Origin of the sequence: Aquicella siphonis (assembly GCF_902459485.1) — a bacterium.
In the GTDB taxonomy this organism is placed as follows: domain Bacteria; phylum Pseudomonadota; class Gammaproteobacteria; order DSM-16500; family DSM-16500; genus Aquicella; species Aquicella siphonis.
In genome coordinates this window covers 1,323,611-1,554,296 of sequence record NZ_LR699119.1, presented here as the reverse complement: position 1 = coordinate 1,554,296, position 230,686 = coordinate 1,323,611, and the positions used below count along the sequence as shown (strand labels likewise).

At 47.3% G+C, this 230,686-nt stretch carries 227 protein-coding genes, 5 tRNA genes and 1 other RNA gene (2 of these 233 cut by a window edge); 133 read left to right on the top strand and 100 right to left on the bottom strand.

The features are described from left to right. The 12 genes from AQULUS_RS07295 to AQULUS_RS07240 form a co-directional block, all read right to left on the bottom strand. Nucleotides 1-1,561, bottom strand: partial view of a thioredoxin domain-containing protein gene (locus AQULUS_RS07295; RefSeq protein ID WP_148339415.1) — the 5' portion only. It extends 431 nt beyond the left edge of the window; only the first 1,561 of its 1,992 coding nucleotides appear in the window; its start codon is at nt 1,559-1,561; the stop codon falls past the left edge of the window. Nucleotides 1,562-1,673: 112 nt separating this feature from the next. Next, a complete protein-coding gene (locus tag AQULUS_RS07290) occupies nt 1,674-2,693 on the bottom strand; it encodes a phospholipase D-like domain-containing protein (RefSeq protein WP_148339414.1) in 1,020 nt (339 codons plus the stop codon). Then, entirely contained in the window at nt 2,693-3,289 is a 597-nt protein-coding gene (recR, locus tag AQULUS_RS07285) for a recombination mediator RecR (protein ID WP_148339413.1), read from the bottom strand. Before recR ends, AQULUS_RS07290 begins: the two co-directional genes overlap by 1 nt. Beyond that, on the bottom strand, nt 3,289-3,630 hold the full coding sequence (locus tag AQULUS_RS07280) for a YbaB/EbfC family nucleoid-associated protein (protein ID WP_148339412.1): 342 nt from the start codon (nt 3,628-3,630) through the stop codon (nt 3,289-3,291). Before AQULUS_RS07280 ends, recR begins: the two co-directional genes overlap by 1 nt. An 87-nt stretch (nt 3,631-3,717) precedes the next feature. After that, on the bottom strand, nt 3,718-4,794 hold the full coding sequence (locus AQULUS_RS07275; RefSeq protein ID WP_148339411.1) for a PA0069 family radical SAM protein: 1,077 nt from the start codon (nt 4,792-4,794) through the stop codon (nt 3,718-3,720). Nucleotides 4,795-4,893: 99 nt separating this feature from the next. Further along, nucleotides 4,894-6,420, bottom strand: coding sequence for a DNA polymerase III subunit gamma/tau (gene dnaX, locus AQULUS_RS07270; RefSeq protein ID WP_148339410.1), 1,527 nt, complete (start codon nt 6,418-6,420; stop codon nt 4,894-4,896). Between the two features lie 179 nt (nt 6,421-6,599). Continuing rightward, nucleotides 6,600-6,696: signal recognition particle sRNA small type (ffs, locus tag AQULUS_RS07265), an RNA gene on the bottom strand. A 27-nt stretch (nt 6,697-6,723) separates the two neighbouring features. Continuing rightward, nucleotides 6,724-6,812: transfer RNA gene (locus tag AQULUS_RS07260), tRNA-Ser, on the bottom strand. 118 nt (nt 6,813-6,930) lie between these two features. Then, nucleotides 6,931-8,382 carry an ankyrin repeat domain-containing protein gene (locus AQULUS_RS07255; RefSeq protein ID WP_148339409.1) on the bottom strand — a complete coding sequence of 484 codons (1,452 nt, stop codon included), beginning with the start codon at nt 8,380-8,382 and terminating at the stop codon, nt 6,931-6,933. Nucleotides 8,383-8,391: 9 nt separating this feature from the next. Beyond that, nucleotides 8,392-9,534: a succinyl-diaminopimelate desuccinylase gene (gene dapE, locus AQULUS_RS07250; protein WP_148339408.1), complete on the bottom strand. Its 1,143-nt coding sequence runs from the start codon at nt 9,532-9,534 to the stop codon at nt 8,392-8,394. 17 nt (nt 9,535-9,551) lie between these two features. Beyond that, on the bottom strand, nt 9,552-10,385 hold the full coding sequence (gene dapD, locus AQULUS_RS07245) for a 2,3,4,5-tetrahydropyridine-2,6-dicarboxylate N-succinyltransferase (RefSeq protein WP_408608942.1): 834 nt from the start codon (nt 10,383-10,385) through the stop codon (nt 9,552-9,554). A 70-nt stretch (nt 10,386-10,455) separates the two neighbouring features. Further along, nucleotides 10,456-10,965, bottom strand: a complete 510-nt coding sequence (locus AQULUS_RS07240; RefSeq protein ID WP_148339407.1) for a TIGR00645 family protein — start codon at nt 10,963-10,965, stop codon at nt 10,456-10,458. 153 nt (nt 10,966-11,118) lie between these two features. Here AQULUS_RS07240 and msbA point away from each other — a divergent pair, with 153 nt between their 5' ends. From msbA to AQULUS_RS07225, 3 genes are read left to right on the top strand one after another with little or no spacing between them, the layout of a single operon-like run. Beyond that, on the top strand, nt 11,119-12,906 hold the full coding sequence (gene msbA, locus AQULUS_RS07235; protein WP_148339406.1) for a lipid A export permease/ATP-binding protein MsbA: 1,788 nt from the start codon (nt 11,119-11,121) through the stop codon (nt 12,904-12,906). Next, entirely contained in the window at nt 12,896-13,960 is a 1,065-nt protein-coding gene (lpxK, locus tag AQULUS_RS07230) for a tetraacyldisaccharide 4'-kinase (protein WP_148339405.1), read from the top strand. Before msbA ends, lpxK begins: the two co-directional genes overlap by 11 nt. Continuing rightward, nucleotides 13,890-14,321 carry a protease inhibitor I42 family protein gene (locus AQULUS_RS07225; protein WP_172622776.1) on the top strand — a complete coding sequence of 144 codons (432 nt, stop codon included), beginning with the start codon at nt 13,890-13,892 and terminating at the stop codon, nt 14,319-14,321. The genes lpxK and AQULUS_RS07225 overlap by 71 nt, the downstream gene beginning before the upstream one ends. A gap of 61 nt (nt 14,322-14,382) precedes the next feature. Here AQULUS_RS07225 and AQULUS_RS07220 read toward each other — a convergent pair whose 3' ends face one another. The 5 genes from AQULUS_RS07220 to mnmA form a co-directional block, all read right to left on the bottom strand. Beyond that, complete coding sequence (locus tag AQULUS_RS07220) at nt 14,383-14,922, bottom strand: DUF2845 domain-containing protein (RefSeq protein ID WP_172622775.1); 540 nt, start codon at nt 14,920-14,922, stop codon at nt 14,383-14,385. A 91-nt stretch (nt 14,923-15,013) separates the two neighbouring features. Then, a complete protein-coding gene (locus tag AQULUS_RS07215) occupies nt 15,014-16,261 on the bottom strand; it encodes a tyrosine-type recombinase/integrase (RefSeq protein ID WP_148339402.1) in 1,248 nt (415 codons plus the stop codon). A 5-nt stretch (nt 16,262-16,266) separates the two neighbouring features. Beyond that, nucleotides 16,267-17,232 carry a YiiX/YebB-like N1pC/P60 family cysteine hydrolase gene (locus AQULUS_RS07210; protein ID WP_148339401.1) on the bottom strand — a complete coding sequence of 322 codons (966 nt, stop codon included), beginning with the start codon at nt 17,230-17,232 and terminating at the stop codon, nt 16,267-16,269. Nucleotides 17,233-17,294: 62 nt separating this feature from the next. Beyond that, on the bottom strand, nt 17,295-18,662 hold the full coding sequence (purB, locus tag AQULUS_RS07205) for an adenylosuccinate lyase (protein WP_148339400.1): 1,368 nt from the start codon (nt 18,660-18,662) through the stop codon (nt 17,295-17,297). A gap of 147 nt (nt 18,663-18,809) precedes the next feature. Continuing rightward, complete coding sequence (gene mnmA, locus AQULUS_RS07200) at nt 18,810-19,928, bottom strand: tRNA 2-thiouridine(34) synthase MnmA (protein WP_269472871.1); 1,119 nt, start codon at nt 19,926-19,928, stop codon at nt 18,810-18,812. A 398-nt stretch (nt 19,929-20,326) separates the two neighbouring features. On the opposite strand from mnmA, the gene AQULUS_RS07195 reads away from it, so the two are divergent. The 4 genes from AQULUS_RS07195 to clpA all read left to right on the top strand — a co-directional run bounded on the left by AQULUS_RS07195 (nt 20,327) and on the right by clpA (nt 27,120). Next, nucleotides 20,327-22,699: a patatin-like phospholipase family protein gene (locus tag AQULUS_RS07195; protein ID WP_148339399.1), complete on the top strand. Its 2,373-nt coding sequence runs from the start codon at nt 20,327-20,329 to the stop codon at nt 22,697-22,699. 170 nt (nt 22,700-22,869) lie between these two features. Next, nucleotides 22,870-24,147 carry an NADP-dependent isocitrate dehydrogenase gene (icd, locus tag AQULUS_RS07190; protein ID WP_148339398.1) on the top strand — a complete coding sequence of 426 codons (1,278 nt, stop codon included), beginning with the start codon at nt 22,870-22,872 and terminating at the stop codon, nt 24,145-24,147. A 339-nt stretch (nt 24,148-24,486) separates the two neighbouring features. After that, entirely contained in the window at nt 24,487-24,798 is a 312-nt protein-coding gene (gene clpS, locus AQULUS_RS07185) for an ATP-dependent Clp protease adapter ClpS (protein ID WP_148339397.1), read from the top strand. A gap of 33 nt (nt 24,799-24,831) precedes the next feature. Further along, entirely contained in the window at nt 24,832-27,120 is a 2,289-nt protein-coding gene (clpA, locus tag AQULUS_RS07180) for an ATP-dependent Clp protease ATP-binding subunit ClpA (protein ID WP_148339396.1), read from the top strand. 108 nt (nt 27,121-27,228) lie between these two features. Here clpA and AQULUS_RS07175 read toward each other — a convergent pair whose 3' ends face one another. From AQULUS_RS07175 to trxB, 3 genes are all read right to left on the bottom strand, one after another. Continuing rightward, entirely contained in the window at nt 27,229-28,092 is an 864-nt protein-coding gene (locus tag AQULUS_RS07175) for a LysR family transcriptional regulator (protein ID WP_148339395.1), read from the bottom strand. 168 nt (nt 28,093-28,260) lie between these two features. Then, nucleotides 28,261-28,521: a translation initiation factor IF-1 gene (gene infA, locus AQULUS_RS07170; RefSeq protein ID WP_148339394.1), complete on the bottom strand. Its 261-nt coding sequence runs from the start codon at nt 28,519-28,521 to the stop codon at nt 28,261-28,263. Between the two features lie 67 nt (nt 28,522-28,588). Continuing rightward, on the bottom strand, nt 28,589-29,593 hold the full coding sequence (gene trxB / locus AQULUS_RS07165; RefSeq protein ID WP_148339393.1) for a thioredoxin-disulfide reductase: 1,005 nt from the start codon (nt 29,591-29,593) through the stop codon (nt 28,589-28,591). Nucleotides 29,594-29,759: 166 nt separating this feature from the next. On the opposite strand from trxB, the gene AQULUS_RS07160 reads away from it, so the two are divergent. The 3 genes from AQULUS_RS07160 to AQULUS_RS07150 all read left to right on the top strand — a co-directional run bounded on the left by AQULUS_RS07160 (nt 29,760) and on the right by AQULUS_RS07150 (nt 34,109). Then, a complete protein-coding gene (locus AQULUS_RS07160; RefSeq protein WP_197737301.1) occupies nt 29,760-32,084 on the top strand; it encodes a DNA translocase FtsK in 2,325 nt (774 codons plus the stop codon). Between the two features lie 65 nt (nt 32,085-32,149). Then, nucleotides 32,150-32,797 (top strand): outer membrane lipoprotein chaperone LolA, encoded by a 648-nt coding sequence (gene lolA, locus AQULUS_RS07155; protein WP_148339392.1) that lies wholly within the window; start codon nt 32,150-32,152, stop codon nt 32,795-32,797. Next, nucleotides 32,778-34,109, top strand: coding sequence for a replication-associated recombination protein A (locus AQULUS_RS07150; RefSeq protein WP_269472870.1), 1,332 nt, complete (start codon nt 32,778-32,780; stop codon nt 34,107-34,109). The genes lolA and AQULUS_RS07150 overlap by 20 nt, the downstream gene beginning before the upstream one ends. Before the next feature lie 12 nt (nt 34,110-34,121). Here AQULUS_RS07150 and AQULUS_RS07145 read toward each other — a convergent pair whose 3' ends face one another. After that, nucleotides 34,122-35,078 carry a sulfatase-like hydrolase/transferase gene (locus AQULUS_RS07145; protein ID WP_172622774.1) on the bottom strand — a complete coding sequence of 319 codons (957 nt, stop codon included), beginning with the start codon at nt 35,076-35,078 and terminating at the stop codon, nt 34,122-34,124. A 367-nt stretch (nt 35,079-35,445) separates the two neighbouring features. Between AQULUS_RS07145 and AQULUS_RS07140 the strand changes: the two genes are divergently transcribed. Together AQULUS_RS07140 and AQULUS_RS07135 are read left to right on the top strand one after the other, a co-directional pair. Beyond that, nucleotides 35,446-37,263: a hypothetical protein gene (locus tag AQULUS_RS07140; RefSeq protein WP_148339389.1), complete on the top strand. Its 1,818-nt coding sequence runs from the start codon at nt 35,446-35,448 to the stop codon at nt 37,261-37,263. A 166-nt stretch (nt 37,264-37,429) separates the two neighbouring features. Next, complete coding sequence (locus tag AQULUS_RS07135; RefSeq protein WP_148339388.1) at nt 37,430-38,824, top strand: hypothetical protein; 1,395 nt, start codon at nt 37,430-37,432, stop codon at nt 38,822-38,824. A gap of 6 nt (nt 38,825-38,830) precedes the next feature. On the opposite strand, the gene AQULUS_RS07130 is transcribed toward AQULUS_RS07135, so the two are convergent. The 5 genes from AQULUS_RS07130 to AQULUS_RS07110 form a co-directional block, all read right to left on the bottom strand. Further along, nucleotides 38,831-39,874, bottom strand: coding sequence for an inorganic phosphate transporter (locus AQULUS_RS07130; protein ID WP_148339387.1), 1,044 nt, complete (start codon nt 39,872-39,874; stop codon nt 38,831-38,833). Nucleotides 39,875-39,876: 2 nt separating this feature from the next. Continuing rightward, nucleotides 39,877-40,503 (bottom strand): DUF47 domain-containing protein, encoded by a 627-nt coding sequence (locus AQULUS_RS07125; RefSeq protein ID WP_148339386.1) that lies wholly within the window; start codon nt 40,501-40,503, stop codon nt 39,877-39,879. A gap of 119 nt (nt 40,504-40,622) precedes the next feature. Then, nucleotides 40,623-41,981 carry an ATP-binding protein gene (locus tag AQULUS_RS07120; protein ID WP_148339385.1) on the bottom strand — a complete coding sequence of 453 codons (1,359 nt, stop codon included), beginning with the start codon at nt 41,979-41,981 and terminating at the stop codon, nt 40,623-40,625. Beyond that, nucleotides 41,978-42,649: a response regulator gene (locus AQULUS_RS07115; protein WP_148339384.1), complete on the bottom strand. Its 672-nt coding sequence runs from the start codon at nt 42,647-42,649 to the stop codon at nt 41,978-41,980. The genes AQULUS_RS07120 and AQULUS_RS07115 overlap by 4 nt, the downstream gene beginning before the upstream one ends. A gap of 142 nt (nt 42,650-42,791) precedes the next feature. After that, the gene (locus AQULUS_RS07110) at nt 42,792-43,538 is read right to left on the bottom strand and encodes a uracil-DNA glycosylase family protein (RefSeq protein ID WP_232051853.1); all 747 of its coding nucleotides are present in this window, start codon (nt 43,536-43,538) and stop codon (nt 42,792-42,794) included. A gap of 56 nt (nt 43,539-43,594) precedes the next feature. Here AQULUS_RS07110 and AQULUS_RS07105 point away from each other — a divergent pair, with 56 nt between their 5' ends. Further along, nucleotides 43,595-43,774 (top strand): Trm112 family protein, encoded by a 180-nt coding sequence (locus tag AQULUS_RS07105; protein WP_148339383.1) that lies wholly within the window; start codon nt 43,595-43,597, stop codon nt 43,772-43,774. 110 nt (nt 43,775-43,884) lie between these two features. On the opposite strand, the gene AQULUS_RS07100 is transcribed toward AQULUS_RS07105, so the two are convergent. Next, nucleotides 43,885-46,356 (bottom strand): Rne/Rng family ribonuclease, encoded by a 2,472-nt coding sequence (locus tag AQULUS_RS07100; protein ID WP_197737300.1) that lies wholly within the window; start codon nt 46,354-46,356, stop codon nt 43,885-43,887. A gap of 484 nt (nt 46,357-46,840) precedes the next feature. Between AQULUS_RS07100 and AQULUS_RS07095 the strand changes: the two genes are divergently transcribed. Beyond that, the gene (locus AQULUS_RS07095; protein ID WP_148339382.1) at nt 46,841-47,815 is read left to right on the top strand and encodes an RluA family pseudouridine synthase; all 975 of its coding nucleotides are present in this window, start codon (nt 46,841-46,843) and stop codon (nt 47,813-47,815) included. Beyond that, nucleotides 47,812-48,594 carry a CDP-diacylglycerol--serine O-phosphatidyltransferase gene (gene pssA, locus AQULUS_RS07090; protein ID WP_148339381.1) on the top strand — a complete coding sequence of 261 codons (783 nt, stop codon included), beginning with the start codon at nt 47,812-47,814 and terminating at the stop codon, nt 48,592-48,594. The genes AQULUS_RS07095 and pssA overlap by 4 nt, the downstream gene beginning before the upstream one ends. Nucleotides 48,595-48,676: 82 nt before the next feature. Here the strand turns inward: pssA and AQULUS_RS07085 are convergent, their stop codons facing one another. Next, nucleotides 48,677-50,053 carry an L-serine ammonia-lyase gene (locus tag AQULUS_RS07085; RefSeq protein ID WP_148339380.1) on the bottom strand — a complete coding sequence of 459 codons (1,377 nt, stop codon included), beginning with the start codon at nt 50,051-50,053 and terminating at the stop codon, nt 48,677-48,679. 309 nt (nt 50,054-50,362) lie between these two features. On the opposite strand from AQULUS_RS07085, the gene AQULUS_RS07080 reads away from it, so the two are divergent. Beyond that, the gene (locus AQULUS_RS07080) at nt 50,363-51,271 is read left to right on the top strand and encodes a hypothetical protein (protein WP_148339379.1); all 909 of its coding nucleotides are present in this window, start codon (nt 50,363-50,365) and stop codon (nt 51,269-51,271) included. A gap of 112 nt (nt 51,272-51,383) precedes the next feature. Here AQULUS_RS07080 and AQULUS_RS07075 read toward each other — a convergent pair whose 3' ends face one another. Next, nucleotides 51,384-53,306, bottom strand: coding sequence for an ankyrin repeat domain-containing protein (locus AQULUS_RS07075; RefSeq protein WP_172622773.1), 1,923 nt, complete (start codon nt 53,304-53,306; stop codon nt 51,384-51,386). Nucleotides 53,307-53,690: 384 nt separating this feature from the next. Continuing rightward, entirely contained in the window at nt 53,691-54,170 is a 480-nt protein-coding gene (locus AQULUS_RS07070) for an RT0821/Lpp0805 family surface protein (protein ID WP_148339377.1), read from the bottom strand. 292 nt (nt 54,171-54,462) lie between these two features. On the opposite strand from AQULUS_RS07070, the gene AQULUS_RS07065 reads away from it, so the two are divergent. The 4 genes from AQULUS_RS07065 to pmbA all read left to right on the top strand — a co-directional run bounded on the left by AQULUS_RS07065 (nt 54,463) and on the right by pmbA (nt 61,666). Beyond that, on the top strand, nt 54,463-55,707 hold the full coding sequence (locus AQULUS_RS07065) for an AmpG family muropeptide MFS transporter (protein ID WP_148339376.1): 1,245 nt from the start codon (nt 54,463-54,465) through the stop codon (nt 55,705-55,707). Further along, on the top strand, nt 55,685-58,756 hold the full coding sequence (locus tag AQULUS_RS07060; RefSeq protein WP_148339375.1) for a mechanosensitive ion channel domain-containing protein: 3,072 nt from the start codon (nt 55,685-55,687) through the stop codon (nt 58,754-58,756). Before AQULUS_RS07065 ends, AQULUS_RS07060 begins: the two co-directional genes overlap by 23 nt. A 121-nt stretch (nt 58,757-58,877) precedes the next feature. Beyond that, the gene (gene tldD / locus AQULUS_RS07055; RefSeq protein WP_148339374.1) at nt 58,878-60,323 is read left to right on the top strand and encodes a metalloprotease TldD; all 1,446 of its coding nucleotides are present in this window, start codon (nt 58,878-58,880) and stop codon (nt 60,321-60,323) included. Next, entirely contained in the window at nt 60,323-61,666 is a 1,344-nt protein-coding gene (gene pmbA, locus AQULUS_RS07050; RefSeq protein WP_172622772.1) for a metalloprotease PmbA, read from the top strand. The genes tldD and pmbA overlap by 1 nt, the downstream gene beginning before the upstream one ends. Here pmbA and AQULUS_RS07045 read toward each other — a convergent pair. The 8 genes from AQULUS_RS07045 to AQULUS_RS07010 form a co-directional block, all read right to left on the bottom strand. Then, nucleotides 61,663-62,487 carry a YihY family inner membrane protein gene (locus AQULUS_RS07045; RefSeq protein ID WP_148339373.1) on the bottom strand — a complete coding sequence of 275 codons (825 nt, stop codon included), beginning with the start codon at nt 62,485-62,487 and terminating at the stop codon, nt 61,663-61,665. The genes pmbA and AQULUS_RS07045 overlap by 4 nt on opposite strands. Before the next feature lie 82 nt (nt 62,488-62,569). Further along, a complete protein-coding gene (locus tag AQULUS_RS07040; RefSeq protein WP_148339372.1) occupies nt 62,570-62,836 on the bottom strand; it encodes an HPr family phosphocarrier protein in 267 nt (88 codons plus the stop codon). An 8-nt stretch (nt 62,837-62,844) separates the two neighbouring features. Continuing rightward, complete coding sequence (gene hpf, locus AQULUS_RS07035; protein ID WP_148339371.1) at nt 62,845-63,138, bottom strand: ribosome hibernation-promoting factor, HPF/YfiA family; 294 nt, start codon at nt 63,136-63,138, stop codon at nt 62,845-62,847. A gap of 73 nt (nt 63,139-63,211) precedes the next feature. Further along, complete coding sequence (gene lptB / locus AQULUS_RS07030) at nt 63,212-63,940, bottom strand: LPS export ABC transporter ATP-binding protein (RefSeq protein ID WP_148339370.1); 729 nt, start codon at nt 63,938-63,940, stop codon at nt 63,212-63,214. Between the two features lie 7 nt (nt 63,941-63,947). Beyond that, nucleotides 63,948-64,457 (bottom strand): lipopolysaccharide transport periplasmic protein LptA, encoded by a 510-nt coding sequence (lptA, locus tag AQULUS_RS07025; protein ID WP_148339369.1) that lies wholly within the window; start codon nt 64,455-64,457, stop codon nt 63,948-63,950. Then, nucleotides 64,441-65,007 carry an LPS export ABC transporter periplasmic protein LptC gene (lptC, locus tag AQULUS_RS07020; RefSeq protein ID WP_148339368.1) on the bottom strand — a complete coding sequence of 189 codons (567 nt, stop codon included), beginning with the start codon at nt 65,005-65,007 and terminating at the stop codon, nt 64,441-64,443. The genes lptA and lptC overlap by 17 nt, the downstream gene beginning before the upstream one ends. Before the next feature lie 18 nt (nt 65,008-65,025). Then, entirely contained in the window at nt 65,026-65,550 is a 525-nt protein-coding gene (locus tag AQULUS_RS07015) for a KdsC family phosphatase (protein ID WP_148339367.1), read from the bottom strand. After that, entirely contained in the window at nt 65,551-66,522 is a 972-nt protein-coding gene (locus AQULUS_RS07010; RefSeq protein ID WP_148339366.1) for a KpsF/GutQ family sugar-phosphate isomerase, read from the bottom strand. It lies immediately after the preceding gene. A 281-nt stretch (nt 66,523-66,803) separates the two neighbouring features. Between AQULUS_RS07010 and AQULUS_RS07005 the strand changes: the two genes are divergently transcribed. The 6 genes from AQULUS_RS07005 (at nt 66,804) to AQULUS_RS06980 (ending at nt 70,945) form a co-directional block, all read left to right on the top strand. Further along, nucleotides 66,804-67,583: an ABC transporter ATP-binding protein gene (locus tag AQULUS_RS07005; RefSeq protein WP_232051852.1), complete on the top strand. Its 780-nt coding sequence runs from the start codon at nt 66,804-66,806 to the stop codon at nt 67,581-67,583. Beyond that, nucleotides 67,580-68,362: a lipid asymmetry maintenance ABC transporter permease subunit MlaE gene (mlaE, locus tag AQULUS_RS07000; RefSeq protein ID WP_148339364.1), complete on the top strand. Its 783-nt coding sequence runs from the start codon at nt 67,580-67,582 to the stop codon at nt 68,360-68,362. Before AQULUS_RS07005 ends, mlaE begins: the two co-directional genes overlap by 4 nt. After that, nucleotides 68,362-68,868, top strand: coding sequence for an outer membrane lipid asymmetry maintenance protein MlaD (gene mlaD / locus AQULUS_RS06995; RefSeq protein WP_148339363.1), 507 nt, complete (start codon nt 68,362-68,364; stop codon nt 68,866-68,868). The genes mlaE and mlaD overlap by 1 nt, the downstream gene beginning before the upstream one ends. Then, nucleotides 68,855-69,475: an MlaC/ttg2D family ABC transporter substrate-binding protein gene (locus tag AQULUS_RS06990; protein ID WP_172622771.1), complete on the top strand. Its 621-nt coding sequence runs from the start codon at nt 68,855-68,857 to the stop codon at nt 69,473-69,475. Before mlaD ends, AQULUS_RS06990 begins: the two co-directional genes overlap by 14 nt. Before the next feature lie 11 nt (nt 69,476-69,486). After that, on the top strand, nt 69,487-69,792 hold the full coding sequence (locus AQULUS_RS06985) for an STAS domain-containing protein (protein ID WP_148339361.1): 306 nt from the start codon (nt 69,487-69,489) through the stop codon (nt 69,790-69,792). Nucleotides 69,793-69,865: 73 nt separating this feature from the next. Next, the gene (locus tag AQULUS_RS06980; protein WP_148339360.1) at nt 69,866-70,945 is read left to right on the top strand and encodes a lipocalin-like domain-containing protein; all 1,080 of its coding nucleotides are present in this window, start codon (nt 69,866-69,868) and stop codon (nt 70,943-70,945) included. A 57-nt stretch (nt 70,946-71,002) separates the two neighbouring features. On the opposite strand, the gene AQULUS_RS06975 is transcribed toward AQULUS_RS06980, so the two are convergent. Continuing rightward, on the bottom strand, nt 71,003-72,424 hold the full coding sequence (locus AQULUS_RS06975; protein WP_148339359.1) for an APC family permease: 1,422 nt from the start codon (nt 72,422-72,424) through the stop codon (nt 71,003-71,005). 125 nt (nt 72,425-72,549) lie between these two features. After that, nucleotides 72,550-72,777, bottom strand: coding sequence for a hypothetical protein (locus AQULUS_RS06970; RefSeq protein ID WP_148339358.1), 228 nt, complete (start codon nt 72,775-72,777; stop codon nt 72,550-72,552). A 183-nt stretch (nt 72,778-72,960) separates the two neighbouring features. On the opposite strand from AQULUS_RS06970, the gene AQULUS_RS06965 reads away from it, so the two are divergent. Then, nucleotides 72,961-73,821: a hypothetical protein gene (locus AQULUS_RS06965; RefSeq protein ID WP_148339357.1), complete on the top strand. Its 861-nt coding sequence runs from the start codon at nt 72,961-72,963 to the stop codon at nt 73,819-73,821. Between the two features lie 124 nt (nt 73,822-73,945). Here the strand turns inward: AQULUS_RS06965 and AQULUS_RS06960 are convergent, their stop codons facing one another. The 5 genes from AQULUS_RS06960 to rluD form a co-directional block, all read right to left on the bottom strand. Further along, entirely contained in the window at nt 73,946-77,029 is a 3,084-nt protein-coding gene (locus AQULUS_RS06960; protein WP_148340302.1) for an efflux RND transporter permease subunit, read from the bottom strand. Beyond that, on the bottom strand, nt 77,029-78,129 hold the full coding sequence (locus AQULUS_RS06955; protein WP_148339356.1) for an efflux RND transporter periplasmic adaptor subunit: 1,101 nt from the start codon (nt 78,127-78,129) through the stop codon (nt 77,029-77,031). The genes AQULUS_RS06960 and AQULUS_RS06955 overlap by 1 nt, the downstream gene beginning before the upstream one ends. A 166-nt stretch (nt 78,130-78,295) precedes the next feature. Next, on the bottom strand, nt 78,296-79,660 hold the full coding sequence (locus tag AQULUS_RS06950; protein WP_232051851.1) for a Do family serine endopeptidase: 1,365 nt from the start codon (nt 79,658-79,660) through the stop codon (nt 78,296-78,298). Between the two features lie 141 nt (nt 79,661-79,801). Beyond that, nucleotides 79,802-80,515, bottom strand: a complete 714-nt coding sequence (pgeF, locus tag AQULUS_RS06945; RefSeq protein WP_148339355.1) for a peptidoglycan editing factor PgeF — start codon at nt 80,513-80,515, stop codon at nt 79,802-79,804. Beyond that, nucleotides 80,512-81,483, bottom strand: coding sequence for a 23S rRNA pseudouridine(1911/1915/1917) synthase RluD (rluD, locus tag AQULUS_RS06940; protein ID WP_148339354.1), 972 nt, complete (start codon nt 81,481-81,483; stop codon nt 80,512-80,514). The genes pgeF and rluD overlap by 4 nt, the downstream gene beginning before the upstream one ends. 151 nt (nt 81,484-81,634) lie before the next feature. On the opposite strand from rluD, the gene AQULUS_RS06935 reads away from it, so the two are divergent. Beyond that, nucleotides 81,635-82,420 carry an outer membrane protein assembly factor BamD gene (locus AQULUS_RS06935; protein ID WP_172622770.1) on the top strand — a complete coding sequence of 262 codons (786 nt, stop codon included), beginning with the start codon at nt 81,635-81,637 and terminating at the stop codon, nt 82,418-82,420. A 93-nt stretch (nt 82,421-82,513) separates the two neighbouring features. On the opposite strand, the gene AQULUS_RS06930 is transcribed toward AQULUS_RS06935, so the two are convergent. Beyond that, on the bottom strand, nt 82,514-84,133 hold the full coding sequence (locus tag AQULUS_RS06930; protein WP_148339352.1) for an NAD+ synthase: 1,620 nt from the start codon (nt 84,131-84,133) through the stop codon (nt 82,514-82,516). A gap of 15 nt (nt 84,134-84,148) precedes the next feature. Beyond that, nucleotides 84,149-85,045, bottom strand: a complete 897-nt coding sequence (gene ygfZ / locus AQULUS_RS06925) for a CAF17-like 4Fe-4S cluster assembly/insertion protein YgfZ (RefSeq protein ID WP_148339351.1) — start codon at nt 85,043-85,045, stop codon at nt 84,149-84,151. A 130-nt stretch (nt 85,046-85,175) separates the two neighbouring features. On the opposite strand from ygfZ, the gene pncA reads away from it, so the two are divergent. After that, nucleotides 85,176-85,919, top strand: coding sequence for a bifunctional nicotinamidase/pyrazinamidase (pncA, locus tag AQULUS_RS06920; protein WP_232051850.1), 744 nt, complete (start codon nt 85,176-85,178; stop codon nt 85,917-85,919). Here pncA and AQULUS_RS06915 read toward each other — a convergent pair. Both AQULUS_RS06915 and ubiG read right to left on the bottom strand, forming a co-directional pair. Continuing rightward, nucleotides 85,894-86,556 (bottom strand): HAD family hydrolase, encoded by a 663-nt coding sequence (locus AQULUS_RS06915; RefSeq protein ID WP_172622769.1) that lies wholly within the window; start codon nt 86,554-86,556, stop codon nt 85,894-85,896. The genes pncA and AQULUS_RS06915 overlap by 26 nt on opposite strands. Further along, the gene (gene ubiG, locus AQULUS_RS06910) at nt 86,528-87,259 is read right to left on the bottom strand and encodes a bifunctional 2-polyprenyl-6-hydroxyphenol methylase/3-demethylubiquinol 3-O-methyltransferase UbiG (protein ID WP_148339349.1); all 732 of its coding nucleotides are present in this window, start codon (nt 87,257-87,259) and stop codon (nt 86,528-86,530) included. Before ubiG ends, AQULUS_RS06915 begins: the two co-directional genes overlap by 29 nt. Nucleotides 87,260-87,426: 167 nt before the next feature. On the opposite strand from ubiG, the gene AQULUS_RS06905 reads away from it, so the two are divergent. The 3 genes from AQULUS_RS06905 to fumC all read left to right on the top strand — a co-directional run bounded on the left by AQULUS_RS06905 (nt 87,427) and on the right by fumC (nt 92,267). Further along, on the top strand, nt 87,427-88,068 hold the full coding sequence (locus AQULUS_RS06905) for a hypothetical protein (RefSeq protein ID WP_148339348.1): 642 nt from the start codon (nt 87,427-87,429) through the stop codon (nt 88,066-88,068). 122 nt (nt 88,069-88,190) lie between these two features. Then, nucleotides 88,191-90,866 (top strand): aminopeptidase N, encoded by a 2,676-nt coding sequence (gene pepN, locus AQULUS_RS06900; RefSeq protein ID WP_232051849.1) that lies wholly within the window; start codon nt 88,191-88,193, stop codon nt 90,864-90,866. A 6-nt stretch (nt 90,867-90,872) separates the two neighbouring features. Then, nucleotides 90,873-92,267 (top strand): class II fumarate hydratase, encoded by a 1,395-nt coding sequence (gene fumC / locus AQULUS_RS06895; protein ID WP_148340299.1) that lies wholly within the window; start codon nt 90,873-90,875, stop codon nt 92,265-92,267. Between the two features lie 60 nt (nt 92,268-92,327). Here fumC and AQULUS_RS06890 read toward each other — a convergent pair whose 3' ends face one another. Then, entirely contained in the window at nt 92,328-92,957 is a 630-nt protein-coding gene (locus tag AQULUS_RS06890) for a MarC family protein (RefSeq protein WP_148339347.1), read from the bottom strand. Nucleotides 92,958-93,289: 332 nt separating this feature from the next. Here AQULUS_RS06890 and serC point away from each other — a divergent pair, with 332 nt between their 5' ends. The 5 genes from serC (at nt 93,290) to AQULUS_RS06865 (ending at nt 97,209) form a co-directional block, all read left to right on the top strand. Continuing rightward, nucleotides 93,290-94,378 carry a 3-phosphoserine/phosphohydroxythreonine transaminase gene (gene serC / locus AQULUS_RS06885; RefSeq protein WP_148339346.1) on the top strand — a complete coding sequence of 363 codons (1,089 nt, stop codon included), beginning with the start codon at nt 93,290-93,292 and terminating at the stop codon, nt 94,376-94,378. Between the two features lie 89 nt (nt 94,379-94,467). Next, on the top strand, nt 94,468-94,965 hold the full coding sequence (locus tag AQULUS_RS06880; protein WP_148339345.1) for a type IV pilus modification PilV family protein: 498 nt from the start codon (nt 94,468-94,470) through the stop codon (nt 94,963-94,965). A gap of 37 nt (nt 94,966-95,002) precedes the next feature. After that, the gene (locus tag AQULUS_RS06875; RefSeq protein ID WP_148339344.1) at nt 95,003-95,803 is read left to right on the top strand and encodes a PilW family protein; all 801 of its coding nucleotides are present in this window, start codon (nt 95,003-95,005) and stop codon (nt 95,801-95,803) included. Continuing rightward, complete coding sequence (locus AQULUS_RS06870) at nt 95,787-96,359, top strand: PulJ/GspJ family protein (RefSeq protein ID WP_148339343.1); 573 nt, start codon at nt 95,787-95,789, stop codon at nt 96,357-96,359. The genes AQULUS_RS06875 and AQULUS_RS06870 overlap by 17 nt, the downstream gene beginning before the upstream one ends. 22 nt (nt 96,360-96,381) lie before the next feature. Next, nucleotides 96,382-97,209 carry an SDR family oxidoreductase gene (locus tag AQULUS_RS06865; protein WP_148339342.1) on the top strand — a complete coding sequence of 276 codons (828 nt, stop codon included), beginning with the start codon at nt 96,382-96,384 and terminating at the stop codon, nt 97,207-97,209. Nucleotides 97,210-97,246: 37 nt separating this feature from the next. Here the strand turns inward: AQULUS_RS06865 and AQULUS_RS06860 are convergent, their stop codons facing one another. The 4 genes from AQULUS_RS06860 to mfd all read right to left on the bottom strand — a co-directional run bounded on the left by AQULUS_RS06860 (nt 97,247) and on the right by mfd (nt 107,963). Continuing rightward, entirely contained in the window at nt 97,247-100,630 is a 3,384-nt protein-coding gene (locus AQULUS_RS06860) for a UvrD-helicase domain-containing protein (protein WP_172622768.1), read from the bottom strand. Nucleotides 100,631-100,700: 70 nt separating this feature from the next. Further along, complete coding sequence (locus AQULUS_RS06855; RefSeq protein WP_148339340.1) at nt 100,701-103,412, bottom strand: PD-(D/E)XK nuclease family protein; 2,712 nt, start codon at nt 103,410-103,412, stop codon at nt 100,701-100,703. Continuing rightward, on the bottom strand, nt 103,405-104,334 hold the full coding sequence (locus tag AQULUS_RS06850; RefSeq protein WP_148339339.1) for a DMT family transporter: 930 nt from the start codon (nt 104,332-104,334) through the stop codon (nt 103,405-103,407). Before AQULUS_RS06850 ends, AQULUS_RS06855 begins: the two co-directional genes overlap by 8 nt. Before the next feature lie 185 nt (nt 104,335-104,519). Then, nucleotides 104,520-107,963, bottom strand: a complete 3,444-nt coding sequence (gene mfd, locus AQULUS_RS06845; protein WP_148339338.1) for a transcription-repair coupling factor — start codon at nt 107,961-107,963, stop codon at nt 104,520-104,522. A gap of 358 nt (nt 107,964-108,321) precedes the next feature. Between mfd and AQULUS_RS06840 the strand changes: the two genes are divergently transcribed. The 3 genes from AQULUS_RS06840 (at nt 108,322) to AQULUS_RS06830 (ending at nt 110,727) form a co-directional block, all read left to right on the top strand. Then, the gene (locus AQULUS_RS06840; RefSeq protein ID WP_148339337.1) at nt 108,322-109,029 is read left to right on the top strand and encodes a hypothetical protein; all 708 of its coding nucleotides are present in this window, start codon (nt 108,322-108,324) and stop codon (nt 109,027-109,029) included. 27 nt (nt 109,030-109,056) lie between these two features. Continuing rightward, the gene (locus tag AQULUS_RS06835) at nt 109,057-109,836 is read left to right on the top strand and encodes a glycerophosphoryl diester phosphodiesterase (protein WP_148339336.1); all 780 of its coding nucleotides are present in this window, start codon (nt 109,057-109,059) and stop codon (nt 109,834-109,836) included. Between the two features lie 174 nt (nt 109,837-110,010). Continuing rightward, the gene (locus AQULUS_RS06830; RefSeq protein WP_172622767.1) at nt 110,011-110,727 is read left to right on the top strand and encodes a CvpA family protein; all 717 of its coding nucleotides are present in this window, start codon (nt 110,011-110,013) and stop codon (nt 110,725-110,727) included. 9 nt (nt 110,728-110,736) lie between these two features. On the opposite strand, the gene AQULUS_RS06825 is transcribed toward AQULUS_RS06830, so the two are convergent. The 7 genes from AQULUS_RS06825 to AQULUS_RS06795 all read right to left on the bottom strand — a co-directional run bounded on the left by AQULUS_RS06825 (nt 110,737) and on the right by AQULUS_RS06795 (nt 117,148). After that, nucleotides 110,737-110,928 carry a hypothetical protein gene (locus AQULUS_RS06825; protein WP_148339334.1) on the bottom strand — a complete coding sequence of 64 codons (192 nt, stop codon included), beginning with the start codon at nt 110,926-110,928 and terminating at the stop codon, nt 110,737-110,739. A gap of 98 nt (nt 110,929-111,026) precedes the next feature. Further along, complete coding sequence (locus tag AQULUS_RS06820; protein ID WP_148339333.1) at nt 111,027-112,475, bottom strand: bifunctional 2-methylcitrate dehydratase/aconitate hydratase; 1,449 nt, start codon at nt 112,473-112,475, stop codon at nt 111,027-111,029. Between the two features lie 3 nt (nt 112,476-112,478). After that, nucleotides 112,479-113,600, bottom strand: a complete 1,122-nt coding sequence (gene prpC / locus AQULUS_RS06815; RefSeq protein WP_148339332.1) for a bifunctional 2-methylcitrate synthase/citrate synthase — start codon at nt 113,598-113,600, stop codon at nt 112,479-112,481. Next, nucleotides 113,597-114,466, bottom strand: a complete 870-nt coding sequence (gene prpB, locus AQULUS_RS06810; protein WP_148339331.1) for a methylisocitrate lyase — start codon at nt 114,464-114,466, stop codon at nt 113,597-113,599. Before prpB ends, prpC begins: the two co-directional genes overlap by 4 nt. Before the next feature lie 65 nt (nt 114,467-114,531). Beyond that, a tRNA-Asn gene (locus tag AQULUS_RS06805) sits at nt 114,532-114,604 on the bottom strand. A gap of 183 nt (nt 114,605-114,787) precedes the next feature. After that, entirely contained in the window at nt 114,788-115,372 is a 585-nt protein-coding gene (locus AQULUS_RS06800; RefSeq protein ID WP_148339330.1) for a hypothetical protein, read from the bottom strand. A gap of 555 nt (nt 115,373-115,927) precedes the next feature. Continuing rightward, nucleotides 115,928-117,148: a pyridoxal phosphate-dependent aminotransferase gene (locus AQULUS_RS06795; RefSeq protein ID WP_148339329.1), complete on the bottom strand. Its 1,221-nt coding sequence runs from the start codon at nt 117,146-117,148 to the stop codon at nt 115,928-115,930. A gap of 133 nt (nt 117,149-117,281) precedes the next feature. Between AQULUS_RS06795 and uvrB the strand changes: the two genes are divergently transcribed. Then, nucleotides 117,282-119,294, top strand: coding sequence for an excinuclease ABC subunit UvrB (uvrB, locus tag AQULUS_RS06790; protein ID WP_148339328.1), 2,013 nt, complete (start codon nt 117,282-117,284; stop codon nt 119,292-119,294). Between the two features lie 48 nt (nt 119,295-119,342). Here uvrB and AQULUS_RS06785 read toward each other — a convergent pair whose 3' ends face one another. Further along, nucleotides 119,343-120,743: a hypothetical protein gene (locus AQULUS_RS06785; RefSeq protein ID WP_148339327.1), complete on the bottom strand. Its 1,401-nt coding sequence runs from the start codon at nt 120,741-120,743 to the stop codon at nt 119,343-119,345. A gap of 188 nt (nt 120,744-120,931) precedes the next feature. On the opposite strand from AQULUS_RS06785, the gene AQULUS_RS06780 reads away from it, so the two are divergent. Further along, nucleotides 120,932-122,389 carry a hypothetical protein gene (locus AQULUS_RS06780; RefSeq protein ID WP_148339326.1) on the top strand — a complete coding sequence of 486 codons (1,458 nt, stop codon included), beginning with the start codon at nt 120,932-120,934 and terminating at the stop codon, nt 122,387-122,389. Between the two features lie 48 nt (nt 122,390-122,437). Here AQULUS_RS06780 and AQULUS_RS06775 read toward each other — a convergent pair whose 3' ends face one another. Further along, a complete protein-coding gene (locus AQULUS_RS06775; RefSeq protein ID WP_148339325.1) occupies nt 122,438-123,358 on the bottom strand; it encodes a DUF5996 family protein in 921 nt (306 codons plus the stop codon). Between the two features lie 315 nt (nt 123,359-123,673). Here AQULUS_RS06775 and AQULUS_RS06770 point away from each other — a divergent pair. The 15 genes from AQULUS_RS06770 to AQULUS_RS06700 all read left to right on the top strand — a co-directional run bounded on the left by AQULUS_RS06770 (nt 123,674) and on the right by AQULUS_RS06700 (nt 142,505). Beyond that, nucleotides 123,674-123,748, top strand: a tRNA-Val gene (locus AQULUS_RS06770). A gap of 86 nt (nt 123,749-123,834) precedes the next feature. After that, nucleotides 123,835-125,751 carry a threonine--tRNA ligase gene (gene thrS, locus AQULUS_RS06765; RefSeq protein ID WP_148339324.1) on the top strand — a complete coding sequence of 639 codons (1,917 nt, stop codon included), beginning with the start codon at nt 123,835-123,837 and terminating at the stop codon, nt 125,749-125,751. Beyond that, nucleotides 125,748-126,281 carry a translation initiation factor IF-3 gene (infC, locus tag AQULUS_RS06760; protein WP_197737335.1) on the top strand — a complete coding sequence of 178 codons (534 nt, stop codon included), beginning with the start codon at nt 125,748-125,750 and terminating at the stop codon, nt 126,279-126,281. The genes thrS and infC overlap by 4 nt, the downstream gene beginning before the upstream one ends. A gap of 95 nt (nt 126,282-126,376) precedes the next feature. Beyond that, nucleotides 126,377-126,601 carry a 50S ribosomal protein L35 gene (rpmI, locus tag AQULUS_RS06755; protein WP_148339322.1) on the top strand — a complete coding sequence of 75 codons (225 nt, stop codon included), beginning with the start codon at nt 126,377-126,379 and terminating at the stop codon, nt 126,599-126,601. A gap of 96 nt (nt 126,602-126,697) precedes the next feature. Next, a complete protein-coding gene (rplT, locus tag AQULUS_RS06750) occupies nt 126,698-127,063 on the top strand; it encodes a 50S ribosomal protein L20 (protein ID WP_148339321.1) in 366 nt (121 codons plus the stop codon). Nucleotides 127,064-127,174: 111 nt separating this feature from the next. Beyond that, nucleotides 127,175-128,188 (top strand): phenylalanine--tRNA ligase subunit alpha, encoded by a 1,014-nt coding sequence (pheS, locus tag AQULUS_RS06745; RefSeq protein ID WP_148339320.1) that lies wholly within the window; start codon nt 127,175-127,177, stop codon nt 128,186-128,188. A gap of 173 nt (nt 128,189-128,361) precedes the next feature. Next, nucleotides 128,362-130,743: a phenylalanine--tRNA ligase subunit beta gene (gene pheT, locus AQULUS_RS06740; protein ID WP_148339319.1), complete on the top strand. Its 2,382-nt coding sequence runs from the start codon at nt 128,362-128,364 to the stop codon at nt 130,741-130,743. A gap of 1 nt (nt 130,744) precedes the next feature. Then, nucleotides 130,745-131,068 (top strand): integration host factor subunit alpha, encoded by a 324-nt coding sequence (locus tag AQULUS_RS06735; protein WP_148339318.1) that lies wholly within the window; start codon nt 130,745-130,747, stop codon nt 131,066-131,068. Then, the gene (locus AQULUS_RS06730; RefSeq protein ID WP_148339317.1) at nt 131,065-131,445 is read left to right on the top strand and encodes a MerR family transcriptional regulator; all 381 of its coding nucleotides are present in this window, start codon (nt 131,065-131,067) and stop codon (nt 131,443-131,445) included. Before AQULUS_RS06735 ends, AQULUS_RS06730 begins: the two co-directional genes overlap by 4 nt. A gap of 149 nt (nt 131,446-131,594) precedes the next feature. After that, nucleotides 131,595-131,668, top strand: a tRNA-Pro gene (locus AQULUS_RS06725). A 110-nt stretch (nt 131,669-131,778) separates the two neighbouring features. Beyond that, nucleotides 131,779-133,452, top strand: a complete 1,674-nt coding sequence (locus AQULUS_RS06720; RefSeq protein ID WP_148339316.1) for an AMP-binding protein — start codon at nt 131,779-131,781, stop codon at nt 133,450-133,452. Between the two features lie 80 nt (nt 133,453-133,532). Then, on the top strand, nt 133,533-136,079 hold the full coding sequence (gene gyrA / locus AQULUS_RS06715) for a DNA gyrase subunit A (RefSeq protein WP_148339315.1): 2,547 nt from the start codon (nt 133,533-133,535) through the stop codon (nt 136,077-136,079). After that, entirely contained in the window at nt 136,076-136,816 is a 741-nt protein-coding gene (cmk, locus tag AQULUS_RS06710) for a (d)CMP kinase (RefSeq protein WP_148339314.1), read from the top strand. Before gyrA ends, cmk begins: the two co-directional genes overlap by 4 nt. A 52-nt stretch (nt 136,817-136,868) precedes the next feature. Beyond that, a complete protein-coding gene (rpsA, locus tag AQULUS_RS06705; RefSeq protein WP_148340297.1) occupies nt 136,869-138,611 on the top strand; it encodes a 30S ribosomal protein S1 in 1,743 nt (580 codons plus the stop codon). Between the two features lie 420 nt (nt 138,612-139,031). Continuing rightward, nucleotides 139,032-142,505 carry a coiled-coil domain-containing protein gene (locus tag AQULUS_RS06700; RefSeq protein WP_148339313.1) on the top strand — a complete coding sequence of 1,158 codons (3,474 nt, stop codon included), beginning with the start codon at nt 139,032-139,034 and terminating at the stop codon, nt 142,503-142,505. A 23-nt stretch (nt 142,506-142,528) separates the two neighbouring features. On the opposite strand, the gene AQULUS_RS06695 is transcribed toward AQULUS_RS06700, so the two are convergent. The 3 genes from AQULUS_RS06695 to AQULUS_RS06685 all read right to left on the bottom strand — a co-directional run bounded on the left by AQULUS_RS06695 (nt 142,529) and on the right by AQULUS_RS06685 (nt 145,764). Next, nucleotides 142,529-143,476 (bottom strand): DMT family transporter, encoded by a 948-nt coding sequence (locus AQULUS_RS06695; RefSeq protein ID WP_172622766.1) that lies wholly within the window; start codon nt 143,474-143,476, stop codon nt 142,529-142,531. A 54-nt stretch (nt 143,477-143,530) separates the two neighbouring features. Beyond that, complete coding sequence (locus tag AQULUS_RS06690; RefSeq protein WP_148339311.1) at nt 143,531-144,370, bottom strand: SDR family NAD(P)-dependent oxidoreductase; 840 nt, start codon at nt 144,368-144,370, stop codon at nt 143,531-143,533. A gap of 119 nt (nt 144,371-144,489) precedes the next feature. Continuing rightward, entirely contained in the window at nt 144,490-145,764 is a 1,275-nt protein-coding gene (locus tag AQULUS_RS06685; protein WP_148339310.1) for an acetyl-CoA C-acetyltransferase, read from the bottom strand. Between the two features lie 230 nt (nt 145,765-145,994). On the opposite strand from AQULUS_RS06685, the gene AQULUS_RS06680 reads away from it, so the two are divergent. After that, nucleotides 145,995-146,906, top strand: coding sequence for an SAM hydrolase/SAM-dependent halogenase family protein (locus AQULUS_RS06680; RefSeq protein WP_148339309.1), 912 nt, complete (start codon nt 145,995-145,997; stop codon nt 146,904-146,906). A gap of 30 nt (nt 146,907-146,936) precedes the next feature. Here AQULUS_RS06680 and AQULUS_RS06675 read toward each other — a convergent pair whose 3' ends face one another. Together AQULUS_RS06675 and acnA are read right to left on the bottom strand one after the other, a co-directional pair. Beyond that, nucleotides 146,937-148,211 (bottom strand): heparan-alpha-glucosaminide N-acetyltransferase domain-containing protein, encoded by a 1,275-nt coding sequence (locus AQULUS_RS06675; protein WP_172622765.1) that lies wholly within the window; start codon nt 148,209-148,211, stop codon nt 146,937-146,939. A 145-nt stretch (nt 148,212-148,356) separates the two neighbouring features. Then, nucleotides 148,357-151,035 (bottom strand): aconitate hydratase AcnA, encoded by a 2,679-nt coding sequence (gene acnA, locus AQULUS_RS06670; protein ID WP_148339307.1) that lies wholly within the window; start codon nt 151,033-151,035, stop codon nt 148,357-148,359. A 123-nt stretch (nt 151,036-151,158) separates the two neighbouring features. On the opposite strand from acnA, the gene AQULUS_RS06665 reads away from it, so the two are divergent. The 7 genes from AQULUS_RS06665 to AQULUS_RS06635 all read left to right on the top strand — a co-directional run bounded on the left by AQULUS_RS06665 (nt 151,159) and on the right by AQULUS_RS06635 (nt 158,548). Continuing rightward, nucleotides 151,159-152,754 (top strand): cytochrome ubiquinol oxidase subunit I, encoded by a 1,596-nt coding sequence (locus tag AQULUS_RS06665; RefSeq protein WP_148339306.1) that lies wholly within the window; start codon nt 151,159-151,161, stop codon nt 152,752-152,754. A gap of 1 nt (nt 152,755) precedes the next feature. Further along, entirely contained in the window at nt 152,756-153,904 is a 1,149-nt protein-coding gene (gene cydB, locus AQULUS_RS06660) for a cytochrome d ubiquinol oxidase subunit II (protein ID WP_148339305.1), read from the top strand. 27 nt (nt 153,905-153,931) lie between these two features. Beyond that, nucleotides 153,932-154,039 carry a cytochrome bd-I oxidase subunit CydX gene (gene cydX / locus AQULUS_RS06655; protein ID WP_148339304.1) on the top strand — a complete coding sequence of 36 codons (108 nt, stop codon included), beginning with the start codon at nt 153,932-153,934 and terminating at the stop codon, nt 154,037-154,039. After that, nucleotides 154,017-154,964, top strand: a complete 948-nt coding sequence (gene hemF / locus AQULUS_RS06650; RefSeq protein WP_148339303.1) for an oxygen-dependent coproporphyrinogen oxidase — start codon at nt 154,017-154,019, stop codon at nt 154,962-154,964. The genes cydX and hemF overlap by 23 nt, the downstream gene beginning before the upstream one ends. A gap of 43 nt (nt 154,965-155,007) precedes the next feature. Beyond that, complete coding sequence (locus AQULUS_RS06645; RefSeq protein WP_148339302.1) at nt 155,008-156,027, top strand: hypothetical protein; 1,020 nt, start codon at nt 155,008-155,010, stop codon at nt 156,025-156,027. Nucleotides 156,028-156,290: 263 nt separating this feature from the next. Continuing rightward, the gene (locus AQULUS_RS06640) at nt 156,291-158,066 is read left to right on the top strand and encodes an SLC13 family permease (RefSeq protein ID WP_148339301.1); all 1,776 of its coding nucleotides are present in this window, start codon (nt 156,291-156,293) and stop codon (nt 158,064-158,066) included. Between the two features lie 14 nt (nt 158,067-158,080). Further along, the gene (locus AQULUS_RS06635; protein ID WP_172622764.1) at nt 158,081-158,548 is read left to right on the top strand and encodes a universal stress protein; all 468 of its coding nucleotides are present in this window, start codon (nt 158,081-158,083) and stop codon (nt 158,546-158,548) included. 120 nt (nt 158,549-158,668) lie between these two features. Here the strand turns inward: AQULUS_RS06635 and AQULUS_RS06630 are convergent, their stop codons facing one another. Continuing rightward, nucleotides 158,669-160,036, bottom strand: a complete 1,368-nt coding sequence (locus AQULUS_RS06630; protein ID WP_148339299.1) for an MFS transporter — start codon at nt 160,034-160,036, stop codon at nt 158,669-158,671. A 450-nt stretch (nt 160,037-160,486) separates the two neighbouring features. On the opposite strand from AQULUS_RS06630, the gene AQULUS_RS06625 reads away from it, so the two are divergent. The 3 genes from AQULUS_RS06625 (at nt 160,487) to AQULUS_RS06615 (ending at nt 162,663) form a co-directional block, all read left to right on the top strand. Next, nucleotides 160,487-160,747, top strand: coding sequence for a hypothetical protein (locus tag AQULUS_RS06625; RefSeq protein WP_148339298.1), 261 nt, complete (start codon nt 160,487-160,489; stop codon nt 160,745-160,747). Between the two features lie 214 nt (nt 160,748-160,961). Beyond that, nucleotides 160,962-161,762, top strand: a complete 801-nt coding sequence (locus AQULUS_RS06620; RefSeq protein ID WP_148339297.1) for a putative bifunctional diguanylate cyclase/phosphodiesterase — start codon at nt 160,962-160,964, stop codon at nt 161,760-161,762. A gap of 19 nt (nt 161,763-161,781) precedes the next feature. Then, nucleotides 161,782-162,663 (top strand): DMT family transporter, encoded by an 882-nt coding sequence (locus AQULUS_RS06615; protein WP_148339296.1) that lies wholly within the window; start codon nt 161,782-161,784, stop codon nt 162,661-162,663. Between the two features lie 55 nt (nt 162,664-162,718). On the opposite strand, the gene AQULUS_RS06610 is transcribed toward AQULUS_RS06615, so the two are convergent. Beyond that, nucleotides 162,719-163,165: a host attachment protein gene (locus tag AQULUS_RS06610; protein ID WP_148339295.1), complete on the bottom strand. Its 447-nt coding sequence runs from the start codon at nt 163,163-163,165 to the stop codon at nt 162,719-162,721. Nucleotides 163,166-163,337: 172 nt separating this feature from the next. Further along, nucleotides 163,338-164,744: a M20 family metallopeptidase gene (locus tag AQULUS_RS06605; protein ID WP_148339294.1), complete on the bottom strand. Its 1,407-nt coding sequence runs from the start codon at nt 164,742-164,744 to the stop codon at nt 163,338-163,340. A gap of 228 nt (nt 164,745-164,972) precedes the next feature. Here AQULUS_RS06605 and AQULUS_RS06600 point away from each other — a divergent pair, with 228 nt between their 5' ends. From AQULUS_RS06600 to AQULUS_RS06585, 4 genes are all read left to right on the top strand, one after another. Further along, complete coding sequence (locus tag AQULUS_RS06600; protein ID WP_148339293.1) at nt 164,973-165,881, top strand: arginase; 909 nt, start codon at nt 164,973-164,975, stop codon at nt 165,879-165,881. Beyond that, complete coding sequence (locus AQULUS_RS06595; RefSeq protein ID WP_148339292.1) at nt 165,878-166,363, top strand: L,D-transpeptidase; 486 nt, start codon at nt 165,878-165,880, stop codon at nt 166,361-166,363. Before AQULUS_RS06600 ends, AQULUS_RS06595 begins: the two co-directional genes overlap by 4 nt. 116 nt (nt 166,364-166,479) lie before the next feature. After that, nucleotides 166,480-167,070 carry a DUF924 family protein gene (locus tag AQULUS_RS06590; RefSeq protein WP_172622763.1) on the top strand — a complete coding sequence of 197 codons (591 nt, stop codon included), beginning with the start codon at nt 166,480-166,482 and terminating at the stop codon, nt 167,068-167,070. Nucleotides 167,071-167,149: 79 nt separating this feature from the next. Further along, nucleotides 167,150-167,222 (top strand) — tRNA-Ala (locus AQULUS_RS06585). 17 nt (nt 167,223-167,239) lie between these two features. Here AQULUS_RS06585 and AQULUS_RS06580 read toward each other — a convergent pair. Further along, complete coding sequence (locus AQULUS_RS06580) at nt 167,240-168,214, bottom strand: tyrosine-type recombinase/integrase (RefSeq protein ID WP_408608950.1); 975 nt, start codon at nt 168,212-168,214, stop codon at nt 167,240-167,242. Then, a complete protein-coding gene (locus AQULUS_RS13030; protein WP_232051914.1) occupies nt 168,136-168,489 on the bottom strand; it encodes a hypothetical protein in 354 nt (117 codons plus the stop codon). The genes AQULUS_RS06580 and AQULUS_RS13030 overlap by 79 nt, the downstream gene beginning before the upstream one ends. A gap of 240 nt (nt 168,490-168,729) precedes the next feature. Here AQULUS_RS13030 and AQULUS_RS06575 point away from each other — a divergent pair, with 240 nt between their 5' ends. From AQULUS_RS06575 to AQULUS_RS06560, 4 genes are all read left to right on the top strand, one after another. Next, nucleotides 168,730-169,212, top strand: a complete 483-nt coding sequence (locus AQULUS_RS06575) for a hypothetical protein (RefSeq protein ID WP_148339289.1) — start codon at nt 168,730-168,732, stop codon at nt 169,210-169,212. 216 nt (nt 169,213-169,428) lie between these two features. Then, nucleotides 169,429-170,160 (top strand): hypothetical protein, encoded by a 732-nt coding sequence (locus tag AQULUS_RS06570; protein WP_148339288.1) that lies wholly within the window; start codon nt 169,429-169,431, stop codon nt 170,158-170,160. Between the two features lie 206 nt (nt 170,161-170,366). After that, entirely contained in the window at nt 170,367-170,582 is a 216-nt protein-coding gene (gene relB, locus AQULUS_RS06565; RefSeq protein WP_148339287.1) for a type II toxin-antitoxin system RelB family antitoxin, read from the top strand. Continuing rightward, the gene (locus AQULUS_RS06560; protein WP_148339286.1) at nt 170,566-170,835 is read left to right on the top strand and encodes a type II toxin-antitoxin system RelE family toxin; all 270 of its coding nucleotides are present in this window, start codon (nt 170,566-170,568) and stop codon (nt 170,833-170,835) included. Before relB ends, AQULUS_RS06560 begins: the two co-directional genes overlap by 17 nt. Before the next feature lie 93 nt (nt 170,836-170,928). On the opposite strand, the gene AQULUS_RS06555 is transcribed toward AQULUS_RS06560, so the two are convergent. Continuing rightward, nucleotides 170,929-171,258 (bottom strand): helix-turn-helix domain-containing protein, encoded by a 330-nt coding sequence (locus AQULUS_RS06555; RefSeq protein ID WP_148339285.1) that lies wholly within the window; start codon nt 171,256-171,258, stop codon nt 170,929-170,931. 33 nt (nt 171,259-171,291) lie between these two features. Beyond that, complete coding sequence (locus AQULUS_RS06550; RefSeq protein WP_172622762.1) at nt 171,292-171,984, bottom strand: LexA family protein; 693 nt, start codon at nt 171,982-171,984, stop codon at nt 171,292-171,294. 131 nt (nt 171,985-172,115) lie between these two features. Here AQULUS_RS06550 and AQULUS_RS06545 point away from each other — a divergent pair, with 131 nt between their 5' ends. From AQULUS_RS06545 to AQULUS_RS06490, 12 genes are all read left to right on the top strand, one after another. Continuing rightward, nucleotides 172,116-172,313, top strand: a complete 198-nt coding sequence (locus tag AQULUS_RS06545) for a transcriptional regulator (protein WP_148339283.1) — start codon at nt 172,116-172,118, stop codon at nt 172,311-172,313. Nucleotides 172,314-172,492: 179 nt separating this feature from the next. Further along, nucleotides 172,493-173,449, top strand: a complete 957-nt coding sequence (locus tag AQULUS_RS06540; RefSeq protein WP_148339282.1) for a hypothetical protein — start codon at nt 172,493-172,495, stop codon at nt 173,447-173,449. A 368-nt stretch (nt 173,450-173,817) separates the two neighbouring features. Continuing rightward, nucleotides 173,818-174,258: a hypothetical protein gene (locus AQULUS_RS06535; RefSeq protein ID WP_148339280.1), complete on the top strand. Its 441-nt coding sequence runs from the start codon at nt 173,818-173,820 to the stop codon at nt 174,256-174,258. Continuing rightward, entirely contained in the window at nt 174,200-174,538 is a 339-nt protein-coding gene (locus tag AQULUS_RS06530) for a DUF1064 domain-containing protein (RefSeq protein WP_148339279.1), read from the top strand. The genes AQULUS_RS06535 and AQULUS_RS06530 overlap by 59 nt, the downstream gene beginning before the upstream one ends. Nucleotides 174,539-174,594: 56 nt before the next feature. Then, nucleotides 174,595-174,969 (top strand): hypothetical protein, encoded by a 375-nt coding sequence (locus tag AQULUS_RS06525; RefSeq protein ID WP_197737298.1) that lies wholly within the window; start codon nt 174,595-174,597, stop codon nt 174,967-174,969. A gap of 36 nt (nt 174,970-175,005) precedes the next feature. Continuing rightward, nucleotides 175,006-175,386: an RNA polymerase sigma factor gene (locus AQULUS_RS06520; protein ID WP_148339278.1), complete on the top strand. Its 381-nt coding sequence runs from the start codon at nt 175,006-175,008 to the stop codon at nt 175,384-175,386. Nucleotides 175,387-175,551: 165 nt separating this feature from the next. Next, nucleotides 175,552-175,884: a hypothetical protein gene (locus AQULUS_RS06515; RefSeq protein WP_148339277.1), complete on the top strand. Its 333-nt coding sequence runs from the start codon at nt 175,552-175,554 to the stop codon at nt 175,882-175,884. Continuing rightward, a complete protein-coding gene (locus AQULUS_RS06510) occupies nt 175,884-176,186 on the top strand; it encodes a hypothetical protein (RefSeq protein ID WP_148339276.1) in 303 nt (100 codons plus the stop codon). Before AQULUS_RS06515 ends, AQULUS_RS06510 begins: the two co-directional genes overlap by 1 nt. Further along, nucleotides 176,186-176,608 (top strand): M15 family metallopeptidase domain-containing protein, encoded by a 423-nt coding sequence (locus tag AQULUS_RS06505; RefSeq protein WP_148339275.1) that lies wholly within the window; start codon nt 176,186-176,188, stop codon nt 176,606-176,608. The genes AQULUS_RS06510 and AQULUS_RS06505 overlap by 1 nt, the downstream gene beginning before the upstream one ends. Before the next feature lie 199 nt (nt 176,609-176,807). Further along, a complete protein-coding gene (locus AQULUS_RS06500; protein WP_148339274.1) occupies nt 176,808-177,353 on the top strand; it encodes a hypothetical protein in 546 nt (181 codons plus the stop codon). Between the two features lie 11 nt (nt 177,354-177,364). After that, a complete protein-coding gene (locus AQULUS_RS06495; protein ID WP_148339273.1) occupies nt 177,365-177,643 on the top strand; it encodes a hypothetical protein in 279 nt (92 codons plus the stop codon). After that, nucleotides 177,640-179,169, top strand: a complete 1,530-nt coding sequence (locus AQULUS_RS06490) for a hypothetical protein (RefSeq protein WP_197737297.1) — start codon at nt 177,640-177,642, stop codon at nt 179,167-179,169. The genes AQULUS_RS06495 and AQULUS_RS06490 overlap by 4 nt, the downstream gene beginning before the upstream one ends. A 1-nt stretch (nt 179,170) precedes the next feature. Here AQULUS_RS06490 and AQULUS_RS06485 read toward each other — a convergent pair whose 3' ends face one another. Next, entirely contained in the window at nt 179,171-179,395 is a 225-nt protein-coding gene (locus tag AQULUS_RS06485) for a hypothetical protein (RefSeq protein ID WP_148339272.1), read from the bottom strand. Nucleotides 179,396-179,494: 99 nt separating this feature from the next. On the opposite strand from AQULUS_RS06485, the gene AQULUS_RS06480 reads away from it, so the two are divergent. After that, nucleotides 179,495-180,094, top strand: coding sequence for a hypothetical protein (locus AQULUS_RS06480; RefSeq protein ID WP_148339271.1), 600 nt, complete (start codon nt 179,495-179,497; stop codon nt 180,092-180,094). A 55-nt stretch (nt 180,095-180,149) separates the two neighbouring features. Next, nucleotides 180,150-181,481, top strand: coding sequence for a terminase large subunit domain-containing protein (locus AQULUS_RS06475; RefSeq protein ID WP_197737296.1), 1,332 nt, complete (start codon nt 180,150-180,152; stop codon nt 181,479-181,481). Here AQULUS_RS06475 and AQULUS_RS06470 read toward each other — a convergent pair. The 5 genes from AQULUS_RS06470 to AQULUS_RS06450 all read right to left on the bottom strand — a co-directional run bounded on the left by AQULUS_RS06470 (nt 181,478) and on the right by AQULUS_RS06450 (nt 183,172). Next, on the bottom strand, nt 181,478-181,690 hold the full coding sequence (locus tag AQULUS_RS06470; protein WP_148339269.1) for a helix-turn-helix domain-containing protein: 213 nt from the start codon (nt 181,688-181,690) through the stop codon (nt 181,478-181,480). The genes AQULUS_RS06475 and AQULUS_RS06470 overlap by 4 nt on opposite strands. Nucleotides 181,691-181,807: 117 nt before the next feature. Then, entirely contained in the window at nt 181,808-182,248 is a 441-nt protein-coding gene (locus AQULUS_RS06465) for a DUF3846 domain-containing protein (protein WP_148339268.1), read from the bottom strand. 2 nt (nt 182,249-182,250) lie between these two features. Next, complete coding sequence (locus AQULUS_RS06460; protein WP_148339267.1) at nt 182,251-182,430, bottom strand: hypothetical protein; 180 nt, start codon at nt 182,428-182,430, stop codon at nt 182,251-182,253. An 11-nt stretch (nt 182,431-182,441) separates the two neighbouring features. Continuing rightward, nucleotides 182,442-182,852: a hypothetical protein gene (locus AQULUS_RS06455; RefSeq protein ID WP_148339266.1), complete on the bottom strand. Its 411-nt coding sequence runs from the start codon at nt 182,850-182,852 to the stop codon at nt 182,442-182,444. A 5-nt stretch (nt 182,853-182,857) separates the two neighbouring features. Further along, nucleotides 182,858-183,172, bottom strand: a complete 315-nt coding sequence (locus AQULUS_RS06450) for a hypothetical protein (protein ID WP_148339265.1) — start codon at nt 183,170-183,172, stop codon at nt 182,858-182,860. Between the two features lie 156 nt (nt 183,173-183,328). On the opposite strand from AQULUS_RS06450, the gene AQULUS_RS06445 reads away from it, so the two are divergent. From AQULUS_RS06445 to AQULUS_RS06270, 37 genes are all read left to right on the top strand, one after another. Next, nucleotides 183,329-184,714 (top strand): phage portal protein, encoded by a 1,386-nt coding sequence (locus AQULUS_RS06445; RefSeq protein WP_148339264.1) that lies wholly within the window; start codon nt 183,329-183,331, stop codon nt 184,712-184,714. Nucleotides 184,715-184,725: 11 nt separating this feature from the next. Further along, entirely contained in the window at nt 184,726-186,204 is a 1,479-nt protein-coding gene (locus AQULUS_RS06440; protein WP_148339263.1) for a beta strand repeat-containing protein, read from the top strand. A gap of 6 nt (nt 186,205-186,210) precedes the next feature. Beyond that, nucleotides 186,211-186,558 carry a hypothetical protein gene (locus tag AQULUS_RS06435; RefSeq protein ID WP_148339262.1) on the top strand — a complete coding sequence of 116 codons (348 nt, stop codon included), beginning with the start codon at nt 186,211-186,213 and terminating at the stop codon, nt 186,556-186,558. A 287-nt stretch (nt 186,559-186,845) separates the two neighbouring features. Further along, nucleotides 186,846-188,294 carry a hypothetical protein gene (locus tag AQULUS_RS06430; protein ID WP_148339261.1) on the top strand — a complete coding sequence of 483 codons (1,449 nt, stop codon included), beginning with the start codon at nt 186,846-186,848 and terminating at the stop codon, nt 188,292-188,294. 48 nt (nt 188,295-188,342) lie between these two features. After that, the gene (locus AQULUS_RS06425; RefSeq protein WP_148339260.1) at nt 188,343-189,329 is read left to right on the top strand and encodes an SU10 major capsid protein; all 987 of its coding nucleotides are present in this window, start codon (nt 188,343-188,345) and stop codon (nt 189,327-189,329) included. A 112-nt stretch (nt 189,330-189,441) separates the two neighbouring features. Continuing rightward, nucleotides 189,442-189,687, top strand: coding sequence for a hypothetical protein (locus tag AQULUS_RS06420; RefSeq protein WP_148339259.1), 246 nt, complete (start codon nt 189,442-189,444; stop codon nt 189,685-189,687). A 2-nt stretch (nt 189,688-189,689) separates the two neighbouring features. Then, on the top strand, nt 189,690-190,085 hold the full coding sequence (locus AQULUS_RS06415) for a hypothetical protein (RefSeq protein ID WP_148339258.1): 396 nt from the start codon (nt 189,690-189,692) through the stop codon (nt 190,083-190,085). A gap of 2 nt (nt 190,086-190,087) precedes the next feature. Beyond that, a complete protein-coding gene (locus AQULUS_RS06410; RefSeq protein WP_148339257.1) occupies nt 190,088-191,005 on the top strand; it encodes a hypothetical protein in 918 nt (305 codons plus the stop codon). A 12-nt stretch (nt 191,006-191,017) separates the two neighbouring features. Beyond that, nucleotides 191,018-191,365, top strand: a complete 348-nt coding sequence (locus AQULUS_RS06405) for a hypothetical protein (RefSeq protein WP_148339256.1) — start codon at nt 191,018-191,020, stop codon at nt 191,363-191,365. A 195-nt stretch (nt 191,366-191,560) separates the two neighbouring features. Next, nucleotides 191,561-192,361 (top strand): hypothetical protein, encoded by an 801-nt coding sequence (locus AQULUS_RS06400; protein ID WP_148339255.1) that lies wholly within the window; start codon nt 191,561-191,563, stop codon nt 192,359-192,361. Between the two features lie 10 nt (nt 192,362-192,371). Beyond that, nucleotides 192,372-193,250, top strand: coding sequence for a hypothetical protein (locus tag AQULUS_RS06395; RefSeq protein WP_148339254.1), 879 nt, complete (start codon nt 192,372-192,374; stop codon nt 193,248-193,250). Between the two features lie 4 nt (nt 193,251-193,254). Next, a complete protein-coding gene (locus tag AQULUS_RS06390) occupies nt 193,255-193,737 on the top strand; it encodes a hypothetical protein (protein WP_148339253.1) in 483 nt (160 codons plus the stop codon). Nucleotides 193,738-193,752: 15 nt separating this feature from the next. Then, nucleotides 193,753-194,325: a hypothetical protein gene (locus AQULUS_RS06385; protein WP_148339252.1), complete on the top strand. Its 573-nt coding sequence runs from the start codon at nt 193,753-193,755 to the stop codon at nt 194,323-194,325. A gap of 23 nt (nt 194,326-194,348) precedes the next feature. Further along, on the top strand, nt 194,349-195,203 hold the full coding sequence (locus AQULUS_RS06380) for a hypothetical protein (RefSeq protein WP_148339251.1): 855 nt from the start codon (nt 194,349-194,351) through the stop codon (nt 195,201-195,203). Between the two features lie 2 nt (nt 195,204-195,205). Beyond that, nucleotides 195,206-195,520, top strand: a complete 315-nt coding sequence (locus AQULUS_RS06375) for a hypothetical protein (protein WP_148339250.1) — start codon at nt 195,206-195,208, stop codon at nt 195,518-195,520. 15 nt (nt 195,521-195,535) lie between these two features. Beyond that, complete coding sequence (locus AQULUS_RS06370; protein WP_148339249.1) at nt 195,536-195,814, top strand: hypothetical protein; 279 nt, start codon at nt 195,536-195,538, stop codon at nt 195,812-195,814. A 2-nt stretch (nt 195,815-195,816) separates the two neighbouring features. Continuing rightward, on the top strand, nt 195,817-198,069 hold the full coding sequence (locus AQULUS_RS06365; RefSeq protein ID WP_148339248.1) for a hypothetical protein: 2,253 nt from the start codon (nt 195,817-195,819) through the stop codon (nt 198,067-198,069). A 66-nt stretch (nt 198,070-198,135) separates the two neighbouring features. Then, nucleotides 198,136-198,570, top strand: coding sequence for a hypothetical protein (locus AQULUS_RS06360; protein WP_148339247.1), 435 nt, complete (start codon nt 198,136-198,138; stop codon nt 198,568-198,570). Nucleotides 198,571-198,591: 21 nt separating this feature from the next. After that, entirely contained in the window at nt 198,592-198,978 is a 387-nt protein-coding gene (locus AQULUS_RS06355; protein ID WP_148339246.1) for a hypothetical protein, read from the top strand. A gap of 169 nt (nt 198,979-199,147) precedes the next feature. Beyond that, nucleotides 199,148-199,672, top strand: coding sequence for an HK97-gp10 family putative phage morphogenesis protein (locus AQULUS_RS06350; RefSeq protein ID WP_148339245.1), 525 nt, complete (start codon nt 199,148-199,150; stop codon nt 199,670-199,672). Further along, on the top strand, nt 199,669-201,909 hold the full coding sequence (locus AQULUS_RS06345; RefSeq protein ID WP_148339244.1) for a phage tail tape measure protein: 2,241 nt from the start codon (nt 199,669-199,671) through the stop codon (nt 201,907-201,909). The genes AQULUS_RS06350 and AQULUS_RS06345 overlap by 4 nt, the downstream gene beginning before the upstream one ends. Nucleotides 201,910-201,918: 9 nt before the next feature. After that, nucleotides 201,919-202,542 carry a hypothetical protein gene (locus AQULUS_RS06340; protein WP_148339243.1) on the top strand — a complete coding sequence of 208 codons (624 nt, stop codon included), beginning with the start codon at nt 201,919-201,921 and terminating at the stop codon, nt 202,540-202,542. Next, a complete protein-coding gene (locus AQULUS_RS06335; RefSeq protein WP_148339242.1) occupies nt 202,542-202,838 on the top strand; it encodes a hypothetical protein in 297 nt (98 codons plus the stop codon). Before AQULUS_RS06340 ends, AQULUS_RS06335 begins: the two co-directional genes overlap by 1 nt. Beyond that, entirely contained in the window at nt 202,838-204,046 is a 1,209-nt protein-coding gene (locus AQULUS_RS06330; protein WP_148339241.1) for a hypothetical protein, read from the top strand. The genes AQULUS_RS06335 and AQULUS_RS06330 overlap by 1 nt, the downstream gene beginning before the upstream one ends. After that, complete coding sequence (locus AQULUS_RS06325) at nt 204,046-204,651, top strand: type VI secretion system Vgr family protein (RefSeq protein WP_148339240.1); 606 nt, start codon at nt 204,046-204,048, stop codon at nt 204,649-204,651. The genes AQULUS_RS06330 and AQULUS_RS06325 overlap by 1 nt, the downstream gene beginning before the upstream one ends. 12 nt (nt 204,652-204,663) lie before the next feature. Next, the gene (locus AQULUS_RS06320) at nt 204,664-205,035 is read left to right on the top strand and encodes a GPW/gp25 family protein (RefSeq protein WP_148339239.1); all 372 of its coding nucleotides are present in this window, start codon (nt 204,664-204,666) and stop codon (nt 205,033-205,035) included. Next, on the top strand, nt 205,035-206,162 hold the full coding sequence (locus AQULUS_RS06315) for a baseplate J/gp47 family protein (RefSeq protein WP_148339238.1): 1,128 nt from the start codon (nt 205,035-205,037) through the stop codon (nt 206,160-206,162). The genes AQULUS_RS06320 and AQULUS_RS06315 overlap by 1 nt, the downstream gene beginning before the upstream one ends. Before the next feature lie 29 nt (nt 206,163-206,191). Then, nucleotides 206,192-206,860 carry a hypothetical protein gene (locus AQULUS_RS06310; RefSeq protein ID WP_148339237.1) on the top strand — a complete coding sequence of 223 codons (669 nt, stop codon included), beginning with the start codon at nt 206,192-206,194 and terminating at the stop codon, nt 206,858-206,860. A gap of 19 nt (nt 206,861-206,879) precedes the next feature. After that, nucleotides 206,880-208,832, top strand: a complete 1,953-nt coding sequence (locus tag AQULUS_RS06305; RefSeq protein ID WP_148339236.1) for a hypothetical protein — start codon at nt 206,880-206,882, stop codon at nt 208,830-208,832. Between the two features lie 12 nt (nt 208,833-208,844). Beyond that, on the top strand, nt 208,845-210,521 hold the full coding sequence (locus tag AQULUS_RS06300) for a glycine-rich domain-containing protein (RefSeq protein WP_148339235.1): 1,677 nt from the start codon (nt 208,845-208,847) through the stop codon (nt 210,519-210,521). 13 nt (nt 210,522-210,534) lie between these two features. Further along, entirely contained in the window at nt 210,535-212,169 is a 1,635-nt protein-coding gene (locus AQULUS_RS06295; protein WP_148339234.1) for a hypothetical protein, read from the top strand. 351 nt (nt 212,170-212,520) lie between these two features. Then, nucleotides 212,521-212,838: a hypothetical protein gene (locus tag AQULUS_RS06290; RefSeq protein ID WP_148339233.1), complete on the top strand. Its 318-nt coding sequence runs from the start codon at nt 212,521-212,523 to the stop codon at nt 212,836-212,838. Then, nucleotides 212,825-213,175: a hypothetical protein gene (locus tag AQULUS_RS06285; protein ID WP_148339232.1), complete on the top strand. Its 351-nt coding sequence runs from the start codon at nt 212,825-212,827 to the stop codon at nt 213,173-213,175. Before AQULUS_RS06290 ends, AQULUS_RS06285 begins: the two co-directional genes overlap by 14 nt. Nucleotides 213,176-213,183: 8 nt before the next feature. Then, a complete protein-coding gene (locus AQULUS_RS06280) occupies nt 213,184-213,534 on the top strand; it encodes a hypothetical protein (protein WP_148339231.1) in 351 nt (116 codons plus the stop codon). Nucleotides 213,535-213,582: 48 nt separating this feature from the next. Then, a protein-coding gene (locus AQULUS_RS06275) for an IS3 family transposase (protein WP_148339230.1) occupies nt 213,583-214,802 on the top strand; the annotation gives its coding sequence in 2 pieces (ribosomal slippage) (nt 213,583-213,937 and nt 213,937-214,802; 1,221 coding nt in all). Next, entirely contained in the window at nt 214,803-214,961 is a 159-nt protein-coding gene (locus AQULUS_RS13215) for an Acb2/Tad1 domain-containing protein (RefSeq protein WP_456298083.1), read from the top strand. Nucleotides 214,962-215,158: 197 nt separating this feature from the next. Beyond that, a complete protein-coding gene (locus tag AQULUS_RS06270) occupies nt 215,159-215,764 on the top strand; it encodes a tyrosine-type recombinase/integrase (protein WP_148339229.1) in 606 nt (201 codons plus the stop codon). Nucleotides 215,765-215,773: 9 nt separating this feature from the next. Here the strand turns inward: AQULUS_RS06270 and AQULUS_RS06265 are convergent, their stop codons facing one another. The 18 genes from AQULUS_RS06265 to AQULUS_RS06180 all read right to left on the bottom strand — a co-directional run bounded on the left by AQULUS_RS06265 (nt 215,774) and on the right by AQULUS_RS06180 (nt 224,837). Next, on the bottom strand, nt 215,774-216,058 hold the full coding sequence (locus AQULUS_RS06265; RefSeq protein ID WP_148339228.1) for a Thoeris anti-defense Tad2 family protein: 285 nt from the start codon (nt 216,056-216,058) through the stop codon (nt 215,774-215,776). A gap of 212 nt (nt 216,059-216,270) precedes the next feature. Continuing rightward, nucleotides 216,271-216,576 (bottom strand): hypothetical protein, encoded by a 306-nt coding sequence (locus AQULUS_RS06260; RefSeq protein WP_148339227.1) that lies wholly within the window; start codon nt 216,574-216,576, stop codon nt 216,271-216,273. A gap of 448 nt (nt 216,577-217,024) precedes the next feature. After that, nucleotides 217,025-217,264, bottom strand: coding sequence for a hypothetical protein (locus AQULUS_RS06255; RefSeq protein WP_197737295.1), 240 nt, complete (start codon nt 217,262-217,264; stop codon nt 217,025-217,027). After that, nucleotides 217,254-217,670: a hypothetical protein gene (locus tag AQULUS_RS06250; protein WP_148339226.1), complete on the bottom strand. Its 417-nt coding sequence runs from the start codon at nt 217,668-217,670 to the stop codon at nt 217,254-217,256. The genes AQULUS_RS06255 and AQULUS_RS06250 overlap by 11 nt, the downstream gene beginning before the upstream one ends. 79 nt (nt 217,671-217,749) lie before the next feature. Beyond that, nucleotides 217,750-218,013, bottom strand: a complete 264-nt coding sequence (locus tag AQULUS_RS06245) for a DUF2829 domain-containing protein (protein ID WP_148339225.1) — start codon at nt 218,011-218,013, stop codon at nt 217,750-217,752. A gap of 185 nt (nt 218,014-218,198) precedes the next feature. Continuing rightward, nucleotides 218,199-218,507: a hypothetical protein gene (locus AQULUS_RS06240; protein WP_172622761.1), complete on the bottom strand. Its 309-nt coding sequence runs from the start codon at nt 218,505-218,507 to the stop codon at nt 218,199-218,201. An 18-nt stretch (nt 218,508-218,525) separates the two neighbouring features. Then, entirely contained in the window at nt 218,526-218,819 is a 294-nt protein-coding gene (locus tag AQULUS_RS06235) for a DUF6948 domain-containing protein (RefSeq protein ID WP_148339224.1), read from the bottom strand. Between the two features lie 53 nt (nt 218,820-218,872). Then, complete coding sequence (locus tag AQULUS_RS06230; protein ID WP_148339223.1) at nt 218,873-219,223, bottom strand: hypothetical protein; 351 nt, start codon at nt 219,221-219,223, stop codon at nt 218,873-218,875. 62 nt (nt 219,224-219,285) lie between these two features. Continuing rightward, entirely contained in the window at nt 219,286-219,612 is a 327-nt protein-coding gene (locus AQULUS_RS06225; protein ID WP_148339222.1) for a hypothetical protein, read from the bottom strand. 562 nt (nt 219,613-220,174) lie between these two features. Next, entirely contained in the window at nt 220,175-220,435 is a 261-nt protein-coding gene (locus AQULUS_RS06220) for a hypothetical protein (RefSeq protein WP_148339221.1), read from the bottom strand. A gap of 109 nt (nt 220,436-220,544) precedes the next feature. Continuing rightward, nucleotides 220,545-220,844, bottom strand: a complete 300-nt coding sequence (locus tag AQULUS_RS06215; RefSeq protein WP_148339220.1) for a hypothetical protein — start codon at nt 220,842-220,844, stop codon at nt 220,545-220,547. Between the two features lie 16 nt (nt 220,845-220,860). After that, nucleotides 220,861-221,070, bottom strand: a complete 210-nt coding sequence (locus tag AQULUS_RS06210) for a hypothetical protein (protein ID WP_148339219.1) — start codon at nt 221,068-221,070, stop codon at nt 220,861-220,863. After that, nucleotides 221,057-221,368 (bottom strand): hypothetical protein, encoded by a 312-nt coding sequence (locus tag AQULUS_RS06205; RefSeq protein WP_148339218.1) that lies wholly within the window; start codon nt 221,366-221,368, stop codon nt 221,057-221,059. Before AQULUS_RS06205 ends, AQULUS_RS06210 begins: the two co-directional genes overlap by 14 nt. Next, a complete protein-coding gene (locus AQULUS_RS06200; RefSeq protein ID WP_148339217.1) occupies nt 221,365-222,351 on the bottom strand; it encodes a hypothetical protein in 987 nt (328 codons plus the stop codon). Before AQULUS_RS06200 ends, AQULUS_RS06205 begins: the two co-directional genes overlap by 4 nt. Before the next feature lie 2 nt (nt 222,352-222,353). After that, nucleotides 222,354-222,731, bottom strand: coding sequence for a hypothetical protein (locus tag AQULUS_RS06195; protein WP_148339216.1), 378 nt, complete (start codon nt 222,729-222,731; stop codon nt 222,354-222,356). Between the two features lie 72 nt (nt 222,732-222,803). Further along, nucleotides 222,804-223,715: a phage recombination protein Bet gene (gene bet / locus AQULUS_RS06190; RefSeq protein ID WP_172622760.1), complete on the bottom strand. Its 912-nt coding sequence runs from the start codon at nt 223,713-223,715 to the stop codon at nt 222,804-222,806. Continuing rightward, nucleotides 223,708-224,553, bottom strand: a complete 846-nt coding sequence (locus AQULUS_RS06185; RefSeq protein ID WP_148339214.1) for a PD-(D/E)XK nuclease-like domain-containing protein — start codon at nt 224,551-224,553, stop codon at nt 223,708-223,710. The genes bet and AQULUS_RS06185 overlap by 8 nt, the downstream gene beginning before the upstream one ends. Beyond that, nucleotides 224,553-224,837, bottom strand: a complete 285-nt coding sequence (locus AQULUS_RS06180; RefSeq protein WP_148339213.1) for a hypothetical protein — start codon at nt 224,835-224,837, stop codon at nt 224,553-224,555. Before AQULUS_RS06180 ends, AQULUS_RS06185 begins: the two co-directional genes overlap by 1 nt. 222 nt (nt 224,838-225,059) lie before the next feature. Here AQULUS_RS06180 and AQULUS_RS06175 point away from each other — a divergent pair, with 222 nt between their 5' ends. After that, nucleotides 225,060-225,605: an outer membrane beta-barrel protein gene (locus AQULUS_RS06175; RefSeq protein WP_148339212.1), complete on the top strand. Its 546-nt coding sequence runs from the start codon at nt 225,060-225,062 to the stop codon at nt 225,603-225,605. A gap of 125 nt (nt 225,606-225,730) precedes the next feature. Here the strand turns inward: AQULUS_RS06175 and gltA are convergent, their stop codons facing one another. Further along, entirely contained in the window at nt 225,731-227,020 is a 1,290-nt protein-coding gene (gene gltA / locus AQULUS_RS06170; RefSeq protein ID WP_148339211.1) for a citrate synthase, read from the bottom strand. Nucleotides 227,021-227,345: 325 nt separating this feature from the next. On the opposite strand from gltA, the gene sdhC reads away from it, so the two are divergent. From sdhC to AQULUS_RS06145, 5 genes are all read left to right on the top strand, one after another. Then, entirely contained in the window at nt 227,346-227,717 is a 372-nt protein-coding gene (sdhC, locus tag AQULUS_RS13185) for a succinate dehydrogenase, cytochrome b556 subunit (RefSeq protein WP_148339210.1), read from the top strand. Next, on the top strand, nt 227,711-228,058 hold the full coding sequence (gene sdhD / locus AQULUS_RS06160) for a succinate dehydrogenase, hydrophobic membrane anchor protein (RefSeq protein WP_148339209.1): 348 nt from the start codon (nt 227,711-227,713) through the stop codon (nt 228,056-228,058). Before sdhC ends, sdhD begins: the two co-directional genes overlap by 7 nt. Nucleotides 228,059-228,061: 3 nt before the next feature. After that, a complete protein-coding gene (sdhA, locus tag AQULUS_RS06155; RefSeq protein ID WP_148339208.1) occupies nt 228,062-229,828 on the top strand; it encodes a succinate dehydrogenase flavoprotein subunit in 1,767 nt (588 codons plus the stop codon). Between the two features lie 27 nt (nt 229,829-229,855). After that, nucleotides 229,856-230,557, top strand: a complete 702-nt coding sequence (locus AQULUS_RS06150; protein WP_148339207.1) for a succinate dehydrogenase iron-sulfur subunit — start codon at nt 229,856-229,858, stop codon at nt 230,555-230,557. Between the two features lie 117 nt (nt 230,558-230,674). Continuing rightward, nucleotides 230,675-230,686, top strand: the beginning of a protein-coding gene (locus AQULUS_RS06145) for a 2-oxoglutarate dehydrogenase E1 component (protein WP_148339206.1). 2,817 nt of this gene lie beyond the right edge of the window; only the first 12 of its 2,829 coding nucleotides appear in the window; it begins with the start codon at nt 230,675-230,677; the stop codon falls past the right edge of the window.

Genomic DNA, 230,686 nt, shown 5'->3' with positions numbered 1-230,686 from the left:
CGTGATCGTCCGCGGTAAAATAAAAACCGCCGGACACGCGGTCAGTAAAATGTGCCATCATGGTGTCTGCCAGAGTCACGGCAAAATCCAGGATGGACCGGTCCCATTCCACTTCCAGTGCGGCCAGCAGCGCGTCGATAAGGAAAGCATAATCATCCAGATAGCCTGGCACCATCAGTTGATCAGGTGTGCCCGTCGCAAATAATCTGTTTCCTGTCCAATGTGATTGGCGGATGTGCTTGATAGCCCGTTTCGCCGAATCAATTATCTCGGGCTGATCCAGTGCGGAACCGGCGGCGAGCATGCCCTTGATCATTAACGCATTGGAAGCGGTCAGAATTTTTGTATCAGTGCCAGGCGGCTTGCGTGAATTGCGCGCGGCTAGCAGCTTCTTTTTTGCACTTGCGAAACGGTCTGCGGCACGGGTGAGGGGCATATCCAGAAGTTGCGCGGCCACAGTCAAGGATTCGGCAGGCGATAAATGCCAGCGGCCTGCGATGGCTGGCGGTTTATCCAGCCCGTAACACCGCTCAATGAGTGCGTATTCATCTTTATCCAGTAAGGTCTGGATGGCCTCGCGGTCCCAGAGGTAATAACCCCCTTCCTGGCCGTCAGAATCCGCATCCAGGCTGGAAAAAAAACCGCCGCTGGGTGACTGCATGGTTGATATGGCCCACCGGGTTGTCTGCCGCATGACTTCCGCGAACAGAGGTTCACGTGATTGTCGCCATGCCAGCGCATATACATATAAAAGCTGTGCATTGTCATAAAGCATTTTTTCGAAATGCGGGATGCGCCATTGTTCATCTACAGCATACCGGTAAAAACCGCCTTCCAGTTGATCGTAAATGCCGCCCTGGGCCATGCGCTGCAAACTGTGTTGCGCCATGGGTGAATGATTCAGAAGCAGAAACTCAAGCCGGGACGCTTGGGGAAACTTGGGTGCGCCGTTAAAACCGCCATGGACGGCATCAAAACTGTTTTGCAAGGCTTGTATCGCGTGCTGTACCGGTTGTGTATTGAGATGCAAATCCGAAATGATGGACGGCGGCGGGTTCAGGATGCGCAGAAGTTCTGAATTCTGCTGTTTGATGTCTGCGCCGCGCTGCTGATAGAGTCGGGCAATTTGTTTCAGAACATCTCTGAATGCGGGCAGCTGATAACGCTGTTCCCGAGGAAAATAGGTGCCGCTGAAAAAGGGAGCCAGATCATCGGGTGTCAGAAAAACAGTGAGCGGCCACCCGCCGCTTTGACGGGTAAGGAGGAAGTGCGTGGATTGATAGATTTTATCAAGATCCGGACGCTCTTCGCGGTCAACTTTAATATTCACAAAACACTCGTTCATTAACGCGGCAGTTTGATCGTCTTCAAAGGATTCATGCGCCATGACGTGACACCAATGACAGGCTGCATAACCGATAGAAAGCAAAATAGGCTTGTTTTCGCTGCGCGCTTTTTCCAGCGCCTGACTGCCCCAGGGATACCAGTCTACGGGGTTATAGGCATGCTGCTGCAGATAAGGGCTGCTTTCATGTATCAGTCTGTTTGCCGCGCGCGTCATTCTGGCTGGTCCGTTTTCATTTTGTTTGTTGCCTTAAGAGACATGTCTATCAATCAGGGATGATGCCTTTTACTTTCAGCCTAAGCTATATATCAATATCAGGTTCAAAATCCTATTGTATATTTTCATGTACATATTTTTTCAATTTTCGCAGTGCCCGGTTCACACTGCGTTGATCCGGCAGATATTTCAGCCAGTCATTCCTGTTGACTGCCTGATGATGCTCCCAGTCCTGTCTAAAAGTTGCGAGCAGCTGGCCAATGACTGTCGGATCATGTGTGATGACTGATAATTCACGGTTGTCTTCCAGCGATGCCCGCGTGAGGTTGATGGACCCAAGAACTGCGGTTTTTTCATCCGCGAGGATGATTTTGGCGTGAATCATGAGAGGCCGGCTGTAATGGATGTTGACTCCTGCGCGCGTGAGATACAGGTATTGCTTGTCACGCAAACGCGTTGAAGTGAGAATCTGGACACGGACACCGCGTTTGGCGGCTTTTGCCAGTGCGCCAGTGATTTTGTAGTCATTGATGTTTTGTGCATAGATTTTTAGGCTGGATTTAGCCTGCTGAATTAATGCGGTCAGTTTTGTGCGGCTGTCATCGGGACTGACAATCAAATCAGGTAAATGGTTGAAGCCGGCGGTCTGGTTCCAGTCTGAGGAAAAAAGCGCCCGGATTGCGCTGACCCGCATGGGATCGTCAATGACCAGGGCGAAATTTCGTTCCTTCTTGAAAGTGGAATGGGTGAAATTAAATGTCATGACGATGGCTTTGCTGCCGTCAAGAATCAGGGTTTTCTGGTGAATCAGGCGCAGCGGCGGAATGTTGCCCCGCCAGCTAACATGCTCGTGATTCAACCGGGCTATTGTCTTGTGGTTTTCATTGTCTGCTTTGTACGGGCTGCGTTCAAGCAGGATTTTAACTGTTTTGCCCTTTTGTTTTTTTTGTACCAGCGCATCCAGCAAGACTTCATCGGTAAAGCCGTACATGACCAGTTCCACGGAATTTTTAGCGTCTTGTATGGCATCAAGCACTGGCTTGCGTCCCATATCGGGTTCAATGATTAATTGATCCGCGAATGCAGAGAGGGAAAATGACAAAAGCAGGAAAAGAATGCCGCGCCTTAACATTAAATTATTTCTCTGCCTGCGAGCGCGTGGGCCAGTGTGCTGGGATCAATGTATTCCAGTTCGCTGCCTAGCGAGACGCCGCGGGCAATGCGCGATACCTTGATGGTGTATTGCTTGGCGAGTTCAGAGATATAGTGTGCTGTGGCTTCGCCTTCAACCGTCGGATTGGTGGCGATAATAGCTTCCTGGATATCACCGTGGTCAAAATGTGATTTCAGTTTGGTGATGCCGATTTCGGCCGGTCCTATACCGTCCAGGGGGGATAAATGGCCCATTAAGACAAAGTATTTTCCCCTGAAACTGCTGGTTTGTTCGATGACGCTGACATCGACCGGATTTTCGACAATACAGAGCAGGGTAGGGTCGCGGTGCGGGGAGGCGCAAATCTCGCATACTTCTGATTCGCTGAAGATACGGCATTGCTGGCAATGGCCTATTTGTTCTACCGCATCGATGAGGCTTTGAGCGAGGCGCCTGCCATTGTCGCGTCCACGTGTCAGCAGCTGAAATGCCATGCGCTGGGCTGTTTTGGGACCAACGCCGGGCAGACAGCGCAATGCTTCAATTAATTGTTCAAGCAGGGGACTAAAGCGCATTATTTTGGCAGATCGCCTAATCCATCGGGCATTTTCATGCCGGCCAGACCGCCCATTTTATCGCGCAGGCTGCGTTCGATTTTGTCGGTGGCATCGTTGATTGCCGCAGCAATGAGATCTTCTATGATGGATTTATCCTCTTTCAGCAAGTTGGGGTCTAATGTGACTTTTTTCGCGTAGTGCTGACCTGTCATCACAATTTTAACAACGCCGCCGCCGGATTGTCCGGTGATTTCCATTTCGGCAACCTGTTTCTGGATGTCCTGCAGTTTTTTCTGCATTTCCTGAGCGCGTTTCATGATTTCATTCAGGCCGATTTTGTCATTTGTTGGCTTGTTCATTCCAGACTCCGTACCCTTTGATAAGTGATATGATATTTTATCAAAATTATGCAGTCAGTTCTATGGCCAGTCGACATGCCGGGATGTTTACAAATTCCACAGATCCATTTGCGCGGCCTGGGGGGCAGACTGTAGCGGTCGGGCAAAACAACAGGTGTCCAGAGGTGCCTGCGGCTGGACATTCAAATGAAATTTTTTACAGGCAATTTTAAAACGCTGTGACAGCAGAGTCGCAAACTCGCCCTCTCCGCGCATGCGTTTGCCGAAACGTGAATCATACTCTTTCCCTCCGCGCATTTGCCTTATCAAGCTCATGATATGGCTGGCACGCGCCGGATAATGCTCTGTCAGCCATGCCTTGAATAAGTCTTTCACTTCATGGGGCAGTCTTATTAATGTATAGCTGGCGTGGCTGGCGCCTGCTTCCGCTGCCGAGGCCAGGATTTGTTCCAGTTCATTATCGTTTATCATGGGAATCATGGGTGCGGCCATGACTCTGACAGGAATGCCTGCTTCCTTGCAGCGGCGAATCACTCTCAACCGTGCCTGAGGAGAGGAGGCGCGCGGCTCCAGTATACGCTTGAGTTCGCCGCGCAGCGTGGTAATGCTGACCGCGACCGCAGCCAGATTGCGTGCAGCCATTTCTGCGATGAGATCCAAATCCCTTTCAATTAAAGAGCTTTTGGTAATGATAGCGACGGGATGGCGGCATTGATTGAATACTTCCAGCAGACTGCGGGTAATTCCCAGCTTGTTTTCAGCGGGCTGATACGGGTCTGTGTTGGCGCCAAGCACGACAGGTTTGCATTGATAGGATGGTTTGGCCAATTCTTGTGTTAGCAGTTGTGCCGCGCCGGATTTATGAAATATTTTTGTTTCAAAATCCAGCCCGGGAGAAAGATTCATATAGGCGTGGCTGGGTCTGGCATAACAATAGATGCATCCATGCTCGCAGCCCCGATAGGGATTAATGGATTGCTCAAAACCGATATCCGGCGAGTCATTGGTGGTCAGAATGGATTTTGCCTTTTCCGGGTAAAGAACAGTTTCCAGCGCGGGCAGTGCTTCTTCTTCCATATCCCAGCCATCGTGGCAAGCCTGATGCCGTTGAATATCAAAACGGCCTTCCGGGTTGATTGTTGCGCCTCGGTTTTTTATTGTCATGCCGGAATGTTACCTGAAAACTTGCCGCCTGCAAGCTGCTGTGCCGATTCCAACGTGCTTCAGGATGACAAAGCGCTGGGAATAAGGTGCCGCATGTCTTTATATCAGCGAAACTTCCACCGTCGCATCATACATGTCGATTAACTTTTTGATTTGTGTGTCTTGAAGGATGGTCTGTTTGGCTCTGGTAAGTTTTTGTTCATGCTCGGATTGCTCTTGTTTGAGCGGTGTGATCAGCTCTCCTTCAGTGATCATGATCTCCAGTTGAATGTCTTGTTTCAGATAACGCCCAAGCGCTTCAGTGATACGTTCCTTCAGTTTGGCATTCAGCATGGGTTCATGATTGACGGAAAGCGCGAGCGTCACTTTATTTCCGCTTATTTTTTCCAGTGTGCAATTTGCTGCTAATGCATAAGCCATACCGGAAAGCTCTAGTTTGGGCAGTATGTCGCGCCAATCAGCCGGGCTGGCGCTGGCCGGCCGGGGCGCGGTCACCACCGGGGCGGTGTCTGGTTTGCTGACGACGGGCGCCGCCGGGTTGTCGTTTTCAGGCCGGCCGGGCTTGAAGGCCAGCATGCGTAACAAGGTCATTTCAAATCCTTGCTGGGGAACGGGTGCCAGGGATAAATCGCGTCTGCCTAGCAGCGCGATTTGATAATAAAGCTGGATATCTTCGGGGGAAAACCGTCTGGCGATCGCGGTGAGAGAGGCTTCAGCCTGTGCCGCGTCAGGGACAACCTGGATAACGGCGATTTTATGGAAAAGCTGTATGAGCTCTTCCAGCAGCTGCTGGTAATCCGGCGCGCGTTCGGCTAGCTGAGCTGCCAGTTCGAAGACCTGGCTGCCGTTTTGCGCAGCGAGCGCGTCAAGCAGAGGCAGTAAATCCTCTTGTGCAGTGCAACCCAGCATGGAATGTATGTCGGCGAGATTCACGGTGCCCCGGCCATAGGCGACCGCCTGATCCAGCAGACTGAGCGCGTCGCGCATGCTGCCATCCGCTGCTCTGGCAAGCCTGTCTAACGCGCGGTCATCATGATTGATATTTTCGGCGGCGCAGATATGCTGCAAGTGTTTTTCAATTTGTTCGGATGTGATGCGTTTCAAGTGAAATTGCAGACAGCGCGAGAGAATGGTCACAGGAAGACGCTTGGGATCGGTAGTCGCCAGAATAAATTTGACATGTTCCGGCGGCTCTTCCAGCGTTTTCAGTAAGGCATTAAAACTATGATTGGACAACATGTGCACTTCATCAATGAGATAAATCTTGTACCGGCCTTGCGTGGGCGGGTACAAGACATTGTCCAGCAATTCCCGCGTATCTTCGACTTTGGTGCGGGAGGCGGCGTCAACTTCGTATAAATCCAGAAATTGGCCGGCATCAATGGCGCGGCAGGCATGACAGGTGCCGCAAGGTGAATCCGTGATGCCAGATTCACAATTAAGGCATTTGGATAGGATACGGCCAAGCGTGGTTTTGCCTACTCCACGGGTGCCGGTAAGCAAATAGGCATGATGCAGACGTTTTTGTTCCAGTGCATTGGCCAGCATGCGCAAAATAGGTTCCTGTCCTACCATGTCCTGAAAGTTGCGCGGGCGCCATTTGCGGGCTAAAACTTGATAGCTCATAGGTTTTTTGGCCTGTTGGTTAATGCGTGAGTGTGATTATCCTACCGTACCTTCGCAGCTTGAGGAAGTGTATGCTGCAAGAGCGGGAAAGGTCCCGGCATCCGGATAATTAATGGCCGAGATAAAGGATTTACTTAAACCGAGAATGAATGGTTGTAAGGAAGTGAACTTATAGTAGCGAGCACCAGCCGCACTTCGGCGCCCGCATCAGCTGCTACCGTTGCTTCCTTCCGGACCTGGCGGGGTTCACGGCCTATCGTCGCGAAGGGACCAATACTCGCTACTATAAATTCATGTTTCTTCCGGAGAGAGAGGGATTCGAACCCTCGATACGTCGTTAAACGTATACACGCTTTCCAGGCGTGCTCCTTCGACCGCTCGGACATCTCTCCATCGGCAGCGCGTAAGGTTAAACCAGAATGCGCTAGAGATCAATGAGTATATTGCTGCTCTCACCATGCGGACGGGTATTTTATCTAGATCATCTCATGCATGATCCCGTCCGCATGGCTAGTAATCAAATCTGGCTTTTTTTCTTGCGGGCTGGACGGCGGAAGAATGAGGGCGTTCCGCTGTTGACGCACCGGAAAACAGGGATTGCTTGCGCAAGGCAGCGGATTGGGTTGATGATTCTTCCCGCCGGGTCCGCCCGCGTATCTTGTGTAAAAAATCCAAGATATCGCGGCGCCGCTGTTCGGAGGCATAATCCACTGCGGTTTTGCCATGTCCGTCTTTGTGGAACAGATTTACATCGTGATCAGAAAAGATTTTGAGAACGTGCAAATGACCTTGTTTTGCAGCGATAGTGACGGCATTGTATTGATCTTTGCTGCGTAAAAGAGGATCAGCCTGGTGTCGCAGCAACAGCGCGACAATTTTGGGATCGCCGTTTTCCGCAGCAATGTACAATGGAGACTTGCCCTCGCCGTTGGTTAAATCAACCAGGGTGGCCTTGTTTTTTAATAAATTGACAACGACTTTGTCGTGTCCATGATGAGCGGCAATGCAGAGCGGCGTATCAGATGACTGTTCGCTCGCATTCGTGTCCAGGGAATGCGCTAGTGACAATGCGGCATCTTCATTGCCGTATTTTGCCGCAAGATGGAGCAGAGACTGTCTTCCCGTGGTTTTTTGCCGGGCTTTTGCGGGCGTAATTTCCAGCAGTTTCTGAAAATGAATATCGTTTTCCAGGCGCTTGAGGATTTCTTGTGTGGTGTTTAATGTGTTGCCCGTCGAATACAGACGCACAGAAATGGGAGCGGAATCCTGTTGATGATTGTTAAAAGTATGCGCGCTAAAAACTCTTTCAGCGAGATCCTTGAAAGCAACCTCGTGCGCGGGCAATTGATTGGCGTCTATCAATATCCATTTTTTATTTTTTCCATCATAACAGACACTGGTGCGGTGATTATTGAAACTGATAGAGGTGGCCAGTTTTTCATCGCCGGCTGCCTGGGCCAGACGTCCGAAAAACAGGGTCAGTTCTTCGATGGACAGGAAACTAAGGAAGTGTGCCGGCTGATAGAGGCCACCCTGTTCCTCGATTGCCTGTGACCGTGCGATGGTGGAAATGACTTGCGGCTTGTATTGCGAAACATGTCTGCCCAAGATGTCTTGATGCTGGCCTGGCGACTGATAGAGAGCGACGCCATCAAAAAAAGCCAGGGATTCGTGCTGTTTCAGCTTTGCAAGCAAGCTGTGATAACGGGGGTCGGAAGCAGGATTCCCGTATGGCTGCAGCCGGAAAAAGGAGTTTTTGAAAGCATGGAGTTGTGCCCATGTATCGTGTATATGAATGATTCTTGCATTATACGAATCCAGCGCGTCAGCAAGAAAGGCTTGCAGCCCCATTTGCGCAATCCCGGCGCAGCTTCCATTCGGATCAGGCTGGTATCCTGTTTCTCGCATGGCCTCGAGAAGGTATTGATGGCCTGAATAGCGTTCTATCCTTGTGCTTAGCATGCTGGCGCCTTATTTGAATATATCAGTCAAAATCATCTGGTATAAATTCGCAAGCATCACCAGGTCTTCTGTGTTTACGTGTTCATTGATGTGGTGAGCGGTAGCATTCGAAACACCCAGTTCAATGACTTCGGCGCCGGTCGGCGCAATAAATCGTCCGTCAGAAGTTCCGCCGCCTGTGGAAAGGAGCGGCGTCAGGCCGGTGAGTGTTTTTATCGCTTGCTGTGCTGCCGTGATCAGTTTGCCCTGACGAGTCAGAAAGGGTTGCGCGCTGACGTGCCAGTCAAGCTCGAATTGCAGGCCGTGATGTCTCAGGATGGATTCTGCGCGCGTTTTTAACTGGTCGACGGTGACGGCAGTCGAGAAGCGGTAATTGAATAATACTTCCAGCGTGCCCGGAACAACATTCGCCGCGCCGGTGCCCCCGTGTATGTTTGAAATCTGGAAGGTGGTGGGAGGATAATAAGCATTACCCTGGTCCCAGGCTGTGCTGGCGAGTTCATGCAGCGCCGGGGCACTCATATGGATGGGATTGACAGTGAGGTCAGGATAAGCAACATGGCCTTGCCTGCCGTGCACAGTCAACTTTCCATGCAGGGAGCCTCTACGGCCTACGCGGATCTGGTCGCCAACCCTCTGATCTGAACTGGGCTCGCCTATAATGCAGAAATCGATTTTTTCTCCGCGCTCCTGCAATACCTGTATTACTTTTGCTGTGCCGTTTACAGCCGGCCCTTCTTCATCACTGGTCAAGAGAAAACCCACGGAGCCTGCAAATTCGGGTGTGGCGGAGAGAAACCGCTCAACTGCCGTGAGCATGGCCGCGAGGGCGCCTTTCATATCGGAAGCTCCACGCCCAAACAAACAGCCATTCCGGACATCCGCTGCAAAAGGAGGCGAAGCCCAGGAAGATTCAGGCCCTGGTGGCACAACATCCGTATGTCCTGCAAAAACCAGCAGCGGCGCGGCAGTTCCGATACGCGCCCAGAGGTTATCCACCTCATCAAACCGCATGGATTCGCAGCGGAAGCCCATTGCTTTGAGACGCTGCCGGATCAATTCCTGACACCCCGCATCCCGGGGGGTGATGGATGGGCGCGCGATTAATTCCCTGGCCAGGTCAATCACGGCGGCGGCAGTCTTTTCAATCATGTCCGGACCTGTGTTCATTAATCAATATTCCGGAGTAATTCATTCAGACTGGTTTTTGCACGCGTTTTTGCGTCAACCTGTTTGACGATCACGGCACAATACAAACTGTATTTTCCATCTTTTCCTGGCAGGCTGCCTGGTACGACGACAGATCCGGCTGGTACACGGCCATAGAGTATGCTGCCGGATTCGCGATGGTAGATGCGCGTGCTTTGGCCAATAAAAACACCCATGGAGATCACAGCGCCTTCTTCGACAATCACACCTTCGACGATCTCAGACCGCGCGCCTATGAAGCAGTTATCTTCAATGATAGTAGGTTTGGCCTGCAAGGGTTCAAGCACGCCGCCTATGCCGGCGCCGCCGGATATATGCACATTTTTTCCGATCTGAGCACAGGATCCTACAGTGGCCCAGGTGTCCACCATGGTGCCGCTGTCAATGTATGCGCCTATATTGACGTAGGAAGGCATGAGTATGGTGCCGGATGCAATAAAAGCACCTTTGCGAGCCACTGCGGGTGGAACAACGCGCACCCCTCCCGAAACGAATTCATCGCGGGAATGTCCCTGGTATTTCAGCGGAACCTTGTCAAAATGCCGAGTGAAACTGCCCGGCATGACTTCATTATCATGAATGCGGAAATATAACAGGACTGCTTTTTTTAGCCATTCATGCACTTGCCATTCCCCGTTCACTTTTTCCGCGATGCGGGCTTTGCCGGTATCCAGGAGATCGACGACGTATTGCACCGCGTTTTTGATTTCTGCAGGCGTATTTTGCGGAGACAGGCTGGCGCGGTCAGCAAAGCCCGCTTCAATGACGGACTGTATTTGTTGTATGGATGGCATGGTCAAAACCCTGTAATAAAGACGATTATAGTGACGAATTTAGCCGCAGACTGTCAATGCATCCAGCTGACTAGGACGTGTGGCTGGAAGTCATCAGTTTGTCAGTGAGCGCAACCGCGATGGCGGACAATACCAGTGTGGCATGGATGACGACTTGCCACATGACAACATAAAAATCCTTGTTGGAGGGATCAATAAAGGTACGTAACAAATGTACCGAAGAAATGGTGACCAGGGCCAGGGCAAGCTTGATTTTCATTGTTCCGGCATTGACTTCATCCAGCCATTCCGGGCGTTCCGGGTCGTTTTGAAGATTCAGCGGCGAGATAAAGGTCTGGTAACCGCCCAGAATGACCATGATAAGCAGGTTGGCAATCATGACCATGTCTATCAGGTCCAGCGCGAGCAGCATGATACCGGTTTCAGTCAATTTATTAACACTTGTCACCAAGTGGCTTAATCCAATGCCGAATTCATAGACATATACACATAAAATGACCATGAGCCCAAAATAAAGCGGGGCTTGCAGCCAGCGGCTCATGAAAATGATACTGGAGAGTGACCGGGGGCGTCTGATCATGGCGAATCCTTAATTAAATTACGTCATTATCGTGTTGGGAGTTTTGCATGACATATTAGTTTGGTGCTTGCGCCAGCGCAAGCGGCTTGTGATGACGGCGAGTGGGAGTTGTGCTAGGATACACGCCTTTGAAAATTCATAAGAAATAATTGCATGACAAAAGAAAAAAACCGCCGGGTCGCCAACGCTTTTTATATCTATTCGCGTCTTTTTGCCTATGTGCGCCGTTACTGGCCTGCGCTGGTGATAGCGGGAGTGGCCAGCATGTTGTATTCAGGCGTGGACTCATGGTTTATTTACTTTCTAAAACCTTTATTAAACAAGGGATTGGTAGATAAAAACCAGGCTTTTCTTGAATATGCTCCCTGGCTGGTGCTGGGTGTGTTTCTGGCGCGCGGGGCGGCCAGTTTCTTGTCCAATTATTATATCGCATCCGCCTCACGCGGCGTCATCATGAACCTGCGCCAGGATTTGTTTGCGCATCTGCAGAAACTCCCGGCACGGTATTATGATCATTCCACAACGGGACAAGTCTTGTCCGTTCTCCTCTACGGCGTCGACCAGGTCGCCAATGCCAGCGCCGATGTGCTGACAACCGCGATACAGGCATTGTTTCTTATCATCGGTCTTGTGATTGTCATGCTTACCATCAGCTGGAAACTGACACTTTTGTACTTTGTGATTATTCCTCTCGTTACCGTGATCATGCGCGTTGCCAGTCTGCGTATACGGCGTCTGAGTCTCAGTATACAGGATTCTATCGCTGAACTCAGTCATCGCGCGGAAGAGAATATCGAAGGGTATAAGGTCGTGCGCTCGTTTGAGGGACAGGAGTATGAAGCAGAGAAATTCAATAAGGCGGCGCGCACCAACCGTCAGCGTGAAATGAAAGTGGTTGTTGCCCGTACCCTCAGTGTTTCTGCCGTGCAAATCATTACTGCGGCGGCGCTGTCCTTGACACTCTATATCGCAAGCTGGGAAATTGCAGACTCATTGCTCACGCCGGGCGGCTTTGTCGCCATGGTCGCCGCCATGCTGGCGCTGCTCAAGCCCATGAAGGACATGGCGTTTGTGCAAAACAAACTGTACCGGGGGCTCGCGGGCGCGCAAAGTGTCTTTGAACTGCTGGATGAAAAAACTGAAGAAGATACCGGTACAAAAGTTTTATCACGTGCCAGGGGAAAAATACAATTCTCGAAAGTGAATTTTACGTACGATGACAACCGTAAAGTCTTGCAGGATATTTCATTTTCAATTGAACCTGGCGAAATTGTTGCCCTGGTGGGGCGCTCGGGGAGCGGCAAGTCTACGCTCGTGAGTTTATTGCCGCGTTTTTATAGTAATTACAGCGGTGATATCCGGATTGATGATGTGTCTATACGCGAATACCGCCTCAAGGATTTGCGGCGGCAGTTTGCTCTGGTGTCACAGAATGTCACGTTATTTCACGACACTGTGTTGAAAAACATTGCTTACGGACGTTTTGATACCGTGAGCGAAGAAGAAATTATTTCAGCTGCTCGGGCTTCTTATGCGATGGAGTTTATTGAGCGGCTGCCTGACGGTATACATTCGCTGATAGGGGAAAACGGGGTGCTGCTTTCGGGCGGCCAGCGACAGCGTATCGCGATCGCGCGAGCAATTTTAAAAGACGCGCCCATTTTAATTCTGGATGAAGCGACTTCTGCGCTGGATACGGAATCCGAACGTTATATTCAGGCGGCACTGGAAGGTCTCATGAAAAACCGCACTACCCTGGTGATCGCGCATCGGCTTTCAACTATTGAACATGCGGACAAGATTATCGTCCTGGACGAAGGCAGGATTATTGAAGCCGGCAAGCATGAAGAATTACTGAATCGAAACGGTCATTATGCCCGTTTGCACCGCATGCAATTCAAGGACTTGCCTCAGGTTCTGGATGCCGTCAATGAAGCTTGATCTGTCCCGTTGCTGGTATCAAAAGTCACTGCATCCCTGTCTTCTCCTGTTATTGCCATTTTCATGGCTGTTTGGTGCATGCGCAGCCATCCGGCGCTGGCTTTACCGCGCGGGGTGGCTGCGGATACGCCGTTTCAACGTTCCTGTGATCGTAGTGGGAAATATTTCGGTCGGCGGAACCGGAAAAACACCATTCGTCATCCGGCTTGTGCAGTTGCTGGAATCGTCAGGATATCGTCCAGGATTGGTCAGCCGCGGGGTGGGCGGCAGAAAACATACCAGACCGCGCTGTGTCAGGCCGGAGGATACGCCGCATGAAGTGGGTGATGAAGCGGTGTTACTGGTCAGGCGTACCGGTTGTCCGCTGGTGGTTGGGGTTGACAGAGTCGCCGCTGTGCGCGAATTATTGCGAAACACCCAGTGCAACATTGTGATCAGTGACGATGGTCTTCAGCATTACCGGCTGGGACGCGATCTTGAGGTTGTCGTGGTGGATGGCGTCAGGGGCTGCGGCAACGGTTATTTATTGCCGGCAGGTCCGCTGCGCGAACCGAAGTCCAGGCTGGGATCGGTTGATTTCGTGGTAGTGAATGGCGGAAGCGGTCATGAGAATTACGCCATGACACTAGAGCCTTCTCAATTTATCTCTGTGCGCGATGCCGACGTCAAAATCAGCCTGGCGGATTTTCCTCGCGACAGCGTTCACGCTGTTGCCGGCATAGGCCACCCCGAGCGGTTTTTCAAGCTGTTATCTTCCGCCGGTTTTGCTGTCACCAGACATGTGTTTCCCGATCACCATCTTTACCAGGCGCGCGAGTTGAATTTCAACGATACCCGGGCTGTTATCATGACGGAAAAGGACGCGGTTAAGTGCGCTGCGTTTGCCAATGACCATTTCTGGTATTTAAGCATTACGGCTAAAATTAATGTTAAACTGGAACAGGCAATACTCACAAAACTCAAATCTCTGGAGAATGTCGACGATGAGAATGATTTCGCAAAGCCTGCTTGCGTTGCTTCCTGTCCTGATCAGCATGACGGCATTCGCGGGTAAAACCGTCACGCCGGCAGATGGCGGCGCGGATTATGTTTATACGGAAGACAAGCCGAATTTTACCGTCACATCAGGGCATCCTGAATTCGTGTTGAAATTGAAGTCCAATCCTTCAACCGGTTACTCATGGTTTTTGCGTGAATATGACGCAAACCTGATTTCCCCGGTCAAGCATTCATTTCAGCAGCCGGCCAAAAACCTGATTGGTGCGCCGGGATATGAATTATGGACTTTCCGCGCCAAGCCGGGAGCGTTTACCGTGCCGCAGCAGACGACCATACGCATGGTATATGCGCGCCCCTGGTCTGGAAGCGATAATTCTACACAACTGGTGTTCAGGGTCACCACTCAAGGCAAATAATCTTGCGGCTGGTGCGGCTGCACGCCGGAGACGGAGAGTCTTCGGATCCGCCCGCGCGAAATTATTTTTTATCCGTCAGCTTCCCGTCTTCAAAAATCAATGTCGTCGGCGGATTGGCGCTGCTATAAATGTATTCCACTACTTTTGTTGCCTGCTGATTGGCGGACGCGCCTGATGACTGTTTGTTGACGAAGCTGGGATCTCCGCAGGCGGATTTGACCGCGTCGCGGCTATCCCCTAATTGAATGTTGGAACCGCATATCGTGGTCGCGCCCACGCCGATGCCGTTCACGCTGATATTGATGGCTTTTCCCTTGTCATCGAAGGTCACGCTGGTTTTAAGCGTGCCTTGCTGATTGGGAGTGCTGCCGCCCATGGAGACCGTCTGGGGAATGTAATAACTCCATTCCTGGGGAATATTGTCATTGGTTTTGGTCGATTCTTTTTGACTGTCTGGTTTACCGCAGGCTTGCGTGACCTGGTCTGTCGTCATGCCAAAGTCAATCTGGCTGAAATTGGTGGGGCAGAAAAACGCGAAGCTCATGGCTGGGAGACTGATACCGATAATTACGAACATCAGGTGCGTATGTGTGTTTTTCATGGCGGATTCCTCGTCATCATTTCTGGGATCATATTCTTTCCGTTTATCAGTTAAGAGCGTCCGGCTCATCGGAACCATTCAATCCACGGCATCATTCAGTCGACTGTGGTTTGAGCGGCTTGCCTTGCGCCGAACGGTGTCTTGCCACTCTGTCAGTGTCTATATACTTATCCATGGTCGCCGGATTTTCATGCCCGACATCGTCGCGTATATGCTCGCGCGGCCGGTATTCGACTTCACTGGATATGGCGGTATGACGCAGCCAGTGGACAGTCGCGGCCGCAAGATCTTCCGCTTCATCTGTTTTATTCGCCGTGACCAGTTTTTCAATGGCCCGGTCAAACACTGTTTGCACGATGTTTCTGATTTGACGGGCGCCCAGGCCTTGTTTTCCTTTAAGTTTGGGAAACAGGGGAGTGGGGTCGTCGCGGTGGGGCAGCGGTGTCAGATTCAAATAGGTGCGGTAACGCTTCAACGCACTGAGCAGCTCATCCGGCACGGCCACATCGCGGATTTTATTTCCCTTGCCTATGGTGGTGTACCACCATAGGCCTCGCTTGTCCGGAGCGAAATTTCCCATGGTCGCCATGCGGCCCGGGGCATATGATAATTCCGATATGCGTAATCCCAGCAAATAAAAAGCTGACATCAAAAACAATGTGCGTTCATGCGCAGGGTTTATCCTGGCCATTTCTTCGCTGGTGTTGATTACATAAATCCATTGCAGTCTGCTTAACTTTCGCGTGACCTTGCGGGTTTGCTGGCGTTGTATGTAACCTTTCTTTTGCCGTATCAATGAAACGGGATTACTTTCCAGATATTCTTCCTGCTGCAAATAGGTGAACATGGAACTCAGGACGGCGAAGATGGCTTCTATGGATTTGTTGCTCAATTGATATTGGGATTTTCTGGGTTGTTTTCCATGGCGCCTCGCGGCTTTGCTGACTTTTACAACAAACGGACGCCATTCAGGATTGGGTTTGCGCAGGCCATCAGAGGTATCTATAAACCTATTAGCCACTTTTGTTGCCATCCAGGATTGGGGCGGGGAATGAATAAATTGCAAATAATCCCGTATGTCGTTACGCGTGATCTCGATTAACGGTTTTCTGCATATCAGCCAGGACCAGTGCAACAGGCGTTCGACTTCGCGGCGATAAGATGAAAATGTGTCTTTTGACTGGGCATAACTCTTGAGAAACTCCACGCATAATTGGAGTTCTTTCTTCGCTGGAGGAATATTCAGTGAATCCAGATAGCCGGCAAGATGTTCCGGGACGGCATGGATGTTTTCCAATGTATCAAACAAAGGCTGTGGGATAACATTGGTTTGCGCCATGGTATCTAGGGTTCCTTTTCATGGGAGGATTTAGGTGTGTCCGCTTCGTCAGCCTGGCTGGATGCGCGTTCCTTTTGTTCTGGCTGTGTTTCGGGAAGATCGGGCTCTTTGCGCTTAAACAGGCTCTTCTTGGTTTTTTTTTGCGGGCCTGCGAGGATGCCGTCATCATGATGCAAAAATCCGCTTTTCGTCCATGGCAGCCTGCGATAATAAGGCAGAGGTTCATCCGGGTTGAATAATGGATACTTGATGATTTCGAAATAGGGTGAATAATCAAAATCCTTGGGAGTGAACAAGTAAGGATTGCGTTGAAAAACTTCTATGCCTTGCACTTCATCGGGCTTCACAAAAGGTAAAATAGGGAAATGTACAGAAGTAAAGGCTTCCGCGATCAACGATGAACAAATGCCGCTTTCCGGTTCGCCGCTGGAGGTCCGGAACAGGGATGATCCCCAGCGCCTGGGCAGAATGGTCCAGGGCAGCATGAACCGGGTCAGGTCAAGCAAATGCCTGACATTATAAGGCTGCCCCAGTGCCTTGATCGCATAATTCACAACCAGATGCAGGTCGGCAGGTGTGATGCCTATAGGGCGGCAAATGCGGATATGATGATTGTGGTAAAAATTGAGGGGTGTGATCACAGTGCCTTGATCGAGCATATCCTCAACAATCAGGCGAGTATTGTCCGAAATTTCATCTGGCAAGTGGCTGCGTACCAGCTTCTTGATTTCTTCATCTTCGAAATCAATCATGCGGCCTATATATAAAGCCGCGTGCGTCCATGGGCTCTGGGTGATGGTACGGATAATTTTACTGATTCTGCTGCGGCCCTCGACCAGTAAAACATCCCCGGGGCGAATTTCATATTTCAGACGGTTAAAATCATAAGGCATGATTTCAGCCGCCGCTGGTTCATTAATTAGCCAGTTATTGATTTTATCGCGTAATTTCAAATAAGCAGACTTGAACATGTAAACGTCCTTATATATTAACAGTATAGCGCAAACGGAAGATCATGTCCGCACTGATACGATTAAATCCTGCTGGCCAGTTCTTCTGCATAGCCTATGTATTCACCCGGCGTCAGTTCAAGCAACTGTTTTTTTGCGTTTTCAGGCAAAGGCAAATCAGCGATGAATTGTTGCAGCGAGATTTTGTCTATGCGTTTGCCGCGGGTAAATGACTTTAATTTTTCATACGGCTGTTCCAGTTTGAAACGGCGCATGACGGTTTGCACCGCTTCCGCCAGTACTTCCCAGTGACGGTCGAGGTCTGCGGTGATCACATCCAGGTTGGGCGTCAGTTTTTCCAGTCCCTTGCTGGTTGACTGGTAAGCGAGCAGCGAATGCCCGACTGCCACGCCTATATTTCGTAATACGGTTGAATCAGACAAATCCCTTTGCCAGCGGGAGACCGGAAGTTTCGCAATCATGTGTTCATACAAGGCGTTTGCAATGCCCAGGTTGCCTTCAGAGTTTTCAAAGTCAATGGGATTGACCTTGTGCGGCATGGTGGAAGATCCGACTTCATTGGAGAATGATTTTTGCCTGAAATAATTAAGTGCTATGTATCCCCACGTGTCCCGGTTGAAATCCAGGATAATATTGTTGATGCGGACCATGACGGCAAAAAACTCAGCCATGCAGTCGTGAGGTTCAATCTGAGTAGTATAGGCATTCCAGTCCAAACCCAGTCGTGTCACAAAATTTTTGCTCAGACATTGCCAGTCAGCTTCCGGATAAGCGATCACAAACGCATTGTAATTTCCTGATGCGCCGTTGATTTTGCCCAGGACTTGAACGTTATTTAACTGGTCCACTTGCCGTTGCAGGCGCGCGATGATATTGGCAATTTCTTTTCCGACGGTTGTCGGCGTAGCGGGTTGTCCGTGCGTGCGCGACAACATGGGCACATGGGCGTGTTCGTGCGCGAAGCGTCTCAGCAGCAGGAGCAAATCATCCAACGCGGGCAGTATGCATTGTTTGCGCGCGGTCTGCAGCATCAATCCGTATGACAGGTTATTAATGTCTTCCGAAGTGCAGCCGAAATGAATGAATTCGCTGATTGCGCCTAACTCTTCATTGCCGCCGATTTTTTCCTTGATGAAATATTCAACGGCTTTCACGTCATGATTAATGCCGGATTCAATGTGTTTGACTCGCAGGGCATCCTGCAGGGAAAAATTGTCTATGATGTCATTCAATATTTGTTTGGCGTGCGCGCTTAGTGAGGGAATTTCGGGAAGATTGCCAAATTCCGATAACAATTCAATCCAGCGGATTTCCACCATGACGCGAAACCGGATTAAACCATATTCGCTGAAAATGGCGCGCAAGGAAGAAACTTTTTCGTGATAACGGCCGTCTAAAGGCGAGAGAGCCATTAATGAAGCGGTATCCATAGGTCACTCCTGAAAATTACCTGTCATGTTAGAAGCTGTTTCAAAAATGTGCTTGAATTAATGCTGCGCTGCTCGAACCGCGCCCGCCGGGCCTGATTACAAACACATTTTGGACACAACTTCGCTGAATGCTAATTTAAACAAGCTCTATTCTTCAATAATACCACCGCCGAGACAAATATCATCGTCATAAAAAACAATGGATTGACCAGGCGTCACGGCGCGCTGTGGCTGCTCAAATTCGATGCGGAAACAGGCGCCATCTGTTTTTTCTTGCGAATGCCCATGCATGCAATGGATCACGCAAGCCTGGTCTTGCTGGCGATAGCGGGTTTTGGCGGTTGTCCGCAATGGAAATGACGGCATTGTCTGGTTAATCCAGTGAATGGAGCGCGTGATGAGAGCCTGTTTGAACAGCGCGGGATGATTTTCACCTTGCACTACAATCAGTCTGTTACCCTGTATGTCTTTTTCCGCCACATACCAGGGTGCTTCCGTTTTTCCTTTTTTGCCGCCGATGAGTAATCCCTGACGTTGGCCTATGGTGTAAAACATCAGACCGTCGTGACGTCCCAATTCCTCACCATCGGGCGTTGTGATCTTGCCGGGACGGGCAGGCAAATACTCGCTCAGAAAAGTTTTGAACTTGCGCTCGCCTATGAAACAAATACCGGTACTGTCTTTTTTATTATAGTTTTTCAAGCCTAATTGTCGTGCAAGGTCGCGGACTTGGTGTTTGGACAAGTTTCCTATCGGGAACAGGCTTTGTGCCAACTGGGATTCATCAAGTGCGTGTAAAAAATAACTCTGGTCTTTCTGCGTATCCTTGCCTTTAAGCAGGTGCATGCCCGAAGAATCTTTCAGCGCGCGCGCATAATGGCCGGTCGCGATATAGTCCGCGCCCCGATTTCGCGCATAGTCAAGAAAAGCCCGGAATTTGATTTCCCTGTTGCAGAGAATATCCGGATTGGGCGTGCGGCCGGCGCGGTATTCCGCAAGGAAATGCGCGAACACGCGTTCCCAGTACTGGTCGGCGAAATTAACAATGTCCAGATGAATGCCCAGTAAATCGCAGACAGCTTGTGCGTCTTCAATGTCGGTCGCGGCCGGGCAATAAGTTTCTGTGTCATCTCCTTCCCAGTTTTTCATGAATACTCCTTCAACCAGGTGTCCTGCATTTTTAAGCAAATAGGCTGCGACTGACGAATCAACGCCTCCGGACATGCCTACGATAATGCGGGAAGAAGGGATATCGGAATAATTCACGTTTTGCCTGTTATGGATAACTGTTTTCTTTGCAGGGAGTTTACCTGAAGTCGGCAAGGTTGAATACCATGTGTTGTTGCAATAGATGGTATAGGGTCTTCCTGATTCCTTTCCTGTGCTTTATTAGCCAGGAAAGGAATAAAATATATTATGTTATTGAAATAAATAAAAAAAACATCAAGATGGCGGGTGGCGGCCATATTCCCGGCACCTTGAGCTGTGTTTCATCTTCCTTATCAGCGCTGCTGGCAGATCAATAAATCGGCTTGTCCCTGGGACACGAAACAGGTTTACGGCGGGACGGACCAAGCACGGCGGCAAGGGCAGAGATTTGAACTTGGGTAAGATTGCGGTACTCTACTAGGGTATGGAATCACGATAATAAAAAAGGGACGAACATGCTTAGCCGAACTAACGCAGTTATCAATCGTCAGACGGGACAAATTATCGTTCAAACTCCTCTTCCCCCCATTAACTGTCTCGCGCTGGAAGGAGGCGGCAGCCGCTGCGCAGCTTACCCGGGGTTTTACAAAGTCTTATACCGCTGCGGACTCATGCATCAAGTACAGCATGTTGCCGGCAGTTCCGGCGGTGCAATTTGCGCATTGGCCATTGCCTTGGGGTATGATCCCGAAGATGCGGAAGCCATCATGCTGGGACTGAACATGGAGCGGTTTCTCGAAGGTTCGCATTCATGGTTCTCTTCTTCCGGATTATACGCCAAAGGAAGACTGGCGCTTTCCATCCTGAGCAGCACGAATTACTCACTCTCATCGGGTAACGAATTTTTAAGATGGCTGGAATCCATAGTCGAAAAAAAACTGGGAAAAAAAGACGCGACATTCGCCGATCTTGCGAAGCTTGCCGGGGGAAACGGCCGCGGCCCCGCGAGCAAATTCAAATACCTGTATATCACCGGGACGAATCTTTCCCTCGCGCTTCCGGAATGTGTTTATTTCAGCCATGAGACCACGCCGAACATGCCGTTAGCCTTGGCGGTGCGCATATCCGCTTCTTTTCCCTTTGTTTTCGAACCTGTGTTGTGGCAGGGCGAGTGGTATAGTGACGGCGGTCTGATCCGGGTGTTACCCACAAAACTTTTTGATGATAAACGGTTTCTTCCGCGCGGATACGGATTCACGGAGAAAGGCGTCAATCCCGGCGTGCTGGCGATCAAGGTGGATTCACAGGATGAAATCGATCAAGTGTTATGGGGAATTTTCAAGGAAGTGGACCTGAAATCCGCCAGCGAAGTCATGGCAGCCTTATATAATGCGTTGTCACAAAATACTGATATCGATGAAATTCGTGAGGCGCGCATGACGATCGCCCTGCCGGATAACAATATCGGGGTTCTTGATTTTTCCGTGAATCAGAACGGCAAGATCAGTCTGATTTCTTCCGCTGAACGGGAAACGCAGAATTTTGTCGAAAATTATTTTAATTCGGCTTATGAGGTATTAGCACACACTGGAATACGGCCCTGGCTGGATTCCTTGTCACTGGAGGAACTTGATGACGTCTTGGCCGTATATGAAAGCATGCGCTCGCAGCTTCCCGGCAGCAGCGCCGAACGCATCGCTGATGATGAGCGCCAGACGCCGGATCATCATACTCCTACGCAAACGCAGTTGGATGAATATATCTCTTATATCGAATCCTATTTTCGCTACCGGCGCCTGGTCAAACGTTTCCCTGATTATCAATTCACTTTGAAGACACCTGATTTCCATATTAACATCAGTCCGCTTCCGGCGGAGCGCAGAGACTGGAATGAACACATCGAAAAGCAAATGATTGGCAAGTTGAAGCATGTGATAAGCCAGATAGAAGAATTGGAATCAAGGATAGAGTCGCTGGACCATGAATTCATTGACTTACCCGAGCTGACTGACAAAACGCCGCTGCATGATGTGCATTTTGAAAATATTCAGGCGTTGACCACGCTGGTGGAATATCAAAGGATCCTGAAGGAAGAGAAAAAAGACCTGGAAATAAAGCTGGGAATTTTTGACAGGCGGAAAGTGATTTACTGCAAGGAGAAAAGCCTGAGGTATGCATCCTTCATTCAAAAAATCAATCCGATGCTGACTTCCAATTCCATACCGGAAGAACTCAAGGCGCTCAGGTTTGATCATTATCCCATTTTCATGTACGAGTCATGCGGATACACGCAGCGCGGCATCAGCATGATGGATTTGCATGATGAAACGGATCGTCAGCTTTATATCATTGGTGCGCTGCTGTTCCTGGAGCATAAAAAATCCAAAAACAAAACGATGTTTGTCGAGCTGTATCGTGAATTTGTTTCCTCCAAACATCCTTTGCCAAAAAGCCTGAAGAGTCTAGGGAAGATATTGCAGGCTGACGGAGTCGAGCTGTTCGTCATGGCATACAGGCTGGAAGAATTATTGCATTATTTTGAGTCCAGAGATAAGCCAAAAGTCGCTCCCTCACTGTGCCTGGATGTGTTATTCGCTGCTGAAAAACCGAAGAAAGCACGCGGCTCCACGTCCCAGCCTGATCAAACCCGGGATGTTCCCATGCGGCATCTTGTCCGTGTCAATTCCATATTCAGCAATACCAGCGACCATACGGCCTCACGCCAGTCAGCGCTTTCTTCCGCTCAGGGCAGAGGGGAAGAGAAAGTGATTCATGATGCAAAATCCTATCTCAACATGTTGTCGATTATGGCGCAGCCGCATAAAGACGAGAGAAGCGGCGGCGGTTCGTGCGGCCGGAATGGTTCAGGCGGGCCGTCGTGGATTTAACGGGTTATACCAGAAACCCGGGCAGAGGATTGGCAAACATTTACGCCGGTAAACTGCAGGATGTGAAAACTGACACGATGACGTGATCCCGCCTCGTTTATTTTCTGTTGTTTGCCTGCACCGTGCTTGCTAATATGGGCCTAATTTTTCATAAGAAAAGGATTTAGGCCATGTCTTATCAACACGTCACCGTCCCGTCTGCAGGACAAAAAATCACTGTCAATCAGAACCATAGCTTGAATGTCCCGGAAAATCCCATTATTCCATTCATAGAGGGCGATGGAATAGGGGTGGATATTACTCCTGTGATGAAGTCGGTGGTGAATGAGGCAGTAAAGAAAGCCTACGGGGGAAAAAGACAAATCCACTGGATGGAAATCTATGCAGGTGAAAAGGCAACCAAAATCTATGGTAAAGACGCCTGGCTTCCACAGGAAACCATTGATATCGTCCGGGAATATGTTGTTTCCATCAAAGGCCCGCTGACAACGCCGGTGGGCGGCGGTATCCGTTCATTGAATGTGACCTTGCGCCAGGATCTGGATTTGTATGTATGCCTGCGCCCGGTGCGCTACTTCAAAGGGGTGCCAAGCCCGGTAAAAGAACCCTGGAATACAAACATGGTGATATTCCGTGAGAATTCTGAAGATATTTATGCCGGGATTGAATGGTCCGGAGGCAGCCCGGAAGCGAACCGGGTTATTCAGTTTCTGCAGAATGAAATGAAAGTCAAAAAGATCCGTTTCCCTGAAAATTGCGGCATAGGCATCAAGCCGGTATCCAAAGCAGGAACGTCCCGTCTGGTCAGGCGCGCGATACAATATGCGATTGATCATCAGCGAGATTCAGTCACGCTGGTTCACAAGGGGAATATCATGAAATTCACGGAAGGCGCGTTTCGTGACTGGGGTTATGAAGTTGCGCGCAATGAATTCGGCGCGCAGCCGCTAGACGGCGGGCCTTGGCAGGTATTGAAAAATCCTGTTACGGGCAAGGATATCATCATCAAGGACGTCATCGCTGATGCATTTCTGCAGCAAATCCTGCTGCGTCCAGCGGATTACAGTGTGATAGCCACTCTCAATCTCAACGGCGACTATATTTCCGATGCCTTGGCCGCGCAAGTAGGCGGAATCGGCATCGCGCCCGGCGCCAATATGAGCGATAGCGTTGCCATGTTCGAAGCCACGCATGGCACAGCTCCAAAATATGCCGGTCAGAACAAGGTCAACCCGGGCTCATTGATTCTGTCAGCGGAAATGATGCTGCGGCATTTGGGGTGGAATGAGGCTGCAGACCTGATTATCAGCGGGATGGAAGGAGCAATTGCTGCAAAAACAGTCACTTATGACTTCGCACGTCTGATGGGCGATGCCAAAGAAGTGAGTTCATCGGGTTTTGGCGAAGCAATGATCAAGCACATGCTAAACCAGGAGTATGTGACATAGCCATTTCCGCACGGAGTTGGGTCAGCGTGGAAAAAACAGGCTGGCCTAGCGCCAACGTCTTGTAATTTCTTATAATTTTTCCTGCTTATCGTAATCGAATTTCTTGTGGTATCTATTTCTTGAGCCAATAGCGATTAATACACCAGATTATTTTCAAGAGCATTTTTTGCTTGTATAATTATTGTCCAACAGCTGGGCTTGGTATATAATTTGCGCATCGTTTGGAGAAGGGTATCTTTAATATTATAGATGCATATTTCCGGAATTTATCATTTTAATAAATATATTTTCCATTTAAGGAAAATCTAAATCTCATGGTCTATAAAAAGGGTAAGAAGCATGAAAAATGAGGTAAATAAAGAATATACAACCAACCTGGAGGCTTTGACTGAAACAGGTGAACCTCCTTTATATGCGGTTGTAGTACACAATGATGACTTTACACCGATGGAATTTGTCGTCGGTATTTTGGAAAAGTTCTTTTTTATGGACAGACAGCAGGCGGCGCAGACAATGCTGGAAGCTCATACAAATGGAAAGGCGGCTTGCGGAATTTTCAGCAAGGATTATGCGGAGTCCAAAATAGTTCAAGTCATCGAGTATGCTCACACACATGAGCATCCATTACATTGCAGCATGGAGGTTGCATAACAATAACGAGATGAAACGAGGAGGAGGTGTCGCATGTTGGACAAAGAACTGGAGTACACGCTCAATACGGCGTTTAAAGAAGCGCGCAACAAAAGACATGAATTTGTCACCGTTGAACATTTGCTTCTGGCGCTTCTCGATAATTCTTCTGCCCAGGAAGTGTTGAAAGCCTGCGGTGCCAATATCAATCGCCTGCGCAGTAATTTGACCGAGTTCATTGACCGGACAACACCTGTTATTCCTCTCAATATACACGACAGGGACACGCAGCCGACGCTGGGTTTTCAACGTGTTATCCAGCGCGCCGTTTTTCAAGTGCAATCGTCGGGGAAAACAGAAGTGTCAGGCGCGAATATTCTCGCGGCGATATTCAGCGAACAGGAAAGCCAGAGCGTTTATTTCATCCGTCAGGAAAACATCAGCAGGCTGGATGTCATCAATTATATCGCGCACGGGACTGCAAAGCCCAAGACACCACAGACACGTGAGGAGCATCCGTTTAATCATTATTCTGAAGATTCCGAAGGTATGGGCGATGAAAATGGCACCAGTCCGCTGGAATTGTACACGACCAATTTGAATGCGCGCGCGAAAATGGGATTGATTGATCCCCTGATCGGGCGTGAAGAAGAAATTGAGCGCACTATCCAGGTGCTCTGCCGCCGGCGCAAGAATAACCCGCTGCTGGTGGGTGAGGCCGGCGTGGGTAAAACGGCAATCGCGGAAGGGTTGGCGCGGCTCATTGTTGAAAAACAGGTGCCTGCGGTCTTGTTCGACAGCATTATCTATTCACTGGATCTTGGCAGCCTGCTTGCGGGCACCAAATACCGCGGCGATTTTGAAAAACGTCTCAAGAGCGTGCTGCATCAATTGAAAGAACAAAAAGGCGCGATTTTGTTTATCGATGAAATTCACACCATTATTGGCGCCGGCGCTGCTTCGGGAGGATTGATGGATGTCTCTAACCTGATTAAGCCCTTACTGGCTTCAGGTGAATTGACGTGCATAGGTTCAACCACATACAAGGAATACCGCAGTATATTTGAAAAAGACCATGCGCTAGACCGGCGGTTCCAGAAAATTGACATTAAGGAACCCACCATTGAACAATCCATTGAAATCCTGAAGGGATTACGCGGGCGGTTTGAGGCGCATCATAATGTGAAGTACACGGATGAGTCGCTGGAAGCGGCGGCGCGCTTGTCGGCCCGGTACATCAGCGATCGTCATTTGCCTGACAAGGCGATAGATCTGGTCGATGAAGTGGGGGCGTATCAATATCTGCTTCCTGAAGTGAATCGCAAGAAAGTCATTGAGGTTGGTGATATTGAAAAAATGGTCGCCAAGATTGCGCGGGTTCCTGAGCGCAATGTGTCCGCGTCCGATCGCGAGGTTCTTAAAAATTTAACCCGCGACCTCAAGATGATGATATATGGACAGGATGAATCCATCGAAACACTGGGCGCGGCTGTCAAGCTTGCGCGCTCCGGACTGCGGGATCCCAACAAGCCGATTGGATCTTTCCTGTTTATAGGTCCGACCGGGGTGGGTAAAACAGAAGTCTGCAAACAACTGGCAAAAATTACCGGGGTTGAGTTGCTGCGCTTTGACATGTCCGAATACATGGAGCGTCATTCCGTATCACGGCTAATAGGCGCGCCTCCGGGCTATGTGGGTTATGATGAAGGCGGATTGTTAACGGAAGCCGTCAATAAAACACCTCATTCTATCGTTTTGCTGGATGAAATCGAGAAGGCACATCCGGACGTTTATAATCTGTTGCTGCAAATCATGGATCATGGAACATTGACAGACATGAATGGCCGCAAGACGGACTTTCGCCATACCATACTCATCATGACATCGAATGCCGGCGCGGATGTGATGGATAAATCCAATATTGGTTTCACGCCGCAAGATAATGACAGTGATATCATGTCCGCGGTTAACCGGGTATTTTCGCCGGAATTTCGTAATCGCCTGGATGCGGTCATACAATTCAAGGCGCTGGACACCAAGACTATCCTGTCTGTTGTGAATAAATTTGTCGCGGAACTGGAAGGCCAGCTTGAAAGCAAGAATGTCATCCTGGAAGTGGACGAGGAAGCGCGTGCCTGGCTCGCGAAAAACGGCTATGACAAAAAAATGGGCGCGCGTCCCATGGCCAGACTGATCCAGGAGCAGCTCAAGAAGCCATTAGCGGAAGAATTGCTATTCGGCCAGCTCAGCAATGGCGGGCATGTCAAAGTCACCATTGAAAAGGGAAAGATCAAGTTCCTGATCGAAGACACATCGGATACTGCCATGGTGAAGGTCAACTAGAATCAACATCAGACTTCCAGCCCCTGCGTACCAGTGCCAGTATGCAGGGGTTTTTTCTGTGCCGTATCGTGAACTAAGAATGAAGGGCGGGTGCAGGCGCAAGCCGGGTTATTCACAGGCGTTGATAAGCGCGGAGAAATAAGGAGGCAGTTGGTGCCGCGGAAACCACGCCAGCACAAGCTGATGAGGATAGCTTTTTCCCTGATTAAGAACACTTAATTGTTTGTTTGCCAGATAGGGTTTGGCGAATTCCGCCGGCAGTACTCCATATCCTGTTCCGTCTGCGATCATCATCGCGAGGCAGTCAGTGCGGTTGGCGAAGTAGCGGTCTTTGTTGGCATTTTCAAATAAAGAATAATGCTTCAAATAATTAAATGTCATTTGATCCTGCGGATCAAAATCAATAATGCGCTCTGTTTGGATCACATCGCGCAGCCGGCGGTTTTTCCATTTTGAAGAAACGACGAAAAGATAATGCTCAGGTTTCAAATCCTTGAATTCCATTTCATCCGAAAGCAGACTTTTTTCGATCACGGCCAACTGGCTTTCACCGCGGCGCAAAGTGGCGGCCCGATTCTCGTTGTCGTTGATATCAAACTGTAACAGTAATCGCGGGAATTCACGCATCACGCGCATGCACTGGGGAATGATGCGGGTATGCATGATGGTGTAGGGACCAGTGATGCACAAGGACAGGTTTTTTTCCACGCCCGTGCTGGTAATGGATGAAATGATCTCGCCTTCCAGTTCCTGTGCCTCGCTGCAATAGCGTAAGAGAGCCAGTCCTTCTTGTGTCAATGACATGCCGCGGCGCGTGCGTACATATAATGTGGTTTCCAGGCGTTTTTCCAGGGATCTGATGCGCTGGGTCACGGCTGTTTGGGTAAGATGCAGTGAGTGTGCTGCTGCATGTACGGTTTTATGTTTTGCAATCGCGATGAAGGCTTGTAATTGCGGGCTGAGTAATTTCATTCCTGGGCCTATTGCTATGGTGCTGCGGTTACTCACTATAATAAACAGGAGGCAAATTGACAATGAGAAAAAGTCATTGCCCGGAACAAGAACCAGGCCGCGAGACGTATTAAACCTGAAGCCTGGAGTTGTCCGGGTCTGATAGGGATATCAGTCTGACAGCAACGATTATTCTTCTTTCTCGGAAGGGGCTGGAGGTCTGGGGCCGCCTTCTTTATGGCGGAACGTGATGCGGCCTTTGGATAAGTCGTACGGGGTCATTTCAACAGTCACTTTGTCGCCTTTAAGAATGCGGATGTAATTTTTACGCATTTTTCCGGATATGTGAGCGAGGACAACGTGTCCGTTATCCAGTTGTACCCTGAACATGGTATTCGGCAAGGCATCAATGACGGTGCCTTCCATCTCGATTTGTTCTTCTTTTGCCATTTTTCTCCATCTCAAATTTTATGTAGATTAATCATTATATCCCAGGCCTGGACTTAGGGAATAGCCATCAAGACTTGGATGCATCGGATGTATTCGTTGTTTTATGTCTTTTTGACATTTCCAGGTTGTCCAGGTACTTGTCAGCGTCCAAGGCGGCCATGCAACCAGATCCGGCTGCTGTAATCGCCTGACGGTATGTCGGATCCGAGACATCGCCTGCGGCAAAAACGCCCGGGATATTGGTGGCAGTCGCGTTTTGCGCGGAACCGCTGCGTACTTTAAGATAACCTGCGGCATCCATGTCCAGCTGGCCGGCAAAAATATCAGTATTCGGTTTATGACCGATAGCAATGAATACGCCGGTGACATCGAGGATTTGTGTTTCGCCTGTCTGGGTATTTTTGACGCGTATGCCGGTGACGCCTTGCTCATTGCCCAGGATTTCGTCGACTACGCTGTTCCACAAAAGATTAATTTTTCCTGTTGTTTCCTTCTTATGCATAAGGTGATCGATGAGGATTTTTTCTGCCCGCAACTTGTCTCTGCGGTGAATCAGGGTGACATTGGCGACAAGGTTTGACAGATAGAGTGTTTCCTCTACCGCGGTGTTACCGCCGCCAATGACCACAACATTCTGATTGCGATAAAAAAATCCGTCACAGGTAGCGCATGCTGAAACACCTTTGCCCTTATAGGTTTCCTCGGATGCGAGACCCAGGTATTTCGCGCTCGCGCCGGTCGCAATAATCAGGGCGTCGCAGGTATAGGTTTTTTCACCTTTGAGCACGAACGGTGTTTGTTTGACATCGGCAGACGTGATTTCATCAAATACGACTTCGGTATTGAAGCGCTCGGCATGGTGCCGCATGCTTTCCATGAGGTCGGGACCTTGCAGCCCTTCTTTTCCACCCGGCCAGTTGTCCACATCCGTGGTGAGGCTTAATTGCCCGCCTGGAGTCATGCCGGTAATCATGACGGGTTTCAGGTTGGCGCGGGCGGCGTAGACGGCCGCGGTCCATCCGGCGGGGCCGGACCCTAATATGATTAATTTATGGTGATTGGCTGTAGTCATACAATTCGGTATCTCGCAATTATCAAGCTGGTATATATACATCACAAGACGAATTTTTGCGAGTTTTCGCGTTGAATTTATCCATAAACAGGGCGCTGGAAATCGCAAAACTTGTCTGTGTGCGGTATAGTACGAGAAGTGTCAGGACGGGTAAACATTTAATAATATGAAAAATCGTTATAAACAGGCAGTTGATAACAAAAAGCGCAAACCGCTGTCTTCACAAATGCGCCATCGTTTACGGGAAGGGCTGTTTCTGGTGTTGGTTGCCTGCGCCGTTTTTCTCCTCATTTCACTCTTGACCTATCATTCCACTGATCCGGGCTGGTCCAGCACGGGGTTGGGGAAGCGGATTGAAAACTGGGGAGGCCGGGTTGGAGCCTGGCTGGCTGACATCTTTCTTTCCCTGTTTGGTGTGGTTGCCTATCTGTTTCCTTTCCTGATGGTGTTATCCAGCTGGTTAGGCGTTCAGGAGCGCGACGAAGCACCCAGGAAGTCTCATGAGTGGGTGTTCAAATCACTGGGGTGGATATTGTTCGTATCCAGTTGCTGCGGCCTGGTAAGCTTCTATTTTAACTCCAGGACGCACTGGCCTGCTGATTCAGGCGGTATCATAGGGGATTTATTGGGGACGGGATTGTCTCTCCTTTTTAACAAGGCCGGCAGTTCACTCTTATTTCTGACCACCCTGCTTTGCGGTATCACGCTGGTAACAGGATTATCCTGGCTGTGGGTAGTGGAGTCAGTCGGCGCCAAGGCATATCAATACTGGAGTTATCTGCTAACGCGGTGCCGGTTGTTGCTTGCTGCACTGCGCGAAAGAACCGGAACAGACAAGTCTGAACCAGCGCCGCCCGCACCGAGGCGGGTTGCGCGCGCGGAGCCTTTGCTAGCCGATGGACCCGAAAACATTCCGGTAACCAAACCGCCTGTTCCCGTGGTGGTACCTAAGCTGGAGCCGCGCAGGGAGAAAAAGAAAATCGCGGTGGATGCCGGAATCAAACTGGAGCCGGGCAGCCTGCCGCCGTTTACCTTATTGAATACTTCCGCGCAGGCGGCTGAAAAACCGTTTTCAAATATCACCTTTGATGAATTGTCACAGTTGGTAGAGCAGCGCCTCTCGGATTTTGGCGTGGAAGCAAAGGTGGTGGCGGTATTGCCTGGGCCGGTCATTACCCGATTTGAACTTGACCTTGCGCCAGGCATCAAGGTGAGCAAGATCACGGGGCTCGCTAAAGATATCGCGCGCTCTCTTTCTGCTGTCAGCGTACGCGTGGTCGAAGTCATCCCGGGCAAGTCCGTAATAGGCCTGGAAATACCGAACGAAAACCGTGAGCTGGTGACGTTGCGCGACATCATTGAATCGCAGCGCTATGCTCAATCCCGTTCACCTGTCAGTCTGGTGTTAGGGAAAGATATTTCAGGAAATCCCGTCGTGGTGGACTTGACCAAAATGCCGCATCTGCTGGTCGCGGGCACGACGGGCTCGGGCAAATCTGTCAGCCTGAATGCCATGTTGTTAAGTATGCTATTCAAATCAACCCCTGAGCAGCTGCGTTTTATCATGATTGATCCCAAGATGTTGGAACTGTCTGTTTATGACGGCATTCCGCATCTGCTGACGCCTGTTATCACCGATATGAAAGATGCTGCCAATGCCTTGCGCTGGTGCGTGGCTGAAATGGACAAGCGCTATCGGCTGATGGCGTCATTGGGTGTGCGTAATATTGCCGGCTATAACCAGAAAGTCAGCGATGCCATCAAGCAGGGCCAGCCTATCCCGCTGCCGGGAACGCTAGTAACGGATTCTGAATCCGCAAAAGAACAACTGGAACCTTTGCCTCTGATCGTGGTTGTGGTGGATGAGCTGGCTGACATGATGATGGTCGTCGGCAAGAAAGTGGAAGACCTGATTGCGCGTATAGCGCAAAAGGCGCGTGCGGCAGGCATTCATCTGATCATTGCCACTCAACGCCCTTCGGTGGATGTCATCACAGGATTAATCAAGGCAAATATCCCTACACGTGTCGCATTTCAGGTTTCTTCTCGTATTGATTCCCGTACCATTCTTGATCAGCAGGGCGCTGAGCAGCTTCTTGGGCACGGCGATATGTTATACTTGCCGCCGGGAGCAGGTGTGCCTATTCGCGTTCATGGTGCTTATGTGGCGGATGAAGAAGTCCACCGTGTTGTCGCGGCGTGGCGCAGCTGCGGGGAACCGGAGTATCTGTATGAGGTGACTGATGAAGCTGGCGAGACTGGCGGCGGGGAAGGCCAGGGCGCCGGGGAAGCAGATCCTTTATATGATGAAGCCGTGCGTATCGTGACTGAAAGCAGGCGGGCTTCCATCTCACTGGTTCAGCGCCGTTTACGCATAGGCTATAACCGCGCGGCGCGTATCATGGAAGAAATGGAATCGGCGGGTGTGGTCAGCACCATGGATAATAGCGGTGCGAGGGAAGTGCTGGCGGCCGGGCCGCCCATGGATTGAAACAGCGGCTTTGCTGAATAAGGCTTGACGTCATATCAATTAGACCGGGTCACCATGAGGTTTATATGAAACAATCTTTTATATATCGTGTGTGCGCATTATTCCTGTTCTTTTGGGCTGTGTCGGCTCATGCTGACAGTTTTTCAGCGGATTTATCCGATCTGTTGAATTCTGTGCAAAGCATGCGCGCCAGCTTTACGCAAACGACTTACGACAACCAGGGGAAAGTCACGCAAAAGTCCTATGGACAGATGGCGATGCAGCGTCCAGGAAAGTTTCGCTGGGAGGTGACCAAGCCTATTCCGCAGTTAATTATTGCCAACCAGTCCAAACTCTGGATTTATGATCCCGATCTGGAGCAGGTCACCATACGTTCGCTGTCTAAAACAACCGGCGAAACGCCCGCTCTGCTGCTAAGTCATGATAATCTCGGTCTGGAAAAAGATTTCACAGTGAAATCCATACAGCGCGGCTCACCGGAATGGCGCTGGTTTTCTCTTATCCCCAAAAAGAAATCAGATAATATGTTTGAATCCATTCAAATGGGGTTTGTGAAAAAACAAATCCGTGAAATGCGGCTGCAGGATAATCTGGGCCATACCACTGTCGTTCAGTTTCAAAAAATTCAAATGAATGTCAGCCTGGCTTCATCGCTGTTTACATTCAAGCCTTCTTCAAAAGTAGATGTCATCGATGAAACGCATAAAAAATGACAATGCCGCTGCTGAGTCTTTTCAACCCCTCGCGACCCGGATGCGTCCAAAATCACTGGATGAATTTTCAGGGCAGACGCATTTGCTGGGTCCAGGAAAACCCTTAAGACGGGCGATTGAACAAGGCATATTACATTCGATGATCTTGTGGGGGCCGCCCGGCACGGGCAAGACCACTCTGGCGCAATTAATGGCGGACAAGACGCAGGCGCGTTTTGAACGTCTGTCAGCGATTTTTTCCGGGGTCAAGGATATTCGGAAGGTGGTAGAGGAAGCCAAAACGGCAAGAAAGGAAAATCATCAGGCTACTATTTTGTTCATCGACGAAGTTCATCGTTTTAACAAGGCGCAGCAAGATGTTTTTTTACCATTTGTGGAAGATGGAACGTTTATTCTGATCGGCGCCACGACGGAAAATCCGTCATTCGAATTAAACGGCGCGCTCTTGTCGCGCACGCGGGTCTATGTATTAAAACGATTGTCTGAAGAAGAACTGATAACAGTATTGAAAGCAGCTCTCCAGGATAAGGAACGCGGACTGGGCAGACTGAAGCTGGATTTTCCAGACGAGTTACAGCGGCTTCTGGTGCGTGCGGCGGATGGGGACGCGCGTCAAGTATTGAATCTGCTGGAGATATTGTCAGATCTGGTCCAGGATCATGACCAGGGATTGATTGTGACAAAAGAATTGCTGGCAGAAGTGATGCAGGTGAACCTGCGTCGTTTTGACAAGCAGGGTGAAGCCTTTTATGACCAGATTTCCGCCTTGCATAAATCCGTGCGCGGGTCTGCGCCGGATGCGGCTTTATATTGGCTGTGCCGCATGCTGGACGGAGGATGTGACCCGCTCTATATCGCAAGGCGCGCTGTGCGCATGGCGAGCGAAGACATTGGCCTGGCTGATCCGCGCGCGCTGGAACTTGCCATTCAGGCTTGTGAGGTTTATGAGCGGCTGGGCTCACCTGAAGGAGAGTTAACCATCGCCCAGGCGGTTGTGTATCTGGCTTGCGCGCCCAAAAGCAATGCGATTTATACAGCGTTTGGCGCCGCGATGCGTGACGCAAAAGAACACGGTTCGCTGGAAGTGCCGCTGCATATACGCAATGCGCCGACGAAATTGATGAAAAACTTGGGATATGGCAAGGATTATCGATATGCGCATGATGAGCCGGATGCCTATGCCGCGGGTGAGGAGTATTTTCCTGAGGAATTGGCGAAACAGACTTATTATCATCCGGTTAATCGAGGCCTGGAATCAAAGATTGCCGAGCGGCTGGCCTATCTCAGGGGGCTGGATAAAAAAGGAAAATGATTCTATCCGTGGTCATGAGAAGACTTGTTCTATCGCCGGGCGGATAGACAGGGTGTCGTAGTGATCGGTATCCCGCTCACGCTTCGTTGGCGCAAGTTTGCCGTTCATCACGAACGCCCAGGTACGGCTGGATTCCGGATAGTCTTTTCCGTGTGTCGTCCAGTTTTCATTATTTCCCCGGCCGTGATCCGTGGTGACTATCACCATCGTGCTGTCATCCAGACGCATGGATTTCAATGTCTTGAACAGTCCATTCAGCGCATCGTCATAATATGACAGCATCCGGTGATAATGCTGGAGATTTTGAAAATGCGCTTCGTCATCAGCATTGACCAGGGATATCCAGAGAAACCGGGGATGGTATTTCTCAAGATAATGCAATGCCTGAGCGAAGGTATATTTATCATAACGGTTAGGTTTGTAGCCGGGATGATCCAGGTCCTGCTGATGGTTGAGCGCTGCCATGACTTCATCGGGCCGGTGCGAGACGGGGTCGGTCACGGGAAGGTTGCCGGCATTGCAATAAGCTGTGCCTGGTTTTGATTCTGCTGCATAAGCTACTTCCGGCCAGGAAGAGAAAATGGCGACATCCTGTTTGGCGAAATGCAGCCGGTTGATGAGATATTCTGGCAGTGTTTGTACCCGGATGCGCCCGCATTCATTATCAGTGCAAGGCTGGACGGAGCCGGACATTTGACTTTGGTAAGAAGGCAGACTGACGGGTATGGAAGCCGCTGACATGGTGGTGTGACTGCCTGGCTCGCCATAAAACGATAATCTGGGAGCATATAATGTCCATATTTTGGCAAAATGACTGCGATCAAGGTACACATCCTGCCAGCGCACTCCATCCAGCGTGACATAAATCACACGGTTAATTCTTTTTTGCGGGAATTCTGCCGATGCCGGGTGGGATAGAATTGTAGCGAACAAGGTCGAAAACAGAGCGAACAAAACAATCCGTTGCATAAAAAAATCCATTTCTGCGAGAGGGAATTCACATTCTGAAGTCAGACAATGACCGGGTCAAGGGTATTCAGGAAAAGAACGGATAAAAAGCAGGGTGACAGTGACAGCCGCGGCTTACAACCGCCACCCGACTTCATGTTTCCCTACTGCGGGAAACGGCTCCCCTCACAGGAGTACACATCGGCCAAGACAGCATGCTTGCAAACACTTATTACATCATGAACCTATAAAGTTAAGGTTTTCTTAAATTGTCATAAAATTGTCATAAAATCATTTCGATTGGCATTTAATAAATCCTTAAGAAATTATCTTTATCTTGGTGAAGTCAGGTAAAGTCTTCATAAATCAATCAGGAGGATTGTTTGCTATGCTTATTAAGGATTGGATAAAAGGATTGCAGGATGAACTCAAGCGGCTGAAGGATATTAACCAGCAAGGCCTTGATCCCGCGGTCAGGCAGGAATCTCAGCGCACGGTGGGCGAACTGTCTGCGCTGCTGAGGCAATACCAGGATTCCAAGGCGGAAATACTGTCTGAGACTGACCTGGAGCCGTTTTATCGTTTCCTGCGCGATCGGTGGGAAAAAATGGCTCTGACCGGCGCGACTTATTCATCACATCCTGATACTCTGGCCAGCCGGTATTGTCAGGTTTTGGCGAATAACCTGATCCTGATTGCGAACAGGATCCAGTATAAACCGCGCGATAAAAATCATCTTCTCATGCCGGTCAGCGTATGCAGTCTGCGCGTCTTTGCGTCAGAAGCCCTGGCTGCGCTGGAAATTCAGCAAACCAGCCGCGCGCAGGAATATTCACCTTTTGCCTCGCTGGAGTCACAGACTGTCCTGGATGAATTGCAAGAACGACTGAAAAAACTGAGTCAATCCGAGGAACCAGTCAGCTGGAATAATCTGTCATCCATCATTGATTTTCTGGCGGCGCGATTCAAGATAATCGAAGGGTCACGGGCGGATTATCGGCTGAATGACGGTACCCGTGCCAATGTATTTTGCAAATATTTAGCAAATGCGGTTTTTCATGCGCTGAAGTTCAATCAGGATGCCTCGCATCTGCAAAATGCCGACGAGTTATTGGTGCCGGCATCAAGCAGCTTGGCTGGCTGGAGCGGAGATGATGAACAACTCACCGCGCTGACGCTGAAAACGCTGAAAGCGGAAGAACAGATGCCGGAAGAAGCGCAGGTTCTTACAAACAGGCTGAAAAAATCAAGCGAGGATATACGGCTCTTTGCTGCGCGGCTGCTGGATGAGTTGAACGCCCTTGAAAAAGACAACATTCAAAATATGGATATGGCGGTTTATCTGGAATCCAGACGCGCGCTCAGCACAGCCAGACGGCTTTTGCAAAATGCCCTTGAGAAAAATCCCAGGCCGGGCGGTGCGGCGATAGAACCTTTTATCCGTTTCCTCAGAGAACGGTGGCATTTGATTGATGGGACGGCTGCGTCGTACGCGGAATCTCATTCCGCTGCAAATCAGTTTTGCAGAGTGTTGGCGGATCATCTTGCCATCACCGGTTATCAAATTAATTATCTGAACCGAAATCCACAGCGTTTATTGCAACCGGCTATTCACCACGATCTCGATCAGGTCAGTGCAAATAAGCGGCTGCGCACGGCTGTAATGCAAGATGTGAAAGACAGGGATGAGTTGGTGGCGGAATTGACGGGTCTGGATAAGTCATACTGGCAAAGCTATGTTGAGAATATCGATCTTGAACCATTCATCAGATTAATGACGAATGGTCAAACCTCAATGCTGGATTTATTCAACATCAAGGAATTATTTAACGAAAATGAAACACGCAGCAAGGCAATCCTGTATTGTTTCCTTGAAATTTATTCCCGGGATCGCGGCGCCGTCGCAAGTGACCATACTACTCTGGGCGGGACGATTGCAAGTCTATTCGCATCTGTGCCCACCGGAAAACAAAAAAACCTGGCAGTGGAAACCGTCAAGAAATTTCTGTTGAGCGGCGCCAGGTTGTCAGATTTTGACGCGGTTCTGAACACACCCGGTTCAGAATTGTATCCGCACAAGGCTGTGCTGGAAGACGGAAAGCTGGTCAGATTTATGGAGCAGATCAGACTCGCTGTTTCCAGGCTGCCGGGCAAGGCGACGGATGAAACGCTCATTGAGACGGCGCGAGCGCGGGCTGTTTATTAAGACTGAACGGCCGAACACTCATCACTTCATGTCCGGTCATGTTTTCGCTGCGGCAGTCCTGCTGTTGAAAAAATGCCGCAGCGGAAAGTCCCATGCAGCGCAATAGTACATTTATGGCATGGAAGACAGATTGATGTGAATTGACTGTGATGGTGAGGAGGCAGCCATGCAGGTGCGCCTTGTGAGAGATGTCGTCGCAGAGCTGACTGAGAAACTCAACGTTCTCTTCGGTCATTTCGGCGCTATAAATCCTGAGCCCCAGGCAAGTGACATCTTGTCCATTCTTAAAAAAATGGAATCTGACTTGACGTTCAATCAATTGCGCCGGCTGCTGGTGGAATACAAGAATTGTGAAGAAAATTCCAGTCCGTCTGCGTTGAGGGCGTTTTATGAGTTTCTGAAACAGCGCTGGGAGAGAATTGATAAAACGGATCTTGTTTACCCCCTGTCTTCGCGTACCGCTGTCAGTCAATCATGTGTCATTCTGGCAACGGTCTTATCCGTTATGGATAGCAAGCCGGTCTATGACATTCTGATGCCTACACTAACCTCAAGCGAACACGTCTTTCCTGGCCAGGGTGACTTGTCCGCCTTGCGCCTGCATGAGTTTATACTGGGGGAGGATGATTCGCCGCTGGCGGTGGAACACTGTTTCCAATATCTTGAAAACCGCTATCAGATGACAGGAACGCATGCTTTTTCAGGTCAGGCTTCGCGGCTGTCGCGCTTGCGGCAGAAACCCTATCCTCTAAAAAAACATTTGACTCTCAATGAAGAACGCATGATCCGCCAACACTCACAGCAGGCCTGTGAATATTATGATACTCTTGTGTTGAATGAAAACACCGCCAGGTACAAGGCGGCATTTCTTGAGTCACTGAAAAGCGATCACTACCAGGTCACAGCCTCATATGGCGCGGAAGGAACATCCCGCTTGCTGGATCATCTGCTTGCCAACCAAAAATCACCGTTTGATTTATCCAATCTGTTGGTTGAATACTTGCCCAGGCATCACTGGCCAATTTTCATGAATGCCATTAGCAGAACGGAATTATTTCGAATCGTCATGGGAATTGATTTGCCTCACTTGAGGCGGTCATATCGAAATCTGGAGGAATTCAAGCGCGTGCAATTACAGGATGCGGATCAGATTCTCTCGAAACTGGTACAATTTAAACCTGCATTTGCCAGCGAGAGTAATTTGCGCGCGTATCTTTTGTGTCTGCTTGAGGCATATGATCAATCCAGAGAAGAGGGACCTGAATTCAAGTCTGACGCAGGACAGTATATTGGGTCACTGTTTTCCTTGGCATTTTCCAGAAGTGATAAACTGCGAGCCAGTCAGGTATTTCGCGATTTCCTCCTGAGCGATCCGCCCTGGCCGCTGGCTGATCTTGCGGGTTATTTACGCAAAAATAATCTCTTGGACAAGCATTGGGGTCCACTGACAACCATGACGCATTTTGGAAATAATACGCTGCCCACACTCGTATTAATGGCAATGGATATGGGCCGGCAGTTCGAACTGAAAAAAACATCAACGCAAAAAAGAACACAGTAGGGAACATTAACTATATAAGAAAAGATTGGAATATAACGCAATGGTCGCATCGGCGGTGATGAATTGTATGATACTCCAAACAATCGCGGCAACGCATCCGGCGGCAGGAATGGTCAGTATCCATGCCCAGACTATGTTTTTTGCCACGCCCCAGCGTACGGCGGAAAATCCATTTAAGGACCCGACGCCAATGATGGCGCCTGTCACTGTATGGGTGGTTGAAACAGGAATACCCATCATGGTCGCGAGGGCAAGAGTGAAAGCACTTGCGGTATCAGAACAGAACCCGCTGACAGGTTTCAGTTTTGTGATGCGCATACCCATGGTTTTGACAATGCGCCATCCGCCGAAGACGGTTCCAAGCGCAATGACAAAATTACAGGAAATGACAACCCAGAACGGAACGTAAAAGCGGTCTCCTATAAGATTGGATGAATAGAGAAGAATGGCGATGATGCCCATGGTTTTTTGCGCATCGTTGCTGCCATGTCCCAGGCTGATGAAGGCGGAAGACAGGAATTGGAGTCGGTGAAACCAGCCTTCCACTTTACTGGGAGTGGAATAAAAAAATAATCTGGCAGTGATAACCATCAACAACATTCCCATGAGCATTCCCAACAGCGGGGAGATGACTATGGCTAGAAGTACCTTGCAAATGCCCAGCCATTTTAAAGGCTGCATGCCGGCGTGGGCGATGCTTGCGCCCAGCAGTCCGCCAATCAGGGCGTGTGAGGAGCTGGATGGCAGTCCGTAGTACCATGTGAATATATTCCATATGATGGCGCCTAACAGCGCCGAAAAAATGACATAGAGATTGATGACATCAGGATCGATCAATCCGGTTCCGATGGTAGTTGCGACATGCACGCCAAAGAATAAAAACGCGACGAAATTGAAAAATGCGGCCCAGAGTACTGCCCAGTGGGGTTTGAGCAGCCGGGTAGAAACCATGGCCGCGATGGAATTGGCGGCATCATGGAAGCCGTTCAAGAAATCAAAAAACAACGCGAGACCAATCGTTATAATGACTAAACTCAAGGATGAATCCATAATCAGGAATACTCAAGAACGATGCCTTTCAGAATGTTGGCGACATCCTGGCAGCGATTAATCACGGACTTGGTGTGAGCATACACTTCTTTCAGCTTGAAAAACTGTTTGAAATCCTGTTCTTCCATAAATAATTTTTTTTCCCCCGCCAGTACGACCTGGTGCGCCTTGCTTTCAACATGATCAATTTCATTGCAATACTTGAATATTTCAGCGGAGTTTTTCAATGAATGTAGACAATAAATGGAAGACTTGATATGGCTGGTGGCTTCTGCGCTGAGCTGGGAGAGCCGTATCATTTCTTCTGGCACGGCCTTGAGCTGATAAAATGGAAAACGCTGGGCGATGCGATTGATTAAATCAATGATGTCATCAAGGGTGCTGGTGAGTTGGTGAATATCATGCCGGTCAAAAGGTGTAATGAACGTCTTGTGCAGCAATTCAAAGTTGGCATGGGCGATCTGGTCCGCTTCTTCTTCATGCTTGGCGATTTCATCCACATAATACTGCTGATTATTTAAATTCTGCAGCATGTTTGAAAACTCAGTGGAAGCCAATAAAAGCTTATCGGCAGCTTTTTGAAAGAGCTGAAAAAAATTGTCTTGTCGCGGTAATAATCGTTTCAGCATGATCTATATAAGGTTCCTGTGATTATTTGAATCATTTTTGAGCACCAACACCTTAAAGCAGCTGCATTTTTATTTACAATCCCTTGTTCCAATGCGAGATCCTCAAAGGAATGCACATTTTAAGCGTGATACTTGGGAAATGCTACATCGAATTGAAGACCGATACCATTTTGCGGGGTCGCCAGATGGATGGTGGCGTGATGAAGAGCTGTAATCTGACCGACAATGGCAAGCCCCAGACCGCTTCCTGAAGCTTTTGTGCCCAGGATTCGATAAAAACGTTCAAATACACGCTCACGGAGTTCCGCTGGTATACCCGGCCCGGTATCAGTGACCCGAAAGATAATTTGTGTGCCTGTGTCTATAATACTGACTTTCACCTCGCCATGGGTAGGTGTATAACGGATGGCGTTATCGACGATGTTGCGTATCAAAATACCCAGAGCGGTGTCATTGCCGACAACGAAAGGCTGCGCTGGGGGGGAGGAAAGTTCAATTTCAATATTTTTTTCCAGTGCATGTGGTGCGAGATATGCGATGATTTCCATCGCCAGTTTATGCAAATCCAAGGGTTTTACATCGGTCAGGGCTTCTTCTTCACCCAGACGGCTTAAGGTCAATAATTGAGCAACCACGTGAGAACTCCGGTCTACGCTTTCTATTACTTTTCGCAGTGCTTTTGTGCGGTCAGCTTCATTGTCAGCTTTTAATGCCACCTGGACGTGCGTTTTGAGTGCGGCAAGAGGGGTGCGTAATTCGTGAGCGGCATCGGCTGAAAAGCGTTTGTTGCGTTCGAACGCCAGTTTAAGTCGTATGAAAAGTTGATTGAGTTCAGCGACCAGCGGTTTGATTTCCACAGGGATTTCCGTCAGCTGTACGGGCTCCAGGTACGTGGAGGCGCGGTTGGAAATTTCCGTGGTGACGCGAGTGACAGAGCGCAGCGCCAGGCTGATAATGAACCAGACTAATAATCCGAAGACAGGATAGGTGATCAGCAGGATATTGGCATTGCTGCGAGCAATATCATCTGCCAGTTCACGCCGGATATTATAAAGTTCTGCAACGATGATCTTGGACTGGATTTTATCATCGTAAGTACTATAAATGCGCCAGTCATCACCGTGGATCACTTTGTCGCTAAAGCCCAGGGGCGCATCCTGCAAGACGCGAATAGGAACTTCGGATGACTGCATGATTAATTCACCTGATTTGCTCCAGACTTGAAACAGAAACCGCTGTTTCGTGATGGGCAGCGTGGTGCGCAGATAATCAATGATCTTGGCTCTTATTTTTGAACTGGAACTGCTGGATTCACTCAGGATGCTGATTAATGAAGAGACGCGGATTAGCTGTTCGTCCAGATAAGGCTGAATGACTTGCTCATCAAGCAGATAGTTGCCAATTCCATTAATCGCTGATGCTAGCGTGATACTCAGCAGCAAGCTGATTAAAAGAAAGTATCTGATCGATTTGATCATTTTTCATCTTTACTTTTTTCTATAGTGTATCCAATGCCTCGAACTGTACGAATAAATTCCTGGCCAAAACGTTTGCGAAGGTTATGGACATGTACTTCCAGTGCGTTGCTGTCAACTTCTTCTCCCCACCCGTAAAGTGATTGGGTCAGGTGTTCACGCGAGAGTACCCGGCCAGCATTCTCCAGTAAAACGTGCAACAGGGCAAACTCTCTGCGCGAGAGGTTGACAGGTTCTTCCTTGTAAGTGACCGTATGGGATGCCGGGTCGAGTGAAATATCGTTGTGCACGAGCAGCGGTGCTGCGCGTGATGCGAATCTTCTTTGCAGGGCGCGTAAGCGTGCCAGCAACTCCGGAAGATCAAAAGGCTTGGTCAGGTAATCATCCGCGCCGCTGTCCAGGCCCTTGACCCGGTCTTCTATGGATTCGCGAGCTGTCAGTATCAGGACCGGTGTGGTATTGCCGCGCTCACGCAGGTTTTGCAATACTGTAATGCCGGGCATTTTGGGCAAGCCCAAGTCGAGGACAATCAAATCAAAATTCTCGGTTTTTAAGGCTTGGTCAGCGAGGGCGCCATCTTTGACCCAGTCTACGGTATACCCGTCCTGTGTTAAACCCTTACGCGTTCCTTCGCCCAGTAACTCATCGTCTTCAACCAGAAGTATGCGCATAAAAATCCCTCTTTAGTATAATATAACTTTATCTTTTTTAAGTAAAAAGTGCAATCAACCCGCTTGCGGCCCTGCTGGAAATGCGCGGCTTGATACCGCGGCCTGATGTCAATTTCGATATATTTTTCATGATGATGCGAGATTATCCCCGACCCGGGCTTGAAGACTGTAACAAATGCAGGGGACGAAAGAAATCCAGGACTTTCGGGTTTGTGATAAATGAAAGATTATAGGGATGTTCGGCGTACAGCTTGTCCGGCTGCGCGCGGGTAATAAGGTGATCTATCGTATTTGCGATCCTGCCAAGCAGGATGAATGTCACATGCGGCCGTTTTTGCAGCAGGCAATCCAGAATTTCTTTGGTAAAAGGATACCAGGCGCGGGCATCCTTCTGTGGTGATCCAGGCTGTAAAACGGGTGTTGCATTTAATAACAAAAAACCATGACGTATGAGATTGGAAAATAATTCTTCGTTAGTCTGCACAAAACCTTGTTTATCGATTTTTGCGATGTCATCCTGGTTGGTGTGGTGTTTGTCCAGCAGTCCGTCTGCCACCATTAACATTTTCAGGATGTTGCGCAGGGATGTGGCGCGGTTCACTTTTTTGCTTAACCCGGTTGAAGACCAGAGCTCATTGACAGAAGCATCCCAGAATGCATAACCATTTGCAGATTCGCTTCTCGGATAAGGTGATTCTCCAAACAAAACATAATTGACTTGTGTGAGCGGCAATGAAAAGGCGTTGAAAATCCGTTGTGGTCCCGGCAGCCAATTCCTGGAGTGTGTTAAATGATTCAGGTAGTCAGGATCCACACGGTTTATGCCTTTCTGAATGCATTCTTTCCAGGAGGCATCGGCGACATTCAAGTTAAATGGATGCATTGTCATTAATTATACTTCCACGTATTATAAAACATGATTATCAGAAAACTGAATAAAGCCTTATGGAAAAAAATTTACTCGAAATACTAGCATGCCCTGTTTGTAAAGGGGAATTAATATATGACTCGAGCAATCAGGAGCTTATCTGTCGATTTGACAGGCTGGCTTACCCCGTCATTAACGATATTCCAGTTATGATTGAATCAAGAGCAAGACGATTAAGCAGCGAAGAAGAAAACTGATTTTTTTGCTGATCGATCTGGAATGTGCCAGTGATAAGATGAGATTTTGAAACGAGGTCCGAACTCAGGTGTAAAAAAGGGGATAACATATGGTTATCCCCTTGTCATCATCAGGCTTCTTCATCTTTCTTTTTGACACTATAGATATCTTCTCCTTCCAGGGTATGGCGATTTTGTTCTCCCGGCTCCTGTTTGTGAGCATGCTGTTTCGAGTGTCTGTAACGATGATGAAAACGATGCCGTGGTTTTCTTTCAGCTCTTTCGGTCTTTTCACCTGATGCAGTCTGGCTTTCGCCCGTTTGCTGCTGCGGGGATTGAATGGGTTGATTGGCTACCTGGGTGCTGGGTGAGTACACATTACTGGCAGATGTTTGGATTTCAACCGGCTTGATTATTGTTTCTGCCGGTTGGGGCTGGCTGACAGGGGTTGCTGCAGCTGCATGATGTTGCGGCATGGAAGATGGCTGATGTGATTCGGAAGAAGACGAGATATTGCGTGTCTCTTGATCACGTTGCTGTCTGGATTCTTTCTGCCGGAAATCACGATTGTCACGCACGCGAGACTCTCTGGGTTCGCGGTTATCGCGTTCACGAGATTCTCTGGGTTCGCGATTGTCACGTTCACGGGGTTCTCTGGGTTCGCGGCTGTCGCGTTCGCGAGACTCTCTAGGTTCGCGGCTTTCAAATGTTCGGTGGCTCCCGCTTCCGCCATGGCGGCCGCGGTCTCTGCGTCCTCCACGATGACGATGGCGTGGGCCGCCCTTGTGCCTGGAAGGCTGGCCGCGTAGTCTGCCATGTCTTTTCAACCCTTCCCCTTGATCACTATCACCACCTTGTTCGCCAGATGAAGCAGCGGCGGGTAATTCCTTTTTCTCGAAAAAGTAATTCAATAGTTTTTTCAGTAAGCCGGGTTCTCCATTTCCGCCGGTGCTTTGAGAGGGGATAACAGGCGCGGCTGCCGGAGCCGGCATTTCTTCCATGGGCATACTTTTGATCGCCGGTTCCTGATGTGCTTTTGGAACAGGCGGCATTACGGTTTGACTGGAGATTTCCGGTTTGATCGCGAGCTTGTAGCTGGCGAGTTTTTCATCTTTTTCTGTAATATCTGAAATACGAATGCGTTCGACTTCATATTGAGGTGTCAAGAGATGGGCGCTGGGTACAACAATTATGGCAACACTCTGACGCTTTTCAATATCTATAATTGCCTGTCGTTTTTCATTGAGCAAATAGGCGGCGATTTCTGTGGGAAGTATCGCGCGTACCTGTGCGGTATTTTCCTTTAATGCTTCTTCTTCAATGATGCGGATAATCGAAAGACCGAGTGATTCTATGCCGCGTATGGTTCCTTGGCCCTGGCAGCGAGGACAGGTGACCCGGCTCGCTTCACCCAATGATGGTCTGAGACGCTGGCGCGACATTTCAAGCAGCCCGAAGCGGGAAATGCGGCCGATTTGAACACGCGCCCTGTCCATATCCAGGGCTTTTCGAAGCCGGTCTTCCACTTCGCGCTGGTTGCGAATGGGTGTCATATCAATGAAGTCGATGACTATCAATCCGCCGATGTCACGTAAACGTAACTGTCTGGCGATTTCATTGGCCGCTTCCAGGTTGGTCATGAGAGCGGTTTCTTCTATATCGCCGCCTTTGGTTGACTTGGCAGAGTTGATATCAATGGAAACCAGTGCTTCCGTATGATCAATAATGATGGATCCGCCAGACGGTAACCGTACGTCACGCTGAAAAGCGGATTCAATCTGGCTTTCAATCTGAAAACGTGTGAACAAAGGGGTGGGATCTTTATATAATTTGACGCGGCTGACAAAGTCTGGTCTGATCAGCTTGAGATGATTGACTACATCTTCGTATACATCTTGATGATCAATTAGGATTTCATCAATGTCTTTGCGCAGATAATCCCGCAAGGCGCGTATGACAGCGTTGCCTTCCTGGTAAATGAGAAATGAGGCCTGGCGCTCATCCGCTGCCTTTTGAATCACTCCCCACAACCTGAGCAGGATTTCCAGGTCCCATTGCAATTCTTCAGGCGAACGACCGCCGCCGGCTGTGCGGATAATGAGACCCATGCCGTCCGGTACTTGCAAGGTGTTGAGGACGCTGTGTAACTCATCGCGTTCGTCGCCTTCGATACGGCGTGACACTCCGCCTGCGCGTGGATTATTGGGCATGAGAACCAGATAGCAGCCTGGCAGGGTAATGAAAGTGGTGAGGGCCGCACCTTTGTTGCCGCGCTCTTCCTTTTCAACCTGAACAATCAATTCCTGGCCTTCTTCCAGGACTTCGGTAATGGTTGGGCGCCTGCCGCTGTCATTGTATTCTTTTCTGAAGCAGGAGCGCGCAATTTCCTTGAGAGGCAAGAATCCGTGACGTTCTTCGCCGTAATCTACAAATGCTGCTTCCAGGCTGGGTTCAATTCGGGTGACCTTGCCTTTATAAATATTGGATTGCTTTTGTTCCCGGAAGGTTGATTCGATAATCAGGTCATAAAGAAATTGGCCGGTAGCCAGGGCGATTCGCAACTCTTCGTCTTTATGAGTTGCATTGATGAGCATTCTATTCATGTTTTCATCCGCTTAAAATTATGTGTTCAGGTACACAGGGATGAGAGGCGATCGCTTTTATAGGTTGAGCAGGGTTAGTAAGTCGTTGTTCATCACAACACGAGAGCCATTAAGCTCTTCATTAAGGGCTCTTCATTACCGGAGCTCTGCATACTCTGGGGCGGCATCACTGGATGTGCGTTGACCCGGTCAGGATGTTCAGCGCGCCAGCGACGGTTTTTTTCGGAAAACCTGTAAAACCATTTCGTCTTCTGTGGTTTGACTAATTCATCAAACCCTAAAAATCCATTGCCCGTATCGCATAATGCGTTAGCTATAAAAACGTTATTCTCTTCATCGGTGCCTTGAAGCACGTTAAATTCACAAAGTTCTAAACTTTATTGTTAATAGCTGTAAAATGTCAGCCAACATATACCTTTCAAGGTTAAAATGAATAGTACCAATATCTTGATTTTATATCAATTAAAAACCAGGGCGGGCATGAATGAGCGAGTCAGATAACACCTCTAGAGGCAAATCGGGGGTGCAACATTTTATTGTACCTGAGGATTTTGCGGGCCAGCGCATTGATAACTTCCTGATGGCGCGCCTTAAAGGAGTGCCGAGATCGCGTATTTACCGAATTCTCCGTAAAGGCGAAGTTCGTGTTAATAAAAAGCGAATTGATGCATCTTACCGGCTTTTAACCGGAGATGATGTCAGGCTGCCCCCGGTGTTTCTGGCCGAACGGGCACGGCAGGTTCCTCCCAGCGCAGCGACAGAGACATTATTGGCTGACAGGATATTGTATGAAGATGACTATCTTTTGATCATAAATAAACCAGCCGGAATGTCTGTCCATGCCGGCAGTACAGTCAGAGTAGGTGTGGTGGAGGCGCTTAGGCATATGTATCCCAAGCTTCCTCATCTGGAGCTGGCGCACAGACTGGATTCAGAAACGTCAGGATGCCTGGTTCTTGCCAAAAAGAAGCGCATCTTGCGAGAGGTACATTCATTGTTACGCGAGGGCAAGGTAAAAAAAATATATTGGACGTTAACAAAGGGAAAATGGAAAGATTCAGAGCTGCGCGTTGATCTTCCCTTGCATAAAGATTATCAGGACGGCGGCAAGCATGTGGTGGAGGTGCATAAAGAAGGCAAGTCGGCACTGACCGTTTTTCATACTCTCCAGTCTTTCGCCCGGGAAGCTTCTCTGATGGAAGTGAACCTTTTTACCGGACGCACACATCAGATTCGTGTGCACGCCCAGCATCAAGGCCACCCGGTTGCGTGCGATGACCGTTACGGCGATCCGGAGTTTAACAAACAAGCCAGGCAATGGGGTTTAAGACGCATGTTTTTACATGCGAAACAGATAGATTTTACTTTGCCTTCTTTGAATCAGCGTATTACAGTAGAAGCCCCATTGGACCCTGAATTGAATGCAATTATAAAGGCATTAACGACGAGGTATACATGAGTTTGGAACATAAATCCTCAGACACGGATGAACAACCGGAAAAGATTCCTCAGCGAGGTATCTACCTGCTGCCAAATCTTCTGACGACGGCAGCATTGTTTGCCGGATTTTATTCCATTGTCGCTGCCATGAAAGGTCACTTCGAAACGGCTGCCATTGCCATTTTTGTTGCCATGATCGCCGATGGGCTGGATGGCAGGGTGGCCAGAATGACGCACACACAAAGTTTGTTCGGCGCCGAATATGACAGCTTGTCTGACATGGCTGCATTCGGGATTGCGCCGGCGCTGGTGTTATACAGCTGGTCTTTATCTCATCTGGGCAAGCTGGGATGGCTGGCGGCTTTCCTGCATACCGCCGCAACCGCTCTGCGGCTGGCCCGATTCAATATCCAGGTAAGTGACAAGCAGTATTTCCAGGGATTGCCCTGTCCGACCGCGGCCGGAATGGTGGCAAGTATTATCTGGATGGGATCAGGATTCGAGATCAGCGGGGCGGCAGTAGCCAAGCCTCTTGCTATCCTCACCATCATCATCGCGGCGCTGATGGTCAGTACTATCCGTTACTACAGCTTTAAGTCAATCGACTTCAAGGGCAGGGTACCGTTTTATACGGTGGTTGCCGCAGTGTTCATCATCGCTGCTATCGCGATTGACCCGGCTGAAGTCTTTTTTGGAGTATTTTTCATCTACATCATTTCGGGGCCTGTATATACCTTATGGCGGGTTCGCAAGGTGCGTAAACAGCGCAACCAGGATCATAAATCGGCAAAAAAATAACCATAACCGCTAAAAATGTTCTTCGTGGAACATTTATTGGATTTTCATGTGATATTTGATTATATATTGATCGATTTTTAAGTTAACACTCTGGCAAATTGGCCGCCAATCCACCCTGGGACGTTTCCTTATAGATGGTCATCATATCCTTGCCAGTTTGTTTCATGGTGGCTATCACTTTATCTAGCGAAACATAATGATGTCCATCACCCAGCAAGGCCAGTCGTGTTGCATTGACTGCTTTCACGGCACCCATGGCGTTGCGTTCTATGCATGGAATTTGTACAAGGCCATTAATGGGGTCGCAAGTCATTCCCAGATGATGTTCCATGGCAATTTCAGCCGCGTTTTCAATTTGGTACAATGTGCCGCCCAGTACGGCAGTCAAGGCACCGGCTGCCATTGAGCAGGCTACACCCACTTCTCCCTGACAACCTACTTCCGCTCCCGAAATGGAAGCGCCTTTCTTATAGAGGATACCGATGGCGCAAGCAGTCAGGAGAAAATCGATGGCGGCATCCTGGCTGGTTTGCGGATAAAAGGTCAGATAATAATGCAGAACGGCGGGGATGATGCCGGCAGCGCCATTGGTGGGTGCAGTCACAACCCGTCCGCCTGCTGCATTTTCTTCATTGACTGCGATGGCAAACAAGTTCAGCCATTCCATACTGTCCATGTGCTGATAGGACTGGGGTTTTCCTTTGGCCAGTAATTTCTGGTAGAGGATGGGAGCACGGCGTTTGATATCAAGGCCGCCCGGAAGTATGCCCGGGCTTTGACAGCCTTTATCTATACATTCACGCATGACCTGGACGATATGCCATAGCCGTTTTCTGACTTCGGCTTCCGGGCGCAGGCTGCATTCATTGGCCATGATCAACTCTTTGATGGTCAAGCTGTTCTTTTCACATAGCTCCAGCAGCGTTTTGGCACTGGAAAAAGGATAGGGCGAATCGGACGTATCTGCTCCGTGAGGGTGCGCGGCTTCATCTTCATCCAGAATAAATCCTCCGCCAATGGAATAATAAATGCGGGTATAAAGTTCGGCGGCGTGGGCATCATAAGCCGTAAAACGCATGCCATTGGTGTGAGCCGGAAGCAAGTCTTTGAAATTGAATATAAAATCAGATGGGTAGTCAAACGCGGCCTGGTGTGTGCCATTCAGACGAATTTTTCGGCTTTCGATGATTTCTTTTGCCCTGGGCCTGATGGAATCAGGATCGACTTCATCAGGAGCATGACCTTCCAGGCCGGACAAGATGGCATTATCAGTGCCATGGCCTTTCCCGGTGAAGGCCAGTGATCCAAATAATTCAATTTTAATCCGTTTCGCAAGGTCCAGCTGATTCCTGTCTTTGAGCGAATTAACAAAAGCTCTGGCAGCCTTCATAGGGCCTACCGTGTGCGAACTGGAAGGACCAATACCAATGGAAAATAGATTAAACACACTGATGGTCATATGGAAAACCTCTGGATTTTCAAAGTCTGATTAATTTCTGCTTTATAATACCGCAGCTCATATATGTCCATATTTTAATTATATTAGAATCCATAGCGTTTTGGCCTCATGCGCCGCTTCTTCGCAGCCAGGGATTTTTACCCGGAAATCCGGCTGTCTCGACTCATGACAAAAAGTAAATAAATGTTTTTATTTCCAAGGCTTAGATAGCATTGCGTCATTTTTGGCAGGTGCGGAATGTCAGGGCCTGGCATCTGCTATACTTTAATCAAATAAATTAATTGATGGTATTGGTACGAGGGTGGCAATATGGAACCGCGACACGCAGCTTCTGATTTATCTCAATTTCAGTCATATCTTCAAAATTTGAAACCGTCAAATTTTGAAGATTTATATCAAGTGTCTCAAGCCGAATTAATGTTAAATGGAAGGCTGTTTTTTAATATGACATTTTCGGATGGATCGACACCGCCCAAGGTGGATGCGGATATGATGAAAGAAGCGAACAAGGAAGCAATCCAGCAATTCGTTGGTATATACAAGCAAATGATAGATTTCAATACACTTTCCACGCAAGCGCTTGCATCAGGCTTATCTAATGAATTCGCGGCATCGGCAAATATGGCGGCAAAAGCGTGTAAAGGTAAAATGGAGGCTGTTATTCGTGATCATATTGATCAGCAATTTCAGCAAATATGGGCCAAACTGTCAGTGCAAATAAAAGATGATCCGGATGGCGGCAAGAAAAAGGAACTGGAAACATTCATTAAAAATGCAATTGCCTTTCAAATTTATTCTGTCGTAAAAGATGCTGCTGATGCGCAGTTAATGCAGGCAGCCAGGCAGGGTCAGGCCAGGAAGGAAGGCAGAGAACAAGGAGTCAGGTTTGCACAGGAAGGACCCGAAATAATTACCGAGAAAAAAAAGGATGATGCAGCAAAAAAGCCCACTTTGACCAGAAAGGCGACGGAAGCCAACCTGGGCAAGCATACTGTTAAGCCTGATAATGCCGAAATGAAGGAACCGGAAATTAAGAAGCCATTGGATAAACTACGGATTCCGGAAGGACGGATGTTGACGAGACGCGACAGCCGCATCATCAGCAATCCATCAAGACCAACAGGTAGTTCAACGGCAGCCAAGCTGGATACTGTTCAGGATAAAGATGAAAAAAAGGATAAAGGTGCTGAACCCCCTAGAAGAGGGCCGGGTTTTTGAGGCTATTAAGAGAATGTTCATTGACACGGTTCAATGAACGCTCTCGTTATTTAATGCTCAGGTAATCCATTTTTAAAAACGACGGTCATCAGCTCGAAATTAAATCTCGAAATTAAAGAGTGCAGCCAGTGCCTTGGATCTTGGATGCGGTTCCCTGGAGTAGTGAGTCTTGTATCCGCGGCTCATCTTTTGTCTGACCAAACAGTCCCCATGTGGATCCCGCTGTATTTTGTCTCGTTGAATCAGCTGATTTTATACTCAAGGAACCAGTTTGCTGTGCTTCAAGCAGTTTTGTCATGTTCTGGAACGCTCGCTTGAATGCTGCTTCGGTCAGCATGGCTGCATTATGCCTTGAGTAATATTCATAAAATTGTCTGACGGAGTCAGCCGACCAATCCGGTTCGGAAACACATGTGGTATCCAGTATGTCTGAGAGGATGATATTGAATCGGTTACGCATGCTGTTTGCGAATGCCGAAGAGTTATTATGTAGAAATTCATAAGCCCAAATGACACGTTGCCGCATGATTTCCAGATTTTTTCCTTCCTGACGACGTTCCGGCTCCTTGATCTGCATTCTCGCTTTTGATTTTGATATATCCAGTTTGCCATCGGATATAACGATGTACCCATTATAAATCATATTTGTCAGTTCAATTCCCGCCTGCTCCCTTTTTTCCGCGGCGCAAATCGGGTCTGCAAAAACCGAGTGATAGTATTCGAAAGCAGCAGTAAAATCGCTATATTCGATAAAGTGACTGGCGCAATACAGCCGTCCGTCTCCTGCAGATAATTTCTCAACGGCATCTGTCAGCATATGGATTTCAGGCTTGTTGTGAGCGGGCTGGTCCAAATGACCCTGTAATATTTCCCGATAACGTGCAATCAACATGGATTTTAATTTTTCACGACAAAATTCGAAATCATTCAAAATAACGGATGCCCATGCTATGGCATCATGGCTGGAATGTGCTTTTGTCCGCTGTTCGAATTCGTACATCACAAGCCAAAGATAAATGCGCTCGCTGGTCTCAGCAGCAATTTGTAGTAGTATCCTGATATCATTAGCAATCAAACCGAATCCGTTTTCTGACTTATCACTCAGGAGCAACCGCAGCATATCCAATTGGTCATTGATAACGGCTATCTGCAAAGCATCATATCCTCTATTGTTTTGAACTGGCAAAGACAATCCGCCGCCCCCTTCCGTTCTGGTTTTCACAAGCCAGCGCAGCATCTCAATCTGGCCATTACCTATGGCTGTCAGGACGGGGCAGCTGCCATGATTGTTTTTGACCTGAAGCTTACGACCATATCCTCCCTGCTTCTTTTTCTTCAACAGGTTTGTTAATGTGGCCATTTGTCCATTGGCAACCGAAATCAACACCGTATCATTTCCAGTGTGATTTTTTGCTTTGATTGAAAGGCCGAATCCGCCTTTCTTCTTAGATTTTGTTAATTCTCTCAATATGGCTTGCCTGCCTTTTGCAGCGGCAATCAAAACAGCATTGTTTCCATAATTGTCTGTCGCGTTAATGGGGAGGCCATATCCGCCATGACGTCGTGACTTGGTTAATCGTTGCAGCATTTCGGCTCTTTCATGTAACACAGCTGTTATAACCGCTCCGTAACCATTAATATCGGATTCATCCAGAGATAAACCATAGCCATTTTCACTCTGTGGTTTGACCAGTTTTTCAAGGATATCGGGTTGATTGAACGCAATGGCAGTTAACACCGCGCCGCGACCTTGACTGTCTTTTGCCTGCAATGAGCTGTCAGTATTTTCAAGAAGCCAGGATAAAACGTCACTCCGTCCTGATCTAATAGCAATTAAAACTGCACTTAAACCTGCAGAGTTATAGTAGGAAAAATCCATTTCAGATGACAGCTTCCGCAATGACTCAAGGGTTCCCTGTGCAACTAGGTATAAATAAGCGGTGTACCGGATAAATTGAGATATTGAGGGATCAGAGATAATGGCTTCAACCTCGCTAAGGTTATACAAAACCTCATGCTTTTCTAGTAACTGCACAAGTTCGAACCCTGAAATGCCGTTAAGCGATAGGTGGGTATTCTTTGCATTGTGAGTGAATAAGCTGTGATTGGCTGCAAACATATTTTGAGTCTCTGAGCATATTTGTGTATTTTGCGTCCAGTATTCTAGTATAAATTGATCAATAAATAAACTAATATTAAATTATAACTTGAGTAATAATCGCATCTTACAAGAAGTCTTATCAATAATGGTTAGAGTATGTAAAGGCTGGAATGTAGGTAAAATGCCGAGGTCCATTCTTTATAATTTTTATCTAAATCTATTGGTTTTTAAATTTTTATATATTTCTTTTCTAGGTGCCAAGGTATTAAAAAACCGTCAACGCCAGGGAGCGGGCGCTGACGGTTTCGAGGCTGGAGCTTAAGCTTGTATGGCTTGCCATGATCCATCAGCCTGGCGGCAGGCAGTTCCCTGCACTGTCTGTTTTTTACCCTTGATAGTGGCCACCATGGTGTATTTACGGCAATCTTTGTGTCCATTCATGGCCATATGCTTGGTGGTAGGTGTCATAGTGTAATGCGCACCGGTTTTTTTGTTTTTCCAGTGATGCGCTTTCTTCTGCGGCATGTGTTCCAAAGCGTAAGATGACTGCATGTTGTCTGAGTGATCCATGGAATGACCCACATAACCGCCTATGAGTGCGCCGGCGACAGCGCCCGCGCCTATGGCAACAATTTGTCCCGTGCCTGCGCCAATCGCGCTGCCAGCCACACCGCCGACTACCGCTCCGGTAACAGCGCCGATCGTGGTATTTTCATTCTGGGTATTCGCGGAAGAACAGCTGACAATCAAACTGGCACTTGCAATGAGTAGAGCTGATTTAATCAATGCTTGCTTCATGACCCAACACCTCCAATATGAATTCAATCCCTGAAACATCCTTGATCTATACACTCATTCCCAGTCACCGGAGAGACGCTATCGGGTATCAAAACGAATAGCATCGATGCGAGAATAGTCGTCTTATGTTATAGGATATTCCATCCGTTTCATACATAGGGTTTATACCTAGTGCCGCACACCAGCCTGAATATAATCATGAGTATAGGGACGGCGTTTAATTGTTTTAAATTCAGGTTTTTGATGGTAAAATTTCAACCAATTTACACCACTGTCCATGATGATTTAACCAATGACGACTTCGACTTCAAAAATGCTGATGAATCCTCGGCTGCTGGCGATATTGGCCTTCGGATTTGCTTCCGGTCTTCCGCTGTCGCTAACGGGCGCGACCCTGCAGGCATGGTTTACCGAAGCCAATGTGAACCTGAAAACCATAGGCATTCTCTCGCTGCTTGGCATCCCTTATACACTCAAGTTTTTATGGGCGCCGCTGATGGATCATTACGGGTTTACCGCCTTGGGCAAACGCAAGACTTGGATCATGCTCATGCAATTGGCGCTGGTTATCATGCTTTTTGTTCTCTCGCAAATGGACCCCGCAGTCCAGGCTGGCAGCATGGGCATCGCCGCGCTGGCAATCGCGTTTTTTTCGGCATCGCAAGATATCTCGATCAACGCCTACACGACGGATGTTCTCACATCCGATGAGCGGGGATTGGGCGCCGCCTATACTGTCTTTGCTTACCGTATAGCCCTTCTGGTTTCAGGCGGGCTTGCGCTGATTTATGCGGACTATTTCGGCTGGGAAAAAACCTATGAATGCATGGCGCTGCTGATGCTTCTCGCCATGATACCCGCGTATTTCGCGCCGCGCCCCCAGGAAGCGGCTGTTTCCGCGCAAAATCTTTATCAGACCACCCGTCTTTCCCTTGTCGATTTGCTCAAACGGGACAAGATGATCTTGTTGCTGCTCTTTATTATCTTATATAAATTTGGAGACGCCCTGGCGTTGTCCCTAATCACCAATTTTCTCTTGCATGGCTTGGGATTCACGCTAACCGAGGTGGGGCTGGCTTATAAGATTGTCAGTTTTGTCGCTATGATCCTGGGTGGTTTTGCCGGCGGCATTCTGATGACGCGCTGGAACATTTATTACGCCCTGCTGGTTTTCGGACTCGCGCAGGCGTTTTCCAACCTGACATTCGCTGTGCTCGCCTATGCCGGCAAAAGTTTCGTGCTGATGGCGGCTTCGGTTTTTATTGAAAATTTTTGCAGCGGGTTAAGCACGGCCGCGTTGCTTGCGTTCATGATGTCGCTTTGTGATCGACGCTACACAGCGAGTCAATTTGCTCTGCTTTCAGCCGTGGCATCCATTGGCAGGGTGTTTCTTGGCCCGCTCGCGGCCCTGATGGTGGAAAATCTCGGCTGGGTACAGTTCTATATCTGGTCGTTTGTTCTGTGCTTTCCCGGTATTTTTCTGCTGGCGTTATTGAAAGACGAGGTAAGGTTTCATGCGCATGCCGCTGCTGATTGAAAAACATTTTGCGGGAATACTCCTGGTGCTGATACTGACAGCCGCGATGATGCTGCCGGTGTACGCCAAGCAGGCCCGGCAAAATGATCAGTCAACCATAGACCGGATTCAGCTGGTGACACAGCAGATTAACCTGCTTAAGGGCCGCCTGGATCAGGGCCAGCAGGAATTATCAGATCTTCAGCAGCAACACGACAATCACATTTCCGGGCAAGCCCTGGAAAAGGTTTCAAAAAGCCTGCTTGACAAGGCCTCGCTGGATATTTCTGTCGCAAAATCCAATCTGGACAGCATAAATATCGAACTGACCGATAACCAGCAAACGATTACCTGGCTGGAGAAAAGCGTTCAGGAAATTGAAAATCAATTGAATGTATTAAGCATATTCGGAGTCAAGGTGGCAAAAAATGAAGTCGCCAACCCGGATGTCCTGCATGCAGACCTTGCTTATCAGCAAAACCTGCTGACACTGGAAAAAAAGCGCTATAAATACTTGCAAAACTTGCAGCAAGTAGCCGGCAACATATTGTCCCTCAGGAATGATCATTACAGCCGGCTGAATACTTTGCTGAAATCCCGCAATCTGCTGCATGTCAAGCAGCAGCAGGTGAATGATGAACTGGCTTATCAGGAACAGCAAAACGAGTGGCTGCAAAAATTAAATCAATATTATGCGCAGCTGGCGAACATTGATCCGGTCAAATCCCGGTCAGAATATGCCGCGATAGAGCGCGATATTTATTACGCCAATGAGAAGGCGAATTATGCTTACGTGCAATCACTGATTGCCCGTTATGATGACCAGATTCAGCAAATGAAACTGGCTGTTATGAGAAGCAGTTCTATCAGTGTATTAAACGAAATCGGTGATCAGTATCAGAGTCTTAACAAGCAGATTGACCGTCTTGATACCGTATTGAAATCCCGAATATCTGTTTTGGAAACCCATATCAATTATTTGTCAGCGCGCAAAGCGAAAGCCGCTGCGTTTCAGCCTTACATCAAAAACCTGAAAGAAGTGGCAAAACAATACAAGGCTTCGGATGTTGATCTCTTGCGCATTAACAAGAACCTGTCCGACTTTCGTCAGAGTCTTGATCATGCATTGCAGACCGAGTTGTCTTCACGACAGGGATTTCCCGTGTTCGGATTTAAAACTTTTTTGGATCTGGGCAAGGAAATGCTTTTAGTGCCGGCGCTGTCGTTTCAGATTATCAAGAGCCTGTCTACCGCATTGATACGGGGATTCGAATCAAAAAGCCTGTTGTCATGGAGTCTGTTTATATTGGCCGAAGCCATTGTGACAGTGATCTTTTTCTATCTGCGCGGCGCGTTAATCCGCCTGTTGGAGCGCCCATCGAAATGGCGGGACAAGATCAATTCCAAATGGCTTAGCCTGCAGTGGCTGCGTCGAAATTTCGTAGACTTGTTCGTGCTTGGCAATGTGTTCGGGATCATGGTCTTCTTCGGTATTTCCCGTCAGAATTACGTATTCATGGTGTATCTCGCGCTGGTCTGGCTGACTTTTAAAGGCATTATGGTGATTGCCCGGCTGTGCCTGGTGGAAACCACGCATGACAGCACAGGTCATGACACGCGATTATTTCATCGTCTGAAATGGATGATATTGCTGGGCGGAATTATCACTGCTCTGACCGTGTTTGTGCACCAGCTTCCCTTGATTTATGAGTTAAAGACTTTGTGTGACCGGCTGTTTTTATTATTGACGATGCTGTTATCAATCATGCTGCTGCGCTCTTACGATGTGGTTCCCAATCTGATTCTGTCGCACATGGAACATAATCATCCCTATCTAAAGCGCAGTATCCGCCTGATTGGCGTGCTGGTGCCATTATTGATGCTGGGAAATTCCATTATAGGCGTATTTGGATACCTGAATCTGATCATGACTGTGTCCTGGTATGAGGGTTTGTTCATGATTGTCCTGATTGGCTATCTGATTTTACGCGGTCTCTTGTCGGACGCGATGGAACAACTTTCCCGTCTGATGATCCAGTATGTCAACAACGGCTGGTTGTGGACAGAAGCTTTCCTGAAGCCCATAGACAAAGTCTTGCGTATTGCATTGTTTTTTATCGCCTGGGCGGTGTTGTTCATCTTGTATGGATGGGACAAGCAGTCGCCCATCGTGGAAAGACTGACGCGTATGCTGCATTACAAGCTGGTCAGCGTCTTGAACACAACGATCACTCCCCTTAGTATCATCGAATTGTTCGTGGTCATTTCTGTCTTTTACTGGACTGCGAAATGGACACGTGAATTTGTATACAGAATGCTGTTGTCGCGCACAAAAGACATGGGCATGCGCAACAGCATTTCGATCCTGAGCCAGTATACGGTGGTGGTGCTGGGCATCTTTATCTGCCTTCGCGTCCTGGGCATTGACTTGCGCGCCCTCGCGATTGTCTCCGGTATGTTCGCGTTCGGTGTGGGCTTGGGACTGCGCGATCTGGCGAACAATTTTGCCTGCGGATTTCTGATTTTGCTGGAGCGTCCGCTGCGTGTGGGAGACATTGTCAATATCGGCGGGATAGAAGGTGAAGTGACTCATATCGGCAGCCGGGCTGTGACGGTGCGTACCTGGGACTGCATGGAGCTGGTTGTTCCCAACACGGAAATTTTCAATAAATCCTTCACGAATTGGACGGCGAAAGATTATACGGTGCGTTCGGTTCTTCATATAAAAATCGGACGTTATGACAATCCTCATGAAATCAAGGTCCTGATTCATAATGTGCTGGTGGAACACAAGGATGTCCTGACCGACCCCGCGCCGGAAGTGTATCTCAAGGAAATCAGCGACGCCCTGATGGAATTTGAAATCCGCTATTTTGTTAATATCCGTCAGGTCAAATCCCGCACCAGTGTCGCTTCCAACGTGCTGATGCATATCTGGGACACGTTTGCTGCGCATGGCATCAAGCCCCCGTATCCTCAGCGGGAGATTGTCCTTAAGAGTGACAGGGTGGTCAAAAGCGAGAAGCCCATACTGGATCTTGCTCCCAGTTCAGTGGACCGTCTCATGTAACAAGCCGTTTCCACTCGCTGCCATCCATGCGGGATAGTTACCGTTCTATAAAGACTGACAAGCGTCTGTGAACCCGATAAACTCGTTGTTAGACAAATCCACAATAAAACAGGTTGAAACAATGACTGATGTGATTGAAATAGTTCGTCATGACTTACTGGACCCGGGCGGTTTGACCGATCATCAACTGCATGGTGTCTTGCATAAACTGGCTGGCCCGCAGGTTGATTATGCGGATCTTTATTTTCAATCAACTTATTCTGAATCGTGGGTCCTTGAAAATGGAATCATCAAAAGCGGCAGCTTTGATATCGACCGCGGCGTGGGCGTGCGCGCAATCAGCGGAGAAAAAACCGGTTTCGCCTACGCGGATGATATCGTCATGCCGGCCTTGCAGCAGGCCGCCCAGGCGGCCCGCAGTATCGCCAGGCAGGGTGGCGAGCAGCCTGTGCAGGCCTGGCACAAGCTGCCGGGGCATCAGTTGTATCAACCGCTGAATCCTCTGCATTCCCTTTCTGAGCAAGACAAGGTTGCGCTTCTGCAGCGTGTTGAAAATTACATTCGCGCCAAGGATGCACGTATCGCGCAAGTCAACATCAGTCTGGCCGCGGAATATGAAACCATACTGGTCATGTCCAGTGACGGGCATTTTGCAGGCGATGTGCGTCCGCTCGTACGCTTTAATGTCAGTCTGGTGGTGGAGCATAACGGCCGGCGTGAGTCTGGTTACGCTGGCGGAGGCGGGCGTTTTGATTACCACTACTTTGTCACTGGCGATCAGGCATTTGAATATGCAGATGAAGCGCTGCGCCAGGCGCTTGTCAACCTGGAAGCGATGGATGCGCCAGCAGGCCCCATGACTGTTGTATTGGGTCCCGGCTGGCCCGGTGTTCTGCTGCATGAGGCGGTTGGGCATGGACTGGAAGGTGATTTTAACCGCAAGGGCATTTCAGCCTACAGCGGCCGTATGGGACAACGCGTAGCCAGTGAATTGTGCACCGTCGTGGATAACGGCACGCTTCCCAACCGGCGCGGATCACTGAACATGGATGATGAAGGAACCCCTACGCAAAATACGGTGCTGATTGAAAACGGCATATTGCGGAATTACATGATGGATAAACGCAACGCGCGCCTGATGGGGGTGGCCTCCACTGGCAACGGGCGACGCGAATCCTATTCACATTTGACCATTCCGCGCATGACAAACACCTACATGCTGGCCGGGCAGTCCGCTCCGGAAGAAATAATCGCTTCTGTCGAGAAAGGGCTGTACGCGGTGAATTTTGGCGGCGGCCAGGTTGATATCACATCCGGAAAATTTGTTTTCTCCGCAAGCGAAGCTTACCTGATAGAGAATGGAAAGATAGGCGCACCCGTCAAGGGCGCAACCTTGATAGGCAATGGTCCCGAAGTATTGATGAAAGTTTCCATGGTTGGCAATGATCTCAAGCTGGATGCGGGCGTAGGCATTTGCGGCAAGGATGGCCAGAGTGTGCCGGTAGGTGTTGGCCAGCCTACCTTGCGGGTTGATGAATTAACAGTCGGCGGAACGAGAACACAATAATGAATGAGATGATTAAATCACTGATAGATTCAAGCCAGTTGCAAGCTATCACCAGAGACGTGCTGCAAGAAGCGAAGAACAAGGGAGCCTCACAATCAGAGTTGAATATCTCTCTGAATAAGGGATTTAGAGTGACCGCGCGTGATGGCGACGTGGAACGGGTTGAGTATCATCAGGATAAGGTGTTGGAATTGACGGTTTATTTTGGCAGGCGTTCCGGTTCGGCCAGTGTGTCAGACTTGCGGCCCGAATCCGTGCACGCGGCGGTCGATGCGGCTTGTCATATTGCCAGGTTCACGGATGAAGATCCGGCAGCGGGACTGGCTGACAGGAAGGATCTGGCGCTGGATTTCCCCAGGCTGGATTTGGCCTATCCCTGGGAAGTCACGGTTGATAAGGCCATTGAAATGGCATGCCAGTGCGAACGGGAGGCGCTGGCCTATGACAATCGTATCGTGAGCGCTGAAGAAACCAGTGTCGCGACCATGGATGCGTTTCATTTGTATGCTAACAGTAATGGCTTTATGGGTTCGTATCCTTATACCCGTCATGAAATCAGCTGTGTCCTGATCGGCAAGCAGGATGATGAAATGCAGCGGGATTATAGCTATACCGTTGCATCCGACCCCGCGAGCCTGGTATCAGTGTCGGATATTGCGAAGCAGGCTGCCGAGCGGACTGTGCGGCGACTGGGCGCGAGACGTTTGCCCACCATGAAGACACCGGTAATTTATCTTGCTGAAGAAGCGCGGGGGCTGCTGGGTCATTTTATTGCAGCCATTTCCGGAGGCAGTTTATACCGCAAATCTTCCTTTTTGCTGGATCATCTGGGAAAGAAAATCTTTCCATCATTCATGCATATTCAGGAACAGCCGCACCTGGCGCGCGGATTAGGCAGCGCGCCTTTTGATGAGGATGGACTTGCGACCCGCCCGAATGTTTTCATTGAAGACGGCGTGCTGAAGCAATATTGCCTGAGTGTCTATACGGGAAGAAAGCTGGGAATGCAGTCTACTGCCAATGCCGGAGGAGTGCATAATCTCATCGTCAAAACCGGCAACCATGATTTGACTTCACTTTTAAAAACTATGGGCAAGGGATTGCTGATTACAGAAATGATGGGTAACGGCGCCAACCTGGTCACTGGCGATTACTCGCGCGGCGCGGGTGGATACTGGGTGGAAGAAGGGGAAATCCAGTATCCTGTGCAGGAAATCACCGTTGCGGGCAAGTTGCAGAATATGTATGCCGGAATTCGCGAAGTCGGGAGTGATGTGGATGTGCGCGGCAATATTCGCACGGGTTCCATCTTGATAGAAGAAATGATGGTCGCTGGAAGTTAGGGTGTATTGCCCAGTCGGACATGGCTTTGTGTGAATAATGCGCCAAAAATGACGATAAACCAGAACAGGTACAACCATAGCAAAAATAGGGGAAGTATGCTGAAAGCGCCGTATATCAATTCATAGCTGGGAAAGCGGCTGACATAAAAAGCGAAGCCGTAGCGCGCGGCTTCAAACATGACGCCCGCGAGTAATCCGCCCAGTAAGCCGGCACCCCAGGGAACGCGCGTGTTGGGTACGAGGATATAAAGCAGGCTGAATATCAGCGTATTGATCAAAATGGGCAGGCTGGCCAGAATATAGCGGGATAGATCAAACACACTCACTGCGCGGGCGATCGCTTGCATGGTAAACAGATAAGCCACCAGAAACAGGCAAATCCCTATGATAACGGGCGTGAGTAACAACATGATGCTGAATATGAAAAGTGAATAAAGGCGGTTTTTTCTTTCCTGCACCCGCCATATATCATTCAGTGTGTCCACAATGGTATTTACCATCATGATCGCCGTCACAAACAAAAACACAATGCTGATGAATGGCAGTTGTCCGGCCTGCCGGATAAAATCCTGAAAATAATCCTGGATGGAGCTTGCCGATGCCGGCATGAAGTTGGTCAGGATGTATTTTTCACCCAGCGAAATGACGGATGAAAACGAGGGAAAAAACGACATGGCGAACATAATGACAAAAACGAAAGGCACCAATGCAAGAAGGGTGGTGAATGCCAGCGCAGAGACACGATAAGCGAATTGTTCGTCCAGAAACCGCTGTAGAGCCAGTCTGAATGCTGATAAACCCATCCTTGTCAGTTTTACCATCACTGTTATTCCATTAAGTCGACGCCGTGGGGTCGTCTTCAATCTTTCCGGTTACGCGCCAACGATTCAGGTCATGACGAACTCAATCTTCACCAAACTTGTCATCGACCAATTGTTTGATCGCGCTTAACGCATCCTGTTCGTCCTCACCGCTGACCAGTATGTCGAGTATATTGTCCTTTTGCGCGCCCAGGGTTATCACGCCCATGATGCTTTTGCAGTCAACGATACGGTCGCGGTAGCTTAATTCAATGCGGCTGGAAAATTTTTTCGCTGTGTCCACGAGCTTGGCCGCTGCACGGGTGTGCAGGCCAAGCTTGTTTTGTATGGTGATCTGTTCGCGTATCATCCCTGTCCTTAACGGTGGCTATCAATGATTTTTTCTTTATGCTTCGTCATTTGTCCTAACAGTTTGTCCACGACCAGATTGATCGCTTTATACATATCATCGTCCTGGGCGTGGGCGTGGATTTCGGTGCCGTCCATATGCACAGTGGCTTCAGCCACATGTGAATTATGTTCTACGTGGAAAACCACATTGACGCTGGTAATGTTGGTAAAGCGCTTTTCAAGCGACTTCATTTTTTCGGTAGTGAATGACTTGAGGGCGGGTGTGACATCAATGTTTTTTCCGACAAACTGGAGTTGCATGTTAGATCTCCTGGCTGATTTTAATTATTTGACAGATTATACATTCAAAGTTAAACGCTGGCGCGTCTTGCTGTTAAAGATTGAATTCTTCCCCCAGATACACGGTTCGCACTTCGTTATTCATCAAAACGGTTTCCGGATTGCCTTCGCAAATGATGCGTCCCTGGTTGACTATGTAGGCGCGCTCGCAAATGTTGAGCGTGTCACGCACGTTATGATCGGTGATGAGTATCCCTATGCCGCGCTTGCGTAAGTGATTGATAATGCGTTTGACGTCCAGGACGGAAATAGGATCTATGCCTGCGAATGGCTCATCAAGCAGGATAAACTTGGGTTCGGTTGCCAACGCTCTGGCAATTTCTGCGCGGCGCCTTTCGCCTCCTGAAAGGCTGATGCCTACGGTGTCTCGTATGTGTGATATGCGGAATTCTTCCAATAGGTGCTCCAACATCAGCTTGCGTTCTGATTTATTCAAATCCTGTCGCAATTCAAGAATGGCCATGATGTTTTGAGCGACGGTCAGTTTGCGGAAAATGGATGCTTCCTGCGGCAGATAACTGATGCCAAGCCGTGCTCGAGCGTGTACAGGCAGCCTGGTGATGTCTTGGTCATCCAGATGAATACTCCCGCCATCGACGGGTATCAATCCCACAATCATATAGAACGAGGTCGTTTTACCCGCGCCATTGGGGCCTAATAATCCGACCACCTCGCCGCGTTTTATCTGCAGGGAGACGTCTTTCACGACATCGCGTGATTTGTATTTCTTGCTAAGATGCTGGGCCCGTAATGTATTAGACATAACTGGTTTACTGTTTTTCCGGATTATAAACCAGTACCGCGCGTCCATTCAGCGAGGCTGGCAGGGTAATGGTCTGTTCATTGCTATTATAGTGAATAACTTCGCCTTGGAAACTATTTTCTCCCTGGATGACGCGCACGTCATGTTCAAGAGAGACATTGGTTTCCAGCGGATAAAACTTGATGATTTTTGCGCGGGCATGGATCTCTGGTTCGCCCAGTTTGGGAAGCGTCCAGAAATGAGCTAATGTCTGCATGCCGTAGGCGGTGGCTTCTTCGATTTTGTGGCGGCTGTTTTTTTTTGTAATTAACTTGTCTGCGGTGATATGCGTGGTTCCCTGGTCAATTTTCACATGACCTTCATAGACATCGACGCCGGTCTTGAAATTGTATGTACCTGAATCGGCGACAATATGCAGCTTGGCCTGACTGTCGCTGTCTAATGCAAAAGTGAGTGCAGGCACGATGAGTAATACCAGCATGACGAACAGGGTGCTTGTTTTATGAGCTGGGTACATATTCTCCTCTGGCTTGAGATAAAAGTTTGATATTGCCAGTGTTCATATCCGCATGCATGCCTGTTGCCTTTACGATGAGATTGGGTTGAACCATGGTGATCATGTCACTGGTTTCTGCAACCTGAGCATTGGGATGTACCGTCAAGGTCGTGGTCTTGATGAGCGTGGCGGGATTATTGGCGTCAGCTGCATGATGAATGACGACGTTGTTCCAGAAGTGTACATTATCAACGCCTTGAGTGGCTTTTGCATTTTTGGAAGTGATATACCAGGGTTGGGGAGATTTACGATACAGTGTCAATTCAGGTGAAGTCAGCAGGGTTGTATCATTTGTCAAATAATGGATCATTTTGGGGGTGACAATTTTCATGCTGGGTTTGCCCTGCTTGTCCATGACTAGCGCGGTGACATTTTCCATAAAGGCGTCAGGCAGTTCTGCCTTGCGCGCGGGCGCAGTGATTTGCGGTTGAAAAGAGAAATAGGTTTTCCAGCTTGCCAACCCTACGGCTGCGATCATGATAGCGCTGATGGCGGTATATTTATAGGTCATGGATAAGTGACTGTTTCGTTAAACCAGGTAAGATTGTATCACAGATTGATAGCGGTCCTGAGCTTCCAGCAGCCAGTCGCATACCTCACGCACCGCTCCTTTACCCGGCTTTTTTTTAGTAATAAAATCAACAGCTTGACTAATTACTTCCGGTGTGCCAGGCACGGTGATAGACAGGCCTGCGCGCTTCAGCAGCGGCAAATCCGGCAAATCGTCTCCCATATAGGCAATTTCATGGTCTTTCAATTGCAGCTGTTGTTTGAGTTCTTCATAAGCAGGCAGTTTGTTTTCATGACCCAGGTAGGCATGCTGTATATTCAATTCTCTCATGCGCTTTTCCACCGGCTCGGATTTTTTCCCGGATATCACGGCTACTGTTATACCGGCTTTTTGCAGCAGCTTGATTCCCAGGCCGTCGTGAATATGAAAACCGCGCATTTCAAATCCGTTACTGCCATGGTAAATGGCGCCAGTCGTCAGGATACCGTCCACATCCAGGATGAACAGTCGTATGGATTTGGCTTTTTCCTTCAGACTCTGCATTTAAACGACTCCCGCCCGAAGTATGTCATGGATATGAATAATGCCAACCGGCTTGTGCGCGGAGTCGATCACCACCAGCGAAGTGATTTTAAAGGTTTCCATGATATTGAGTGCTTCAGCGGCCAAAATGTCGCGTGCGATGGTTTTTGGATTTTTCGACATGAGTTGGTCAATCCTGGTTTTATGAATATCCACTTCCTTATCCAGCGCACGTCTCACATCACCGTCAGTAAAAACGCCAGCCAATTCATTTTTTTCGTTAACGACCGTCGTCATGCCCAGTTTTTTATGGGTCATTTCCACCAACGCTTCCTTTAACGTAGCTTGGGTGGAAACGATAGGCATGGCATCACCCTGGTGCATGACTTCGTTGACCAGCAATAATAAACGCCGGCCCAGTGTGCCGCCGGGGTGGGAAAGGGCGAAATCTTCTTCAGTAAACCCCCGTTTATCCAGCAAAGCCATGGCCAGCGCATCTCCCATGACCAGGGCGGCTGTGGTGCTGGAAGTGGGTGCAAGCCCCAGCGGGCAGGCTTCTTTTTCCACACTGACATCGATGTTGACGGTGGCGGCGCGGGCTAGAGTGGAATGGGGTTTTCCGGTTAGTGAAATCAGAGGAATATCCATGCGTTTGATAAAAGGAAGAATGGACAGGATTTCTTCGGATTCGCCGGAATTGGATAGCGCGAGCACCACATCTTGTCTGGTAATCATGCCGATATCGCCGTGTTTGGCTTCGCTTGGGTGGATGAAAAATGCGGGGCTGCCAGTGCTCGCGAATGTGGCGGCGATTTTTTTGCTAATGTGGCCAGACTTGCCAACGCCCATGACTACGATACGGCCCTGACAATGGTGTAAATATTGACAAGCTTTGACAAATTGATCATCTATCCTGGTGACAAGCCGGTTGATCATCTGCGCTTCTGTTTCAACCACCGCGCGCCCAAGTCTGCAAATTTTCTCACTTTCCATCGGCCAGTCCAAGTTTAAACTTGTTGTTAGAGTGGCATATCTTAACTTTGCTTTGGCCAGGGAACAAGCAGCAGTTGCTTGCTTCAAGATATTCTCCGGACAGCTGCATTATCGAGTATAATTGTATCTTGCGAATATTCAGGTATGATGCGCCTGAATTTATAGTGCAAAAGGTATATTCCCTTGACACAACGGATAATCAGAGGGCTAGCTATTTTTCGCGTCATTTGCGAAACTTGATGACTATGACCAGGCAAGAAAATCTAATTGAAATCAGTAAGATGTCTTTTCAACATGAAAACGGGAAAGTCGTTTTTCAAGATGTGGACATCGTCATCCCGCGCGGGAAGGTCACTGCGATCATGGGTCCTAGCGGAACGGGCAAGACCACATTGCTTCGTCTCATAGGCGGCCAGTTGTCGCCGTCTTCCGGTGAAGTCAGGGTGGCGGGCAAGACCATACACTCGCTCTCGCACAAAGAACTGTACCAGCTGCGGAAAAGCATGGGCATGCTGTTTCAGGGCGGCGGCCTGTTTACTCATCTGAACGTATATGAAAATGTCGCTTTTCCTTTGCGCGAGCACACTCGGTTGTCTGAGTCCATGATCCATACCATCGTGTTGATGAAACTGCAAATGGTGGGTTTGCGTGGTGCCTGGCGCTTAATGCCCAACGAGTTATCCGGGGGGATGGCGAGGCGTGTCGCGCTGGCAAGAGCGGTCGCGCTGGATCCTGAATTAATCATGTATGATGAGCCGTTCACAGGCCAGGATCCGATTTCCATGGGGGTATTGGTGAAGCTGGTGCGAATGTTGAATGACGCCCTGGGCCTGACCAGCATTATCGTTTCGCACGATGTTCAGGAAACCATGCACATAGCGGATTATGTTTATGTGATTGTGAATCAAAGAGTCGTGGGCCAGGGATCGCCGGCAGCGATAGCCAACGATTCGTCCCTGCAGCTGCAGCAATTTATTCAGGGTCTGCCTGATGGCCCTGTTCCTTTTGATTATCCGGCCATACCGCTGGTTGAAGATTTCCTGCAAGGAGCGGAAGCATGATTGAGCGCGTTATCTTGCTCGGACATTGGGGTATTGAGACATTGCGGCAATTCGGCAAGGCTGGCCTGTTGCTGTATAGGGTCTTGTTTTATCCGCCCAATGTCAGAAAAGGCCTGCCCCTGGTAGTTCAGCAGGTTTACTCAGAAGGGGTCTTGTCCCTCTTGATTATCATTGTGTCCAGCCTCTTTATTGGCATGGTCTTGGCGCTGCAAGGGTATCACACGTTGTCCAAGTTTGGCGCGTCGCAAGAACTAGGGCCGTTGGTGGCTTTAAGCGTAGCGCGAGAACTGGGTCCCGTGGTCACCGCGATTTTGTTCGCCGGACGGGCCGGGTCTGCGGTCACGGCAGAAATTGGTTTGATGAAAGCCACGGAACAATTGTCCAGCATGGAAATGATGGCAGTGGATCCGCTGCGGCGGGTGATTTCACCCCGGTTCTGGGGTGGATTTGTTTCCATGCCCTTGCTGACCATGATTTTTAACGCGACCGCAATTTATGGAGCTTATCTGGTGGGCGTGAAATGGCTGGGCGTCGATGCCGGCGTGTTCTGGTCCAATATGCAGTCTTCCGTGGAATTCCATGCGGATATTGTCAATGGCATACTGAAAAGTGTGGTCTTTGGCGCCGCTGTTACCTGGATCGCCGTGTTCCAGGGTTATTTTGCCGTACCGACATCAGCCGGCATTGCAAGCGCGACCACGCGCTCTGTTGTTTATGCCTCACTGGCTGTGCTCGGATTGGATTTTGTATTAACAGCCATGATGATAGGGGAGTGGTAATGCTGCCGCAACGATTTATTGAAAGCCTGGTGGGTTTGTTTCTCATATTGGCCGCCGTGTCTTTGACCGTTCTCGCGTTTCAGGTTAGCGGCTTGACCAGCCTGTTTCCGGAAAAGAGTTATCCTGTGACAGCGAATTTTGATGATATTGGCGGGCTGAAGATCCGCTCTCCGGTTAAAATCGGAGGTGTGCAAATTGGTGAAGTGTCACGCATAGATCTTGATCCTGTGACCTTCAAGGCTGTTGTTACCATGAACATCTATCAGAAGTTTAATGATATTCCGGATGATTCTTCCGCGGGAATTTATACTTCGGGGCTTCTGGGTGATAATTACATCGCCATTTCGCCCATGTATAATACCACTTACCTGAAAAGCGGCAGCAAGATCGAAATGACGAATTCCGCCATGGTGCTGGAAAAGCTGATCGGACAGTTTATTTATAACATCAAGAACAATGGAAATAACAACAGTGAAGAAGATGGAGATACTCATGCGAAGAAATAATGTTGTTCTGGCGTTCGTTTTACTTGTATTTGGCTGGTTTTCTATCGCTGCAACGGTTCAGGCTGCGCCTACCGGCGATCCGGTTTCACTGCTGCAATATATTGCGAACAACATGATCGCAGGGTTGAAAAAGAACAAGGCGACTTTAAAGACCAAGCCCAGCATTGTTTATAATCTGGCGTATCAATATGTTGTGCCCTATGCCAATCTTAACGAAATGTCCAAGCGTGTGCTGCCGCCGCGTATCTGGAATAATGCTACTTCCGCCCAGAAGCAGGAATTTCAAAAGCTGTTTACGACCACGGTGATTCGCACCTATGCGTCGGCACTTACCAATTATCAAGACCAGACCATCAAGTTTTTTCCGGTACGCGGCGGAACCGGCGGCAACACGGTGGAGGTCAACAGCCAGATTATTAGTTCATCGAATCAGCCTATCAATGTCACTTATCGTCTGGTGCGGACTGGCGGAGGCTGGAGGCTGTATGACATGTCGGTCGAGGGCGTGAGCATGCTGAGCAGCTTCCGGGCGCAGTTTGCCGATATTTTGTCGCAAGGCGACATGAATACCCTTTTGAATCGTCTCTCCGGGCATAATAAACGCTAGGCCGGACATTCATGCAAAAACAAGCAGATATCATGATTGAAAACCATCACCTTGTTGTGACAGGCGATTTGCAGTTTGCCAACGTCATGCTGGTATATCAGAAGAGTTTGCAGCAGATATCCAGCTGTCATGAGCTGGTTTTTGATTTTTCCCGTCTGCAATCCAGCGACAGCTCGGGTTTGGCGCTGATGGTGGAATGGATCAGGCTGGCCAGACAGCAGAACAAGAAAATCCGCTTTGAGCATTTGTCTGAAGATATCCTGTCAATTGCAAAAGCGGCAGGCATTGACGGCATGTTTAACGGGAAGAATGGTTGAACTGTTGTTGCTGCTGCGCTGACTTGACATCAAATCATTTTTTTGGATAAAAGACTAATGGAAGGAGTCTGTTGTGCGTAAGTGTTATCTTGCTTTTGTACTGTTATTGATTTCTCAATTTTCCTTTGCGAGTCTGCCTTACTTCCCTCTCTCTTTTCCCAGGGATGAAGGCGCTCATTATAAAAACGTGCCATATGCTTTTAATCAATTGATAGAATGGTGGTATCTGAATGGCAGGCTCAAAACAGACGAGGGCAGAAATCTGACGTATGATATCGCTCTGTTTAATGCGGCTGCCATGGGCGGTATGATCACCCAGCCCATGCTGCATATTCAGCTTGCGGACCTGGACCGGAAACAAACTTATGGCGTTGCGAACAATTATCCTTACAATACCGGGAAACTTGCGACGGATAAACTGGACATTGTAATTGAGGATGACTATTCGCTGAAGAAAACCACAATCAATGGAAGAGAAGTGTATATTCTCAAGGCGCAAAGTCAAAATGAAAATACGTTTTTGAAACTGGATTTGACTCTGGAGCCGGTTGCGCGGCCTTTTCTCATCAATCAAAACGGATTGATGCCTATGCCCAATGATACCAACTCATATTACTATTCCATCGCCCATTTCAACACCACTGGCACAGTCACTATCAACAATGCAACATATCAGATCAGAATGCAGAAAGGCGATTCCTGGATGGATCATCAATGGGGTGATTTTAATGTGCAAAAGAACGGATGGGAGTGGTTTAGCATCCGTCTGGAAAATGGCCTGGTCGCCAACGTGTTCCTCAATATTGAATATAAAAATCACATGGTTGTCAGCGGCCTTGCGAATATTATTTTACCGTCTGGCGAAATGCGATTTATCCCCTATAAGGATTTTAGCGTTACGCGCGATGATTACTGGTTTGATCCCAAACTATCTATCGCATTCCCCATGACGTTTACCTTTGATTTCCCGAAGCTGGGACTGAAGATCCGAAATGCAGCTGTGTTTCCTGAACAAGAACTGCATGGCTACTGGGAAGGGTATTGCAAGGTAGAAGCCGTATACAACAAGCAGGATGTAAGCGGATTTTCTTACACGGAACTGGTGTACGATAATCCGTCTGCGAACAAGCCGGGAAGACATCTTGTCGGGTGAATGCTCATTCAAGGCAAGCCAGCGCAAGAGGGCGGGACTGGATTCTGTCAGTATTAATCAGATACTTTCCAGTTCAGGCTCTTCCAGGGGCGGCGCTGTCAACACGGTGCTATTCTGGTACCAATAGAAAAACAGAATCGGCAACAGCATGATCCCTATGCCGCTGCAGAAGAGAATTTCATATCTTGCACTGCTGCCTATATTGATGTTATTGGGCGGGATAAATCCGACCAGGAGTGTAATGGCGCAGCCTATCAATCCCAGCAGGCAGACTATCCATGCTCCGGCTTGTTTTCCTGGTATGACAAAAGTGTCGCCGGTATAGCGCAGCTTGTGACGCAGGCGCAGACCGCTCAAGAACATGATCACATACATAAGCATATATAACTGGGTTGTCAGCGCTGTGAGCAGCCAGTATGAAGCGTTTACGCTGGGCAGGAATAGAAAGGCCAGACACACTGCGCTGACGAGCACGGCTTGAGTAATCAACAGATTTTGCGGCACGCCATGACGATTGTGTTTTTCAAAAAAAGGCGGCAGGAATCCATGACGGGCCGCTTGTCCCAGCCCTTTGACGGGTGAGATGACCCAGCTGATGACGCCGCCTAGACTTCCGATCACAAGTAATATGGTCAGCACAGGAATCAGCCACGTTAAATGATACGCAGACAGGAAGTAAGCAAATGTCTGGATGGTGCCATTCACCAGGTTGATTTTATCCGCAGGCAAAACAAACGCGATGGCGAGAGATCCCAGCATCATGGTAGCCAGAATGATCAGGCTGGAAAAGGCGAGTGCCCTGGGAAAGGTTTTTTGCGCATTATTCACGTCCTTAATGTGCACGGAAGCCAGTTCCATTCCGGCGAAGCCAAGCATCACGGCGGTGAGCGCCATCCAGTTATCCGTATGCTGCCAGCTGGGAAACAGAGTGGCGCGCGTCAGTTCAATCTGCAGCGGTTTTCCCATGGCCAGCCAGATAATTAGCAGAGAGATAATCAGGATCATGGGAATTATCAATCCAGTGACAGCGCAAAAACTTGTGAATTTGGCTGAGACACGGACACCGCGTAAGTTGACCAGTGTCAACAGCCAGAACAGGGATAAAATGATTCCGACCATATAATATTTGTTTTGCGCGAGCGCGGGATCAATCAGATAAGCCGCTGTGCCGGCAATAAAGGAGAGAATCGTTGGAAACCATACCAGGTTATTGATCCATTGCAGCCAGACAGCCAGAAATCCTATGCGTTCGCCGAATGCGAGTCGTGCCCACTGGTAGATACCGCCTTCGTCCACGTTGGCCGTGAGTTCAGCCGAAACCAGCGCGGAGGGAATGAGAAAAACAATAGCGGAAAAGACAAAGAAAAAAATCAGCGTGCTGCCAAACAGTGCAGAAGCAGGCAGATTGCGAATGCTGTCGATGGCGCCCGTGATCAACAGCGTCAGGGCGAAGGTATTCAGTTTGTTAAGTTTTGTCATGCGCTTACCAGTCATTCTGGGATGAGGATTATCATAACCTGTTCAGGTTAAGCGCACGTTAACAACTTGCCAAATTATGGCAAATTATTAACGCGCGGGGTACGGATCATTTTTATCTATTATTATCAACGGCTTGCTATATAGGCTTTAAATGCCGGCATTACAGGTTCGTACATCTGGTCAGGCCTGGGGTTAATATTGTCGGATATAACCTGGAACAGGGTACGGTAAGCATTCTGAGAAGATGCCTGTGTGGCGCAGCTTTTAGCCGGCTCGAAGCGGTTTTGTGCCGGCGATTTGGCGGCTCCCGAATTAGGGTTTGCGGATTGACGGAATAATCTCGGACCAGACATGGTGCATACCTCCTCAATTATTTAGATAAGTCTTAAACCTATAACGAATTTATCCATCTTTCAAGCTCTGTATGGCGGATGACAACAACAGGGACAAGACCAAGATTCTTAAGGTCATTTTAATGTGAATTCTATATAATGCCGGCCAGCCAAAACTATTAAAAAGCAAAAGCCGAGGAGATTATGAGCAATACCAGAAGATCAAGCGAGTCATCCATTCCATTGGCTGCAAAAGCGTCCGAGAAAGGATTTTTTCATTATTATATGAAAGCGATATTCACCGGACTCATGGTTGGCCCTGTTTCTTCAACACTGACTTTTCCGGTTGACAAAATTGCGTTTGCCTACCAGACCATGCATGGTCATGCATCACCTTCGTTTTCCCTGGCTTTGTCTACTGCCTTCAGAAAACCGTTTTCCGGTTATTTTCCAGGTATCGTCAATGCTTCCTTGAAAAACATATTCATGTTCCCGGCCAAGGCCTTCTTTGAACAACGGCTGCAAGAAATCAATCCGGATTCCGCTTTTAATCCCAAACTGGCCGGCTTTTTCGCAGGTATTTTAACCGTCTATGTGACTAGCCCTGTCTCAGTCATCAAGGCGCTGCGTTACAATAACCAGCCTGTCTCCCAGATCAGAGAGTTAGACTGGAAAGCGTTATTCCGCAGGGTGCACTCGACAGCATTGCGTGATGGCGTGCAGTTCGGCGCATTCTTCGGCATGCTTCCGATTATTTCAAGCGTCGTACCTAATCCGCTGCTGGCCGGCAGTCTTGCCGGATTTTTTGGCGCTATTTTCAGCAATCCTCTTTCTGTGATTGCCAATAACCAGAAACTGAATGGAAGCCGTTTGATACCTGAAGCGGTTTCGTTATGCCGTGAAGGTGGTCTGGCAAGGTTTTACCGCGGGTTTTTCAAGACTACAGCCTTGCGCATGGGCATCCAGGGAGCGGCGACAGGTGTCGTGATTGAGGCGGCGGAAAAAATCTACGATCATATGAAGCAGCATCAGGAATCCAAGGGAATGAAAGTTAAGCGTTCTTGATCAATGTTTTTGCCTAAATGCATCATCATGCTGCGGCAGAGGGTTTCTGCTGCGGTGTGAGCATGCAAAAAAAAACACATCTGCGTTCAGCTTGCTTTCAACAGGGTTTTATCTCGATTATTACTTACGTAGCGGCTTCCTTTATCGTATGTGTCTGGAGCTTGTCTATGGCCGCGACATGCGCAACGCGTCTGGCCAGATAGGTATACATGGTTGGAACAATAAAGAGCGTGAAACCAGTGCCTATGGTCATGCCAAACGCGATGACCAGCCCGATGTCAAAGCGGCTTGAAGCGCCGGCTCCGCTTGCCAGAATCAATGGAAATACACCTAACACCATGGCCACGGTTGTCATCAAGATGGGCCGCAGTCGCAATGTCGCGGACTTGATGATGGCATCGTGAATGCTCAAACCTTCCTGCGCCTGAAGCTGGTTTGCGAATTCAACAATCAGGATTCCATGTTTGCTGATTAAGCCAATAAGTGTGACCAGGCCGATTCCGGTATAAATATTCAATTTTGCCAGCCCAAGATGCAAAGGCAGTAACGCGCCTATGACAGACAGAGGCACGCTGATCAGAATGATAAGTGGATCGCGAAAACTTTCGAACTGGGCCGACAGGACAAGATAGATGATGATCAGCGCGAAAAAGAAGGTATATAACATGGTATTGCCTTCCTGAATCAGCTGACGAGACTGGCCGGCAAAATCATAGCTGAATCCGGCGGGAAAGATTTTCCCGGCTTCCTTTTGTAAAAAACTCAAACCTTCAGGTATGGATTTGCCCGGCATCATCATGGCGGAAAGCGTGGCCGAATTGAGCTGCTGGAAATGATACAATTCATTCGCCTGGGTTGAGGTGTTCAGTGTAACTATACTGGATAACGGTACGGAACTGCCGGTTTCCGTCGTAATATAATAATCATTGATTTTTTCCGGGTTAAAACGGTCTGTGCGGAATACCTGGGGGATGACTTCGTAACTCTGGCCATATGCGCTGAAACGGTTGGAGTAATTCCCGCCTAACAGCGCGGCGAGCGATGTCCCTACATTTTGCATGCTGATACCCATGCTGGCCGCCTTGTTATTGTCTATATGAACTTCCAGCGTGGGTTTTTCAAATTTCAGATCGGTGTCTACATAGATAAATAAACCGCTTTTCCTGGCGGATTCCATTAATTTGCTCAGGACTTGGTAGATGAGGGCGGCATCTTCCGTCGAGGTAACAACGAATTGCACTGGCAGGCCGCTCTGGTTTCCCGGCAGGGAGGGCAGGGGAAATGCCACGGCGTTCAGCCCGGCAATATTTTTAAGACGCGGCTGCAATTGCTCCAAAACGTTGGCTTGAGATTTCTTGCGCTCGTTCCAGGGTTTCAAGATCAGTCCGGAGATGGCGCTGTTGACAGATCCATTGCCGTTGACGACAAAAAAGTCCTGCGTTTCCGGAATGGATTTAAAAATCGGAGTGAGTTTGTCAGTAAATTTTTCCGTGTAATCCAGATTGGCATATTTGGGCGTTGCCATGGATAAAAACACAATGCTCTGATCTTCATCGGGCGCGAGCTCGGTGGGTGTTGTCGCGGCGACGAGCAGACAGCCCGCGAGCATCAATCCTGCAAACACGGCTGCTACCTTGCGGTATTCAAGCACGGTCCGTAACTTGCGCGCATATCTGTGTCTGAGGTTTTCAAATACGCCGTCAATATATCGGACCAAGCGTTGCTGCATCATGCTGGAGTTCAGGATTTTTGAACACATCATGGGGGAGAGCGTGAGGGCAATAATACCGGAGAGAATGACAGCAAACGCCAGTGTAAAGGCGAATTCCTTGAATAATGCGCCTGTCAGGCCTGTCATGAACCCGATGGGCGCATAAACAGCCGCCAGAGTGGTGGTCATGGAGATGATGGGCCCGGCAATTTCCCGTGCGCCGGTCAGTGCCGCTTCATAGGGGGTCAGGCCTTCCTCGATATGCCGGTAGATATTTTCCACCACGACGATGGCATCGTCCACCACAAGGCCGATGGCTATCACCATGGCGAGGAGAGTTAGCAGGTTGATGGAATAACCCATCGCATACATGAGAGAACAAACACCGATCAAGGACAAGGGGATGGTGATGACCGGTATTACAACGGCCTGAGCCGCGCCGATAAAAGCAAAGATCACCAGTATCACGATTAAGGTTGCTTCCACGATACTGGTAATGACTTCATGAATAGAGCTGCGAATATATTCCGTGCTGTCATAAACAATACGGCTTTCCAAAGCGGGAGGATAATTCTGTGCGATTTCGGGAAGCAGTTTTTTTACATCGTCGATGACGGTAAGCGGGTTTGCGGTGGGCACCGATTTGATTCCAATGAATACACCGTTTTTGCCGTTAAACTTCACCGAGGAATCTTCGTTGGCGGCTCCCAACTCAACCGTGCCTATGTCCTTGAGGCGTATCAACGCGCCATTCTGGTTTTTGATGAGGATTTCCCGGAATTGTTCAGGGTTTTCCAGGTTTGTCTTGGCATTGATGTTAAACAAGACATATTTGCCCTTTGTTTGTCCGGCCGCGGTTTGAAAATTCTGTTTTTGCAGGGCGGTGGTGACATCAGTCGCAGAGACATGCAGCGATGCCATTTTTTCAGCATTCAGCCACACACGCATGGCATAGACTTTGCCGCCCAATATTTCGGCATTGGCGACGCCGGCCACGGTTTGCAATTTGGGCTGAACCACGCGGGACAGATAATCAGTAATCTGCACATTGGACATCAGTTTGCTGCTATAGCCAATATACATCAGATCCGTATGTCCCCCGGATGATTTCTGAATGACAGGCTGATTGCTTTCCTTGGGCAGCTGGTTGCTGACCTGGGAGACTTTGGACATGATGTCGGTCATGGCGACATTGGGATCATAATTCAGGCGGATATAGGCGGTGATACTGCTTAGTCCGTCCACACTCTGTGAAGTCAGGTAGTCTATGCCGTCCGCGCTTGCAACGGACTTTTCAATGGGACTGGTGATGAATCCCTGGATCAGGTCTGAGCTTGCTCCAGGATATGCGGTCATGATGGTAATGACACTGTTTTCCATTTTTGGAAATTGACGCAATTCCAGCGTGCCCAGCGCGCGCAATCCGAATAACAGAATCATAAGGCTGACCACGCAGGCAAGCACGGGACGTTTAATAAAAAGATCTGTAAAATTCATCATGACAGTTCCACGCTGTTATCAATTACGACGCGGGTTCCATTCTGCAATTTCAGCTGTCCGGAAGTGACGACACTGTCGCCGGGCTTCAACCCTTCGAGAATGGTCGCTTCACTGTCGCGACGCTCGCCAACCTTGACATACTGACGATAGACATGCAGGTTTTTTTCATTTTTGTTATCCGATTCATTCTTAATAATGAAAACGTAATCTCCGCTCAGACTGTATGAGATGGCGGTCTGCGGTACCACCACCGGCATTTCCTTGTCTTTTTTCAGCCAGATTTTTACCAGGCCGTACATACCCGGATAAAGCTGATAATTCGGGTTGGGAATGGTGGCTTGCACCAGTACATTGCGGGAACTGGGTTCCACCTTGGAATTGATGGCTGTGATGGTGCCCTGAACCGTTTTGCCCTTTCCAAAATTCACGCTGACATCTATGTTTTGTCCCAGATATAAATCAGCCAGGTATTGTTCCGGCAGACTGAACGAAACATATAAGGGATCGAGTGACTGCAATGTCACCAGGACTGTGCCGGGCGATACATATTGCCCCAGGTTGACCTGTCTTATGCCCAGTCTGCCATCGAATGGCGCCGTGATGGTTTTTTGCTGGATTTGAGCCTGGGCAGATTCGACGCCGGCTTGTGCTCTCAATAGTTCCGCATAGCGTGAGTCCAGGGCCGCCTTCGAAGAGACGTGTTTATCAAACAGGGTTTTTTCCCGTTCATAATTGATTCGTGCCAGCTGAAGAGTGGCCTGATTGTTCTTGAGCGTCGCCTGCTCGTTATGTGAGCGCATGGAGAGGATGACGTCGCCTTTTCTGACATATTGTCCGGAATTAAACCGCAGCTCTTCAATGATACCTGCGGCTTCGGAGGAAAGATCAACGCCGTTAACGGCATTTAATGTTCCGACCGCGTTAAGGTAAGACTGCCAGGCCATGCGCTTGGCAGTGGTTTCGGAAATGGTGACCGCAGGCGGCTGATAATGCGACATATACCACATGAACAGGATTTTTTTCACACCGTAAATACCGAAGAGGATGGCGAAAAAAATGCCGGTATAAATCAGCATTTTTGACATGGGTCTGGACATGACGGAATGGCTCCTGGATTTTTATTATTACACTCAAATTCATTGTTGTGATGAGAGGCCGGACCTCAAGAAGATATGGCCGGGCTTGTCTAAAGCCCGGTGCCTGTCTTCATGCCTTCTGGTACGGTTAGCCGGACATTTTCCATTGTCCAGAGAGATTTTACAATCAGGATTCCTTGTTGATGACCAGAAATATCGCACTGGAACCGCGCAATACATTCAGCAATAATTCCTTGCCTGATTTGGCTGTTGCAGTTTTTAACTCATCAATATTGTTAATCTTATGCTGATTTACGGAAGTGATGACATCCCCGGGCCGCAAATCTGAATGCCAGGAATTGCTGTCACGTTCCACAGAGGCAACCAGCACAGCTTGTACGTTACCGTGGACCGGGCTCAGTACGCTGAAGTTTTTCAACCCCACACCATAAAGGAAGGGATCTTTTTGCGCCACGAGCAGCTTGCGTTTCTTGGAGTCAGACAAGGTCACGTTGATGGTGATAGGTTTGTTGTTGCGCAACACGCTCAGATTGACTTTTGAATCCACGCGCAGGAAGCCTATCGTATTGACCACATCGCTGGCGCTCTTGATTTCAGCGCCGTTGATGGAAGTAATAATGTCGCCTACCTGGACGCCCGCCTGTTCTGCCGGCGAATTTGGCAGGATTTGCGTTACCGCCGCGCCTTTCGCATCGTTGATGTTAAAAGCGCTCGCGAGTTCCGGCGTGATGTCTTGCGCGCCTATGCCCAGCACACCGCGCTTCACGTTGCCATATTCCAGGAGCTGCAGCATGACGCTTTTTGCCATGTTGGCCGGAATGGCGAAACCGATTCCTATGCTGCCACGATCGGGGGCGAGAATGGCTGTGTTAATGCCGACGAGCTGGCCTTGGGTGTTGATCAGCGCGCCGCCGGAGTTGCCCGGGTTGATGGGCGCGTCAGTCTGAATGAAATTTTCATAGTTTTCTATGCCCAGTGTCGTGCGGCCCAGCGCGCTGACTATACCGGAGGTCACAGTCTGGTTCAGGCCGAATGGATTACCAATGGCGGCAACGAAATCACCAACCTTGAGATCATTGGAATTACCCATCTGTATGGCGCTCAGATTTTTGGCGCTAATTTGCAGCAACGCAATATCGGACGGCTTGTCCATGCCCAATATTTTCGCGGTGTAATGATGGCCGTCACTCAGGGTAATCGTGACGGTCTGGGCATCAGCCACAACGTGTGCGTTGGTGAGGATATAGCCGTTTTTGGCATCGACAATCACACCGGATCCCACAGAAACGAATGAACCCGGATCCTGGTCATCCATGTCCTTGTTTTTGCTGCGCTGTTTTTGTAATTCCCGCAAGGTGTTGATGTCAGTGATTTTGATATCGGCTTTGATATTCACAACCGAGGGCAGTACGGTTTTCAGCATGGGGGCAAGACTGTTCTGGACGGGAATCGAGGAATACCCGGTTGTGCAAATGATCAGGGACACCAGCATGATCATCATGCTCAAGGATGCACGCGAAACTATTTTCATAAGCTATTTCCTCACATTTCTAGACCAGTCAGACTCCCTGGCACTTTCAACTCATGGAGCGGTAGGGAGTTCAATATATTATCATTAAATTTTGCCAATCCACAGATATTCCTGCGCATGACGGGTGCGGTCACGGCTGGATTATACCCGGGGATTCATCCAGATCAGGCTTGCCATACGCCCGGTATTGCCTTTATCGCGGCGATAGGAATAAAACAGGTCTGGCTGGCTGTAGGTGCAGAAGTCTCCTCCGTAAGTATTTGTTACACCTGATAAACTTAACCGCATACGTGCCAGGTCGTAGAGGTTGGCCAGCCATTTTCCAGGCGCGCAGGGCGCGAATGCGGTGGTGGAACCCGGGTGATAGCGGGTAAATGCATGGAAAACGTCCTCACCCACTTCAAACTTGCCAGGGCCTATCGCCGGGCCTAACCAAACCAGCAAATCCTGGGCGGGCTGCTGAATCGCAGCCAGGGTGGCTTCGACAATGCCTGCCGCAAGGCCGCGCCATCCCGCGTGAACCGCCGCAACCCGCGTCCCCTGTTTATTGCAAATCAGAATGGGGAGACAGTCTGCGGTCAGTATTGCACACACCTGGCCTGGTTCAAATGCAAAGGATGCATCTGCTTCACGGTCAAGGTTTTCTGGCGCGGCTGCCACCACAACGGTTCCATGTGTCTGCTTCAGCCACACTGGCGGCTGGGGAAGTTGTAACCACGTTTGTAACTGACTGCTGCCGTCCCTGCGGTCAGTCTCATTCTCCGCCTGCGCATAACGACCGGCAAAACCGCTGCGCAGGGTCGTGTATGCCATGATATTTTTTGGCGCCGGCCAATCGGGTTGTAAGTATTTCATGGGGCATTCCTGTTCAAATCTTCTCGTAATACCTGGATGAGATGATTCATGTCCTCCGGCAGATCAATTTCCCAGCGCATGAATTCTTCCGTGTCCGGATGGGTCAATCCCAGCGCGAATGCGTGCAGCGCCTGGCGTTTGAATTGCCTCAAGGCGGTGATGAGTTGTTCGGACAGTCCTTTCGCAAGCTGAATACGGCCGCCGTAGACAGCGTCACCTACAATGGGGTGACGAATATAGGCCATGTGAACACGAATCTGATGGGTGCGCCCTGTTTCCAGGCGGATTTTCAATCGAGTGTGCGCCCTGAATTTTTCAGCAATCCGGTAATGGGTGACGGCGGACTTTCCGGTGTCAATAACAGCCATGCGCTTGCGTTGCAGGGGATGCCGGTCGATCGGGGCGTCGACGCTGCCGCCGCTGATCATGGTGCCATAAACGATGGCCTGATATTCACGCAGCAAGCTGCGCTTTTTTAATTGCAGTGACAAATGTTTCAGCGCGGCGGCTGTTTTCGCTATGATCAGCAGTCCCGAGGTATCCTTGTCCAGGCGGTGGAGAATGCCGGCTCGGGGCAGGGCTTGCAGCGCGGGATCATGATGCAGCAACGCGTTCATCAGGGTGCGGTCTTGATTGCCGGCGCCGGGATGGACAACCAGACCCGCCGGCTTGTTGACAAGAATCAGTGCGTCATCTTCATGCACGATATTCAGGGGAATGGGCTGAGCCTCCCAGTGCGGCCGCGTAATAACAGGGATTTCGGCGGTGACGGTTTCGCCGCCTTTGATTCTGGTTTTGCCTTTCGCCGCAAGACCGTTGATCAGAATGGAACCGCTGTCCAGCCAATCCTTGATTTGCGTGCGGGAATATTCCGGCATGAGTCTGGCCAATGCCTGGTCTAATCGTTCGTCAGCATGGATATCCGGAATAATGAAAGTGTGCCGTTTTTTTTGTGAATCGGTATTCATAGTCGGTGAATGATGACAGAATTTAGTTTACAATGCACCTCCCAAGACGCTATTAAAAATTGCCGAGAATGTGACTATGCGTGCCGCGCTTTTGCGGGAGGGTGTCTGGCTCCCATTTTTACTACCGTTTTTTAAACTGGGTATGGATTATATGAAGAATAAAATAAAATTATTATGCGCTGCTGTTTTGATGACAGGCGCCCTGTCTGCCTGCTCAACTTCTACCACCGATCCCGCGGATGCCTATAAAGGCGAGTCAGCCAGGGAGATATACGCCAAAGGGAAGTCTGCCTTGCAGGATAAAAGTTATAGTGAAGCAATCAAACGTTTTGAAGCGCTGGATGTGCAGTATCCTTATGGCGCGGAGACCGAGTCAGCGCAGCTATACATTATTTATGCTTATTACATGAAAGAAGAATACTCGCTGGCGGTGGCGGCGGCGGAGCGTTTTATCCGCATCCATCCCGCAAGTCCCAATGTGGATTATGCGTATTATATGCGCGGCATTTCGGATTATTATCAGAATATGGGGATTCTGGAACGCATGTTCCTGATTGACCTGGCGACACGCGACCTGACGCAAATTCAAAAATCCTACAGTGACTTCAACGAGCTGGTGGTGCGCTTTCCCACAAGCAAATACACACCATCCGCGCATCAATACATGGTGTATCTGCGTAATGTGCTGGCTAATCACGAATTGCGGGTCGGAGAATATTACTACAATCGTCGCGCTTATGCTGCTTCCGCCAATCGCGCGAGTGGTTTGGTGGCAAGATTCCAGGGTGCGCCGGCTGTTGTCGATGGTCTGGTGTTGATGGTCAAGTCCTACCGCAAGCTGGGCCTTACCAAGCAGGAACAGGATGCCTTGTCAGTATTGAAATACAATTATCCGAACGTGACAGTCGATTATGATTCGGACTACGTGTTGAGCTGAAATTCTGGTACGGATGAACACTCTCGAGGAAAGCCGTTTCAAGGCTGACCAGAAACTGCCTCTAAGAGAGGTTTTGTACTTTTGAGACGGCTTCTATCCTTTGAAGCCGTTTGTAACCGGATAGCGCCAGTCCTTGCCGAAAGATTTGTGATTGATCCGCGGTCCAATGGCAGCCTGCCTGCGCTTGTATTCATTTTTTTTAATCATGGCTACAACTTGATGGACGGTGCGGCTGTCAAACCCCTGGTCAATGATTTCTTCCAGACTTTGCGACTGGTTTAAATAACATTCGAGAATCCGATCTAATACCGGGTAAGGAGGCAAGGTGTCTTCATCTTTCTGGTCCGGCGCCAGTTCCGCTGTGGGCGGTCTTTCCAGTGTGCGTGCGGGGATCACAGGGTGTTGCTGGTTGCGATATGCGGCAAGCTTGTATACCAGCGTCTTGGGTACGTCTTTTAATACGGCGAATCCGCCTGCCATGTCGCCATAAAGCGTGCAATAACCCACTGCGATTTCACTGCGGTTGCCTGTGGTCAATACCAGATGCCCGTGTTTGTTGGATAAAGCCATCAGAATGACGGCACGGCAGCGTGCCTGGATATTTTCTTCGGTGATATCCGGTTTCTTGTCCGCGAAACTTTGCGAGAGCGAAGCAAGAAAAGATTCGTAGACAGATTCAATGGACAGGGTTTCAGAAGAAACGCCCAGGTTATTGATGAGCGTCAGAGAGTCTTCCGTGCTGATCTTCGAAGTGTAACGTGACGGCATCATGACAGCATGAACGCGTTCCTTGCCCAGTGCATCGACTGCGACAGCGAGTGTCAAGGCGGAATCTATGCCTCCGGAAACGCCAACCAGGACGCCGTTAAAATGATTTTTGTTAACATAATCGCGCACACCCAATACCAGGGCTTGATAGACGCGCTCTTCATGAGAGCTGATAGAGATTTTTGATGCGCTAACTTGCGGTGCCGCGTCCAGCGTCAGATCGACCGGCAGCAAAGTCTCATTAAAAAAGCCGGCAAACTGGCATAGATGTCCCTGGGCGTTTATCACCATGGAGCCGCCGTCAAAAATGAGATCATCTTGCCCGCCCACCTGATTGACATACACGATGGGCAGCCTGTGCTGTGCGGCGCGCTTTCCCATCACGGCAACGCGTTGTTCATGCTTGTCGATTTCAAATGGGGAAGCATTGGGCGAAATGATGATTTGCGCTCCCTGTGTGGCCGCATCCTGTACCGGACCGATTTTCCACAAATCTTCGCAGATAACCAGACCTGCGGAAATTCCCTCTACTGTCTGTACGCAGGTCCGGGTTCCTGGCGTGAAATACCGGCATTCATCAAAAACACCATAGTTGGGCAGTCGCTGCTTATCGTACCGGCTGAGTATCCTGCCGTTAAAAATCAGCGAGCATGAGTTGAAAAGACGGTGATGATCTGTGTAGGGGTGGCCGACTAGACAATATATGTTTTTGACGGTGGCCTTGATTTGATGCAAGGCTTTTCTGGCATCGTCTATAAATGCTTTCCTCAGGAGCAGGTCCTCGCAGGGATAACCGATCAGGCTAAGCTCGGGAAAAACAATCATGTCTGCAGAAAGCTTGTCGCGCGCGTCATGAGCGGCGCGCACATGCTTTTCCAGGTTGCCGGAGATATCACCCACGGTTAAATTAAGCTGGGCAAGCACTATACGAATTTTTTTTGACATTGATTTTCTCGCTTTTCAATAGGATGTTGACGGATGCGGACTGGATCCATGCAGAATGGTCAAAATGGATTTGTCATCATCGTCCAGGCAAAATTGCTCGTCGGGATGGGTTTTGTCACTCGCGCTCACCAAAACCAGAGTGGGATGAGCGGGGCCGCCTTTGCAGGCATCGATGACCATTCCGCACACGCGCCGTTCGCCGTGATGAACCCTATAGATATCTGAACCAGGTATCGGAAGATTGATGGTATTGGAACCCGCTTGGTATAAATGTGTTTTGAGTTTGCCTCTGTAATGCATGCGAGCAATGACTTCCTGGCCGGTATAGCAGCCTTTCGCGAGGCTGATGGCGTTCAATTCAACAAGATTAATTTCGTGCGGCAGGATTTTACCCGAGGTTTCCGGATAGATGGAGGGTAATCCATCCAGAATGGCCAGACGTTTCCATTCCTCGAGGCTGCCGTGAGCTGACTGGCCATGCCGGTGTAAAAACTCTGAGATGGCCGCCCGTTCACCCGCAATGATATGACGTGATGACTGTCCGGGGAGGGAGGCCCGCAATAAATGAGTGCCTGACAGGTCCGCGGGCAATTCGCCTTGCAGGCCGACGGCGCGCCAGCCGCTGCCGGCGTCTTTTAGCGCGACTTTGAAAAATACGGCGTATTTTTTCAATGCCTGGATGGCGATGGAGATCATGTTTGCAGGCATGAATAAATAAAAGGTTCCCTCATGAGAGAATAACTGAAACAGGCTGATGATGCGTCCTTGCGGATTGCAGTGCGCGCCCATGCGGTACGCCGTAGCGGAGGCCTGCATGACATCGCAAGTCAGCTGACCCTGCAGGAATTTGGCTGCATCTGTTCCGCTGACTTCGATGAATCCCGAATCGGTAAGGTCAAACAACATGGTCATCTTATCTCAGGGGCTGAAAATGGTTTAAAATAACATGTCAGTCATGCGGCCGGCTCAGGGACAGGCCTGTTTAACTGGTATCAAAGTATAAATAAAAGCGTTTGAATGTGCCATGGGCGCGCGCCAATACATGCAGCCGTATCACGTTGAGGTTGATATTCCCCATGAACCTCTATATTTTGTCGCGATCAATCAGTGTGATGAGGGTGGTGCAATGACGGGGAAAAAAGCATTAATAATGGTCGACTTACAAAATGATTTTTGCATGGGCGGGAACCTGGCCGTGCCGGGCGGCGATGAAGTCATTCCGTTGGCCAATCAGCTTCAACCTTATTTTGACCTGATTATTGCCACGCAAGACTGGCATCCGCATGATCACATGAGTTTTGCTGCCAACCATCCTGGCCGCGCAGTCGGGGAAGTGATACAGGTAGAGGAGCTTGTGCAAGTGCTCTGGCCTGTTCATTGCGTGCAAGACACCAAGGGCGCCGAATTTCACCCCGGCCTGGATTTACATCGGGTAAATAAAATCATTCACAAGGGAGTGAATAAGCACATCGATAGCTATAGCGCTTTTTTTGATAATGCTCACTTGCGTTCTACAGGATTGAGCGATTATCTGCGTGACGAGCAGGTGAATGATGTTTACATTATGGGGTTGGCAACGGATTATTGTGTTAAATATTCTTCCCTGGATGCCGTTCATGAGGGGTTTAAGGTAACCGTGATCCAGGATGCCTGCCGCGGCGTGGAATTAAGCCAGGGCGATGTGCGTGCGGCGCTCGCGGCAATGCGCGACGCAGGTGTAACGCTGGTTGCTTGCGCGGATATATTCAACAGCAGCACGGCTAGAATTTCGAAAGCCAGTCGATGATTTCCATGGGGTTTTGTATATAGCCATCTGCATGCCATGAGAAAGGATCTTCGTGGGCGTGTATGTAACCATACAAAGCCACGAGAGACCTGGCACCTGCTGCCTTGCTTGCCATCACATCGGTGGCTGCGTCACCTACATAGAGGCAATGATCAGGTGTTTGCTTGAGCAGCTCACATGCGTAGCGTATGGGTTCAGGGTCCGGCTTGTATGTCGGCAGGGAATCCCCACAGATGATGCACCCCGGCCGATGATCAAACCGCAGCGCTTTTAATAAGGCCAGGGTATGCCGCGTCATCTTGTTGGTGACTATGCCCCACGGAAGACCGTTCTCATCCAGATGTTCCAGCACCTTTTCGATGTCTGGAAAAAAGCGGGTTGAATCCGCCAGATGATTATCATAAAGAGCTAGAAAATGTTCTCGTAACGTATTGAACCGGCTATCCGTTTCATTGATTCCCAGAGCTTGCTTCACCATGGCTCTGGAACCCAGGCTTACAATGGGTTTGATTTCTGCAAGCGGCATTTCCGGCAGGTTATTTTCAGTGCGCAAGCGGTTCAGGGCGTAAACCAGATCCGGCACAGTGTCCAGCAGGGTGCCATCCAGGTCAAAAAGTACGGCGCGTATGGTGTTCATCTTGGATTGTTCTCGTGGCATGAAGCAGGTAATTCACGGAAATGTCCGTGGTCATCCTGAATGTTTTTGAAAAAGGCTGATAGGCGATGCCTTTTGTATCCCGCGGTGTCAATCCGGCTTTCCTGCACCAGGCGCTTAATTCGGAAGGCCGAATGAATTTGGCATAATCGTGTGTATTTCTAGGCAGAATGTTAAGCAGGTATTCAGCGCCCAGAATGGCAAACAAGTAAGCTTTGGGGTTGCGATTCAAGGTGGAAAAGAAAACATGACCTCCAGGCTTCACCAGCTTCGCGCAGGCATGGACTACGGATAACGGATCGGGAACATGCTCAAGCATTTCTAGACAAGTCACCACATCGTAAGCGGCTGGACGCTCGGCGGCGATGATTTCGGCTGGTTGGTGCAGATATTCCACTTTTGTCCCGGATTCATGCTGATGGAGTTTTGCGACATCAATCACAGACTTATTCATGTCAATGCCGGTGACGTCCGCCCCCTTGAGCGCCAGGCTTTCGGATAGAATCCCCCCGCCGCAGCCTATGTCGATGACGCTTTTTCCGGACAGATTTACTTTTTCAGTTATATATCCAAGTCTTAGAGGGTTTATCTGATGCAGGGTCTTAAGTTTCCCCTCCGCATCCCACCAATGTGCCGCCAGGGAAGCGAATTTAGCTAATTCTTGAGGGTCGAAATTATGTTTCATGGCAAATACCGCATGCGGTTATCCGATATGTGTGGCCTATTTTGCGTGATCTTGGCAGTATGATCAATTAAATCATTCTGATGCCCAAAGTTCTACCTTGCCCCGACTCTGTCTTGTGTTTATTATCTAGATCATCAACTGCATCATGTGAAAAGGACTTTATATATATGCACCGGGATTTCTGGGCCTTTCTGGCTCTTACTATGTTGGCAGCCGGCACTGCGGCGGCGGAATATGGCTCTATCGACGTCCACCGGGGTGTGCGCCAGGGTGAATACATGATGCGGGCGGATAATGCTTCAGACCAAAACAAACACAAGCCCATGATAGAAGGCAAGACGGCGAGCGGAGAAGCTGAAACGACTATCGTGGACGAATATGGCAATCTTCAGGTTGCGCCTGCTGCTCCTAAGGCTGCTCAAGATTCAAAGACTAGCGCCATTCCGGCCAAACCGGCCGCAGGCACGATGCCAACGCCAGGGCTTCCGGCTTCCGGAGTGCCGTCTTTATCCTCGCCAGCTGCTGGTTCCGCTACACAACCCGCTACCCAGCCGGGAATACAACCCGCTACCCAGCCGGGAATACAACCCGCTACCCAGCCGGGAATACAACCCGCAGCCCAGCCGGGAATACAACCCGCAGCCCAGCCGGGAATACAACCCGCTACCCAGCCGGGTAACAATGAAGTCACGGGTACCCTGGTTCAGCCTGCGCCGCCAGTGGTGACGCCTGTGCAGCCGGGTATAGTAAACGGCATGCCTGGGCCAAATGAAAATACCAATCCTTCATCGCTGGCACCGGTACGATAACAGCGCTGACATTTCGTGGTGCGTGTGATTTTTAATCATACGTGAGACAAGTTACTAAGATCATGGACAAAATCCTGTGCCGCGTTAATATAACGCCCTTTAAGCCTGATAAGGAGATGAGCATGTCTGAGTCGGCGGTAATGAACCAATCCACCAGTGAGCCGCAGCCAATATATTTGAAAGATTATCAGGTTCCGGTGTATCTGATTGATGAAATTGATCTTCACTTTGATCTTTTCGATGATTATACCTTGGTTAAATCGCATCTGAGACTGCGCCATAACCGCCTGAGTGATAGTAAATCGAAAACGCTGGTTTTAAATGGCGTGGATTTGCAGCTTGAATCCATCAAGCTGGACGGCAGGCTTTTGTCTGAAACGGACTACCAGTTATCAGATCAGGCACTGGTTTTGCAGGATATGCCGGATAATTTTGACCTCGAAGTGGTGACCAGGATTTTTCCGCACAAAAATACGGCATTGAGCGGGTTGTACCGCTCAGCCGGAACCTATTGCACACAATGCGAAGCAGAGGGGTTTCGCAGGATTACTTACTTCCAGGACAAGCCGGATGTGCTGTCCCGTTATACAACGACCATTACGGCAGAGGAATCACGGTTTCCGATTTTACTCTCTAATGGTAACCCTGTGGAGTCCGGGAAGCTGGAAAACGGCCGGCATTGGGTGAAATGGGAGGATCCTTTTAACAAGCCCAGTTACCTGTTTGCTCTTGTGGCTGGCGATTTTGATTTGCTGGAAGATAAATTCGTGACCATGTCCGGCCGTGAAATCACCTTGCGCATTTATGTGGAAAAAGGCTATGGCGATCAGGCTGATCACGCCATGTATTCTTTGAAACAAGCCATGCGCTGGGATGAAAAAGCCTATGGGCGTGAATATGATCTGGATATCTACATGATTGTCGCTATAGGCGACTTCAACATGGGAGCCATGGAAAACAAAGGGCTTAACATATTCAACACAAAATACGTTCTTGCCAAGCCTGAAACGGCCACCGATGATGATTACATACATATTCTCTCTGTCATTGGGCATGAATATTTTCATAACTGGAGCGGCAACCGCGTGACTTGCCGCGACTGGTTTCAATTGAGTCTCAAGGAAGGCTTGACCATCTTCCGTGACCAGACCTTTTCTGAAGACATGCTTTCGCCCGCGGTGATGCGCATTCGAGAAGTAAACGGTTTGCGTGAAGTGCAGTTTCCTGAAGATGCCGGCCCGTTGTCTCACCCGGTGCGTCCGGATTCGTATATTGAAATCAATAACTTTTATACCGCGACGGTTTATAATAAAGGCGCTGAAATCTTGCGCATGATGCAAACGATTTTGGGCAAGACTTTGTTCCGCAAGGGCATGGATTTATATTTCGCCCGGCATGATGGTCAGGCTGTCACCATCGAGGATTATGTCAAGGCGATGGAAGATGTTTCAGGCATTGATCTCAGGCAGTTTCGAACCTGGTATACCCAGGCAGGTACGCCTGTCTTGAAGGTGGAAGATGATTATGATGCGGAAAACCGCGTCTACCGTTTGACTGTTACGCAGCAAACACTGCCCACGCCAGACCAGCCGGTCAAAAAAGCTTTGCACATCCCGATTCGCATGGGTCTGCTTGATCAGCAGGGGCGGCCTTTGCCTTTGTCGCTTGATAACGGGCAGCCTGTTACTGACACTGTATTGCATTTGACTTCCACATCGCAGGTGTTTCAGTTTGATAATATTCCCTGCGCGCCGATTCCGTCCCTGCTCAGGAATTTTTCCGCGCCAGTGAAACTGGAATTGGGATACTCAGACCAGGATCTGCAGTTTTTATTTAAACATGACACGGATGCGTTTAATCGCTGGGAGGCTGGCCAGAAATACGCCCTGCGCCTGATGCTGGGACTGGTTCGTGATCATCAGCATGACAAAGGGTTGGCCTTGCCGGATGAATACCCGGACATGTTTGGCCATGTCTTGCGCCAAGAACAGGAAGACAAGTTCCTGCTGGCTGAAATGCTGATGCTGCCATCCGAAAAGTATATTGGTGAACAGATGGAAGTGATTGATGTGGATGTCATTCACACAGTCCGTGAATATGTCTTGCATGAAATCGCGCAGCGCCTGCAGAAAGTTTTTCTGGAAACCTACCAGCATAACCATGATGTTTCCGGTCTTTATCAATTCAGCATGGCGGATATTGGCAGACGCCAATTAAAAAATCGCTGCCTGTCTTATCTGATGTTATTGCCCGGGTATGAAGAAATCGGTTTGCAGCAATTTGAAGTGTCGCTAAAGAAGAATATGACGGATGCGCAGGCGGCGCTTGTCGCGCTGGCGAACCGGAATATTCCCGCGCGGACTGCGGCACTGGATAGTTTTTATCAGACCTGGAAGCATGACGCGCTGGTTGTGGATAAATGGCTGGCAATCCAGGCTGCGTCCAAACTGCCTGATACCTTGCATGTGATCAGAAAACTCATGCGGCATGAAGCGTTTGATCTTAAAAATCCCAACAAAGTCTATGCCTTGATTGGTACATTCGGCCAGCGCAATGCGGTGAACTTTCATTCCAAAAACGGCGAGGGATATGCGTTTCTCCGCGAAATGGTACACCAGCTGGACAAACTGAATCCGCAGGTCGCATCCAGAATGGTAAAACCTTTGACGGCCTGGAAACGTTATGATAAAGAACGGCAGGAATTAATGCGGGAACAGTTGGAATTGCTTCTGCACGAAAACAAAAAATTATCCAGGGATTTATTCGAGGTTGTGACAAAAAGTCTTAAAGAGGTTTAAGCTATGATGAAAGATAAACGTTTGGAATCCGATAGTATGGGAACTATCGAAGTTCCCGCGCACGGTTATTGGGGCGCGCAAACCCAGCGTTCGATCGAGCATTTTGCCATAGGCAAGGATCACATGCCGAAAGAACTCATACATGCGTTCGGCATTTTGAAAAAAGCGGCTGCGATGACCAATTACGAACTGGGTCTCATGAAGAAGGAAATGATGGAGTGGATAGTCAAGGCCGCGGATGAAGTCATTTCCGGCAGGCTGGATGATCATTTTCCCTTGAAAATATGGCAGACGGGCAGCGGTACGCAAACCAACATGAATGTTAATGAAGTGATCAGTAACCGGGCCATTGAAATCGCTGGCGGTGTTTTGGGCAGTAAAAATCCTATCCATCCCAATGACCATGTCAATCAGTCACAGTCATCGAATGACACATTCCCCACTGCCATGCATATCGCCGCGGCGATGTCGGTCATGAACACATTGCTGCCCGCCATCAAGGAATTGCGTGATGGGCTTGCGGAAAAGCAGAAACAATTCGCTCACATCGTCAAGACGGGCCGCACGCACTTGCAAGATGCGGTGCCGCTGACTTTGGGGCAGGAGTTTTCTGGTTATGTCGCGCAGCTGGATGCGGCCATGGAAAATATTAAAAAGACTCTTCCGGGGCTTTATGAGCTGGCGATAGGAGGTACTGCGGTGGGGACGGGATTGAATACGCATCCACAGTTTGCCGAGATGGCGGCTGCCAAAATCGCCGAACTGACACAGCTTCCCTTTATATCTGCGCCTAACAAATTCGCTGCGTTGGCGGCGCATGACGCGTTTGTCTTTGCCAGCGGCGCACTGAAAACACTTGCTTGCGCGTTAATGAAAATCGCTAATGATATTCGCTGGCTGGGTTCGGGCCCTCGCTGCGGTCTGGGCGAGCTGATTCTGCCAGCTAATGAGCCGGGTTCTTCCATTATGCCAGGCAAGGTGAATCCTACCCAGTCTGAAGCGATGACCATGGTTTGCGTGCAAGTCATGGGTAATGATGCCGCAATTGGCTTTGCTGATTCCCAGGGTAATTTTGAATTGAATGTATTCAAGCCGGTCATTATTCATAATTTCATGAATTCCCTGCATTTATTGGCAGATTCGGCGCGCATGTTCAATAAATATTGTGTGAAGGACCTGGCGGCTGATGAAAGGGCTATTAATGAATCCGTCCATCATTCCTTGATGCTGGTGACGGCGCTGGCACCGCGCATTGGTTATGACAAGGCCGCGCAAATTGCTCATAAGGCATGGCATGACGGAACATCGTTATTAGACGCCACGCTCGCTTTGGGTTACCTGACTGAAAATGAGTTCAGAGAATTGGTGCGTCCGGAATTGATGATAGGGCCCAAGAGCTGAAGCCGTTGAACTCCCGGCCTGGCGTCAAACGCCGCCGGGAGCGCAGAGAAAGCATGTTTTTTAACGCAAGGCAGGAATCAGGCCTGTCAGGCCGTTTGCCAGCATTCCCACCGCGATAGCCATGATAATCATGCCCATGATGCGTGTGATGACTTTCATGACTGATTCACCTACGAGTTTACCAATGACAGCCCCGTAATACAGAAGGGTGAACATGCCTGCGGCCAGTATGACGCACAGGATGGACAACCAGGTTTTCAACACAAAATTGGCGTAATCATTGGATGCGATTACCAGGGTACTGATGGCGCCAGGGCCAATGATGATGGGCAGCGCCAGCGGAACGATGGCGATAGAGCTGCGTTCTTCCGCGGCGATATCGTCTTCAGGTGTATGGCTGATAGGGCTTTCCTTGGATTGCAGCATGGACAAGCCGGTAAGAAGCAGAATGATGCCGCCGGCGAAACGAAAAGAAGAAATAGTGATGCCCAGTAAGTCCAATAACTGACTGCCAATCCAGATGGTAATGACCATGATGATAGTGATGGATATCCCGCAGGTGACAGCGGTCTTGCGTTGGCGGAGCAGGGTGGATTTATTGGTCAGCTGCAGAAAAATGGAAAGAGAACCCAGAGGGTTCATCATGATGATCATGGATACAAGAAACTTAACAGTATCAGCGTAGGTCAAGGATTATCTCTCTGCGTTATTTAATCATGCGCCTTTTTTAATCGTATATGATAGCGAAGCAAAATAATAATTGCTAGGATATGTACTGCATGTTGACGGGAAACGCAGACTTGCACTGCAAGAAGATGGCGCGCAGACGAGCGCTGGCTGACCTCCGGGTGCGGACGTCCTGAAGCCGGGAGGCCGCGCCGGCCTGGATTGCATGCGTGCCGGAATATTGTCGTGATCTCTTCACAGGCATGAAAAACCTTCATAAAAAACAATAGGAATAGAAACCATTTATGACAGCGCTCCTGAAGTCGGATGTTCAAGACCTAAATAAGGTAAACAGTATGCGAAAAGTATTTAATTTTAGCGCCGGTCCGGCCATGCTTCCTGAAGAAGTCTTGTTAACGGCCCAGCGTGAAATGCTGGACTGGCAGGGAACCGGCATGTCTATTATGGAGCTTGGGCACCGGGGGCCGGAATTCAAGATGGTGGCTGAAAAAGCTGAAGCGGATCTGCGAGAATTAATGTCTATCCCCAGTCACTACCATGTCTTGTTTCTGGCTGGCGGCGCGACAACCCAATTTGCCATGGTGCCGCTTAATTTATTCAACGGCAACGACACCGCAGATTACATAGATACTGGCGTATGGTCTAAAAAGGCTATCGCCGAGGCGAGCCGTTATGGCGTCGTCAATGTGGCAGCACAAACTGAACTTCGTGACAATCTGGCCTGCATACCGGATCAGTCGCACTGGAATGTGAATCCAGGCGCGGCTTATCTTCATTACACGCCAAACGAAACCATAGACGGTCTCGAATTTCAGTGGGTACCCAAGACGGGCAATGTTCCGCTGGTCGCGGATATGACTTCCATGATTTTATCCCGCCCGGTGAAGGTGAGTGATTTTGGAATCATTTACGCCGGCGCGCAAAAGAATGTTGGCCAGGCGGGTCTCACGATAGTCATTATCAGGGGTGATTTGATCTCTGAGCTTAAAAAGACCGTGCCGACACTTTATTCATATCAGCTGCATGCCGAGCATCACTCGTTTTATAACACACCACCCACTTATAGCTGGTATATTTCCGGTTTGGTGCTGGACTGGATGAAACGTCATGGCGGCGTTGAAGCGATGTATCAGAAAAATCTGCGCAATGCCAGGACATTGTATACATTGATAGATGAGCATAAGGATTTTTATGTGAACCGGATTCAGCCAGCCTGCCGCTCCCTGATGAATGTCATGTTTTATCTCCAGGATGACAAACTGACAGCCCTTTTCCTTGAAGAAGCTGAACAATCAGGATTGACAAATCTGCGCGGCCACCGCGTGACAGGCGGAGTGCGCGCCAGCATCTATAACGCCATGCCGGAAGAAGGTGTCAAGGTGCTTGCTGACTTCATGAGGAGTTTCGCAAGGCGTTACGGCTGATTTCCGCCGGCAGCAACAGCGGGCTTCTTCGGGCGGGAATTTTCTTTCTGCCCGAAGAAGCTATGCTATACCGACAAAGTACCTGAAGCGTGATCAAGGAATTTTCCGCCACTTCTTCTGTTCTCACACACGAAATCCGACGCAGTTCGCCAAACACCTTCCGCATTCTTGAACGCGATATCTTTTTTCACGCAGGCCAGCGTGGATTCAACCAGGAATTTTTTATGGAAACACATACCGGAACCAGTTTGATTGAAGTCATGATCAGCCTGTTCATCCTGTCAGTCATGCTGCTAGGGGTGGAGGCGGTGCAAATCATTTCTCTGAAAAAATCCCTGAATGCTTATTATCTGGCTGTTGCCGTGCGGCAGCTGGATGTGATGCATGAACGCTTGAGGCGTGCAAACGAGGTGGACTTGAAGGATTGGTTAATAGCGTGGAATACCCAGAATCAGGCAAGCCTGCCGGAAGGGAAAGGTGAGATAACCGGCGTCATCCCTGATTTGAGAATAACTCTCTGCTGGAGGCGGCAACATGATTTTGGACGAAACAATCCATCGGCGCAGACAACCTGCCTGTATGCATAAAATCCGCATGCGCCGCCTGGCAGCATCAAAGGGGATTATGCTGGTGGAAATAATGATAGGGATAACGGTGAGTTTATATGTGTTTAGTCTGTTGGTGTCCGCGTATCTGGCGTGTTGGCGGAGCCAGCATATTCAGTCGGCTTTGCAGGATATCCAGGCTAACGCTTTTACAATCGCGCAAATCCTGAAGTCGGAAATTAACAAGGCGGGACGGGTGGGCTGCGCGCATTTGAGCGGGGATTTTCCGGTTAGGTCTTTTCAAGGATTTAATCTGACTCCTGCCACCAGATTAACAGGTAACAGCGCGCAGGAATTCACGGTGCGCTATGCCGGTTACCCGTCTGCCAGATTGCTGGCGCCCATGTCGGATGACAACAGATTAATGGCTGATGCGGGAGTCAGTCTGGCATCCGGCGATATGGCAATTATTTCGAACTGCCGGCATGCGGAAATTTTCCGGGTGGACAGAGTGATTCGCGTCCAGGGGAGGCAGATAATTGTCTCCACGCTGCCTTTGCACGACAGGTATGAGAAACATTCCGAGATCAGCCGCCTGGAAATCAATCGATATTCAGTGCGTCAGACGGGGCGAAATGAAAGAGATGGAAAGCCTGTTTCGGCATTGTTTCTGGAAGATATCAATCATCGCCATTTTGAATTGTCAACCGGAATCAATGGGATGCGGATACGCTACACGGTCAGCCAGTCGGGACATACGGCAGACTTGCCAGCGCATGAAGTAACAGACTGGTCACAGGTGACCGGCGTCGGGTTCGCGCTGGAACTTGCTTCCTCAGCAATCAGCAAAACCTGGTATGTTTATGCGTACTTGCAGTAGCGGCTGCCTGAGGGAAAAAAGGGCACGGGGATTTGTCTTGTTTTCCATCCTCGTGTTCTTGCAGATATTTTCACTGCTGAGTGTTTACAGTCTGCTGCGCGCAGCCGCTTCCTTGAAACAAGACGATTTCCTGCTGCAACATGAACGCCGTTTACAGATAGCAAACAGGATCATGCGTCAAATTGAGCATCGGGTTGAAACTGACCAGCCGGGCTGTCTGATATCGAGAATGCCCGCATATAAGCTGGCAGCCAGGCCGCTAAGATGGTGGGAGCTGAACGCTTGTAGTGGCAATTTGGACGGGATTAGATATTATTATGCGGTTGAGAGAGAAGAACTGGATCGTTGTGCATATGCGGGACAAATTGCTGATAATCATCTGCTGGCCGTCCAGTATTACCGTCTTACCCTGTTAATGGTGTCTGCGGGGCAAGAAGAAACTGAACCCGGATATTGCCTGCAAAGTACGGTAGCCGTCCATGCGAATCAGGGTGTTTCCTGTTCAGGCCGGCTGCGGCGGATACAGATCGGACGTCAGATGTGGCGGGAAATTTGATTCGTTCATAAGGAATAGATTTATGGATAAAAGTTTAAAGAATAAAGTTATCTTTATTACCGGCGCTAGCCGCGGCATTGGACGTGAGATAGCTCTGCGTTGTGCGCGTGACGGAGCAAAAATCGTTATCGCGGCAAAATCTGCGGAGCCACATCCCACACTGGAAGGCACAATTTTCAGCGTGGCGGAAGAAGTGGAAAAAGCGGGTGGAAAAGCCCTTCCGCTGGCGGTGGATGTGCGCGAAGAAGCGGCGGTCTCGAATGCGGTTGCCAAGGCTGTGGATGTATTTGGCGGAATCGATATCCTTGTCAATAATGCGAGCGCAATCAATCTCGGTTCGACTTCTGATATCAGCATGAAACGCTTTGACCTGATTTTTTCTGTCAACGTGCGGGCAACATTCATGTGTTCAAAGTTATGTATTCCGCATTTGAAAAAATCTTCTAATCCGCATATCCTGAATCTCTCCCCGCCTCTCAGCATGAATCCTAAATGGTTTAAAAAACATGTTGCCTATACCATGTCCAAATACGGGATGAGCATGTGCACACTAGGCATGGCGGAAGAATTCAAAAAAGACGGTATCGCGGTCAATTCCTTGTGGCCAAAGACATTGATAGCGACAGCGGCTATAGCAGTCAATATTTCGAGGTTACTTTATCATGCAAGCCGAAAACCGTTGATTGTCGCCGATGCGGCTTATGAGATCATTACCACGGATTCACGCGCGCTGACAGGGAATTTCTTTATTGATGAAACAATATTACGCCAGCGTGGCGTCACGGATTTCAAGCAATATTCCATGCACAGATTCATTCCGGTCATAAAGGACATTTTTGTCGATAGTTAAATCCGGTCAGCGTTTCCCTGATATCCAGGGAAATACTCTAAATTCCGGGTTCCCATTCGCGCCACGCGGGCAATGCGGGAAAGTACAGGCCTAACTTGATGCATCGATCAGTGCTGAGTCTGAGCGCAAGAGCGTAGGCATGCATTTTTTCCTGGTATTTGGCTTGCTCCCTGGCCAGGAAATCTTCCAGATCGTGTTTGGCTGGCACGGCTGTCTTATAGTCTATGATCCATAAGGTATCGTCGTCGTCCACAAAAGTCCTGTCGATGACAAATTTCTCAATCTCGCCATTGATTTTGGCGGTCAGTGCGAATTCCGATCTGGCTTCGCGATGAGATTTCAGTATCCACTTGCCTCGCTCGTCGGCAGTGGCGTGATCAAGGGCGAGCTTGACCATGTTAACCGCGTCATCCATTTTCGTGATATGCATGCCTTGCTGTTGCAGATGATATTTCAGAAAAGTGATTTGTTCTGCATGGGTCAGCCTGGTCCACCAGGCAAGTCCGGCCAGGGAAATACGCTGTAAAATACGGTGTGTGACAGTGCCAATGATTTTACTGGTATTGTCAATGAGGTGAAAGCCGTTTTTCTGCTGGTGTGCTGGCGCTGGCCGCGGCAAACTTTCGTTGCAGGGGTTCGTCCAGCCTGAGCGGATTTTCATGACAGGGCGCCGCGCCGGTCCGGCCTGGGATGATTCTGTGTGGGACGCCTCATCTGACACAATGATTTCTTCTTTTCTGCGATCAAAATAAGGCCAGATTTTTTCCAGAAAACTTCCTGCTTCAACTTTGTAATCATGGTTATTTTTCCGTGTAGTGTTGAAAGTCAAAAACAAGCGTTTTTTGGCACGCGTCGCGGCAACGTAAAATAATCTGTCTGTTTCATAATCACTCTTGATCTTCTGCTGCCTGTTGATGTATTCGTAAATTGAGTCCTTCTCATCGCCTGTCGCGTGAATGGGAGCGAGCAGAAGAGCGAACTGGTCATTATTCAATGGCCGTTCCATCCAGGATAATAATGGCCGGTCATCGTTAGGGTTCTTTCTATCCAGCTGCGGCAGAATGACAGAGTCAAATTCCAGGCCTTTTGCCGTATGAATTGTCATGATTTGCACGTTGGTATGATCATGTTGAGTGGATGCGTACAGTTGACTGATTGTTTCCTTGAGAAGATCCAGATTAAGCATCTGGTTTTTCCTGCCAACTTCTTCCAGAAGCCTGAAATAGGCGTGTATGTCTTCAATGTCAGCGGATGATTGCAAGCAGGCAGGCCCGCCCAGAGCCAGCCAAGTGCTTTCCAGCCAGGAGCGTAAATCAAACCGTTCGCGTTCGGAAATGTTTGCTTTCAGAATGGGATAAACACGTTCCACGCGCTGAAACCCGTCTTTGCTGAGCTTTTCCAATACATCTCTCATGTTTAATCGGGTGCATATGGCAGCCGAAGGATCAGTGCCTGCCAAGACGTGCAAGTCAGCAAGTGACAGTCCGCACCATGGCGCGCGCAGCACAGCCAGCCAGGCGATGCGGTCGGCGGGATGAAGCATGGCGCATGTCAGGGATAAAACATCTTGTATATGCTGCCTGGATGCCAGAGGATCAATGTCAACGGCGCGGAAAGATACGCCGGCTTTTTTCAGCGCCGGAATGATTGCTGTCAGATGGGGCCGGGACCTCACCAGGATAGCGATGCTCTCGCCCGGAAAGCGGTGATTGAGGTCGCGTATCCATTCCGTGATCTGTTCCGCTTCGCTTTGATCGGGTGAATCGGCAAACCCCCGCACAATGATTTGGGTGTCAGATGCTGCCGAGGATCCGGAATGGTGGGAAACACTGGCACTGTAAGTCACTGCGCCAGTCGACATATCGTTGAATGGTGGAAAAATAGTTTGGAAATGCAAGTTGTTCCATTCAACAATTTGCGGCGCTGAGCGAAAATTGACAGTCAATGTTAATGGGGTAAGACGAATATGGCTTAATCCCCTGGTGCGCATGCGGATAAACAATCCTACTTCCGCTTCACGGAAGCGATAGATTGATTGCATGGGATCACCCACAACAAATAACGTTCTGCCATCATCGGTTTCCCAGCCGGCGGTTAATTTTTCAATCAATTGATACTGGGTGTAGGAAGTATCCTGGAATTCATCAACGAGTATATGCTTTATCTGATAGTCCAGAGATAACGCGAGATCTGTTGCCTGGTTCTCATTGCCTAGAGCGGTCAGCGCAGCCTGGGTGTTTTCAATAAAATCTATCTGCCCATGCTGTTGAAAAGTAAGATGCAGTTGAGCGGCGACGATCTTGAGTACCAGTAGCAGCGACTGCAGGATTTCCCATTGTGATTGCGTGTAATGGGGTTCAGGCAGATAAAATAATTCGCACAACGCGAGGCGTAAATTCTCATTATCCTGCAGCGAGGCAATCAGTTTGACGAGACGCTGACGATAATCCTGATGCAAAGCAATTTCGGCCGGATTTTTAAGTGATTTAATGGCGGGAAAGCCTATGTCTTCGTCTACACGCTTGCGCCAGGAATAACTTTTCGTCAATAACAGCCGGGCCAGTCCTGTCCAGACAAGTTTATCGGACGGCGTGGTGCCAGGCATCTGCTTTAGATCAAGACAAGCTGATAACTCTAAAGCGGGATCAGACTGGATGACATGAGAAGCGGCGAAGCGAGCGATCGCGAGCAATTCATTGACAGCGGATTGAGGAAAACGATCTTGTACGTTGATCAGTGCATCGGTAATGACCAATCCCAGCTGTCGTTCTAACTCTTGTCTGATTTCTGTTTCGTCAGAGCCGAGTTGAACGTATGAGAGCCATTGGTCACGTTTGGCCAGCAGGCTCACGAGCAAATCGTGTAATTTGTTCAAATCATTATCCAGGTGCAGGAGTAATTGTGTAATGGCGTTTGACCAATCATAATTTTCTTCAACGTGCGTCAGGATTTCCCGAACCGTTTCGCGGTATAACGCTGCCGGGTTGTCGGCTATGTCTGGCTGGGAGCCAAAATGAGACAACAAAGGCAGCTGCCTGGTGAGATAAGAACAGAGTGAATCAATGGTTTGTATGCGCAGCTGGTTGGGATTGGCGATCAGATCCCATCCTAAGGCCTGGTCGCGTTGTAATACCTGGCGTGCGAGTGACCAGGTTTTTTTGCCGTGTGCGGCGGCAGGTTCGGGATCATGCAGTGCCTGCTTCAAGGCCTTGATGACGCGTAACCGCATTTCATTGGCTGCTTTTTTCGTAAAAGTGATCGCAAGGATTTCTTCCGGCATGTTGACGTGAGCCAGGAGGGTGAGAAGTCGCTGAATCAGCAATTCGGTTTTACCCGATCCTGCCGGTGCCTGAACGATGAATGATTCTCGGGCGTTTAACGCGCGTGCGCGGTGCAGCTGGTCTTGCTCAATCAGGTTCATGTTCATCTTCATCTTTTTGGGTTCTCATAACGGTGCCGATAGGCATGCGCGATGCCGGAAGAGGCTCTTATCATGGCTGACGGGTCCCCGGTGATACCGCATCAGTGATGTGAATCTCTTCATTAATCCTGCATAAAGGATGCAAGGCACACCAGTTGCAGGTTTGCGGCGGATCCTTGGGGTCGACGCGCGCGTCACCCAGGCAAAAATCCGCGCTCAGTTTATTCAGGGTTTCGTTCCATTGACTTATTTGCTCGCCCCAGGATAAGGCGGTGGTTTTTTTGATTTCAGTAATCATTCTGATGCCGGGCATATCAAGCGCATAACGGCTGATTCCCTTGAAAACATATTCACCCGGATGGATTTGCGCGAATGCGATGCTGCATGTATGCTCCGGATCAAGCAGGGAATACAGGGGTAATTGCGGTTCTTCGGGGCGGTCGCTGAACCAGCCGGCGATATCATTCTGTTTTCCCGTTTTATAATCGATAATGAGTTTATTCCCGTCGCCGAGCTGGTCAATACGGTCTATCCTTATGTTGAGCGCAAGCTGCCCCAGGTTAAAAACAGCATTTTTTTCATTGTTGATGACCTTGAACGGCGGGCGGGTTTTTTCCAGGTCCAGCCAGCCGGAAATCAGCTTTTGCAGCCGTTTTTTCTCGAGAGTCATATACTGGGTGAATTCACTGTGTGAATGGGACGCGGTATTTAACGCATCAACAATGCTGTTCTCGATCAATTCATTTAATTGCTGGTTGTCCATGGCAATTAATCTGGATTGATCCTCCAGCTGGTTCCAGATAATTTCCATGGCCTTGTGAATGAGGGTGCCGCGGTCTTTCGATCTCAGCCCGGGTAATGGTGTTTCAAGCGCGTGCGCGTGCAGGCGCCATTCCGCGAAAGATTTGAAGGGGCAGAGAGCTTGCTGTTTTATTACGCTGACGCCGCCGTGTATGCGTTCTTCGGCGGTCACCGCGGGCGCTTGCTCATCATAAAAAATATCTATCTGCCGGGAGAGGAAAATGCGCATGTCTGGCGGAATGAAGGGCGCGAGTGATAAATCCTCTATGTTGACAGACTTGATCTCGCGAATCAGCGGGCTGGGCTGCATTTCAAGCTCGTCATTTTTGTCTGCGTGACTAAAAACGACTTCTTGCGCGCTATGGATATACTGGTTTAAAAGACTCTTGCAAAATGTCAGTTCCCGTTCGGCGGTCGCATGCGGCATGCGCAACTCTCGCTGGATACGTTTGGGGATGAAAGGATGTGGATGTGGCTGCTGCGGCCAGGCCGTGTCATCCATGCCTGTTACCCATAAATAATCAAAAGGCATGGCGGCGGCTTCCAGCATGCCCAACACTTGAATCGGCGCCTCCGGCGAGTGCGGCTGGAACACAGTGTCTGCCGTCATTTTTTGCAAGGCGTGCCATGCCTGAGTGAAATTGGCAGGCGTCGAGACCGTATCCAGTGTGCCCATGCTGACAAGCAGTTCCAGCCAGGTCTCGGTGACCTGATATTCTTCACTGTTCAGGCTGCGCTCGCCAGGCCATCCGCACACAGTCAATAATTGGCTGAATACATTCGCCCATTCCGCATAAGTCAGCGGCTCTGTGATGTTATCAAGCGTATCCAGGTATTGCTGAATGCGCTTCGCAAAACAGGGACAGTGATGTTTGAGATCCAGCTTGCTGGTTTGGAAATTTGCCCCGGCTGAATTGCCAAGGTGGTAAGTGCTTTTGTTGTGTTGGCGCAGGCGGCTGTCGAAACTGGCTCTCCGTACATGCTCATACTCTGCGTCGCCCATGAATGGCGTTGCCAGAAGATAACTCATGGTTTCTATCGGTATGTTTTTTTTATGTAACGACAATATCAGCAGGGCACTGTTGATGACGGGGTATTGTGCGAGGCTCTTGCCGGCCGAGATGTTAAACCGGGTGGTTTCAGCAACGGGTTGATCAATAACAGGATCTGCGAACACTTCGGAAAAAATCTGCGCTACACGGTCTCGCATTTTATCCAGCGAGGGAATCACGCAGCCTATCGCGGCAGAGCCCTGGTTGGCCAACACGGCCTTGGCCCAGCGAGCCATGGTTTGAATTTCATTTTCCTGGTCGGGAAGACTGATGCGTCTGCACACCGGCGCCATGGTTCCGCATTCCTCGTGATAAATCCGGCTGCCGGCATTTTCGCATGCTTTCAGAAATCGCTGTAACTGTGGCGAATATTCTGTAAATCCGTACAAGTAAATCGCGGCTGGCGGTGTAATCGCATTCGCAATGATCTGATCCATGACTAGCTGGATTAATGAGGCATGATCGATCCAGTGATGATCCAGGCATAGTTGTTGAAACTTCATGATCCATCGGCGCAATGCTGCATAATCCTCCGAAGTGCCAAAACAGGGATCGTGAATGTCGACTTGCCATTCATTCAGCAGGCGCCAGGCGGATTTCGCCAGTTTGGCGGTTTCAGACACCTGCAGCAATTGATCGTTCTCGCGGGACGAGATTAATATTTTTTCCCAGAGATAATGTTCCTGTATGGAATTCAAGATGAGAGGATGCGATTCTGTGGTGTCTGCGCAATAGTTATTCCAGAGGCTGTGGATCCAGCTCGAGAGAGGAAGAATATCGGGTGTTTCCCAAACCTGGTTGTTGGCGTTCAGTTGATATTGTTGATAAAGCTTGTGCAAGGTGGCGGATAGCCGCCGGTTAGGCGTCAATACAACCGTGCCGGGCCGGAGATTCTTGAAAAATGAAGTCTGAGGAAAGTGTTTACTCATGATGAGGCAGTAGTGTTTCCGTCGCGCTTTGTTGTTGCCTTGTCACCAGCAGCAATGCCGTCACAATCAGGCAAACAGCCGCTGTTGTCCATTGATTAAGTTTTTCGCCAAATATCAGATAACCCCAGAATATGCCTGTCAGGACGACGATAGTATCAACCAGACTATAAAAAACCGGGCCGGCGATTTTAATCAACTGGAAGAAGAGGAGATAGCCTATGCTGGAAAGTATGATTTCCAGTAAAATGACCCAGTCGGGTGCGGTAAAGGGAATGTTGAACAGATAAAAACTGTGAGAGAACAAGACCAGTGGCGTCAGCAACAGACTGGAAAAGATCAGCATGCCTGCGGTCAGGGAAAGTGTATCACTGCCTGCGGGACGATACCGGGCAATATATATCGAACAGAAAGCAAAGGAAAACGGAGTGATCAGGGTCGACAATGCCCAGGGAATCATCTCTGGCGCCGGAAGGCTGGACTTGGGAAAAATAATCAGCATCAGGCCGCAAAACGCCAGGAGGATGCCTGTCATGCGCTGCCAGTTGAATGATTCCAGCCTGGCCGCCAATGCCATGGGATATGCGATGATAGGAACGGTATTGACAATCATGGCGAGTATGCTCGCGGGTAAATGTGCGGCGGCGAAATACATGGATGTGTTGGGAATGACAATGCCGGTCAACCCGCAAATCAGATAATAACGCATGCGCGCAGCGGTCAGAACCTGTTTTTTGTTTTGATGCAACGCAATGAAGCCTATGATGAGTGCCGGACCAAGAGACTGCCAGAAGCTGTAACCCAGCGGCGGAACACCGCTGGTCATCGCGTAGCGTGCGATTGAATAGCCGGTGCCCCAGACAAAACCCAGAATGACCAGAATCAATAATCCGGTGCCGGGGCGGGAAAGTTTTAATGATGGCATGTTATTAAGATCTCGCGCATTTCGAAGACGTTAATGGTGTGTATCAGCCCAATTCGTATCCTCTTGTTTCGGAAAATGTTAACAGAAACGGAACCTGGCCGCACTAAAACTTGCTGAAAAAACGCGGATGCTCATTAATGTGCCGGTTCAATGAGTGACCGCGAAAAAACAGGAATGGCAGATGGTCAAGCGCTCAGCTCGCTCAATAACTGTTCGACCAGGCGCACCCGGTCTTTTGCCTCATGCCGGTCCAGGGTGAAGCGGAGGCGGGACGGGCCGTCGAGACGGTAGCGGGCGGATTTGATTTGTATGAGACGAATGATGGTTTCTGGTTTGACGCGGGGTCTTTCTGTAAATTCAAATTTGCCGCCTTTGTCACCGGCCTCTATTTTCAGGATTCCCAGCGCATCAGCCTTCTGTTTTAATTCTGTGATGGCGATCAGGTTTTTCAGCGGATCGGGCAGCAATCCAAACCGGTCAATCATTTCCACCTGGATATCGTCCAGCGCGCGCTGGTCTTTTGCATTCGCGATGCGTTTATAAAACTGCAGTCTTAATTGCACATCACCCAGATAATCTTCCGGTATGAGCGCCGTGAGATGCAAATCGATTTCCGAACGGTGGTGCAGCAGGGATTTGTCAAGGTCGGGTTCCTTGCCTTCCTTGAGCGCGTCCACGGCGCGCGAGAGTAAATCCATATAGAGAGTGAACCCGATTTCGTGCATGTTGCCGCTTTGGTCTTCACCTAATAATTCACCCGCACCGCGAATTTCCAGATCGTGTGTCGCTAGCGTGAACCCGATGCCAAGATCATCCAGTGATGCGATTGCGTCCAGTCGTTTCTCCGCGTCGCTCGTGATGCTGTGTTTTGGCGGAGTCAACAGATAAGCATAGGCCTGATGGTGTGATCGGCCGACGCGTCCCCGTAGTTGATGCAGTTGGGCGAGGCCGAATTTATCGGCACGGTTGATAATGATGGTGTTGGCGGTGGGAATATCGATGCCGCTTTCAATGATAGTGGAGCAGACCAGGACGTTCGAGTGGCGGTGGTAGAACGCCGCCATCACTCGTTCCAGTTCGCGTTCATGCATTTGTCCATGGGCGACGGCGGGACGGGATTCGTGGACCAGGTTTTTGATTTCTTCGGCCTTTTTATTGATAGTGCTGACATCGTTATGCAAAAAATAGACTTGACCCCCGCGCATGATTTCCCGCTGGATGGCTTCCTGAATGATAGGATCTTGATATTCATGCACGAATGTTTTGACAGACAACCGCTTGAGCGGCGGCGTCGCGATGACTGAGAGATCGCGTATGCCGGATAATGCCATGTTGAGCGTGCGCGGGATGGGAGTTGCCGTCAGGGTGAGTATATCTACCATGGACCGCAAAGCTTTCAGCTTTTCTTTTTGCTTGACGCCAAAGCGATGTTCTTCATCGATGATGACCAGGCCCAGCGATTTGAACCGGATGTCATCTTGTAATAACTTGTGCGTGCCAATGACTATATCGACTTTTCCCTCTTCCATCCGCTGCAGCGCTGTTTTGGTTTCCTTGCCGGTGCGAAAGCGGGATAACATTTCAATTTGAATGGGCCACTCAGCGAAGCGGTTGCGGAAATTCTCATAATGCTGCTGGGCCAGCAAGGTAGTGGGAACGAGCAGCGCGACCTGTTTTCCATTCTGGACCGTGAGAAACGCAGCCCGCAAGGCGACCTCTGTTTTTCCAAACCCCACGTCACCGCAGATCACTCTGTCCATGGGCTTGTCAGAAGTCATGTCATTGAATACCTGTTCAATGGCTTGCAATTGATCAGGCGTTTCTTCAAACGGAAAGGCCGCAGCGAAAGCGGCGTATTGATCCTGGGGCAAGACATACGCATGGCCGGGGCGCGCGGCGCGCTTTGAATATAGGTCCAGCAACTCCGCGGCAACATCCCGGACTTTTTCAGCGGCACGCCGTTTCGCGCGTGTCCAGACATCTGTCCCCAGCTTGTTTATGGGGGTGTGTTCGGGGTCGGATCCGGTATAGCGGCTGACAAGATGCAATGAGGCGACAGGAACATAAAGCTTGTCTCCGCCCTGATATTCCAACATGAGAAATTCGCCGGTTTGATCACCTACCTTTAGTGTCTGCAGGCCGCGGTAGCGGCCGACGCCATGATCTATGTGCACCACGGCATCATCGATCTGTAATTCCGTCAGATCACGAATCAGCGCGTCAGGATCTTGCGTGGTTTTTTTACGCATGCGTCTTTGCATGACACGATTGCCGTACAGCCGGCTTTCGGGGAGTATGGTGATACGCGGATCATCCAGCGAAAATCCCTCATCCAATGATGTCACGACAATGCCGCAGCGCTCATTGGACGAGATGAATTGCTGCCAGGACGTAAAATACTTTGGCTGAAGCGCGATACTCTGGAATAATTGCAGCAATACTTCCCGGCGTCCCAGTGTTTCCGCGCAAAACAGAATCCGGCCTGGATAAGCTTGCACGAACTGTTGCAATGGGGCGAGCGGCTGAGTGGCTTTATGATTGATGTCCATGGCAGGCGCCGGTGCAGTGGCGAATTCATATGCCCGCTTTTTCGTTTCGTTATGAATATGGATATCTGCGTATTCATGCAGTGACTGGTTCAAAACATCGACAGGCAGGAATATCTGTTGAGGCAACAGCAGAGGCCGGGACAGATCATGTCGTCCCTGTTCATGGCGCGAGGAAATTTCTTGCCAGAATTCATTGGCTTTTGCCTGTATGTCGCCGATTGTGATAATGAGTGTTTCCGCAGGTAAATAGTCAAACAGTGTGGCGGTCTTGTCAAAAAAGAATGGCAGATAATATTCGATTCCAGGCGAGCATATGCCTTCGCTCACGTCCTGATAAATGGGCGCCTTCAGCGGATTGCCGCTGAATTGACCGCGCCAGTTTTGCCGGAACATTTCTATGGCGTTTTCATTCAGGGGAAATTCTTTGGCTGGAAGGAGGCGGATTTCATCGATTTTATCCAGTGACCGCTGTGTGTCTGGCGAGAACAGCCGAATCGTATCAACTTCGTTATCAAACAAATCGATGCGGTAAGGTGTGTTGTTTCCCATAGGATACAAGTCAATAATAGAACCGCGGATGGCAAATTCACCGTGTTCTCTTACCTGACTGACAGCGTGATACCCGGCTTCCGTCAGCCGTGTCCTGAAGATGTCCGGATTTAATTGATCACCTGTTTTTAACAGCAAGGTATGCCTGTCCAGAAAATGGCGGGGAGCCAGCCGGTGCATAAGTGTGGAAACTGTTGTAATGACGGCGCCGCTTTGCATTTGTGGAATTCTGTGAAGTGCGGTCAATCGTTCTGAGACAATGTCCTGGTGAGGAGAAAAATGATCATATGGCAGCGTTTCCCAGTCCGGGAAAAAAAGAATGTTTTCAGTCATTCCGCTAAAAAATTCCAATTCATCAACCAGATGAGATGCAAACAAACTGTCTGGCGCGATCATGAGGATAGGGCGGGGATGATTAAGCAATACAGCACTCAGCGCCAGTGCGATGCTGGATCCATGCAGGTTTTTCCAGGTGAATTGCTCGCCTTGTTTCCCAGGCAAAGGAGGATGGAACAAATCAGCGGTACTCATAGACATAATATCATTTATAGAATGGACGTATTTTAACAGTTGAAGCAGGAATGGGAAGACTATGTATATAGAAAAATCGGGGAATAGTGACTAATGGCAAGTGGCGGGCTGGCAACAATGGATAAGATGAATGGGCAGAAATGATGTTGTTTGCCGGAAAGAAAGCTTCTTGCAGCGCGGGTGCGGCACAGGCTGTCGGGGCTAAGCGGGCATGGCAGGAAATCGTTTAACAAACATACTCTTATGCAAGATCGCTATAGCAGTTCGCGGGGTTCTTGTTTAAACTATAAGAACAGGAACGGGTGAGTTGCTGCAAAAGATTTAAAAATATGAATTATCCACGAAGGAGTGATTACACATGAAACGAATTCTATTACTCTGTCTGGGCTTGCTTGTGTCCCTCTCTGTCTGGGCTGATATTGATCCGGGTCCCTTGTTAAATAAAGTAACCCTTCAGCTTCAATCGGAAAAATGGATAACCACCCAGACCGCATTGGTATATGTAGGGGTTAATGCGGCAGTGACGGATCAGGGCATTGGCAATGTGCAGGCTAATGTGCTGGGCAAACTCAAGCAATTGTCAGACAAGGCGGAATGGCATGTACTGTCATTTTACCGTCAGCAGGATCAATCCGGATTGGAAAATATCCGCATGACCGCTCAGGCGAGACTGCCTCAGTCTGAACTTTCGGGTTTACGCAACAAGGCGAAAGCAATAAGCAAACCGGGTGAAACCTACACAATTGATAATGTCCAGTTTGTTCCCAGCGATGAGGAAATCCAGCAGGCCAACACCTTGTTACGCAACGATTTATATATGCAGGCGAAATCTGAAATAGACGCACTGAATAAGATATACCCCAATCAGAAGTATTATCTTTATAGCATAGATTTTACTGGTTACCCGCCTTCACCCGCGCCTATGGCCATGAACGCAATGGTCATGGAAAAAACGATGGCAAGCGCGCCAGCTGCGCCGGTTCCGGTCGGGAATAAAGCGCGATTGACGGCAACGGTGGTTATCGCATCCATGCCGGATGTGGTGTTACAAAAACTGGGTCAATAAAATTTACTTAAACGGAGCAGAGACCTTGTGACAGCTTTATTGCATTTTGATCCGCCTGTGATAGGGCATCGCGGTGCGAGTGCTTATGCGCCCGAGAATACAATCGCTTCATTTACCAAAGCCATGCTGATGGGAGTGAAGTGGGTAGAATTCGATGTCACCTTGTCTTCAGACGGTGAGCCGATTATTTTTCATGACGAACGTCTGGACCGGACAACCAACGGTCATGGTGAAGTTTCGGATTTCCCGTATTCATACTTGCGTTCGCTGGATGCGGGTGCCTGGTTTCACTCCCGGTTTTCAGGGGAGCGGATTCCCACGCTGCGGGCAGTCATTGAGTTTCTTCAAAATGGAAATATGTCGGCGAATATAGAGCTCAAGCCGGTTCCCGGCCGTGAAGAGCAATTAATCAGACGTGTGATGAAAGATATGGAACCGTATTTATCTTCCGCCAATCACAAATATCTGTTTTCCAGTTTTTCAATGGAAACACTGCATTTATTGAGACAATATGCGCCAGGCTGTCAGCTGGGCATGTTGCTGCATGAATGGGAAAGCGGCTGGCAAGGTATTTGTAATAAATTGCAATGTGTGTCTGTGCATGTCAATCATGAAATCGTGGTCGAAGCGGATATACGGGAAATAAGAAATATGGGCAAAGCTGCGCTTTGTTATACTGTTAACGATTCCGGACGGGCAAAGAGATTGTTTGCATATGGTGTGAATGCTGTGTTCAGCGATGTGCCGGATAAGATACTCAAGACGCTTTGCCTCTTGAATACGAAGCCAAATCTGACCAAAGCATGAGTGTCCGGCCTGAAGCGGCTGCGAACGCGCAAGGGGTTAAAGGGGTTATAAGTACATAATTTATTGTTTTAATTTATATATTTCTTGAATCCGTCGAATTGCAAGACTTACCAACTTTGTGTGGAGCTTGCTATAATGGTGTTATACAGCAAACTACATACACAGGAGTTGGCCATGGGTAGCCTTAATGTAGGAAGTCTGAATGTTGTAGATATTGTCATCCTGGCAATTTTTTTAATCTCCATTCTTATCGGGTTCGGTCGAGGTCTGGTCAGTGAAGTACTCTCTCTGCTAACGTTAATCGCTGCTTTTGTCATCGCTATCCTGTTTGCCAACACACTGGCTGTTTACTTGACTCATACAGCCACCGTGCAAAACCTGGTGAGCCAGACGTCCGGCACATCCGGCGCGAGCACATCCGAGCCTGTTTCGTATATGGCGCTGGGTGTGAGTTTTGGCATCTTGTTCGTCGCGACGGTATTTGTGGGTATGGTGGTGAAGATGCTGCTGAACCTTATGCTGCATACGGGAATACTGGGATTTGGAAACCGGATTCTTGGCGGTATCTTTGGTTTAGGCCGCGGTTATCTTATCAACCTGGTCATCATCTTCCTCGTGCAGCTCTCTCCCATGGCTTCACAGTCCTGGTGGCAGCAATCACAATACGTGCCCAAGTTTCAGTCGCAAGTCGTCTGGCTGGGAAATACCGTGTCTCCAGCGCTGGAAAATCTCAAATCCACGTTTGGCTCAGCGGTGGGTTCAGCAATGGATGAGGTGCAAGGAGCGGTGCAAAATATGGGTAATGCCATGCAGGAAGTGCCAGCCAGTAAGCCGGCTGACAAATCTGACACTGCCAAACCTGACAAGACAGAAGCCAAGCCTAAGCAATAGACACAGATATTACGAGACACAGATATTACGCATATGCCGCGGCCGGATAAACACCGGCTGCGGTACAGCAAATGCAAATCCGACACCGCCTGTTTTTTCAAATACAATATCGCTGAAAGTGGTAAATGGAGTGTTTCGCGCTGCGTAAGGCGCGGGCAGGTAACGCATGAAAATAACAATGCGAAAGCGTTCATCTGTCATAGGCAAGGGCTGACACGGTTCAGTGAGCGCTCTCGATAATGCGGGAACAAAGCGTGATTCTCTGTTCCCGCGCGGGCATGTCATGAATCAGGCAAGGATTATCTGACTAACATATCCATAAATTCATTGACTGGCATTTGCTCAAGCCTGGTTTTATCGTCAAATAATGCAAGCATTTTTTCCACTTTGTCAGACGGGTAAATCTTGCTGGCGTTCTCCCTGAACTTGCTGAACATCAGTGGTATGCCTTCTTCGCGCCGTCTGCGATGGCCAACGGGATATTCCACCACGACTTTGTCAGTATGCGTTCCATCCTTGAAGTAAATTTGAATAGAGTTCGCAATAGAGCGTTTGTCAGGATCGAGATAATCCTTTGAGTATTGCAGGTCTTCTTCAACCACCATTTTTTCGCGCAGCCTGTCTATATGTGGATTAGCTGCAAACTCATTTTCATAATGATCAGCTTTGAGATCTCCCACTAACAAGGCAACTGCGACCATGTACTGCAGGCAATGATCTCTGTCGGCCGGATTATGCAAGGGGCCGGATTTGCTGATAATGCGCACAGCGGATTCCTGCGTGGTTAAAACGATTTTTTCAATTTCATCCAGTTTGTTTATAATTTGTGGATGCAGTCTGATTGCGCATTCGACAGCGGTTTGTGCATGGAATTCAGCAGGAAATGAAATTTTAAATAAAACATTTTCCATGACATAGCAGCCAAACGGCCTGCTGATCTTGAGCGGCTGTCCCTTCATGATGGCGTCATAAAATCCCCATTTCCTGGCTGTGAGTACACTGGGGTATCCCATTTCACCTTGCATGGTAAGCCAGGCAAGGCGCACAGCGCGGCTGGTGGCATCACCTGCCGCCCATGATTTGCGTGATCCGGTATTGGGAGCATGTCGATATGTTCTTAGGGCTGCTCCGTCCAGCCAAGCCTGCGACAAGGCATTCATGATTTGTTCGCGGTTGCCTCCTAACAATTGGGCTGCGATAGCTGTTGAGGCAATTTTTACCAGGATGACATGATCGAAGCCCAGACGATTAAAGCCATTTTCCAGTGCGAGCACGCCTTGAATTTCATGCGCCTTGATCATGGCATTCAAAATGTCTTTCACCAGCAGCGGCTGTTTGTTTTCGCCAAGATTTTTTCTGCTCAAATAGTCACATAATGCGAGAATGGCGCCCAGGTTATCGGAAGGATGGCCCCATTCTGCGGCAAGCCAGGTATCATTAAAATCCAGCCAGCGTACTAGGGTTCCTATGTTGAACGCGGCGAGAATCGGATCAAGCATATATGACGTGCCTGGTACTCGCGCGCCTACTGGCACCGTCGTACCTGGAATGACAGGCCCCAATAATTTTGTGCATGCGGGATATTGCAGCGCGAGCATTGCACAGCCTATAGCATCCATTAAACAGTAACGCGCAGTGGTGAGAGCGAGTTCGCTTCCCGGATTATGTTGCGTGACGTAATCAGCAATTGTGACCAGTTCAGTATCATGAGCAGGTCGGATATTTTCATCTACAGTATGTAATGCCATGGATTAGCCTCGTTCTTGTATGGGTGTAAATGGTCTTGGAGCAGGGCCCGTGTATCTGGCTTCAGGCCTGATTAAACGGTTATTCGCCCGCTGTTCAAAAATATGCGCGCTCCATCCGCTGAGTCTGGACATGACAAAAATGGGGGTGAATAACGAGGTGGGTATACCGCAAAAATGATAGGCAGTCGCGCTGTAAAAATCCAGATTGGGAAACAGCTTTTTTTCATCCCACATGATTTTTTCAATGCGTTCGGACACAGCATAAAGATAACCGTCGCGAGCGTGAACAGACAGTTTTTGCGACCAGTTTTTGATGATGTCTGACCGCGGATCGGAAATTTTATATACCCGGTGTCCAAAACCCATAATCTTGGTTTTTTTGGCCAGCATTTCCTTTATGCCGGTTTCTGCCTGGTCAGGTGTTTTGTATAAGCTGATCAAGCGCATGGCTTCTTCATTGGCTCCGCCATGCAGGGGTCCGCGCAATGTGCCAATGGCCGATACTATGGCTGAGTAAAAATCAGATTCAGTCGATGTGGTGACTCTGGCCGCGAATGTGGAAGCATTAAATTCGTGTTCAGCATAAAGAATAAGTGAAACATCCACGGCGCGGCGCTGGTCATCGTCAGGTTTTTTGCCATGCAGCAAGTGCAGGAAATATCCCGCAATGGTCTGTTCTTCGCTATTCCATGTTTCTATACGGACATTATTGCGGTGAAATTGATACCAGTAAAGCAAGATGCTGGGTGTGCATGCAATCAGGCGGTCGGCAATCTGGTGTCCGTTATATTGAGCTGTTTCAGATTCCAGGTTGCCCAGCATGGATATACTGGTACGCAGCACATCCATGGGGTGTGACGAGCCCGGAATGGTTTCCAGCAGCAGTTTTAATTCATTGGGCAGCCTGCGCATCTTGACCAGTTTTTCACGGTAGGATTGCAGTTGTGCCACGGTGGGTAATTCGCCATAAGTTAGCAGGTATGCAACTTCTTCAAAGGTGGACTGCGCAGCAAGATCGTGTATGTCGTAGCCCCGGTACGTCAAACCTACACCTTCTTTTCCTACGGTTGAAATCGCGGTATCACCAACAATAATACCTTCTAATCCTCCAGTTCTAGCAGTCATTTCATTTTTCCTTTTGCAAATAGATCATCTAACTTTTGTTCGTATTGGTAGTAATTTAATACATCGTATAATTGTTCGCGGGTTTGCATTTCTGGCAAGACGGATTTTTGTGTGCCGGCAGTCCGTATCGTTTCATAAACCCGGTTTGCTGCATGACTCATGGCTCTGAACGCGCTAAGTGGATAAAGGATAAGTTGTATGCCGGCTTTTTGCAGTTCATCTTTTGTAAAAAGCGGGGTGACGCCGAATTCGGTTATGTTTGCAAGCACGGGAACTTTGCATGCCTGGGTGACTTCCTGATATTGCGAAAGCTGTGTGGCCCCTTCAAAGAAAATCATTTCTGCGCCCGCTTCAACATAGCGGTGAATGCGCTCCAGAGCTTTTTCCATACCTTCGATGGCCAGCGCATCCGTTCGCGCCATGAGCACAAAGCGCGGGTCATGTTTGGCATCGACCGCGGCCTTGATACGGTCGCACATTTCATCTGCGGCCACGATTTCCTTTTTGGGGCGATGCCCGCAGCGCTTGGTCTGCACCTGGTCTTCCATGTGGATGCCCGCAGCGCCTGCCTTGATCAGGGTTTTGATGGCGCGTGCAATATTGAAAGCGGAGCCCCAGCCTGTATCGATATCAACCAATAGCGGCAAATCGCAGGCATAAGTAATACGGCAAACATCTTCAGCGACATCGTCGAGATTGGTAATGCCCAGATCAGGCATGCCGAAGGAAGCATTGGCTACGCCGGCTCCGGATAAATAAATGGCACGAAAACCAGCTTTTTTTGCGAGCAAAGCGGTATACGCATTAATGGTGCCTACAATTTGCAGGGGATTTTCTTGAGCAAGTACGTTACGCAGTCCATCCATATATAAAAACTCCGAGAGTGAATCCAGATTCATTGGAGAGGGATGTTGCAGATTTTATTTATCTACTCCCCGGGACGGACTCGAACCGCCGACCCAGTGGTTAACAGCCACTTGCTCTACCGACTGAGCTACCGGGGAATGTAGCGTTAAGTGACGAGAATACTAATATTCGTTTATGCGGTCGTCAATAGAATTTTATAACTATTCATATCATTAGTATTTTTCATGCGCCAAGTGTCCGCCGGCCGCCAATGCCGCGGTCATGGCAGGTTTTTTATACAGTCAACAGCGGCTGATTCCTGATAAAAAACACAGCGCTGATTATTTTATAAACGGCTTCCCTGATGACTCATAGGTGGAAGCGCTTAGATTGTCTGGATGCCATAATGAGTCAATGCGTGAAATGGCTCTGTGATCAATCAAATAAAGAGTGGTTTGAGCGGGATCATTGGTCTGCATGCGTAAACAGACATGGCTTTGATTGACGCGGAATAGAGCAATGCCGGTCTGCATGGTTGCTGCCTGTTTCTTGATGTCATCCCATTTGTCCGTCTCCCGGATTTGATTCGGGTACATGAAGATGCCGCGTTGAATAGGTTGGCTATGCTTCATGAGGCCGACAAGCAAGGTGCCCTCATCCAGCGTGACGGTTTCAATTGCGTTGAATTTATTCAGCGCAAGCAAATAGTCTTTTTGTTTATCTAGCTGGCAGGGTTGGGGAGGGGCAGATGAGATTGATGATTCCTTTGCAACTTCAATTCCTGGCTTGTTTAACAAGTTGGGATTGGTGGAATAAATTGTCTGGAATGCAAGGTGTTTTTTCGCGGGAGCTTCGGAAGAAACCCTGCTGTCGCTTTTAATCGGTTTGATCGGTGTTAATAAGATGCTAAATAGGGTGTTCAGCATTTCTGCCCCCCGTTTGTTGTTACTAAAATTGAATATGGATAGTATTCCGTTAAGTCCGTTTAGATTTTTAGCATATATAATAACAAACAAAGCTTAACATAAGATTTTATGCAGGCAGTCTCCTCGTTTAAAATTAAATATGCGTATCATTCATCTATACTATTTTTTCCGCGCAAATCAAGTATTTTTTAATTGGAATTTCTAAGATTCTGTTGATCTCGTTATAGGATAATCAGTTGCATTAATTATGATCACAGCTTGCAAATTTCATGCTGGCTGCGGATGTTGTTAAACATTTCCGCATGGCAGATTAAAGAGATAACCCCGGTTTGATTCCCGCGTCATGTGGTGCGAGACGGCAAGGCTGGTGACCAGGTGTTCTTATCCTCCACGACTATAAATTATAATTAAAACATTCATATAGCGTGATGAGGAGTGGCAGCGGCGCGAGTAACCTCGCCCGCTGTTATTATTTTTGTCAGCAATAATGTCAAGACAGCGCCTGTTTGAAGAGACGCTGGATGCCCCGTGTTATTGCAATAATCAGCAAGGTGTTTATCTGGAAAGCGTTGATAAAGCCTGCCGGAGGCGTTCAACTGCCATAGTCAGATTATTCATGCTGGTTGCATAACTGATCCGTATATGACCGGGTGCGCCGAAAGCAGATCCCGGAATAATGGCAATTTCCGCTTTGGAGAGCAGGAGCTCGGCGAACTCAATATCATTGGTAATGCCGTTGTCCTTGTGAATAAAGGATTCAACGGATGGAAAGGTATAGAAAGTTCCGTCGGACGGAACACAGGAAATGCCTGGAATTTTGTTAAATTCTTCAATCAGATAGTCATGGCGACTCTGGTAGGCGCGGGTCATGGATTGAATGCACGACTGATCGCCTTCCAGCGCGGCCTGCGCCGCGTATTGCGATATGCTGGCCGGATTTGATGTGCTTTGCGACTGTGCTTTTTTCATTGCGGCAATGATATTCGCAGGGCCTGCGGCATAGCCTATCCGCCACCCTGTCATGGCGTAGGCTTTGGATACGCCATTGATGACGATGGTACGATCATATAATTCCGGACAGGCGTTAAGAATGTTTGTGAATGGCAAATGATTCCACATGCTGTGTTCATAAATATCATCTGTTGCGACCAGGACGCCGGGGTGGTGCAGAATGACTTCTGCCAGTGCTCGCAGCTCTTCACGTGAATAAGCCATGCCGGTGGGATTGGAAGGACTGTTTAGTACAATAATCCGTGTCTTGTCTGTAATGGCGGCATTCAATTGCGCGGGTGTCATTTTGAAGTGCTGGGCGAAATCGGTTTTGACTATGACCGGGTTGCCGTCGGCAAGTTTGGCCATGTCCGGATAAGATACCCAATAGGGAGCCGGGATAATGACTTCATCGCCGGGGTTGAGCACGGCGGAAAACAGGTTGTAAATACTGTGTTTTGCGCCGCAGGATACCAGGACCTGGTTCATTTCATACTGGAGTTGGTTTTCGCGTGCGAATTTGTTGATAATGGCATTTTTCAATCCTTTGGTGCCATCAACGGCTGTGTATTTTGTATGGCCGTCGCGTATCGCCTTGATGGCGGCTTCCTTGATATGTTCCGGCGTGTCAAAATCCGGTTCACCTACGCTCAGATTAATGATAGGCTTCCCTTGAGTTTGTAATTCTTCCGCTCGTGCAGAGACAGCGAGAGTGGGGGATGGCTTGATGCGTTGCACGCGCTGCGCGAGTTCCAATGCAAGGTTTTTTGAAGTTGTTTTTGTCATGATAATTGTACTCCCGGTGGCTGAATTCGGCACATTCCTGTCTGACTCAGACTGCTTAACATAATGCGCAGGCGGACGATTATAATGAATTTAACAACATTGTTCTATCACTGTTACACATTACATTGTGTCTATGACCCAAGATTTTGAATTGCATTCCAATTTCCAGCCGGCAGGCGATCAGCCCGAAGCGATACGAAAGCTGGTGGACGGCGTGCGGCAAGGCCTTGCTTACCAGGCGCTGCTGGGGGTGACAGGTTCAGGCAAGACTTTCACCATGGCCAATGTCATCAAGGAAATCAACAGGCCGACTCTCATACTCGCGCCTAACAAGACACTAGCTGCTCAATTGTATGGAGAAATGAAGGATTTTTTTCCACATAACGCGGTTGAATATTTTGTTTCCTATTATGACTATTACCAGCCCGAAGCCTATGTGCCTTCATCTGATACCTATATCGCCAAAGATGCGTCGATTAACGAACACATAGAGCAAATGCGCCTGTCAGCTACCAAGGCGTTGCTGGAAAGACGCGATGCTGTCATTGTGGCGACGGTATCAGCGATATACGGTCTCGGTGATCCGCGCATGTATCTGAGCATGGTCATGCATCTGGACCGCGGTGACAAAGTGGATCAGCGTTTTATCTTGCGGCGGCTGGCTGAGTTGCAATACACACGCAATGACATGGATTTGCATCGCGCGACATTTCGCGTGCGCGGTGACGTGATCGATGTTTATCCTGCTGAATCGGATAGTGAAGCGGTGCGCATAGAGTTATTGGGCGACGAAATTGAAAGCCTTTCCTATTTTGATCCGCTGACGGGTGAGGTAGTCAGACGCGTGCCGCGGCTGACGATTTATCCTAAATCACATTACGTGACCCAGCGTGATACCATCATCAAGGCCATAGACCAGATCAGAGCGGATTTGCGCGTACGACTTGAGGAATTATACCATCTGAACAAACTGGTGGAAGCGCAGCGTCTGGAGCAAAGAACCACCTATGACCTGGAGCTCATGAAGGAACTGGGATATTGTCAGGGAATAGAAAATTATTCCCGTTACCTGTCTGGCCGCGAACCGGGAGAGCCGCCGCCAACATTGTTTGATTACCTGCCCGCGGATGCGTTATTGATTATTGACGAATCCCATGTGACTGTTCCGCAGTTGAACGGCATGTACCGCGGTGACCGGTCCCGCAAGGAAACATTGGTCGAATATGGATTCCGTCTGCCTTCCGCGCTGGATAATCGCCCGCTGCGTTTTGATGAATTTACCGCCCGGGCGCCGCAAACAATATACGTTTCTGCGACGCCCGGTCCCTATGAAATGGAGCGTTCCGACGTGATTGCCGAACAAGTGGTGCGGCCTACCGGTTTGCTGGATCCGGAAGTCGAAGTTCGTCCCGCCACGTCACAAGTGGACGATTTACTGTCCGAAATTAACAAGCGGGTGGCGCAAAAGGAGCGCGTTCTTGTTACCACACTGACCAAGCGTATGGCTGAAGATTTGACGGAATATCTGGAAGAACATAATGTCCGGGTTCGTTATCTGCATTCTGATGTGGGCACAGTCGAGCGAGTGGAAATCATACGTGATTTGCGTCTGGGTGTGTTTGATGTTCTGGTGGGGATTAATTTATTGCGTGAAGGATTGGATTTGCCGGAAGTTTCCCTGGTGGGTATTCTGGATGCGGACAAGGAAGGTTTCCTGCGTTCAGAAACATCACTGGTTCAAACCATTGGGCGTGTCGCCAGACATTTTAATGGCAAGGCTATCCTGTATGCCGATCGTATGACCCGCTCCATGGAGCGCGCCATTCAGGAAACACAGCGCAGAAGAATGAAACAGCAAGCCTATAATGAGCAGCATGGCATTACACCCCGTAGTATCCTGAAAGCAGTGCACGATGTGATGGAGGGCGCGTATGCTGACAATAGCGTGCGCGGTCGTCTGTTTCCCAGGGCGCATGTTCAGGATGAGACATCAGAATACCTCGCTCTGCCTGCTGAAGCCTTGTCTGCGAAAATTCTCAAACTCGAAAATCAGATGTACGAGCATGCTCACAATCTCGAATTCGAAGAAGCTGCGCGGCTGCGCGATCTGATTCATCAGCTCAGGGATCTGACTCTGGGCAGGTAAGCTAAAATTCATTTCCCTGAAACAACAATGATCTGCCAGCAACAACGTCTAATACGGTGTGTGCTGTCTCATGTCTGGATTGTGCAGTACCGTTTGACTGTTGTCACTAATTTTTGCCGTGTCAAGAGAGGACGCATCTTGTTCTCTGCCGGATTTCAGTGTGCTTCGCCGTGTTTCGGGTCCGGCTGTTTCGAGCTTTCGTTTGCGATGCTGTCTGAAAAATGTGAATGAACTTGATGATGCCGGCGGAATGGATTCGGCTGAATTGAGTTCGGCGTATTCCGCGGAGTGCGGCGTGACTTGGGATGCGCCGGCTGTCTGGCTGATATTGAGCGCGCGCTCACCAAGCTGTTGCGCCGGTCTGGCGTCCCTGATGATATCGGGAAATTCTTGAAGCAGGTTTTGATAACTGGCTGTCTGCCTGAACATATCAGGTATGGAATCAGGGTAATTTCCGACGCGGTAGCAGACACCCGCCTGCGCGGCGACACTGTAAATTTCGTGAAAACTGTGAGATCCCGCCGCGATCAGCACACCCGCTACAGCCAGCGTGAGAAGATGAAGCTCCTCGGATGTCAATGGCGAGGAAGCGGTTTCCATCATGGCTTGTGTTATGCATAAATACGCAGCTGTGTGTCCTGACGGGCCTGCGACAAACGGGATTTCCCGCATTTGTGCGTCGGTGACAAAATGGGTTTGATGCCTGATGTCACGCTTGAAGCGGTCAATGGCGCGTGTATGCGGCGGAAGCTGGAAGCGCAGGGCGTCTTCTTTTGCGACAATTCCGGCCATGGTCGTCATGCAAGCCGGAGTTCTGGATTCATATCTGCCGCGATTCGCAAATAATTGTTTTGTTACAAGTTTTGTTTCGTGGTCATGTATCAGCGTGACCAGGCGTTTATTCTCGTCGTCACATTGTGTGTCCAATTTCAGGAACAGTTTGTAGATTGCAAGATAACCGGTCAGGATATGTTCGATGTGACGTGCTTCAGTCAAGACTCTTTTGGCGATACGAAACAGGGAGGCGGGTCGCGGGATTGTCTTTAATGGGTCACCAAGTCGTCCGAAATGATAAGTGTCAGGGTAAAAATACTTGCTCAACAGGTTCGCGACTCTGGCGCGGCGCCCGTCGTCTGCAAATTGAATCACTTTTTTTTCAAGATGATCTGCCATGACGGCGCCGATTTTATGCAGCAGGGGAAGAAATAAACTGTAATTGCTTAATACGGCTATCGCCAGTTTGGATTCAAACAATACTTTTCGGCGGTGATTTTGATTGCTGTCAAACTTGTCCTCTGGTTGAGGCGTGCCTAGAGGCGCGAATATGGGACATTGGGTAAAATGATCCCAACCCCATAGATACAAGTTGTCAGGCGCGACTTCCTCGTCTACGTCTATCGTTTTGTAACTCTGATCTATCTTGTTGAAAGCAATAAGCAGTTTATACATGGCCGTGGTTTGGTTCCCGGGAAGCTCAAGTCTCACTCAGGCAGCAGTGAACATTGAATCAGCTGGCCTGGTGAGACAGGGCTGGTTTATTAATTTCGCCTTAATATTCGTAATGTAGACTATCCGCCAAAATTTTCATACCAATTATAAGTAATTAAAGCTGGAAAGAACGAGGCTGGTTTGCACCCATGAAATCGAGAATTTTTTTGCCTGGCGTTTCAGAGGCTGAGGGTTTGGCAGAAATAACAGAAACAGACCCGACGATCTGGTATCCCGAGTTAAGCCGTTATGGCTGGGATCATTTCGAACAATGCCGCATACTCGCGCCGCATGGCACGCCGCAACCGGATGACAAGTTTGATACAAACGATAATCACAAGCGCAAAGTCACGTTTGAATCCAGGCTGGCGCTTGCCGTGCTGAAAAACCATACATTATTTACGCCTCTTTTGCATAAAATTGGCAAATGCATGGATGAGTTCCTGAGGCACGCGCGCGATCACGCCGCCCGCACTCATCGCGCACAACAACATAACTCTTTTGTGGAAAAAGCGGGTGAGGTGTTCCGTGATTACTTTTTCACGGATAAACCTTATTTTGGCCGCGAAGCGGGTGCTGCGTCGGTGCCAGGGATTGAGGAAGCATTCAGGTTTGGACGCCGGACTTTGGTCGGCGGCAAGGAAATCGAGAAAATTATGTTTGCCCATATGGCTATGTTGAATATCTTCAAGCAAATGGATGGCAGCAAGGTAGCAGGATATTATCAGAATGCAAACAGGCATTATCATCAGATACTCAGGCCCCAGGCATTGTTTAAAAATCGCGGCAGAGTGAAGCGCGATGACGCGGCGCTGCAGACATTCGAGATGGCGGGGTATGAAGAAGAGCCTACCGTGCGCAGTAAACTGATGCCGCATACCCGGGCAATTGATACATTCACACGGGATTTGAATCTTCCGTCAGATTTTTCATACGAATCTTTTCTCAGGGAAATACCATTTGTGGCTGGTCCGTCAGGCAGCGCAGCAGAGTGTTTTTTGAGCGCTCTGACTTTTACCCGCGGCAAACTTTCCCATGATGAATTGCAATTATACGCCTTATGCTGCGTGGGATACCTGGTGGGATCTGGTGCGCACAGTTTTCACGAAGTCTTTGTGATCGCGCAGCTGCTCGGTTTGTCCTATACCCCAGGGTGCTATGAAGATGCGATACATCCGTTATTTCAGGGAACGCATGAATATCAACAATTGCTGCAGGAATTTCCTGACATCATCAGGGATACGCGCGCTCCGCTGGACAATATTACGGAAGATGCGCGCAATGAAAAAGCTGCGGTGACAAAGAGTGATGAAGAATCGGAAGAGACTGAAACAACCGAGGAGCAGAACACGGCGCAGAGCAAGAGTCTGCCTACAGATTCTGCTTTTGGCATGCACGGATTGTTTCCGGGTTTTTCAATTAATACCCACAAACGCAAACGTGAAGATGTGAAAACGGTTCAACCTTCAGCGTCCACCTCTGTGGTTAGTGAAAAGTTCCAGCGCGTTGCCAAGTGCTTGCGCACCGATCAGCTGCAGTGCCAGGCAGATCACATGAGTGATGCGAATAGCGATGCGAAGTTCAGAGCGGGAAACTTAAGATATTGATCCGCGTAACGCGAATCCCGCTGCGGCCAGCGCTGGCGCGCGCTATGGTTAAACAGGTTGTCCGGGAACGAGCAGGCTTTTATCCCAGCCGGCGATGTCGGTTTCGGATTGATATGTCGATTCAAAAAACGTGAGCAGTTCTTCTTCGGGATTTTTTGCCGTGCGCACATCGTCATAATCCAGAATAAACTCCCGCAATGTATTATCCCAGCGTGCTTTCCGCGGCTTGATTCTGGCCTTTTCCAAACCTTTTACTTCGGGATAGAGAAATGAAAAATAGGCCGGCCGCGGATACTGTTCAGATCCGCTCCACCAACCCACTTCCACTTGCGCATCATCCATGGCGTTACGCCTTAAATATCCTGCGTTCGCACCCGTGCCGGTGATGTGTATGCCTTGATAACGTGCGTCGCGCAAATCCAGTGTGCCCCACATCAGGCCGATGGGAGGCGAAATCCCGTAATAGTGCGAATGATAACGCTGCATGACACGGTATGAGCTGATCATGATTCGCAGCCATGCGTTCGCCAATCCAGGGTTGTATTCGCGTGTTTCAATGTCCTTGTCAAATGCGATGGGATTGGGAACTTCCTGAGGCATGAGGTTAATAGAAATCACAATGCCCATATCACTCAGGGCGCCAAGAAAGATACCAATGAATTGCGCGACGGACATTGAGCGTACGCTGAAACTCGCGCTATCCCCCCAGCTGGATGTGCAATGTACCTGATGATGGATGAGATCGAGATCAATGGAATAAGTCCCCATGCCATACGGGATAGGTCCGGTTGTTAACCCCTGGCTGGTCAGCCAAAGGGCGACATTTGACCAGTGCGGGTCGAATGGCGTCGCCAGTTTAAGTTTGCCCAGCGCTTGCGCGATACGATGCAAAAGATATTGAGTGGGTTTGAAGTCTTCATATGATAATGCCGGCCACGGCTCGTATTGAGCGGGAATGATGCTTGACATGATCGCTCCTTATGATCCCCCTGAGATATATCCATTATAGCAGGACTGGCCAACACGGGCGGCAAGACGTGGCCGGCGAATCTTTTAGCCAAAATCCGGGAAATTTAAGTATTTAAGAGCATATATGATCAAAATATAACCATATCAGGTGTGGCAAGGAAAACTATGAGCTTGTCTTGAGTGCCGGTTTTGCTGATAAGTCCGGGATTGAATGAAAAAGAAAAAAATGATTTTATTTGCAACTTTCATCACGTTAACCTTGATAATTGCAGTGCTACGTTGTATCGTTAGCACCCGAATTTCGAGAGACTGCACAGGCACGTAGCTCAGTGGTAGAGCATCACCTTGACATGGTGGTGGTCGGTGGTTCGATCCCACTCGTGCCTACCAGATAAAAAAATCCCTTGCTGGCTTTGCAGCGAGGGATTTTATTTTGTATAACTAATTCTTTCATACTACATTTAAGCAGTGAATTTATGCCTGTTATCACACTACCGGATGGAAGCCAAAAAAAGTTTGATGTCCCTGTTACCCTGGCGCAGGTTGCAGCCAGTATCGGGAGCGGCCTTGCCAAGGCTGCCATTGCAGGCAAGGTCAATGGCAAGCTGGTTGATGTCTTTTTTCTCATCGAGTCAGATGCGGATGTGCGCATTCTGACGGACAAGGATCCTGAAGGGATTGAAATTATCCGCCATTCAACCGCCCACTTGCTTGCTCATGCCGTCAAATCATTGTTTCCCACCGCCCAGGTCACAATAGGTCCGGTGATTGAAAACGGGTTTTATTATGATTTTGCTTTTGGCCGCCCCTTTTCAGTAGATGATCTGGCGCAAATCGAAGAGAAAATGCATGAGATCGCTCAAAAGGGTCACGTGGTCACGCGGAAAGTGCTGACACGCGATGAAGCTATAAAATTTTTCAAGGACTTGGGCGAGGAATATAAAGTCAGGATTATCCAGGATATTCCCGAGGATGAAGTGCTGACTATTTATCAGCAGGATGATTTTGCTGATTTATGCCGCGGCCCCCATGTCCCTAACACAGCCATGCTGAAAGCTTTCAAGCTGACCAAAGTGTCAGGCGCTTATTGGCGCGGTGATTCCAGCAATGAAATGCTGCAGCGCATTTACGGCACGGCGTGGAAAGATAAAAAGGCGCTGGATGATTATCTTAAAAACCTGGAAGAGGCCGAAAAGCGGGATCACCGCAAGCTCGCGAAGATCATGGATCTCTTTCATATCCAGGAAGAAGCTCCGGGTATGATCTTCTGGCATCCGAATGGATGGGCGATCTATAAGGCCATTAAAGAATATATCAGCGGCAAGGTGGCTGAGCAGGGTTATGAAGAAGTGGTGACGCCGCAAATTGTGGATATCGAATTGTGGAAAAAGTCAGGCCATTGGGCTAATTTCGGCGAAGAAATGTTTACCGTCAAAACAGAGGACCGTACTTTTGCTGTTAAGCCCATGAGCTGCCCTTGTCATGTGCAGATATTCAAGCAGGGATTGAAGAGTTACCGGGATCTGCCTTTCAAACTGGCGGAATTCGGTTGTGTTCATCGTAACGAGCTGACCGGTGCCATGCATGGTTTGATGCGGGTCAGGCAATTGACCCAGGATGACGGGCATATTTTCTGTACTGAAGAACAGGTTCAGGAACAGGCTTCTCTATTTATTCAGTCAGTCATAGAAGCTTACCGGGATTTTGGTTTTGATGAGATTATCTTCAAGCTGGCCACTCGTCCAGACAAGCGTCTGGGTTCTGATGCTTTATGGGATAATGCCGAAGGAGCATTGGCTAAAGCCTTATCCAGCCTGGGTCTTGCTTTTGAGACACGGCCCGGCGAAGGGGCTTTCTATGGTCCCAAGATTGAGTTTCACTTAAAAGACTGCCTTGGCCGCATGTGGCAATGTGCTACCCTGCAGCTGGATTACGCCATGCCCGACCGTCTGGAAGCCACTTATGTCGCTGAAGACGGAACCAGGAAGACCCCGGTCATGTTGCACCGAGCCATTTTAGGCTCGGTCGAGCGTTTTATGGGTATCTTGTTGGAGCATTATGCTGGTAAACTACCTGTCTGGCTTGCGCCAACCCAGGCTGTGGTCATGAATATAACGGATAAACAGGCCGATTTTGTGGCTGAAATCACCCAGGAGTTGAAAAAACATGGGGTTAGGGCAAAATCAGACTTGAGAAATGAGAAAATCGGCTTTAAAATCCGCGAGCACACCATTGAACATGTACCTTACCTGTTAGTGGTAGGGGATCGTGAGGTAGAATCACGTACTGTCTCTGTGAGAACAAAAGATGGCTCAGATCTTGGGGTGATGCCGGTTGGCAAATATATAGAACTTATTAATGCCGAAATAGCGCGACGGGGTCGCACTGAATAGGAGGATGTAGAATTAGCACAGAAAAAAAGCCTCGCGTAAACGAAGAGATCAAATCTCATGAGGTTCGTGTCATTGATGCTGAAGGCCAGCAGCTTGGCGTGATATCAATCCACGAAGCAAGAAGAATCAGTGAAGAAGCCGGGTTGGATTTAGTCGAGGTTTCGCCAGAGGCTAAACCTCCTGTCTGCCGTATTATGGACTATGGCAAGTACAAATTTCAGATGAGCAAGCGCAAGGCTGCCGCCAAAAAGAAGCAGAAGCAAATTCAGATCAAGGAAGTCAAGCTGCGTCCTGCGACTGAGGAAGCGGACTATCAGGTCAAGCTGCGCAGTATTATGAAGTTTTTGGAAAATGGGGACAAATCAAAGGTGACAGTTCGTTTTCGCGGCCGTGAAATGTCGCACCCTGAACTGGGCATGCAGTTGCTGGAACGGATGCAAAAGGATTTAACCGAGTATGGGATGGTTGAGCAGCATCCCAAATTTGAAGGCCGCCAGATTGTGATGATACTGGGTCCCAAGAAGAAGTAATGCGTGTTACGCGTTTGTTTTTTCTCAGTAAGCAATGCTCCTCAGGGTGACACGCGTTTTTTTGTGTTTTTATTTTTGCAATGTTGGAGTAAGAAATGCCAAGAGCTTATAAAGGTAAGAAAACGGTTAAGTTAAAGTCGAATCGTGGCGCAGCGAAACGGTTTCGCGCGGCAGGAAAAGGTGGCTTCAAGTGTAATGGCGCCAAACGCCGCCACCAGATGACTTGCAAGACGACCAAAATGAAGCGTCACGCACGGGCAGGCTTTATGGTGCGCGATGAAGATTTGGGCAGAGTCGAGCAAATGCTTCCCTATGCTTAACTTATAAAAACGTCCCGCCTGTCGCCTATGCTGGATGTGGTGCCGGGCCTGTTAACGCACTGAATAGTGCAAATGATTTTAAAAAGAGGATAGAGTATGTCAAGAGTCAAACGTGGTGTTATAGCAAGAGCCAGACATAAAAAGATTCTGGCCAAGGCTAAAGGTTATTATGGTGCGCGCAGCCGCGTGCTTCGTACCGCAAAACAGGCAGTCATCAAGGCTGCGCAATATGCTTTTCGTGACCGCAGACAAAGAAAGCGTGAATTCCGTGCCCTCTGGATTGCTCGCGTCAATGCGGGTGCCCGCGCGCATGGCATGAGTTACAGTGCCTTCATGAATGGATTGAAAAAAGCATCGATAGAGATAGACCGCAAGGTTCTCGCTGATATCGCAGTGCATGACAAGGCGGCATTTACTGCATTGGTAGAGCAGGCGAAAGCCGGTTTGCAATCTGCTGCTTAAGGGTTGCTTGAAACAGGTAAAGCGGCGCGCCGCTTTATGCCGTAGATACAATGGCAGCACGATGTTTTCCACATCGTGCTTCATGCTTTTTTGAAGGGGATGTATCCGTGCATGCAAGCTTTAGACGAAATCCTGAAACACGCGGAATCCGAAATCAAATCTGCGGCTGATTTAAAGTCGCTTGATCATTTTCGTGTTTATTATCTCGGCAAGAAAGGCCAGTTAACAGAATACCTCAAGACATTAGGTCAGCTGCCGCCCGCAGAACGGCCAGCAGCCGGCCAGAAAATCAATGCGGCGAAGGAAGCCGTTCAGGCGCTGATAGACCAGCGCATTTTGCAGTTACAATCCACCTTGATCGAAAAGCAACTCGCATCGGAATCAATTGATGTGACCTTGCCCGGCAGATCAGAAGGAATGGGAAGCATTCATCCGGTCACCAGAACATTTGATACCTTGCGGCGAATCTTCAGCCAGATGGGGTTTGTATTTATGGAGGGACCGGAAATCGAGGAAGACTATTATAATTTCACAGCCTTGAATGTGCCTCCTCTGCATCCGGCCCGCGCGATGCAGGATACCTTTTATTTCAGCAACGGCCTGGTATTGCGCAGCCAGATGTCGCCAGTACAGATTCATGCCATGAAAACCATGCGGCCGCCCTTGCGAATGGTGGCGATGGGCAGAGTATACCGCCGGGATTTTGATTTGACCCATACCCCCATGTTTCACCAGATGGAATGCCTCATGGTCGATGAGCGGGTAACATTCGCGGACCTTAAAGGCCTTCTCAATCACTTTCTGAAAGAGTTTTTTGAGACCGATGCTCCTATCCGTTTCCGCCCGTCCTATTTCCCTTTTACCGAACCTTCCGCCGAGGTTGATATAGGATGCATCAGATGCAGTGGCAAGGGATGTCGTATATGCAAGAATTCAGGATGGCTGGAAGTCCTGGGTTGCGGCATGGTGCACCCCAATGTGTTGAACGGTGTGAATATTGACAGTGAAAAATATCGGGGTTTTGCATTCGGTGTCGGCATAGATCGATTGACGCTGCTGAAATATGGCATGACCGATCTGCGATCATTATTCGAAAATGATTTGCGCCTGTTGAAACAGTTTTAACCGTGATACCTTGAATGGCGGCAACACTACTGTTATCGATCTGCTGCTTGCGTCGCAACTAATGGTTTTCAATGTGAGTTAACCAGGGCAGAAGACCTTCGCGGCGGCCATTCCCCGCACGAAGTGACAGAAACGGTGCTGGCAATATGAGAGACTGAACAAGAGAGATGACTATGAAATGCAGTGAATCCTGGTTGCGTGAATGGGTGGATCCTGGTTTAACGCATGAACAATTGTGCAGCACGCTGACGATGGCGGGCCTGGAAGTCGAAGAAATTGTTCCGGTTGCGAATCATTTCAGCGGAGTGATTGTCGGACAGGTGTTAACCACTGAAAGACATCCGGAAGCCGAGCGCCTGCATGTTTGCACAGTGAATATCGGCGAGCCTGCGATTCTGGAAATTGTATGCGGTGCCGAAAATGTGCGCGCCGGCATCAAGGTTCCCGTAGCGGCTGTAAATGCAGTCTTGCCGAACGGGACGGTGATCTCGCAAGCTGTTATTCGGGGAGTTACTTCTCAGGGCATGCTGTGCTCAGCGAGCGAGCTGGGATTGTCTGAAACAAGCCAGGGCTTGCTGGAGCTGCCGGAAGACGCGCCAATCGGCGCGGATTTGAAAACTTACCTTATGCTGGATGACCATATTATCGATATCTCAATCACGCCAAATCGCGGTGACTGTCTGAGTGTGAGAGGCATTGCCCGGGAAATTTCCGCATTGACCCGCGTGCCGCTACTCAAAAATAATCCCACTCCAGAAGTTGAATCGGTTTTTAACATCATTCACAGTGTGGCGGTGGAAGCCGAGTCAGCATGTCCGGTTTACATAGGCCGTGTCATTCGCAACATCAAGGCGGATGCGTTAACACCTGTCTGGATGAAAGAGCGTCTGCGACGCAGCGGCATCCGGGCTATCAGCCCTGTGGTAGATGCCACGAATTATGTCATGCTTGAGTTGGGTCAGCCCATGCATGCGTTTGATTTGAACCGGGTCAGGCAGGGAATAAGGGTACGCCTGTCGCGTACAGGGGAAACCATTACCTTGCTGGATGGCAGCGAGAAACACCTGGATGCCCAAACCCTGATCATTGCTGATGATGAAAAACCACTGGCCATCGCCGGGGTCATGGGCGGCGCGGATTCGGGCGTGAACTTGCTGACCACGGATATCTTCCTCGAAAGCGCCTACTTCGACCCGCAAGTCATCGCAAGACAGCGCCAGTATTATGGGCTGACCTCTGAGTCTGCTTATCGTTTTGAACGTGGCGTGGATCCAACCATACAGCGTCAGGCCATGGAATGGGCGACGCAATTAATCATCGACATAACGGGCGGCGAAGTAGGGCCGGTCATTGAGCTTGTCAATAAGAGCGCTCTCCCCGATCAACGTCTTTTGACCCTGCCTGTTGAGAAAATTGAAAAAGTCCTGGGCGTCGCCATTCCCGGGCAGGAAGTGGAAAATATATTCGAAGCACTCAAGTTCAAATACAAACGGGAAAATACTCAATGGCGCGTATTGGTTCCGCCTTACCGTTTTGATATCACACTTCCTGAAGACTTGATCGAAGAAATCGCCCGCTTGCACGGTTATGACAAAATTCCTGCTCATACGCTTGCAGCTGAACTGCAGTCGGGAAATACCAGCACGGGCGCGAGAGACTGGCGGCCGCTTAGGCAGCTGCTCAGTGACAGAGGGTATCATGAAGTCATTACTTACAGCTTCATAGACAGCAAGCTGCAAAAACTTCTGGATCCGGAAGAGACCCCATGCGAGCTTGTGAACCCTATCACATCCGATATGACCGTCATGCGTACCAGCCTGCTTCCGGGGCTGGTGAATACGCTGCTTTATAATCACAGCCGCCAGCAGAACAGGGTCCGGCTGTTTGAGCTCGGAACCTGTTTTAACAGACGCGGCAAGAACATTCTGCAGCAGAGCAGGCTGGGCGGTATCATCATGGGGCACGTCTGTCCGGAGCAGTGGGGTATTCCGGCCCGGGAGGCGGATTTTTACGATCTCAAGGGCGACCTGGAGTGCCTGTTTCATACTCTCCCTGCCAATAAACCGCTGACATTCAAGCCTGTGAACCACCCGGGGATGCACCCGGGCCAGACGGCGGGAATCTTCTATGACGGGCAGCAATGGGGCGTGGCAGGAGCTTTACACCCCACTGTCAGTCAGTCCCTGGATCTGCCTGGCAAGGTATTTGTATATGAACTGGACATCCGGCTTCTGGAAATGACCGGCCTGAACCGGTTCCAGGAAGTGTCCAAATTCCCGGAAATCCGCCGTGACCTGGCCATTCTGGTAAATCAGGCTATACCAGCAAGCGAGATTCAGGATACAATAAAAGTGATTGCAGGTGATTGGTTAAAAGACGTTTTTATATTTGACGTCTATCAAGGGAAAGGAATCTCACCTGGTCTTAAAAGTATTGCGTTGGCCTTAATCTTGCAGCATCCAACGCGTACCTTAGTAGACGATGAAGTAACAGCGCTAGTGGAACGTGTTGTCACAACGTTGAACGGAAAATTAGGAGCGGAATTAAGGAGATGATATGACGCTAACTAAAGCTGATCTTGCAAAGCACTTGGATGAAGAAATCGGGTTGACCAACCGCGAAGCCAAGGAAATCGTTGAATTATTTTTTCAATATATCAGCGATGCCCTCATTAACGGCCAGCAGGTCAAAATATCCGGTTTTGGCAATTTCACTCTTCATGACAAGAAAGAACGCCCGGGACGTAACCCAAGAACCGGTGAAGAAGTGCCGGTAACCGCGCGGCGTGTGGTGACCTTTCATTGCGGGCAAAAACTCAAGGCGCGAGTTGAAAAATTCATAGGCAAGGAAGTCAAGGAAGGTGCGGGAGACAGCAAGTGAAGCGTAAGCAGAAGACGGTGAATGATTTACCCGCCATTCCTGACAAGTTATACTTCACAATTAGCGAAGTGAGTCACTTGTGTTCACTCAAGGCCTATGTGCTGCGTTACTGGGAGCAGGAGTTTCCACAGCTAAGACCTGTCAAGCGCAGGGGCAACAGGCGTTTTTACCAGCATCAGGATATCTTGCTGGTTCGCCAGATCAGAAAATTGTTATATGAAGATGGATTTACGATTGAAGGTGCCCGTTTGCAGCTCTCAAACACGCCTGAAACGGTAAGTCAATCAGTAAAAGTGAATGCAATGGTAAAAAAAGTTATTGCAGAACTCGAAAGTGTTTTGCAAAATCTGCAAGCGGAAATGAAAGCGAGCCATTAAACCTTACCGGGCCCTCAAACAAACCCTGGCCCGGAATTTCTCGCAGCCGCAAGAGCATGAACAAACCTGTTGCCCATATGACGCATCAAGCGGTTGTCAGAAAGGCCAGGGGTTCAAGACGAGAATGGAAATGGTATCGCGTCTATCAACGGGGCGTGGCGCAGCCTGGTAGCGCACTTGCATGGGGCGCAAGTGGTCGCCGGTTCAAATCCGGCCGTCCCGATCAAAATGTTTATACCTCATCTTACGCAGGCTATTCACGCTAATAGCCTCGCGAAAATGAGGGTTGGTGCATGGGACCATAGTCTGATTAGTTATCGCAAGGAATTATGCGTGGAAAAAATATGGCTAAAAAGTTATCCTCAAGGCGTGCCAGCTGAAATCAATCCGGATGTTTACCAGTCCATACCTGAGTTTTTCGAAACCAGTTGCAAAATGTACGGCAACGATCCCGCATTTTATAATCTGGGTCAAACCTTAACGTACAGCCAGATAGAACAATATACACGCGATTTCGCTGCTTATTTGCAGCAGGAACTGAAATTGAAAAAAGGCGAGCGCGTCGCCATCATGCTTCCAAACACCTTGCAATATCCTATTGCCATGTACGGCGCGCTGCGCGCGGGATTGATAGTCGTGAATGTGAATCCGCTCTATACCGCGGATGAATTGGTCCACCAGCTGAATGATGCCGGTGCGAGTACACTGGTGGTCATCGCCAATTTTGCGGCCACTGTCCAGGCGGCATTGCCGGAAATCCCCGCGTTGAAAAATGTCATTATCACAAATATGGGCGATATGCTGAAGCCGCTCAAGGGTGTCATCGTCGATTTTGTCCTGAAATATGTTTATAAAAAAATACCTTCCTGGAGTATCCCGGGCGCCATCGCGTTTAAAGAAACCTTGTCAAAAGGCAGGAAGCACATGTTTCAACCTGTTCCCCTGGTGAATCAGGATATTGCTTTCCTGCAGTATACCGGCGGCACAACGGGCATTGCGAAGGGCGCCATTCTGACACACCGGAACCTGCTTGCTAATATTGAACAAGCCCATGCATGGTTTAGCACGCTGCTGGTCAAGGAAAAAGAAAGCGTGGTGACTGCCCTGCCGCTTTATCATATCTTTTCGCTAACCGCGAACTGTCTCTATTTTGCAAAAATCGGCGGTTTGAATATTCTTATCACCAATCCGCGCGATATACCTGGCATGATCAAGGAACTGGCAAAATTCCAATTCACCGCGATCACCGGCGTGAATACTTTATTCAACGCATTAATGAAAAATCCTGGTTTTGCCAGCCTGGATTTCAGCCGTATGCATCTCGCGCTGGGCGGAGGCATGGCAGTGCAGCGAATTGTAGCCGAGAAATGGCAGGGGATAACTAAAGCGCCGCTGCTGGAAGCTTATGGTTTGACGGAAACATCACCATGCGTCACTATCAATCCAGCCAATCTGACAGGATTTAACGGCACAATCGGATTGCCGGTTTCATCCACGGATGTGTGTATTCTTGATGCCGAATATCGTGAACTGCCCATAGGGCAGGCGGGTGAACTCGCGGTCAAAGGTCCGCAAGTCATGAAAGGCTACTGGAACAAGCCCGAGGAAACCGCCAAGGCTTTCACGCCGGACGGCTGGCTGTTGACGGGAGACATAGCCACTATCGATGAACAAGGTTTTTTGCGCCTGCTTGAGCGCAAAAAAGACATGATCCTGGTGTCCGGCTTTAATGTTTACCCCAATGAGATTGAAGATGTCCTGGCAAGATTGAAAGGCGTGCATGAGGTTGCGGTGGTTGCGGTCCCGGATGAGAGTTCCGGAGAAGTTCCCAAGGCTTTCATCGTAAAAGATGATCCTCAATTAACAGATGAAGATGTTGTGAAATATGCCAGGGCGCATTTGACACCCTATAAAATTCCCAAATATATCGAGTTCGTGAAGGACCTGCCGAAAACAAATGTGGGAAAAATTTTACGGCGTGCGCTGAGAGACGCGTCAGGCGCATGATAATGCACTGAATACCGTGCGAGACCTTAATCTTCATGGTATAATTCTGCGGTTAAAATTCAACTAAAATGCAGCCTACTATGGATAATCCAGTCGCCAAAGAAGTCCAAAAAGTTAGTGTCGAAACCGAGTTAAAAAAGTCATATCTCGATTATGCCATGAGTGTGATCGTGGGACGTGCCTTGCCGGATGTCCGTGACGGTCTCAAGCCGGTGCACAGGCGTGTACTGTTTGCCATGCATGAGCTGGGAAATGACTGGAACAAGCCTTATAAAAAGTCAGCCCGTATCGTGGGTGATGTCATCGGTAAGTATCATCCGCATGGAGATACGGCTGTTTATGACACCATTGTGCGTATGGCGCAGCCTTTTTCCATGCGCTACCTGCTGGTAGACGGTCAGGGTAATTTCGGATCCATTGACGGAGATGCGGCTGCGGCCATGCGCTACACCGAAATACGCATGTCTCGCTTCGCGCATGCCCTCCTGGCGGACATCGAAAAGGAAACCGTTGATTTTACACCAAATTATGATGAAAACGAATTAATGCCGGCAGTGTTGCCTACCCGCATCCCGCATTTGCTGGTGAATGGTTCGTCCGGTATTGCCGTCGGTATGGCGACCAATATTCCTCCACATAATCTGACGGAAATTATCAATGCCTGTCTTGCTCTGATTGATAATCCCGAGATAAGCATCAGCGAAATCATGGAACATGTGCCCGGTCCGGATTTTCCCACCGGCGCAATCATCCAGGGTAAAAACGGCATCTATGAGGCATATCATACCGGCCGCGGCCGTGTGGTAGTCAGGGCCAAAACCCATGTTGAAACAGATGAAAAGGCTGGCAAGGATCGTATTGTCATCACAGAACTGCCTTACCAGGTCAACAAGGCGCGTCTGGTTGAACGCATCGCGGAACTGGTAAAGGAAAAGAAAATTGAAGGCATCACCGCCCTGCGTGATGAATCGGATAAACAAGGCATGCGCGTGGTCATTGAACTCAAGCGCGGCGAAAACGTGGATGTTATCCAGAATAATTTATTTGTCCAGACGCAGATGCAGAGCGTATTTGGCATTAACATGGTTGCTTTGGCCGACGGACAGCCCAGGGTACTGAATATCAAGCAGTTATTGGAGGCGTTTGTACAACACCGGCGCGAAGTGGTCACCCGGCGTACCGTTTTTGATTTGCGCAAGGCGCGTGACAGGGTGCATATCCTGGAAGGTCTCGCGGTGGCCTTGCTGAATATCGATGCCATGATCGCCTTGATCAAGCAGGCAAAAGACCCTGGCGAAGCCAAGATCCGGCTGCTTGAGCGTCCCTGGCAGGCGGCGGATACCATTGAGATTTTAACCCGGGCCGGACGGCATGATGCGATTACCCACACAACGGAAATGTATGGTTTGTCGGATGAGGGTTATCGTCTGTCTCCGGAACAGGCACAGGCTATTCTGGAGATGCGCCTGCACAGGCTGACGGGGTTAGAGCAGGACAAGATCATCGCTGAACATAAAGAACTGAAGGAGTTGATCCGGCAATTGACAGAAATCCTTCAGAACCCCGCGCGTCTCATGCAAGTGATACGCGAAGAACTGGATACAGTGAAAACGGAATTTGGCGACGGCAGAAGAACAGAAATTGCCGCCACTGAGGAAGGGGAAGTCTTGATAGAAGACCTCATTCCGGATGAGGAAGTCGTTGTGACATTGTCACATGAGGGTTATGTGAAAACACAGCTGCTGGAAGTGTATCAGGCCCAGCACCGCGGCGGCCGCGGCAAATCTGCCACTTCCATGAAAGAAGAAGATTTCATGGAGTATTTGATTGCGGCGCGTACTCACGATACGGTTTTGTGTTTTACCAATCATGGCAAAGTCTATTGGCTGAAAGTGTATCAGCTGCCTCAGGCTAACCGCGCCTCGCGCGGGCGTCCTATCGTCAACATCCTGCCTTTGGCGGAAGGTGAAAAAGTCAATGCCTTTCTCCCGGTCCGGGAATACCTTGAAAACCGTTATGTCGTCATGGCGACCTCAATGGGATCCATCAAGAAAGTTTCACTAGTGGATTTCTCTCGTCCGCGTTCATCAGGCATTATCGCCATTGCCCTGAATGAAGGAGATTATCTGGTGCAGGCGGATATCACGGACGGCAATCGTGACATCATGTTGTTTACCGATGCCGGCAAGGTCGTGCGCTTCCACGAGTCGAAAGTGCGCTGCATGGGCCGCCAGGCGGTGGGAGTCAGGGGCGTGAAACTGCAGGAAGGCCAAAAGGTGGTTTCTCTTATTGTTTCGCGAGAGGGAGAGATACTGACGGCGACAGAAAATGGCTATGGCAAGCGCACGGCTCTGGATGAATACCGTGTCAGCGGACGCGGCGGCCAAGGTGTCATTTCCATACAAGTCAGTGAACGTAACGGCAAGGTGGTCAGCGCGGTCCAGGTAAACCAGGAAGACGAAGTCATGCTGATTAGCAACAAGGGTACCCTGGTGCGGGTTCCCGCCGCCGAAATTTCCGTCATAGGCCGTAACACCCAGGGGGTGCGTCTGATTCAACTGGGTGAAGGAGAAGTACTGGTCAGTCTCGAAAGGATTGCGAATATCAAAGGAGAACAAAAGGAATGATATTTCGAAATGAACCCGTGATTACCATTGACGGGGCAAGCGGAACCGGAAAAGGGACTGTCAGCCAGATTCTTGCCACCCGTCTGGGGTGGAAGTTTCTTGACAGCGGCGCCTTGTACAGAGTGCTGGCTCTTGCTGCCCAGAAACATAGTGTCGCGCTGGATAATGAGAAAGCACTGGAAGTGCTGGCGGAACACCTGGATGTGCAATTTATTGCCCAGGAAAACCGTGTTTCCAGGATCATACTGGAAGGTGAAGATGTGACTGAGGTTATTCGTACGGAAAAAGTTGGTAACGCGGCTTCACAAATTGCAGCCCTGCCCGCGGTGCGCGCATCCTTGCTCAGCCGGCAGCGTGCTTTCCGCGAAGCCCCGGGTCTGGTTGCGGATGGCAGGGACATGGGCACGGTGGTGTTCCCGGATGCCGAGCTCAAGATTTTCCTCACCGCAAGCCCGGAGGAGCGGGCCCTGAGGCGTTATAACCAGTTGAAGGAACGGGGGATTAGTGTTACCCTTAGCGACCTTATAAAAGAGCTGCGCGAGCGTGACAGGCGTGATCAGGAACGTACAGTGGCTCCGCTCAAACCGGCAGAAGATGCGGTTCGCATTGATACGGACCGGTTGACTATTGATCAGGTGGTTGAGCGCATCCTGTCAGAGATTAAACAAAAAAAGGCCTTTCCTGCTATCTCATTCCCGATGATGATTGAATTCGCTGAGGCCGGGATAGCAGAGTAAGATTATTAACTCTAACCGTTGTAGTTTAGTTGAGGTTCTAGTGAACAAAAATATGGGCGAGTCTTTTGCGCAATTATTCGAACAAAGTCTAACTGATACCCCGATGCTGCCAGGCGCGATTATTTCCGCCACTGTCGTGCGTGTTGAAGATAAATATGTAGTTGTCGATGCCGGATTAAAATCAGAATCATACATTTCCATAGACCAGTTTTATGATGAGGGCGGCAAGCTCGAAATCAAGGAAGGCGATGAAGTTAAAGTAGCGCTTGAAGTGCTTGAAGATGGCTTCGGCAGCACCCGCCTTTCACGCGAGCGTGCAAAACGCCTGGAATCCTGGTCGCATCTGGAACGTGCTTACGAATCCAAGGAAACCATACGCGGCGTGATAGTCGGCAGGGTCAAGGGCGGCTTCACTGTTGAAATCAACAAGGTCCGCGCCTTTTTGCCAGGTTCACTGGTAGACGTCAAGCCCATACGCGATCCGGAAGCGTTTGAAGGCAAGGAATTCGAATTCAAAGTCATTAAGGTCGATCCCAAACGGAATAATATCGTTGTTTCCCGCCGCGCTGTGCTGGAAGCGGAAAGCAATGTTGAGCGCGCAGCCGTTCTTGAAAATATTAATGAAGGCGATGAAGTCAAGGGCATAGTCAAGAACCTGACCGACTACGGCGCGTTTATTGATCTGGGCGGTGTGGATGGATTGCTTCATATTACCGACATGTCCTGGAAACGTATCAAACACCCCAGTGAAATCCTGAATATTGGCGATGAAATCAAGGTCAAGGTATTAAAAATTGATCGTGACAATGTTCGTGTCTCATTAGGCCTCAAGCAGCTGGGCGGTGATCCGTGGCATGATATCAGCCAGCGTTACCCGGTGGGCTCCAAGATCAGCGGCCGTGTGACCAATATTACAGATTACGGTTGCTTTGTCGAAATTGAGGAAGGCATTGAAGGCCTGGTTCATGTGTCTGAAATGGATTGGACCAACAAGAATGTCAATCCCAACAAGGTCATTCACCTCGGCCAGGAAGTCGAAGTCATGGTGCTGGATGTGGATGCTGAACGCCGCCGCATCTCCCTGGGCATCAAGCAATGCACGTCTAATCCATGGGCTGCGTTTGCTGAAAATCATGAAAAAGGCGAACAAGTCAAAGGCAAGATCAAATCCATCACGGATTTTGGCATCTTCCTTGAACTGGATGGCGGCATAGACGGATTGATTTATCTTTCCGACATCGCCTGGAGTGAGACGGAAGCGCAGGATACGCTGCGTAAATATCAAAAAGGCGATGAACTGGAAGCAGTGATTCTTGCTATTGATGTTGAGCGCGAGCGCATTGCGCTGGGCCTGAAACAGCTGGCGGAAGATCCTCTTGCCAACTATCTCATCGAAAATGAAAAAGGCACGGTAGTGTCAGGCAAAGTCGTTGAAGTTGATCAGAAGCATGCTATCGTTGAGCTGGCTGAAGGTATTCGCGGCGTGCTGCGCGCATCGGAAATTTCCGCTGAAAAAGTGGATGACGCGCGTACCAAGCTGAATGTGGGCGATACGGTCGAAGCCAAGATCATGGGCACAGACAGGAAAATCCACGCCATCACGCTTTCAATGAAAGCCAAAGACGGCAAGACGCCTGTTAAAAAGGCTGTCAAGACCGCCAAGCCGGCTGCCGGCGCGGCTGCTCCTGCGGGCAAGAAGAAAAAGTCATCTGAATCAGGTCTCAAAACAACGCTGGGCGATTTGTTCAAAGACCATATCAATGGCGCTGATGACAAGGAAAGCGAGGAAAAATAACCCGAAAATAACCCGAAAATAACCCGAAAATAACCCGCTTTCTTTTTCTCGGAAAAAATTAAAAGCCGCTGTCATGCGACAGTGGCTTTTTTATTGATATTACTTGTAACCACATATACATTTATATCTCTCGTTTCATCAAATAAATAATCCACTTAAATTAATCGCGGTAAAGAGAATAGATACTAATGCTCTTGATTGATTTAGAATGAGTGGTCAATTGTTAGTATTTGTGACTCCATAACATGTAAAAATTAAGTCGCCAAGCTAACATCTTCTAGCCAGTCAGTAAGACTAATAATTAAAATTCATAGAGTTAATCCTGAAGCAAGTTAATGTCCCGCCGTATAAGCCACATAGAGCTATACTATATAGAGCTATACTATAGTTATATAAATAATAATAGCGAGGAGTAGAGCCATGGGATTAAGTCTGGTGACGCATTTAATTGCGGGCGGCGTTGGGGTGGGAGTGGGAGCGATCGCGGGCTCAAGTATTACAGCTGCAATCAAAAATGTACAAAAAGATTGGGCGGTGGCAAGAGTTGGGGGGATCAAGCAAGGCGAAGCAGAAGAAATTGGTCAGCAATTTGAACCCATAATCAGTGCGTTGGGCGAATATTTTCATGCAGCAGGTGGAGAGGAGCTTGGAGAGGATCTAAAGGACGAATTTACGCGATATGCGCGTGAATTATGCCTTCCAGTAAAAAATAAATATGATTATGTGATTGTACCTCATTTAAGGTCATCGTTTAACAGAAGCGATGATGACGTATTAGGAACTCGGGAAGCTCAATTCGAATATTTTGAAGATTATTATGAAATCAAGGGCGATAAAACAGATAAATATGTCGCTCAAGTCAGGATCCTGGATAATTTGCATACGCTAATATTGAATTACATCGATATGCTCAAAAAGCAGCCTGGTGATATATATACGCATGCATTACAAAAACTAGGTCAGGCATTGGAAAATTTACATCAGAATTTCAGATTAATTGTCAGCAACGATAGGGATGTTGCTGTTTTAAACAAGCTGTTTAAAACGAAACGAAATATTCTTGCTGAGAAAATCGAAGAACAAGATCATAAAGTCATAAAGGAAGCGCTGGCTGAGCAAAGACAATTAACGCTGGTGGAATCGTGCAATCAGGCTATTAATAACGAAATTATTGCATTAGGGAAAATGGCTGACTTTTTTATGCGTGCGCTGGATGATAAGGCAAGTAAAACAGGTCGAAATTTAGTAATTGCAAAAATGGAGCAAGGGAAAGTGGAGTTAAAGGTTACTGGTGATCGATTTGCTGAATCGCCTATAGGTAATCTTGTTGCGCATCATCTAAAGCATACTGCGCAATTCAAAAGAGAAGTCGTTACTGACAAGCAGAACAGCTTTAATGAAAGATTTAAAAGAGGCGATTTTGATGTTGCGGTGAGAACACCTGATGGAGTACCAAATAATGTTTTGCCTGAATACATGCAAACCGGGCTTATTCATGCATTAAATGATGAAATTGTCATTTCAAGAAGCAATATGGAAAGAATTGCAAAAATATTTAATTATATGAATCTCGCCATCGCACTTGAAGAAGACATGCGGCATAAGGTCGACAGTTATGGAAGTAAAGGGATAGTTTCAACTGGCGAATTTGAATTGAGAAGGGCCATGATTGAGAGTTTTTATGGCAAAGCCATGATGGAATTTAAGTCGCTAACGACAACACATCCATATTTCAGCAAGCTTTTGGCGAACTTCGCGGATACGGATTTCTTAGATAAGCATCGGGGTGAATTAGTAAGCCAGGACAAGCGCACAGAAATCGCATTGCGTCCTGTTCATAAAGGCGCATCTGAGTTTTTCCCCAAGGGCATCATGTCAGTAGGTGGATTAAGACAGGTTAGAGTACTTGAGAGTGTGGCTTCCGCCTCGTTAAAAGTAAATTCATCACATGAAGAAATTGTCGAGTATGTTGAGGCAAGAAAACTGGATGCAGGCCCTGCCGTTTCACCAATCCCATTAAATTCAGATGAGTTTATTTATAATATGGCACTCATTTGTGCTCATGATGAGGACATGAAGAAAATTTTAATCAGCCAATTGGAAGAAGCGGCAAAAAATATACCAGAAGGTGAAAATCTCCAAATCGACGTCTATCAAGAAAAGCTTAAAACATTAAAAGAGCATATATTTTCACTGGAAACTATTAAACGAAGGCTATCTCCCATTGAAGCAAATATGGGGCTTTTGAAGGATATTATTCCTGGATCAGACATGAATGTATTTAGATTTTCTAGATTAGAAAATCCGGAGTCTTTTGTCAGGATGATTCAGGGAATTGATGATCAAATACGATGTGTAATAGATTATTTAAAAGACAAAGACGAAAAAACTAAGGCGCACTCCGTTGGAACAGATTTGATTCGTGATATGCGTGCCGTTAGAGAGCTGTTGGTTCAACAAAAACAATTGCATGCATTTTATAGCAGAGAAAATGAAATGGCGCCTCTGGTGGAAGCAAAAACGGAATCAGCCAGGCTCAGAAGGGAAATGGAGGATCAGCAAAGAAATAATCAGAAACTTATCCAGGCATTGGAATCTCAGTTGGAATTGACTGGTCAAGTGACAGAAAAAGAGAGGGAAACGCTGGCTTTAAGAATTGAACAATTAAAAGCTGAAAATGAATTGATTTTGAAACAAATTGAAGAGATGAAGAGTGTCACTGGTAATCAGGCTAGTCAAATAATGAGCTTGGAGGGTGCGGTTAAAAAGGGTAAGGAAGAAAATGTTAGAATACAACAAAAATTAAGCGAACTCGAAGAGTTTACATTGGGAATAATTAATGGCCAGCATGAGTTAATTAAAAATATAATCGTCCCTGGAATAGAACAGTTAAAAAGATCGATTGAAACATTTCGGAGTGAAATATCGAAAAATTCTGATAAGCCCGGGCGTGATGAATTGCTTAAAAATCTTGAGCGTGTGGTGAATGAAGAAAGTGCTAAAATGGAGAAATGGATAGAAGAGATTTCATCTAAAATTGCCGAAATTAATATTCCAGAGAATATTTCTGAATTTGTTAAAGCCAGACATACTGAATTAAAAGAATTTCTTGGGTCGCAGAAGCAGACTTTTGATAAATCAATAAAAGAAGTAGAGCAATTAAGAGTGCAGCTGGAATCGGCTCTGAAAGAGATAGAAAGATTAAGACAGGTTCAGGAAGAATTGTCTAGTCAGCACAAAGAAGAAATGAAGAGAAAGGATGAAGAACTTGAGAAATTAAAACAATTGCAAATACAGCAGGCTAACGAACTACGCTTGATGAAAGAGCAACGAGAAAGAGAAGAAAGGGATAAGGAGCAGAGATTGCTTGAGGCGAAACAAAGGCAAGAAGTCGAAAATCTGTCAAGAAAACAGTCAGAAGAAGAAAATCTATCAAAGCTGGCTGAAAAAAATGTTGTAGGGAAATATATGTCTGATGTTTTAAAACACGCCAAACCTCGATATAAAGGCGACACCAAGTATGAGGCATTAAAGCAAATATACAATAAATTTATGAAGTTAGAAGTGACAAGTCAGTCAGATCTGATGAATTATTTTGAGGCTTTCTTGATTGTTGCCATGCAGAAGAGAACCGCATTAAATTTCTTTGGCCGTGAAACGACGACGGGTGCTTATATGGTTAAGGCATTAAATACAAATAAGGAATTAATTAAAATTATTAATAGAATTGAGCCGAGCCTGAATTTGCGCGTTGGCATTAAATATGAAGAGTTAGCTAAGAATCTGGCTGCGACAGCTATTAAAGAAAATAATCCCTTGACCATTGCTGTTAGTCTGTATAGTCAGATAGGAAAAGAGGAGGATCTTACCGTTGTTAAAAGATTCTCAAGATAAGAGGTATATTTAACTAAAATAAATTATGTTTGACGAATGGATATCATGTCGTCATCTAGTTTTTGTTTGTTTGCTTTGGTTGCGTCGGAAAATTTCTGTTCTATCAGGGTGGTCATGGATCCGCCGACGATCACCAGAATGATTCCCCAGGCATGATTCGCAGTAAATTCCAGGTGTTCAAACAGGAGTGAGGAAATCAATGCGAGAATGATTTCGGAATAAAACAGGACCGATATCAGTTGTGAGGAAATATAACTGGCTGCATGAATGATGCTTAACTGCACCAGAAAGAAAAGGACACCGATTAAAAGACCTGTTACCAGGAAAAATCCCGGATAAGGAAGGGATTCGCCGCGAAATATCAGTAGAGCGCCCGTGATGAGGCTGCTGTAGAAAAAATAATAAAAAATGGATAAATCCGGCCGTGCGTCCTGTTGTCTTTCCAGCACCAGCAGTGAAAACGTCATGCATAACATGCTGATCAATACGATGACAAATGAAGCATCGAAGATGTGCGGGTCGGGCGACAGTATCAGTGTGATGCCTGAAAAAGCGCATATGACGGCAGGAAAAATGGACAAGTTTATTTTTTTTCCGAACAACATTTTGCGCAAAAAGGGGATGATGAGCGGAGAGGAATTCAATATGACTAGCGCATTGAATACGCTCATTTGCCGCAGTCCGGCTATCAATGCATAAATGGATCCCAGGCTGAATATAATGCGCAGCAAATAATACCGCTGGTCACGGCGCCATAATTGCCTGAATGAATATCGCCTGATCTTTATGAGATAAACCGCGCATGATAACCCCGTAATACTTTGCAAAAACAGGATTTGATTCAATGATAACTGTTTTCCCGCCAGCTTGGACAGGGATCCCATGAGGACATAGAAGAAAGAGCCAGACAAGGTAATGAGTATTCCCGTTAGGATATTCCTGTCCAGTCTGGATATATATTGTCTTGTCATTTTAACCTGATGCGTAGTCGCCATTCTGAAAACAAGTTTTTCATGGCATGCTTATCATGATTCTGTCCCGGCAGGAGACACGGAAATGACAGTTTCATTCGCCGAAGCTGCAGACCCCGACATGATGCCGCCATCAATGATAATTTCTGAGCCTGTCATGAATCGTGATTCATCCGACGCCAGATATAACGCCGCGTAGGCAACATCCATGGGCGTGCCCATTCTGCGCAGCGGTATGCTTTCACTGAACCGGGCTATGCGCTGGCCGCGCCATTCATCATCGCCAAATTCCTTTTCCCACATATTGGTCAGTATGGCTGCGGGATGAATGACATTGCAGCGTATGGGGTAACGCCTGGAGGCGCAATACATGGCGACGGTTTTCGTGTAATTACGCACGGCGGCCTTGCTGGAGGAATACGCGGCTGATGATGGAATGCCTGTCAGGCCTGAGCGCGAACCAATGTTAACAATGGAACAATTTTCCTGCTTTTTCATGAGCGGAATGACATGCTTGCATCCCAGGAATACACCATCCAGATTGACTTGGTGGACTGTGCGCCAGTCTTGCAGGGAACAGTCTTCCGGATTCTGCGGTCTGTTTGAATTCGCTGGCTGTTCAATTCCGGCGTTATTAACCAGGATATCAAGCCTGCCATATTTCTGCTGGATAAAGTGCATGGCATTCTCCCAGTCGGATTCCAGGGTGACATCCAGTTTGAGGTAAATCATGCCTGCATGAATGTCCCTCGCTATTTTTGCTCCTTCTTCAGCAGGACGGCTTCCCGAAATGATGACGTGTGCACCATGTTGTTGAAACAGTTCGGCAATGGTTTTGCCTATGGATTGTGTGCCGCCGGTGATAAGCGCAATTTTGTTGGGAAGTCTGTTCATGTCTTGACTCGATGTTCATGTTATCAGTAGTGTATTTGGTATGATAAATGACCATCGCAGAAATTCAATGCCTGCAATTGATAACACTGTTTACACAATGAATATAATGGAGAGTGGCGCTAAACCGCTTCCAGTATCGCCGCGACCCCCATGCCGCCCGCGGTGCAAATGGAAATCAAGCCTTTTCCGCTGCCTTTTTGCCGCAGCATTTTTGCCAGGCTGCCTACAATGCGGGCACCGGTTGCAGCGAACGGGTGTCCCAGCGCGACGCTGCCGCCCTTGATATTCATTCTGTTTCTGTCAATGGCGCCAAGCGGGTTGTCGCGGTTCAGGATGCGCTTGCAATAATCGGCAGATTCCCAGGCTTTCAGTGTGCATAAAACCTGTCCCGCGAATGCTTCATGAATTTCATAATAATCGAAATCCTGTAATGTTAATTGATTCCGCTTCAGTAATTCACTGACGGCGATGGTGGGGGCCATCAGTAACCCTTCGCCATGCACGAAATCAACAGCGGCCACTTGTGCATCCACAAACCGCGCGAGTAAATCCAGGTTCCATGCTTTAGCGGATTCTTCCGAAGCGAGAAAGACTGCGGCGGCGCCGTCGGTGAGCGGACTGCTGTTGCCCGCTGTTAACGTGCCAGCTTCGGTTGTATCGAAAACAGTCTTGAGGCTGGCGAGTTTTTCAAGCGAGGTATCCGTGCGCAGTAAACCATCTCTTTTCAAGCCCATGAATTCAAAGACCAGTCCGTCATAAAATCCTTCTTCATATGCTTTCACGCCGTTCTGATGACTGAGCAGGGCAAGCTCATCCTGCTCGGCGCGGGAAATCTTCCATTCCTTGACCATTTTTTCACAATGCTCTCCCATGGAAAGCCCTGTGCGCGGTTCCACAACGGCGGGGTAAATAGGCTTGAGATCAGCGGGCCTGAGTGCTGCCAGGGCTTTCATTTTGTCGGAAAAACTCGCTGCATTTTTCAAGGCCAGCAGCTTTTGAGCGAGTGATTTTTGTATCATGATGGGCATGTCGCTGTTTGAATCAACGCCTCCCGCAATACCATTTTCCATCTGGTAATTGGCGATTTTCAAAGCGATTTGCAAGGTTGTTTCCAGGCTGGTGCCGCAAGCCCTTTGCAGGGTATACGCAGGCGTATGTGGATCAAGCGTTGTGCCCAGGACGGATTCCCGCGCGAGGTTCCAGTTGAGGGAGCTATTGATGACGGCTCCCAGCCCCACGTCACCCAGAATTTTTCCATCCAGATGCAATTGGGTAACCAAGGCCTGTAATGCGGCAGTCATCAAGTCTTGCGTGGTGATCTCGGCATAGCTGGTCAGAGATTTTACAAATGGTGTTCTTGCGCTTCCTGCGATGAATACCGGCCGGGTTTTCATGGGATGTCCTCACAATCATGGGGGTTCATTCTTGAGTTTAGCATAAACCGCAGCTTGCATAGCGCATTGTTTAGTCATTCATTAGTGGTAACAATGACTTGCGGACTGATCCTGCTGAGGTATGATGATTTGCGTCTGTGAGTGCCTGTCAAGCCATGTTTGACAGGCACAATGACGGCATGTATGTCTATTCTGATTATTTTTGTCGTGCTGGAGTACGAGGAGAAACGATGAAATCTTTCGTGGTGAGAACAGGCTGGTGGATAGCGGTATGGTATCTATGCGCATTATCCGCCGTCTATGCTGCTTCCGGAATCGTTGTATTTCAAAGTGATTTCGGTGTGAAAGACGGCGCGGTCAGTGAAGTCAAGGGTGTCATGTATTCGGTGAATCAATCTTTGCTGGTGTCTGATTTGACTCATGAAATACCTCCGTTCAACATTTGGGACGCAGGTTACCGTCTGTTTCAGACGGCTCCGTATTGGCCCAAAGGAACTGTTTTCGTGAGTGTGGTAGACCCGGGTGTGGGAACCGCGCGGCGTTCAATTGTTGCGAAAACCCGAACCGGGCAATATTTTGTCACGCCTGACAATGGTACGCTGACCCTGATTGATGATGCGATTGGAATCGAGGAAGTCAGACTGATTGATGAATCGGTGAACCGGCTGAAAAAATCCGGCGCGTCTTATACCTTTCACGGGCGGGATGTTTACGCTTATACAGCGGCAAAACTCGCTTCCGGAGTCATTTCATTTGCAGGTGTGGGGCCGGTATTAAAAACTCCTATCGTCAAGCTGGTTTATCAGAAGCCGGTCATTTCGGATCATAAGCTGACAGGCGCTATAGTCATTCTGGATCCGCAATATGGAAATCTATGGACGAATATCAGCCAGGATATGTTAAACCGGTTTGGTCTGGAAAAAGGGAAGAAATATAAGATCAAAATATTTCAGAACCAGCAGGTCAGATATGAAGCTGTGCTGCCCTATGTCACAACGTTTGGCGCTGTGCCTAAGGGGGCCGGGCTGATTTATGTCAACAGCCTGCTGAATCTCGCCATCGCAATTAATCAGGGAAATTTCGCGGCAACGCATGGAATCGGCTCTGGCGCAGGATGGAAAATTGTCATCTCTCCTGTATAAATAACATCGGTGTACGCATGCGGTCTGGTGCTAAAACATTCGCCATATCGAAGATTTTGGTTTGCCGGATTTGAAATTGTGATAGCGTTTGCATAAGTAATAAAGCAGCATCAATCCGAGCAGCCAGAGTGTGATGACACCGGATGGTTCAGTCAGCGGCGCCGGGAGGAAACGCGAAATACCGTAATAGATAAACCAGTGCGAAATAAAAAAGAACAGCGCGCATTGACCGAATATTTTGACAGGTTGAATCAGGCCCATCAAACGGGGAACGTTTTGTTCCGCGAGATGCCACATAATAATACCCAGCAGATTCAATCCCAGGGACCATAAAAAATAATCGATGCTGGGCGGGTATTTTGACACACAAAAATAGGAAGCCAAGGAAGCATGATCTGCGGCCGCCAGCAGTTTATAATCACCTGCGTTCAGCCAGCCTGAAAGAAAAGCCGTTCTGGCCAACAGCCAGGCCAGCAAAAAGCAAAGTGCAATGCGTAAGAGTATCTTGATGCTTTTGTCTTTGTGCTGATAGAGAATTTGCCCAATGATCATGCCAAAAGCGACTGCCGGAAACCAGGGTATGGGAGTAAAGTTGATATCGATATCCACACCATGATGATAATTCCCTCCCAGTACCAGTGCGCTCATCCAAATCCCGGGCGCCACCATGGCATTTTGCAGGCTGCTTATCATAAACTGCAGGGTGCCGGTTATAATGATAATCAATGAAGCGGGGAGAAGGTATTCAACAGGATATTTCCTGAGCGCAGGCAGTGTCTTCAATTTTAGAATGAACAAATACAACAGTGATGCGAGTATCATGTTCGTGCCTAACGCGATCAACACGCCGACATACAAATAAATTTTCTCTTCAGCTAGAATTTCAAAGCATTGCAACAAGGTCAATTGAATGAAGATCAGCAGTAAACCGCGCTTGACGAGATAGAGGCAGGTTTTTGACTCAGACCATCCCTCCTTTAACCTGGAATGGAAAAGAAAAATCAGTCCCACTCCCATCATCATGAAAAATCCCCCGGCGGCAACAGTTGAGATCAGTATCTGCTGCAACATATCCAGCCAGGAAGTGCCTTCCCATACCGGCGGGCGGTCCCAGGCGATATTGGAATAATATGTTACGCCGGTATATTCACGGCAATGCAAAAAAGCCATGAGCATCATGATAAAACTTCGCTGCATGTCCATGGCGCTGAAACGCGGGTTTGGAACAATCTGGCGTGCAGATTGCCTGGAAATGGGAAACGACCCGTCGGCAATATTGTCAGGTCTGGCTAAGGTACGAAACACGGTTGCATCCTCGCGTGATAAAGTGCTTCCGGCAAAAATGGCCGCACAACTGAATATCCGCCTGGCTCTGACGGCCAGGCGGATGTTGATGCGCGTCATTCATGAGAATAGCCGCGCGCATGCCTTCAGTGTTTATTACTACACATCAGACTGTTTTTAGCATGTTGCGTAACACAAACTGCAAGATTCCGCCGTGGCGGTAATATTCAATTTCATTTTGTGTATCTATACGGCTGATCAAGCGGAATTCAGCCTGGCTGCCATCCTGACGCCGCATGAGGGCGGTGATTTCTGCCCCGGGTTTCATATCATCATGGATACCCTTGAGAGTGATGATCTCGGTTCCATCCATGTTGAATGACTTGCGGGTCTCTCCTGATTTGAATTGCAGAGGCAATATACCCATGCCTATAAGATTGGACCGATGGATGCGCTCAAAGCTTTCCGCGATGACCGCTTGCACGCCTTGCAGCTTCGGACCTTTTGCCGCCCAGTCGCGCGATGATCCTGTGCCATACTCTTTTCCAGCGATAATAACCAGCGGAATGTGATCTGATTGATAGCGCATGGCAGCATCGTAAATCGACATGACTTCACCATCGGGATAATGTTTGGTGATGCCTCCTTCCATGCCGGGAACCATTTCATTGCGAATGCGAATATTGGCAAAAGTGCCGCGCATCATGACTTCATGGTTTCCGCGGCGTGCTCCGTAAGAATTAAAGTCCTTGACTGCCACGCCCTTGGACTGCAGATATTTTCCCGCTGGGCTGTCAGGCTTGATGGAGCCGGCGGGAGAAATATGGTCGGTGGTGATGCTATCCCCCAGCAGGGCAAGTATGCGTGCGTTTTCTATATCATGAATTTTTCCAGGCTGTGCGCTCATGCTGGAGAAAAACGGCGGATGCTGTATGTACGTGGAATCTTTCTGCCAGGTATAGGTTTCACCGGCGGGTACCAGCATGGAGCGCCATTCGGTGCTGCCAGCAAATACATCAGCGTATTGTTCGCGAAACATTTTACTGCTGACTTTGGCGACTTCTTCCGCCACTTCGGTGTTGGATGGCCAGATGTCTTTCAGATACACCGGCTTGCCCTGCGTGTCCTTGCCGACAGGTTCACTGGTCAAGTCTATGGAAGTTGTGCCGGTCAAGGCGAAAATCACGACCAGAGGAGGGGAGGCAAGCCAGTTTGCCTTGACTTGCGGATGGATGCGTCCTTCAAAATTACGGTTGCCGGAAAGCACGGCGGAGACGATCAAGTCATGGTCTGCAACGGTTTTGGCGATATTGTCGGGCAGGGGACCAGAATTGCCTATGCATGTGGTGCAGCCGTATCCAACATTGTCAAATCCCAGCTGGTCCAGATATTTGTCCAGTCCGGAGGTCTTCAGATACTGTGTCACCACCTGGGAGCCTGGCGCAAGCGATGATTTGACCCAGGGCTTGCGCTGCAAGCCTTTTTCCAGGGCTTTTTTGGCTACCAATCCGGCCGCCATCAGCACACTGGGATTGGATGTATTGGTGCAGCTGGTGATGGCGGCGATGACGACATCCCCATGATGCATTTCGATGCCATCGGCGGTTTTATACGCGGTATGCTGTTCCCCTGCGCGATTCGCATCGGTCAATAGTTTCTCAAAAGCAGGTTTTAACTGCTTGAGTTCAACGCGGTCTTGCGGACGCTTGGGTCCGGCCAGGCTGGGTTCGACCTGGGATAAATCCAGTTCGACGATATCAGTAAACACCGGCTCGCTACTGTTTTTTTCATGCCACATGTCTTGTGCTTTCGCATAAGCTTCCACGAGTGCGATAGTCTGTTCGTCACGTCCGGTCAGGCGCAGGTAATCCAGGGTGGCGCCATCGATAGGAAAAAAACCGCAAGTTGCGCCATATTCTGGCGCCATGTTGGCGATGGTGGCGCGATCTGCGACAGGCAGGTCAGCCAGTCCGCTGCCAAAATATTCAACGAACTTGCCGACCACGCCTTTTTTGCGCAGCATTTGTGTCAGTGTCAGCACGAGATCGGTCGCTGTCACGCCATCCTTTAGTCTGCCGGTAAGTCTGACACCTACAACTTCCGGAATCAGCATGGAAATCGGCTGGCCAAGCATGGCGGCTTCCGCTTCGATTCCGCCTACGCCCCAGCCTAGCACGCCCAGTCCGTTGATCATGGTGGTATGGCTGTCTGTGCCGACCAGGGTGTCAGGATAAGCAGTCTGTTGCCCGTTTTTATTTTCGTGCCAGACGGTTTTCGCCAGGAACTCAAGATTGACTTGATGGCAGATGCCTGTATCCGGCGGAACGACTCTGAAATTTGCAAATGCTTTCTGTCCCCAGCGCAGGAATGCATAACGCTCGTTATTACGCTCCATTTCCATGTGAGCGTTGATCTGCATCGCGTCCGGCTTCGCAAACGCATCAACCTGGATGGAATGGTCGATGACAAGATCAACCGGCGAGAGGGGATTGATCCGTTCCGGATCACCGCCCATGTTCTTGATGGCGTCGCGCATGGCGCCCAGGTCCACCACGGCGGGAACGCCGGTAAAATCCTGCATGAGCACGCGCGCCGGCCGATAGGCAATTTCACGGTCGGATTTTTTTGTTTCAAGCCAGGCGGCGACCGCCTGAATATCTTCCTGTCTGACTGTGTCGTTATCTTCATGCCGCAACAGGTTTTCCAGCAGGATTTTCAAGGTATGCGGCAGTCGTGATATGCCTTTGACGCCTGACGCTTCCAGGGAGGGAAGGCTAAAATAATCGTATTGCGTATCATTTACTTTCAGCTGGCGCAAGGTTCCAAACGAATTGATAGAAGTCACCGGGCAAGTCTCCAAAATCGTTACTTTATTTTAAAATATGGCGTATTATATACATGATTTTGTATAACGTTACATCCTTAAATGTGTAGCTCCAAATGGTGAAGCTGTGAATAAGGAGTAATTATGCTGCCCTCCGCTGATGTGGTCATGTTGTCCAGGGTTCAGTTCGGCATGACTGCCTTGTATCATTTCCTGTTTGTTCCTCTTACGCTCGGCCTCTCCACTCTGCTAGGCATCATGGAAACGATTTATTTCATCACCAACCGCCCCATATGGCGCACCATGACTCAGTACTGGGGAATTCTGTTTGGTATCAATGTTGCCATGGGTGTGGCAACCGGAATCACCATGGAGTTCCAGTTTGGAACAAACTGGGCTTATTATTCCCATTATGTAGGAGATGTGTTTGGCGCGCCCCTCGCGATTGAAGGCTTAATGGCTTTTTTTCTTGAAGCGACCTTTGTGGGCGTGTTCTTTTTTGGCTGGGACAAAATGTCACGCGGCGCGCATTTGATTGTGACCTGGATGCTGGCGCTGGGCGCAAGTTTTTCCGCCTTGTGGATTCTTATTGCCAACGGCTGGATGCAGCATCCCGTGGGTGCGCATTTCAATTTTCATACCATGCGCATGGAGTTATATGATTTTTACAGTGTCATTTTCAATGAAGTGGCACAAGCAAAATTTGTCCATACCATCAGCGCCGGCTATGTGTGCGGTTCAATGTTTGTCATGTCACTGAGCGCTTATTTTTTGCTCAAAGGACGTAACATTGAGTTTGCCAAGCGTTCGATGACGGTGGCAGCGGCATTTGGCCTGGCGTCAGCGCTTTGTGTCGTGGTTCTGGGTGATGAAAGCGGATATTTGACGGGTCTCAATCAGAAGATGAAAGTTGCGGCCATAGAAGGAATGTGGGATACCGAACCCGCACCGGCACCGCTGACTGTCATTGGTTTCCCGGATCAGGACAAGCATGAAACCCGGTACGCGCTTAAAATTCCTTATCTTCTGGGATTGATCGCAACCCGTTCCATCCATCAGCCGGTTTATGGAATCATTGATCTGGTTGCTGAAGCACGCACCCGCATTCGCAGCGGTATCCTGGCTTATAGCGCCTTGTCAGCCCTGCAGATTGATCCCTATGACAAACACGCTGAAGATATCCTGGATGCCAACCAGGAAAACCTGGGCTACGGCCTTCTCCTCAAACAGTATACTGACGATGTCTTGCACGCGGATTCCGAGCTGATCAACAAGGCGGCCTGGGATACAGTCCCGGATGTATTCACTCTGTTCTGGACATTCAGGGTCATGGTAGGGTGCGGCTTCTTTTTTATCGCCTTGTTTGCCACCGCGTTTTATCTCGCGCAGCGAAGACGGCTAATGCAAAACCGCTGGTTTTTATGGCTGACATTACTCAGCCTGCCGCTGCCCTGGGTCGCGGCGGAGATGGGCTGGGTCGTGGCGGAGTACGGCCGTCAGCCATGGGTCGTGGACGGTCTCATGCCAACGTTTATGGGCGTGTCTTCCGTTTCGGCGTCCAGCGTGTGGATTTCACTGTGCGGGTTTGTCTTTTTTTATACCGTGCTTGCCATAGTAGAATTGTATTTGATGGTTAAATACATCAAGAAAGGGCCGGACAAGTTATTCAATCCTGATGATTTTAGTGTGCATCCTCGTCATGAATTGAAAGCATCAGCTGTCTTGAACACGGAGGGATAACATGCTGGATTTTGAAATGTTACGCGTCATCTGGTGGCTTTTGCTCGGTATTTTGTTCATGGGATTTGCGGTTACCGATGGATTTGATCTTGGCGCTGCCACATTACTGCCCCTGGTCAGCAGGGACGACACAGAGCGCCGGATTGTCCTGAATACCATAGGACCGGTCTGGGAAGGCAATCAGGTATGGATCATACTGGGGGCGGGGGCGATATTCGCGGCATGGCCATATGTTTACGCAGTGGCATTTTCCGGCGCGTACTTGCCGGTGCTGCTGTTGTTGCTGAGCATGGGCATTTCCCGGCCGGTAAGCTTTAAGTACCGCAGCAAACTGCCCAACCTGTTTTGGCGCCGCACCTGGGATTGGGTGGTTTTTTTTGGCGGAGTGGTACCTTCCATTCTTTTCGGTGTTTTGGTCGGCAACATTTTGCAGGGCCTCCCTTATTTTTTTGACGACACCTTGCGCATTTCTTATAGCGGTTCTGTTATAGATCTGCTGAATCCGTTTGCATTGTGGTGCGGAATCACCAGCCTGGCTATGTTGACCATGCATGGAGGGCTTTATCTGGCGGTCAAGACGGAAAACCCTGTACGTGACCGCGCGATATTCTGGTCCCGGGTTTCGGCTTTTTTGCTGATTCTTTTTTTTGCTGCGGGCGGCATCTGGGTGGCGAATGCGCTGAACGGGTATCTTGTGGTCAGTGGTGCGAATCCGTATGGGTATTCAAATCCTCTGCATAAACAAGTCATTGCCGAGACTGGAGCGTGGCTGAAAAATTATTCGCTTTATCCCTTATCCATGATTGTTCCAGCCCTGGGTTTCGCTGGAGCGCTGGGGGCGTTGACGACAGCACGCTGGGGGAACAGCCGTTTTGCGTTTTTCTGCAGCAGCATCAGCATGATAGGGATAATTGGCACGGTCGGGGTCAGCATGTTTCCATTTATACTGCCGTCGTCTTCCAATATGACTTCCAGCCTTCTGGTCTGGGATGCTTCTTCCAGCCAATTAACATTGCTGTTAATGCTCGCGGCCGTCGTTATTTTTTTACCCATTGTGCTGATCTACACGGCCTGGGTTTACCGGGTTCTGCGCGGGAAGGTGAGGCGTGACACGATAGAAAAAGATGAACGTCATAATATAGCCTATTAATCCATAACCATTTTAACGGGAGGATTTATGTGGTATTTTGCGTGGATTTTAGGTACCGCATTCGCATGCAGTTTTGCGGTGTTTAACGCACTTTGGCTAGAGTTGGATACTGATGATAAACAAGACGGCTTCTGAGAAACCACAAGCAATTAACCCTGAATTATCCGTTTCTTCTGTTAAACAATTTTTGCTGGACTTGCAAAACCGGATTTGCCGTTGTATCGAACAGGAAGATGGCAAGGCCTTATTCGTGGAGGATAAATGGGAGCATAAAGAGGGAGGCGGGGGATTGACCCGCGTGTTATCGGAAGGCAGTGTGATTGAAAAGGCGGGTGTGAATTTTTCGCATGTGCATGGAAAACAATTGCCGCAGGCCGCGACCGCCCGCAGGCCGGAGCTTGCAAATTCAACTTTCCAGGCTTTAGGTGTTTCTGTTGTGATTCATCCGCTTAACCCCTATGTTCCGACATCCCATTTTAATGTGCGCTTTATTCTGGTTGAAAAAATGGATCAACCGCCATACTGGTGGTTTGGCGGAGGATTTGATCTCACTCCGTATTATGGTTTTATGGAGGATTGCTCTCATTGGCACCAAATGGCCAAAGCAGCGTGCGATCCGTTTGGTGATAAAGTCTATCCACACTACAAACAATGGGCGGATCAATACTTTTTTCTTAAGCATAGAAATGAGCAGCGCGGCATAGGCGGAATTTTTTTTGATGATTTGAATGAATGGCCTTTTGAAACATGTTTTGCCTTCATGCGCAGCGTGGGAGAGCATTTTCTCAAAGCTTATCAGCCTATAGTCGCGAGGCGCAAGCATCAGAATTTCACAAAAAGCGAGCGTGATTTCCAGTTGTATCGCCGCGGCCGCTATGTGGAGTTCAATCTTCTCTATGACAGAGGCACATTATTCGGGCTGCAATCCGGCGGGCGCACGGAATCCATTTTAATGTCGCTTCCGCCATTGGTGGCATGGCAATATGACTGGCGTCCTGTTCAAGGCTCGGCTGAAGCAGACTTATACGAGATTTATTTGACTCCCAGACAATGGGTCTGAATGGTGTTATTACCTGTTTGACAAGTGAGGCAGAGATACTTTTATGCTGAGACAAGTACTAAAGCCCATGCTTGGCTATGGCATCAGCGATATGCTGCATTTACGCGATGATATTGTCCGTTATCGTCTCGCGCCTTCCGAGCTGAACGCTGTCTTGCATCAACTGGCGGCTTCTTTTGACAAGAAAATTGCCGATGAAAACATTAATACATTTCATACGGTAATTCGCCATGGCAAGCGGTTTGTCATTTGCCCCATGAGCAAGGATGCGGAAAATGAAAATAATGAAAACAATCTCCCTTTTATCTGGGATTTGCTGAAAAAATACTATCAGGACCCTTCTTTTCACTCAGACAGTATTTTATTGATGCCTCTGCGGCTGTGCCGCGGCTATTTAAAATTACCGCCCGTGATTCAGTTATTCAAGCGCAAACATGCTGTTCTGGTCGAAGTGGATCTGAATACTAAACGCATACAGGTACATGATGCGCAGGATTCCGTGCGCTGGTATTGCTATCCTGACAAGATAGCGGAAAAAATAAGTGTGTTGCCTGAGTCGGTTCATGACCAGTTCAGATACATTCCCGCCGAAGATTATCATGCTTATAACAGACAACGCGATGATTACTCCTGTGGTTACTTTGTGCATGCCTATGCAGGACACATATTGAAGACCGGAGCTTCTGCGGGATGCGGTGAAATCACTTTAAACATCGGCCGTGACTTCAAGGACAAGTATCAATTCATGCGGGCTAACCATGTTTTTTTCGGGCAGGATGATTCAGATGTTAGCGAGTTGACCGGAGATGATTTTACCGATCTTCTTCATGACTGGCTGGTCATTGAAAAACAGGATGTTGGCGATGCGTTATTGCAAGACTGGTCAGACGTAACAACTCGCGGGGCAGTTTTTTTTCAGGCTGAGGATGCCTCCCTTTTGGAATTTACCAGGCTCTCAGCCGTATCATCAATTTTTTATACAGACCAGGCGCAGGCGACTTCAACAGCGAGTCGGGAAGAAATTGAAAGCGAACGGCAATCCACATTATTGAAAAACGGTTGATACAAGCCATGCCAGAAAAAAACTTTATTACTCCTGACGGCAACGCCGTCACTTCTGATTAATTTATTTGATATTTTTCTTTTTCTGTCAATTAAATCATCCATTCAGGACTCCGGATTTCAGATATCCTGTATTGCAACAAGATACCGCTTCGTCTCATCCTTATTTCTTGTTATCTTAAAAACGATGGACACAGGCAAAAGGTTTTAAGGGCATGCAAGCCTGATTGCCCGCGAAATGGCATATCAATGCAGGGATCGCCTATGTATCAGCCATATATATTATTTGGGATATTAAGTGTCACGCTGGGATTATTTGTATTGGGGTACTGGCGGTATGATTTCGTGGCGTTATTTGCGCTGGTGGTTTCAGTTCTGACAGGCATTGTCCCATTTGACAAGGCGTTTTCAGGTTTCAGTAATCCCGCGGTCATTACTGTGGGGTGTGTCATGGTGATCACCTATGCGATTACCCAATCCGGCGTATTAAACGTTGTTATCACAAAACTGGAATTCCTGTTTAAAACGCCGACCATCCATATCGGTTTTTTTACGACGATGAGTGCTGTTCTCTCTGCGTTCATGAATAATGTAGGTGCGCTGGGGCTTATGATGCCGATCTCAATCCAGTCATTTATCAATAATAAAAAATCTCCATCCAGTATTCTTATGCCAATCGCATTCAGTTCCGAGCTGGGCGGATTGATAACTGCCATTGGGACACCACCCAATCTTCTGATTTCAAATTTCAGGCATGAGTTAACCGGGAGTGCTTTTGGTTTGTTTGATTTTACGCCTGTAGGTTTGTTGCTGGCCATTTTGGGAGTGGCATTTATTTCCCTGATTGGGTGGAGACTGGTTCCTGAGCGGGAAAAATTCAATAAATCGGAAGATTTATTCCAGATATCCGATTATACGACGGAAGTAAAAGTACCTAAGGGTTCGCCGCTATGCAACAAGACGGTCAAGGAATTTTATACGTCCAGCAGCGCCGATTTCGAACTGGTTGCGATTATCCACAAAGGCGTTAAAAAATTCGCCTTCGGTAAAACCGATAATATTCATGCGAATGATATCCTGATCATACAGGCGTCTCATGAAAACCTGGAAAAAATACTGGAATCCAACAAGTTAACGCTGGCGGGCGACAAGCCGTTTTCATCTGCTGAATTATCCAATAGCGATATCATTACCCTGGAAGCGGTGGTGCCGCCCGGGGCTTATATTGAAGGCCGTTCGGCGTCCATGATGAACTTGCGCACGCGTTATTCCATAAATTTGCTGGCTCTTTCGCGCAAGGGCATTTCCTTCAGGCAGAAATTGAATGATATCAGGTTTGCCGCCGGAGATGTGGCGCTTTTGCAAGGCAATGCCGAAACCCTGAGGGATACAGTCGTTGATTTCGGATTTTTACCTCTCGCAAGACGTGATATTAAAATCGGGTTATCACGTAAAAGTTTTTTGCCGTTGTTTTTTTTCGCTGTTTCCATCGCTCTCGCGGCTTTTCAGGTTTTACCCATAGCATTTGCATTTGTGGTTGCGGTGCTCGCGCTGGTGATATTCAAAGCCATTCCGGTGCATAGCCTGTATCGCGGCATTGACTGGTCGGTATTATTGTTATTGGCGGCGATCATTCCTGTCGGCGGCGCGATTGAGTCGACTGGCGCGGCGGATATGATTTCTGACGGATTCATGAAAATTGCAGGGCAATACCCGCTGGCAATAGTGCTTGCTCTGGTCATGTTTATCACGATCACACTGTCGGATTTTATGAATCATGCGGCGACAGCCATAGTGATGGCGCCAGTTGCGGTTAAAATTGCGCATTTTTCACATGTCAGTGTCGACCCTTTCCTGATGGCGGTGGCGGTGGGAGCATCGTGTTCTTTTCTCACGCCTATTGCGCATCAAAACAATACCATTGTCATGGGTCCGGGCGGTTACCGTTTTTTTGATTACATACGCTTAGGATTGCCACTTGAAATACTGATGATTGTTGCTGGCGTACCCCTCATTTTATGGATATGGCCATTAAGGTAATTAAGGACAGGAATATGTTCAAACGAATTATGGTCGCAGTGGATACCAGTAAATCGGCAAATTCGGCGCTTGCGAAAGCGATAAAACTGGCGAAAGAACAAAAGGCCAAATTATGTATTATCCATGTGATTGATTATAGCCCCCTGATGATGGGCGGTGAAGGCATTAATATTGAAGCATTACAGAAAAGCACAAAAGACCTTGGGCAAATCATACTGAACCGGGCTGTTGCCAGGGCCAAGCGCAAAGGCATGAAAGCTGAAACCCGATTGATAGACAAATCAGGTGAGTCAATGAGTCATATTGCGGCAATGATCATCAAGACGGCGAAAAAGTGGAGAGCAAGCCTGTTGGTTGTCAGTTCCCATGCATATAAGGGTGTGAGCCGCATCATGTTGGGCAGTGTTGCGGAAGAAATTATCCGTAATACCAATATTCCAGTGCTGCTTATACAGCCCGGAAAATCGGCGCCAACAAAGTAGCCGCTGCTTTTTGCAATAGATTCCAGCGGTCAGGCAATGGTGTAATTGCCTGATATCGCGCGGCGCATGAATTCATATTTCCCAACGCATGGCCGCGCGGTGTCTTGTGCAGGAGCAAAATTATTTGGCGGGTTCGACCTCAGGTTCCAATATTGAGTCCGGTTTGAGTGCGGTATCCTCCGCTTCTTCAGCAGGAGAAGAACAATAGGTTTCTTTCAGGAACACAGATAAAAATATGCCGAGAGCAACGCCTATGGGGATGATGCTAAGAGCAAAGGTATAATCACTGGAAGAATAAACCGGTAACCCGTCAGCGCCTATGGGGCTGGTAGTGTGTAAATCCAGTAATTTCCCCACCACCGGTTGAAAGATGGCGCCGCCCGCCATGATCAGCATGTTTGTCACGGCGACTGCGGTACCAGAAATCTGAAGGGGGTTGTTTTCTTTGCCCAGAGCGAAACACAAGGGATGCGCGCCGCAGCAAAAACCGATCATGAAAAAGATGCCATACAGGCTGGAGAGAGTCAGGTTGGGCAGATAGAAAACGATACATAACAGAAGCGCGGCGAAAAACCCGGTGAATGTCAAAGGAAAGCGCCGGCGTTTAATACGGTCTGAAAAAGCTCCAATAAGTGGTCCGGAAATAATCCAGCCATAAAATGTATAGTTGGAGATGGCGACAGCTTCTTCGGGTTTTAATTGATAAACCGCTTTCAGGTAGGGAATACCCCAAAGATCAAGGAAGACAGAAGAGGGAAGATACAGCAGACATCCTATGATGCCGATCAGCCACATTTGCCGGTTGGTGAAGATTGTGCGCAACGCGGCCAATAACTGCTTCAAGTCTATGGGATTTTGCATTTCATTCGCAGCGAAAGCAATCTGGGATTTGGGTCTGTTTCTGACAAGGACAATGATGACAACGCTTAGCAGGATTCCGGCAATCACAGCGGAATGCAAGGCTTGCTGATAACCTATCAATTCAACGACTTTGGTCAGATATTTTTGCGCCAGCGCGCCAGATGTCATGCCTATGGCTGTTGTCAGGCCGGCGACGGTGGCAAAGCGATTAGGCGGCAGCCAGATGGAAGCGAGCTTCAGCGTGCCGATGTAGGCGAATGCCGTACCCAGGCCTATCATGAAACGTCCCAGGCCTGCTGTCGCGAAATCATCTGAAGCAATAAAAATACTTAAACCAAATACAGCCAGGAGGCAGGCTGCGCATAATACGATACGGACGCCAAATTTGTCATAAATCATGCCCGCGGGAATTTGCATGGGGGTGTATGCCCAGTAATAGAAACCGGCAAGTGTGCCAAACTGGGTGGCGGTGATATGGAAGGTTTGGCTTAATTCATTCTGCATGACGCTAGGGGAGACGCGGAGAAAATAATTGTAACAATAAAACAGCATTCCGCAGCACACGATCAACCAGGGGTAGGCTGACCTGAACATGGGAAGCGACATACCTCGGTTGTCTGCCATCATGAAACGGGTTCCTTCAGTTAACAGTTAAAATTAAAGCTAATAGGCTGTTACTAGAGGAGAATTGATTAAATCAGCCGAAACAAGACTCCCCGGTACGCTATTCAGTTAATTCAACAGACGTATCATTGCGAGTGTTATATTGACCAGCTCGTTTTGCGTCCCTTAACCATGTAGCATGTTCTTTTACTTTCTGTAAGATAAAACTTCGGTATACCTGATACCTTAGGTAGTGCTTTATAACAAATCAGCTTGTCTTAAGTCAAATTCATGAACAAATGGCTGCTCATATTTTATACAAACCTCCTGTTTTCCAAGCGAATATCTTCTTCCGCCAAACCAAGGTTTGCCTGCGCGCAGGAGTTGATTTTAAAAATAAAAAAGAATAGAAAAAGGCATAATTTAGTATTAGATTATTACCCTTATAGATAAATTTATTAACAGGAGAGTAACATGAAAATAAAGTCATTCGCGATGTTGATTGCGTCAGGACTTGCAGCCGCATGCCTTGCATACGTCGCGCCTGCGATGGCTGATGATATAAGCAATGGTGATCTGGCTATGCAGCCGTCTTCATCGTCTGACAATAGCTCTGACAATGGCTCTGCCAATAGTGTAGACCAAGGCGATAGTTCCAGTACGGACAACAATGGCAGCGCTGCTACCATGGACCAGGGAAGCCCGGATACAGCGACCGGAGATGATGATTATTGATTTTCGCTGCAGCATATTCGGACCCGGCTTGCTTTAGCCGGGTTTTTTTAATATAAGCAATCACATAGATAACTCTTTTCACGGCGTCCTTATCATGGTGCCGCCTCATTTCAAGGCGTTTCTTCTATATTTCCAAGATGTCTCTAGAAGGTTTCAAATGGCGTATACTTTTTAAAATGATGCTGGTAAATAGTTGCAGCGGCCCGGATGACTTATGACAAACCCGAATTACAGCGAGAGAGAACAGGAGTTGCTGCGCGCCGTTCATAATCAGGAATTGGTTCTTTATTATCAGCCGCAGTTCAATGTGGCGACATCAACGTTTGAGGGTATAGAAGCACTGATTCGCTGGCGGCATCCTGAGCGCGGCCTGCTTACCCCCGATCAATTCATACCTTTCGCTGAACAGAGTGATTTGATCATACATATAGGCGAGTGGGCGTTAAGCCAGGCGTGCAAACAATTCAAGATTTGGCAAGGCAAGGGCTTATCACCTGTCAGAGTGGCGGTCAATGTTTCAGGGAGGCAATTCCTGCAACAGAATTTTGTGGAAGTCGTCTTTGGTATTCTTGCCGAGGTCAAGCTTGACCCGGCATGTCTGGAGCTTGAAATCAGTGAAAATACTATCATCAGAGAAGATGACAGAACTCTCATCGAGATGATTCAACGATTGAATAAAGCTGGTATACTAATCGCACTGGATGATTTTGGCACGGGTCACTCGAGTGTGAATTATTTGCAGCACATTCCAGTGAACAGAATTAAAATTGATAAACTTTATATCAAAAACATACACAGCAATGATGCGGATGTGACTGTAGTCAAATCCCTGATCAAGCTTGCTCAAGACATGAATTTGCAAGTGGTTGCGGAAGGTGTTGAAACACTTATCCAGTTACAGACATTGTTATCACAAGAGTGCCAGGAAATTCAGGGTTATTATTTTTCCCAGCCGCTTCCTGCTGAAAAAGTGGAACAATTTCTTTTGGAATTTCATATCATTGACAAAAAATAGTCTGAAGAGTGTGAAGGCAATGACATATAAAACGAAACTGGCCATCGCCGTCGCAATCTGTTTATGGGCATCGGCGTTCGTTGGCATACGCGCCGGGCTTCAAGATTATTCACCGGAAGGGCTTGCCTTGCTGCGCTTTCTGATTGCATCTCTCTGCATGGGGCTTATTTACTTTCGCATGCCCGTGCGCTCAGGTATGCGCATCAAGGATATGTGCGGTCTCCTGGGTGTAGGCGCGGTAGGGATAGGCGTTTATAATCTCACGCTTAATCATGGTGAAATGTCCATTTCTTCAGGTATGGCCAGTTTTATTACCAGCCAGGCGCCTGTCATCACGACCTTGTTTGCCGTATTGTTTTTAGGGGAAGAAATCAGATTGTCCCGCATACTGGGATTATTCATCAGTATTTGCGGGGTGGCATTAATTACGCTGGGAGAGCGCGGCAGTTTTACCTGGGATGCCAGCATCACCTATATCCTGGTTGCTACTCTGGTCGCAGGATTATATTCCGCATTACAAAAGCCCTTTCTCAAGCGTTATCATGCGATAGAAACCACGACTTTTATCATTTGGGGCGCCACGCTGTTCTTGTCCATCTATTTTTCTGACCTCAGCCATGACTTGCTGCATGCTTCGGTCAAAACGACTTTAATGGTGGGTTATCTGGGAATATTTCCTGCCGCCATTGCGTATGTCGCATGGAGTTATGCTCTGTCTGAAATACCTGTTTCGCGGGCGGTCAGCTTTCTTTACTTTATGCCTTTTCTCGCTACCTTGATGGGATGGTTCTTCCTGGGAGAAGTTCCAGTCATGCTGTCGATGGCAGGCGGTATCCTGGCTATTGCCGGGGTCTGGATTATCAATGCGTCATATCGCGCGTCAGGCATCAAGTCTGCCTAGTTAATGGCCTTTCGTAGTCAATGGGCATGATCAATTTTCGCATCTTGTTTCTTGTCTATAAGTGATTAATTAAATTCTGTGCGAGTTCTTCGCCGTTATACTGGGTATAATCTTTTTCAATCCGTTTCACTACCAGTTTATCTACTTCATGCGGCATATGTTTGTGAAGCAAGCCCATGAAAGATGGCGGCGCGACAATGATGATATCCCTGTAACTGTTTTCAACCCGCGCACTTTTCAGATGTCCAAGCAGTTCAAGCGCGAATTGTTCAGCTTCATGGACTTTCGGCAAGGTTGTTTCTTCAAAGGACCCGTTTCCAAAAGTCCCCATTCTGTCGCTCACCAGATCAATACCCTTCATACGGCTGGCATCATGAGTGAACTGGCCTATCAGGTTAAGGTTTTTGGAGTGCTTGTCGAGAAGAAAACGGGCTTTATGCATGGAATAGAGGCGGGCTTTACTTGCATCAGCAATCAATAACCAGGTGACAGTGTTACCCATACGGACACTCCTCAGTTTTATTGTCCATATATTAAACTTACTCCATAGGTCATCTGTGTGCAAGTTGACAGCCTTTAATTACCATATAATCATGACGATACTAATCATATGAACCAGCGCGCCGCCCGTTGTTTTTTGATATCCGTATTATGATGCGGGCGGCGGGATTGGATCACGATCGCTTGTAATGATCGGCAATGACTTGGGCGACGCAGGCGGTTAATTTTTTGCCGGTTGGAATATGAAGAAACTCATTGGGTCCGTGAGCGTTGGATTCCGGCCCTAGCAAACCGGTAATTAAAAACTGGGCTTGAGGAAATTTTTCTCCCAGCATTCCCATGAATGGAATCGATCCGCCTTCACCCATGTAAACAGCTTCCTTGCCAAAAAAGTTCAGTGAGGCACGCTTTGCTGATTCAATCAGCCAGGGTTGTTCGGCGGGTGCGTTCCAGCCAGAGCCGTTGTCCGTGACTTCATAGTGGACTTTCGCGCCCAGGGGTGGATTTCGTTCCAGGCAGTTTTTCAAAGTCAGAATAGCTTTTTCAGCATCACACGAAGGCGGCAGCCGCATGGATAGTTTGACGGAAAGAGTAGGCAGGGTGACATTGCCCGCGTTTTCAATCAGTGGAATCCCATCCATTCCTATGACTGAGAGTGCTGGTTTCCAGGTGCGTCTAATTATCAAATCAGCAATGGACGAGGATTCGGGCTGGACGCCGGGAAGGAAAGGTAAATCTTCAAAGACTGATTTTCCCAGCACACGGGCGGCCTGATCGGCTTGCTGCAGGCGCTGCTGAGGGATATCTACATGCAAATCAGAAAGGATAATGTCGCCATTTTCACGGTTTTCTATCCTGTCCAGTAACTGGCGTAAAACACGAAAACAAGAGGGAACAATGCCGCTGCCGGTACCCGAGTGCACACCTTGCCTCAAGACATCGATTTTCAAGACACCGCCGACCAGGCCGCGCAGAGAGGTGGTGACCCATAGTTGATCATAATTACCGCATCCTGAATCCAGGCAAATCACCAGGCTGGGTTTGCCGATACGCTGTTCAAGCGCATTGATGTAATATGGAAGGTCGCTGCTGCCGCTTTCTTCACAGGCTTCAATCAGAATGACGCAGCGGGCATGAGGAATTTGCCGCTCGCGTAATGATTTAATGGCAGCGAGAGAAGCAAATGTGGAATAGCCGTCATCTGCCGATCCCCGGCCATAGAGCCGGTCTCCGCGTAAAACAGGTTTCCACGGATGCAAATCCGTGTCCCAGCCTGACATTTCCGGCTGTTTGTCGAGGTGGCCGTATAATAAAACCGTATCGTCATTGCTACCGGGTATTTCTATGAAAATAACGGGGGTACGGTTTTCTAGGCGCACAACTTCCAGTTGCATGTTTTCTACGGCATTGCTGTGACACCATTGGCTGATCAGTGTGACTGCCTGATCCATATAACCGTGTTCGCGCCAGTTTTTGTCAAACTGGGGGGATTTGTTTGGAATTCTGATGTATTCCATCAGGGTCGGAGTGATGCTGTTGTCCCAAAGTTGATCAATGTAGGCTGTTTTCTGTTCTATCATTTACTTATTCCTGAGCTGATTTTTTGACTTGACCATTCTACTGCAGATATAAAATGATTGTTAGATTGTGCTCGCCAATGATTTAATAAGATTTTGAATTAACGGGATTGTTCATCAAAGATACTGCGGCATGGACGTCAAATCGATTGCAACCAAGTCATTACTGGCTTACACGCGCGTCACAGTATCTATGGCGATCAGCTTGTTCAAAGCAGCAGGAAATGGCATATGACAGAATTGAATTTCAGACTTATTGGTTATTCGTGTGGTATCGCCGGTGCGGATATTCATGCTGGGGACGGCCCTATTGTCATGCGTAAATCAGGTTTATTGCAAGACTTGTCCAGGCAGGGTTACCCATTCACGTGGGAAGCCATGATTACCTCTCCTGACTTTAATGCATTGTCGATTGAAAAACGTGTCGGACTGTCCTGTGATGCGCTGGCCCGGGAGGTTTCACGTCTGGCTTGCGCCCAAGTGCCTTTCGGAGTGATAGGCGGTGATCACACTTGCGCGATCGGTACCTGGAGTGGAATATATGATGCTCTGCATGAAAAAGGCGATTTTGGGTTAATCTGGATTGACGCACACATGGATAGTCACACACCTGATACTTCGATAACTGGACGCATACACGGCATGCCGCTAGCCTGTCTGCTGGGGGAGGGATATGATGATCTCACGGGAGTGTTGCATCCTGCGCCCAAATTAAAACCGGAAAATATCTGTCTGATAGGTGTTCGCAGCTTTGAACAAGGTGAAGCGGATTTTTTGAAGAGAATGAATGTGCGTATATTTTATATGGATGAAGTCAAGCAGCGCGGGTTTCCAGCTGTCCTGGAAGATGCAGTGAGTCATGTGAGCAGGCATACGTTTGGATACGGCATATCGCTGGACCTGGATGGCATCGATCCTGTTGAGGCGCCCGCTGTCGATGTGCCTGAGCCGGATGGAATTCATGCCCAGGACTTATTGAATGGATTATCTGCAATCTCTTCTGATCCCAGGTTGATTGCGGCTGAAATTGTTGAGTTTGACCCCTCGCGCGATGAGAACCGGAAGACAGAAAAAATCATTATCTCGGTGTTGCAGGCCTTGCATGGCGGCAAACAGTTACAATTGAGAGGCCGCTCATGATTCCGTTATCACTGGAAGTGAATATCGCGACACAAAAAATGTATTTGCTTAGACTAGGGGATATTATCAGGGAGTATGATATTTCCACCGGGAAAAATGGCGCAGGAGAACAATTTGGCAGTGAGAAGACACCCAGAGGATTGCATGTGATACGTGCCAAAGTGGGTGCCGGATGTCCAGTAAACTCGGTTTTCGTAAAAAGAAGGCCTACGGGTGAAATTTATACACCTGAATTGAGGGCCAGGTTTCCCGATCGTGACTGGATTCTGACGCGTATCATGTGGTTGAGTGGACTAGAGGCGGGAAAGAATCGTCTGGGCCAGGTCGACACAATGAGACGATATATTTATATTCACGGGACGCCTGATGATGTTGCCATGGGTGTGCCGGGTTCGCGCGGCTGTGTGCGTATGCGCAATGCGGACATTATAGAGCTTTTTGATGCCATTCCTGCGGGCACACGCCTCTTAATAAAGGAATAAATAGAATTATCAAGGGCATGGTAGAAGCCATGCTTCTCCATCACGATTTTACCCCATGAAAATATGCTATCCTGAGAAGTGAGAATAATGAAAATAAGCTGTGTAAAAGGATGCTCATGACAGATAAAATTCATGAACTCTTGGATTTCTGGTTTGGTAACCTGGGATCCGCTGATTTGCCCACAAGCGACCGCACCAACCTATGGTTTGGAGAAAATGAAGCCGTCAAAAAAAAGCTGCTTGAATCTTTTCATATGGAATATGAGGCTGCAGCCTCGGGTGCTCTTTTGGAGTGGGCGCAGACACCGCGTGGGCGTCTGGCTTTAATCATACTTCTGGATCAGTTTCCCCGCTATATTCACCGCCGGTCACCTCAGGCATTTGCGTATGATCAATTGGCGCAAAAACTTTGCATGGAAGGGTTGACTCATAAAATGGACCAGTCTCTCACCCTGATCGAGCGCGTGTTTTTTTACATGCCGCTGGTGCATTCTGAAGATTCGGGGAACCAGGAAAAATCCATACGTTTGTATCAAGATCTTGTTTCTTTATCCATGAGTGAAACCACGCAGATTTACCAATTGTTTCTGGCCTATGCTTACGCGCATTTCCGTGTGATCAAGGAATTCGGACGGTTTCCCCAGAGGAATAAAATTCTGGGGCGCGAATCCACCGATGCAGAACTAGCATTTCTAAAGAATACATAATATTATTCACTTCTAGCCAAACAGCTAAATTTGCCGTTTGTATAAGGTTGAATTTTTTGACCACAGCACTATTGGTCACGGGGTCGTAGCTCAGCTGGGAGAGCGTCGCGTTCGCAATGCGAAGGTCGGGAGTTCGATCCTCCTCGACTCCACAAGTAAAAACAAACACTTAACTCTCATTCTTGCCGCCTTCACTTTTAGATTTCACCATATTTGCACCGCTACTGATACGGTCGGCGGCTTGCGTAAGGTGGCTACTGCTTAGGTGAGCATACCGCAAAACCATTTCAAAAGTCGCCCAGCCGCCTAGCTCAACAAGTTCCGGCAAGCTTGTGCCGCTTTGCACGTGCCAGCTTGCCCAGGTATGCCGCAAGTCGTGCCAGCGGAAGTTTTTAATACCGGCGCGCCTTACCGCATTGCGCCATGCCTTTGTATTGATCTGGGTAACGGGTTTGCCGCGGTAGGTGAATACATAGGTGGGGTGCTTGCCCTTTTGTTCCTTGAGTATTGCCATGGCATCGGCATTAAGCGGCACGCCTAGCGGCTTTTTGTTTTTGCTTTCATCCGGGTGTACCACGGCGTGCTTAAGCTTGAAATTGATTTCGGCCCATTTTAGGTTTGCCACGTTGCCAGCACGCAAGCCGGTAGCAAGTGTAAAAGCGGCCATTGCCTTAAGGTGCCCCGGTAGTTCACCTAGCAAGCGGTCGGCTTCAGCGCGTGTTATCCAGCGTATGCGGGCATTATCAACGTGACGGGTAGGGAAAGCGGGTACGCGGTCTATCCATTCCCATTGCTTATGCGCACGGTTTAATAGGGCGCGGATTACGCATAACATCCGGTTTACAGTCGCGGCCTTGCACCCGGCGGCCTCTTTTATACGCGCAATCTTTTCAATCACATCTTTGGTTATTTCATCTAGCGTGTAGGGATTAAGGTGGGCTTGTAGCCATTTGAAGTGTGACACATCATCGTACAAACTGCGCTTATGTTGCATCTCGTCTAACCATCTCAATACCGCCTCAGCCCATTTCCTTTTCGGTTTTTTACCTAATAAAATTTGGTGCCTTACTTCTTTTCGGCGTTTTTCTTCATATTCTTGCGCCTCTCTTTTGCTAGTGCATCGAGTCGATTCCTGCACTCTGATTCCGCAGATCGCGAAGCGAGTATAATAGTAGGGGCTACCTTTCTTTTTACTGATTGCCATTCTACGTTTCTCGGCGGCACTAGGTCTTTGCGCAATGTTTTATAGTAGTTACGGATATAAGGCATGATCTCATCAACGGCGACCATCCATCGACTTGAAATTTTAAAAGCACCGGGTATAAGGCCGCGCCGCGCTTTTTCCCTTAAGCGGTAAACACCCTTGAACCCTAGTAGGGGTGCGGCTTCTTTCAATGTAAGCGTTGCCTTTTCAGTCATAGCAATCCTTTAATTATCTTATTCTATAGGTTTAAGTTATGAATTATATATACTATAAAAGTATTATGTCAATAACTTATAAGTATAAAGCAATAAGCGAGGAATGCGATAAATTGGCACTGGCTTGAAGTCGAGGCCAGTGCCAATTCAATGCGATTGCTTAAATTAAACAAATAGATTAATTATTGCGCATATTAAGTTATGCTCATGGTATAATTAAGGTAATTGCAGGGGGTGCTTATGCGGTACTTTAAGCCCTATATTTTACTGATAATTGTTCTTTTTATTTACATATCAAATGCTTATAGCCAAGCATTTTATACGCCTAACATAAAAATACAGGCACCCAAACAAAATGATGTGACGCAATGGGATTCTAAAAAGCCTTCTATACCGGGCATGTTGAAAATATGTTCGCACGCGGATTATTCCCTTACCTTAACACCGTGGATACCTTTCGGCATGTTTTATAAGCTTTCTGATTATTATTGCGGAACTAATAATACGCCTGATAATCGTTGTTACGGCAACAGACAAATTGCCACATTTTTTCTAATTAGCAATTTAAGCATTCCGAAAAATGAGTGCGTGATTGTCAGCGCACATATGCAAAGAAATAAGCCTTTTGATTTTAACGAACATAAAAGTGATATTTTATACCCTTTATTGTCAGGAAGTGAGGGATGGGCAACGGCACAAATTGTAAGCGGATTTGATAAATAATTGATAAACAGGCATTCAGGCATTCAATCGGGATGCCGGTTTAATTAAAATAAATACAAGCTGAATAGCCATCATTCTCTTGCACATAAGAGATTCTGCCGTTCTAAGACCATAATTACCAATTACTAATTTTATAATATATAGACATTTAATTACTTAATGTATATAATATGCGCAATCCACTAAGCCATGCGGCATGAACGAGGTTATGCTTTTGTGAATAAATTTTTATTAACAATTTGTTTAAGTCTTGTTTCTTATTCAACTATTAGTCAGGCACAGCCCCAAAAACTAATTTACTGCCCAGAGCAAATATCCTGTGCTCAAGTCGATAATAAAGATTCTTGTAAGGTAGTGGGTGATAATGGAACTTGGCCTGTAATAGAGGAAAACGGTCGCGTTGTTAAGGGTATTTATAAATTTAAGGGTGCTACAGCGGGTTATCAGTCATCTAAGTATATAGATGATTTATGCTTGTATAGTAATTTTGATTCAGGGTTCGAGAAAACTCTCACATCAAGAGATGCCGAAGGGCAAATGGAAGCATATCCAGAGAGGACGAATAAATGGGTTTTGATTGGCTATAATGCAACATGCATGTCGTCAGCCCCAGCAGATTGTCCTATGACTGAAAAATACGAGCTTACCTTAGATGCACAGTCAGAAGAAGTTTCATTCAAAGTAAATAATATCCCCCTTGAATCCAATCATCTTTCAATTAATACTGATTATGCTTTATCAAAATGCGGTAAAGCTAAAACTTGTAGAATTGATATAGAGCACATATTTACACATCACTATAATAAATATTATCCGGTTGGTTTTGTCGTAATCGACTTAGAAAACAGATTAAATATTTTGCAGGTGAATAACATCTCAACGGATAGGTATATTATTAACAAAAAGCCTAATTTTAATGGAATTATAGTTGCTAAAAATTTCAAATAATTTAGTATATTTTTATAATTGCCCTTTAACTTTTTCCAGTAAGTCGTTGATCTAGGCTCTATTTATCCATTTTTTCATGTTTATTTACCTCCTTGCTTTGCATCTCAACCAATGGGCACTTTACGTCCTATCCGACCTTTTGTATTAAAGCAATACATGGTGTATAATTATGTATACCATATAAATAATATGTATTGAGGTGATTTATGGCTATTGCAATTAGGTTATCGCCTGAGCTTGATAAAAGGCTGGATGCGTTGGCTAAAAAAACGCATCGATCTAAAAGCTATTATGCGCGCGAAGCGATAGAAAATTACATTGAAGATTTGGAAGATTATTATTTGGGCGTGGCTATATTAGAAAACCCCGGTAATATTTATACGTCTGAAGAAGTGAGGAAAATGTGTGGGCTGGACGATTAAATATACAGAAATTGCCGCAAAGCAAATGAAAAAGATGGATAAAGCGACCGCCAATATTATTGATAAGTATTTAACCTTGCGTGTTGCTACCCTTGATGACCCAACACAATTAGGCAAGGCATTGCTACATAATAAAAGCGGTTTATGGCGTTATCGTATAGCCGATCATAGGGTAATTTGCCAGCTCAACAACAATGAGCTTATCGTGCTGGTATTAAAAGTAGGTCATCGAAAAAATGTTTATGATGAATAATGTGTAAAAATAAATCATCATTACTTGAGCTATATAACGTCATCATTAAAGCCATTTATTAACAGAGTTATCCACAGAAATTGTGGATAATATTTATTTCTTTTCAGTAGGATTTTTTATTACAGCCCATGCATAACCCCCTAAGCCCCCTAATCCTATTTTGACGATAGAATCAACAATGTTCATAACTATCGCATCTTTACCTAAGTACATGCCTATTGCAAATAAAGAAACCAACACTAAAATGACAAATGTAGCGAAAAAATAGCGATACATACTTATAGTTTTGTAAGGTTCCCGCTTATTATTTTCATAATTGGAAATGCGTTGACTGGATTTTTCCCAACCGCATAACTTGGCAAGCTCGCTTTGGGTTAGCCCTAAGTTTGTTCTTAATAGTTTTATACGCTTGCTTAAATTCATTTGCCAATAACGGAATAAACATAAAGGTTGATGTTAAATTAAAATATCCAAGTGTGCTACCACCACACCGCAAATCTGTATGCTTTCATCCCAAGGGATTAAGGGGTATTGGGGGTTTAAGGGCTTTAAAAACCGATTGCCGGCATAGGCAATATATTGTGCGAATAAAGGCTCGGTTTTTTCATTCCCGTGTAAGGCAATAACGAAATTATCACTTACCGGGCTTACTTCCGGGTCAATGATAAGGATGTCATTAGCTAGAAAAGAACGTTTACCCGGTAGAGGGGAGATCATTGAATCGCCTTTTACCCTCACGGCAAATTGTTTGGCGTTTTGCTTGTTGGGTATCGATATGTATTCTATTTTATCTAGTGCATTGGCATTAGCATGGGCTTTTTTATGCTCAAAAACATCCGCTCCCATTAACAAGCCTATATCATAATGCCCGTGCCATATTTTAATTAACTCCCAAGGTATCAACGGCACCTTGCCAGCGGGGATAGCGGGGATGTTTAAGTATTCCGGGGGATTTCCAGTTCCAAATTTTAACCATTCTGGTGATGCCTTAAGCACTGCGGCAAGCCTATCAATTTTTCTAGGGTTTGCTACACCGCCTTTTTCAAGCCTTTGATAGCTGGGTTGTGAAATACCTATAAATTCAGCTACTTCACCTTGCGTTAGGTTCAGCTTTTCGCGGCATAGCTTTGCACGATCTGATAATTTCATGCGCATCATATTATAACTATAAGTTATAAGTAACAAATACCTTAAAACTATATAATTAATTGAAATTAATAGCTTAAAAGTATAATCTTATCGTATCTTCATAAATCAGTTTTTATAAAAGGAAAATAAAAATGAAAAAGAACCCTATTGAAGAAGCGATTGAGATTGTCGGGGGCCAGACAGCCCTTGCTAAAAAAATAGGCGTTAAACAACCCACAGTTTTTAAATGGCTAAAGAAAGGGGTGATACCGCCGCGCAAAGTTTTAATAGTTGAAAAAATAACCGGAATATCGCGTTTCAAACTCAACCCTGACATATACCCCGATTAATAAAATGACACTTTAGAGGATAAATAAAAAGGAAAAAATGAATCATGGGGAGCGACTAACTCCCCTATGAAAGAAATTCCATTTAACGCATTTTAGAACTATTCAGTGAGAAATTTTACCAAGTTGATTGGATATATCAACTATTAATTTCTGCACTACATAACAAGAAGGATTTGTTGATGTCATCAAAGAGACCGTCATTTCAATTTTACCCCGCCGATTGGGTTTCAAATACAAAATTACAACTTTGCACATTTGAAGAACAGGCTGTATGGCTTCGATTACTATGTTTATTTCACGATTCAGATGAGTACGGAATATTGAGATGGACATTAAAACAAATGCAACAAGTCATCCATTGCAAGATGAAGTCTTTACAAAATTTGCTTAAATATGGAATCTTAAAAGGGTCAGAAAAGGATGGAGATAAGGTATCCTTCTCTACAACATTTCAACAGCGCAATGCGCAACCAAAAACAGTTTTGCTTATCGATTCCGTTTCAATTCCGTTGTATTTTTCTTCGCGCATGGTGCGTGATGAATACATCAGAAAAAATCGCGCTATTCATGGGTCAAAATCGCTTGAAAACCCCGCCGTTCCTAGATCGCGCAAGATAGACATGGATACCTTGTCTAATACAGATATGGATACCTTATCAGGGGTAGATAAGGATACCTTCTCTCCATCCCCTTCATCTTCATCTTCTAAAAAAGAAAAAGATATTGCGCATTTTGCGCAAAATGCGCATCAGGATTTTTTTGATAGTTTTTGGAAAATCTATCCTCGAAAAAAGGATCGCAAACGAGCCGAATATTTTTGGGCGCAAAACAAACTGGACTCGATCGCTGATGTTTTGCTTGCTGATGTGCAAAAGCGTTTGCAATGTGATGCGACGTGGCAGGAAAAGCAATTTATTCCGTACCCGCTTAGTTACCTCAAGTTTCAGCGCTGGAATGATGAAATAACGCCGATTGTATTGCCCGGCACATCCGCACCGAAAACTGAAACAAAATCCACCGTTCCCGAATTTAAGCCGCACGAAAAATTACCTGAACGCACACCGGAGCAAACCGAAAACGGCATCATGCAAATGGCGGAAATTAAGCAAAAACTGAAAGGCTCGGTGACGCATTGATTGAAAAACTACCGGGTGAATGGGTTGAAAAATTATACCTGCGGCTCGGTGAGATTTACGGCGAGCGGGCGGGGTTTGCGCGCATGTCGGCTTTGGAGCGGCGCTTTGCGCACACGGTCTGGGCAAATGCGCTAGGGGGTTTAAGCGCCGGTGAAATCCGCCGCGGGTTAGGGGTGTGCGAAATGCACCGGCATGGGGCGGTAGTAACCCCGGTGAAATTCTGGCATTGGGCGAAAGGTTTGCGGTACCCCTTAAAACGCCCTTAGTGGTTGGGGGTAGGCAAAGGTACTAATAAAAATATATAGGCAAAAGGTATTTGTAATGTATGTGCTTTAAAACGATTTTAAAACATTAACTGAGGTATAAAAATGAAAAAAGAGAGTAAGCAAGAAAAATTATTAAATAATTATGCAGAAATTGATCTTGAAATTTTGCCGCCGCGTTTGCGCAAAAACGGGTTCGACTACCGGCTCGTTGAACGCACACCCGCGGTCTGTATTTACGAGCAATCGAGCGGCGGACTTGTCGTTGCCTACGAAGTGTTTAAAACGAAAATTGTTAAACACCGTGAAAGCATGATTGCGCTAAAAAAACAGTTCAATGCGCAATGTGATGAAAGCCAATTTTTGAACTACAAAGAATACAAAGAGGCATTCCCAGCCGATGAAGAATTCGGCACGCGCGCATGGACATACCGCGATCTTGAAAAAGCAAAATTAGCTTTCAGCCGGTTGGTTAAGGAGAGTGAAAATGATTCGCAACAGGAAGGTAGTGACACACAAGTTCAAAGCAAAGCCTGTGGTTTATGACGGGCAACATTTTGCCAGCAAACTGGAATGGCAATACCACACCCGCCTTGAATTGCAAAAAAAGGCGGGGGAGGTGCTTTTCTTTTTGCGGCAAGTCCCGTTCCACCTGCCGGGGGGTGTGAAGTATGTAACCGATTTTGTTGTTTTTTATGCCGACGGTAATGTGCGTTTTATTGACATAAAGGGCATGGAAACCGCGCAATTTAAGGCAAAAGTGAAAATGGTTGAGGCGTTATACCCGGTCACAATCGAGGTGGTAAAGCGCGGTGATTTTAGGTGAAAAAGGTTTTACGTAATGTTCCAGGTGGAACGTTCCACAAAGAAAATGGGGTTTGCATGGCCGGCAAATTGGGTATGAAACACGGGGTTAATGTGCGGCGTTCAGTTTTTTGTTATATGTGCAAACAACAAAAAGAAAAAATAACGCGCAAATATTGCAAAAAATGCGCGGCAAATTATATGCGTGCATGGCGTGCAAAACACCCGCTTAATGCGGTTGCGCGTGCAAAATTGAAATTACGTAGGGATACAAAAATGCGGATAAAAAATGGATTGCTTATACCGTACCCGTGCGAAATATGCGGCAAAAAAGAAGTTGAGGCGCACCACGAAGATTATAACAAACCGTATGAGGTGCGCTGGCTTTGCCGCGAGCACCATCGGGCTTTGCATAAAACAGGGATTAAAAAAACAAGCGAGGGTGGTTTATGACATCACATAAAACCATTTTGAAAAAGGGAAGGAAGCATGAGCTTGGATATCATTTTGCAAGACCGTTTGAAAAACTGGTCGCACTGGGAATATTGTTTTACGCGCGGCGAGTTCGGTTACCCGTCAAAATCAACCATTGCTGATTTCGGCACGGGCAACTTGTTGGTGCGTTACAGTAAACCGCCGTTCCCGTTAAACAACATGCTGGCGCAAGAGATGGCAACATGGATAAACATTATGGGGAGTGAGCACCCCGAATACAAGGAAGCCTTGAAAGCCTTTTACCTGACGCGCTATAGCATACGCGAGCTGGCAAAGTTATCAGAAATTTCACCGCGCATGTTCAAACAACGGTTGCATGATGCGCGTACGTGGCTAAAAGGGCGGCTATCCGTGAATATCGAGGTCAATTTGTAAAAAATTAATGAAAAAGTATTGAAAGTGCATCACCCGTATGGTTGAATTATGTTAGATTGGTTATACGTGTGAGTGTAATCAATTCCACATCTCGTTTATGTCTGCAACTTCACCAACTTTTTATCCCCGCCGCTAGGCGGGGTTTTTTTATAGCCGGGGTAAGGCATGGTGCCCTTAGCAAAACTCAAGCCGCTTGTACTGGCTATCATCGTGCTATCAATCATTTTTGCCTATATTTTACTTATGAATTCAATATTTCATGCGGTCATTAACAAGCATGAAAAGCGCATAGTTGATCTTGAAATTGAAAGTGCGGCCGTTAGCCAACAGGTTGCGCAACTCGCCGCTACGGTAGAGCAGAACAGCGAAGACGGCGCCGCAATGTGTGCGCAATTCAAAGATTCCGTATTCAATACGTTTGAGTTTATGGACAAGGATATCCAAAAATTGAATAACAAAGTAACCGCATTAGAAAAACAGGCGGTAAGCAAAAAATAATGCTCATGCGCTACCTGAAATTTGACGGCGTTTTGACATCATTCGCAACGGTCATCTCATTGCTAGGCACCATCGTTTACCTGACATGGTTTGCCGCCTCAATAGACAAGCGCGTATCGTTACTTGAACAGCATGACAATTCAGCCGCACAGCGTTTTGATGATTTACGGCAAGCGTTAAACCAAGTCAACAGCACGCAAGACCAGAGCTTGCATGAATTTCAAGTCAGTTTTGATCAAAAGCTGGCACGGTTAGATGACAAAATGGACAAGGTTTTATTCATCCTTTCGGATAAAAAATAATGCCTAAATTTAGTGATATATCCCTAAACAAGCTGGCAACCTGCCACCCCGACCTAATTACACTTTTCAATGAGGTCATCAAGTATTTTGATTGCATCATCCTTGAAGGCCACCGCGGCATGGATGCGCAAGAAAAAGCCGTTGCCGAGGGTAAAAGTAAACTGCACTGGCCCCACGGCAAACATAATGCAATGCCCAGCCTTGCGGTAGATGCGGCGCCTTATGACACGCTTTTGAAGGTAGATTGGAAAGACATAAACCGCTTTTACTATTTTGCCGGCCATGTTATGGGCATTGCTGATATACTGTTTGCTGAGGGGAAGATTACACATAAACTACGCTACGGCGGCGATTGGAATAAAAACACACAGGTTAAAGATGAGAATTTTAAAGATTTAGGGCACTTTGAAATTATCTTATGAGCAATAAAACCCCTAGCAATAAATACAAGGAAGAATGCGGTTATTGTGTCGGTGAATTCCCGCGTAGCCAACTTTATTACAACACTAAGCTCAAAACTCTGGTATGCCGTGATTGCTATGATGAATTACAAAAGCAAGAAACGGGAAGCGGTAGACGAAAACGTTAGCCCTTATTTTACTACATTACCGGGTAGAAAATATGGATTTAAAAACACTGGGCCAAACTGTCATCAAGTACGGGGCACCCCTTTTAGGTACGGCAATAGGCGGCCCGGCGGGCACGGCAATAGGCCAGATAGTAGCTTCAGAATTTGGCGGGGATTTGAACGCGCCCGACGATCTGGCAAACAAGATCATTACTGACCCTAATGCACGGGTAAAACTTGCTGAGATTGAATCTAACCAGAAAGTGCAATTACAGAATATTGCCATGCAAATGGCAAAAAATGACTTGGATGCGCAAACCCAGCAATTGCAAATAGCCGCACAAGATACCGCTGATGCGCGCAAGAATAACGTACAATCAAAAAGCATAATGCCTGAAATTATATCTTTTCTGGTCATTACGGGCATGTTCGGGTGCATATGGCTAGTAAGCATGTATAAGCAAGACAGTGTTGACCATGATGTGCTCTATATGCTTTTCGGTTCAGTCTCCGCGGCCTTCGGTTCGGTTATTCAATACTGGTTAGGTAGCAGTGCGGGTTCTAAAGTTAAAGATATGATGATACAGAGTAAAAAATAAGGGAAATAGCTATGCCTTTATTACCGGGCAAAAAAAATATAGGCCATAACATACAGGTTGAGGAAAAATCAGGGGCGCCGCATGACCAAGCGGTTGCTATTGCTTTACGTGAAGCAAACATAAAATCAGAAAATACCTGCCACCCTAACGGCGGTGAATTAGATGCCGCTATGAACCTAAAACCCACACCCGGTGTTAATCCTTTTGAACACCCGGAATCATTGAAGCCTTTTAACCCGTTCCCGGAAGAAAATAAAAACAAACCGGTAGCACAAGATAAGAACCCGTGAAAGAAATAAAAAATTTAATAAAGCGGCAAGAATTGCTTGATTGGCGCAAATTAAAACCTTTCCAACCGCAAAATTTGAAAGTATTAACAAAAGAAAATTACGATAGGTTACGTAACAGCCTATTAAAAAATAACTTCATTGCCGGTTTCCATGTATGGGCTGAAACAGACGGCACGGGTAAAACTGAATATTGGATTTTAGACGGGCACCACCGCAAATATGTTTTAGATGACCTTGCACGTGAAGGTTATACATTGCCCGCTACATTGCCTTGTAGCATTGTTGATGTTAGTGATAAAAAACAGGCTATAGAATTCCTGCTTACCTATTCTAGCGAATATGCACACCCTGACCCTTTAGGGGTTAGTGAATTTATCCATACAAATGACCTTGATTTCGATACCTTGGCCGGTTTTATTGATCTACGCGGTGTTGATATCCTTGCCCTTAAGCTGGATTCGGTTGACACGCCGGTTGTATATGAAGAAAAAAAATCACTATCAGACCGCTTCCTTGTGCCGCCCTTTAGTGTGCTTGATGCGCGCCAAGGTTATTGGCAAGAACGAAAACGTAGCTGGTTAAATATAGGCATAAAAAGTGAATTAGGGCGCGGTGATAATGTATTATTTGATACCGAGGAAATAACTACACCCGGTTTGAATTTTTACCGCGATAAAACCAAGGTTGAAAAGGCGCGCACATACGGCCGCGGCTTAACAAGCGGTAACAAGTACGGTAAGTGTTTAGAAACGGGCATAGGCGCAAAATACGGCCGCGAAGAAATGACGGGCACTAGCGTTTTTGATCCCGTGCTTTGTGAATTAGCTTATAGGTGGTTCAGCCCGCCCGGCGGCACGGTAATAGACCCCTTTGCGGGGGGCAGCGTACGCGGTATTGTTGCGGCTAAAGTAGGGCGGTTGTATGTAGGGGTTGAACTACGCGCTGAGCAGGTTGAGGCTAACCGCTTACAATGGGATGAAATAGGCCGGGGTGATGAAGCGGCACCGGTATGGCAAATAGGTGATAGCCGTTATATTAAAGAATATGCTAAAGGCGTTGAGGCTGATTTTGTTTTTAGTTGCCCCCCGTATGCTGACCTAGAAGTGTATAGTGATAACCCGGCTGATATTAGTACCTTAGAATACAGTGAATTCATTAAAGCATACCGCTTAATCATTGCTGAAACTTGCGGCTTGTTAAAGAATGACCGCTTTGCGTGCTTTGTAGTAGGTGATGTACGCGCTAAGGACGGTACATACCGCAATTTTGTAAGTGATACTATACAGGCATTCATTGATGCGGGTTTGAAACTTTACAATGAAGCAATCCTAGTTACCGTAGCCGGTTCATTACCTATACGCGCCGGTAAACAATTTACGGCCGGGCGTAAATTAGGCAAAACACATCAAAACGTTTTAGTATTTGTTAAGGGTGATGCAAAACGGGCTACTGAGGCTTGCGGTGAGGTTGAGGTTTATGACCCTACGGAAGAAGCAAGCGAAAGTGAAACAGACGATGATTTCTAATCTATATCTTATAGCGTGCCTTAAGTGCTTTTATGCCGTTATCAAATAGCATATTAGGGTCTTTCCCCAACTGTATATAAAACTCAGGGCTAATATAGGCCGCCCATGCTGTAGTGATATCGCGCTTATGTTCGCCTAATTGGGGAAATTTAGCGGCTAGCCTTAACGCTTCTACCCAGTTTTCGGCAAGCATATATTTTTTCAGGCGGTTAAATTTGGTTTCCATAATACATATTTTGTGCATTATTAATACACTGAATAATAGCTGATAGGTTAAAAATTGTCCAGCCTATGCTTTGTAGGATTATGGCTAGGAGTTTAAAAAATGAGCAGAAATAAGATACCTAAGACAATAACTATACAACGTGAAAAAGATGTTTGGGATTATAGACTAAAAGGTTGGACTTATGAACGCATAGCCGAAAAAATAGGCATAAGTACGCACGGCGTTTGTAAAATATTAAAACGCTTACACGACCGGTACCGCAAACAACACCTTGAAGAAATCGAGCAAATAAAATCTGAACAGATTAGCCAGCTTGAAGATATGTTCTTTGAAAGTAGGGAGGCTTGGGAGCGGAGCAAATTACGGGATAAAATTGAACGCATAAAGCGCGCTGTAAAAATTAATGAAAAAGATAAATCCATTGCCGCGGTTTCTGATGTGGGTGATTTGAATATAGAACAGCGTGACCAAGACGGTGACCCGCGTTACCTTGAACAATGCCGTAAGTGTTTAGAGGATATCAGGAAAATAGCCGGTGCCGATGCGCCTATAAAATCAGAAAGCAAGGTTAAATTTGAAAGTGATCTTGCTAAAATGTCAGATGATGAACTTATACAAGAAGCCCTCGCAACCGTTAACGCCGCAACAACGCAAACGCTTAATGGGGATAATACAGGCGAGGAAGAAAATCAGGAGTAGGTTAAAGCCTAACCCGGGCCCGCAAACCGCGGCTTATGAATGCAAGGCTGATATTTTGTTCTACGGCGGTTCAGCCGGGGCCGGCAAGAGTTTTCTTTTATTATTACTTGCGCGGTATCAACATACCCGTTCTATTATCTTCAGGCGCGAGTACCCGCAATTAAAAGGGATTGAGGAAGAAAGTTATAAATTGTTTTCAGATATCGGTCGGTATAACCATTCTGAAAAAGTATGGCGTTTGAATGACGGGCGGTATATTGAATTCGGTGCGGTACAGCTTGAGAAGGATAAGGAAAAATACCAAGGTAGAGCACACTCTTTGAAGTGCTTTGATGAAATAACCCACTTCTCTAAAAGCCAATTCCAATTTTTGATAGGCTGGACACGTAGTACCGACCCTAATGAACGTTGCCGAATCGTTTGTACGGGCAACCCGCCCACATCGGCTGAGGGCGATTGGGTAATTGATTACTGGGCGCCTTGGTTAGATGAGAAATACCCTAACCCCGCGGCACCGGGTGAGCTACGTTGGTTCACGACATTGGACGGACGGGATGTTGAGGTTGCAAGCGGCGAACCTTTTTTGCATAACGGCACATGGATTAAACCGCTTTCGCGTACTTTTATACCCGGCAAGGTTGATGATAACCCTTACCTTGCAAATACAAATTATAAAGCAAACCTGCAAGCATTGCCGCGTGAACTACGCGAAAAAATGCTAGAAGGCCGGTTCACCTCAAGCCGTGAAGACCATGCGCAACAAGTGATACCTAGCGCATGGGTACAGGCCGCACAAGCGCGTTGGCGTGAACGGCCCAAGCCTAACATGCCTATGACTTGCATGGGGGTAGACGTGGCAAGAGGCGGTGATGATAGGACGGTTTTAACCCCTCGTTACGGTAATTATTTCGGTGAACAGCATGTATACCCCGGCACCGCTACACCGGACGGCCCGGCGGTAGCCGCGCTGGTTTTAGAGCGTATCGAATATTGCACTTTCATCAACATTGACGTGATCGGTTGCGGTAGCAGTGCTTATGATTCATTAAAAGCAATGCAGGTAAAGGTTTACCCGTTAAATAGTGCCGCGGGTACGGAGGGGCGTGACAAAAACGATATGTTCGGCTTTTATAATAAAAGGGCTGAATGGTGGTGGCGTTTACGCGAGGCTTTAGACCCTGAGAACGGCGAGGAATTAGCGTTGCCGCCTAGCCGTGAATTATTATCTGATTTAACGGCTCCGCGTTGGCAAATGTCGCTACGCGGGGTACAGATTGAGAAAAAAGAAGACATCATTAAGCGTATAGGCCGTTCACCCGATTTGGGAGATAGTTTGGTTTATGCTAATGCGCTTGAGGGGGTTGATATTGCATTCGGTTCTTTTTAAGGCTTCGCTTTTTTCTTTTTAGCCCGCGGGCCGGGGTGCCGGCGTTTATAATGTTCCAATGCCTGCGGCTTTACAAGGTAAGTACCGGCAATCTTTTCGGCTTTGATCTTGCCGATTTTTATTTCATGCTGGACTTGGCGCACTGACATAGGGTGCCCTGTTTTTTCTGTTATATATGCGGCGACTTCATGTGTCGTTAGCAACTTCATGTTCTTAACTCCTTGCGTAAGATACTCCCTAATCTTAAATTAGGAAGCATGACAGAAAACGGGTTACCCTTAGTCAACGCCGGGTATTATTATAGGTAGTATAACATTATTGCGTTATCACGCATCATCACTACCTTTTTTATCAAAGGCGCCCAAGTCTATTGAGCTTATTTTACGTGTGCCCGTACTATCGGTTATATAGGTGCCGTAATCAACCGTGCCTACCCTGATTAAATGTTGCACATCATCTAGGGGCAAGAAACGTATTGATGCCTTAACCTCATCAAGCGTAAGCGTGCAGGGGCTATCATTACCGGTAAGCGTTGAACCGACAATGACCCCGTTGCCGGCATAGGGCTGGTACCCGTACTTTGAAGCAAAAAAATGTTGGGGGTTATTTAAAAGCCCCTCATCATTTACATAGCATACGTGTTTGCCGTCCGGGTATTCGAACCCTACGCATATATAGCCGTCAACAATAGCCTGCTTATCTTTCAGGTTGGAAACATCAACCTCAGTAACGGTACAATTTGTTACGTCAATTTTTATAGCGCGCATGGTTAGTTTCCTCCTCGGTTTGTAATTTTATTGTGCAAATCTTTCAGGGTTTTTAAATCAACCGCACGCCCGAAAGTTGTTTCATCACGTATAGCGGCGAGCTCGCGCTGTATCTGGTTTTCGACAGATAGGGCAAGCGCATGTAGCTCAGCGGGGTTAAAGGTTATAGATGTGATTTTCATGAGGATTACTCCTATTTATACTTTTTAACGAAATCGTCTAATGAACCGATAAAAATTGAATCCCAACTTTCTGATTCATAATTCCATTTGAATGCTTCAACACGTAATTTTTTATTGTGCATTAGTATTTCGTAACGGTAATCAAGGTCACCGTGATCGTTAAAGTGCGTTGTTAAATAAACATCACCGCCTGGGTACGCCCTTTCAAGTGTTTTACGCGTTTGCTTGTTTGCGGCAATAAACGCGGCCGCAAATTCGCAAGCCTCATAACGCGGTAGGGGCCAAGCATAATCAATAGCATTTTTGATAAAGACAGCCGCCCCGGCGGGGTAGCCGTCAAAATGCTTGTATACATGGTATGCCTCAATGTCCGGTGTACCTGGTTCTTGTTCTATGAATGTATAAACAGCGCGGGTACTCATGGCGGTTACTCCTTAATAGTCGTTACGGTGAAACGGAATTCCTGCTGTGTGTACGAATACTTGTCATAAATATTCGGTTGTTCTTCATGTAACAGCTGGGTATCAAGGCGCGTAACTTCGATAGGCATATAACTTGCTGATACACTGCCGTCCTTGTTTGCGTAGACAGGGTGTGATTCGAAGTAAGATTTCACTAATGCCTTTTTAAGCTTTTCCTTTTCATCGGTTAGGCGTTTGATCTGGTCACTTAACGCTTTGTAATGTAAAAGCTCGCGTTCTATTGCGGCTTTTGCTATGACTTGTACTTGTGCGGTTTTCATGTTCGTTATCCTCGTTTATGTTTAATTTATTATCTTTACCCTCACTTTAATTATAGCGCATATACGCAATAATTCAAGTCCGGCAACGATAAATTATCAAATAAATAAGTTTTTGATATTTATAATTATTTATGAAAATCAGGGCATTTTAATCGCATGGGAATCAAAGACGGTTTTAAGGATATAGTTTCGCGCGTCAAAAAAAACGGCGCGCGCAAGAAAACCGTGCCCCGGCGTGATACCGTACCCTATGCGCGTACCTTACAACTGGGCTTGATGTATAGTCAGAAGGTAATAGTTAAGCCTACGCCCCCGAATATTCGCTATTTCTCGCGCACCCCCTATGCGCGGCAAGCAATACGGCGTATTAAAGACCCGCTTTGTAGTTTGAAGTTCGACATTAAGCCGATTGACGATACCAAGCCTAACCGCTATTTGCTTAAACAGTGCGCCGTTGCGAAAGCGTGCTTTGAACACCCGAACAATGAAGACAACTGGCGCAATTTTTTAGGGCAGATAGTTGAGGACTGGCTGGTATTCGGTGCGGGTGTATTTGAACAGCAGTTAAGCAATGACCCGGTGCGCCCCTTATGGATGTGGCCGGTTGACGCGCAAAGTATCCAGATTTACCCCGCATGGTCAGGGGCTAAAAATGAGGCGCGCTATGTCCAAACGCTCGGCTATACCAATGTCGGCTGGCTTGAGGGGCGACAATTGCGTGACGATGAGCTGTCTTATATTAAGGCAAATGCTAGCACCGAAACCCCTTACGGGTTCGGCGCACTTGAAATCGCATTCAACACAATTAATCGCCAGCTTGGAGTTGCTGATTTTGCGGGCAACCTCGCAACCAACGCGCAACCGAAACAAATCCTGTTCATGCCCGGATTAACGCCTGAAAAAATCCGCGAGTTCCGCACTTACTGGATAAATGAAGTTGAAGGGCAGGGCATAACGCCTATGGTGGGCGGTAAGGATAAGCCTGAGGCGGTGCAATTGTTCCCCGGCGGTGATGAAGGTTTATTTCTGGAATACCAGCAATTTGTTATCCGTGAAATTGCGACAGCGTTCGGTTTAAGCCCTATGAACATGGGCATTGAACAAGATGTAAACAGATCAACGGCTGAGGTATCGGCTGACCGCGACTGGGATAATACAATAGTGCCGCTTGCTGAGTTAATCAGTACATACATAACAAGGCATGTATTGCACGCACTTTTAGGTTATTACCAACTTGAATTCAAATTTGAAGCGTTATATCGCGAAGATGAAGAAAGTTTGGCCAATATTTACCAGACTTACTACAAAAATAATGCAATCACGCCGAACGAACACCGTGCTGAATTAGGCAAACCGCCTATGCAAAGCGAATGGGGTGATAAAACATTTGCTGATTTCCAGATAGCTATGTCAGCGGCGCGCGGTACGAAACAATTAAAAGACCCCGATTTGCCAGACGGCGGCGGTGGTGAAGCTGTGCAAGAAGAAACTGAAAACCCCGATGACTTAGGTAATTCCGACAACCCCGAATCAGAAGATTAAGGAGTTTCACCATGCCTTTAGAGATTAAAAATATTGAAGCCGCTGACGGCTCCAATTTCGCATATAATGACCGTGTGGTAATGGGTGCGCAATTCAACCTTGTTAATAACAGTTCCCCCGGTGCTATTGCTAGTGTTGCTGTGGATGCCGCGGGTAGTTATGAAAGCTTGCCGGTTATCGGTACAACAGGTAACGGGTCAGGCGCCACGCTGGTTGCAAAAATGAAAGCATTGACGGCCGTTGTTGCCGCCGCGGGTACGGGTTATTTGCCCGGTGATACGATTACGTTAACGGGGGGCACATTTACTACGGCGGCGGTAATGACAATTGATACGTCTAAGCTCGTCAGTGCCGCGGTAAATGCCGCGGGTACCGGCTATGCACCGACTGATACGATTACTTTAGCGGGCGGTGTTGCGACGACAGCGGCGGTATTGTCCGTTGCTACCACCAAGTTAATTAGCGCGGCGGTAGATGCACCCGGTTCAGGTTATGATGTTGCGGACACGATTACGTTAGCGGGCGGTGCGGGCGCGACAAAAGCCGTTTTGACTGTTGATAATGCCCAGCTTGTTAGCGTGGCACTTGATGCGGCGGGTTCAGGTTATGCACCGGGCGATACGATTACGCTTGCCGGCGGTACCGCGGGCACTAAAGCGGTAGTCACGGTTGATACCGTATCTAGCGGCGCTATCGCAACCTTCCATATATCAGACGCCGGTGATTATACTGTAACCGCCACCTCATTTACGCAAGATAGCACTAGCGGCGCGGGTACCGGTGCGACTTTTGATACCGGCCTTTTCGGTGTGCTTGATTTTACCGTATCAACAGCCGGTAGTTATACAACCAACGCGGCGGCATTTACCCAAGATTCAACAACAGGTTCAGGCACAGGCGCTACGTTTGATACAACTGTTTTCGGTGTTAACACCTTCACTATCGCAAACGCGGGCGCTTACCAGACTAACGCCGCAAGCTTTACACAGGCCGCTACTAGCGGCGCGGGCACCGGCGCGACTTTTAACACGACAGCTTACGGTGTTAACACATTCACTATTTCAACGGCGGGCAGTTATTCAGTATTGCCTAGCGACCCGGTAGCACAAGGGTCAACAAGCGGTGCCGGCACGGGGGCTACATTCAATATTAATACCTGGGGTTTAACCGCGGTAACGGTCAGCGCGGGCGGTACCGGGTATGATAGCGGTTCAGATGTGACATTCACCGGGGGCGGCGGTAGCGGCGGTGCGGCGGCAACAATTACGCTGGGTTCGCAAGCGGGTAATGCCGTAACGGTGCCCGTAGCGTTTGCGGCAAACGCTAATTTGCCCGCTGAATACGGGGTGTTCGTTAACCCCGGCCAAGATTGCCGCTGGTATGTAGATAATAACTCTAAAACAGCGACCGGCTTTAACGTCATTTTAACCCCGGTTACGGGTAGTGATGTGATCGCCGCGGGCCACATTGACGTATTGTTAGTAGGGTAATGAATAATGGCAAAACATGACCATAACAACACGGCGCAGGCTAGACAGTTTGCGCCTAACGGTGAGCATAAACAGGCAATGCCTTTAGAACGCAAAGAAGCTGAACACCGTGCGGCGCGTGACCCTAATGTTGCGCTTTTGCCGGGTAAAAGCATTGCTTTGAATAACGGCTTGTTAGGCGATATTGAGGCGGCCATATTGGAAGCTGAAAAAGCGGGTAAATACGCCTATGCCGGGCAATTAATTAGCATCATGAATAAATACTCGGCATTAAAACATGAGCTAATACAGGCGCGTGAATACCCTGGGATTATTGAAACAGCTTTCTATCAAAAAATGATGTCAATTTATTGATTCGATTTACTCCGTAAAAGACGTGCCCCGGTAATTTTTATCGGGGCTTTTTTTTAGGTAAAAATACAAATGACGTTTTCAGAATTCAAATGTTGGTTTGATGGTTTTTGCCATGCCATAAACAAAAGGCCCACAGCCGAACAATGGGAAATGATAAAAGAAAAATTAGAAAATGTAAGCGCGCATACCCGCACCACTTTTGTTACTGAAATGAACCAATGTCAAAACTTACCCGTTTATGCACCGTATTGCCACACGCCTAATATTGATGATGGAGGCCACGCGGTATGTCTTTAACCAAAGAAAAGCGCGATGCTTTGGATGACAGTGATTTCGCCGTACCTGAAACACGGCAATTGCCTATTAAAAATACGAACAATGACAAAATTCATACGCGAATGGCGTGGCAAATGCTAGATAGAACGAAAGGTTTAACTGATGAACAACGCAACCTGGCACGCGAACGTATTTTGCGACGCGCGCATGAACTAGGCATGGATACAAGTGAATGGGAAAACCATAAAGCATCAGATGATAATGATGATGAATATTTTGAAGGCGCGAATTTTTCATTTTCCGCGCTTGCTATGGAAATACCTGACAAAGTAGTTGACCACCCGAACCAAGTGCCCTTCAAGGGCGTATTAACAAAACTTGATGAGCCTAGTGATAACCCGTTAAACGGCTCAAACGGAAAGCGTGTCGTTATACCTAAAGGGGTAGCTGAGGAAGCGTTACCTAGTTTGCTAGGGATGGCTATTGATTTTACTGATGACCTTACGGGGCATGATGTAAAAAAGAAAATAGGTTTAATCACAGAAGCTAATATTATCGGTAATGAAATACAAATAGCGGGATTTTTTTACGGCGCAGATTTCCCTGATGAGGTCAAGCGCATTCACGCTGAAAAAGCGCAACTGGGTTTTAGTTATGAAGCCCAAGCGCGAGTACGCAACATGAATGATGACCCCCTAGTGGTAAAAAACTGCGTATTCACCGGAGCGGCCGTACTTTATAAAGATTGTGCCGCTTACACCACCACCTCATTAACAGCGAAATCGGAGAAGACTAACATGAATGATAAAGCCCAAGATAAGCCTAGCAAAGGGGCTGATAAGCCCGCTATTGAGAGCAAGGTTGTCGAAATGCTGGAAAGTATTTCTAGCCGTATTGAAAAAATCGAAGCCTCTATGGAAAAGAAAGCGGATAAAATTGAAGCGGGTTCAGTACAGGCAATGATTAAGCCCCATGCTGATGCTTTGCGCAATTGCGCCGCCGGTATGCAAGCCGCGGGTATCGGTATGCACGCCGAACGCGGGCACGTCAACCTTTTAAATAAAATGGCTGACCATATGGAAGCGCAAGCCGTATTAGGGCAGGTGCCGCATATATACCAAGCGCCTGATTTCCTCTATGCGGGCAAAGCCGATGAAAAGAAAGATGACATAAAGACGAATAGCACAATCAAAGATTTGAAAGATGCGATTGCGGGTATCACTTCACAGCTTTCTGATATTCAGAAACAGCAATTCCATGCGGCTAGCGAACCTGAACGCAAGACAATTACACCCGCTATTGCCAAACTTTTAGCTAAAGCCGGTATCACCGCTGATGATGCTGAAGGCAAAAAGTTAACGGTAGAAGAAGTTGATAAATTGCTTGCCAATAAAGGTTTGCCGGTTGCTACACGTATTGCGGCAAAAATGGAACTGAAAGAAACCGGAAGAATGGTTTAACCCCTATAGAAGCCGTTAATAGGCGCATTAAATTAAGGAGATTTTGAAATGACCGATGCTAATTTTATTAGTATGCAAGCCGCCGCGGATTTCTTAGGGCCCGGTGCAATCGAAGTGCCTGATTTCGAATCTGAGATCATGGATATTGTCCGTAGAAATTCTGTCGTCATGCAACGTATGCCTACCATGAAAGCGACAGGCCACCCGCACCGTTACTTTGAGCAGACCGCTATTGCACAAGGTGCGTTTACTGACCCGCGTAATATTGCGCCCACCCCCGCGGTACCTACCCGTGTTGAAAGGTCGGCATATATCAAAGCGATTACCAACCAGACAAACATTTCACTGTTTGATAAGGAAGTAACACAACAGCAAAACCAGTTTGCTTATATTGTAGGCCGTGATTTGGAAGATATTATTAACGGTATTGAGGTGGTGCGCGGTGCCGCGCTTTGGAACGGTAATGATACCAGTTTGACCACCCCTACCACTAACCAGTATGTAGGTTTGTTAACACAGATCACACAGACCAGTGTTATAGCGCCGGGTGCTAGCATTATTGACGGCTTGAAAGCGCAGGTCGCCGTAATGATAGCAAACCAAACATACAAAAATAGACCGTCAGCAATTATCGTAAACCCGGTATTAGGCGATTACCTTGACCGTGAGGCAAAAGCGGCGCAAATCACCTTCGGGAGTGCCGAGGTTGTAGCGGGTGTAAAGGTAAAAACCCTTTCAACACAGGCGGGTGAGTTGCCTATTATCCCCGACCCTTATTTGCCGAGCGCGGCGGGTGCGGCTTACGGTTTTAGTGCGCCCCCGGCGGGCAACCTGAACTATTTTGCGGCAATCCTTTCTGAACAGTTTATCGAGATTCCGTATATTAGCGGCGATAGCGATAACCCTAACCCTAGGTTGTTCCAGTTAGGTTTGACCAGCAATTTAAGCGGGCAGTATGTGGGAATTAAATTTGATTGCGTCGTCGCGAAAGGGGCTTCATATGCTCATAGCATAGTAGCCGTACAGCGTCCGTAATCTTTAAAAAAGCGTTCCTGAAAACAATACGGTCTTACCCTTCATATCCGTGCATCCCTTTCCGTGTGCAACCCTGTTAGGTTAGGGCCGTATTGCTATGGGAGTTTTAATTATGAAAGTCTATTACCCCGGTAATAGGGAAAACATCCGTTTGTATGTTCAACCGGGCATTGACCACCCTGAAACAAGTGAATGGTTTGAGGGGGGTAAGCCTAAAATGTTTGAAGTTCATTTCAAAAACCAAGTTGCTGAGGTGGATGACAATATCGGACAATACTTGCTTGATAAAAAACTGGCAATCAAGTCCTTGTCACGCATCATTACGAACGTCAGCAATAAATTTAAGAGGGCAAAGTGAAAATGAGCCAAGCATATAACCCAGCTGATGTGCATACCCCCTATGATGTCGGGCAAGTATTACAAGCTGAGATGTCTTTAAGTGATATGGGGTTGGTTGATACGGTACCCGCAAATGACAGCATTAATAGCAACCTGCTATTCATGAACGGGTATAAGTTTTTTGCATTCGCATTGACCAGCACGCAAAACGGTGACATAAGCATCCAGCGTTATGTAGACAGGGCGGGGCTTATTGCGCAGGGCGCGGCGTTAACAGGTTCATTAACGGCGGCCACCCCTTTTGTTTATACGCTTACTGATACGAAGCCTTTCCAATCTATGAAAATAACTATTAACAATAGTGCGGGCAGTGATGCCGCATTAACAAATGTTTTACTATTAATGCAGGCGAATTAACTATGCCTAGCGCGTATTTGCAAGGTGATGATAAAGCCCTATACGGCGCGCCTAGCGCGACTGACCAGCAAATAGCGGTTGCCAGCACGTTAATTGACGGCAATTTGAACCGTAGGGAAGGGCTTATTTGGGCGCCTGACGGCAACGGTAACCCGTGCTATATGGTAGCGCCTAAACCTACGATCACGTTGACCGCCACGCAGGCCGTAACAGCGGGGCAAAATGTCAATGTAACTGTTACGGGCGCATTTAATGCTATACAACAGGGGTTTGTTTGCATATTAGATCGCGCCACATCAAATCTCACTGAGGCATGTATCGTCAACCAAGTAACGGTAAATCAGGCGGGAAACGGCGCGACAATTCAGCTAAAAAATGTACAATTTAATCATTTAAACGGGTGTTTGCTAGAATTTGGGCTAACGATTTACGAAGAAAAGCAAATGCCGCAAGGGCGGCCGTTAACCAATATGTCCAAGCATCCCGTGGTTAATGTTTTATCGGGGCAGGGCCGGTACGGTTATGCGCGGCGCGGTACCAGTTCAGTCAATATCAATGTTTACAATTTACTTGCGACTGTCACGATGTTCGGCGGGCCGCCTATATGGGAAATATTCGATCAAAGCATGGTGGGGGTTGACCCGCAAACGGGGCAATTGTGGCTACCCGCGGGTATTCTAATGGCCTATTACACCGAGGTACGTGTCAATTATATCGCCGGTTACACTTATGACAGCTTGCCGCCTGAAATAAAGCAAGCGTGTGCCAATGTCATTAATGCCATGAATTATATGCCGCTGAACGGGGCAATAAAAAGCCTGCGCGCGGGTGATACCGCTATTGAACGTGCCGCGACTAGCTATTTTGATGACGATACATTACGCCTTATAGCCCCTTACCGCGCCAGCAATTACGCATAATAGGTGCAAAGCATGTCATTCATCTACCCGCGTACTATCAGTATTAGCCGCCCGAACCCGACTACGGGCATAGGTGCGTTACCTTACCAAGGGTTAGACCCTACGGATGAAACCGTATTATTTACGGGCATACCGGCAAGCATACAAAGCCGCGGGGCTACCGCTAACAAAGCCGGGTTGCCGGCTGATACAAAGGGCACGCCGGTATGGGTCATTATTATACCGCTACAGTATTGCCCTAACGGTTCGATACTTGAGCGTGATGTGATAACGGATGATTTGGGCAACCGCTACCAAGTAGCGGCGGCGTATTGGAATTCATTAGGCTACCAATGCGAAAGCGAGAAACTACAAACTTGAAGAAAATATCATCGTTCCCTATCCCTAAAAAGAATGATTCCTTCACATTGGAAGGTAGGCCGTTTACGGTAAGGGATGTTAATACTTTCCAGAATAATGACGGGCAATATGTCGCGCAATGCAATATTGAAACACCCGGCTGTGAAATTTTAATGATAATGACGGCGGCAAAACCCTTTAAATCGGAATGAATAAATGGCGAATGTTTATGATGTCGAGACGGCGCTAGCCGCATTGATACAAACCGCCGTTTACCCTAACGGTACCGCCGCACCTAGCGTGGCCAATTGTGATGTGCGTATTTACCCCGGCGAACCGTTACCGGGCACGTTAGACCCTGATTTATTAGCACGCAAAGCGCATGTCACCGTATTCCCCGGCACATCACGTTATACCACGCGGTTTGAAACCGATTGGCAATCAGCATTATTAAACATACAAACACTATTTGTAAGCACTGATTTTGCAACGCTTACGGTAACTATTACGGGTACCGTAACGGTGCCGCAAACCGTCATGGTCATTGTTGACGGTACGGGGTATGCCTATGCCGTGGTAGCGGGTGATACCCTTAATAGTATTGCCGCAACCTTGGCAAATGCGATACCGGGTGCTACGGCTAATGCAAATGTGCTAACCGTAGCAACGGCAAAAAGCCTAGATGCGCAAATTTCCATACAGGGCACGACAGGGCGGGAGCTTGCGCGTGAATTGCGTACTATGCGCATAAGTATTTGGGCGCCTACGCCCGCGGTGCGCGCAACATTAGGCAATGCAATAAATGTCTATTTGGCCTCGGTATACCGCTTCATATTGCCTGATAATTACTATGCGCATTTAATGTTTACGGGTTCGCACGAATACGACATCCTTGAAAAAGTATTGTGCTATAAGCGCGAAGTTTTCTTTGATTGTGAATATGCGGTAACGCAAACACTCACTACCGCAACGGTTGCCGATAATATTGTAAACGTGGTGCGCGTGTTTGAAATATAAGGGCTAACCTGTGGCTGATATTTACGATGTGCAAAACACATTGACAGTATTGGCCGCAAATGCCTTATACCCTAACGGCTTAAATGCCCCTAGCGTAGTAAATACCGATGTAAGTATTTATCCCGGATGGCCCCTGCCTAAAACACTAGATGCGGCACTGACGGCACGGCAAGTGCATATATCCATTTTTCCTACGGTCATGGCGCGCGCCACTACGCGGTTTGATACGCAATACCTTGCTGAAACGGTTAACCCGGCAACCCTTACATTGACCGCGGATGATGAAGCAAGAACAATCACTGTGGGCGGCACAATAAGCACGCCGCAAACATGCCTGTTAAAAATAAACGGGTATGATTATGCTTATAGCGTGCAAGCGACTGATACATTAAATACAGTGGCCGCGGGCATTGCTACATTAATACCCGGCGCTTATGCTACGGGCAATCTAATATTTTTAAGCGCATTACGCTCAATCACGGTAAATATTAGCACAAGCGGTACAGCAAGCCGTGAGTTTGCCCGTGAGGAGCGGGTGCTTTTCATGAGTTGCTGGTGCCCTACGCCGCAAATACGCGCCGCCGCGGTACAAACACTCAATACAGCTTTTGCGGCAACACCCCGTATCGTATTACCCGACGGTTATTACGCGCACCTTGTTTGCACGGGCACGCGTGATGTTGATGAATTGCAAAAGGTAAAGTGTTACCGCGGTGACCTTGAACTAACGGTTGAATATGCAATTACGCAAACCGAAACCGCCTATACCGTAGGCGAGAACATTGCCAATGTAAACCTTGAACCTGTATTGCCCGCAGGAAAGTTATTACTTTTCACTGGTGGCGATTTCTTATTACTCAATTCACAAAACTACGGATTGTTAGAGTGAGAATATGGCCACACCTGAAAATTTGAATGTAAAGCAGGTTTACGATAACAACCCGTCTGATACGTTGTTAGATGATGATTTGTTTTACTTAGGGCGAGCGCCTTACGGGCAAGCGAATGATATGGCGGTACGGGGTGCCGTATTAAAAAATGCAATACGCGCAACATGGGTTACGGTGACCGATGCCTATGTTTTATTGCAACCCAATGTGAATTACATCATAAACCGCCCGTCATTGGTTATGCTTGCCATGCCTGCTAGTGCCGCTGTGGGTGCCAGCATTAAGATTCTGAATATAAATAGCGGCGGTTGGCAAATAGCGCAAAATACAGGCCAAAACATTATTTTCGGTGACAAGAACACAACCACGGGGCCCGTAGGTTACCTAGCCTCAGCAACTAAAGGTGACAAAATAGAATTAACCTGCGTGATTGAAAATAGTATGTGGTTTGTTGAAGGGGTTATCGGGAACATAACATTTGCATAATCAGGAGTTTTATACATGGCAACAAATAACGCTATCAACACTAGCACTAATCAATTTTTACAAATTGCTAATGATCTTAATGATGTAAACAATGCCGTTACGGCATTTAATAATATCAGCCCTTTGACTACCAAGGGTGATTTGATAGGCTTTGACGGTAGCGATAATGTCAGGGTGGCCGTAGGCACGAATGATTATTATTTGGCGGCCGATAGTACAGCGGCGGCGGGTTTTAGCTGGAAAATATTACCTACCAGCCTTTTGCCGTGGACGGTCGTTAGCGGCACTACACAAGCCGCCGCGGTGAATAACGGCTACATAGCAAATAATGCCGGCTTGGTGACGATAACATTGCCTAGCACCGCGGCCGTCGGTAGCGTTTTCCATATTGTCGGGTTAGGTGCGGGCGGTTGGAAGCTCGCACAAAACGCGAGCCAGTTAATCAATTTCGGTAGTGTGGTTACGACAACAGGCACAAGCGGTTACTTACAATCTACAGATGTATCTGATAGCGTTTACCTAGTTTGCGTTGTAGCAAATACAACATTCAAAGTATTATCAGCCATCGGAAATATCACATACGTTTAACATTAAGTTAAAGGGTGTGGTATATGGCTACAATAAATGCTATTAATTCGCCTATATTAAACTGTATTTCATCCGGTCGTTTAACCTTAACATCAAATACGCCTGTTACGACATCTGATGTTACAGGTGCCACAACTGTTTATTACACCCCCTATATAGGCTGTGTTGAAAGCGTATATAACGGTACCGTTTGGGAGCTATTAACTTTTACACAGCTTTCAATATCAGTTCCGTCTACTACCAATACTAATTATGATGTCTTTGTATATAACAACGGCGGTGTGCTAACAGCCGCTTCGCCCGTAGCTTGGACGAACGACACTACACGCGCGACCGCGCTTGCTTACCAAGACGGTGTGTTAGTGAAAAGCGGTGATGCTACTAGGAAATTCATAGGCTCATTTAGGACGGGTAGTGTTAGCGGGCAGGTTGCTGATTCAAAATCATTTCGTCATGTATCAAATTATTACAATAGAATTTCTAGACCATTATTAGTAACTGATAGTACATCATCGTGGACATATACTAGTAGTTCATTCAGACAAGCTAGGGCAAATTCAGCAAACCAATTGGATGTGCTTATTTGTTATGCTGAAGATGAAATTTATATATCAGTTCAAGGTTTATGGCAAGGTTCATCAACTGGAGCCAGCGGTAATTTGGGTATAGGTATTAATTCAACATCTACTAATTCAAGTTCATTAAATTCTAATATGCAAACTGCTGTTGGTAATGTTGCAAGATATATGTCGTTGGCAATTTACAATGATATCCCGCCTACGGGTAGAACAACATTTGTATGGTTAGAATCTGGCGCAAATTCAGTTACTTTTTACGGTAATCAAAATTCAGGGATACATGGCATTGTTAGGAATTAAAAATGGATTTAATTGAATTTTTACATAAAAAAATTAATGCTTTATGTCCTATAGTTGGTGTCAGCATAGGAGATGAAGATAATAAAAATACATGGGAGATTCATTATTCTGATATAGCTACAAATGCGCAAAAACTAGCCGCTCTTAATGTATTAAATAATTTTGTGTGGGATATATCAACCAAAGCACAAGCATTAAAATTAAAATTAATTTCTGAATATCAGGATGAACCATTATATAAAAAAATGTTTAAACAGTATTTAATTAATAATCCTGCAGCCACATTCTCTGATTATATTGATTATTTGAATAGTTAAATTTAAGGATTAATTATGGCCGTTTATAAATTAATGGTGGTAAGCCCGTTTGAAAAATATAAACGCGGTGATTACATTTACGAACAGGAATTTGTAGAAAAGATTTTAGACCCTAATAGCCCGTTTCATGAATACAACAACAAAGTAAGAAAAATCTTGCTATCTGAAAATGAAAAGAAGGTTTACGGAAAACCTGAAAAAGTAAAGTCAGGTGATGCACATGAAAAGCCGTTGCGCATTGAATCAATCAAGGACGATGGCAATAAGTCGTCCAAACCCTATAGGAGAATTTAACAATGACTGTCTTACCCCAAGGCAATTATAACACCAATGCGTTAACGGTACCTGATTTGTATATTCAGATCGTAGCACCGCAAAATGCTTTTATTAACGGTATACCGACAAACATTATGGGCGCCGTAGGCACCGCATCATGGGGGCCGGTTAATAGTCCGCTAGGTGTCAGTACGGTTAATGATTATATACAGTCATTCGGGCCTATCCTTACCAACAAATATGACATGGGTACGCACGTGGCAATGGCCTGTTTACAAGGGGCTAATAACATTAAGTGCGTGCGTGTGACGGACGGTACTGATACCGCCGCTAGCGTTGCCGTATTGGATACCGCGGGTAGCCCGGCTACGGGTTTGACGCTTAATGCCTTATATACGGGTGAGGTGGGCAATACGATCAAGGCAACTGTTTCGGCCGGTACTTCAAGCACCGTTGCAACGCCTAGTTACAAATTAACTTTGGCTATCCCCAACGGTTCACCTGAAATTTTTGACAATATTAGCGGCTCAGGCGCAACGATTTGGGAGAACATGACAAATGCCGTGAACCTAGGGCAGGGTGCCATCAGGCCGCCCTCACAGCTTTGCACCGCATCGTTGGCCACCTATATTTCATCGGTATCTGTAACCGCGGCGGGTAGTTATGCCACATTGCCGACTTTAGGCACTACGGGCAACGGGTCGGGCGCGGTGTTGGTGCCTACCATGAAAGCGGTATCGGCAACCGTAGCGGCGGCGGGTACCGGGTATGTACCGGCTGACACCATTACCGTAACCGGCGGCACCCATACGGTCAATTCAATTTTTGAAGTGGCCACCACCAAGCTGGTAAGCGTTGCGGTAGATTCGGGCGGTTCAAATTATCAGGTGGGCGATACCATTGTGTTAGCGGGCGGCACCGCTACCACCGCCGCTATTTTAACCGTTGAAACGGTTAGCGGCACCGCCGTTGCAACGGTTTCAATAAGCAATGCCGGTGCATACACGGCAAATGCGGCCTCATTTACCCAAGCGGCTACCTCCGGCGTGGGCACGGGCGCTACCTTCGATACTACCGTATGGGGCGTAAATACAGTAACGGTTGATACCGCCGGTGCGTATACCGCGTTACCGTCAAGCCCGGTAGCACAAGGTTCGACATCAGGTGCGGGCACCGGGTGTACGCTTACTGTGCTTTGGGGCCTCTTGTCTGTAGCGGTCAGTGCGGGCGGTTCAGGTTATGATTCAACATCCGCCCTATCAGTAACGGGCGGCGGCGGTTCAGGCGGCGCAACGGGTACTCTCTCTTTAAGTTCACCCCTTGCACCGGCATTAAGCACCTACACCCTAAGCGGGGGTACAAACGGCAATAACAATGTCGTCGATAATACCCTAATAGGGCAAGACGTGGTGCCGCGCAAAGGCATGTACGCCTTACGCAACAGCGGCGCTAGCGTAATTGACCTTTGTGATGTGACAGACAGCACTACTTATACGACACAGATTGCCTACGGCTTGAGCGAAGGCGCTGAAATGATCATGACGGGCGCCGCCGGGCAAAGCATAAGTGCCGCTATTACCGCCAAACAGACTGTAGGGGCTGATAGTTATGCCGGTAAAATAATGATAGGTGACTGGTGCTATTTCAATGACCCGTACAATAACGTGTTAAGGCTGGTCAGCCCGCAAGGCCCTATTGCCGGTATTATTTCGGTATTAAGCCCTGAGCAGAGCGACCTTAACAAACCGTTATACGGGATTACGGCAACACAGACCACCTATGCTAACCAAACATACAGCCCTAGCGATTTGCAATTGATTGCAACCGGCGGTTTGGATGTCATCTATAACCCCTCACCCGGCGGCCAATATTTTGCGGCCCGTTTCGGTCGCAATTGCTCAAGCAATGCGGCTGTAAACGGCGATAACTATACCCGCTTAACAAACTATATTGCCTATTCATTAAATGCGGTGATGGGCCAGTTTGTCGGGCAGTTACAGACCGCCTCACTACAATTACAGGCCAAGACGACATTGCAAGCATTTTTAGGCAACTTGCAACGCCTAGGCATGATAGGTACATCAGACGGTTCGCCCGCGTACCAAGTGGTGCTTGATAGTAGCAATAACCCGCAAAGCCGTGTCGCATTAGGGTATATGCAGGCTGATGTGAAAGTGATTTATCTCAGCGTTGTCCAGTATTTTGTCATTAACATCCAAGGCGGCCAGTCAGTCACTATCCAGAAATTGGCTACGGTACCTGTTTTATCTTAAAACGGCATTTCAATAAACACATAAGGCCCCGCTATAGGCGGGGCTTTTTATTAGGAGATAGCTATTATGCCTTTAGTCGGGATTAGTGTAGGTAAAGACATTACCGTTACTTTATCTGATGACGTGAACGGCTTTATAACGATTAACCGTGTCAAAAACTGGAATGCCGTACAGCGTAATAATAAGCGCGAAAGCATTGCTTTAGACGGCGTGAACCGTTACGGCAATTTCCCCATAGGTTGGGAGGGGAGTTTTGAGATGGAAAGAACCAGCGCTGATGTTGATAATTATTTTGCCGCGCTTGAACTTGCTTACCAGAACGGTGAAAACATACCTTTAGTGACCATTACTGAAACCATTACCGAGGCTGACGGTACTATTAGCCAGTACCAATTCCAGAATTGTGTCGTGCAATTGGATTCATCGGGCAACTGGTCAGGTGATGATTATGTCACGCAGAAAATCAGTTTTTCAGGTTCATTCAGGAAACAGCTTATTTAATTTTTAACGAGTATTTTTAATATGAATGCAAAAGTAACATTACAACAAACGCCGAGTGAGAAAATCATCAATAAACAACAGCGCGAATTTATAGGCGAGGTTGTTGATGATGAGGGGAAAGTATACAAATTGCGCATACCCGACCCTTGTGACGAGTTTGATTTAACGGCGGCACTAGGCAAGGACGCGGGCATGAACACCGCATTACAAGCACGCGCATTGCCTTTGATCTGGATTGAAAGCATAGACGGCACCCCGTTTACACGCCCCGGTTCATATAATGAAATACGCGCGGCACTTAAGCGGGTAGGCAATAGCGGTATGCGCGTTATAATGGAAGCTATGCAACGTTACTATGAATCTATCAACCTGGGTTCAGAGGAGAATGTTGAGCAATTAAAAAAATAGTAAGCTCCCCCGCCTTGCGTGAAAGCCTTTGGCTCGTAAAAAACCATGTACCTTTTGATGTCGCATTCAGGCTCACGCCTTTAGAGCGCGCGGCATATTGTATCATTATGTCTGAGCATGACGGGGGTAAGTTTAACTGGCGCACTATGTCTTTTGAGGAGCCTAAAGCGTGAATAAATTTTTTTCCAGCCCGCAAAAATTTGCCGAGCATTTATTGAAGGCGGCAACGGCTGAGATAAACGCTATTAAAAACGGGCTTGATAAGGTTGCTGAGGTAGTAGAAAAAGAGGCAAAGAATGAAATCGGGCATTTGCAAAAAGCTAAAGGGCCTTTCCCCGCTTGGGAGGAACTTGCTGATGCAACAAAGGCTGACAAGGAGCGGTTGGGGTATGTTTACAACCGCGATTATAACCCCTTGTTCAGGACGGGTGAGTTACGGGCTAGCATACAATCAGAAGTGAATATGGCTGAGCTATATGCGATTGTGGGTTCTAAAAGCCCTATAGCGGCTTTTCAGGAGTTCGGTACATCACGCATACCCCCGCGCCCTTACATAGGCCCCGCATTTTATAAAAACCGCGCCCTTATTGCTAAGATTTTCGGCAAAGCGGTATTAGTAGGTATTGCCGGGGGGCACACTATCAGCATGGATATCGGTAAAGAGCTAGGCTACCACCAGGACATCAAGCTATGAATGAAAATTATACCGTTGCGGTCAAGCTGTCACTTATAAATGACGTTAGCAAAGGCATGATTGCTTTAGGTGCGCAATTTTCTACATTACAAAAACAAGCTGATTTATTCCAAGCAAAGCTTACCGCTATTAAATCAACCGCGGCCATGGGCGGTGTATTGTTGGCAAGCGGTGCGGCATTAGCGAGCCCTTTGATCGTAGCAACCAAGATGGCCGGTAACCTTGAGCAACAATTAAAGAACGTACAAATTGTTACCCATGCCACTAACAAAGAGATGAATGATTTTAGGGGCACGTTAGAAAACTTGCCCGGTATGTTCAGTAGCTTGGAGGCGGCTAACATTGCACGCCAGATCGCACTTAGCGGTAATTTCAAAATACAGGATGTCGCGGGGTTGATGCCTGAATTTACGAAATTCGCTACTGTACAAAAAATGCTTAAAGGTACTGATTATGAAAAGTCTACCGAAATGGGCATTAAAATTGCTGAGATCACCGGCCATTTTGACCCCGAATCAATCAAAAAGTCATTAGATGCCTTTAATAAATTAAGCCTTATCATGCCCGGTAGCTTGGATAAGGTATTAAAAGCATTCCAGTATGCCGAAGGTACGATGAAAAATGTCATGGGCGTAAGTGATGAAACCACTATGCTTATGGTTGCCATGTTGCAACGCATGGGTGTTGAAAGCACGCGTGCCGGTTCATCATTACTTTCTATGGTGTCACGTACTATCCCCCAAGTGATGGGTTCAGGGCTATGGGTAGGGCGTAGTGCTGAAGCGTTAAAAAATATGGGCCTATTAAATGCCGCGGGGCAGGCTGATGTATTCACCGAAGGCAAGTTTGATTTCTATAAGTTCATGGGAAAAATGAGCAATTATGTTATTGAGCAATTCAAGCAAAACCCCGCACAAGTTGCCCGTAATAACATAATGAGCAACATGCAATTTGCATTCGGCACCACGGGTACGCGGCTTGCCAGCATTTTTATGACAGGTAAAGGGTTGGGGCAGATGGCTGAAATTAACCAGCAATACAAAATGCACCCTGACCTAGAGAAAACATACAATGAAATGAATGATCTATTTAATAAACAATTATATGAATCAGCGGCACGTTTCAAAACTGTGATAATGGAATTGGGTGTGACGTTATTGCCTATTGCTACCGGCGCACTTAAATATTTCAATGAACATATTATAAAGCTCACAAATTATGTGCGTGAAAACCAAGCGACTGTAGGCAAGATCGCAAAGACAATCCTTGCTGTGGCCGGGCTTACCGCTTTAGGGGGCACGTTGTTATTGCTTAAAGCCGGGTTAACCGGTTTACTATTGCCGTTATCACTCGTTACTAAAACAATGCCCGCATTAATGCTGGCAATCACCGGCATATCAGTGCCGGGCATCATAGCGGCGGGGGTAATAGGTGCGGTAGGTTACGGGTTATATAAGCTGTATGAGAACGGGTACCTATCAGGTGAAACTGTTAAAAATTTAGCGGTTACGATTAAGAATAGCTTGGTGGATGCGGTTGAAAAACTGAAGGCTGAGTTCGAAAAACTTTCAGATATGTTTCATTATATTGCCGACACCTTGAAAACAGTATTTGATTATATCGGGGATAAAGTAAAAAAAGTCACCGCCTATTTAGGTGAAAATTTCCCCCTGCATGATGAGGGCGGCCGGCAAACAATGACGGGTGCCGTTTTGCAAAAAGCGCAAAATATTTACACCTCTAGCCCGCTCGAAAAAGTAGTTAATACCGCATTAGGTGCGGTGACTATGCCTTTTAGGGGTGCATACGCGGCGTATGATTTATTGAAAAAAACAGGGCAATATGATGCCGATAAAATGCCCGCTATAAAAGCGGTAGCCCCTGAAGCCCCTAAGTATGATGCCGCTTATTTTGCAACCGTATTGCCGCAACAAAAAACACCCGTACAGCCTATCAATAACCATACAACCAATAATTATTCAACAGTAAATAATTCGACTAATAGCCCCGCGCCTAATTTCATATCGCATAGGCAAGCGCAAAATGCACCCGCGCAAGCCGCGCCGCAAACCATCCAGATTCAAAATGATATACACCTAGACGGTAACAAAATAGGCACGCAACTTGTAAAGAAAATTTACCAAACGGCAACAGCCTCGCCTAATACGGGTTCAATGTTTGATTCTAGCTTAAGCCCTATGCCTACAAACGTAAATGCGTTCGGTATTACCTATTAAGGGGTGGCAATGGATACGCTCGTCAAGTTGGGTGATTTTGTTTTCCGTGATTTCGAAATCCCTGATTACATTAATTTCGGCGGCCAGCAACAATTGGTACAGCATGACCTTATAGGCGGCAACCGTGTTGTAGATTCACTGGGTAAAAATGATACTGATATAAGTTGGAGCGGTTTGATAACGGGTAGTGATGCGCTTGAGCGCGCTGAACAATTGAACCTGATGCGTGCGCAAGGGCAACCGTTAACGCTTACATGGTTTAACCTATCATTTACCGTAATAATACAAAGCTTGAACTTGCGTACTGAGCGGTATTACAAAATTGATTATGATATAAACTTGCGCGTCATTATAGATAGAACAAACCCTAACGTTAATACCACGCCCGTAGGGTTTAATGAGGCTATTAACGGTGACTATACGACAATATTGGCAATCGCGGCAAATTTTATTAACCCCGCATTAAGTAGCGCATTAACTACGTTAGGCACGGCCATACAAGCGGTGCCCACCTTCAACGGGGCACAGCAAAGCACCACCTCACCCGTTGTAGATGCAATAAATGCGACTATTGATGTCGTGCAACAATCAATAAATGAAATTGCCGGTACATCTTTCGGGGGTTCTACGTAATGGTTGCGCAAGATCAAGCGGCACAGAGCCAGCTAGAATACTGGCAACTATACGAAATATTGTTTTACTTAAACCGTATGCTTGCCAATATTGCTATCATAAACACACCCCCTAACGCAATTACAATTACGGCTGTGAATACCACTTTATTTGCGCTGGCAAAAGAATATTACGGCGACCCTACGCAATGGGTCATTATTGCGCGTGCCAACAACCTAGTTGACCCTATGGTCACGCAATTGACAACGCTTTATATCCCCCCTTGGAACCAGCAAGATACAGGCGGCATACTTTAATGTATAGCAGTTATGACCCGGTAAGCGCGAATATAGGCAATACAAATAATAAAGTGCGTACGCCGCGCGGCTTCGTAAGTATCAACGGTACGCAAGTATTCTGGAAACGTGCCACCATAAACAATACACGTTATGCGGCGGCAAGCACATTTAGCGTTACTATACCCATAAGCACGTTGCCTAAAAATATGCCGCTTGCCACATTGCTTACCACGGGTAAAATCACGGTGCAAATTAACGCGGGCAATAGCACGGCTACCAACCCTAACACGGTTACGGCCAGCGATTTGCCGATGCTGATACTGGGTGATGCTGATGATATTGCATATGACCCTAAGCAATCATTAATCACGCTAACCGGGCGTGATTATGTTTCATATTTTATAGAAAACAAGATTAATAATAATTTATTTAATACCGCCGGTACGGGCATTGATATTAGGGGCATATTATCTTTAGGCGTTGACGGCGTGCAAAGCCCCAGTTCAAGTGAAATTATAAGCAAAATTGCTACGGCAAGGAATTTAACACCGTTTGTAACGCGCACAGCAACACCTTTCGGCGCCTATTTGAACAACCCGCAAAATCAATATACTATGCTTTCTACCAATAGCACGGAATGGGATTTAATGACCTTCCTTGCGCGTGAGGAGGGGTTTGATTTATTTGTCCTAGGCAATAACCTGTATTTTCAACCCAAGGATGAAAGTAACCCTTACCGCATTGTGATGGATACGCCCTTCTTTTCAACGCCGGGTGAAATACCCAATTCAAATGTGACTGAAATACAATTCAAGCGCAACATGCGGTTGTCAAAAGATATCATTGTGAATGTTTATACATATGATGTTTACAAAAATAAACAATTACTCTCTACCGCAACACTTTCACACAATAATGTTACCGATGACGGGGTGGGGGATGCGGTGTATAACTTTGTTTTCCCCAGTTTAACGCAAGCACAGGCTAATAATAAAGCACGGCAATTATTACTTGATATTAGCCAGCATGAAATGGAAATTGATTTTACAATGCCCGCTGATGAAATCATTACCGCGCATTCCGTTATATCGGTAATCGGCACCAATACCGCATTTGACCAGAATTATTATGTGAATAACATCATGCGTGAACTTGATTACCAGACAGGTTACTTGATGACCGTTAATGCGAAAAACCAAAGCCCTTATACTTTGCAGGCGCAATAATGGATATACATAATGTAAACCGGCTATTGAACCTTCTAAAAGGCCAGACAGCCGGTAGTTTTAATTCTATGGCATTTACGCGCATAGGCACGGTAGATGAATATAATCCCGCACTCTACCGCGCATCAGTACGGATACAACCCGAAAACATAAAAACCGACCTATTGCCTATCTTAACGCCGTGGGTGGGTAATAATTGGGGTTTTTATACGGGGTTGAATAACGGTGATGCGGTATGCGTTTTGTTCCTTGCCGGTAATTTTTCATCAGGCATTATATGTCTAGGCTTGAATAATATTGAGAACAAACCCGTAACTGACGGGCCGCCGGCGGGCGAGGCTTGGATGCAACACAAGACGGGCACTTATTTAAAGTTCCTTACCGACGGTACGATTGAAATTAAAACATTAGACGGTGATGAAAATAAAACAAACATTAATATAAATTCTAATATTGTCGTAACCGGCAATATTACTTGCACCGGCGATATATTGGATAATAGCGGTACTAACGCAAACAATATCGCCGCAATGCGCACTATATTCAATGAACACATACACCCTACACCATCAGGCGATAGCGATATACCGACTACACAGATGTAAGGATTTAGAAAAATGGATGCTTACCATTATTTTAGCAATGACCTTGTATCAAGCAATGTAGGCGATTTATTGACGACTGACGGACTGACACTTAGCCAGCAACGCATATTACGCCGCCTTATGACGGTGCCGGGCTCGTATATTTTCCACCCTGATTACGGTGCGGGCTTGCCTAGCTATATAGGTGTGCCTTTTACCGTGCAACTTAAAAACCTGATTATCGGTTTAATAAAACAGCAAATGTATTTAGAGGAAAGCGTAGCAAAGACACCGCCGCCGACCGTACAGCTAACATCAAACTACGGTGCGCTATATGTGAATGTTGAATACACCGAATCAGCAACCCGTAGCATAGTCGTCCTAACATTTAAGGTGAGCGTATAATGCCTTTACAGACACAAGATTTTACGACGCTGGTACGTAACCAGATTGCGGCAATACAGGCAAGCTCTACCGACCTGTTAGATTTTACTACGGGTTCAGTATTGCTTGCGCTTATTGAAGCCAACACCGCGGGTGTTGCCCTTTGGTTGCAGGGGCTTGCATCATATGATCTATCGCTTGCGCGGGCCGCCACCTCAAACGGCACTGATCTTGATAGCTGGATGGCCGATTTCGGGTTTGTACGTGAACCCGCCACCTATGCTACGGGCACCGTCACTTTCGCCCGTACTGATGCAAGCATACAAACGTTAATCGCCGTAGGTGCGCAAGTACAAACCTCAAATGCCGTTGCCGTGTTCAGTGTAACGGCTGATACGACTGACCCTAATTATAATGCCAGCTTAAACGGCTATGTTTTGAACGCGGGTATTACTAGCATAACGGTGCCGGTACAGGCTACCGTGGCGGGCACTAGCGGTAACGTAGGGGCGAATACTATAACGGTGGCTATTTCACCCATTGCCTATGTTGATACCGTCACTAACGCGGCAAGCTTCACAAACGGCATGAATGCTGAAAATGATGCTGATTTTAGAGCACGCTTTGTGCTTTATTTGGCCTCATTAAGCAAGGCAACCTATTCAGCGATTGCCTATGCAATTGAAACGGTGACCGGTGTTACTTCCTATTCTATTACTGAAAATGAGGATTATAGCGGTACGACAAAGTACGGCTATTTTTATGTCGTGGTAGATGACGGCACCGGAACGCCCTCAGGCGGATTTATAAGCACGGTGAATGATGCGGTTGATGCGGTGCGCGGTTTAACTATTACTTTCGGTGTGTTTGCGCCGATAGTTGTAACCGTCGATGCGGCTATGACGGTTACCGCGGCAACGGGGTATGACCACGGTGCGGTGGCCGCATTAGTTGAAACAGCAATTGAGGATTATTTAAACAATCTTGATTTGGGCGAACCTGTTTATTACACCCGCATCATGCAAATAGCATATGACGCATCCCCCGGCGTACTCAATGTTTCAGGCTACACACTTGACGGCGGCACCAGTGATATTGCTATCACGGCAAAGCAAATCGCAAAAGCCGGCACAGTGACTATTTCATAATACCTACCTTACCTTTTTAAGGGTTTTTTATGGCCACGGGCGACCAAGCGGACGTACTGAACCGCATTAACGTGCTATTGCCTAATTGGTTTGACGGCAACGGCAACCCGATACTTGAAGGCATATTAGAGGCTTATGCTTACGCCGGCAGTTTCAACTATTCGCAAATGGCTTATGTCTTGTTACAAATGCGGATAACTACGGCGACCGATGAAAACCTTGATTTAATTGCAAATGATTTTTTCGGGTTTAACGGGTACCCGCGTGCCGCGGGTGAAAATGATGCGAGTTATCGGGCACGGATACTTGCTAGCGTTTTGCAAGAGCGCGCTACACGCAACGGCATGTATACCGTCATCCTGACTTTAACCAACAGGGCGCCTTTTATATTTGAGCCGCAACGGGCGGCTGATAGCGGGGGGTATTCGGTAGGGGGTTGCGGTTATGATACTTTCGGTTCATGGTCAAACCCGAATTGCGCGTACCAATGTTTCATTATCGTCTATACCCCTATTGTAAAACTGGTTTCAAGCGTAGCCGGTTATAACATACCTACCGGCGCCTATAACACGCCTAGCCAAGCCGCTTATTTAAGCCCTAATGATTATGCTTACATCCCCAACCAACAGCAAATATACAATGCAATTAACCTGACCAAGGTTGAGGGCACTGTCTGTTGGGTTCGTTTTTCCACCTAAAGTTTGAACAGGATATAAAATGGACAGACAGTTTACCTACGCGCAGGAAATACCCTTAGATACCGATGTCTTAAATACAAACCTCTATGCTTATATCGGCTTATCAAAACTTGCCGGGGCAATTCTAGGTACCGGAAACACCTTGGTAAATAATGCTACATGCGTGCCTACCGCACCGGCAAGTATGCAAGTATCATGCGGCCCTTGTGAGATATATAGCCTGCAAAATATAGATAATACGCCTTATAGTGATATCCCCGCCGATACCGCGCACCAGATACTTAAACAGGGTATCAATTTAGATGCAACCACATTGAATATAACCGCACCGTTAACGCCGGGTTATAGCCAGAATTACCTGATACAATTCGGCTTCCTTGAACAAGACGGCGGTGCAACCGTATTAAATTATTACAATGCGGCTGACCCGACACACCCTTTTAGCGGCCCCGGCGATTCGGGCACGCCGAATTTTACGGTGCGTGCTGACCAAGTATCAATACAGGCAAAGTCGGGTACCCCGGCACCTACCGGCAGCCAAGCAACCCCTACCCCTGATACGGGTTATGTGGGCGGCTTTGTGGTAACGGTAGCTTACGGCGCAACAGCAATAACGGCGGCTAATATAACGAACTACGCAACACCTAATAGCAATTTCATAAATGAAACATTGCAGCAAAAGATTAGCCAAGCTACCGGCGATGCAAGGTATGCCCAAGCTTCATCCGTACAAAAAGGTCAATATGTGTATGCCGTTGATACGGGTACGGCGAATAATTATGCTGCCAGCCTTTCACCAACATTAACATCATACACCGCCGGCTTGGGCATAAGGTTAAAAGTCGCGCATAATAATACCGGCGCATCAACAATAAACATTAACGGTTTGGGTGCCAAGGCTATTACCTATTCTAACGGTTCTGCATTAATTGGCGGTGAATTAGTAGCAGGTATGATAGCATCATTAATGTATGATGGCACGCAGTTTCAATTTATTAATTCATCATCAAGTAGCTCAAGTGTAAATGCTAATCAAGTACAGAGCAATGTGTATAATTTCTTTGCTGATGTTTCAGCATCCGTAAATACTATAAAATCCGGGATTAACTCCATATCACCTCCTATTATTTCTCCCACAGCTGGTATTTCTTTCTATGTAAAAATTGCAAATACAAATACAGGGTCAACAACTTTAGTCATTCAACAATCACCTACCGCAAATTATAATTTTAATATAACTAATATTGATGGAACATCATTATCGTCAAGTCAATTAATAGCAGGTATGATTGCAGAATTTGTTTATGATGGTACAAATTTACAATTAATGAATCCTGCTATTTCTTCATCTTCTGCGGTAACAGGTTACCAGATACAACAAAACAGTTGGACTTCTGCAACTGATACCGGAACACTCAATCATTATAAATTAGTATTACCGAATACGGGTGTTAGTGGTGCAACTTCTAGGGCCATTATTTCATTTAATCCTATAACTTCAAATACAGGGGCATGTAAAATTGATGTCTTTACATTAGTCAATGCAGATTTAATAAATATTGATGGTTCACCTCTTTCTCCTTATCAAATATTGAATAATAATATTACTAATGTGCAGTATTCTGCGGCTTACGGTGCTTTTGTATTATTAAATCCAGTAATCCCACAAGCGACATTATATAAACCTATTTATTTAATTGATAACGGTTCGTCTGGTAATAATTATGTTTCAACAACTTCACCATATGCAATATTTACTCAATGGATAGTTGGTTTGCCTATGTATTATCTTGTTCCTTTGACCAATACAGGTGCATCAACATTTGATTACACACCCAATGGTAGTATTGGTGCTTTAAATATAAAAAAACCAAACGGTGCCGCATTAGTAGCTGGTTCTATGGTGGCAGGTATGATAGCGCATTTTATATATGACGGCACTAACCTTCAATTATTGAACCCGCAAGCATAAGGGATAATCAAAATGGATAGGCATATTAACTTTATTGCCCAGCAGTTCAAAACGACTGATGTGCTTTATTCAAACCTTTACCCTTATATAGGCTTAGCAAAATTATCAGAAGCATTAATAGGTAATGATACCGTTATAAACGGGCTAGCCTGTACTGAGACGGGGACGCCTAGCATGTCGGTGCTGATCGGCGCGGGCGAGATTTACCAGTTTGCTGATATTGATACTACAGAATATGGTACATTGCCGCCTGATAGCCGACAAATACTGAAACAAGGTATTAGCCTTACAAGCATTACTACTGATGAACTTGCCGCGCCGCCGGTAGCCGGTACTAGCATAAATTACCTTGTGGAATTTACTTTATCAGAAGTTGACGGTGATGCGGCTGTCATACCCTACTATGATGCTAGCAACCCGCCTGTGCCGCTTAACGGCGCCGGCGGTAACGGCATTGCTCAAAACATGCTACGCAAAGATATAGTAAGTTACCAGATTGTGCCGGGTATACCGGCCGCTACGGGTACGCAAACCACACCTACACCAGATGCAGGCTATGTGGGTGCATGGGTGATCACACTTGATTACGGTGATACGGCGATCACCAATAGTAAAATATCAATGTACCCTAACGCGCCTTTCATGGCGGCTTATTATGACGGCACAACTTTAGCGCAATTGCAACAAAGCAATAGTGAAATTTATGCCGCTGATAGTAGCGGCACACCGAATATAGTAACAGCAACATTAAGCCCCGCTTTAACGCAATACGGTTCAGGTGGCTTGCTGGTATATATTCTGATTGCGAATACCAACACGGGGGCTAGCACAGTTGAGTTAAACGGTTTGGGTGCAAAAGATATCATCATGAATGACGGTACAGCTTGCGAAGGGGGCGAACTAGTAGCCGGGCAAATAGCAAAATTTATTTATAACGGTAGTGAATTTCAAATTTTAAATCCCGCAAATTTAACCTTTTCGGGTATAACCCGAATTAACCCGTTAGTTCTAACATCAACATCATCCAGTACCTACACGCCCACAACCGGCATGAAATTCATACGGGTACGTATGGTAGGCGCCGGCGGCGGTGCCGGTGGCAATAAAAACCCCGGCAGTGCATATTATTCAGCACCGTCAGGCGGTAATTCAGGTAGTTACTTGGAATTTTTTATGACGGCCGCGCAGGTAGGTGCAAGCAAAAGTTACCAATGCGGCACGGGTGGTGCGGGCGGTAATACGGCAACACCTACAAACGGTAGCGCTGGCGGTAATACCACATTCGGTGATTGGGTAGCCGCGGGCGGCAAGGGCGGTATTGCCATGACGGGTGTAGTAGGCTCTAGCGTGATAAGCACATTACCGGCACAGAATTCAGCAAACACAATAGGCACAGGTATGTTGTTATTGGATATACCGGGTAGCTTGCCCAATTACGGCGTGGCATTGACGGTACCTTTCGGCATTACTTCGTTAGGGGGTAACTCATACCTCACAATTTACAATATAAACGGCGCCACACAACAAGGTATTATTGATGCAAATATTGCAAATAATATATTCGTATCATCAAGAGCGGGAACCGGTAAGGGTAATGGTGCCAATGCCAATTTAGCTATTAATAATGGTTCAACGCAAGGCGGAAGTGTTGGCGGAAACGGTGTCATATTGGTTGATGAATATATCTAAGGGAGCTATTTAAGTGGATAGAACGCTTGTTTATCAAAGTGCTGTGCCGCAAGACGTAGATATATTGAATACAAATTTGAATTCATATGTGGGCATTGCAAAGTTGGGCGCTGGTTTGCTAGGTACTAATACGCAAATAAACGGGCTAGCCTGTACTGAGACGGGCACACCTAGCATGTCGGTGCTGATCGGCGCGGGTGAGATTTACCAGCTTGCTGACATTGATACTACCGCATACGGTAGCTTGCCCTCTGATGCAACACAGATTTTAAAGCAGGGCATTAACCTAGATAGCATTACCACTACCGCTATGACAGCGCCGGGAACACCGGGGCAAAGCGTTAACTACCTTATACAGTTTACTTTAAGCGAGGTGGACGGGGGCGCCGTAATATTGCCTTATTACAATTCAGCAAACCCGGCGCAAACTTTTGACGGCCCTAATAATAGTAGTCAGCCGAATTATACAATAAGGCAAGATCAAGTCGCATACAATATCAAAGCGGGTACGCCCGCGGCTACGGGTAGCCAGGTAACTCCTACCCCTGATGCCGGTTATGTAGGGGGTTGGGTAGTAACAATTGCTAACGGCGATACGGCGATTACTAATAGCATGATATCGCAATACCCTAGTGCGCCTTTTATTAAAATACCCCCTGTATTATTACAATCAAATTCAGCCATCTATGCCGTCGATACGAGCGGTGCGGCAAATACAATCACCGCCGCTTTAACGCCGGTATTAGCGGCTTATACCGCGGGCATGACACTGTATATAAAAATAGCTAACACGAATACAGGCGCCACAACAGTTAATGTAAATAGTTTAGGTTCAAAGGATGTTAAGCTTGTAGATGGTACCGCATTGTCAGGCGGTGAAATTATAGCGGGGCAAATCGCACAATTAGATTACAACGGCACCTATTTTCAACTGGTAAACCCGGCTAATGTTACTTTCGGCGGAATAACTTCTGTTAATGTGCAGTTGCTAACCGCATCATCAGGTACCTACACGCCTACAACGGGGATGGCCTATATACGTGTCAGGATGGTGGGAGCCGGTGGAGGTTCAGGTTCAATAACAAATGCCGGTGCTTATGCGGTTAGTCAAGGCGGTAGCTCGGGTAATTACCTTGAGTTCTGGATGTCAGCGGCGCAGGTGGGTGCAAGCAAAAGTTACGGGTGCGGCGCGGGCGGTACCGCGGGCACCGCGGGCGGTGACGGGGGTTCAGGCGGTGATACTACATTCGGTGACTGGACAGCTAAGGGCGGTAGGGGCGGTGCGCATCAAAACGGTGTGGCCGGTGCAACAAAATCAAGTTACCCGACCGCGAATACCGCTAATACCGTAGGTACCGGTACCGTTGTAATTAACCAACTAGGTAGCTATGCAAGCGTAGGTTTCTGCACCACCACACCATTCGGTGCCATTTCAATAGGGGGTAATTCGTACTTATCTATTTACAACCAAGACGGTGTAGGGCTAACAGGAAATTATTATATAGCCGCTACTGATGCGGCGGGAATTGACGCAACGGCGCCGGGGAACGGTGCTAGCGGTGCTATAGCATTAAATAGCGCGGCTAACCATGACGGCGGTGTAGGCGGTGACGGCTACATTATTGTTGAAGAATATATCGCCGCATAATAATGCCTTATGAAAAGGGGTAACAAATTTATCTGATAGCGAGGTTGTCATGAAAATGTACGATCTCATCACCGCTCTAATCATCATTATCATTTGGGCGTTCACCTTGGGAATTTGTTTTTCAATCCTTTTGTTTTCTTTTCTATATATTTTTTCTGTTTAATTTTTTTCAGCGTTATTAAGGAAATAAAATGTCTGATGTATTTGTAAGAAATTACACCCCGTTAAATGATGAACAAAAACGTGACATGGACTGGATAAAGCATAAAGCTGAGTGTAACGCTCCCCGCTAATACCGGTCCATCTAGTCACTAATAACGACTAGTAATAGGAACTGCTAAGCAGTTAGAGTTGATTGATTTAGATCTAAAGCTTGGCGCTCAGCAAATAAAAAAGGATGCGGTTAATATTAGGGTAGAGTTACCACGAGAATCATTTTTGCATGCGGTTCAAATCATGACTAATAGCATTTTAGAAGAGAATGGCAAGCAAACAAAAATGGGAATCTTATTGAGTATAGACTCTATTGCTAATGCTCCTTCAACTGATTTTTGGAAATCTCTGCCAGATAATTTAGAAATTATTCATACAGCAAATAAAGAATTATTTTTTGAATTTCTTAAAGAAAAAACTATTGATTCATTGGAGCCTATTTATGGTAATGAATAAAGCTATTTCGAGCACACAAGAGCCGAGCACTTATAGCGGAATAGCATTATTATCTGTATCGACTGTAGCCGGTATATTGATTGGTGGATTTGTTGTTTCTGTTCCTAAAAATGAAATGCCTGTACCATTTGCTACAAAATATTACTCTGCCATGAAGGATAGTTCTTATGATAGTCATAGTGATATTTTAAAAACAGATTTTTCTTTGGTTTCTGATATTGCATTTGACGAATTAATGGGTTTGTTTTATCAGAAAATGCTTACTTCTCAAGAAAAACTTGAGAGCGATTTTAGTAAAATTTATTTTAAAAATGCTTGGAACTTGTACGAAAGCTAAGAAAAATAATGACTGACACATTTCCAGAAGATATAAAGAATCATCTGCCTGCTTATCTTTCTCCTGAACAGAAAGAAGATTTACTTAATCAAATACGAAATTTCCCTAAGATTAATTATTATATTCACAAGCATGATCAAGAAGTGTTGCAGGGCGATGGTTGGGCAGGGTTCACCATTTTGGATTTTGTAAGCGGTGAAAGGAAAAGTGTAAAAGGAATAGTTTTGTCAAATAGCTGTGATGTAGATATTCAAAACGAACGTGATTTAGATGTTAATGTTGTTTTTGTTCCTCTGGTAAAAATCGATAATTATGAGAAATTACTTCGTGATGCTGGATTGTGTAACGCTCCCCGCTAATACCGGTCCATCTAGTCACTAATAACGACTAGTAATAGGACTAGTATTATGACTATATCAAACACAATAGAACCTGTTGAAATTTACTCCAACACGCAACGCAGAAAGCGCTGGTCAGCCATAGAAAAGCACAAAATCGTTCAAGAAACGTACCAACCAGGTGCCACCGTCTCGTATATCGCCCGTAAACATGGTATACCCCCGAGTCAATTATTCTATTGGCGTAAAGTGATGGAGAGCGGTGCCTTGACTGGTATTAAAACAGAAGAAGAACTCGTTCCAGTGAGCGAAGTTAATGATTTGAAAAAGCGTATCAAGCAGCTGGAGCGCGTGCTTGGCCAGAAAACGATGGATATCGAAATTCTGCGCGAAGCAGTGAAAATAGGTCGCGAAAAAAAACTTATCTCACGGCAACCATTGCCCGGATTGGAAGATTTGGATTAAGGGCTATTGCACGGGCACTACAAGTTGCGCGTTCAAATATTATGGAGAAGCTGAAGAAAATGAAAAAGCACATTACACGATATAATCCGCAGGAAGATGAAGCTCTGTTGCCATACATTCGTGAAATAGCGGATCAACGTGGCAGTTACGGTTATCGACGCATCACGACGTTATTGAACCATCGCTTGCGAAATGAAGGTAAAAATACGGTAAATCACAAGCGCGTCTATCGAATCATGAAGCTGAATAAATTGCTTTTACCAGCTTATGGTAAGAAGCCGTCGCGCATACATGATGGCAAGATTATCACGCTGAGAAGCAACACTCGGTGGTGTTCAGATGCATTTAGCATTCAGTGCCAGAATGGAGATAGAGTGTTTGTAGCCTTTGCGATGGATACATGTGATCGAGAAGTGCTTGGATATGTTGCATCAACAATTGGTATTGATGGTGAAGCCATTCGTGATTTGATGACTGAGTGCGTTGAACACCGATTTGGAAAAGTTGATAGACTGCCACGCCCGATACAATGGCTCACTGACAATGGACCTTGCTATGTATCGCATGACACCGTTAAATTTGCTAGGACACTCGGCTTTGATGTTTGTACAACACCATCTTACAGTCCGGAAAGTAATGGTATGGCTGAGGCTTTTGTTAAGACTTTTAAACGAGATTATGCGTCATTGGATAAGCTTGAGAATATGCATGATGTGATGAGCAAGCTATCAAGATGGTTCGATGACTATAATGAGAATGCACCCCATCAAGGATTGAAAATGATGTCACCACGTCAATTTTTAAGGGCTGCGAACGGAAACTAGGTGGTCCGGTTTAGCGGGGGCAATTCCACTGAGGAGTTATTTCACGCAATTGAAACGCCGCAATATGCCGATGCCCGTATGAAAGCCATTGCAAAAACCAACCTTGAACAGGCGGTCATGTGGGCGGTGAAGGGTGTGACTAATCCCCCTAAAGCTTAGAAAGTAGTCAGCGAAATATAGGTTGTTCCACGCAAATGTTTCACGCCGGAAATGTTATAAAAGATTCATTTTTCAACATTACCAATAATCATGCGGGTTCCCTTAGTTGCTTAAAGTTTTGCCTACGTTTTTCACTTGATTAGATTATAAAATGTCTTAAAATCCACATTTTATAATATTTTATAAGTGGGTAAAAAATGGCAAGGCAAAACCGTGGACAAGCCAAAGTCCTAACGAAGGATGAATTCAAAAGACTGATCAAAATTGTTTCTGCTAGAAAATATGCCAAACGCGATTACCTAATCCTCCTTTTTTCTTTCGGGTTAGGGTTACGTTCAATAGAAATAGCCAACCTCAAAGTCAAAGACGTGCTTGACGATAACCTAAACGTACATGAAGTGGTTGAACTACAACGTACCAAGGGTAATACGCCGCGCGCCATGTATTTAACTGATGAACGCATTAGAGCCGCTATTAAAGATTATATTGATTGGCGAATTGACCGCGCGTTAAAAAAACGCGAAGTGTTTTCGCGCAACCAACCATTTTTTGTTTCGCAAAAAGGGGGCGGTTTTTCTAACATCACACTCACCATGTTGTTTGATAAAATCTACAAAGAAGCAGGTATAAAAGCAAGTTCGCATAGCGGCCGTAGAACGTTTGCAACGAATTTAGTAGAAGAAGGCATTGATGTTAAATCATTGCAATTGTTAATGGGCCATTCCAATGTTCAACAAACATTGAAATATGTTGACGGCAACCCTGAACGATTAAAAAAATTGGTCATGAATGCGCTTTATTAATGTGCATTCTTAATCTTTAATTATAGGTTTTCTACGCCGCACATTCTTTGCAACCTCCCAATCCAAAGCAAATAGGTCAGCCTGGATAGGTTGCCAATCGAATACTAGATCGCTAAATTCATTTTTATATTTTATCGGAAAAAAATAACCGTCATGCGGTACCGGGTTTAATTTTATATAATCCAGATCAAGGTATAGAAAATACCAGAAAGTTTTTTTTGTGGTAATATCAACGCCACGCCTTTTTACGATTTTCCCAGCCTTTATATGTTTAAATGCCGTGCAAAAGTCCATCTATATACCTTCCTTTTTATCGCGTATAGACATTAGTAGCGCGTGTTATCAATTTTACGATCTCTTTTGATCGTCCTTCCTTTACCATTTCATACGGCGACTTGTTGCCAAATTCAGGTAGTTTACTCATCCACCAGCAATTTGTCTTGTCTTTATCATACTGGAACATCTCAAGTGCGTATGAATATACTTTTGCGTATGATATTCCACGTTTATTCGTTGCCGTCATTGTTACGCCCTAAAATATTGTAAATGTGATAGGATTTAAACTTAACGTAATCGCCGTAATTATATTTGCTAGTATTAGTAAGGTGGTTATCAATTTTTCCTATTATATTATCAGCCTCGATGAGTTTGACTGTTACCCAGAAACGCTCGCGTCCGTTACAGATTTTTACTGAATCGTTAACCTTTATACTTTCAAGATCATTTAGGGTGGGGGCATTAAATGTTTTGCTATGTAATATTGCCTGCATTTGTGCATTTATCCAATCATCTATTATTGAATTTTCTAACATATTTAAATACCTTTAATAAATAATTAACTATATGTCTAAGGCATTTTACATTTGTACGTTTTAAAGTTCATCATTTTAAAAATTCTCCTTGAAAAATTTATCTATTAGGTTAAAAAGATCATTCTCTTTAACTGTCATTCCTTCTATTTTTTCATTCGCAACATAGATATAACCATCTGAAGTTGATATTCTTTAAACATGTTTTTTGTCATCAGAATAAAGATAAAAAGCTATATCTAATCCCATTACAAAATTCTCCATTCGTAATCAAAGTCGAAAAGCGAAAGTGTATATGTAGATAATGCACCATCTCCATTCCATATTTCTAAATAACCGGACATTGGGTCAAATTGAATATGATAAGGCCAGTTGTCTCTCGTTATTTTTACAGTATATGGATTATCATGTATTATTTTTAATATCTCCAAAAGTTTCATTTATTCAAATCCTATATTTTCTCATAAGTCATTTCAAAAATATCTGGCTTACATGGATAGAATTCGCCTTTAATCCCTTTAATAACATAATCGTTCAGTGATACATGCATTTCACCTTCTGCCGTTTTAATGTAAAATGTTCCATCATCAGAATATCTTCCACAAGATACAAAAACTTCAAATGGCGCAACATTTCCAGTAAATTGCATTGCTTCAATAATAACTGGTTTTTTTCTATATTTATTTATCATTCAAATCCTCGACTTTGACATAGTTATTTTCTATTAGGTAAACTAATGTAAGACAGCGAGCGTCTGCTTCTTTTTTATTTGCTGTTATAAAAATAGAATAAAATGAGTCATTTACATATTTAATAATAAATCCGTCATACTTATTTCTGGCAATTTTATGTATTTCCAGCCAATAATAATCCTGAATACACACTGGCAGCATTTCGCCAAGTTCAGCTACCGTGTATGCAGGATAATTTTCAGGATTATAATCATGCTTTTCAATATATGCTTTTTTTAGCGCTGTCGGCTCCCAGTCGTTATCGTTAAGAGGATCGTGCCACCGAAATAAACTTTCACTTCTAACTCCAAGATCATGCAACTTGCGCGCGAGATCGAGGCTTATTACTTGTTCTTCAAGTTTCATAATTCACTCCAGCTCGTCCGTGATCTCATCACGACAGGCTCGCCGCGCAAAGCGGACGCTAAATAAAACGGGTTCATTTTCATTCTACTATTTCCCAGTCTTCTGACAACAAATCAGATTGCGAAGGCACCCATGGAACACAATATCCTTGAGAAGTTTTCATATCGATGTGTGCATGATATTTTGTTTTGGTGCCTTCAGGATAAATCCCAAGCAAAGGAGGGCGATTAACAATAAACTCACTACCTTTAACTAGATATAAAAACATATTTTTTCCGTTCCAACCTGAACGCGAGACTCTTTTACCTTCTTTAATTAAATTTAACGCTTCGCTAAAATTCATAATTTTTTCTCCGATTTAATATTGGCAATCGATAGCACCGAGGTGTCCTCGTCATTAGGTGCATCACCGCTTCTTTTTCAAAGCTCCCCTAAGTGGTTACGCCACTGCGTGATTGCCATAAAATTGTGGCCTATTTTCCCTTGGCTTTGCTAGGGTAGTGTTCCCATAAGGATATACCTTACAGCCTACCTTCTCGGACTTTGCGCTAGTCCAATCCTCAGTATCGTCGGCCATAAATATTTAGCCATCGCCATATCCATAGCCATCGCCAGAGCCATCGCCATATCCATAGCCAGAGCCATCGCCATAGCCAGAGCCAGAGCCATCGCCAGAGCCAGAGCCATCGCCATAGCCATCGCCATCGCCATCGCCAGAGCCATCGCCATCGCCAGAGCCATCGCCATCGCCATCGCCATAGCCAGAGCCATCGCCATAGCCAGAGCCATCGCCAGAGCCATCGCCATATCCATAGCCAGAGCCATCGCCATATCCATAGCCAGAGCCATCTTTAATTAATGTTGAGTCCATATTGGCACGCCTTTTATAGATTTTTTTGCTTTTTCTGTAACATCTAGTATTTCGATGACTTGTAATAATTCAATCCTATCTACTTCACATGGAAATTTGCAATTTAATGGTTTTGAAACTCCGTGCATAGCCAACTCACTTAATGATGATGCACCATCCCAATACCACAATCTGCGAGCATTTGTTAAAATTATCTCCTGCCCATTCCGAGATTCTAATTCACCCGCAAAAACTCCAGCTGAATACGTCCTCACTATTACATATTTTTTTTCTAACATTTACTTTCTCCTGATTAAAATTTCGCCCTACTTTTAATAGGGCGATTCATTGTTTATATTCCAATCGTTTCTTTTAATTTTTCAAAAACTGCACTGATTTTTTCTTCCAGATTGACTTCATGTAAAGCAAAATCAGTCGACATTTCCAGAGCTTCATTTTCAGATGAGCCGCAAGCGCCTAATAATCTTTTCAATGCTTGTCTAAAATTTTCTTCATCGTCAAAATTAGCCACGAAATAATCATCAATTTTATCTGATTCAAGCGTCATATTAATTATTAATCGACAAAATGATCCATTTTTAAATTTTAATTTTTGCGCCTTTATTGACTTGATTTTTTCCAAGCAGATAATCATATCTCCTGCATCATTTTTTTCACACTTCGATTTCAATAAGTACATCATTTTTTAGTTTCCTATGGCTGGTTATAAATAATATTTTTTTACAATAAAAGCATTTTCTTCATCTAGTGGCATACCTTTTCTGCCTTCATAAATTGTGAGGGGCATATTTTAATAATATCGCTTATCAGGATATTTAATAATACATTGAACCTTTCGTTTCTTTCGCTAATATCAACAGTATTTAAAATGTTTATAATGACGCTTGAAACAATCAAAACGGCGGCATTAAAAAATATAGCATCAGCTTGGTATTTGCAAACATCAATGATGCGGTATTTTTCAAACACATTCTCAAGCTGTGCTTCAAGCGCATTTACCAAAATTGAAACCTCACTTTCCATGGCGCTCTTATCAAATTCAGTTTTGTGCTTTGTTGGGCAATTGCGCATTACCTACTATCCTTCTACATTTGCGGCACGTATGGTTATTGAAGCCGAAATTATATTTCAAGTCGCGGTGCCCGCAATGCGGGCATTTTTTACCGTCATTTGTCTTAAGTTTTTTTTTAGGCATATATAGTCAAACCTGCATTACTGTTAATTTGCACTTGTGGTAAAAAACACATTGATGTTGATATTTCATAATGTCCGTTGCACTCATAAGCGATACTATGATTGTATAAATAACCTCCCGCAACTTTCATACGCCTAGTCGTGCCGTGGTAGTGTGTATCTGAAACAATTTCCCATTCAACGAAAGGGTTTTTATTTTCTGAATCAAAACAACCGCTCATGCTGATATTTCCTTGTGAATTATGTAGGGGTATACCCTGTCAAAATTACTAACCTTATTGCATAAATCGCAAATATGTTTGAAACCTTTATCTGCGGCCATTGCTTCAAGTGTTGATCTGGGCGCATCGTATTTGAATGCGCCGCCGCATTCGCAAGCATTTTGTACTATATATGTAAGTGCGGGCACTAACTTTTCACCCATTATTATGTTCCTTTATTAAAACCATGTTTCTATTAGCGTGGGTTCATCTTCCGGGGTACGTGAACTTCGGTGTAAGTAGGGCGGCACTAATTTTCTTGCTTCATCTAGCGTTTTTGTTAGCCCTAGTATCGCGCCTAAAGTTATGCCGTCTTTATGGCTAAAAAACTCGCGCACTATAAACATGCCGGGGTGGTCGGCTGTATTGTAATAAACGGCTATAATCCTCAACCCATCGAAAGCCTTTTTTACGGCTTCTTCCATTTCATCCTTAACCATAGAAAATTTTCCTTATAGATAGGGTGCTATTTTTTACAATACGCGCATTTGCGCCCGTATGTTATTTGGCCGCACTTAAGGCAACGGTAATGTGCAAATATAATAAGCATCAGAAGTAAACCCCTAAGCTTTTCAATGCTTCACCTAAGTCAGTATGGCGCTCACCCGGCATAACGGGGTGGAAGGCTAAAAAATTACCTGAATTGTCAATAATTACCTCATCAAATATGCCTTCACTATCGCTATAAATGACACGGTGTTTTCCTATATTGGGTACTTCATTCCTTATTTGTGCTAGCACGCATTCAATACCGTTAGTAACCGACATATTGCCTAGGTTGAGATCATTGATGACGAGTACAGGGTAGGGCGTTGCATCAATAATCCGGTATCGGTAATCGGCGTGCATAGGCGCGCCCGCTTTTTTAAAACAATGCTTGCACCGCATTTTCATTAACCTCATTATTTGGCTTGTTATATTCGGATGCAATCTCAGCATCAAATATCTTTAAAGCTTCATTCAGCTTGTTGAGTGCATCTTTCGGCTTATCCATCACCAGGTCATCTTTGGCCATTTTAATGGCTGTATAAATTTTACCGGCCAACCATGCTTCCTTGATTTTATGTTCCGTCATTTTCTATTCCTTTGTCGTTGATTGATTTGATCGTCAATTTTTTTGCAAGACAAAAACCATCTATTTCGGTTGCCATAGCAAAACAATTATAATAATAACGCGGGTACCCGTCTTGCTCATCTATATTGCATTCAATTGCTTTACTATCTACCTTGACTATAAAACGCCCCCTATCACAATAATGCGGCCTAGATTCAATGTATATATCCGCTTTATCGCATTCTATGTGAATGTAATTCATACTATTAGCATTCAAATGGGCTAGTATAGGTAGAAGTTCTTCTAGTACGGTAATCATTTTTTACCTCGAAGGGATTCGTATGTCAGCAATTTAAAGCAGTGTGCATATTGTTCTGGGAATTCTTCCTTTATCATCTCTAGTAAAAATAAAGAGCATGAATCGCATAGATTGCGTTCGTCATTATGAATTTTATTTTTGCAGTTGTTTGCGGGGCATTCCTTACTTGCAATAACACTATTGTGTTGAATAAACTCATCAGCGGGAGCACTTATTATTGAAGGCGTTGTTTTGACTTCATGGGGTGAAAATATATATCGCTCAGGTTCATTTCCTTCAGCCTCGGGTTCTTTTGTTTTTTTATTAAGCTCATCAAGCCGTGTGCGTTCAGCCTCTTGCTCTTTGCGAATTTTATCTAATCGTTCTGCCTCGGCTTTAAGCTCATCCTGTTGTTTTTCATAAGCGGCTTGGCGCTCACGTTCAGCGCGCTCCTTTTCGGCCTTATGTTTTATAAAAGCTATTTCAACCCTAAGCAATGAATCCTCAAAAACATCATCAGGCATACTTTTTAATGTCGGTATGTCTATGCGGTAATCGGTATAGCCGGCAAAGTATGCTTGCCCGTCAAACTTGAAATCGAAGCTCAATAATAATTTGATGCGATTTTGTAGTTTTATAGCCTCAGCCTGTTCTTTCTCGCGTTTAATGCGCTCTATTTCCTGATCTATTGTTTTTTCCTGTTTTTCAAGGTGTGCCTCAATAGGTGTGAGCAGGGAGGTTATGCGCCTTGCCTCGCCGTCAATCGCTTGCTTATAGCGTAAAGCATCGGATGTGAGTTCTTTGCGCCGCTTTTCAACACTAACACGGTAATTTTTAATATCCAGCCGTGCCGCCTTGACAGCCTTGTAACCCGCTTTATCCTCTATACCGTTAATAGCTAGCGGCATATATTTTTTTGCTAATTCAGAAAGAGCACTATCAGTCAAGTTAAAACTTTGTAATTGCTTGTTGATATAATCATCGGTAGAAATTTCGTTAATCATGATTATTCTCCGTGACAGATTAATTTGATTTTTGAAATAGTTTTTTGTTTTGCAATATTATATTGTGCTAGATAATACGATTCGTCTTTTTTTGAATAAAAGAAAGAATTATTTACAAGAATACCATCTCTATTTATAAATGAATCTGTATATACACCTACTATTCTTTCATTTTCAGGAAAGATGTCAGCAATTTTAAAAGTGTCGTTACTAACGGTTAATTTCCAATCTGTAAAGGATATAATAACGGTATATTGCTTATCATTGCTCTTACCTGTACAACTAAGAGCATCAAAATTATTCGCCGCATGGGCCGCTATTGAGAAAGCAAATAAAGTGATAAAAATGAATTTTTTAACTAGATTTTTATGAGTACGCATATTATATTTTAAAGCTCCTGTTGACTGTGATAAGGGGCATTAGGTGTATCGACTTGATGCCCCCTGTTACTTTTAACCCAACTCTTTCTGTTTTTGTCTGTATAGGTTCATTAATTCTTTTTTGTCGGCCATCATGCTACCGGGCAATGAATTAACGAGGTCAACCGCATCGACCAGCATTTGCGCATTATCGGCATTTTGTATTTTTGTTTTTATTGTATCGACTGATACAAGCAACTCTTGTTCAAGCGGCTGTTCAGCCGGCGGTACTTGTGCCTCGGCGGTTGTATTAACCGTTTCTGTCACTTCACCCGTAGCGGGGTTTACGATCTCACCGTCAAAAGTATTGCTAGGCTTTAGCTCAAGCCGTTTGTTAAGCTGGCTCGCCTTGCTTTCCTCGCGCATGTGTTCAGGCATTTCATCTTCACTGTACGTGCCGCCGAAGGTGCATGAATCGGCCATGCGTATTGCTTGGCATTCCGCTACCTTTTTAATCATCGTGGCTTTCTTGGTTTTCCATAAACTATGCCCTAAGTCATATTCATGTAGTTCTACGAATACGTAAAAGGGGCGCGGTACATTTGCCATGTGGACGATTGAATAGGCGCCTAGCAACTTGCCGCGGTCTTTTAAGTTATAGGTATGGCGCACTTCGCCTTTTGTTAAGTCGAAACAGAAATCATCATTTGAATAGACGGCATCAGCATGGTGCCCTCGGTAATATTCTTTTGTACTTATGGATTTTCTATAGCCGTCACGTCCTATGAATATCTGCGCGGCTGAATTTTTGTCATATTTAACTAGCCAGATTTCACGGAGAAAAGGGTTTAAGCCCGTAGCTATGCCTAATTCAACAAAAGTTTTAAATTCAAGGTCAGTAGCGTCTTTCGCATAAATTGAGCGTATTGTTTTAAGCTGTTCGGGGTCGCGCCACATGGCTAGCATGTTATTTAACGGTGCGGCTTTTTGTAACTCATTACTCATTGTCATTACTCCTATAAGCGTAAGCGGGTAAATCAATATCAAGGATGGCTTCTTCGTAACCGGGCCATGTATTTGTAATTAGGCATTGCTGGTAAATCGCGGCACCTTTTTTGTAATCAGCGCGGCCTTGTTCTAAAGCCTGTCCTTTCAGGACGTAGGGCTGGACAAGGTAGGGCGGCTCCTTGGCTACGGCGAAAAGTACAACCATGTTGTAGGGAATGCCAGTCGCCGCGGTCAGGCCGTCACAGGCCATGGCCGCTTGGCTGTGGTAACCGTATTCATATATATGGCGTGCAAAGGCGGCGCGGCGCACATCCTTTGCGGTTTTAATATCAATGATAAGGAAGTCGTTATAGAAATCAGGGCGCGTGCGCAACGGCGCGCCGCTATCCGGGTCTAGCCACATGATAGAATCTTCAAAACAACCGGTGCCCTTTACTTTTTTAAAAGCGGCATGGTTTATGATGTTATTTGCCATTAACCCGGCCTGTAGGTAGTCGTCCTCGGTAAGTATTTCCCGGCCCCCCGCGCTAGTTATGAAATCCTCATATTTGCGGCGTGTCTCATAAGTGCTACGGCGGTTCGGTTTGGTAGGCATAGCATCGACAATAAGGTAGCGGTCAAAAAAAGTATCGGGCTCAAGGACAAGGGTATGTACGGCCGTGCCTATTTTTTTATCAGCCGACTCCTTACGCTCATATTCACCTGATAGGTAACGGTAGTAGTAAATTTTAGGGCAATCCAGTATTAGCCTGATACCTGAATTGCTGATGCCGGGTGAGCGGTGGTAATCCTCATTGCTGATGCCTTTATATAGGCCGGGGGTTTCTATAATCATTACAACCTTCTCCTACCGCATATTTGTTCAGCCCGTATATCGGCTATGCGCTGTCGGCGGTCATGCTCAAGGTTGTCATCGGCACCCGGTGTGCTGTCATCGGTAGCCGGCGGTTCATCAGCGGCGGCTAGGTAGGTTTCACAATGGCCCTTTACCTCACGGGCAAAGTTAAGTTCAAGGTCATTTATATGCGGGGTGCTTATGATTTTTTCGCAAAGCTTTATTAGGCGCTTGGCTTTAATTGTAATGTCCGTAGTCAATTTTGTTATTTCATCATTACTCACCGCATACCCCCTCACTTAAAAATATTGCACCGTTTCTGCACCGCAAATAGGTAACTTCTTGCAAAAACCGGCTTAATTTTGTATATTATTTGCATAACGCATACACATTAACTATTTGATTAATAAAGTTTCTTAATCTTAAATACGTTATTCGCAATGCGAAGGTCGGGAGTTCGATCCTCCTCGACTCCACCAGGAAATTGATGTTTAAGAGGGAGTAACATGAAAAAAATATTCTATTCATTCGTTTTATCCTCCATTGGTCTGGCCACGCTTTCATCGCACTCCGCTTATGCTGGAAATAGGCCGGGTGCTTTGACACTGACAGCGGGTGGCGGTTATGTCTATCTGGATTCCAAACGGGAAATGAACAACAAAGGCTTCGGCATGCTTGAGCTGGGCTATAATCTTACTGAGCATTGGGGTGTTGAAGGATTTCTGGCGGGATTCAAGACTCGTTTCAAGCGATCTGTCAATGATACGCGGCATGTAAGTGGCACGGTCTTCAACTTCGACGGTGTATACCATTTTTCACCGTTCAAGATAGTTGAACCTTATATACTGGCGGGTGTGGGTATCACGGGGTTAAATCCGAACAGAAACGATGCCAATAATGAGGGCAATATCAATGCGGCAATCGGCGCGCAAATATTCGTCGCCAACTCCGTAGCCCTGCGTCTTGAAGCGCGCGACGCTTATACATGGGTAGGTGGAAAGAATGATGTCTATGTGAACGGCGGCGTTAGTGTATTATTTGATCTGTGCTAGTATGAAGTGTTTTCCATTCTCCCGAGGACGTTAATCGAACTGACACGTTCGATTAACGTTGCTAGGTTCAAATTTAAGCCGTGTTGTCAGGGTTTCTGAGCAGAGTGGACTTGTCTGATTCCTGGCTATTTTCCCCGTAGTGACATAGTTACGTAATCTCTTTCTTTTGAACCTCTGTACAATTGTCTTGGGCGCCCCAGTCGATAGGGATTGCTGATCATTTCATTCCATTGCGCAACCCAGCCTACTGTTCTCGCTAGCGCGAATATTACCGTAAACATATTAGTGGGAATGCCAATTGCACTCAGTGTAATACCAGAATAAAAATCCACATTAGGATAAAGTTTCTTTTGTACGAAGTAATCATCCTGAAGTGCTATTCTTTCCAATTCCATGGCAAGTTTGAACAGAGGATCATTATGGGCGCCGACAGCTTCTAAAACTTCATGGCAGGTTTCGCGCATGACTTTGGCGCGAGGATCGTAGTTTTTGTATACACGGTGTCCGAAGCCCATGAGACGGAATGAATCTTTTGGATCTTTGGCACGAGCGATAAATTTGTTAATACGTGAAGAGTCACCGATTTCATTCAGCATGTTTAGCACCGCTTCGTTGGCGCCGCCGTGTGCCGGTCCCCAAAGCGCTCCTATACCGGCAGAAATACAAGCGAACGGATTGGCGCCTGTGGAGCCCGCCAGCCTGACAGTGGAAGTGGAAGCATTTTGTTCATGGTCTGCATGCAATATGAAAATTCTGTCCAGTGCGCGGGCAAGTATGGGATCCGGAGTGGTTTCCTCGCAGGGTGTGCCAAACATCATGTGCAGAAAATTTTCTGCGTAGGATAACTTGTTTTTAGGCGGCATGAAGGGCTGCCCGATAGAATATTTATAACACATGGCGGCAATGGTCGGCATTTTCGCAATCAGCCTCAGCGCAGAAATTGTGCGATGTTCGGGATTGGTGATATCCAGGGTGTCATGATAAAAGGCTGAAAGCGCTCCGACCACACCAACCATAATGGCCATGGGGTGAGCGTCACGGCGAAATCCATTGAAGAAATTGCGAATTTGTTCGTGCACCATGGTATGGTGAGTGATGTCCTTGCAGAACTTGTCGTACTGGGTTTTGGAAGGCAGTTCGCCGTTCAAGAGCAGATAACAGACTTCCAGAAAGCTGGACTGGCTGGCAAGCTGTTCAATCGGGTAACCTCGATAAAGCAGTATGCCTTTGTCACCGTCTATATAAGTGATTTTTGATTCACATGCGGCTGTCGAATTAAAACCAATATCGTATGTAAAATACCCATCTTTCAATAACGGACTGATATCAATGACGTCTGGCCCTAGCGTACCGGACAAAATATCCAGCTCGATTGTTTTGCCGTTGACGGCTAGTTTCGCCTTCTTGTCAGCCATAGAAGCAGATCTCCATACTCTTTATAATTGAAATTTACACCCGCGGCTTGCCACGGGAACCCTGGTGACGGGGGATACCTGAGGGAAGAAATACAACTCTCTCCCTGAGGCCATCGGTGCGGGTTCATTTCGCGCCGATGATCTAATCATTGATTATTATATTAAATCATAAATACCCGGCACTAAGACAGGGGAGGGTGGATTCTAGACGAATATTTTTCTTCTGTCGCGCATTCATAAAAGCATGTATCTATTTGATTTACAGATGTCCGAATAATATAATCACAAGTATTTGTGGCAAGTATTTTGCTAAGGAACATGACGCGTGAACCATTCTAGGCCGAAAAATCTTAATCTTTTTACAATACACTTCCCCATTCCAGCTATTGTCTCTATTTTGCACCGTGTATCCGGAGCTTTTCTTTTTTTGCTCATCCCGGTTGCGCTTTGGGGTCTGGAATACTCTTTGACGGTTTCAGGGTTTGACGATTTACAGCGCTTATTGGGCTCACCTTGGGTCAAAATCATTTTCTGGTTATTGTTTATACCATTTTGTTTTCATCTTGTTGCAGGTGTGCGGCATCTTTTATCAGATATCCACATTGGTGATACGTTGAAACTCGGCAGGTCTATGGCCTGGGCCACTTTTGTCATTTTTGGTTTATTCGTCATTTTAGCGGGAATCTGGATATGGTGAAATCTGTATTAGGTGTCAATCATCAGGGGTTGCGTGACTGGGTTGTACAAAGAATTTCTGCCATTCTGATGGCAGTCTATTCAATTGGGTTAATTATATACATTATTTCCAATCCGGGGATTTCATTTGCCGAATGGCACAGTCTGTTTGCTCGTGAGTGGATGAAAATCGCAACTATTCTGTTTCTGGTGTCCATTATGCTGCATGCATGGATAGGGATATGGACCATCTTCACGGATTATATAAAATCCTTTGTTCTTCGCAGTACTTTAAATGTTCTTGTTCTCCTCATGCTTGCCGCCTGTTTTATCTGGGGCGTGCTGATTTTATGGAGTGTTTAATTAATGAGAGTTCCAACGCATACGTTTGATGCAGTGATAGTCGGTGGGGGTGGAGCAGGTCTTCGGTCTGCCATAGAGCTTTCACAATCGGGTTTGAAGGTGGCGGTTCTTTCCAAGGTTTTTCCTACTCGGTCCCATACGGTGTCCGCACAAGGCGGTATTAATGCAGCCTTGGGGAATATTGAGCCGGATGACTGGCGCTGGCATATGTACGACACGGTCGTGGGATCGGATTTTTTAGGTGATCAGGATGCGATAGAGTATATGTGCAAGAACGCACCTCAATCCATTTATGAGCTGGAACATATGGGTCTGCCGTTTTCACGCCTGGAAAATGGCAAGATTTACCAGCGTGCTTTCGGGGGTGCTACACGCGAATATGGTAAGGAACAAGCCCACCGTACCTGTGCAGCGGCTGACCGGACGGGACACGCCATGCTGCATACTTTATACCAGAAAAACCTGCAGGCTAAAGCGCATTTCTTCAATGAATGGTTTGCTATCGATTTGGTTAAAACCGCCGGGGGCGTCGCGGGTGTGACAGCGATTTGCATAGAAACCGGTGAGGTTGTCTTTTTACACGCCAGAGCTGTGGTGCTGGCCACTGGCGGAGCCGGGCGGATTTTTCAATCTACCACGAATGCCCATATTAACACGGGTGATGGCTTTGGCATGGTGCTGCGTGCAGGGTATCCGCTGCAGGATATGGAATTCTGGCAATTCCATCCTACCGGGATTTATGGTTCAGGGTCACTGATTAGTGAAAGCGTGCGTGGAGAAGGCGGGTATCTCATCAATAAGAACGGCGAGCGGTATATGGAACGGTATGCGCCTCATCTAAAGGATTTGTCTTGCCGCGACATCGTTTCACGTTCATCGGCGATTGAAATACGTGAAGGCAGGGGGGCGGGTCCTAAGGGAGAATATGTTCTTCTCAAGGCAGATCATCTGGGCGAAGAAATCATCAAGTCAAGACTGCCGGGCATACGTGAACTAGCCATGACATTCGCTGGTGTTGATCCTATTAAGGAACCTATTCCGGTTGTGCCGACTTGCCACTATACCATGGGCGGCATACCCACCAATTACCACGGCCAGGTATTAACCCAGAATGCAAAAGGTGAAGACCAGATTGTGGATGGATTATATGCTGCCGGTGAATGCGCCTGTGTCTCGGTACATGGTGCAAACCGTCTGGGTGCCAATTCTCTTTTGGACTTGATTGTGTTTGGCCGTGCTTCGGGCATGCATGTGAAAGAAAGTATTGATCAAGGTCTGCATTATCACGAAGCAACGAATGATGATATCGAGCAGGCCTTATCCCGTTTGTATCGCTGGAATGGAAACGAGAAAGGTGAAAGTGTGGATGATATTCGCTCCGCGTTGCAAAAAGTCATGCAAGATGATTTTGGCGTGTTCCGTACTGAGGAGCACATGAAAGAAGGCTTCATGAAGCTGGAAGAATTAAAAGACAGATTGAATTATGCCTCTATTAAAGACAAGAGCGCTTGTTTTAATACGGCCCGGATCGAAGCCCTGGAGCTGGATAACCTGATGTCAACGGCGATTGCCACGGCTTATTCGGCCGAGGTACGCAAAGAAAGCCGCGGAGCGCATGCGCGGTCGGATTATCCTGAGCGGGATGATAAAAACTGGCTGAAACACTCTCTTTATTATGAAGACGGCCGCCTGACATTCAGACCTGTCAACATGAAACCGGAAGGCATGGAGCCTATCACACTCAGAAACAGAGAAGAGAACCCTACTTAAGTACTATGAACTAATGAGGATATGATCATGCGTTTTTCCATCTACCGATTCAATCCAGAAACTGATGAAAAACCATATATGCAAGATTTTGACGTGGATGTGAAGGAGAATAATTGTGTGATGGTGCTGGATGCCTTGCTTGCCATCAAAAATAAAATGGATGAAACATTAACCTTGCGCCGCTCCTGCCGTGAAGGAGTGTGTGGCTCGGACGGCATGAATATCAATGGAAAAAACCGCTTGGCATGTACGACACATCTCTCTTCTCTAAAGGAGCCGATTGTCATACGGCCATTGCCGGGCTTGCCGGTTATTCGCGATCTGGTTGTTGATATGACGCAATTTTATCAGCAATATGAGAAAGCACAGCCGTATCTGCAGAATGATGAGCCGGCCCCGGCGACCGAGCGCCTGCAATCACCCGAAGACAGAGCCAAGCTGGACGGGTTGTATGAGTGTATTTTATGTGCATGCTGCACCGCCTCTTGCCCCTCTTTCTGGTGGAATCCTGATAAATATATGGGACCTGCAGCACTGCTACAGGCATACCGATTTATCGCCGACAGCCGTGATACTCACACTGAAGAGCGCCTTGCCGACCTTGCTGATCCATTCAGCGTTTTCCGGTGTCGTGGTATCATGAATTGTGTGGATGTTTGTCCCAAAGATTTAAATCCTCTTCAGGCAATCAATAATATTAAAGAAGAAATGCTTGAGGATTCAGTTTGATTTTTCTTTATAACCCATTGAAAACAAATGATATTTTCTTGTGTTTTCGGTGGTGTGCGTGTAATGCGTGCAATGAATGGTTTTTTTAGATAAACATTAAATTGAGTAGTGTGAGAAATGACCACCCAG

Excerpts from the sequence above, each read along its gene's own strand:
- AQULUS_RS07290 (WP_148339414.1), bottom strand. The coding sequence starts at position 2,693 with ATGTTAAGGCGCGGCATTCTTTTCCTGCTTTTGTCATTTTCCCTCTCT.
- recR (WP_148339413.1), bottom strand. The coding sequence starts at position 3,289 with ATGCGCTTTAGTCCCCTGCTTGAACAATTAATTGAAGCATTGCGCTGT.
- AQULUS_RS07280 (WP_148339412.1), bottom strand. The coding sequence starts at position 3,630 with ATGAACAAGCCAACAAATGACAAAATCGGCCTGAATGAAATCATGAAA.
- AQULUS_RS07275 (WP_148339411.1), bottom strand. The coding sequence starts at position 4,794 with ATGACAATAAAAAACCGAGGCGCAACAATCAACCCGGAAGGCCGTTTT.
- dnaX (WP_148339410.1), bottom strand. The coding sequence starts at position 6,420 with ATGAGCTATCAAGTTTTAGCCCGCAAATGGCGCCCGCGCAACTTTCAG.
- AQULUS_RS07255 (WP_148339409.1), bottom strand. The coding sequence starts at position 8,382 with ATGCTAAGCACAAGGATAGAACGCTATTCAGGCCATCAATACCTTCTC.
- dapE (WP_148339408.1), bottom strand. The coding sequence starts at position 9,534 with ATGATTGAAAAGACTGCCGCCGCCGTGATTGACCTGGCCAGGGAATTA.
- dapD (WP_408608942.1), bottom strand. The coding sequence starts at position 10,385 with ATGCCATCCATACAACAAATACAGTCCGTCATTGAAGCGGGCTTTGCT.
- AQULUS_RS07240 (WP_148339407.1), bottom strand. The coding sequence starts at position 10,965 with ATGATCAGACGCCCCCGGTCACTCTCCAGTATCATTTTCATGAGCCGC.
- msbA (WP_148339406.1), top strand. The coding sequence starts at position 11,119 with ATGACAAAAGAAAAAAACCGCCGGGTCGCCAACGCTTTTTATATCTAT.
- lpxK (WP_148339405.1), top strand. The coding sequence starts at position 12,896 with ATGAAGCTTGATCTGTCCCGTTGCTGGTATCAAAAGTCACTGCATCCC.
- AQULUS_RS07225 (WP_172622776.1), top strand. The coding sequence starts at position 13,890 with ATGAGAATGATTTCGCAAAGCCTGCTTGCGTTGCTTCCTGTCCTGATC.
- AQULUS_RS07220 (WP_172622775.1), bottom strand. The coding sequence starts at position 14,922 with ATGAAAAACACACATACGCACCTGATGTTCGTAATTATCGGTATCAGT.
- AQULUS_RS07215 (WP_148339402.1), bottom strand. The coding sequence starts at position 16,261 with ATGGCGCAAACCAATGTTATCCCACAGCCTTTGTTTGATACATTGGAA.
- AQULUS_RS07210 (WP_148339401.1), bottom strand. The coding sequence starts at position 17,232 with ATGTTCAAGTCTGCTTATTTGAAATTACGCGATAAAATCAATAACTGG.
- purB (WP_148339400.1), bottom strand. The coding sequence starts at position 18,662 with ATGGATACCGCTTCATTAATGGCTCTCTCGCCTTTAGACGGCCGTTAT.
- AQULUS_RS07195 (WP_148339399.1), top strand. The coding sequence starts at position 20,327 with ATGCTTAGCCGAACTAACGCAGTTATCAATCGTCAGACGGGACAAATT.
- icd (WP_148339398.1), top strand. The coding sequence starts at position 22,870 with ATGTCTTATCAACACGTCACCGTCCCGTCTGCAGGACAAAAAATCACT.
- clpS (WP_148339397.1), top strand. The coding sequence starts at position 24,487 with ATGAAAAATGAGGTAAATAAAGAATATACAACCAACCTGGAGGCTTTG.
- clpA (WP_148339396.1), top strand. The coding sequence starts at position 24,832 with ATGTTGGACAAAGAACTGGAGTACACGCTCAATACGGCGTTTAAAGAA.
- AQULUS_RS07175 (WP_148339395.1), bottom strand. The coding sequence starts at position 28,092 with ATGAAATTACTCAGCCCGCAATTACAAGCCTTCATCGCGATTGCAAAA.
- infA (WP_148339394.1), bottom strand. The coding sequence starts at position 28,521 with ATGGCAAAAGAAGAACAAATCGAGATGGAAGGCACCGTCATTGATGCC.
- trxB (WP_148339393.1), bottom strand. The coding sequence starts at position 29,593 with ATGACTACAGCCAATCACCATAAATTAATCATATTAGGGTCCGGCCCC.
- AQULUS_RS07160 (WP_197737301.1), top strand. The coding sequence starts at position 29,760 with ATGAAAAATCGTTATAAACAGGCAGTTGATAACAAAAAGCGCAAACCG.
- lolA (WP_148339392.1), top strand. The coding sequence starts at position 32,150 with ATGAAACAATCTTTTATATATCGTGTGTGCGCATTATTCCTGTTCTTT.
- AQULUS_RS07150 (WP_269472870.1), top strand. The coding sequence starts at position 32,778 with ATGAAACGCATAAAAAATGACAATGCCGCTGCTGAGTCTTTTCAACCC.
- AQULUS_RS07145 (WP_172622774.1), bottom strand. The coding sequence starts at position 35,078 with ATGCAACGGATTGTTTTGTTCGCTCTGTTTTCGACCTTGTTCGCTACA.
- AQULUS_RS07140 (WP_148339389.1), top strand. The coding sequence starts at position 35,446 with ATGCTTATTAAGGATTGGATAAAAGGATTGCAGGATGAACTCAAGCGG.
- AQULUS_RS07135 (WP_148339388.1), top strand. The coding sequence starts at position 37,430 with ATGCAGGTGCGCCTTGTGAGAGATGTCGTCGCAGAGCTGACTGAGAAA.
- AQULUS_RS07130 (WP_148339387.1), bottom strand. The coding sequence starts at position 39,874 with ATGGATTCATCCTTGAGTTTAGTCATTATAACGATTGGTCTCGCGTTG.
- AQULUS_RS07125 (WP_148339386.1), bottom strand. The coding sequence starts at position 40,503 with ATGCTGAAACGATTATTACCGCGACAAGACAATTTTTTTCAGCTCTTT.
- AQULUS_RS07120 (WP_148339385.1), bottom strand. The coding sequence starts at position 41,981 with ATGATCAAATCGATCAGATACTTTCTTTTAATCAGCTTGCTGCTGAGT.
- AQULUS_RS07115 (WP_148339384.1), bottom strand. The coding sequence starts at position 42,649 with ATGCGCATACTTCTGGTTGAAGACGATGAGTTACTGGGCGAAGGAACG.
- AQULUS_RS07110 (WP_232051853.1), bottom strand. The coding sequence starts at position 43,538 with ATGACAATGCATCCATTTAACTTGAATGTCGCCGATGCCTCCTGGAAA.
- AQULUS_RS07105 (WP_148339383.1), top strand. The coding sequence starts at position 43,595 with ATGGAAAAAAATTTACTCGAAATACTAGCATGCCCTGTTTGTAAAGGG.
- AQULUS_RS07100 (WP_197737300.1), bottom strand. The coding sequence starts at position 46,356 with ATGAATAGAATGCTCATCAATGCAACTCATAAAGACGAAGAGTTGCGA.
- AQULUS_RS07095 (WP_148339382.1), top strand. The coding sequence starts at position 46,841 with ATGAGCGAGTCAGATAACACCTCTAGAGGCAAATCGGGGGTGCAACAT.
- pssA (WP_148339381.1), top strand. The coding sequence starts at position 47,812 with ATGAGTTTGGAACATAAATCCTCAGACACGGATGAACAACCGGAAAAG.
- AQULUS_RS07085 (WP_148339380.1), bottom strand. The coding sequence starts at position 50,053 with ATGACCATCAGTGTGTTTAATCTATTTTCCATTGGTATTGGTCCTTCC.
- AQULUS_RS07080 (WP_148339379.1), top strand. The coding sequence starts at position 50,363 with ATGGAACCGCGACACGCAGCTTCTGATTTATCTCAATTTCAGTCATAT.
- AQULUS_RS07070 (WP_148339377.1), bottom strand. The coding sequence starts at position 54,170 with ATGAAGCAAGCATTGATTAAATCAGCTCTACTCATTGCAAGTGCCAGT.
- AQULUS_RS07065 (WP_148339376.1), top strand. The coding sequence starts at position 54,463 with ATGACGACTTCGACTTCAAAAATGCTGATGAATCCTCGGCTGCTGGCG.
- AQULUS_RS07060 (WP_148339375.1), top strand. The coding sequence starts at position 55,685 with ATGCGCATGCCGCTGCTGATTGAAAAACATTTTGCGGGAATACTCCTG.
- tldD (WP_148339374.1), top strand. The coding sequence starts at position 58,878 with ATGACTGATGTGATTGAAATAGTTCGTCATGACTTACTGGACCCGGGC.
- pmbA (WP_172622772.1), top strand. The coding sequence starts at position 60,323 with ATGAATGAGATGATTAAATCACTGATAGATTCAAGCCAGTTGCAAGCT.
- AQULUS_RS07045 (WP_148339373.1), bottom strand. The coding sequence starts at position 62,487 with ATGGTAAAACTGACAAGGATGGGTTTATCAGCATTCAGACTGGCTCTA.
- AQULUS_RS07040 (WP_148339372.1), bottom strand. The coding sequence starts at position 62,836 with ATGATACGCGAACAGATCACCATACAAAACAAGCTTGGCCTGCACACC.
- hpf (WP_148339371.1), bottom strand. The coding sequence starts at position 63,138 with ATGCAACTCCAGTTTGTCGGAAAAAACATTGATGTCACACCCGCCCTC.
- lptB (WP_148339370.1), bottom strand. The coding sequence starts at position 63,940 with ATGTCTAATACATTACGGGCCCAGCATCTTAGCAAGAAATACAAATCA.
- lptA (WP_148339369.1), bottom strand. The coding sequence starts at position 64,457 with ATGTACCCAGCTCATAAAACAAGCACCCTGTTCGTCATGCTGGTATTA.
- lptC (WP_148339368.1), bottom strand. The coding sequence starts at position 65,007 with ATGACCTATAAATATACCGCCATCAGCGCTATCATGATCGCAGCCGTA.
- AQULUS_RS07015 (WP_148339367.1), bottom strand. The coding sequence starts at position 65,550 with ATGCAGAGTCTGAAGGAAAAAGCCAAATCCATACGACTGTTCATCCTG.
- AQULUS_RS07010 (WP_148339366.1), bottom strand. The coding sequence starts at position 66,522 with ATGGAAAGTGAGAAAATTTGCAGACTTGGGCGCGCGGTGGTTGAAACA.
- AQULUS_RS07005 (WP_232051852.1), top strand. The coding sequence starts at position 66,804 with ATGTCTTTTCAACATGAAAACGGGAAAGTCGTTTTTCAAGATGTGGAC.
- mlaE (WP_148339364.1), top strand. The coding sequence starts at position 67,580 with ATGATTGAGCGCGTTATCTTGCTCGGACATTGGGGTATTGAGACATTG.
- mlaD (WP_148339363.1), top strand. The coding sequence starts at position 68,362 with ATGCTGCCGCAACGATTTATTGAAAGCCTGGTGGGTTTGTTTCTCATA.
- AQULUS_RS06990 (WP_172622771.1), top strand. The coding sequence starts at position 68,855 with ATGCGAAGAAATAATGTTGTTCTGGCGTTCGTTTTACTTGTATTTGGC.
- AQULUS_RS06985 (WP_148339361.1), top strand. The coding sequence starts at position 69,487 with ATGCAAAAACAAGCAGATATCATGATTGAAAACCATCACCTTGTTGTG.
- AQULUS_RS06975 (WP_148339359.1), bottom strand. The coding sequence starts at position 72,424 with ATGACAAAACTTAACAAACTGAATACCTTCGCCCTGACGCTGTTGATC.
- AQULUS_RS06970 (WP_148339358.1), bottom strand. The coding sequence starts at position 72,777 with ATGTCTGGTCCGAGATTATTCCGTCAATCCGCAAACCCTAATTCGGGA.
- AQULUS_RS06965 (WP_148339357.1), top strand. The coding sequence starts at position 72,961 with ATGAGCAATACCAGAAGATCAAGCGAGTCATCCATTCCATTGGCTGCA.
- AQULUS_RS06960 (WP_148340302.1), bottom strand. The coding sequence starts at position 77,029 with ATGAATTTTACAGATCTTTTTATTAAACGTCCCGTGCTTGCCTGCGTG.
- AQULUS_RS06955 (WP_148339356.1), bottom strand. The coding sequence starts at position 78,129 with ATGTCCAGACCCATGTCAAAAATGCTGATTTATACCGGCATTTTTTTC.
- AQULUS_RS06950 (WP_232051851.1), bottom strand. The coding sequence starts at position 79,660 with ATGAAAATAGTTTCGCGTGCATCCTTGAGCATGATGATCATGCTGGTG.
- pgeF (WP_148339355.1), bottom strand. The coding sequence starts at position 80,515 with ATGAAATACTTACAACCCGATTGGCCGGCGCCAAAAAATATCATGGCA.
- rluD (WP_148339354.1), bottom strand. The coding sequence starts at position 81,483 with ATGAATACCGATTCACAAAAAAAACGGCACACTTTCATTATTCCGGAT.
- AQULUS_RS06935 (WP_172622770.1), top strand. The coding sequence starts at position 81,635 with ATGAAGAATAAAATAAAATTATTATGCGCTGCTGTTTTGATGACAGGC.
- AQULUS_RS06930 (WP_148339352.1), bottom strand. The coding sequence starts at position 84,133 with ATGTCAAAAAAAATTCGTATAGTGCTTGCCCAGCTTAATTTAACCGTG.
- ygfZ (WP_148339351.1), bottom strand. The coding sequence starts at position 85,045 with ATGACCATGTTGTTTGACCTTACCGATTCGGGATTCATCGAAGTCAGC.
- pncA (WP_232051850.1), top strand. The coding sequence starts at position 85,176 with ATGCAGCCGTATCACGTTGAGGTTGATATTCCCCATGAACCTCTATAT.
- AQULUS_RS06915 (WP_172622769.1), bottom strand. The coding sequence starts at position 86,556 with ATGAACACCATACGCGCCGTACTTTTTGACCTGGATGGCACCCTGCTG.
- ubiG (WP_148339349.1), bottom strand. The coding sequence starts at position 87,259 with ATGAAACATAATTTCGACCCTCAAGAATTAGCTAAATTCGCTTCCCTG.
- AQULUS_RS06905 (WP_148339348.1), top strand. The coding sequence starts at position 87,427 with ATGCACCGGGATTTCTGGGCCTTTCTGGCTCTTACTATGTTGGCAGCC.
- pepN (WP_232051849.1), top strand. The coding sequence starts at position 88,191 with ATGTCTGAGTCGGCGGTAATGAACCAATCCACCAGTGAGCCGCAGCCA.
- fumC (WP_148340299.1), top strand. The coding sequence starts at position 90,873 with ATGAAAGATAAACGTTTGGAATCCGATAGTATGGGAACTATCGAAGTT.
- serC (WP_148339346.1), top strand. The coding sequence starts at position 93,290 with ATGCGAAAAGTATTTAATTTTAGCGCCGGTCCGGCCATGCTTCCTGAA.
- AQULUS_RS06875 (WP_148339344.1), top strand. The coding sequence starts at position 95,003 with ATGCTGGTGGAAATAATGATAGGGATAACGGTGAGTTTATATGTGTTT.
- AQULUS_RS06870 (WP_148339343.1), top strand. The coding sequence starts at position 95,787 with ATGCGTACTTGCAGTAGCGGCTGCCTGAGGGAAAAAAGGGCACGGGGA.
- AQULUS_RS06865 (WP_148339342.1), top strand. The coding sequence starts at position 96,382 with ATGGATAAAAGTTTAAAGAATAAAGTTATCTTTATTACCGGCGCTAGC.
- AQULUS_RS06860 (WP_172622768.1), bottom strand. The coding sequence starts at position 100,630 with ATGAACCTGATTGAGCAAGACCAGCTGCACCGCGCACGCGCGTTAAAC.
- AQULUS_RS06855 (WP_148339340.1), bottom strand. The coding sequence starts at position 103,412 with ATGAGTAAACACTTTCCTCAGACTTCATTTTTCAAGAATCTCCGGCCC.
- AQULUS_RS06850 (WP_148339339.1), bottom strand. The coding sequence starts at position 104,334 with ATGCCATCATTAAAACTTTCCCGCCCCGGCACCGGATTATTGATTCTG.
- mfd (WP_148339338.1), bottom strand. The coding sequence starts at position 107,963 with ATGAGTACCGCTGATTTGTTCCATCCTCCTTTGCCTGGGAAACAAGGC.
- AQULUS_RS06840 (WP_148339337.1), top strand. The coding sequence starts at position 108,322 with ATGAAACGAATTCTATTACTCTGTCTGGGCTTGCTTGTGTCCCTCTCT.
- AQULUS_RS06830 (WP_172622767.1), top strand. The coding sequence starts at position 110,011 with ATGGGTAGCCTTAATGTAGGAAGTCTGAATGTTGTAGATATTGTCATC.
- AQULUS_RS06825 (WP_148339334.1), bottom strand. The coding sequence starts at position 110,928 with ATGACAGATGAACGCTTTCGCATTGTTATTTTCATGCGTTACCTGCCC.
- AQULUS_RS06820 (WP_148339333.1), bottom strand. The coding sequence starts at position 112,475 with ATGGCATTACATACTGTAGATGAAAATATCCGACCTGCTCATGATACT.
- prpC (WP_148339332.1), bottom strand. The coding sequence starts at position 113,600 with ATGACTGCTAGAACTGGAGGATTAGAAGGTATTATTGTTGGTGATACC.
- prpB (WP_148339331.1), bottom strand. The coding sequence starts at position 114,466 with ATGGATGGACTGCGTAACGTACTTGCTCAAGAAAATCCCCTGCAAATT.
- AQULUS_RS06800 (WP_148339330.1), bottom strand. The coding sequence starts at position 115,372 with ATGCTGAACACCCTATTTAGCATCTTATTAACACCGATCAAACCGATT.
- AQULUS_RS06795 (WP_148339329.1), bottom strand. The coding sequence starts at position 117,148 with ATGACAAAAACAACTTCAAAAAACCTTGCATTGGAACTCGCGCAGCGC.
- uvrB (WP_148339328.1), top strand. The coding sequence starts at position 117,282 with ATGACCCAAGATTTTGAATTGCATTCCAATTTCCAGCCGGCAGGCGAT.
- AQULUS_RS06785 (WP_148339327.1), bottom strand. The coding sequence starts at position 120,743 with ATGTATAAACTGCTTATTGCTTTCAACAAGATAGATCAGAGTTACAAA.
- AQULUS_RS06780 (WP_148339326.1), top strand. The coding sequence starts at position 120,932 with ATGAAATCGAGAATTTTTTTGCCTGGCGTTTCAGAGGCTGAGGGTTTG.
- AQULUS_RS06775 (WP_148339325.1), bottom strand. The coding sequence starts at position 123,358 with ATGTCAAGCATCATTCCCGCTCAATACGAGCCGTGGCCGGCATTATCA.
- thrS (WP_148339324.1), top strand. The coding sequence starts at position 123,835 with ATGCCTGTTATCACACTACCGGATGGAAGCCAAAAAAAGTTTGATGTC.
- rpmI (WP_148339322.1), top strand. The coding sequence starts at position 126,377 with ATGCCAAGAGCTTATAAAGGTAAGAAAACGGTTAAGTTAAAGTCGAAT.
- rplT (WP_148339321.1), top strand. The coding sequence starts at position 126,698 with ATGTCAAGAGTCAAACGTGGTGTTATAGCAAGAGCCAGACATAAAAAG.
- pheS (WP_148339320.1), top strand. The coding sequence starts at position 127,175 with ATGCAAGCTTTAGACGAAATCCTGAAACACGCGGAATCCGAAATCAAA.
- pheT (WP_148339319.1), top strand. The coding sequence starts at position 128,362 with ATGAAATGCAGTGAATCCTGGTTGCGTGAATGGGTGGATCCTGGTTTA.
- AQULUS_RS06735 (WP_148339318.1), top strand. The coding sequence starts at position 130,745 with ATGACGCTAACTAAAGCTGATCTTGCAAAGCACTTGGATGAAGAAATC.
- gyrA (WP_148339315.1), top strand. The coding sequence starts at position 133,533 with ATGGATAATCCAGTCGCCAAAGAAGTCCAAAAAGTTAGTGTCGAAACC.
- cmk (WP_148339314.1), top strand. The coding sequence starts at position 136,076 with ATGATATTTCGAAATGAACCCGTGATTACCATTGACGGGGCAAGCGGA.
- rpsA (WP_148340297.1), top strand. The coding sequence starts at position 136,869 with ATGGGCGAGTCTTTTGCGCAATTATTCGAACAAAGTCTAACTGATACC.
- AQULUS_RS06700 (WP_148339313.1), top strand. The coding sequence starts at position 139,032 with ATGGGATTAAGTCTGGTGACGCATTTAATTGCGGGCGGCGTTGGGGTG.
- AQULUS_RS06695 (WP_172622766.1), bottom strand. The coding sequence starts at position 143,476 with ATGACAAGACAATATATATCCAGACTGGACAGGAATATCCTAACGGGA.
- AQULUS_RS06690 (WP_148339311.1), bottom strand. The coding sequence starts at position 144,370 with ATGAACAGACTTCCCAACAAAATTGCGCTTATCACCGGCGGCACACAA.
- AQULUS_RS06685 (WP_148339310.1), bottom strand. The coding sequence starts at position 145,764 with ATGAAAACCCGGCCGGTATTCATCGCAGGAAGCGCAAGAACACCATTT.
- AQULUS_RS06680 (WP_148339309.1), top strand. The coding sequence starts at position 145,995 with ATGAAATCTTTCGTGGTGAGAACAGGCTGGTGGATAGCGGTATGGTAT.
- AQULUS_RS06665 (WP_148339306.1), top strand. The coding sequence starts at position 151,159 with ATGCTGCCCTCCGCTGATGTGGTCATGTTGTCCAGGGTTCAGTTCGGC.
- cydB (WP_148339305.1), top strand. The coding sequence starts at position 152,756 with ATGCTGGATTTTGAAATGTTACGCGTCATCTGGTGGCTTTTGCTCGGT.
- cydX (WP_148339304.1), top strand. The coding sequence starts at position 153,932 with ATGTGGTATTTTGCGTGGATTTTAGGTACCGCATTCGCATGCAGTTTT.
- hemF (WP_148339303.1), top strand. The coding sequence starts at position 154,017 with ATGATAAACAAGACGGCTTCTGAGAAACCACAAGCAATTAACCCTGAA.
- AQULUS_RS06645 (WP_148339302.1), top strand. The coding sequence starts at position 155,008 with ATGCTGAGACAAGTACTAAAGCCCATGCTTGGCTATGGCATCAGCGAT.
- AQULUS_RS06640 (WP_148339301.1), top strand. The coding sequence starts at position 156,291 with ATGTATCAGCCATATATATTATTTGGGATATTAAGTGTCACGCTGGGA.
- AQULUS_RS06635 (WP_172622764.1), top strand. The coding sequence starts at position 158,081 with ATGTTCAAACGAATTATGGTCGCAGTGGATACCAGTAAATCGGCAAAT.
- AQULUS_RS06630 (WP_148339299.1), bottom strand. The coding sequence starts at position 160,036 with ATGATGGCAGACAACCGAGGTATGTCGCTTCCCATGTTCAGGTCAGCC.
- AQULUS_RS06625 (WP_148339298.1), top strand. The coding sequence starts at position 160,487 with ATGAAAATAAAGTCATTCGCGATGTTGATTGCGTCAGGACTTGCAGCC.
- AQULUS_RS06620 (WP_148339297.1), top strand. The coding sequence starts at position 160,962 with ATGACAAACCCGAATTACAGCGAGAGAGAACAGGAGTTGCTGCGCGCC.
- AQULUS_RS06615 (WP_148339296.1), top strand. The coding sequence starts at position 161,782 with ATGACATATAAAACGAAACTGGCCATCGCCGTCGCAATCTGTTTATGG.
- AQULUS_RS06610 (WP_148339295.1), bottom strand. The coding sequence starts at position 163,165 with ATGGGTAACACTGTCACCTGGTTATTGATTGCTGATGCAAGTAAAGCC.
- AQULUS_RS06605 (WP_148339294.1), bottom strand. The coding sequence starts at position 164,744 with ATGATAGAACAGAAAACAGCCTACATTGATCAACTTTGGGACAACAGC.
- AQULUS_RS06600 (WP_148339293.1), top strand. The coding sequence starts at position 164,973 with ATGACAGAATTGAATTTCAGACTTATTGGTTATTCGTGTGGTATCGCC.
- AQULUS_RS06595 (WP_148339292.1), top strand. The coding sequence starts at position 165,878 with ATGATTCCGTTATCACTGGAAGTGAATATCGCGACACAAAAAATGTAT.
- AQULUS_RS06590 (WP_172622763.1), top strand. The coding sequence starts at position 166,480 with ATGACAGATAAAATTCATGAACTCTTGGATTTCTGGTTTGGTAACCTG.
- AQULUS_RS13030 (WP_232051914.1), bottom strand. The coding sequence starts at position 168,489 with ATGACTGAAAAGGCAACGCTTACATTGAAAGAAGCCGCACCCCTACTA.
- AQULUS_RS06575 (WP_148339289.1), top strand. The coding sequence starts at position 168,730 with ATGCGGTACTTTAAGCCCTATATTTTACTGATAATTGTTCTTTTTATT.
- relB (WP_148339287.1), top strand. The coding sequence starts at position 170,367 with ATGGCTATTGCAATTAGGTTATCGCCTGAGCTTGATAAAAGGCTGGAT.
- AQULUS_RS06555 (WP_148339285.1), bottom strand. The coding sequence starts at position 171,258 with ATGAATTTAAGCAAGCGTATAAAACTATTAAGAACAAACTTAGGGCTA.
- AQULUS_RS06550 (WP_172622762.1), bottom strand. The coding sequence starts at position 171,984 with ATGAAATTATCAGATCGTGCAAAGCTATGCCGCGAAAAGCTGAACCTA.
- AQULUS_RS06545 (WP_148339283.1), top strand. The coding sequence starts at position 172,116 with ATGAAAAAGAACCCTATTGAAGAAGCGATTGAGATTGTCGGGGGCCAG.
- AQULUS_RS06540 (WP_148339282.1), top strand. The coding sequence starts at position 172,493 with ATGTCATCAAAGAGACCGTCATTTCAATTTTACCCCGCCGATTGGGTT.
- AQULUS_RS06535 (WP_148339280.1), top strand. The coding sequence starts at position 173,818 with ATGAAAAAAGAGAGTAAGCAAGAAAAATTATTAAATAATTATGCAGAA.
- AQULUS_RS06530 (WP_148339279.1), top strand. The coding sequence starts at position 174,200 with ATGATTCGCAACAGGAAGGTAGTGACACACAAGTTCAAAGCAAAGCCT.
- AQULUS_RS06525 (WP_197737298.1), top strand. The coding sequence starts at position 174,595 with ATGGCCGGCAAATTGGGTATGAAACACGGGGTTAATGTGCGGCGTTCA.
- AQULUS_RS06520 (WP_148339278.1), top strand. The coding sequence starts at position 175,006 with ATGAGCTTGGATATCATTTTGCAAGACCGTTTGAAAAACTGGTCGCAC.
- AQULUS_RS06515 (WP_148339277.1), top strand. The coding sequence starts at position 175,552 with ATGGTGCCCTTAGCAAAACTCAAGCCGCTTGTACTGGCTATCATCGTG.
- AQULUS_RS06510 (WP_148339276.1), top strand. The coding sequence starts at position 175,884 with ATGCTCATGCGCTACCTGAAATTTGACGGCGTTTTGACATCATTCGCA.
- AQULUS_RS06505 (WP_148339275.1), top strand. The coding sequence starts at position 176,186 with ATGCCTAAATTTAGTGATATATCCCTAAACAAGCTGGCAACCTGCCAC.
- AQULUS_RS06500 (WP_148339274.1), top strand. The coding sequence starts at position 176,808 with ATGGATTTAAAAACACTGGGCCAAACTGTCATCAAGTACGGGGCACCC.
- AQULUS_RS06495 (WP_148339273.1), top strand. The coding sequence starts at position 177,365 with ATGCCTTTATTACCGGGCAAAAAAAATATAGGCCATAACATACAGGTT.
- AQULUS_RS06485 (WP_148339272.1), bottom strand. The coding sequence starts at position 179,395 with ATGGAAACCAAATTTAACCGCCTGAAAAAATATATGCTTGCCGAAAAC.
- AQULUS_RS06480 (WP_148339271.1), top strand. The coding sequence starts at position 179,495 with ATGAGCAGAAATAAGATACCTAAGACAATAACTATACAACGTGAAAAA.
- AQULUS_RS06470 (WP_148339269.1), bottom strand. The coding sequence starts at position 181,690 with ATGAAGTTGCTAACGACACATGAAGTCGCCGCATATATAACAGAAAAA.
- AQULUS_RS06465 (WP_148339268.1), bottom strand. The coding sequence starts at position 182,248 with ATGCGCGCTATAAAAATTGACGTAACAAATTGTACCGTTACTGAGGTT.
- AQULUS_RS06460 (WP_148339267.1), bottom strand. The coding sequence starts at position 182,430 with ATGAAAATCACATCTATAACCTTTAACCCCGCTGAGCTACATGCGCTT.
- AQULUS_RS06455 (WP_148339266.1), bottom strand. The coding sequence starts at position 182,852 with ATGAGTACCCGCGCTGTTTATACATTCATAGAACAAGAACCAGGTACA.
- AQULUS_RS06450 (WP_148339265.1), bottom strand. The coding sequence starts at position 183,172 with ATGAAAACCGCACAAGTACAAGTCATAGCAAAAGCCGCAATAGAACGC.
- AQULUS_RS06445 (WP_148339264.1), top strand. The coding sequence starts at position 183,329 with ATGGGAATCAAAGACGGTTTTAAGGATATAGTTTCGCGCGTCAAAAAA.
- AQULUS_RS06440 (WP_148339263.1), top strand. The coding sequence starts at position 184,726 with ATGCCTTTAGAGATTAAAAATATTGAAGCCGCTGACGGCTCCAATTTC.
- AQULUS_RS06435 (WP_148339262.1), top strand. The coding sequence starts at position 186,211 with ATGGCAAAACATGACCATAACAACACGGCGCAGGCTAGACAGTTTGCG.
- AQULUS_RS06430 (WP_148339261.1), top strand. The coding sequence starts at position 186,846 with ATGTCTTTAACCAAAGAAAAGCGCGATGCTTTGGATGACAGTGATTTC.
- AQULUS_RS06425 (WP_148339260.1), top strand. The coding sequence starts at position 188,343 with ATGACCGATGCTAATTTTATTAGTATGCAAGCCGCCGCGGATTTCTTA.
- AQULUS_RS06420 (WP_148339259.1), top strand. The coding sequence starts at position 189,442 with ATGAAAGTCTATTACCCCGGTAATAGGGAAAACATCCGTTTGTATGTT.
- AQULUS_RS06415 (WP_148339258.1), top strand. The coding sequence starts at position 189,690 with ATGAGCCAAGCATATAACCCAGCTGATGTGCATACCCCCTATGATGTC.
- AQULUS_RS06410 (WP_148339257.1), top strand. The coding sequence starts at position 190,088 with ATGCCTAGCGCGTATTTGCAAGGTGATGATAAAGCCCTATACGGCGCG.
- AQULUS_RS06405 (WP_148339256.1), top strand. The coding sequence starts at position 191,018 with ATGTCATTCATCTACCCGCGTACTATCAGTATTAGCCGCCCGAACCCG.
- AQULUS_RS06400 (WP_148339255.1), top strand. The coding sequence starts at position 191,561 with ATGGCGAATGTTTATGATGTCGAGACGGCGCTAGCCGCATTGATACAA.
- AQULUS_RS06390 (WP_148339253.1), top strand. The coding sequence starts at position 193,255 with ATGGCCACACCTGAAAATTTGAATGTAAAGCAGGTTTACGATAACAAC.
- AQULUS_RS06385 (WP_148339252.1), top strand. The coding sequence starts at position 193,753 with ATGGCAACAAATAACGCTATCAACACTAGCACTAATCAATTTTTACAA.
- AQULUS_RS06380 (WP_148339251.1), top strand. The coding sequence starts at position 194,349 with ATGGCTACAATAAATGCTATTAATTCGCCTATATTAAACTGTATTTCA.
- AQULUS_RS06375 (WP_148339250.1), top strand. The coding sequence starts at position 195,206 with ATGGATTTAATTGAATTTTTACATAAAAAAATTAATGCTTTATGTCCT.
- AQULUS_RS06370 (WP_148339249.1), top strand. The coding sequence starts at position 195,536 with ATGGCCGTTTATAAATTAATGGTGGTAAGCCCGTTTGAAAAATATAAA.
- AQULUS_RS06365 (WP_148339248.1), top strand. The coding sequence starts at position 195,817 with ATGACTGTCTTACCCCAAGGCAATTATAACACCAATGCGTTAACGGTA.
- AQULUS_RS06360 (WP_148339247.1), top strand. The coding sequence starts at position 198,136 with ATGCCTTTAGTCGGGATTAGTGTAGGTAAAGACATTACCGTTACTTTA.
- AQULUS_RS06355 (WP_148339246.1), top strand. The coding sequence starts at position 198,592 with ATGAATGCAAAAGTAACATTACAACAAACGCCGAGTGAGAAAATCATC.
- AQULUS_RS06345 (WP_148339244.1), top strand. The coding sequence starts at position 199,669 with ATGAATGAAAATTATACCGTTGCGGTCAAGCTGTCACTTATAAATGAC.
- AQULUS_RS06340 (WP_148339243.1), top strand. The coding sequence starts at position 201,919 with ATGGATACGCTCGTCAAGTTGGGTGATTTTGTTTTCCGTGATTTCGAA.
- AQULUS_RS06335 (WP_148339242.1), top strand. The coding sequence starts at position 202,542 with ATGGTTGCGCAAGATCAAGCGGCACAGAGCCAGCTAGAATACTGGCAA.
- AQULUS_RS06330 (WP_148339241.1), top strand. The coding sequence starts at position 202,838 with ATGTATAGCAGTTATGACCCGGTAAGCGCGAATATAGGCAATACAAAT.
- AQULUS_RS06325 (WP_148339240.1), top strand. The coding sequence starts at position 204,046 with ATGGATATACATAATGTAAACCGGCTATTGAACCTTCTAAAAGGCCAG.
- AQULUS_RS06320 (WP_148339239.1), top strand. The coding sequence starts at position 204,664 with ATGGATGCTTACCATTATTTTAGCAATGACCTTGTATCAAGCAATGTA.
- AQULUS_RS06315 (WP_148339238.1), top strand. The coding sequence starts at position 205,035 with ATGCCTTTACAGACACAAGATTTTACGACGCTGGTACGTAACCAGATT.
- AQULUS_RS06310 (WP_148339237.1), top strand. The coding sequence starts at position 206,192 with ATGGCCACGGGCGACCAAGCGGACGTACTGAACCGCATTAACGTGCTA.
- AQULUS_RS06305 (WP_148339236.1), top strand. The coding sequence starts at position 206,880 with ATGGACAGACAGTTTACCTACGCGCAGGAAATACCCTTAGATACCGAT.
- AQULUS_RS06300 (WP_148339235.1), top strand. The coding sequence starts at position 208,845 with ATGGATAGGCATATTAACTTTATTGCCCAGCAGTTCAAAACGACTGAT.
- AQULUS_RS06285 (WP_148339232.1), top strand. The coding sequence starts at position 212,825 with ATGGTAATGAATAAAGCTATTTCGAGCACACAAGAGCCGAGCACTTAT.
- AQULUS_RS06280 (WP_148339231.1), top strand. The coding sequence starts at position 213,184 with ATGACTGACACATTTCCAGAAGATATAAAGAATCATCTGCCTGCTTAT.
- AQULUS_RS06270 (WP_148339229.1), top strand. The coding sequence starts at position 215,159 with ATGGCAAGGCAAAACCGTGGACAAGCCAAAGTCCTAACGAAGGATGAA.
- AQULUS_RS06265 (WP_148339228.1), bottom strand. The coding sequence starts at position 216,058 with ATGGACTTTTGCACGGCATTTAAACATATAAAGGCTGGGAAAATCGTA.
- AQULUS_RS06260 (WP_148339227.1), bottom strand. The coding sequence starts at position 216,576 with ATGTTAGAAAATTCAATAATAGATGATTGGATAAATGCACAAATGCAG.
- AQULUS_RS06255 (WP_197737295.1), bottom strand. The coding sequence starts at position 217,264 with ATGATAAATAAATATAGAAAAAAACCAGTTATTATTGAAGCAATGCAA.
- AQULUS_RS06250 (WP_148339226.1), bottom strand. The coding sequence starts at position 217,670 with ATGAAACTTGAAGAACAAGTAATAAGCCTCGATCTCGCGCGCAAGTTG.
- AQULUS_RS06245 (WP_148339225.1), bottom strand. The coding sequence starts at position 218,013 with ATGAATTTTAGCGAAGCGTTAAATTTAATTAAAGAAGGTAAAAGAGTC.
- AQULUS_RS06240 (WP_172622761.1), bottom strand. The coding sequence starts at position 218,507 with ATGGATATGGCGATGGCTCTGGCTATGGATATGGCGATGGCTCTGGCG.
- AQULUS_RS06235 (WP_148339224.1), bottom strand. The coding sequence starts at position 218,819 with ATGTTAGAAAAAAAATATGTAATAGTGAGGACGTATTCAGCTGGAGTT.
- AQULUS_RS06230 (WP_148339223.1), bottom strand. The coding sequence starts at position 219,223 with ATGATGTACTTATTGAAATCGAAGTGTGAAAAAAATGATGCAGGAGAT.
- AQULUS_RS06225 (WP_148339222.1), bottom strand. The coding sequence starts at position 219,612 with ATGCGCAATTGCCCAACAAAGCACAAAACTGAATTTGATAAGAGCGCC.
- AQULUS_RS06220 (WP_148339221.1), bottom strand. The coding sequence starts at position 220,435 with ATGGTTAAGGATGAAATGGAAGAAGCCGTAAAAAAGGCTTTCGATGGG.
- AQULUS_RS06215 (WP_148339220.1), bottom strand. The coding sequence starts at position 220,844 with ATGCACGCCGATTACCGATACCGGATTATTGATGCAACGCCCTACCCT.
- AQULUS_RS06210 (WP_148339219.1), bottom strand. The coding sequence starts at position 221,070 with ATGACGGAACATAAAATCAAGGAAGCATGGTTGGCCGGTAAAATTTAT.
- AQULUS_RS06205 (WP_148339218.1), bottom strand. The coding sequence starts at position 221,368 with ATGATTACCGTACTAGAAGAACTTCTACCTATACTAGCCCATTTGAAT.
- AQULUS_RS06200 (WP_148339217.1), bottom strand. The coding sequence starts at position 222,351 with ATGATTAACGAAATTTCTACCGATGATTATATCAACAAGCAATTACAA.
- AQULUS_RS06195 (WP_148339216.1), bottom strand. The coding sequence starts at position 222,731 with ATGCGTACTCATAAAAATCTAGTTAAAAAATTCATTTTTATCACTTTA.
- bet (WP_172622760.1), bottom strand. The coding sequence starts at position 223,715 with ATGAGTAATGAGTTACAAAAAGCCGCACCGTTAAATAACATGCTAGCC.
- AQULUS_RS06185 (WP_148339214.1), bottom strand. The coding sequence starts at position 224,553 with ATGATTATAGAAACCCCCGGCCTATATAAAGGCATCAGCAATGAGGAT.
- AQULUS_RS06175 (WP_148339212.1), top strand. The coding sequence starts at position 225,060 with ATGAAAAAAATATTCTATTCATTCGTTTTATCCTCCATTGGTCTGGCC.
- gltA (WP_148339211.1), bottom strand. The coding sequence starts at position 227,020 with ATGGCTGACAAGAAGGCGAAACTAGCCGTCAACGGCAAAACAATCGAG.
- sdhD (WP_148339209.1), top strand. The coding sequence starts at position 227,711 with ATGGTGAAATCTGTATTAGGTGTCAATCATCAGGGGTTGCGTGACTGG.
- sdhA (WP_148339208.1), top strand. The coding sequence starts at position 228,062 with ATGAGAGTTCCAACGCATACGTTTGATGCAGTGATAGTCGGTGGGGGT.
- AQULUS_RS06150 (WP_148339207.1), top strand. The coding sequence starts at position 229,856 with ATGCGTTTTTCCATCTACCGATTCAATCCAGAAACTGATGAAAAACCA.